The sequence below is a fragment of the Paenibacillus sp. Root444D2 genome, from assembly GCF_001426375.1.
Classification (GTDB): domain Bacteria; phylum Bacillota; class Bacilli; order Paenibacillales; family NBRC-103111; genus Paenibacillus_E.
Map to the genome: position 1 here is coordinate 484,599 of NZ_LMEO01000045.1, position 230,686 is coordinate 715,284.

The 230,686-nt window shown below is 43.8% G+C and carries 183 protein-coding genes and 7 pseudogenes (2 of these 190 only partly in view); 25 read left to right on the forward strand and 165 right to left on the reverse strand.

Translation table 11 applies throughout. From position 1 onward, the window contains the following. From ASD40_RS23640 to ASD40_RS23650, 3 genes are all read right to left on the reverse strand, one after another. A protein-coding gene (locus ASD40_RS23640) for a helix-turn-helix domain-containing protein (RefSeq protein ID WP_057305605.1) crosses the window boundary here: on the reverse strand, nucleotides 1-927 show its 5' portion. The gene continues 1,335 nt to the left of window position 1, outside the view; 927 of the gene's 2,262 nt are visible here — the first part of the coding sequence; its start codon is at nucleotides 925-927; the stop codon falls past the left edge of the window. A gap of 128 nt (nucleotides 928-1,055) precedes the next feature. After that, nucleotides 1,056-1,529, reverse strand: a complete 474-nt coding sequence (locus ASD40_RS23645) for a pentapeptide repeat-containing protein (protein WP_057305606.1) — start codon at nucleotides 1,527-1,529, stop codon at nucleotides 1,056-1,058. A 206-nt stretch (nucleotides 1,530-1,735) separates the two neighbouring features. Next, on the reverse strand, nucleotides 1,736-2,989 hold the full coding sequence (locus ASD40_RS23650) for an MFS transporter (RefSeq protein WP_057305607.1): 1,254 nt from the start codon (nucleotides 2,987-2,989) through the stop codon (nucleotides 1,736-1,738). 195 nt (nucleotides 2,990-3,184) lie between these two features. Between ASD40_RS23650 and ASD40_RS23655 the strand changes: the two genes are divergently transcribed. Together ASD40_RS23655 and nagA are read left to right on the forward strand one after the other, a co-directional pair. Continuing rightward, a complete protein-coding gene (locus ASD40_RS23655; protein ID WP_057305608.1) occupies nucleotides 3,185-3,982 on the forward strand; it encodes a DeoR/GlpR family DNA-binding transcription regulator in 798 nt (265 codons plus the stop codon). Further along, the gene (nagA, locus tag ASD40_RS23660) at nucleotides 3,972-5,117 is read left to right on the forward strand and encodes an N-acetylglucosamine-6-phosphate deacetylase (protein ID WP_057305609.1); all 1,146 of its coding nucleotides are present in this window, start codon (nucleotides 3,972-3,974) and stop codon (nucleotides 5,115-5,117) included. The genes ASD40_RS23655 and nagA overlap by 11 nt, the downstream gene beginning before the upstream one ends. A 164-nt stretch (nucleotides 5,118-5,281) precedes the next feature. On the opposite strand, the gene ASD40_RS23665 is transcribed toward nagA, so the two are convergent. Beyond that, nucleotides 5,282-6,541 carry an FAD-binding protein gene (locus ASD40_RS23665; RefSeq protein WP_057305610.1) on the reverse strand — a complete coding sequence of 420 codons (1,260 nt, stop codon included), beginning with the start codon at nucleotides 6,539-6,541 and terminating at the stop codon, nucleotides 5,282-5,284. Between the two features lie 385 nt (nucleotides 6,542-6,926). On the opposite strand from ASD40_RS23665, the gene ASD40_RS23670 reads away from it, so the two are divergent. Continuing rightward, complete coding sequence (locus ASD40_RS23670) at nucleotides 6,927-7,163, forward strand: hypothetical protein (RefSeq protein ID WP_057305611.1); 237 nt, start codon at nucleotides 6,927-6,929, stop codon at nucleotides 7,161-7,163. Then, the gene (locus ASD40_RS23675) at nucleotides 7,153-8,046 is read left to right on the forward strand and encodes an SMP-30/gluconolactonase/LRE family protein (RefSeq protein ID WP_057305612.1); all 894 of its coding nucleotides are present in this window, start codon (nucleotides 7,153-7,155) and stop codon (nucleotides 8,044-8,046) included. The genes ASD40_RS23670 and ASD40_RS23675 overlap by 11 nt, the downstream gene beginning before the upstream one ends. A gap of 266 nt (nucleotides 8,047-8,312) precedes the next feature. On the opposite strand, the gene ASD40_RS23680 is transcribed toward ASD40_RS23675, so the two are convergent. Continuing rightward, nucleotides 8,313-8,888 carry an MBL fold metallo-hydrolase gene (locus ASD40_RS23680; RefSeq protein ID WP_082562406.1) on the reverse strand — a complete coding sequence of 192 codons (576 nt, stop codon included), beginning with the start codon at nucleotides 8,886-8,888 and terminating at the stop codon, nucleotides 8,313-8,315. Nucleotides 8,889-9,108: 220 nt separating this feature from the next. Continuing rightward, nucleotides 9,109-9,282, reverse strand: coding sequence for a hypothetical protein (locus tag ASD40_RS37415; protein WP_156390165.1), 174 nt, complete (start codon nucleotides 9,280-9,282; stop codon nucleotides 9,109-9,111). Nucleotides 9,283-9,841: 559 nt separating this feature from the next. Here ASD40_RS37415 and ASD40_RS23685 point away from each other — a divergent pair. Continuing rightward, a complete protein-coding gene (locus ASD40_RS23685; protein WP_057305614.1) occupies nucleotides 9,842-10,219 on the forward strand; it encodes a MerR family transcriptional regulator in 378 nt (125 codons plus the stop codon). A 106-nt stretch (nucleotides 10,220-10,325) separates the two neighbouring features. Further along, entirely contained in the window at nucleotides 10,326-11,087 is a 762-nt protein-coding gene (locus ASD40_RS23690; RefSeq protein ID WP_057305615.1) for an SDR family oxidoreductase, read from the forward strand. A 314-nt stretch (nucleotides 11,088-11,401) separates the two neighbouring features. On the opposite strand, the gene ASD40_RS23695 is transcribed toward ASD40_RS23690, so the two are convergent. From ASD40_RS23695 to murD, 13 genes are all read right to left on the reverse strand, one after another. Beyond that, complete coding sequence (locus tag ASD40_RS23695) at nucleotides 11,402-11,944, reverse strand: GNAT family N-acetyltransferase (protein ID WP_063860241.1); 543 nt, start codon at nucleotides 11,942-11,944, stop codon at nucleotides 11,402-11,404. A gap of 173 nt (nucleotides 11,945-12,117) precedes the next feature. Next, a complete protein-coding gene (locus ASD40_RS23700) occupies nucleotides 12,118-13,086 on the reverse strand; it encodes an MraY family glycosyltransferase (protein WP_057306282.1) in 969 nt (322 codons plus the stop codon). Nucleotides 13,087-13,102: 16 nt separating this feature from the next. After that, nucleotides 13,103-14,338 (reverse strand): hypothetical protein, encoded by a 1,236-nt coding sequence (locus ASD40_RS23705; protein ID WP_057305616.1) that lies wholly within the window; start codon nucleotides 14,336-14,338, stop codon nucleotides 13,103-13,105. 97 nt (nucleotides 14,339-14,435) lie between these two features. Next, complete coding sequence (locus ASD40_RS23710; protein WP_057305617.1) at nucleotides 14,436-15,362, reverse strand: phosphotransferase family protein; 927 nt, start codon at nucleotides 15,360-15,362, stop codon at nucleotides 14,436-14,438. Nucleotides 15,363-15,424: 62 nt separating this feature from the next. Then, nucleotides 15,425-16,309 (reverse strand): serine/threonine protein kinase, encoded by an 885-nt coding sequence (locus tag ASD40_RS23715; protein WP_057305618.1) that lies wholly within the window; start codon nucleotides 16,307-16,309, stop codon nucleotides 15,425-15,427. Nucleotides 16,310-16,466: 157 nt separating this feature from the next. After that, complete coding sequence (locus ASD40_RS23720) at nucleotides 16,467-16,895, reverse strand: GNAT family N-acetyltransferase (RefSeq protein ID WP_057305619.1); 429 nt, start codon at nucleotides 16,893-16,895, stop codon at nucleotides 16,467-16,469. A 190-nt stretch (nucleotides 16,896-17,085) separates the two neighbouring features. Continuing rightward, nucleotides 17,086-17,298, reverse strand: a complete 213-nt coding sequence (locus ASD40_RS38280) for a hypothetical protein (RefSeq protein WP_057305620.1) — start codon at nucleotides 17,296-17,298, stop codon at nucleotides 17,086-17,088. Nucleotides 17,299-17,637: 339 nt separating this feature from the next. Next, a complete protein-coding gene (locus ASD40_RS23730) occupies nucleotides 17,638-18,066 on the reverse strand; it encodes an organic hydroperoxide resistance protein (protein ID WP_057305621.1) in 429 nt (142 codons plus the stop codon). A gap of 127 nt (nucleotides 18,067-18,193) precedes the next feature. Then, nucleotides 18,194-18,454, reverse strand: coding sequence for a hypothetical protein (locus ASD40_RS23735; RefSeq protein WP_057305622.1), 261 nt, complete (start codon nucleotides 18,452-18,454; stop codon nucleotides 18,194-18,196). Beyond that, on the reverse strand, nucleotides 18,426-19,436 hold the full coding sequence (gene msrA / locus ASD40_RS23740; protein ID WP_057306283.1) for a peptide-methionine (S)-S-oxide reductase MsrA: 1,011 nt from the start codon (nucleotides 19,434-19,436) through the stop codon (nucleotides 18,426-18,428). The genes ASD40_RS23735 and msrA overlap by 29 nt, the downstream gene beginning before the upstream one ends. Nucleotides 19,437-19,857: 421 nt before the next feature. Then, a complete protein-coding gene (locus ASD40_RS23745; RefSeq protein ID WP_057305623.1) occupies nucleotides 19,858-20,046 on the reverse strand; it encodes a hypothetical protein in 189 nt (62 codons plus the stop codon). Between the two features lie 90 nt (nucleotides 20,047-20,136). Then, a complete protein-coding gene (locus ASD40_RS23750; protein WP_057305624.1) occupies nucleotides 20,137-21,603 on the reverse strand; it encodes a hypothetical protein in 1,467 nt (488 codons plus the stop codon). 343 nt (nucleotides 21,604-21,946) lie between these two features. Beyond that, nucleotides 21,947-23,263: a UDP-N-acetylmuramoyl-L-alanine--D-glutamate ligase gene (gene murD / locus ASD40_RS23755; RefSeq protein WP_057305625.1), complete on the reverse strand. Its 1,317-nt coding sequence runs from the start codon at nucleotides 23,261-23,263 to the stop codon at nucleotides 21,947-21,949. 280 nt (nucleotides 23,264-23,543) lie between these two features. Between murD and ASD40_RS23760 the strand changes: the two genes are divergently transcribed. Then, a complete protein-coding gene (locus ASD40_RS23760; RefSeq protein WP_057305626.1) occupies nucleotides 23,544-23,954 on the forward strand; it encodes an HNH endonuclease in 411 nt (136 codons plus the stop codon). Between the two features lie 106 nt (nucleotides 23,955-24,060). On the opposite strand, the gene ASD40_RS23765 is transcribed toward ASD40_RS23760, so the two are convergent. The 14 genes from ASD40_RS23765 to ASD40_RS23830 form a co-directional block, all read right to left on the reverse strand. Then, nucleotides 24,061-24,519: an SRPBCC family protein gene (locus ASD40_RS23765; RefSeq protein ID WP_057305627.1), complete on the reverse strand. Its 459-nt coding sequence runs from the start codon at nucleotides 24,517-24,519 to the stop codon at nucleotides 24,061-24,063. Between the two features lie 18 nt (nucleotides 24,520-24,537). Beyond that, nucleotides 24,538-25,026, reverse strand: coding sequence for a MerR family transcriptional regulator (locus ASD40_RS23770; protein ID WP_057305628.1), 489 nt, complete (start codon nucleotides 25,024-25,026; stop codon nucleotides 24,538-24,540). 444 nt (nucleotides 25,027-25,470) lie between these two features. Next, the gene (locus tag ASD40_RS23775) at nucleotides 25,471-26,037 is read right to left on the reverse strand and encodes a hypothetical protein (protein ID WP_057305629.1); all 567 of its coding nucleotides are present in this window, start codon (nucleotides 26,035-26,037) and stop codon (nucleotides 25,471-25,473) included. 9 nt (nucleotides 26,038-26,046) lie between these two features. Then, nucleotides 26,047-26,853 carry an energy-coupling factor transporter transmembrane component T family protein gene (locus ASD40_RS23780; protein WP_057305630.1) on the reverse strand — a complete coding sequence of 269 codons (807 nt, stop codon included), beginning with the start codon at nucleotides 26,851-26,853 and terminating at the stop codon, nucleotides 26,047-26,049. Then, on the reverse strand, nucleotides 26,853-27,713 hold the full coding sequence (locus ASD40_RS23785) for an ATP-binding cassette domain-containing protein (protein ID WP_057305631.1): 861 nt from the start codon (nucleotides 27,711-27,713) through the stop codon (nucleotides 26,853-26,855). Before ASD40_RS23785 ends, ASD40_RS23780 begins: the two co-directional genes overlap by 1 nt. Further along, nucleotides 27,689-28,543, reverse strand: a complete 855-nt coding sequence (locus tag ASD40_RS23790) for an ATP-binding cassette domain-containing protein (RefSeq protein WP_063870828.1) — start codon at nucleotides 28,541-28,543, stop codon at nucleotides 27,689-27,691. The genes ASD40_RS23785 and ASD40_RS23790 overlap by 25 nt, the downstream gene beginning before the upstream one ends. A gap of 22 nt (nucleotides 28,544-28,565) precedes the next feature. Further along, the gene (locus ASD40_RS23795; RefSeq protein WP_057305632.1) at nucleotides 28,566-29,990 is read right to left on the reverse strand and encodes a PQQ-dependent sugar dehydrogenase; all 1,425 of its coding nucleotides are present in this window, start codon (nucleotides 29,988-29,990) and stop codon (nucleotides 28,566-28,568) included. Nucleotides 29,991-30,157: 167 nt separating this feature from the next. Beyond that, nucleotides 30,158-30,349 carry a hypothetical protein gene (locus ASD40_RS23800; RefSeq protein WP_156390166.1) on the reverse strand — a complete coding sequence of 64 codons (192 nt, stop codon included), beginning with the start codon at nucleotides 30,347-30,349 and terminating at the stop codon, nucleotides 30,158-30,160. A 112-nt stretch (nucleotides 30,350-30,461) separates the two neighbouring features. Continuing rightward, nucleotides 30,462-30,971, reverse strand: coding sequence for a GNAT family N-acetyltransferase (locus tag ASD40_RS23805; protein WP_057305634.1), 510 nt, complete (start codon nucleotides 30,969-30,971; stop codon nucleotides 30,462-30,464). 290 nt (nucleotides 30,972-31,261) lie between these two features. Continuing rightward, the gene (locus tag ASD40_RS23810) at nucleotides 31,262-31,606 is read right to left on the reverse strand and encodes a GNAT family N-acetyltransferase (RefSeq protein WP_057305635.1); all 345 of its coding nucleotides are present in this window, start codon (nucleotides 31,604-31,606) and stop codon (nucleotides 31,262-31,264) included. Between the two features lie 64 nt (nucleotides 31,607-31,670). Continuing rightward, nucleotides 31,671-32,720 carry a Ger(x)C family spore germination protein gene (locus tag ASD40_RS23815; protein WP_057305636.1) on the reverse strand — a complete coding sequence of 350 codons (1,050 nt, stop codon included), beginning with the start codon at nucleotides 32,718-32,720 and terminating at the stop codon, nucleotides 31,671-31,673. Next, nucleotides 32,707-33,789: a GerAB/ArcD/ProY family transporter gene (locus ASD40_RS23820; protein ID WP_057305637.1), complete on the reverse strand. Its 1,083-nt coding sequence runs from the start codon at nucleotides 33,787-33,789 to the stop codon at nucleotides 32,707-32,709. The genes ASD40_RS23815 and ASD40_RS23820 overlap by 14 nt, the downstream gene beginning before the upstream one ends. Then, nucleotides 33,786-35,102, reverse strand: coding sequence for a spore germination protein (locus tag ASD40_RS23825; protein WP_057305638.1), 1,317 nt, complete (start codon nucleotides 35,100-35,102; stop codon nucleotides 33,786-33,788). The genes ASD40_RS23820 and ASD40_RS23825 overlap by 4 nt, the downstream gene beginning before the upstream one ends. Before the next feature lie 392 nt (nucleotides 35,103-35,494). Further along, complete coding sequence (locus ASD40_RS23830) at nucleotides 35,495-35,728, reverse strand: hypothetical protein (RefSeq protein WP_156390168.1); 234 nt, start codon at nucleotides 35,726-35,728, stop codon at nucleotides 35,495-35,497. A 352-nt stretch (nucleotides 35,729-36,080) separates the two neighbouring features. Here ASD40_RS23830 and ASD40_RS23835 point away from each other — a divergent pair, with 352 nt between their 5' ends. After that, nucleotides 36,081-36,953, forward strand: coding sequence for an alpha/beta hydrolase (locus ASD40_RS23835; RefSeq protein ID WP_057305640.1), 873 nt, complete (start codon nucleotides 36,081-36,083; stop codon nucleotides 36,951-36,953). 8 nt (nucleotides 36,954-36,961) lie between these two features. Here ASD40_RS23835 and ASD40_RS37425 read toward each other — a convergent pair whose 3' ends face one another. From ASD40_RS37425 to ASD40_RS24080, 52 genes and pseudogenes are all read right to left on the reverse strand, one after another. Then, nucleotides 36,962-37,390 (reverse strand): hypothetical protein, encoded by a 429-nt coding sequence (locus ASD40_RS37425; protein ID WP_162257247.1) that lies wholly within the window; start codon nucleotides 37,388-37,390, stop codon nucleotides 36,962-36,964. Continuing rightward, entirely contained in the window at nucleotides 37,338-37,559 is a 222-nt protein-coding gene (locus ASD40_RS37430) for a hypothetical protein (RefSeq protein WP_156390170.1), read from the reverse strand. Before ASD40_RS37430 ends, ASD40_RS37425 begins: the two co-directional genes overlap by 53 nt. A gap of 202 nt (nucleotides 37,560-37,761) precedes the next feature. Then, nucleotides 37,762-39,300 carry a galactarate dehydratase gene (gene garD / locus ASD40_RS23845; protein WP_057305642.1) on the reverse strand — a complete coding sequence of 513 codons (1,539 nt, stop codon included), beginning with the start codon at nucleotides 39,298-39,300 and terminating at the stop codon, nucleotides 37,762-37,764. A gap of 13 nt (nucleotides 39,301-39,313) precedes the next feature. Next, nucleotides 39,314-40,468, reverse strand: coding sequence for a glycoside hydrolase family 88/105 protein (locus tag ASD40_RS23850; RefSeq protein ID WP_235549408.1), 1,155 nt, complete (start codon nucleotides 40,466-40,468; stop codon nucleotides 39,314-39,316). Nucleotides 40,469-40,514: 46 nt separating this feature from the next. Next, nucleotides 40,515-42,764, reverse strand: a complete 2,250-nt coding sequence (locus ASD40_RS23855; protein WP_057305644.1) for a helix-turn-helix domain-containing protein — start codon at nucleotides 42,762-42,764, stop codon at nucleotides 40,515-40,517. A gap of 99 nt (nucleotides 42,765-42,863) precedes the next feature. Next, a complete protein-coding gene (locus ASD40_RS23860) occupies nucleotides 42,864-44,372 on the reverse strand; it encodes an extracellular solute-binding protein (protein ID WP_057305645.1) in 1,509 nt (502 codons plus the stop codon). A gap of 54 nt (nucleotides 44,373-44,426) precedes the next feature. Beyond that, nucleotides 44,427-45,308, reverse strand: coding sequence for a carbohydrate ABC transporter permease (locus ASD40_RS23865; RefSeq protein ID WP_082562411.1), 882 nt, complete (start codon nucleotides 45,306-45,308; stop codon nucleotides 44,427-44,429). Nucleotides 45,309-45,330: 22 nt separating this feature from the next. Continuing rightward, entirely contained in the window at nucleotides 45,331-46,263 is a 933-nt protein-coding gene (locus ASD40_RS23870) for an ABC transporter permease (protein WP_235549409.1), read from the reverse strand. A 341-nt stretch (nucleotides 46,264-46,604) separates the two neighbouring features. Further along, nucleotides 46,605-47,306 carry a FadR/GntR family transcriptional regulator gene (locus ASD40_RS23875; RefSeq protein WP_057305647.1) on the reverse strand — a complete coding sequence of 234 codons (702 nt, stop codon included), beginning with the start codon at nucleotides 47,304-47,306 and terminating at the stop codon, nucleotides 46,605-46,607. Nucleotides 47,307-47,396: 90 nt separating this feature from the next. Next, nucleotides 47,397-48,539, reverse strand: coding sequence for a glycerate kinase family protein (locus tag ASD40_RS23880; protein WP_057305648.1), 1,143 nt, complete (start codon nucleotides 48,537-48,539; stop codon nucleotides 47,397-47,399). A gap of 115 nt (nucleotides 48,540-48,654) precedes the next feature. Next, nucleotides 48,655-49,542, reverse strand: coding sequence for a 2-hydroxy-3-oxopropionate reductase (gene garR / locus ASD40_RS23885; RefSeq protein ID WP_200957458.1), 888 nt, complete (start codon nucleotides 49,540-49,542; stop codon nucleotides 48,655-48,657). Further along, nucleotides 49,539-50,432 (reverse strand): 4-hydroxy-tetrahydrodipicolinate synthase, encoded by an 894-nt coding sequence (gene dapA / locus ASD40_RS23890; RefSeq protein ID WP_057305649.1) that lies wholly within the window; start codon nucleotides 50,430-50,432, stop codon nucleotides 49,539-49,541. The genes garR and dapA overlap by 4 nt, the downstream gene beginning before the upstream one ends. A 35-nt stretch (nucleotides 50,433-50,467) precedes the next feature. After that, on the reverse strand, nucleotides 50,468-51,832 hold the full coding sequence (gene gudD / locus ASD40_RS23895) for a glucarate dehydratase (protein ID WP_200957459.1): 1,365 nt from the start codon (nucleotides 51,830-51,832) through the stop codon (nucleotides 50,468-50,470). A 101-nt stretch (nucleotides 51,833-51,933) separates the two neighbouring features. Then, nucleotides 51,934-52,146: pseudogene (locus tag ASD40_RS23900) on the reverse strand (response regulator); the annotation flags it as partial. A gap of 157 nt (nucleotides 52,147-52,303) precedes the next feature. Further along, nucleotides 52,304-54,955, reverse strand: coding sequence for an Ig-like domain-containing protein (locus ASD40_RS23905; RefSeq protein ID WP_057305651.1), 2,652 nt, complete (start codon nucleotides 54,953-54,955; stop codon nucleotides 52,304-52,306). A gap of 380 nt (nucleotides 54,956-55,335) precedes the next feature. Then, nucleotides 55,336-60,192 carry an S-layer homology domain-containing protein gene (locus tag ASD40_RS23910; protein ID WP_156390171.1) on the reverse strand — a complete coding sequence of 1,619 codons (4,857 nt, stop codon included), beginning with the start codon at nucleotides 60,190-60,192 and terminating at the stop codon, nucleotides 55,336-55,338. Nucleotides 60,193-60,435: 243 nt separating this feature from the next. After that, complete coding sequence (locus ASD40_RS23915) at nucleotides 60,436-61,410, reverse strand: SGNH/GDSL hydrolase family protein (protein ID WP_057305653.1); 975 nt, start codon at nucleotides 61,408-61,410, stop codon at nucleotides 60,436-60,438. A gap of 613 nt (nucleotides 61,411-62,023) precedes the next feature. Next, nucleotides 62,024-63,430 (reverse strand): sulfatase-like hydrolase/transferase, encoded by a 1,407-nt coding sequence (locus ASD40_RS23925; RefSeq protein ID WP_057305655.1) that lies wholly within the window; start codon nucleotides 63,428-63,430, stop codon nucleotides 62,024-62,026. Between the two features lie 45 nt (nucleotides 63,431-63,475). Beyond that, nucleotides 63,476-65,119 (reverse strand): ABC transporter substrate-binding protein, encoded by a 1,644-nt coding sequence (locus ASD40_RS23930; protein WP_057305656.1) that lies wholly within the window; start codon nucleotides 65,117-65,119, stop codon nucleotides 63,476-63,478. Nucleotides 65,120-65,133: 14 nt separating this feature from the next. Continuing rightward, nucleotides 65,134-66,033 (reverse strand): carbohydrate ABC transporter permease, encoded by a 900-nt coding sequence (locus ASD40_RS23935; protein WP_057305657.1) that lies wholly within the window; start codon nucleotides 66,031-66,033, stop codon nucleotides 65,134-65,136. A gap of 9 nt (nucleotides 66,034-66,042) precedes the next feature. Next, nucleotides 66,043-67,017, reverse strand: a complete 975-nt coding sequence (locus ASD40_RS23940) for an ABC transporter permease (RefSeq protein ID WP_082562412.1) — start codon at nucleotides 67,015-67,017, stop codon at nucleotides 66,043-66,045. Between the two features lie 96 nt (nucleotides 67,018-67,113). Then, complete coding sequence (locus ASD40_RS23945) at nucleotides 67,114-68,919, reverse strand: cache domain-containing sensor histidine kinase (RefSeq protein ID WP_057305658.1); 1,806 nt, start codon at nucleotides 68,917-68,919, stop codon at nucleotides 67,114-67,116. Continuing rightward, the gene (locus ASD40_RS23950) at nucleotides 68,919-69,941 is read right to left on the reverse strand and encodes a response regulator transcription factor (RefSeq protein WP_057305659.1); all 1,023 of its coding nucleotides are present in this window, start codon (nucleotides 69,939-69,941) and stop codon (nucleotides 68,919-68,921) included. Before ASD40_RS23950 ends, ASD40_RS23945 begins: the two co-directional genes overlap by 1 nt. Nucleotides 69,942-70,475: 534 nt before the next feature. Further along, on the reverse strand, nucleotides 70,476-72,185 hold the full coding sequence (locus ASD40_RS23955; RefSeq protein WP_057305660.1) for an ABC transporter permease: 1,710 nt from the start codon (nucleotides 72,183-72,185) through the stop codon (nucleotides 70,476-70,478). A gap of 12 nt (nucleotides 72,186-72,197) precedes the next feature. Continuing rightward, nucleotides 72,198-73,208: an ABC transporter ATP-binding protein gene (locus ASD40_RS23960; RefSeq protein ID WP_057306288.1), complete on the reverse strand. Its 1,011-nt coding sequence runs from the start codon at nucleotides 73,206-73,208 to the stop codon at nucleotides 72,198-72,200. Nucleotides 73,209-73,291: 83 nt separating this feature from the next. Continuing rightward, a complete protein-coding gene (locus ASD40_RS23965) occupies nucleotides 73,292-74,404 on the reverse strand; it encodes an extracellular solute-binding protein (protein WP_057305661.1) in 1,113 nt (370 codons plus the stop codon). Nucleotides 74,405-74,457: 53 nt separating this feature from the next. Next, nucleotides 74,458-75,276, reverse strand: coding sequence for an MBL fold metallo-hydrolase (locus ASD40_RS23970; RefSeq protein WP_057305662.1), 819 nt, complete (start codon nucleotides 75,274-75,276; stop codon nucleotides 74,458-74,460). Nucleotides 75,277-75,296: 20 nt separating this feature from the next. Further along, nucleotides 75,297-76,439, reverse strand: a complete 1,143-nt coding sequence (locus ASD40_RS23975) for a GntR family transcriptional regulator (RefSeq protein WP_057305663.1) — start codon at nucleotides 76,437-76,439, stop codon at nucleotides 75,297-75,299. A gap of 555 nt (nucleotides 76,440-76,994) precedes the next feature. Beyond that, entirely contained in the window at nucleotides 76,995-79,052 is a 2,058-nt protein-coding gene (locus tag ASD40_RS23980; protein ID WP_057305664.1) for a methyl-accepting chemotaxis protein, read from the reverse strand. Nucleotides 79,053-79,069: 17 nt separating this feature from the next. Next, nucleotides 79,070-79,993: an ABC transporter permease gene (locus ASD40_RS23985; RefSeq protein ID WP_442952725.1), complete on the reverse strand. Its 924-nt coding sequence runs from the start codon at nucleotides 79,991-79,993 to the stop codon at nucleotides 79,070-79,072. Between the two features lie 50 nt (nucleotides 79,994-80,043). Then, on the reverse strand, nucleotides 80,044-81,597 hold the full coding sequence (locus tag ASD40_RS23990; protein WP_057305666.1) for a sugar ABC transporter ATP-binding protein: 1,554 nt from the start codon (nucleotides 81,595-81,597) through the stop codon (nucleotides 80,044-80,046). A gap of 106 nt (nucleotides 81,598-81,703) precedes the next feature. After that, a complete protein-coding gene (locus ASD40_RS23995; protein ID WP_235549358.1) occupies nucleotides 81,704-82,705 on the reverse strand; it encodes a substrate-binding domain-containing protein in 1,002 nt (333 codons plus the stop codon). 449 nt (nucleotides 82,706-83,154) lie between these two features. After that, nucleotides 83,155-90,129, reverse strand: a complete 6,975-nt coding sequence (locus ASD40_RS36175; RefSeq protein ID WP_063870829.1) for a GH32 C-terminal domain-containing protein — start codon at nucleotides 90,127-90,129, stop codon at nucleotides 83,155-83,157. A 61-nt stretch (nucleotides 90,130-90,190) separates the two neighbouring features. Beyond that, a pseudogene (locus ASD40_RS36625) lies at nucleotides 90,191-90,292 on the reverse strand (ATP-binding cassette domain-containing protein); the annotation flags it as partial. 62 nt (nucleotides 90,293-90,354) lie between these two features. Continuing rightward, nucleotides 90,355-91,353, reverse strand: a complete 999-nt coding sequence (locus ASD40_RS24005) for a substrate-binding domain-containing protein (protein ID WP_156390173.1) — start codon at nucleotides 91,351-91,353, stop codon at nucleotides 90,355-90,357. Nucleotides 91,354-91,547: 194 nt separating this feature from the next. Next, entirely contained in the window at nucleotides 91,548-92,228 is a 681-nt protein-coding gene (locus tag ASD40_RS24010) for a hypothetical protein (protein WP_057305668.1), read from the reverse strand. 949 nt (nucleotides 92,229-93,177) lie between these two features. Continuing rightward, complete coding sequence (locus tag ASD40_RS24015) at nucleotides 93,178-94,956, reverse strand: sensor histidine kinase (protein WP_057305669.1); 1,779 nt, start codon at nucleotides 94,954-94,956, stop codon at nucleotides 93,178-93,180. Between the two features lie 13 nt (nucleotides 94,957-94,969). After that, nucleotides 94,970-96,574 (reverse strand): response regulator transcription factor, encoded by a 1,605-nt coding sequence (locus tag ASD40_RS24020; protein WP_057305670.1) that lies wholly within the window; start codon nucleotides 96,572-96,574, stop codon nucleotides 94,970-94,972. Nucleotides 96,575-96,612: 38 nt separating this feature from the next. Continuing rightward, on the reverse strand, nucleotides 96,613-97,620 hold the full coding sequence (locus ASD40_RS24025) for a substrate-binding domain-containing protein (RefSeq protein WP_057305671.1): 1,008 nt from the start codon (nucleotides 97,618-97,620) through the stop codon (nucleotides 96,613-96,615). 18 nt (nucleotides 97,621-97,638) lie between these two features. Beyond that, nucleotides 97,639-97,779 carry a hypothetical protein gene (locus tag ASD40_RS37435; RefSeq protein ID WP_156390174.1) on the reverse strand — a complete coding sequence of 47 codons (141 nt, stop codon included), beginning with the start codon at nucleotides 97,777-97,779 and terminating at the stop codon, nucleotides 97,639-97,641. Between the two features lie 116 nt (nucleotides 97,780-97,895). After that, nucleotides 97,896-99,422 (reverse strand): glycoside hydrolase family 32 protein, encoded by a 1,527-nt coding sequence (locus ASD40_RS24030; RefSeq protein ID WP_057306290.1) that lies wholly within the window; start codon nucleotides 99,420-99,422, stop codon nucleotides 97,896-97,898. A gap of 165 nt (nucleotides 99,423-99,587) precedes the next feature. Next, nucleotides 99,588-101,054, reverse strand: a complete 1,467-nt coding sequence (locus ASD40_RS24035) for a glycoside hydrolase family 68 protein (protein WP_057305672.1) — start codon at nucleotides 101,052-101,054, stop codon at nucleotides 99,588-99,590. A 213-nt stretch (nucleotides 101,055-101,267) separates the two neighbouring features. Beyond that, on the reverse strand, nucleotides 101,268-102,548 hold the full coding sequence (locus ASD40_RS24040; RefSeq protein ID WP_057305673.1) for an ABC transporter substrate-binding protein: 1,281 nt from the start codon (nucleotides 102,546-102,548) through the stop codon (nucleotides 101,268-101,270). Beyond that, the gene (locus tag ASD40_RS24045) at nucleotides 102,545-103,765 is read right to left on the reverse strand and encodes a helix-turn-helix domain-containing protein (protein WP_057305674.1); all 1,221 of its coding nucleotides are present in this window, start codon (nucleotides 103,763-103,765) and stop codon (nucleotides 102,545-102,547) included. Before ASD40_RS24045 ends, ASD40_RS24040 begins: the two co-directional genes overlap by 4 nt. Nucleotides 103,766-103,769: 4 nt before the next feature. Next, nucleotides 103,770-105,551, reverse strand: a complete 1,782-nt coding sequence (locus ASD40_RS24050) for a cache domain-containing sensor histidine kinase (RefSeq protein WP_057305675.1) — start codon at nucleotides 105,549-105,551, stop codon at nucleotides 103,770-103,772. 185 nt (nucleotides 105,552-105,736) lie between these two features. After that, nucleotides 105,737-105,880, reverse strand: a pseudogene (locus tag ASD40_RS36630) (RNA polymerase factor sigma-54); the annotation flags it as partial. A 110-nt stretch (nucleotides 105,881-105,990) separates the two neighbouring features. Then, nucleotides 105,991-106,929, reverse strand: coding sequence for a homocysteine S-methyltransferase (mmuM, locus tag ASD40_RS24055; protein WP_057305676.1), 939 nt, complete (start codon nucleotides 106,927-106,929; stop codon nucleotides 105,991-105,993). Nucleotides 106,930-107,019: 90 nt separating this feature from the next. Then, nucleotides 107,020-107,354 (reverse strand): annotated as a pseudogene (locus ASD40_RS36635) (malic enzyme-like NAD(P)-binding protein); the annotation flags it as partial. 74 nt (nucleotides 107,355-107,428) lie between these two features. Further along, a complete protein-coding gene (locus ASD40_RS24065; RefSeq protein ID WP_057305678.1) occupies nucleotides 107,429-108,844 on the reverse strand; it encodes an amino acid permease in 1,416 nt (471 codons plus the stop codon). Nucleotides 108,845-108,904: 60 nt separating this feature from the next. Next, the gene (locus tag ASD40_RS24070; protein ID WP_082562414.1) at nucleotides 108,905-110,350 is read right to left on the reverse strand and encodes an aldehyde dehydrogenase family protein; all 1,446 of its coding nucleotides are present in this window, start codon (nucleotides 110,348-110,350) and stop codon (nucleotides 108,905-108,907) included. 39 nt (nucleotides 110,351-110,389) lie between these two features. Further along, complete coding sequence (locus ASD40_RS24075; RefSeq protein ID WP_057305679.1) at nucleotides 110,390-111,430, reverse strand: homoserine dehydrogenase; 1,041 nt, start codon at nucleotides 111,428-111,430, stop codon at nucleotides 110,390-110,392. A gap of 16 nt (nucleotides 111,431-111,446) precedes the next feature. After that, complete coding sequence (locus ASD40_RS24080; protein WP_057305680.1) at nucleotides 111,447-112,667, reverse strand: cystathionine gamma-synthase family protein; 1,221 nt, start codon at nucleotides 112,665-112,667, stop codon at nucleotides 111,447-111,449. A gap of 322 nt (nucleotides 112,668-112,989) precedes the next feature. On the opposite strand from ASD40_RS24080, the gene ASD40_RS24085 reads away from it, so the two are divergent. Continuing rightward, nucleotides 112,990-113,706 (forward strand): GntR family transcriptional regulator, encoded by a 717-nt coding sequence (locus tag ASD40_RS24085; protein WP_156390175.1) that lies wholly within the window; start codon nucleotides 112,990-112,992, stop codon nucleotides 113,704-113,706. Between the two features lie 190 nt (nucleotides 113,707-113,896). On the opposite strand, the gene ASD40_RS24090 is transcribed toward ASD40_RS24085, so the two are convergent. After that, nucleotides 113,897-115,582, reverse strand: coding sequence for a glycoside hydrolase family 2 protein (locus ASD40_RS24090; RefSeq protein ID WP_057305681.1), 1,686 nt, complete (start codon nucleotides 115,580-115,582; stop codon nucleotides 113,897-113,899). 212 nt (nucleotides 115,583-115,794) lie between these two features. Then, complete coding sequence (locus ASD40_RS24095) at nucleotides 115,795-116,694, reverse strand: LysR family transcriptional regulator (protein WP_057305682.1); 900 nt, start codon at nucleotides 116,692-116,694, stop codon at nucleotides 115,795-115,797. A 171-nt stretch (nucleotides 116,695-116,865) separates the two neighbouring features. Here ASD40_RS24095 and ASD40_RS24100 point away from each other — a divergent pair, with 171 nt between their 5' ends. Next, the gene (locus tag ASD40_RS24100) at nucleotides 116,866-117,792 is read left to right on the forward strand and encodes a DMT family transporter (protein ID WP_057305683.1); all 927 of its coding nucleotides are present in this window, start codon (nucleotides 116,866-116,868) and stop codon (nucleotides 117,790-117,792) included. Nucleotides 117,793-117,940: 148 nt separating this feature from the next. Here the strand turns inward: ASD40_RS24100 and kynB are convergent, their stop codons facing one another. From kynB to kynU, 4 genes are all read right to left on the reverse strand, one after another. Then, nucleotides 117,941-118,591 carry an arylformamidase gene (gene kynB, locus ASD40_RS24105; protein ID WP_156390176.1) on the reverse strand — a complete coding sequence of 217 codons (651 nt, stop codon included), beginning with the start codon at nucleotides 118,589-118,591 and terminating at the stop codon, nucleotides 117,941-117,943. Nucleotides 118,592-118,747: 156 nt separating this feature from the next. Then, complete coding sequence (gene kynA / locus ASD40_RS24110; protein WP_057305685.1) at nucleotides 118,748-119,596, reverse strand: tryptophan 2,3-dioxygenase; 849 nt, start codon at nucleotides 119,594-119,596, stop codon at nucleotides 118,748-118,750. Nucleotides 119,597-119,654: 58 nt separating this feature from the next. Next, nucleotides 119,655-121,034: an amino acid permease gene (locus ASD40_RS24115; protein WP_057305686.1), complete on the reverse strand. Its 1,380-nt coding sequence runs from the start codon at nucleotides 121,032-121,034 to the stop codon at nucleotides 119,655-119,657. A 30-nt stretch (nucleotides 121,035-121,064) separates the two neighbouring features. After that, a complete protein-coding gene (gene kynU, locus ASD40_RS24120; RefSeq protein WP_442952726.1) occupies nucleotides 121,065-122,306 on the reverse strand; it encodes a kynureninase in 1,242 nt (413 codons plus the stop codon). Nucleotides 122,307-122,517: 211 nt separating this feature from the next. Between kynU and ASD40_RS24125 the strand changes: the two genes are divergently transcribed. Next, nucleotides 122,518-123,132, forward strand: a complete 615-nt coding sequence (locus ASD40_RS24125; RefSeq protein ID WP_057305688.1) for a TetR/AcrR family transcriptional regulator — start codon at nucleotides 122,518-122,520, stop codon at nucleotides 123,130-123,132. Between the two features lie 121 nt (nucleotides 123,133-123,253). Here the strand turns inward: ASD40_RS24125 and ASD40_RS24130 are convergent, their stop codons facing one another. The 7 genes from ASD40_RS24130 to ASD40_RS24160 all read right to left on the reverse strand — a co-directional run bounded on the left by ASD40_RS24130 (nucleotide 123,254) and on the right by ASD40_RS24160 (nucleotide 128,183). After that, nucleotides 123,254-124,342: a low temperature requirement protein A gene (locus ASD40_RS24130; protein ID WP_057305689.1), complete on the reverse strand. Its 1,089-nt coding sequence runs from the start codon at nucleotides 124,340-124,342 to the stop codon at nucleotides 123,254-123,256. A 117-nt stretch (nucleotides 124,343-124,459) separates the two neighbouring features. Then, nucleotides 124,460-125,458, reverse strand: a complete 999-nt coding sequence (locus ASD40_RS24135) for a type I glyceraldehyde-3-phosphate dehydrogenase (protein ID WP_057305690.1) — start codon at nucleotides 125,456-125,458, stop codon at nucleotides 124,460-124,462. A 49-nt stretch (nucleotides 125,459-125,507) separates the two neighbouring features. After that, the gene (locus ASD40_RS24140; RefSeq protein WP_057305691.1) at nucleotides 125,508-125,834 is read right to left on the reverse strand and encodes a hypothetical protein; all 327 of its coding nucleotides are present in this window, start codon (nucleotides 125,832-125,834) and stop codon (nucleotides 125,508-125,510) included. A 20-nt stretch (nucleotides 125,835-125,854) separates the two neighbouring features. Then, nucleotides 125,855-126,553 carry a pirin family protein gene (locus ASD40_RS24145; protein ID WP_057305692.1) on the reverse strand — a complete coding sequence of 233 codons (699 nt, stop codon included), beginning with the start codon at nucleotides 126,551-126,553 and terminating at the stop codon, nucleotides 125,855-125,857. A 171-nt stretch (nucleotides 126,554-126,724) separates the two neighbouring features. Continuing rightward, nucleotides 126,725-127,000 carry a GNAT family N-acetyltransferase gene (locus tag ASD40_RS38285; protein ID WP_057305693.1) on the reverse strand — a complete coding sequence of 92 codons (276 nt, stop codon included), beginning with the start codon at nucleotides 126,998-127,000 and terminating at the stop codon, nucleotides 126,725-126,727. A gap of 14 nt (nucleotides 127,001-127,014) precedes the next feature. Beyond that, entirely contained in the window at nucleotides 127,015-127,239 is a 225-nt protein-coding gene (locus tag ASD40_RS38290; RefSeq protein ID WP_057305694.1) for a (4Fe-4S)-binding protein, read from the reverse strand. After that, nucleotides 127,236-128,183, reverse strand: coding sequence for a ring-cleaving dioxygenase (locus ASD40_RS24160; protein ID WP_057305695.1), 948 nt, complete (start codon nucleotides 128,181-128,183; stop codon nucleotides 127,236-127,238). Before ASD40_RS24160 ends, ASD40_RS38290 begins: the two co-directional genes overlap by 4 nt. Before the next feature lie 634 nt (nucleotides 128,184-128,817). Between ASD40_RS24160 and ASD40_RS24165 the strand changes: the two genes are divergently transcribed. Then, nucleotides 128,818-129,408, forward strand: coding sequence for a hydrolase (locus tag ASD40_RS24165; protein ID WP_235549410.1), 591 nt, complete (start codon nucleotides 128,818-128,820; stop codon nucleotides 129,406-129,408). Nucleotides 129,409-129,543: 135 nt separating this feature from the next. Further along, nucleotides 129,544-129,687, forward strand: coding sequence for a hypothetical protein (locus ASD40_RS37440; protein WP_156390177.1), 144 nt, complete (start codon nucleotides 129,544-129,546; stop codon nucleotides 129,685-129,687). A gap of 424 nt (nucleotides 129,688-130,111) precedes the next feature. On the opposite strand, the gene ASD40_RS24170 is transcribed toward ASD40_RS37440, so the two are convergent. Beyond that, on the reverse strand, nucleotides 130,112-130,981 hold the full coding sequence (locus tag ASD40_RS24170) for a LysR family transcriptional regulator (protein WP_057305696.1): 870 nt from the start codon (nucleotides 130,979-130,981) through the stop codon (nucleotides 130,112-130,114). A 248-nt stretch (nucleotides 130,982-131,229) separates the two neighbouring features. Between ASD40_RS24170 and ASD40_RS38830 the strand changes: the two are divergent. Beyond that, nucleotides 131,230-131,391 (forward strand): annotated as a pseudogene (locus ASD40_RS38830) (IS110 family transposase); the annotation flags it as partial. 211 nt (nucleotides 131,392-131,602) lie between these two features. Here ASD40_RS38830 and ASD40_RS24175 read toward each other — a convergent pair. The 7 genes from ASD40_RS24175 to ASD40_RS24205 all read right to left on the reverse strand — a co-directional run bounded on the left by ASD40_RS24175 (nucleotide 131,603) and on the right by ASD40_RS24205 (nucleotide 140,583). Next, on the reverse strand, nucleotides 131,603-133,168 hold the full coding sequence (locus ASD40_RS24175) for a response regulator (protein WP_057305697.1): 1,566 nt from the start codon (nucleotides 133,166-133,168) through the stop codon (nucleotides 131,603-131,605). Nucleotides 133,169-133,174: 6 nt separating this feature from the next. Then, complete coding sequence (locus ASD40_RS24180) at nucleotides 133,175-135,070, reverse strand: histidine kinase (RefSeq protein ID WP_235549359.1); 1,896 nt, start codon at nucleotides 135,068-135,070, stop codon at nucleotides 133,175-133,177. Between the two features lie 23 nt (nucleotides 135,071-135,093). After that, a complete protein-coding gene (locus tag ASD40_RS24185; RefSeq protein WP_057305698.1) occupies nucleotides 135,094-136,773 on the reverse strand; it encodes an extracellular solute-binding protein in 1,680 nt (559 codons plus the stop codon). A 341-nt stretch (nucleotides 136,774-137,114) separates the two neighbouring features. Beyond that, the gene (locus ASD40_RS24190) at nucleotides 137,115-138,056 is read right to left on the reverse strand and encodes a LysR family transcriptional regulator (RefSeq protein WP_235549360.1); all 942 of its coding nucleotides are present in this window, start codon (nucleotides 138,054-138,056) and stop codon (nucleotides 137,115-137,117) included. 316 nt (nucleotides 138,057-138,372) lie between these two features. Then, the gene (locus ASD40_RS24195) at nucleotides 138,373-138,990 is read right to left on the reverse strand and encodes a flavin reductase family protein (protein WP_057305699.1); all 618 of its coding nucleotides are present in this window, start codon (nucleotides 138,988-138,990) and stop codon (nucleotides 138,373-138,375) included. Between the two features lie 37 nt (nucleotides 138,991-139,027). Next, nucleotides 139,028-139,639, reverse strand: a complete 612-nt coding sequence (locus ASD40_RS24200; protein ID WP_057305700.1) for an alpha/beta hydrolase — start codon at nucleotides 139,637-139,639, stop codon at nucleotides 139,028-139,030. Then, on the reverse strand, nucleotides 139,636-140,583 hold the full coding sequence (locus ASD40_RS24205; protein ID WP_057305701.1) for a ring-cleaving dioxygenase: 948 nt from the start codon (nucleotides 140,581-140,583) through the stop codon (nucleotides 139,636-139,638). Before ASD40_RS24205 ends, ASD40_RS24200 begins: the two co-directional genes overlap by 4 nt. Before the next feature lie 294 nt (nucleotides 140,584-140,877). On the opposite strand from ASD40_RS24205, the gene ASD40_RS24210 reads away from it, so the two are divergent. From ASD40_RS24210 to katA, 3 genes are all read left to right on the forward strand, one after another. Beyond that, complete coding sequence (locus tag ASD40_RS24210; protein ID WP_057305702.1) at nucleotides 140,878-141,288, forward strand: hypothetical protein; 411 nt, start codon at nucleotides 140,878-140,880, stop codon at nucleotides 141,286-141,288. A 133-nt stretch (nucleotides 141,289-141,421) separates the two neighbouring features. After that, complete coding sequence (locus tag ASD40_RS24215; protein ID WP_057305703.1) at nucleotides 141,422-142,657, forward strand: MFS transporter; 1,236 nt, start codon at nucleotides 141,422-141,424, stop codon at nucleotides 142,655-142,657. A 75-nt stretch (nucleotides 142,658-142,732) separates the two neighbouring features. Further along, on the forward strand, nucleotides 142,733-144,190 hold the full coding sequence (gene katA, locus ASD40_RS24220) for a catalase KatA (RefSeq protein ID WP_057305704.1): 1,458 nt from the start codon (nucleotides 142,733-142,735) through the stop codon (nucleotides 144,188-144,190). Nucleotides 144,191-144,422: 232 nt separating this feature from the next. Here katA and ASD40_RS24225 read toward each other — a convergent pair whose 3' ends face one another. From ASD40_RS24225 to ASD40_RS36645, 4 genes are all read right to left on the reverse strand, one after another. Then, nucleotides 144,423-144,860 (reverse strand): Dps family protein, encoded by a 438-nt coding sequence (locus ASD40_RS24225; protein ID WP_057305705.1) that lies wholly within the window; start codon nucleotides 144,858-144,860, stop codon nucleotides 144,423-144,425. A gap of 87 nt (nucleotides 144,861-144,947) precedes the next feature. Further along, nucleotides 144,948-145,142, reverse strand: a complete 195-nt coding sequence (locus ASD40_RS24230) for a CDGSH iron-sulfur domain-containing protein (RefSeq protein WP_057305706.1) — start codon at nucleotides 145,140-145,142, stop codon at nucleotides 144,948-144,950. Nucleotides 145,143-145,182: 40 nt separating this feature from the next. Further along, complete coding sequence (locus tag ASD40_RS24235) at nucleotides 145,183-147,015, reverse strand: amidohydrolase (RefSeq protein ID WP_057305707.1); 1,833 nt, start codon at nucleotides 147,013-147,015, stop codon at nucleotides 145,183-145,185. Between the two features lie 99 nt (nucleotides 147,016-147,114). Continuing rightward, entirely contained in the window at nucleotides 147,115-147,288 is a 174-nt protein-coding gene (locus tag ASD40_RS36645; protein WP_082562415.1) for a DUF1427 family protein, read from the reverse strand. Nucleotides 147,289-147,683: 395 nt separating this feature from the next. Here ASD40_RS36645 and ASD40_RS24240 point away from each other — a divergent pair, with 395 nt between their 5' ends. Both ASD40_RS24240 and ASD40_RS24245 read left to right on the forward strand, forming a co-directional pair. Continuing rightward, nucleotides 147,684-148,322, forward strand: coding sequence for a hydrolase (locus tag ASD40_RS24240; protein ID WP_057305708.1), 639 nt, complete (start codon nucleotides 147,684-147,686; stop codon nucleotides 148,320-148,322). A 78-nt stretch (nucleotides 148,323-148,400) separates the two neighbouring features. Then, the gene (locus ASD40_RS24245) at nucleotides 148,401-149,237 is read left to right on the forward strand and encodes an alpha/beta fold hydrolase (protein WP_057305709.1); all 837 of its coding nucleotides are present in this window, start codon (nucleotides 148,401-148,403) and stop codon (nucleotides 149,235-149,237) included. Between the two features lie 62 nt (nucleotides 149,238-149,299). Here the strand turns inward: ASD40_RS24245 and ASD40_RS24250 are convergent, their stop codons facing one another. Beyond that, nucleotides 149,300-150,268: a hypothetical protein gene (locus ASD40_RS24250; protein WP_057305710.1), complete on the reverse strand. Its 969-nt coding sequence runs from the start codon at nucleotides 150,266-150,268 to the stop codon at nucleotides 149,300-149,302. An 86-nt stretch (nucleotides 150,269-150,354) separates the two neighbouring features. Then, nucleotides 150,355-151,623: a hypothetical protein gene (locus ASD40_RS24255; RefSeq protein WP_057305711.1), complete on the reverse strand. Its 1,269-nt coding sequence runs from the start codon at nucleotides 151,621-151,623 to the stop codon at nucleotides 150,355-150,357. A 118-nt stretch (nucleotides 151,624-151,741) separates the two neighbouring features. Between ASD40_RS24255 and ASD40_RS24260 the strand changes: the two genes are divergently transcribed. Further along, on the forward strand, nucleotides 151,742-152,653 hold the full coding sequence (locus ASD40_RS24260; RefSeq protein ID WP_162251301.1) for a helix-turn-helix domain-containing protein: 912 nt from the start codon (nucleotides 151,742-151,744) through the stop codon (nucleotides 152,651-152,653). Here ASD40_RS24260 and ASD40_RS24265 read toward each other — a convergent pair. The 18 genes from ASD40_RS24265 to ASD40_RS24350 all read right to left on the reverse strand — a co-directional run bounded on the left by ASD40_RS24265 (nucleotide 152,643) and on the right by ASD40_RS24350 (nucleotide 180,432). Further along, on the reverse strand, nucleotides 152,643-153,533 hold the full coding sequence (locus tag ASD40_RS24265; protein ID WP_082562416.1) for a carbohydrate ABC transporter permease: 891 nt from the start codon (nucleotides 153,531-153,533) through the stop codon (nucleotides 152,643-152,645). The two genes, ASD40_RS24260 and ASD40_RS24265, sit on opposite strands and share 11 nt — an antisense overlap. Nucleotides 153,534-153,545: 12 nt before the next feature. Then, nucleotides 153,546-154,424, reverse strand: coding sequence for a carbohydrate ABC transporter permease (locus ASD40_RS24270; RefSeq protein WP_057305713.1), 879 nt, complete (start codon nucleotides 154,422-154,424; stop codon nucleotides 153,546-153,548). A 90-nt stretch (nucleotides 154,425-154,514) separates the two neighbouring features. Further along, complete coding sequence (locus ASD40_RS24275; protein WP_057305714.1) at nucleotides 154,515-155,873, reverse strand: ABC transporter substrate-binding protein; 1,359 nt, start codon at nucleotides 155,871-155,873, stop codon at nucleotides 154,515-154,517. A gap of 448 nt (nucleotides 155,874-156,321) precedes the next feature. Further along, nucleotides 156,322-157,917 (reverse strand): extracellular solute-binding protein, encoded by a 1,596-nt coding sequence (locus ASD40_RS24280; protein WP_057305715.1) that lies wholly within the window; start codon nucleotides 157,915-157,917, stop codon nucleotides 156,322-156,324. Between the two features lie 42 nt (nucleotides 157,918-157,959). Then, the gene (locus tag ASD40_RS24285; protein ID WP_057305716.1) at nucleotides 157,960-160,296 is read right to left on the reverse strand and encodes a helix-turn-helix transcriptional regulator; all 2,337 of its coding nucleotides are present in this window, start codon (nucleotides 160,294-160,296) and stop codon (nucleotides 157,960-157,962) included. 346 nt (nucleotides 160,297-160,642) lie between these two features. Beyond that, on the reverse strand, nucleotides 160,643-161,581 hold the full coding sequence (locus ASD40_RS24290) for a dihydrodipicolinate synthase family protein (RefSeq protein ID WP_057305717.1): 939 nt from the start codon (nucleotides 161,579-161,581) through the stop codon (nucleotides 160,643-160,645). After that, entirely contained in the window at nucleotides 161,571-164,102 is a 2,532-nt protein-coding gene (locus ASD40_RS24295; RefSeq protein ID WP_057305718.1) for an alpha-mannosidase, read from the reverse strand. Before ASD40_RS24295 ends, ASD40_RS24290 begins: the two co-directional genes overlap by 11 nt. 37 nt (nucleotides 164,103-164,139) lie before the next feature. Further along, the gene (locus ASD40_RS24300) at nucleotides 164,140-165,015 is read right to left on the reverse strand and encodes a carbohydrate ABC transporter permease (RefSeq protein ID WP_057305719.1); all 876 of its coding nucleotides are present in this window, start codon (nucleotides 165,013-165,015) and stop codon (nucleotides 164,140-164,142) included. A 15-nt stretch (nucleotides 165,016-165,030) separates the two neighbouring features. Next, entirely contained in the window at nucleotides 165,031-165,969 is a 939-nt protein-coding gene (locus tag ASD40_RS24305) for an ABC transporter permease (protein WP_235549362.1), read from the reverse strand. Nucleotides 165,970-166,055: 86 nt separating this feature from the next. Next, nucleotides 166,056-167,675: an extracellular solute-binding protein gene (locus ASD40_RS24310; protein WP_057305720.1), complete on the reverse strand. Its 1,620-nt coding sequence runs from the start codon at nucleotides 167,673-167,675 to the stop codon at nucleotides 166,056-166,058. Between the two features lie 396 nt (nucleotides 167,676-168,071). Continuing rightward, the gene (locus ASD40_RS24315) at nucleotides 168,072-170,267 is read right to left on the reverse strand and encodes an exo-alpha-sialidase (RefSeq protein WP_057305721.1); all 2,196 of its coding nucleotides are present in this window, start codon (nucleotides 170,265-170,267) and stop codon (nucleotides 168,072-168,074) included. Nucleotides 170,268-170,293: 26 nt separating this feature from the next. Further along, nucleotides 170,294-172,162 (reverse strand): exo-alpha-sialidase, encoded by a 1,869-nt coding sequence (locus ASD40_RS24320; protein WP_235549411.1) that lies wholly within the window; start codon nucleotides 172,160-172,162, stop codon nucleotides 170,294-170,296. A gap of 362 nt (nucleotides 172,163-172,524) precedes the next feature. Beyond that, complete coding sequence (locus ASD40_RS24325; RefSeq protein WP_082562417.1) at nucleotides 172,525-173,505, reverse strand: dihydrodipicolinate synthase family protein; 981 nt, start codon at nucleotides 173,503-173,505, stop codon at nucleotides 172,525-172,527. Nucleotides 173,506-174,263: 758 nt separating this feature from the next. Next, nucleotides 174,264-175,412, reverse strand: a complete 1,149-nt coding sequence (locus ASD40_RS24330) for a Ger(x)C family spore germination protein (protein ID WP_082562418.1) — start codon at nucleotides 175,410-175,412, stop codon at nucleotides 174,264-174,266. Then, entirely contained in the window at nucleotides 175,337-176,425 is a 1,089-nt protein-coding gene (locus ASD40_RS24335) for a GerAB/ArcD/ProY family transporter (protein WP_057305724.1), read from the reverse strand. Before ASD40_RS24335 ends, ASD40_RS24330 begins: the two co-directional genes overlap by 76 nt. A 22-nt stretch (nucleotides 176,426-176,447) precedes the next feature. Then, nucleotides 176,448-177,899: a spore germination protein gene (locus ASD40_RS24340; RefSeq protein ID WP_057305725.1), complete on the reverse strand. Its 1,452-nt coding sequence runs from the start codon at nucleotides 177,897-177,899 to the stop codon at nucleotides 176,448-176,450. Between the two features lie 245 nt (nucleotides 177,900-178,144). Then, a complete protein-coding gene (locus tag ASD40_RS24345; RefSeq protein WP_235549364.1) occupies nucleotides 178,145-179,389 on the reverse strand; it encodes an MFS transporter in 1,245 nt (414 codons plus the stop codon). Between the two features lie 230 nt (nucleotides 179,390-179,619). Continuing rightward, nucleotides 179,620-180,432 (reverse strand): MOSC domain-containing protein, encoded by an 813-nt coding sequence (locus ASD40_RS24350; protein WP_057305726.1) that lies wholly within the window; start codon nucleotides 180,430-180,432, stop codon nucleotides 179,620-179,622. Nucleotides 180,433-180,821: 389 nt separating this feature from the next. Here ASD40_RS24350 and ASD40_RS24360 point away from each other — a divergent pair, with 389 nt between their 5' ends. Together ASD40_RS24360 and ASD40_RS24365 are read left to right on the forward strand one after the other, a co-directional pair. Further along, nucleotides 180,822-181,118: an ArsR/SmtB family transcription factor gene (locus ASD40_RS24360; RefSeq protein ID WP_057305728.1), complete on the forward strand. Its 297-nt coding sequence runs from the start codon at nucleotides 180,822-180,824 to the stop codon at nucleotides 181,116-181,118. Nucleotides 181,119-181,371: 253 nt separating this feature from the next. Next, nucleotides 181,372-182,067 carry an alpha/beta fold hydrolase gene (locus tag ASD40_RS24365; protein WP_057305729.1) on the forward strand — a complete coding sequence of 232 codons (696 nt, stop codon included), beginning with the start codon at nucleotides 181,372-181,374 and terminating at the stop codon, nucleotides 182,065-182,067. Between the two features lie 138 nt (nucleotides 182,068-182,205). Here ASD40_RS24365 and ASD40_RS24370 read toward each other — a convergent pair whose 3' ends face one another. The 3 genes from ASD40_RS24370 to ASD40_RS24380 form a co-directional block, all read right to left on the reverse strand. Continuing rightward, on the reverse strand, nucleotides 182,206-182,862 hold the full coding sequence (locus tag ASD40_RS24370) for an FMN-dependent NADH-azoreductase (RefSeq protein WP_057305730.1): 657 nt from the start codon (nucleotides 182,860-182,862) through the stop codon (nucleotides 182,206-182,208). Between the two features lie 156 nt (nucleotides 182,863-183,018). Beyond that, the gene (locus ASD40_RS24375) at nucleotides 183,019-184,344 is read right to left on the reverse strand and encodes an ISL3 family transposase (protein WP_057305731.1); all 1,326 of its coding nucleotides are present in this window, start codon (nucleotides 184,342-184,344) and stop codon (nucleotides 183,019-183,021) included. A 16-nt stretch (nucleotides 184,345-184,360) separates the two neighbouring features. Then, nucleotides 184,361-185,545 carry an MFS transporter gene (locus ASD40_RS24380; RefSeq protein ID WP_057305732.1) on the reverse strand — a complete coding sequence of 395 codons (1,185 nt, stop codon included), beginning with the start codon at nucleotides 185,543-185,545 and terminating at the stop codon, nucleotides 184,361-184,363. Between the two features lie 334 nt (nucleotides 185,546-185,879). Here ASD40_RS24380 and ASD40_RS24385 point away from each other — a divergent pair, with 334 nt between their 5' ends. Then, complete coding sequence (locus tag ASD40_RS24385; RefSeq protein WP_057305733.1) at nucleotides 185,880-186,761, forward strand: LysR family transcriptional regulator; 882 nt, start codon at nucleotides 185,880-185,882, stop codon at nucleotides 186,759-186,761. Nucleotides 186,762-186,975: 214 nt separating this feature from the next. Here the strand turns inward: ASD40_RS24385 and ASD40_RS24390 are convergent, their stop codons facing one another. The 7 genes from ASD40_RS24390 to ASD40_RS24420 form a co-directional block, all read right to left on the reverse strand. Beyond that, entirely contained in the window at nucleotides 186,976-187,236 is a 261-nt protein-coding gene (locus tag ASD40_RS24390) for a hypothetical protein (protein ID WP_057305734.1), read from the reverse strand. A gap of 57 nt (nucleotides 187,237-187,293) precedes the next feature. After that, on the reverse strand, nucleotides 187,294-188,448 hold the full coding sequence (locus ASD40_RS24395) for a glycoside hydrolase family 88 protein (protein ID WP_057305735.1): 1,155 nt from the start codon (nucleotides 188,446-188,448) through the stop codon (nucleotides 187,294-187,296). Nucleotides 188,449-188,553: 105 nt separating this feature from the next. Continuing rightward, nucleotides 188,554-189,384 carry a carbohydrate ABC transporter permease gene (locus tag ASD40_RS24400; protein ID WP_057305736.1) on the reverse strand — a complete coding sequence of 277 codons (831 nt, stop codon included), beginning with the start codon at nucleotides 189,382-189,384 and terminating at the stop codon, nucleotides 188,554-188,556. 1 nt (nucleotide 189,385) lies between these two features. Then, nucleotides 189,386-190,288, reverse strand: a complete 903-nt coding sequence (locus ASD40_RS24405; RefSeq protein WP_057305737.1) for a carbohydrate ABC transporter permease — start codon at nucleotides 190,286-190,288, stop codon at nucleotides 189,386-189,388. Nucleotides 190,289-190,378: 90 nt separating this feature from the next. After that, on the reverse strand, nucleotides 190,379-191,710 hold the full coding sequence (locus ASD40_RS24410) for an ABC transporter substrate-binding protein (RefSeq protein WP_057305738.1): 1,332 nt from the start codon (nucleotides 191,708-191,710) through the stop codon (nucleotides 190,379-190,381). Between the two features lie 272 nt (nucleotides 191,711-191,982). Further along, nucleotides 191,983-193,581 (reverse strand): response regulator, encoded by a 1,599-nt coding sequence (locus ASD40_RS24415; RefSeq protein WP_057305739.1) that lies wholly within the window; start codon nucleotides 193,579-193,581, stop codon nucleotides 191,983-191,985. After that, nucleotides 193,559-195,352 (reverse strand): cache domain-containing sensor histidine kinase, encoded by a 1,794-nt coding sequence (locus tag ASD40_RS24420; protein WP_057305740.1) that lies wholly within the window; start codon nucleotides 195,350-195,352, stop codon nucleotides 193,559-193,561. The genes ASD40_RS24415 and ASD40_RS24420 overlap by 23 nt, the downstream gene beginning before the upstream one ends. Before the next feature lie 239 nt (nucleotides 195,353-195,591). On the opposite strand from ASD40_RS24420, the gene ASD40_RS24425 reads away from it, so the two are divergent. Beyond that, entirely contained in the window at nucleotides 195,592-196,128 is a 537-nt protein-coding gene (locus ASD40_RS24425; protein WP_156390179.1) for a hypothetical protein, read from the forward strand. 239 nt (nucleotides 196,129-196,367) lie between these two features. On the opposite strand, the gene ASD40_RS24430 is transcribed toward ASD40_RS24425, so the two are convergent. The 7 genes from ASD40_RS24430 to ASD40_RS24460 form a co-directional block, all read right to left on the reverse strand. Then, nucleotides 196,368-197,246, reverse strand: coding sequence for a phosphotransferase (locus ASD40_RS24430; protein ID WP_235549412.1), 879 nt, complete (start codon nucleotides 197,244-197,246; stop codon nucleotides 196,368-196,370). Nucleotides 197,247-197,364: 118 nt separating this feature from the next. Next, a complete protein-coding gene (locus ASD40_RS24435; protein ID WP_057305743.1) occupies nucleotides 197,365-198,483 on the reverse strand; it encodes a Gfo/Idh/MocA family protein in 1,119 nt (372 codons plus the stop codon). A 123-nt stretch (nucleotides 198,484-198,606) separates the two neighbouring features. Further along, nucleotides 198,607-199,482, reverse strand: coding sequence for an ROK family protein (locus ASD40_RS24440; protein ID WP_057305744.1), 876 nt, complete (start codon nucleotides 199,480-199,482; stop codon nucleotides 198,607-198,609). Between the two features lie 30 nt (nucleotides 199,483-199,512). After that, nucleotides 199,513-201,003: a glycoside hydrolase family 32 protein gene (locus ASD40_RS24445; RefSeq protein ID WP_057305745.1), complete on the reverse strand. Its 1,491-nt coding sequence runs from the start codon at nucleotides 201,001-201,003 to the stop codon at nucleotides 199,513-199,515. A gap of 78 nt (nucleotides 201,004-201,081) precedes the next feature. Further along, nucleotides 201,082-202,683, reverse strand: coding sequence for an ABC transporter substrate-binding protein (locus tag ASD40_RS24450; RefSeq protein WP_057305746.1), 1,602 nt, complete (start codon nucleotides 202,681-202,683; stop codon nucleotides 201,082-201,084). Between the two features lie 48 nt (nucleotides 202,684-202,731). Next, nucleotides 202,732-203,613, reverse strand: coding sequence for a carbohydrate ABC transporter permease (locus ASD40_RS24455; RefSeq protein ID WP_056828104.1), 882 nt, complete (start codon nucleotides 203,611-203,613; stop codon nucleotides 202,732-202,734). An 18-nt stretch (nucleotides 203,614-203,631) separates the two neighbouring features. After that, complete coding sequence (locus ASD40_RS24460; protein WP_057306300.1) at nucleotides 203,632-204,567, reverse strand: ABC transporter permease; 936 nt, start codon at nucleotides 204,565-204,567, stop codon at nucleotides 203,632-203,634. 547 nt (nucleotides 204,568-205,114) lie between these two features. Here ASD40_RS24460 and ASD40_RS24465 point away from each other — a divergent pair. Beyond that, entirely contained in the window at nucleotides 205,115-206,164 is a 1,050-nt protein-coding gene (locus tag ASD40_RS24465) for a LacI family DNA-binding transcriptional regulator (protein WP_057305747.1), read from the forward strand. A gap of 135 nt (nucleotides 206,165-206,299) precedes the next feature. Here ASD40_RS24465 and ASD40_RS24470 read toward each other — a convergent pair whose 3' ends face one another. The 18 genes and pseudogenes from ASD40_RS24470 to ASD40_RS24545 all read right to left on the reverse strand — a co-directional run. Then, nucleotides 206,300-206,860, reverse strand: coding sequence for a sugar O-acetyltransferase (locus ASD40_RS24470; protein WP_057306301.1), 561 nt, complete (start codon nucleotides 206,858-206,860; stop codon nucleotides 206,300-206,302). Between the two features lie 10 nt (nucleotides 206,861-206,870). Continuing rightward, nucleotides 206,871-208,091, reverse strand: a complete 1,221-nt coding sequence (locus ASD40_RS24475; protein WP_057305748.1) for an MFS transporter — start codon at nucleotides 208,089-208,091, stop codon at nucleotides 206,871-206,873. Between the two features lie 10 nt (nucleotides 208,092-208,101). After that, nucleotides 208,102-208,428: a hypothetical protein gene (locus tag ASD40_RS24480; RefSeq protein WP_200957460.1), complete on the reverse strand. Its 327-nt coding sequence runs from the start codon at nucleotides 208,426-208,428 to the stop codon at nucleotides 208,102-208,104. A 74-nt stretch (nucleotides 208,429-208,502) separates the two neighbouring features. Further along, nucleotides 208,503-210,140, reverse strand: a complete 1,638-nt coding sequence (locus ASD40_RS39495; protein WP_442952727.1) for an OmpL47-type beta-barrel domain-containing protein — start codon at nucleotides 210,138-210,140, stop codon at nucleotides 208,503-208,505. Nucleotides 210,141-210,149: 9 nt separating this feature from the next. Continuing rightward, nucleotides 210,150-213,950 (reverse strand): annotated as a pseudogene (locus ASD40_RS24485) (DUF5695 domain-containing protein); the annotation flags it as partial. 920 nt (nucleotides 213,951-214,870) lie between these two features. Then, nucleotides 214,871-215,191 (reverse strand): hypothetical protein, encoded by a 321-nt coding sequence (locus ASD40_RS24490; RefSeq protein WP_057305751.1) that lies wholly within the window; start codon nucleotides 215,189-215,191, stop codon nucleotides 214,871-214,873. A gap of 298 nt (nucleotides 215,192-215,489) precedes the next feature. Further along, a complete protein-coding gene (locus ASD40_RS24495) occupies nucleotides 215,490-217,232 on the reverse strand; it encodes a hypothetical protein (protein ID WP_057305752.1) in 1,743 nt (580 codons plus the stop codon). Between the two features lie 139 nt (nucleotides 217,233-217,371). Next, a complete protein-coding gene (locus tag ASD40_RS24500; protein ID WP_057305753.1) occupies nucleotides 217,372-218,259 on the reverse strand; it encodes a carbohydrate ABC transporter permease in 888 nt (295 codons plus the stop codon). A 28-nt stretch (nucleotides 218,260-218,287) separates the two neighbouring features. Beyond that, nucleotides 218,288-219,244 carry an ABC transporter permease gene (locus ASD40_RS24505; RefSeq protein WP_057305754.1) on the reverse strand — a complete coding sequence of 319 codons (957 nt, stop codon included), beginning with the start codon at nucleotides 219,242-219,244 and terminating at the stop codon, nucleotides 218,288-218,290. Between the two features lie 484 nt (nucleotides 219,245-219,728). Continuing rightward, nucleotides 219,729-219,818 (reverse strand): hypothetical protein, encoded by a 90-nt coding sequence (locus tag ASD40_RS38835; RefSeq protein ID WP_235549365.1) that lies wholly within the window; start codon nucleotides 219,816-219,818, stop codon nucleotides 219,729-219,731. 55 nt (nucleotides 219,819-219,873) lie between these two features. After that, a pseudogene (locus ASD40_RS24510) lies at nucleotides 219,874-220,122 on the reverse strand (glycoside hydrolase N-terminal domain-containing protein); the annotation flags it as partial. A gap of 19 nt (nucleotides 220,123-220,141) precedes the next feature. Next, nucleotides 220,142-222,955, reverse strand: a complete 2,814-nt coding sequence (locus ASD40_RS24515) for a glycoside hydrolase family 3 protein (RefSeq protein WP_057305756.1) — start codon at nucleotides 222,953-222,955, stop codon at nucleotides 220,142-220,144. A 176-nt stretch (nucleotides 222,956-223,131) separates the two neighbouring features. Beyond that, nucleotides 223,132-224,097, reverse strand: a complete 966-nt coding sequence (locus ASD40_RS24520; RefSeq protein WP_057305757.1) for an aminoglycoside phosphotransferase family protein — start codon at nucleotides 224,095-224,097, stop codon at nucleotides 223,132-223,134. 53 nt (nucleotides 224,098-224,150) lie between these two features. Next, nucleotides 224,151-225,671, reverse strand: a complete 1,521-nt coding sequence (locus ASD40_RS24525; protein ID WP_057305758.1) for a glycoside hydrolase family 43 protein — start codon at nucleotides 225,669-225,671, stop codon at nucleotides 224,151-224,153. Nucleotides 225,672-225,975: 304 nt separating this feature from the next. Further along, nucleotides 225,976-227,574 (reverse strand): cellulase family glycosylhydrolase, encoded by a 1,599-nt coding sequence (locus tag ASD40_RS24530; RefSeq protein WP_057305759.1) that lies wholly within the window; start codon nucleotides 227,572-227,574, stop codon nucleotides 225,976-225,978. A 111-nt stretch (nucleotides 227,575-227,685) separates the two neighbouring features. Beyond that, nucleotides 227,686-228,336, reverse strand: coding sequence for an SGNH/GDSL hydrolase family protein (locus tag ASD40_RS24535; RefSeq protein WP_057305760.1), 651 nt, complete (start codon nucleotides 228,334-228,336; stop codon nucleotides 227,686-227,688). A 45-nt stretch (nucleotides 228,337-228,381) separates the two neighbouring features. After that, entirely contained in the window at nucleotides 228,382-230,484 is a 2,103-nt protein-coding gene (locus ASD40_RS24540) for a beta-galactosidase (RefSeq protein WP_327205297.1), read from the reverse strand. A 47-nt stretch (nucleotides 230,485-230,531) separates the two neighbouring features. Further along, nucleotides 230,532-230,686: the 3' portion of a cellulase family glycosylhydrolase gene (locus ASD40_RS24545; RefSeq protein WP_057305761.1), read on the reverse strand. The gene runs 1,570 nt beyond the window's last position; the window shows 155 of its 1,725 coding nt (coding positions 1,571-1,725); the start codon falls outside the window, past its right edge; it ends in the stop codon at nucleotides 230,532-230,534.

Genomic DNA, 230,686 nt, shown 5'->3' on the forward strand with positions numbered 1-230,686 from the left:
AATCAGAATAAAAAGAACAACGGTGTTACGCTGAATCAATCGGATATCTTGCAACGTTTCAGACACAGCCATCAGAGTGACATATTTCCAGGCATTTTTATCCGATACTTCGTGCGAAACGATAAAAGATTTGCCGTTGATCTGATAAATACCTGATCCAGACCGACGCTCATCCAAGCTAGACACCAAATCTTTAAATTCACTCGAGTTACTGTAGGAGGTTTCATTTGAAGCGACCAAACGATTTCCCTTTGAGTCAAAAATAAAGAAATCACCCGTAAAAGCTTCGGAAACCGACTTCATCAGCCGGATAATCGTTTCCTCCTTCACCATGATGAGAACGGTACCGGGCGAGTTGAGTCCGCCTAACGGCAACGGCGATAAGAAAGTCAACATTCGCGTCCGGTTATTGCCGGATACGATGACGTTTTCGGCCGGCCGTACCGTTGGTGAAGTCAAGTTGTTCAATTCCTCGAACATGGCTTTATGCGGCCAATTTTCGTAATAATACCCGACGCCTGGACTCTCGAAGTCGTGAATACTGAAGGCATTCCCTGTCTTGGCAAACAGAAAGCCGATGCTTTTAACATACAAGAAGGTGTTGTCGATGAATGCATCCGTCGCATTGTATTTCCGCATTTCGTTTGCAATGACGACTCTTTGATAATCGTCGTCCCCAGCCAAGTACAACTTGATCTCCTGGTTGTTCACTAGCTCCGACGGGAGGTTATACACATAACGGGTGAAAATATCCATCGAGTTCATGAACTGTGCGGTGACATGAGCGTTCCAGTCCATTTCCTTTTGCTTCACAACTTCCGTTGAATTCGGGTAATAGTAGAATAGAATAACGATGACGGGAAACAGCAGCACCAATATATAGGAAATTAACAATTTGGCCAACAGGTTGAACCTGTTTTTTTTCATAAGTGTCCCCCTTCAGGAATTGGCCTCAAAATGCAGCATTTCAAGTAAGCGGTTACATGATGGGTTAAACCAATGTGGATGAGATCACCGACTTCCCATGGGCTTAGATAAGTAAAATAACAAATAGATTAGTTCCTATTCTTGTATTTATCTAATAAATCTTTAATCAAAATTCCATCTATGCTTAACCCATCAATATTACAATTCTTGAGTTCCACGTTCGTAAGATTGCATGAGTCAAATATGGAGGTACTCAAATCACTGTTTTTAAACATTACTGGCTCGACATTTACCCAACCTCCCGTTCCAGGCTCTTCAAGTAACTGACTTTTTTCAGCTTTAGGACGAACAATATTCTCAAATATAGTTCCTCCCATCTGAATCATATTAATAGTTACATCTGAGAAATAGATATGTTCCCACTTAGAATTCACAAAATTCGAATGCGCAAATGTAGTGCCTCTCATGTCAATATTATTAAAAGATGCCTCTTTGAAACAGGCCATATGTATCTCTTCGTTTCTTAAATCTTGCAGTTCCAATCTGTTTTTTGCATCCAATACTTTCTTTTCTGTAAGTGCCATTGTAAAACGTCCTTTCATAATGGATTACACCCCTTTGAATATTCCACATTTTCGCTAATTTATCCTTTTTATTTTCGTAATTTGCCGTTTCAGATTTCACTCGTTAATTAATCCTCCCGTTTATTCATTTCAACCAAAAGCCTGTCCGGATAAACCGAACAGGCGCTTTCTTCATTACATCAGTGGCGATCATTCCTTACGATTAGCTGACATTCGCGGCCGCGTCAAGACTGTCCCTGCAGTCTCTTATCCAGCATGCCCTGTACGAACCACGCATAAAAGGCATACCCCGCAAGTATGGCAACCGCCGTAAGAAGGAAGGGCAGCGAATAATGATTTCCTGCCAAAATGTAGCCCGCCCAATAAGAGGCGATAGTGTTGCCGATGCTGCGCGATACCGTCCGCATGACTGCGAACAAGTTGCGGTCTTCTTCGGCGACTGCCGACATGCATTCACTGTCCAGCAAGTTGTTTAGCATCGTGAAGCCCGTCCCGCGAATGAGCAGTAGTACGGCAAATATGAAGGCCGGCATGGCGAGCGCCATCAACGCCACGACAAACATGTTATATAGAAACAGGAACACGAACGTGCTCCGGCTGCCCCATCTCTCTACGACGTACGGCATTACGATCGATCCGATAAAAAAGAAAAATCCGGCCAACGCGAGCAAACCGGAGATGCCTCCGTCCTCCATCTGAAACCTGAATTTCAGGATGACATTCAGAAACGGGCTAAGCAGCCCGTACGTAAAGCCAGAGATGAAAATAAGCAGCGAAAGCATCAGCAGAAAATACATCGCATGCCTTCTCTTCGGCCGGTCCGAAGGTTTCGCTGTTTGAATGCCGCTGGCCGTTGTTACCGCAGCATTTTTCACCCTTGCATGTGTAGATGGAAGCAGCAATCCCCGTAATATGCCTGAGAGCGCCAAGCATCCGCCGGCAATGAAGAAGGCAAACTGGTACAACGTGGTATGCCCGGGCAGCCAATCCGGCAAGTAGCCGCCGAGCCATGTGCCGAGGCCGGTAAACAATGTGAATACGGCGAACAGCAACGAATACGCGCTCGTCTCTTCTTTCTTGCTGTGGCAATATTGGAAGATTAACTGAATTTCAGAGTTCACGATCGCTGTAATGCCGAGCGACCAGATGAGCTGCGCGGCGGTAACCGCGCCAAGGCTGGTTCCAAAGCCGAATAGCGCGAGCGACAGGAATGCCATGAGCATGCCGGTGACGAGCATTGTTTTGCGCCCAACGCTCTTCACAATGAAACCTGCCGGCAGACTGGCCAGGCCAATTGTCAATGCCCCAAGCGACGTTATTCTACCGATGTCACCTTTGGAAAAGCCAAGGTCCAAGAGATGTAAATTCAGGATGAGGCTGAAGATGCCCACTCCGATGCCAAACAAGCTTTCGGTTGCGATGAACCGCTTCACGCCGGGAGATAAATCACGAACTAGATTTACGGTATAAGTCCACATAGATGTACCTTTCCTCTTGCTACAAGTATGTGCTTTATCTTACATGGCGGCGTCATCCGTTTCAATCCTATAATGAAATGACTTATTTTCTCAATCAAAGTAACAAGATAGAATTCTTCTCAAATACTTAAATATACTTAAATTTTACTTCAAAATACTTATATTTAATGATAAGCTTACTTATATGAGGTGATAATGATGTACCAAGAAGAACGATTGCTAAAAATACTCGACTATATTAATGAACATCATGCGATGAGTGTTATGGATATCTGCTCTCTTCTAGATGTATCAAGGGATACAGCCCGAAGAGATATTGTTAAATTAGTGCAAGAAGGGGTCGTTATTCGTACACATGGAGGCGTCGCTTTGCCTCAATTGAAGAAGGAAATAGCCACCTATCAGGAACGGTTAATTGACGAAACAGACAGTAAAAGAAAAATTGGGAAGATAGCAGCTAAACTAATTCAAGATCGGGAAACAGTCATTTTAGACGTATCAACAACGGTACAGTCTGTAGCAGAACAAATTTCTGCTAACAATATTACGGCAATCACACACTCCATAGACATTGTAGGGATTCTCTCAGGTCGGGAGGATCTGCAAGTTTATGTGCTCGGCGGTTATTTACATACCAAAAATCGGTTATTATATGGTCCCTCCGTCATCGATAAGCTAAGAGAATTGAGAGCTGATAAGGCATTTATCGGAGCTACAGCTATACAAACTGATGGGCTTTACTTCCCATACGAAGATGATGTTTCTGTAAAAAAAGAGATGGCCCGCAGATCGGATCAGGTAATCGTTGTAGCTGATTTCACGAAGTTTACAAGCAAATCGGTTTATCGTTTAGATTTTGACTTTGTGGATATTTTGGTTACCGATCAAGAGGTGCCTAACGAAATAAGAGAAGTACTCCATAATAAGAATATAGCGATTATTCAATGTGAGGAAAAAGACAAATACGAGAAGGATATCAAAGATGAGTCTTAAAATTTTGCACAACGTAAATGTGATTCGACCAGACGACCTTGTTCTACCTGCCGCACTTTGGATAAGAAACGGAATTATTGAAAAGTTAGAAAGTGGTCTTTCTTCTCTTCCCGAGGGCGAATATGAACTTATGGATGGCCAAGGACATTTATTGATACCTGGAATGATCGATGTGCATATCCACGGTGCTAACGGGTTCGATATGATGGATGGCAGTGAGGCCAGTATTCAAGAGGTTTCGCGGGCTTGTGCTAAAACGGGCTGCACCTCGTTTCTGGTTACCTCTGTTAGCTCTACAATTGAAGAATTACTAGCCATGATTCGCAGTGTGAAACGTGTCATCGGGCATGAAGTCGGGGCCAAAATTGCCGGTCTTCATCTAGAGGGTCCTTATCTGAATCCGAAGCGTAAAGGTATGCAAAATGAACGGTTTTTACGACATCCGAATCTTACTGAAATGAAAGAAATTTTTAACGAAGCAGATGGACTGATTAAGATGGTTACAATAGCCCCAGAATTACCTGGCGGGATGGAGCTCATCTCTTTTCTGAAAGAAAAGGGCGTCATAATCGCCGTTGCGCATTCAGATGCCACATACGAGGAAGCAAAGCAAGCCTTTGAAGCCGGAGCGAGTCACGTAACGCATTGTTTCAATGGCATGCGACCGATTCATCATCGTGATCCCGGTCTGGTTGTAGCCGCTTTTGAAGAAGAACATGTAAGCCTCCAAGCGATTGTGGATGGCATTCATTTGCATCCTGCGATCGTTCGAATGATGCATCGTCTGAAAGGACCCAATGGCATGATACTTATCACAGATGCTTTACAAGCCATGGGACTAGGTGATGGGAATTATATGTTTGGTGGCCATCATGTTACGGTTTCCGACGGTGTAGCTCGACTAGAGGATGGGACTTTAGCCTCCAGTACGGTTACGATGAATGAGGCACTGCGTCTAACCGTTGAAACCGGCATTTCTTTAAAAGACGCGGTTCAAATGGCTTCAACCACACCTGCACGAATATTAAGCATTGATACTCTAGGCCGAATCTCCACGGGACTTGACGCTGATCTTGTCTTGTTAAATGAACAATTCCAAGTGCAATGGACAATGATTAAGGGTGATATCATCTAGCTGAATTTTAAAGTTGATCCACCGCAAAAAAATAAAACAAACCGGAACCCTTTATTTCCCAAGGAGTTCCGGTCTTATAAACACTAGAAAACTTCATTCAACCGTCCATCACGAAACCGCACAATCTGATTCGCCTATTGAGCAATCGAAATGTCATGCGTAATCTATTTTTCCATCAAATATTTATTCAAAAAGTCGTTACGAAACTTTCCGTGTGGATCACACTGAAGCATCAGTTGTCGGAAGTCTGGCAGCTTCTCATAGAGTGGCTTTAACTGATCGGGCTGCATGGTAAACAGCTTCCCCCAATGCGGACGAGCCCGGAAAGGCGCAAGTTGCTTTTCGATCATCGGCAGCACTTGCTTGACTGCCTCCCAATTCGGTTTCCACGTAAAATGAATAGCAACTGAATCCTGATTGTAATTAGGGCTCATCCACAAATTATCTTTGGCAATGGTACGAACTTCAGAAACATAAAGGTATGGCGAGATATGCTCCCGTATGCCATTAAGCGCATTCAATGCCTGACAGGCATCTTGTCGCGGCACGAAATACTCGCTTTGCAGTTCCTCTCCAGCACTCGGAGTGAAATCCATACGAAAGTGCGGCAATCTCTCGTGCCATGGTCCCGCGATGCCCATCTGCTCGCTGCAATTCTCCGCTGTATGTCCAGGCACTGGATGCCGTGGTGAAGTTGCTAATTGCGCGTCGAAAAACTCAGGGGCCACTTGATCAGAGACTTGATCCGTCAGCTTCCGCTTTATCCAGACTTGATTGAAATTCGGATTCTTCCAATCGGTGAATAGACTAACACTGTAAGCACTGGAAAAAATATCGTCAAAGTGCTCATTAAGTTGCACTAGTGACAAATTATCGTAAACATGCTGACTCATCTGAAATGTTGGGATCACATCCAGTGTAATTTTAGTGACTACCCCCAATCCTCCAAGCCCAACAATTGAACCTGCGATGTCTTGTTGCTCGCGAGAGAATACAGCCTTGTCCCCATTCGCCTGAACAACTTCCATTGAATCGACCACTGTAGCAAGATTGCCATTTCGATCACCAGAACCATGTGTTGCCGTAGCGCATGCACCAGCAACGGTTATGTGCGGCAGCGACGCCAAATTGTGAAGCGCATAGCCATGGTTATGAAGATGTTCACATAGCTCTCCATACCGGATTCCTGCTTCAACAGTTACCTTATTTTTTAGAGTATCTAAGGCTACCACACGGTTAAGGTTCTGAAGCGAAAGAAGGATTTCGGTACAATCGGCGATGCTATTAAACGAGTGCCGTGTGCCAAGCACCTTTATTTGCTTACTGCGAACCACAAATTCCTGTACTTGCTCCACACTTGTGGGAGTATGGAGTTCAGAGGCACTATACTTGTAGTTGCCAGCCCAATTCCAAATATTTTTCATATCTTCACTCGCCTTCGAAAGTATTTTTAATTGATAAAATATTTCTTGACCATGTAATTCAATAGATAATTAATTCAAAACAATACTGAATATTCCTGCTATAGGGTGAGCAAAGACTGCCGGGATGTCGGCTGCCTTATCCTATTCGTGTTTATTGAGCTATAATTCCTCGTAAGTTCAGTGAGTTGTGTTTGAAAATGTTTGAATAGGACCATCTCACGAAGCGATTATACTCTTCATATAATTCCACATTTTGTTAAACTATCCTGCCCGTTAACGCAATGAAGGCCACCGATCAAATCGGCAGCCTCGTTTCTGGGTTTTCATTCAACTATAGTTCACGACCTTCGGATTATCTGTGATTTTCATAAAAAGGAGCACCGAGGTGTATCCAATGAGAGGTTTCTCTTTGATTCAAATGATCTCGGTTTGTAAAAAAGAAGGAGCACTTCGCTCCTTCTTCTTTGGACATTTCCACTACCAAGTACTAATAATATTGAACGTTTATGTTGTGATGTTATTGACGACGAACATGTTTCCTGCATATCCTAAGAAAAAACTCATCTTGGGTCTTAAAGAAGAAATACATTTGGAAGCTGCAGGTAAAAAAAATGAAAGCTGATATTGCATCTAACGTATTTTATGATTTGTTTCCTCAGATCACCTGTCTCGAACAGGCAGCCACCGGATTTATTTTTACCGAGGGTCCAGCTTGGGATAAAACGGACGGCTCGCTTGTATTCAGCGATATTAAGGCAAACACGATTTATCGCTTGAAGGAGCAGGACCATCTCTCCGTAGTGCGGCGTCCAAGCGGAATGTCGAACGGACTGGCATTTGACGCCGAACAGCGGCTCATTGCTTGCGAACATGCTGGTCGAAGGCTCTCTTTATATTCCCTGTATGATTCGATTGGACCGATCGTTACGCTGGCTGACCGCTATGAGGGTAAACGCTTGAACAGTCCGAACGATGTGATTGTAGCTTCGGACCGCTCCATTTACTTCACAGACCCCAATTACGGTTTAGTGAATGAATTGCAAGCACCGAAAGCGCAAGAGCAGTTATTTCAGGGAGTCTACAGGTTATCTCCGTCAGGCAAACTGACACTACTTATCAATGACTTTGCTGGTCCTAACGGTTTAGCGTTATCGCCTGATGAACGAAAGCTGTATGTCAGCGACACGGAACGTCAGCATATCAGAGTGTTCGATCTTGATAACCATGGCCGATTGGTGTACGGCAGACTGTTCGCCAAGCTGGACGTGAGTATGGGAGAAGGCGTCGCCGATGGCTTGAAGGTAGACGAAGAGGGGCACGTGTACTGCGCAGGACCGGGAGGAGTATGGGTGTTTGAACCAGACGGAAGCGTTATCGGATTGTTGAAGATTCCCGAAATAACTTCCAATTTAACGTGGGGAGGATTATCAGGACGGACCATGTATATTACCGCCACTTCCTCCGTATACAAGATACCCGTTGGGGTGACTAAAGCAGGATTTTGATCCGAAGCGAATAATAGTTTCAGGATACATGGTTCCATCATTCCCATCCTCGGTTGTAAAGTTAAGATTACTCATTGTAATCTCCTGCTTTTCACGATGTTAGTCGCTTATAGCAGAACTTGTCATACTTTTCCGTTAGCTTAACTCGTTATAACTCTTTGCCTAAGCGCCGCAAGACAATCACGACGAGGTCATCTTCAATGTGGCGCCTGTGTTGGAGGGAAAGGCGTTAAATTAGATAAGTCGCGAAGCGCTCGGGAAACAGATTACAACCTTACGGTCAAATCCGCGATCTGCTTGTTAATGTCTCCTCGCATCAGTCCGCCGTGGTAGCAGACGACGCTTTCGATGTCGAACGGTTTGAATTTCTCCAACGAGCGGATAGCGTTCTCCATGTCAATCGTTGAGTAGGGAGATGAACATTGCAACTCACCGTTGTTGATCACCAAGGCGTCCCCGGCAATCAACGTCTTGTTCGCATGATGGTAAAGGCTGACATGGCCCGGCGTATGACCCGGCGTATGGATGACCGTCAAACCGTCGCCGAGCGGAAGTGTCTCGCCGTCCACCAATAGCCGCGTCACGTTCGGCTTGGACGGATGGAGGAAGACATTCTCGAATGGAATGCGTACCTCGTCCGGTAAGGTTGCCACCTCGGCCTGTAATCTGTCCGGAGGAAATTTCAGTAACGGTGCTTTCCCGTCGATCGTGTCCCTGTCATCTTCATGGGCATATACTTCAAACGGTGCTGCACCCGCTTTCTTCAGAAACTCCGGCAAGCTGCCGATGTGATCGATGTCCTGATGTGTCAAAACGATGGCGCGCAGAGGCCGCCCGGTGATTCCGGCTTGCTCCGCTAGGCGAGCTCAACACAAAATCGAGCATCTCTACGCTAAGCTTTAAAGAACGAGAGCTTATTAATTTTCATGGGAATGTAGGCTCAGTTGTGTTGCCATTAAAGAATTTAAAAAGGACCTTTTACCGGCTCGTCACCGATAAAGGTCCTTTTTCTACAAATGAAATTCTAAGGAATCTTAACAACAAGGTATAATTCCGTCCCGGTTAAGCTACCTCTGGTTTTGCCTCCGGCTTAGCTGCAAACATCGCTCCCTGTTTCGAGGCTGAAGCCATCTCCGGCTTTGCTTCCGGCTTTGCGCTTACCGTTGTTGGAACAGCAATTGCTGCAATCAACGCAGCTCCCAACATCCATTTCACTGCTTTGTTCATTTTGTTCATCGTTATAACCTCCATAAAATGAATTCACTTACTACATTCATCTTACAGCGGGTGCACTCCCTTAGCATGAGACATGGCCGGGAAATCCATAGGGAAGATTAGAGGATAAAATCGGGAAGTATTCCGGGAATCGCTAACAATTTGTGCATCCTGTCGGTAACGAAAGCAAAAAGCCACCATTGGCGGTTCCGATTTCACCGTCAAATAAAGTGGCCGATAACACGATTGTTGTCGCTGTAATGCCGATTCACAATTCTTACAAACTGTAAAACAAAAAAATGCAGATTCTGTCCAAGTACCAGACATATCTGCATAAGATTGGATGAAAATTTGTTCAAGCTATCCAAGAACGTTTTCACTTGAGGGTTAAGGTTCAATGCATTTTCATCAAGGCTATCGGCATCGCTTCAATTTGTGTTTACAGGCCCTATAACTTGGCCCATTCAAGACCGCAGAAAGCATCGATTGGAGACAAAATATTTTTTTATTGACTTAAACCGTGGTTTAAGTAGTATCCTATTCTTGTCGACAATGAAAGATAAAATTTGGGGGCCTCCAGATGAAGTATTGTTCAATTAGCGAAGCTTCAAAAAAATTCAATATTCCAGAATCCACATTACGTTATTATGAAAAAAAAGGACTACTTCCACTAATCGAGCGTGATAAAGCTGGTAGGCGGTTATTTTCAGAAGATCAAATTACGCTCCTTGAAATCGTTATTTATTTAAAAAACACGCACATGCCAATAAGTGGTATCAAGCAATATGTTGACTGGGTAGTAGAAGGAGATAACACCACCCAACTCCGGCTTGGAATGATGAAGAATCACAAGCAAGCTGTGCTAGCTGAAATTTCGTTGATGACCGAATCCTTAAAAGGAATTGACGTAAAAATTACACGTTATACAAAACGTACTCAGGAAAGAAAAGAAGAATGATAAGATGAAAAAGTATTAGTAACTGACGCATATAAATGAATTGGCTTTATTGCTTTGAAATTGATAAACAATTGAGTGAAGAAAATTATGGAGAAGAGGAACTATCATGAAACTTTCAGGAAATACAATACTTATTACAGGCGGAAGTTCTGGAATAGGATTAGCTTTTGCAGAGCGCTTTATAAAAGCTGGAAATAAAGTCATTGTTTGTGGACGACGTGAAAATGTACTTCAAAATGCGAAAGAAAAATCCCCTAGCCTTATTACTCGTGTAAGTAATTTGGATATTGAATCCGAGCGTGTAGCATTATTTGATTGGGTAACAGCGAACTATCCAGAAGTGAATGTGTTAGTTAACAATGCAGGAATCCAACAACGCTTTAATGTGCTAAAAGCGGATGCGAAGAACAATTGGAGTTATTTCAGTAAAGAAATCACAACCAACATTGAAGCACCTTTCCATCTCTCTATGCTGTTCGCTCCATTTTTTGCAACAAAAGAAGAGCCGACTATCATTAACGTGACATCTGGGCTAGCTTTTACGCCGTTTGCGATTGCTCCGATTTATTCAGCAACAAAAGCGGCGCTTCATTCATTTACAATGAGTCTAAGACACCAACTCTCTGATACGTCTGTAGAAGTGATTGAAGTTGCACCTCCGGCAGTGAATACAAATTTAGGTGGAGCGGGGTTACATATTCAAGGAGAACCATTAGATGCCTTCGCAGATGGAATTTTCAAAGGATTAGAAGAGGGTAAAAAGGAAATTGGATATGGTACTTCTGTGAATCGCTTACGCATGTCGCGAGATGAAGTCGACGAGTACGCTGAAAAGATGTATAAGGCCACGAAAAACACAATTGAATAACTTCCGAGATCATAAATCAAAATGTCAATTCTTTTGACTTCTCCTTGGCATATAAAAAGAAAAACTCGCCGTAGTGTTGGCGAGTTTTCATTCTTTTAGTTATCCATCCAACTTCAGGTTCACTAGTAATTAAACCACTTAGTAGATTGAACTCATACTAAGAATATTCAAAAGTTAATAATGGAAATTCCATTGGAAACTTGCAAGCACTTTTAGCAAAATAATAATAGTAAAGACAAATATTTACTCTATCATTGAAATCAAAAAAGAGCTGCTTCAATGCAGCTCCTGCGTTATTATTCATCGTTGGTTGATTAGATATCCTCGGACGGATTGATAAGGGCCAGAACCTGATGATCTTCCCACACCCCGTTGATCTTCACGTTGCTTCGGGAGATGCCTTCTTTGTGGAATCCGGCATTCTCAAGTACGCGGATAGATCCTGGATTTCGGGGTGAGGCTTCCCCGACGATCCGGTGAAACTTCAGCTCCTCGAAGGCATAGCGTACCACCTGCTTCACTGCCTCCGTCATATAGCCATTGCCGTTATAAGCCTGGTCAAGGCTGTATCCGATCATGCAGCTTTGAAGCGGTCCCCGCGCCACAAAGGATAGCCCTATGTTGCCAATAATCCGGTCGTCCTCCTTGTGGCATACCAAAAAAGCATATTTCCGATCCTCCACCCTGTCAGCCTTGCTCTTAATAATCGATTGGAGCTGGTGCTCCTCCGTATAGTATTCCTCCGGGTTGCTTGGCGAAAACTTATTAAAGAACTCCCGATTACGCTTATACATTGCTGTTAATTCTCCGGCGTCCGCCTCCTCAGGGAACCGAACGTACACTTGCTGCTCCGACATATGCACCATCCCCACAAACTAAGATAATGGATAATTATATCACAAGAGGGAAGGTTCGGATATTGATTGGATGAGACTAATGCTGCGATTATACGAAACCGGCCCTAAGGGGCAATTTAAGCGGATTGTATGGATAATATCCTTGTCACCTGACACTCAATGAAGAGGATAAGTTACACATGAAGTAAAAGCAATATGATGGACGACAAGCTTAAGCAGCCGCTAATCAAATAGAGGAACATGACAACCTGTTTCGGGCTAAGTCCTGTACGAAGCAATCGGTAATGGGCCTGACTTGCATCGGCCTGATAGACTGGTTTGCCTTGTAATAAACGTTTGATGACAACAAATATATTATCAAAAATGGGAACACCAAGCGCCAAGAAAGGAATAAAAAGGGACAAAATCGTTGCCTGTTTGAAGGCACCATCCAGAGCAATCACACCCAGAATGAAGCCAAGAAATGTTGCCCCCGCATCCCCCATAAACACTTTGGCTGGTGGCTTGTTATAGCGTAGATAGGCGACGGTGACGCCGACAAGGATTATGGCCATCATGGCGGAGTCGGATTGACCTTTTGCTAACGCCACAACGAACAAAGTGATTGCGGATATCGCTGAAAGACCCCCAGCCAAACCATCCATCCCATCCGAGAAATTAATTACTGTCGTCACGCCGAATATCCATAGGATAGTTAAAATGAACTGCATCCAATCGGAGAGCAGCACAAATTCTCCGCTAAACGGATTGTAAAATCCACTAAATGTGATCCCAGAGGCATACACCAGCACAGCCGAGGATACCTGAACAATGAACTTAGGTAAACTCGGAAAATCTTTGCCATTGGTTTTATACCAGTCATCCACGGTACCAATGATCAGTAAAAGCACAGACCCAGCTACAATAGCCCCTGTCTGGAGCGTAAAACCTTTTATAAATAACAATAAAGTAATGATGAAGCCTATAAAAATAGCGTAACTCGCTGTTAGCGGAATCGGTTCACGGTGTATTTTTCTTTCGACATCTTGCCTAGGTCTATCCACAAAGTTAAGACGAAACGCCAATTTACCCAGTGGGGGAATTAATAAGTAGACGATAAAAAAAGATAGTAGAAATGCTGCTGCGTATGCGATAAATACCAACTCCAATGAATGCTGATTATGAATGATCTGATACTTGATCTACTTTAATTGTAACCTTTAAGTAATTCGTCCAATCACCTTGGCCTACAATATCTATGCTGTATGGTGTTCCACCACCTTCATCTCCCGCTTGATCCGGCGATTCAGGGCCGTGTAGAAGTTGGGTAACATGCGCTGTTCCTAACAATTGATTGTCCTTTGAATAAAAGTTCAGTGTCAATTGGTACGTATGCTTCCCAGGCAATTTTCCACTAATCCAGGCTCTCGCAATAGAGTAATCTCCTGTATAATAATGACGAAGAATACCTACTAATACTTTTCCATCCGGATCCGTGAGATTTAACAAGGGCGGTAGAGGTAATCCGAAGTACAAAGGAAACGTATCCTGCAAGGTTGCTACAACAGCTGAAGACAGGTCCACATTGACAGGCAGAAAAAGGGATGAATTCAGACTTTCCCCTGCTTTGGACCAAACAGCATAAGGCACTCTTGACACGGTTTTTCCTGACATATCCATAAACGTAAGCTTGCCGGAAACTGCAACATCGCCCCTAGGCTTAGCTCTTCCACGTTCCCAAGCCTCTTTCTGAAGAACCAAATCTCCTTTGACAAAAGTTCGTTCTCCCAACTTGACAACTTGAATGTTTTTAATTAGCATCGTATCCTCGTAATCTGGGCTTGTTGCAGTGGGTAATGAGAGAGTTTCTGCTATGCCATTGCTTACATTAGGTTGTAGCAACCATTGATCGCCTAACCAAGAGGTTTCTATTTGAATAGCGTAGAAACCGGAAGGCGTGACGAATTCAGCTTTAGCGTGCACGTTCTGTGGCGATAGGCTGGCTCCGTTCAAAGATTCGGAATAAGGCAGATTGTACAGTGGTGTTTCTTCACCTAAATGAATATCTAAGTCCAGTGGCCGGATGACACCAAGTTTACGATTCTCCATTTTAATCCACAAATCTCCTAGCCATGTCGTATGAATCTGAACCCACGTATACGAAAGGGGTGAAGCGTAATTCTGATCCCCATACTGTGTAGAGACTACCTCAACATCCTGAGGACTGAGCTCAGCCAGCGGCTCTTGAAGATCGTACGAAGGTTCCGCATACAGCGGTGTAGTGTCCAAAAGACTAATTGTCTTAGGTATCCCCTGAGGCAGGTTTGCTTTGCCGCTTTGCAGATCTGACGCCGCTAGGACGCCAGTAGACATATTAATCATGCACAGAACTAGGATCAACGCTATTTTTTTCAAAAGCAAGCCTCCTCATAATAGATCTAAAAAGTTGACGTTTGATTCTTCCAAATGGTTCCATCAGGTGATATTCGAATTTTATTAGCTTAAGAATTACTCAAGTAATTAAGTTGAGAAGAAAGTTACGAGTACTGTAGTAAGCATCTTTCCATCCCATTTTTGCATAGAAACGAAGTCCATCTATTCCTTTAAAATAATAAGCTCCAATTAATCTCTCTTTGAAATCCGGGATCATTATTCCAACTTTTTCTTGATAGTCTTGATAAGCTCGAATTACTTCACGACCCTCCATGTGTCTATCGAGAATTGCGAGATCGACAAGAAAATCGCCATATGCATAGTTACCATCAATGATACCGGCTATACGTGTGCCGTCGGATAGGATATTCCATTGGTGAAAATCTCCATGAATAAAGTAGCGGTGGGGTTCATTATACGGTAAGTAAGCCATTAAACGGCTATAACATTCATCGAACACGTCTTTTTCTAAACAAGTACTTTGAAATAATTCGCACCAATTCTCCCAGAAGGTCCCTGTCTGATCTTCTGCAAATGATGTAACCAAATAGTCCTTCCATGTTTGAAATGCTCCGTCACCTTTAGGCCCGATCCACCCATATCCGCTTGTTGACCCGAGATCCACATGATTTATACGTGTCAAGATCCTTATAAGCTCTGGAAGTTGGCGGTTTTGCTGCTCAGCTGAGAAATCCGCTAGATTGCCGCCATCAATTCGTTCCATTATGGAGTATTCTAGATGTCCGACTTTCCCTTGTCCAAAACATTTAGGGAACGGTATGCCCTGGCTAGAGAGCAGATCCGAAATATAGCGTTCAGTTTGATACGCTCCCTCCATGTCACTGAATTTAATTACGTATCCTTTTCCTTCATGGCTGAAAGAGTAAACACTGCTCAAGTTACCGCCAGCCATTGGCGTTATCTCTGCCACTTTAGAACCTAGATGAGTCCTTAATACTCCCTCAACCATACTTATGTCCAAGCTTGGTTTTTCGTATGCAGTCATTGCTACACTTCCCCTCGTTTTGTTACAAGACCCTCCTTATTGTAACTACTCTATTGTTTCCGTTAGCTTTGCAAATCAGTGAATTTAACTGCCGAATCCCATGCAGATTTAAATTCTGACACACTGCCATACCTATTTTTTCTACTTGGTTCAACAGCCCTTAAAGCTATCTCATAAAGTTCCTTTCCAGCTTCCCAGTGTTCAAATGAACGATCAAGCTCTCCTCCAAGCAAAGCAAACGATGTTGCTCCCATGGTAAATACGTTTGTCCTACCATCAATCTCAGCTCCGAGAGAAAACTCTTCGGGGGACATGAATCGAGAGGATCCCCATAATCTCCCCATTGTATTGTAATATGGTCTTCTTTGATAAAGATCAATATCGCATATTTTAGTCTCATTTTTGGAGAAATCGTACAGCAGACTCCCATCATAAAAATCAATGGCGACAAAGTCTTTTTTCTCGACAAATTCATGAAAGGAATAAATGTGATCCAACGAGATTAACCTCTGTGCGACTGATAATTGTTTATACCTATAAAATGGGGAATTTGGATTATTGTACTTCGCTGGGGGCGGAAAAGACCAATGCGGATGAAGAGATTCACCGTCGAACCATTCAAATACAGCTGCGTAGCCAGATCCAACTTCATAATGATCAATTAGTTTAATTAGGGAGGGGTGGCTTAATTCTCTATAAAGTGGCATGGCATTTTTTAAATTGTTTATTGCATCTTGAGGGTCACCCGAAAATGCTGTGCCTTTAGCACCAGCATATTTGATGAAAAATCTTTCGCTATTTTTCTCAATACCAAAGCTTATATTGCCAGAATCCTGCTGGGAAAAGACTTCAAATACATGCCCCAACTTCGCAAGCCAACCAAAATCATGTTCTTCTTGTAACTGGAACATAACATCGTCAATTTTAATATCTAAAGAACCATTCATTTGCTTCCTCCTCCAAATGTAGTCTCCTTCCATTGAACATATCTAATTTATCTGTATCAGCACCAGATAAAATAACATTATAAATAAATATTCTCCTCCCGTTATTGAGCAAATCTCCCCGTCCATGCATCTCTTGCAATGCACCACAGAGCATGATTTATAAATATTTTTTAAATCCTTTACTTATCGATCCTTTATATCCTTCCCTTTCGAAAAACTGATGTGCTCTTTCACGGGTTGAATTACTTAGAAGCATAATCCTATGACAATTTATTAATCTACAATAATCCTCAACATATTGTAAAAGTTTTCGTCCAATATTCTTACTTCGATGATTCTCGTGGACAATTATGTTCTCAACTACTCCATACGGTCTTGTGCCATGTAAAGCCTGTAAACATATGTTTAGTGTCACTGTCCCTAATATTTTTCCTTCTTCATCGTATACAAGTAAAAAATTGTTAGGGTCATTTCTAATTGTATTAATTTGTTCTTCAAGAACATTCATTTTCTTACTATTTGGTACTAGCATTCGATAGAGTTCGAACAGTTGATCTCTATCAGTTCGTTCAGCTTCACGAATCATATCGATTCGACTCCTTTTTATTAGGCTAATTGCATATAACGATATATTTACGCAAATTATTCGTATTTAGAAGTATTCAAGTGATTAAGCTATCCTGCCCTTTCAATGAAAAAAGCAGGCCAACTGCCTGCCGTATTTCAAATATTATTTCCGTTTAGCTTAATCATGTGTGGAGTCAGAAGTAATTTCTTCAATTCATATGGATAATAGATATACTCCATACGTTGTCGGAAATTAAATGAGTCAAATAACCTAATGAGTAGTCATCTTTAACTTTCCTTTCAAACGAGATAGCAGCATCAGGAGCAATTGAACCAATTAAAAATTCTCTCTTGTTTTTAATAATATCGAGGCTAGAAGCGACTATCTCAGCAATTATTAAATGCATCAACCGCGAACCCATAAAATCCCTCCTCGCACCATATTTTACCACATAAATTTAAGTTATAACTATCCTATCCGTTAGCTTAATCATTAAGGTCACTGCAAACCGTCGGGAATGAGATAATGTTCTTGTCACACGACAAGAAACTACATAGGGTTTGTGTCACAATCAAGCGGTCCGCTTATTCTTTACTCCCTACCCCATAAAACGAAATGCCACAAACTCGTTTTATATCAAAAAAACCCATGTGAAATGAACTCTCACTCAGATGGGTGCGCCAGTGCTTTATTTTGTCAGGCTGTTTATTTAATGATTGACGTAATCACGAATTGCTATTCTCATCGGTTTGTGTGCTGATTAACCAACTACGTTAGTTACTACTTCGATATTGCCACGGGTTGCTTTGGCATATGGGCAAACCAGATGGGCTTCCGCGACGATTTCCTCAGCCACGCTTGTTTCTACGCCACTTATAGTGATGTCCATATTCATGGCTAGTACATAGCCGTCGCTCGCATCCTTGCCAAGCGTAACATTAGACTCGATTGTTATACCTTCCGCTTTAATATTCTTTTTTCTAAGAATAGTACCCATCGCACCTTCAAAGCATGCGGCAAATCCTGCGGCGAAGAGTTGTTCTGGGTTTGTTCCGGCTCCATTACCCCCTAATTCCTTAGGATATCTCAAGTCCAAGTTAAGATTGCCATCATTGGAAACAGCTTTGCCATCTCTTCCGCCTTTAACGTTTACAGTAGCCGTATACAATTTCTTTTCCATTTTTACCATTCCGAAACTCTCCTTTTATTACTGGATTATTATATACTTTTTGTGCGCTGATAAACCAACTGCGTTCGTTACTAATTCGATATTGCCACGGGTTGCTTTGGCATAAGGCAAACTAGATGGGCTTCCGCTAACGCTTTTTTATACGGCCTCTGATAGCGATGCCCATATTCATGGCTAGAACATAGCCATTCGCATCCTTAAATATAGTACCCATCGCACCTTCCAAGCATGCGGGCAAATTATGCGGCGACAGTTGCCCTAAATTTATTCCAACTCCAATAGCTGGTTTAACTACTCTACCGTAAATGGAGTAAATCAAATTTCGAGAAGCTGTTTTTGGTTTGTGAAAATCGAACTCATCATGACTGTTTACCAAAAAGCTGGACATACGCACCGTAGCCTCTTTCTTCAAGTTCATGCTTCGGTATAAATTTTAAAGCCGCAGAATTAATGCAGTATCGTACTCCCGTTGGTTTGGGACCGTTATTGAACTTGTGGCCAAGAAAGGAATCGGCATTCTTGCTTTTAACCTCGGGAGCTACAGACACAAAGCCATAGCTATTTTTCACAATCAGATTGTTGGGCTCCAGTGGTTTTATGAAATTTGGCCAGCCTACACCTGCATCAAATTTGTCCTTCGAGCTAAACAGCGGCTCGCCGGAAACGATATCCACGTAAATGCCTTGCTCGTTGTTGTCCCAGTATTCGTTATTAAATGGCTCTTCGTCAACCCCATGTTGAGTGACCTCATATTGGAGTTTAGTCAGCGTTTTCAGCTTTTCTTCCTTATTAAAACCTTTTTGAATGTTCACGTTTCTGTCACTCCCCCAAACTCTATCTAAGCTTGCATCGCGGCCTGAGCCGAGCAAATTGATTTTGAAACTGATCGGGTTATTCTTGAAAAAGTTTTGATGCTCTGCTTCCGCCTTGTAAAAGGTTGATGCAGATTCAATCTTCGTTATAATCGGTTTTTTGAACCTTTCTGAAGCTACTAAAGCATCTCTGGACGCCTCAGCCAACTCCTTTTGTTCATTATTTTTATAAAATATGGCGGTTTGATATTCGCTGCCGCGATTAGCAAATTGTCCCTCTGCATCCGTTGGATCAACGTTTCGCCAGAAAATTTGCAGTAGTTTATCATATGAAATCTGATTCGGGTTATATCGAACTTCCACCGATTCGAGATGTCCCGTAGTTAGAGACCCCACTTCTTCATAAGTAGGATTTTCCTTATGGCCTCCCGTATAGCCGCTTTCAACGCCTAACACACCATCAAGCTTCTCAAATACCTCTTCCAGCAACCAGAAGCAGCCACCTGCAAAAATAGCCGTTTCGTCTGGCGTGTTCGAAATTTCATTCGCTGTTGTCATCGCATCTTGAGCTTTCACGATGTCTTTTTTGTGATTTAAACTTAAAAAGGAGTAACCAAGAAAGACAAGTAGAGTTATGGACAGCGCCAATAATTTGCGGTTTGTTACCTTCATGTTCCCTTACACCTCCGCGGTACATAATGGGATAGCGTACACCCTAGTCTCTTAATAGTTCAGAAAACAAATTACTTCATACAAAGTTCCAACCACTAATGTAATAACAACAACCAAAAGGACGAATCGAACCGTTAAGCCAAATTTTTTCACGCCTATCCTTCTTTTGTTTTTCATAACTTAGATTTTAACAAGAATAGCGCGCATGCAAACCTGTGGAAAGTCATGTCTTTACATCAAAAAGAGCACAACATTTGATCGCTAAAGCATGATAAATTTCATGCTCTATGCCAAAAGTCATGCTCTTTCAATTATAATAGATGGCGAATAGCGCAGCTTGCGTTCTATCGCGAAGACCGAGCTTGGCAAAAGATTCGACAAATGATTTTTCACAGTTCCTTCCGTAACATTCTGGAGCAGCTTCCGTTTTGTTCAGCACAGAAGTCGCACAGACCGTAATGGTCCCAGCTACAATCACAATTGCGCGCACTATCATCGTGATGAAAGGCTTTCTTGATTTTCATAACATATATAACCCTTTCGACGGCGTTATTGGAGAAATTGGATAGAAAAGATCGATAAAGGATTATGGAGCAGCGATAGTGAACTGCATCTGCGATCGCATATGACCTTCTTCCTTTTGTTCAAGTAGAACATCCGAATTTGTTTTCTTATACTGAATCATTGTTGGTCTCTTTAAGGTTACCTGGTAATCTCCAAATGGAACTTGTTTACCATTCACGTCTTTTTGATCCCATTTAAATGACAACTCCTGACTATAAATTTCGTCTCCTACCTTGGGAAAGGTTTTGTTTAAGGCAGGAAGCTTGCCGGACCATACGAGAGTACCCGGCGCATTCCGATCTGATCGATCCATTTGCAGAATCTGAATTTCAAAAGATGTGCTTTCAACGAGTGTAAGATCATCCTCACTTACATTTGCAACTTGGAATGAAATATCAATCGGATCTCCGGCACCAATAAAACCGAAAGGTTGATTAAAGACGCTGCTTACCGCACTAACTCCCGTCGCAAACGGAGAACCTCGCCACCCTGCTCCAAAATCATATGTATGTTCACTCCATTTCGAAGAAATTTGCTTTACTTCTACTTGGGATGGAAGTTCATACAATTCTGGATCTAACGCAGAGTCGGCAGCATAAATCCATGCGTCTCCCAACCACTGGCTGTGAATGTGCTGCCAGCCACTTCCACGTTCATATACATCGACAGTTTGTGGAGATAAAGTAGCAAGTACCTTTGCTTTTTTATTCGGGTGTTCGTAAACAGGTGTATTTAAAGTTAGTTTAAGTTCTTTATCCTCTATTCTTAAATCCTTTGGATAACCAATGTTAATATTCACCCAGCGCGGTCCCTGCCATGAATCTACGTAGTACCAGTCATCGTTCACACGTAGGGAGCTTACTAAATCCTGAGAAGATAACCATCCCATAACTACCCCTCCTGCATCTGGCGAGGTAAACATCGGAGTAGTCACGGAAATCGATATCCCAACCGGTCCATAATAAACATGGGCATGCTCGTATACGGGATGGGTGGGATGAATCCAATTGTAGCCAAGCCACGTTTGAATGAGGTAATCCCCATTTGCGCTATAAATCGCCCGAACCGTTTGAGCCGATACAGCTCCTAGTCTCTTACCCTTTTCGAAACGTTCTTCGTACACTTGCTCCTCTCCGGTTAGCAACACGTCATTGTAGTAAGCATCTGTAAACTGAGGATGATCTACATTTACCCAACGGTTTCCATCCGTCGTCTCGATTTCGAACCAAATATCTCTTTGATTCTCTAATAGCTTTTGATCCCAATTTACCTCCGCATTGATAACTCGCACGAACTGTGGAGTCGCGTCGTACAGTTTGCTGCCTTCAGGATCATCGTAGATTGGCGTTAGCTTTTCACTTAAATAAATTTCTTCCGGTAATTTCAAGATTGATGTATCCCGCGCTGCTTCTGCCGTAATCGAAAAGCCTATAAACACACTATACAACAGCAGCAAATAGGATATAAAAAAGAACGTCCATCGTCTCATAAAAATTCTCCTTTGTATAAAATTATCTACTCTAATTTCTATGTACCGAACAAGCTTATAGCTCTAGGTATAACAGAGGAAAAGAATTTGTTATGCACGTGTCGGTTGATTTGTGTTTGGGGAAATGCAAGAGTTACGATACTGTTGTTTTGCTATTTCAGGAAAATTTTATTAGCAATTCAAAACAATTAGCCTCGGCATACTACTCCTGTTGTTGAACTAAAGTTTCCGTTAGAGCGTAATGAATCCATTTAATCAGTTCCTCTTAAGAACTATCTATAAATACATCAGGGAAATTAGCTTTCCCCGGCAAACGTTTATGTCTTGTTCAATCCTTTTCGTCTTAAGGGTGCAGTGCTCCGACCAAGTCTACAAAGTGACGCCCGCGCTCTTCAAAGTTACGATATTGGTCAAAAGCAGTGCATGCAGGACTCAGCAGCACAGTGTCACCCGGTGCGGCCAGCTTGTGCGCCTGCGTCACTGCCTCGGCCAGGCCTTCGCAGCGGACAATAGGCGGGCAATTCGGCACTCTGCGCGCCGCTACCTCGATTTGACTGGCTGCTTCTCCGATCAACAGCAGCACTTTAACATGATCAGGCAGCAGCCTAGCCATCTCGTCAAACGGTACTTTCTTATCTCTCCCGCCGGCGATCAGCAGCACTCGGCCCACATGCGCATGCAGTGTGGCTACGGTACGGGCGGGGCTTGAGCCGATTGAATTGTTGTAATAATGCACGCCGCCCACAGCTGCCACCCACTGGTTTCGGTGCTCCACGCCGACGAAGTTGCGCACCGTCTCCAGGATTGCCTCATCAGACACGGTCCCCCGCACGGCGGTCATAGCAGCCATAACGTTCTCTACGTTATACCAACCCGGCAAACGAATGTCGCTGATGGGCAATAGACCGTCGATCACGCCATCGTGGACAGTGTGCCCGCCAAAATACTTGGTCTGCCCCCGCCCGCGCAGTGCGGCGGTCGCCGGATTGTCGCCGTTTAGAACGGCAAAGTCGTGAGCACTCTGAAAATCCAGCAGGCGGCGCTTGGCGGCGGTATATTCATCCATGTCGCGGTGCCAGTCGAGGTGATTGGGCGAGAGATTGGTAATCACCGCCACATGGGGAGAGCGCGTCATGTCCATCAGCTGGAAGCTGGACAGCTCGACCGCGCACGCATCCAGCGGCGACATCTCGCCCGCGCGCGTCAGAAGTGGCGTGCCAATGTTGCCGCCCAGATGCACCGTACGCCCCCCGTCAGCCAGCATGTCTGCAATCAACGACGTGGTGGTGGTCTTACCGTCCGAACCGGTCACGCCGAAAATAGGACAAGGACACAGCGCAAAGAACTCCTCCATCTCACTGGTCACACGGCTGCCGCCAGCGCGGGCCGAATCCAGTGCCGGATGGTCTGGGCGCATGCCCGGAGTGCGGAACACCACGTCGCCCCCAACGTGATCCAGATAATTCTCCCCCAGGTGCAACCCGACACCTAGCGTGTCCCACTCCTCCCGGGGTAGGGTAGGATTGCGATCACGTACGGTGACACGCGCCCCGGCCGAGCATAGCATGCGGATCAACGGTGAATTGCTAACGCCGGCGCCGATGACGGTCACGTCCCGACCGGCCAGCGATTGGATATAGATGTCAAAAGCAGGATTCATAAGCACCTCCGCTTAGAAAATGTCATTTAATCAAATATACCACATATTGGAACTATCCTGGCCTTTAGCTAATGATAAAATAACATCGAGGTTTAATAGAGCCAAAATCAAAAAAAGCCTTTCAGGGATGCTTTCCCATACAAGGCTTCTTCAACGTTATCGAACTGTTAAGGTATTAAAGATATCCGATACTCCTCTCGTCTCCAACATACATATCCACGTATCAAATAATCAAATTGTCTGTGGTTATACTAACTTTAGCCTTAGGAGGCGATTAACTATGATAAGAGTGCTCAATGTGGATGGCCAAAAACTAACCCCATGTTTACTTCACCGGGCTTGGAGGGAAGTTAATCGAGCCCGTGCCGTCTGGATTGACGAGCAGACAATCCAATTACTTTACAACCCATTTTCATTTCGAGACTATAGAAAAGCTGCATTAAAACGGGATCATTACACATGTTTGTGGTGTGGACGTCCCGCAACGACTGTAGATCATATTGTCCCTTCAAGCAAAGGAGGCTCAGATCTTCCCCAAAACTTACTCGCTTCTTGCATGGAATGCAACACGAAACGAGGAAACCGTTCAGCGTTCTCATATCTTTTAGAAAAAGTACTTTCCGTGCCGAATTCTATAAAGCTCTGTTACCGAATCATTAAAGCTAAACATAACCATCGTCGAGCGAACTGATGTAAGTACTCTTCACCGCCTTGAGGCGGTTTTTATCTTTTGCCTGTATTCGAGGAATTTATTGTTTAGTGGATCGTCGCGCCCGTATAGCACAGTGTCAACGGTGCTATGTACGTCCGCGGCTCGATTCGTTCCTCAATACCTCCCCGAGAGTGTCGAGCATGGCCTTCGTACCATGTTCACGCTGTTCCGGTGTATCGTGGCCATCGAGATAAGTTCCTTGTTCTGTAAAGATCAACCTCGTGCCTGCATCCGTTGGCTTTAACTCCACTGTCGTCACCGATACCGAAATTCGCATCTCGCCCATGTCCAAGGTATACGAATAGACAATGCGCTGATTTGGCACGATTTCCTGAAAGCAGGCGTCAAAAGTGTAGATTGGGCCGTCTGGCGGGCCTCCACGACTAAATTCCCGTCCGCCAACCCTGAAGTCGAATTCATCGGCTTTCGAGAACCAACGGGCTTTAGCCTCAGAGTCTGCCCAAGCGGCGAACACTCGCGCGGGTGATGCTTGATAAGTTCGCTCAACAGTAAACGTGGCGTGGTGTACAGATCGTTCGTTCATCATGTGTTCCTCCCAATGTTAAAGTTTGTCAAGATCTTGTTCGGCGAGGAAGTCGCCTAGTCGATCGAGTCTTTGTTCTACTTTCATCTGTCGCTCAAAGAAATATTTGTCGTGGCTCTTTTTCATCATAACCAGCACTTTTGTGAAATCGTCTACGGTCAACGGTTCCTTCATTTGCATGAGTGTTGACACATGTTCTAACTCTTCAAGAAGCTTCTGTTGAATCTTTATTTTTTCTTTTAGACTGGCAATTTGTATGGATACTATCTCAATTGGACTGCAATGCTCCTGGGCCAGTAGCGACTTGATTTCCTCCAACGCTAAACCCAATTCCTTTAATGAGAGAATTTGGTGCAGACGCGAAATGTCAGATTCAGTGTACAACCTGTGACCCGAATCCGTCTGATCGGATGGCGAGAACAAGCCGATTTGATCATAAAATCGTAATGTTCGAATTGTTAACCCTGTCAGTTTGGCAATTTCTCCGACTTTCCAATGCGGTTTCATAATCAACCCCTTCTGCAGCGCCATTCATTTACCGGTAACTAAATTATAAAACATTACGTAACGTAATGTTCAAGACTTTTTTTCTTGGAGGTATCAGTCCTCCCTCCATCATTCCCCTTCGAGGCAACTTTCCGCAGCCAGAAAGCGGTTGAAACTCAAAATTGCGCCTCGCTTGTGATATGTTTCACAAAATATTGTTTGTTTCTTCAAGTGTTTATTTCCAAACTTTATTGTCTTCCAACAAAGTAAAGACTGTTGGGTGACAAATATGTTTTGAACTAACGTGCAGCTCTACGGGTAGTCCCTCACAGATGATTAATTAGTAGGTTATCTTGTCCAGGAATAAGCAGCTGCATAGTTTCACCTTTCGCTCTCTCATTTTTTCATTTTAAACATATACATATCGGCAAAATGTCCATTTTTTCCCTTCCCATTCGAGAACTTCTATTTGACCAATATTGAGTGCATTTTTTTCATGCAACCATTGGTGATCACAACCCATAGCCAGCTGTACAAGGCTGAGAAAATGTATATAGAAGCAAATGTAACAACATGAAACGTTGAAGAAACAGACGGCCCCAAAACGGGGAAACGCAATCCGTACATCAAGATATTGATCCCGGCAAATAAAAACAAAGAAGCTGCGGCAATGATACTGATCCATTGCTTCAGCATCAAGAAGGCTCCGCCAAGACCCAACCCCAATAATCCCGTTGTGAAAGGAAAGACGATGATTTCGCTCGGCTGCAGAATGAGAAGCAAGACGATGGTCAATATATACCCCATGAATCCGGAACGGATGGAAACAATCGTGCATAGTACGATCGGCGCCGTAGAAAAGGGGCTGATCAAATATCCGACACCCGGCAAAAAACCGCCGGCGGCTTGCAAGACAGCTGCGATGGAGGCAAGAAAAGCCGTGAAAATTAGCTGATTGGTTTTCGACATGTATTGTTGAAAATAGGAATGAAGCTCTTGAGCGCTTGAAAGACCCTTCATCAAAAAGACCATACGATCCCCCTAAAAAAATCGAATTATGAACGTAGAAGCGAAAAAGAAACAGGCAGCGGTACCAGCAAGCGCCTCCCGCCACCCCATTCTCAGCGTATGGCGGTGTGTCCTGCCCCTCTCTCCTTTGTAACAGCGCGATTCCATGGCCACGGATAATTGTTCAGCGCGGCGGAAGGATTGAACAAGCAAGGGGACTATCAACCGCAACGGCTCCTGCATGCGACGGATCCAATTCCGGCCTTCGTAAAAGGCCCCCCTCGCCTTTCGGGCTTTGATCATGATATCGATTTCCTCTGCCGCGATCGGGATATAGCGAAGTGCGATTGCCAGCATGAGAGCAAATTCGCCGGCTGGAAAACGGATGACGGTGAAGGGACGAAGCAGCCGTTCTAGTCCGGCCGTCAAATCCCCGGGGGATGTCGTTAACGTGAGCAAAGAGGTTAAGCAAATAAGTAGAATGAGCCGCACATTGATAATAATAGCTTCCAGGAGCCCTTGATCATAGATGATCAGCCGTCCCAAAGACCATACCGGTAATCCTTGACGATCCGTTAACATGTGGTATATTCCGATAAAAACAATGAGTGCCGACATTCCCAGCAGACTTTGCAAAAAATAAAAGAACGATATTCGGGTTAAGCGTATCACAAACAACGCGGCCACTGTATGGATGCCTAATAGCAGAGTTGTATTTGAACTAAAAATTGCAGCTGCAAAAATCATTGCAAAAATGATTTTAAAACGAGGGTCAAGCTTATGTACAAAAGTTTGACCGGGTACGTAACGACCCATAGGAAATTTGTCAATAGGCCCCACTATTTTTCCAACCTCATCCATTTGATTAAATGCGATATCAATTCATTCTCTTCCACGATATGTCCGGGAATGGATCCAGGAATCCTTTGTTCAATCTCTTGGATCAATCTCAGCATCGGTGTGGATGCCAGTCCCGCTTCTATTAACTCAGGCAATCTCTCCCTTACCTCTTCAGGTGTGAGATCCAAAAAGACTGCCCCCTTTTTCATCACGATGATTCGATCCGCATACTCAAGTGCCTCCTCCAGACGATGCGTGATGAGTACCGTTGTCATTCCTTGTTTTAACTGCAAGGTTTTGATCAACGAAAGAACTTCGTACCGCCCAAGAGGGTCAAGTCCCGACGTCGGTTCGTCAAGAATCAACATGTTCGGATCACTCGCTAATATTCCGGCAAGCGCGACCCGGCGCATTTGTCCCCTACTGAGTTGAAACGGAGAACGATCCTTGTATTGTTCAAAAGGCAATCCCACCAGGTTCATCACTATTTCCACTTTACAGCGAATTTCTTCTTCATCCAAGTTCAATCTGCGAAGCGAGAAAGCGATATCTTGATAAACGGTATCGGCTAGCAGTTGATGCTCGGGGTACTGGAAAGCATAGCCGATCGATACTCTTAGGCGGTTCATGTCCTTTCGTTTGTTTGTTATGCGATCATTTCCGACCCATACTTCTCCTTCAGATGGAACGACAAGTCCGTTGATCATTTGCGTTAGCGTCGTCTTTCCGGAGCCCGCATGCCCCATGACAGCGACAAATTGTCCGGCGGGAATATCTAGCGTAATGCGGTTTAAAGCCTGCTTTTCAAAAGGAGTATTCTTTTGATTCCAGAAGATTACTTGCCGGAAACGTATTTGCATATTTGTTTCGCCATTTCTTCGAGAGTAGCTGCACGTTCCGCCAGATCAAACCCTTCTTTACACAGTGCGTCGCGTATCCGTGCGGCAAACGGTAGGCAAAGACCCGCCTCTTCCAGCAACTTTGTATTCCCCATAATTTCCTCCCAACTTCCATCGAAATGGATCCTTCCTTCTTTCAGTAAGACGATACGTCCACCGATTTCTATCTCGTCAAGATCATGAGTAATATGAACAATGGTCATCCCTTGTTGATGCAACTCAGCCATCATGTTATAGATAACCTGCGCTCCCTGGGGATCCAGCATGGAGGACGCCTCATCAAAAATAACGATCTCCGGTTCCATGACTGCGATCCCGGCCAAGGCAAGTTTTTGTTTTTGTCCCGGTGACAGAAAATGTGGGTCTTGTTCTTTTACCGCCAATAAATCTAATTTCCTCATGATCTCATTTACGCGCCGTTCGATTTCCGCCGGAGGCAATCCGAGATTTTCCAAGCCAAATGAGACGTCATCCTGAACGGTAAGGCAAACTATTTGTTGATCCGGATTTTGAAACACGAGTCCGACCTTTTGCCGGATTTCCCCCAAATGTTCCGGGTTGCACGTCTCCTTATCAAAAATATATACTTTCCCATTGGTGGGAATAAGCAGCCCTTTCATTAATAGGGCTATCGTTGATTTGCCGGAGCCGTTACCCCCAATCATCGTTACCCATTCTCCCCGATGTACGGCGAAATTAACTCCTTGCAATGCCCAGTCTACATGTTCTCCATAGCTGTAATAAACGTTTTCAAAAAATATGCAAGTCGTCACATCATCACCTGCCGGCATCAAGTTGCCACTCTTCTATGAATTATGGAACAATTTCAAAAATAGTACCTTGGTTAAAATCAGCCACTTTCATAGAGCCATAAACCCCTAAATATAGTTTGGTTTGGTCCAGATTCGTTCCCAAATTAACATAATAAGCTGATTGAGAGCCAAAATTATAATCGGTTTCAATAACACTAAAATCATTTAGTTTACAATCTGCTCTTACCCTGGTATAAGCTAAAACCCCTCTAACCGGAGGCCCAGATTCTTCGTTCCGGGCAAGATCGGTAAACACAACGCTTCCCGTTAAATCGGGGATTCCATTCCCCATATATGGCTTGACTCCTGTAAGTGCAGTTCCTCCAAACTTATCGGGTCGGGGATCTTTATGAAAATAGCTAGTTATAGGCTGAAGACGCCCTACTAAAGTTTTTACTGCTTCATTATAATAAGCAATTGTTTTCTCATCCAAAGTCGGATTTGCAGAGCAGCCCCTTATAATCGAAGTAGGAAAAGCACCTTCCCACCCTCGCCAGCCAAAGTTAATAAATCCTTCTTGGTCAGGTTCTGATTCCATTAAAAAAGCTTGAACAAGCTGAGTAACCGGTATTGGTTTATACTGAACGAATGAAAAAATCGACTCTACCAAATCCTGTCCGACATTTCCCACATATTTGATATACTGATTATAAAACTTTTGAAAAGAAATTCCTGATATATTGCGAACCCCTTTGGCAATTACCGTAAGCGTTTCCTGAATAGGTACAGGAAGTTCATTAAAACGTGTGACTACGGGTGGATTATCGATAGATGAATTCTTAACTACATCAATTTCAATTATTTTACCTGCGATTTCCATATTGTCCTGACTTAAATTAAATGGATCATAGCCTGATCCGCCATCTCCGGTTGTTAAAACAAGTTTTCCTGTTTCAGGTGAAAAGTTTAAGCTATTGACACCATTATGATTTAAAAATGGTCTTCTTATGTTAAGTAATGTCCGTCGTTTTTGAGGTTGACCATTCGATTGTAAAATCCATTCTTCCACTGTATCCATATGATCATATTGAGTTTCTCTATTTATCCACTTTAGGTTTAAGGTTTTAGAATCACACGGGTTTGGCTTAAAAGATTCAAACGCACCTGGAAGAGCACCTGGACCTTGGGTTCCAGCTACTGAATAATGGAGATAAAACAGACCGTTATAATAAAATTCGGGATGAAATGCTAGCCCTAGTAATCCCCGTTCATCATATCCACCACTAGAAACACCTAGTTTTATAATTCGTGGGCGAATATCTAAAAAAGTCTTTATAACCCCGTTTCCTACGTAAAAGATCTCTCCTACCTGGGTTGCAATAAATAATCTTTCAATTGAGTCTCCCGGAAGTATAGTTGTTTTCAAAACAGTGGGTAAATTTATCTTACTGACAATGGGCCGTAAATTAACCTTAACTTTTATCAACTAACTTTACACCCCCACTTATTGTTTTCACTTAAAAGAATATGATTAGAACTGTTCTATTAGTACCAAATTAGGGCCTCGCATCTAAGCACTGTAAAAAACCAAAAGCTTGCCAATGGCATAACTTTTGGTTTTTTATTCGAATTCGACATTGAGAATCTATATTATTATCCTTCAACTAATTGATAAAATCTAATGTCTCCTCTTTCTGCTTCAGCTATTAGTATGTCATTTCGCTCTTTGACACGAAAGATCTTTGTTCCGACTGCCAGTTTATTTGCTGTTCCGTTTTTAAAAGCTTTACCCTTATTACTTTGGTGAGTAATTTCAGTTACTAGTATGTCTTTGGTTAATTTCAACTCGTCTACCCAAGGAATTCCTGCCTTATAAATGGTGTCTTTACACATAAAAACATTAGCATTCGGGATCCATTCTTAAAACTTCTTGTGCAGTTGGATTTACATAAGGACGCTAGACGTTAATTGCAAATAAACGGACTTCTTCATCTGTACCCGCATATCGGATCATGCCTTCAAAATGCAACCCTAGTTTTTCTAATAGTTTAGCCGAAGCATGATTATCTTCAGAGGTAATAGCCACTATGCGTTTTAGCACTAAAACGCATTGTGCATAACTCATCACTGCGGAAGCAGCCTCAAAGGCGTATCCTTTCCCCCAGAACCTAGGAAGCAAAGCAAATCCAATGTCTACATCTTCTAAGAAATCTCTTTTTATCAATCCGCAAATGCCGATCGGAATGCCTCCTTCCTTCAACTCCGTCAAATAAAATCCGAAGCCCAAACGGGCATACATGTCTAGAGCTCCTTTTAAAATATAGTCCCGCGCATCATCGATGGTTCTCACTCCTCTATCGCCTATGTACTGGATCCAAGAAGGATCATTCAATAGCTCAAGGATAAAAGCAGCATCCTCTATTTTTTGGTAACGAAGAATTAGCCGTTCTGTTTCTAGTACAATCATGATAGATGCCCCCAAACGCTTAAAATAGTATATGTATATGATTATTACAAAAAAATCCGCCCCTGATCCCATAACACTTACATATACGTTCGTTGTTTTCCTCTTTTTTCCTCCAAGGAAACCACGAACGAGGGAATCTGCCCGTTAACATAATGAAGGCCACCGATCATGCCGGTAGCCTCGTCCTTGGTGTTCATTTAACTATAGTTCCCCGTTAGACGGATCTATGGAAAAAATGTTGCGTTAAATCATCAGTCATCTTTTCTTCTGTTCTCGTCTTCCAGTGTTCCCTATACACGCTCCATCACAACATAATCTTTACCGCTTTTACTAAACGTGTTTTCTGTTTTACAAAGACCAAATTTCTCATAATAGGATGCTTTCTCTTTCCTGGCATTACAATATATCCGCTTCACACCTGCGCGCTCTGCTTCCTCTAACACATATATTAGAAGCTTGCTCCCGTAGCCCTTGTTTTGATGAGAAGTTAACGTAGCAAATTTTCGGAACTGCGCTTTTGCCCCACGAACGAAAAGAGACAGCACTGAAACCAGTTGCTCCTCTTCAAAAAGACCAAAGTGAGTTAGTTTCGGATTCTCAACAGTATGAAGGGCTGCAACGCGGCAGCCCTTCATATGTTTAACTATCGTTCTAGAGACCTAAAAAAGCGATTCCCCAAAACGTTTTTTCTTTTGAAAATTACAATTGGCTTACATGGACCTGAAAATTCACTTTTAGCTTTGGATAATATTCTTCTCTCCAGTTTTTTAATTCCTGATATGGAATCCGATTGCGGAAATGTTGGCCAAACCCAAAAATATCTGATTTGTTTTCTTGGGCTTTTTCAAACATCTTATTAAACTGCTTTTCGAACAGCTTTTCGAGTTCTTCATGGATCTGTTTATCCGTCACGCCCTCTTTTCTTTCCATAACTTGTATTTTTAATTTCAAATCGCATGACACTAACGGTTCATCCTTTTTCATTGACGACTTGATGTGCAATGAGCTGTTTTTTACGATTATGTCGGCAGAGCCCAGGCTCTCAATCTCTCCTGTTGCATTGCGGTGATTAAACAAATTCACCAATAGATTTTCCTTCGGATTGATCCGCTCCACTATTTTCCCTTTTTTCAAAATAGCGGCACCCTCGAAGCGTAATACTGTATCTTTGCCGGAAGAGACGATCGGAACGTTTATATCTTTCGTATAGGAATACAAACCCCGATACAATTCCCAAATGCGCGTACTCGAAACCTCCGGTGCCCACTCCCCTTTATAAAAAAAGTCATTGATAGAGGTTGCATGAACACCCACTACTTTATCAATATTCGACAACATTTTCTCAATATCGTCATCTGTAATGGCAACCAACGATCTGGACGGCAGTTGCTCTATATCCATTGAAAGTCGAACAAGTTTACCAAATTCCTCTTCGTTCTTTGCCAAGTTGTTTTGGATGACAATTAATTGTACTTGTGAGTAATCAAGGGCATCATCAGAGTTTGTCCGCATTTGTCGGAGAATATTGGAAATAGAATTGCCTTTTTCCGTTACAATTTTTGATTCTGTTTTGCCTTTTTTCGTAAAGGGAACATACAGTGTCACTCTGTATTCATCTTCGTTTCCCTTGGCTATGCCGATGAGTAAAGGAGGGGTACGCAAATTGATTTCTTTAACATCCCAGCAACCACATAGAAGGGTTAAAGCCGTAAGTACAATGAAAAGTTTGAATCGATTAATACTTTTCATAACCTGCCATCCTTCTTCGACTAAAGATGCCATAGATAAAAATGGTAAATGTAATGATGACGATAAACAAAGCGTGAGCACCTGTACTCAACACCAAAAGTTTTTCAACCATGCCCAGGTTTGGGACATATACTCCCATAAGAAATGCGATTAGAGCGAAAGCAATGATCCAATAATAAGATTTGGTTCTTTCCCAATTGAACGTTTTCTGCATAATTTGTCCGGTCATCCATAGCATTACGGCATTCAAGAAGATCGTGAATCCGATTAATGAGATACCCAAGAACAACGTTTGATGACTGAATATAAACCATCTCAAGTCAACGATATTCACCGCCTCTTGTACCGGATAACGAAACGTGACAACCGTTTCTTGTCCAAATACGAAAATTGGAAGATAAACCGTGAGGAGAATGAGCAGCGTCACATAGGTACATACCATAAACAGTTGACCGTATTTCATATTGTTTTCGGAAGGCACGAAGCCTATAAATAATAACGCTGAAAAACCCGATAGATAGTAAAATTTTGTGTTCAATAAAAATTTTGGAGATGTAGGCAAAACGGGTGAAGCATTATGTACATCAAAATTGATGATTACAGTAAATGCTATGAACAATACCAATGAATTAACGATAATGAATACAACGACAGAAGCACGCATCATCGTTTCCAACCCTTTTACTGCTGCCAAAGCAGCTAGGAAAACGAGAACAACCAGAACCGCCCAAGAAGGAGTCCGATTCAAAAAAATGGCTATGATTTCTTCGCTGTGGGCGCGAAGGCCGAATCCAACCATTGCTGTGATAACAAATGCCAAAGGGACAAGCACGATGCATGCAGCCCACTTTCCCATTTGCCTAAATATATCGATCACATCCTTTTTCGGAAAATAATCCAACCCTTTTTTGTAGATCAGTATAAATACCATTTGCAGCAATCCTGCACAAAGAATCACTACCCAATGACCACCTACCGTGATCGAATTTATGATTTTGGGATACAGCAAAAAAGCGAAGCCCCCACTCATGACACAAACCAACATTGCAAGTTGTACCCTATGGTTCACTTGGCATCCCCCTTTTCCGTTATCCGAAATGCCATATACGGAATATCGCATGTTTTAAAACTTGCCAGAATTATGCATACAAATAATAATCCGGTACATATACCCACTATGCCGAAAACGGATGCCGCAATTAAAATAAAGTATTTTAGCGTACGAATGTACAACGAGTTTTGAATTCCAACGATTGCTGAACCTGAAATCAACATTGCGGTGATGACAATGACCAATAAGCTACTGACCAATTTCGCTTCCACGACCCCTTGGCCTAGTATGACTCCTCCAACCATCGTAACGGTAGGTCCTACGGTTTTGGGGAGTCTGATAATTGCTTCAGTTACTAAATCAACTAATACGACCATAGCAAGGGTTTCAAATAAGGGTGTTAGCGGAATGCCTTCTCTGCTTTCTGCGACAAACAAGGCTAGGTCTATTTTCAATACTTCAGGATTGACTGACGTTATGGCAATATATAAAGCGGGAAGGATGAGATTGCACAATATCCCCAATCCCCTGAGGGTTCTAATGAAATATGTGAAACTGACATGGAAATTGCGATCGTTTGCAGTGGACAACATATCCCAGAACAGATGCGGAAGAACAAAGGCGTAGGGGGTATTGTCCAAAAAGAGAACGACTCTGTTCCGTTTTAATGAATAGACGGCTTGCAACGGAAGTTCAGTTATGGAGAAATGACTGACAGGTACAAATTTGTGGGCACCAAAAAGAATATTCAGGTCATTTATCGTTTCAATATCTGAGTGAGCTTGTTTCAACTTCTGGTCTATTTTTTCAATAAGATCATCCGGAGCTTTTCCTTTAAGATAAAGCATGGAAATCCTTCGCTTTGGCAGCTCTCCGACTTGATATGAGCTATGGATCAGACGCTCAGTGCCCAGTCTCATTCGGATCAGCCCTATGTTAATATCAATATCCTCTCCAAAGGCGTCCAAAGGACCTTGAACAGGGCTTTCATTTTTGGGCTCTTCAATGCTTCTCCTCAGATTTTGGGGGACGGGTTCTACAATGGCGTTACGTTGATCGTCTCCTGTTAAGATGACCAATTTGCCTTCTAGAACGGCCTTTATGATTTGTTTAGCATCAACATCATGCTGATCACTGAGGTTCGTAAATAGTTCATCAACGGAATCAGACAATTCCGCCATTTGCCGAACGTATAAATTGGACTTGGAAAAATTGATGAGCGAATTAAATCCTATAAGAAAAAGCGCCGTATGATCAAATTGCTCTTCGTGAATGAAAAAATCATCATGCTCGGCAAATGTGGATTTCATTTCCTGAACGAAATTGCCCATGAAACCATACCCCTTCAAGTAACGTGTAGCCCTATTGTTTCCAGCAAATGGAATGACTATGCACGGTCAAGCCATTTATCCACATTGCAGCCCCTCGTGTAAAATAAGGTTATATAAGCTTCAAATTCCGTAGCAATTCGTACCGGCTGTTTGCCACCGGTGGCAGCTTGAATGGCGTACTGTAACGAAGCAGATTGCGGAGATCTCATGAATAAAATATTGCTTTAGGAGTATTAAAAAGGGCAGCTTGCATTATGCAAACTGCCCTTTTTTCATTTGCATTCGAATGTAAAGTCTGTTCGGATACAACCACATCCAAACATGACGGTTTCGTGGGAATAGATACCCTATCCCTGACGATCCTTAATAATTTCGGGGAGACTTATAAAATGTTAAGCTGTTCCATTCCCTAATAATTGCCTAATAGACAAAATTGCATAATCAAAATAATCCTCTGGTGATTTACTGCTGTTCTGCTTCCAATCAACTGCAGCAGCGTAAATCATCCAACTTAGCATGGTTGCGACAATTCTTAGCTTTTCGTTACCTTCGCCCTGATACTTTTTTAATAGTAATTGATAAATAATATGTTCGAGTTCTTTTTTTATTATGGCTTCTACATTCACACTCATATCATCATAACTTGCTCATTAAGTAATGTACTGTAATATTTATTGTCCGTAGCATTTTACATCCTGCATATTGCTTGATTGCAGTATTCGACCAAATTCCGGGCTTCATCCGCACCCCGTGTGCTCAGATTCATCGCCATCATGACTTCCGCGCCGACCTGTTTAGCCCATTCCGCGAAATCATTGGTACCCACGCGGTTGGTTTCCGTCGTCCACCACGCCGATTATCGTACTTCTCCGTTAGCGTAGTCGCCACACTTTCCGATAATAACTCTTTCCATTAACGATTGTCTCTTGTAAGATTTATTTAGAGGAAGGTCAAAAGAAATGCGGAGGGATCATCATTATGAATACTTACCTTGAAGACTTTGAAACGTACACCGCCCGTGATGGTGCTCAACTTCCATACCGTTTTTTTGAGGGTCCATCCGATGTAGTGCTTATTTTTCTGCACGGCATTACAGAACCTAGCCTGTATTTGAGGGAATTCGGCCAATATGTATCCCAACTTGGGCTCGCCACCGTGTGCCTTCCGGATCTACGTGGATATGGAAATCATCCCATTCGACGCGGTGATATTGACTACATCGGGCAACTTGATGATGATATGGAAGACCTGTTCCGTTTTGTTCAGAAGCGTCATCCCGGTGCAAGGATCATTGTCGGAGGTCATTCTGCGGGAGGTGCAACCGCACTCAGACAAACAATACGACCGATTCACAAGGACATTTTTGCCTATTTACTCGTTTCACCAGCACTTAGCCCCAATGCGCCACTTGATCGAAAAGGTGGATCAGGTAACGAATCCAAGGTGAGCATTCCACGATATCTGTTGTTAATGCTTCTCAATGCACTTGGCATTCACCGTTATAACCACACTATTGTATACCGCAGACTCACACCGATTGAAAAGCTACATGGGACTGAATCCTGCAATCTTAGCTATCGGCTCGCCTTGTCGCGCATGGTAGGGAATAATTACGAAAAATATTTGTCACAGTTGACCCAACCGACTTTCGTTATGGTTGGGGCTGATGATGAGGTATTCGACGCTGGTGCATATAAACCACTTTATGAAAGATTTTGCAAGGCTGAGGTCCGCATCATCGCTGATCAAAATCACGACTCAATTGTAAAAACAGAAAATGCACTCTCAATCATGGGGAACTGGCTCAGAGTGATGCTGGGAGAGGGACAAGCTACCCACATGAAATGCTAGCAAGCCATTTATTCTCGTAAGCAAACTAATTGTCCAGAAGGGATTTCTACCAGTTCTCCCTTGGGTCCGATTTCGAAATGACCCAACACTTGATTGACCAATCCCGTCTGCGGGGAAAACATCATATAGGCCATCCCGAAAACCAGCGCCCAAGACAGAAAATGCGGAAGGTAAACAATTGTTTGCACCGAACGCTTGTAAGCGAATTTACGAACCTCATTCAGCAACAGAGCCAGAATAATTGGCGCCGGGAAGGAAAAAGCGACCTGATAAAACGAAACGACAAGCGTATTCTTGAAAATCTTCATAAACTGCGGCTGTTTGTACAACGTAACGAACCAATCAAATCCGACCCATTTGCTCTTGATGAACCCCTCAAAAATGTTATAGTCCTTGAAAGCAATGACACTCCCCAATAAGGGGATGTACTTGAACAAGATAAAGTAGGCCACTACCAGCAAGAGCATGATGTACAGGGGCCAGTTTTTGCTGATAAATCTCATCGTCGTAGCTGATGCTTCCGATGACCGTGATCACGATGGTAATGATAGCGGTCATCATGACCATTAGTTTCCATTGCAGCGAATGACGCAGTTTGCGGTACACATCTTCCACCCCCCGGCTATTGATATATGATTGCGGTCTTATATCGGCACAATGATGCTCTGGAGTGCCCATATGTCCTTGCCATACCAAGCTTAATCGGATAGACGCATGTCAAACAACCCTTTCGCTTTCAAGCGAACAGGGCTGTTTATTCATTACATTTATTCAATTTGGATTAACGTCATACAACGCCCTACATTGACTAGGTTACTGGAGCTGGATTAAACAGACACAAAGCATTGTGCAATCCCCAGTGGTCTGCCCAAGTCTTCTTTTTCCCGCTTGCTACATCTACGATCATGCGAAAAATCTCCCAGCCCACTTCTTCAATAGTTGCTTCACCCGTTGCTATCGTTCCTGCATTCACATCGATTAAATCATGCCACTGTTCCGTTAAAGAATTCCGAGTAGAAACTTTAATAACTGGTGCCATCGCTAACCCATAAGGTGTGCCTCTACCCGTTGTAAAAACTTGCATATTTACCCCCGAGGCTAGTTGCAAAGTACCGCACACAAAATCACTTGCAGGTGTCGCCGCATAAATGAGCCCTTTTTGAGTCGCTTTTTCACCCGGGGATAATACGCCTACAATGGGACTGCTACCCGATTTGATAATCGATCCGAGTGACTTCTCCACCACATTCACCAAGCCGCCTCTTTTATTTCCCGGTGACGGATTCGCACTCCGATCCGCTTGACCTTTTTGCAAATAATGATCGTACCACTTCATTTCTTGTATTAATGCCTGGCCCACTGTTTGATTGATTACGCGCGGCGTTAGCAGGTGAACGGCATCCCGCACTTCGGTGACCTCTGAGAATAGAACCGTTGCGCCAGCTTGAACCAACAGATCAGCGGCAAACCCTACCGCCGGGTTCGCCGTCACCCCAGAAAAAGCATCACTTCCTCCACATTGTAAACCAACTACTAGGTCGGATACAGGACAAGTTACGCGCTGTCGTCGATTCAACTTTACCAATTTCTCTTCCGCCATACTCATAATGGACTGAATCATAATCATAAAACCATGATGATCTTGCAGAGATACGATGTTGGAAGAGTCTCCGTCCGGAAGTAATCTTTCCGGTATTAACTTCTCACAACCCAACCCTACTACTAGAACTTCACCGCCAAAATTGGGATTGGTCGCGATATTTTGAATGGTGCGAATCGGAATGATAGCATCAGGAGCATTAATCGCAACTCCGCAACCATAATTATGAGTTAAAGCCACGACATCCTCTACATTTGGATAGCCCGGAAGCAATTGTTCTTTAATCTTTTTCACTGCATAGTCAAGCACCCCTGCAACACATTGAACGCTGGTAGTGATTCCCAGTATATTTTTCGTGCCGACACTGCCTTCTTCGTTACGATATCCCTCAAAAGTGTACCCTTCAAGCGGCGGCAGCGGTAACGGTATATGATTGGCAATCGGCAGCTCATCTAACTCAGGAGGTGTAGGGAGTCTTACCAACTTCTCCTCCACCCAACTACCTTGTAGGATCCGACTATCCGCATACCCGATAACTTCACCGTAGCGAACGATAGGTTCATCCTGCTCTAAATCAATTAGGGCTACTTTATGCCCTTGCGGAATGCTATCCCTAAGTTCTAGACCACAAGAAAAGATGCTCCCTCTAGACAACCCACCGGAATTAACGATAATCGCAACATTATCCTCGGCGTGAACCTTTATGTAAAGAGGCGTTTCATTTTGACTTTTTGCTCGCTCAGACATATATATGTCCTCCTTATATCATGATCCCGGTCTCACGGATATCATCAGGATCGGAATTAACACCAAGCCGATTAATCTCGTTGTAGGCCATCAGCAGCGGTGCTACACCATGCCCGTTATTGTCTACGATTTGTTCGGCGAAGAAATAATACGCAAGACTGCCATCTCGCATTTGTCCGGTTTCCGGCTTTTTGCCAAGGCCGGCACTTCGGCAAATGCCGCCTAACAGCACTTCACCGTCTTCTTCCCTCAGGTAACGAGCAATCGTTCCGTTAAAAGCCTGTATGCCGTATACGGCATACTCTTTTGACAGATATCCCAATCGTGCACTTTTCATAATGGCATAAGCTAACATCAGTGTGCCGCTGGCTTCAAGATAATTTCCTGAATGCTCCTTCTTATCCACGACCTGATACCACATACCCTCGCTATGCTGGTACGGCAGCATGTCATCTATAAGCTCCTTGATATAGGCTTTGAGGATGCCGGTGTCTGCCGGCTCTCCTTCAAGCAGCTCCAACACATCCACCAGTGCCATCGCGAACCAGCCGACCGCACGCCCCCACACATTTGGTGATTGCCCTGTTGATTTATCGCACCAGAAAATGTCGCGACTCTCGTCATAAGCGTGGGTGTACAACCGCTTCTCGTTGTTATATATAAATTGGCGGACATTTTTGAACTGCTGCAGCGTATCGGAATAATCCTTGACCTCTACGAATTGCTTCACGTACTGAACATAGAACGGCTGCCCCATATACAATCCATCCAACCAAACCTGGTAGGGATAGTTTTCTTTATGCCAGAACGAACCGGAACTCGTTCTCGGGTAAGAAGCCAACTGCTGATACAACATATCCATGATCCTTTTATATTTGGGCTCCCGCTCCCTTTGGTATAGCGTAAACAAAACTCCAGCCATCCGGATTTGGTCGATATTATAACTGCCGATCTGGATTTCAGGGATATTACCATCGGCATCAAATAGCCGATCGATATAGCTTTTTACAAAGTTATATTCTCTTTCACTGCCGGTTTGCTCGTAGCTGTCCAAATATGCCTTTAAGATACAGCCCTCGATATAATGCCACCTTACGGAATACCACTTCTCACTGGACATATAGGCTGCTTTCAGTTTTTCTACCAATTCATAGGTCAACAGGTGCACCTCCATGATGGATAAAGAGATTATGGTTCAGTCACCGAGCTTGCGTTTACTGTGATCTCGAAAGGGCCTCTCGATACTGGCCCGGCGTCATGCCAGTAGCTTTGCGGAAGGTCCGGATAAATCCTGTGGAGTTGGTATAGTTGAGACGCTCCGCGATTTCCGTAATCTTCATATTGCTGTCCTTTAACCACAGTTTCGCCATATTCATCCGGTAATTCGTCAAATAATCGATAAACGTCGTTCCAATCTCTTTCTTGAACACTCGGCTCAAATAAACGGGATGAAATCGGAATTGCGCAGCGCACGATTCCAAAGTAAGATCCTGATCGTATTTTTCGTGAATGAGCTCGATCATTTGGTGGGCAATATTGATATATTGCGAATCAATACGGCTTTGCAGGAAGGCAAGGGTGGGCGGGATCAGCTCCGTCTTAAACCACGTCATAATTTCCTCCGCCGTATTCAATTTCATGAATCGGATAATGACCGATTTGGCGCCGACTAATCCATCCAGCATGCCACCTTGCTGCCCAACAAGCCGATAAATTTTGGCGATTAATTGAAGCATAAATATTTGAAAATCATTGAACGAAACGCTCTTCTCTAGAATCGCTGACGCATACTGGTTATAATGCTCGTAAGCAGAAGCAGCATCGCCTGTTTTAAGCCCATTCATCAAGCTCTCTTCAAGGTGATTCCAAGAAGCAGCAGGCTGAACGCTGTTCCGGTGAACCGGTTCGATATCTTCATAGCCCAGGATGAGCTCGTTTCCAAGACTAATTCTGCGTTTCAAAGCCTCCAACGCCTCTGAGTAGGCATCCATCGCATTCGTGTACCTATGAAACGGCCGACTGATGCCGATACTGATTTTGAGCTGAAGCAGCTCGTGCACCTTCGACTTCATAAGCTCCGCCATTTGGTAGAAGTAGCCCTTCAACTCATCCGGATCCTCAGAATCTCCTAGCAGAAGCGTCACCTGAGACTGGTCCAGCAGCAAAGTACCCAGGATACGGTCATTGGGGATCAGCTCCCCAACGACGTTATTAATCGCGAATAACAGCAGCTCCTTATCGCTATCCAAATATCTGGTGCCCTCTAGAGAATCGATTTGCAAGGCGAGTACTCCTAGCGCCTTCCCCTTTTCCCCAAAGCCATAGGTCTCATACTTATAGGAGAATTCACTCTCTGTGACCTGTCCCATGATCAACTTCAATAAGAAAAATTCCTTCACCTGCCCACTCTGAACCTGCAGCTGCTGCTGAAGCTGCTTTCTCGTGCTAAACAAGGAAGAAAAGCGCTCTTCGATTAATGCGAATTCATCCCGCTTTTTATTCCCTTTGGACTCTCCTCCGAACTGCTCCATCATCATAAATAGCCGATGGATCGGCCTATACATGCGGCGGGTTCCGTAGAAGGCGGCTAATGCGATTAGAATAAAAATAATCACACAAGCATTTAAGGTGATGAAGGCAATTTTCTTAGATTCCTTCGTAATTGCATCAATGGACACGACCGAAACATAGGACCAGCCGTTATAAGAGGAAACTCTATAGTTGACCCCCATATCGTTTGTTTCAAAGGCCCCCTCTGGTTCCGTCGCGACATTCATCCTTTGCAGGATGGAAGGCTGGATCCCTACAGTGCTGGAACTAGCTAAGAACGGCTCCCTGTTTCGATTAAGCACATAAATATTTCCTAATTGGGTATTTTGGGCCAAATTACTCAGTAAAGCATCATGCGACATGTCAATCATCAACAACGCTTTAGGAGTGGTCGTAGAGGCAATCATTGGAAGCTTGACGACCAACCGGATCTTATTTTCATCTAAGGATTTACCGATAGTAGCTAACCAAAATAAATTTTGCGGGCGCTTGGCATAATCGCTCAGTAAATCTCGATTCACAAAATCGTCTGTTGTTGTAAATCCGAGATTGCTGATCATCCAGTCGTGCTCCAAGTTAATCAGCTGCGTGTCGGCCACACCTGCAATCGAATGAAGATTATACAAGCCTTTGGAGAGATTGTTGATCGTTTGAAAATCATCATTCTGTAAATCATGGTAGATGAAATCGCTTACCAACGGTGAGTTGATGTACTGTACAGCGCCCATTTCCACGTTCTTTAAGATTTGCTCCATTCGCATCTGGTTTTGCAGCAGGATCTGTACATTCCCCTCATTAACTTTCTTCCCAATATCCTTTGAGGCAATATAGTAGGAGATGAGCCCAATGCAAACGACCGGAACTGCGCTGAGCAGAAGAGAGAAGACAAGCATTCGATATAAGTATTTTGGCAACGGAAACCTCTCCTTTCTTCGCTTTCAAGGATTCGACATTACCATTATATCAGAGGAATCTACGATGCCTATGCATACAAATACTAGAATTAGAGTGTCTTACTTCTTCTGCTTCGCATACTCAGCCGTATATTCTTCAATCACCTTATCACCGCCGGCTTTTCTCCATTTATCCACTTCTGCTTGCCAACCAGCCTCATCAATTTTCCCCATAATAAATTTGGTTTGGGCATCACGAATTAATGTATCCAATTCTCCGCCTTTTTCAGAATACGTCTTGGAGTTCATTGTTAAAGCCACATTGGGCACCACATTCTTCAGGTTGTCAGCAATGACCTTCCAACCTTTCGCCTGCAAATCTGATAATTTCAGAGGCAGACCCGTTCCGGTCACCTCAAATGAAGGCAGACTGTCACGATATGGCTTAACCTCGAGATTAAATTGGGTCAAGTCTTTAAACTCTGCTTTTCCGTCAGCCGTCTTCGTAAAATGTTTGCCCTCAATCCCTCTGGTTAAAAGTGTCGACATCTCTGGCTCCAGCAGTTTATCGAAGAAGCCCAGCAGTCGCTTTAATTCCGCTTCCGACTTAACACTCGATTTCGGGAAGACGAAGAAGCCGTTATTGCCGGGCTCAGCCGGTACACGATTGCCTGACGGTCCCATATAAGGTGCAATATCAACTACACCATTAGGTACAGCTTTCTTTAGATTGTCTTGCGAGGTCGCAGCTGCCGAGGCAACGGTATTAACCCGAATCCCCACCTTGCCTGCATTCCATTTATTATCGGCATCAGCTGTTTGTACAACGGAAAAGTCCTGATTGATTAATTTTTCCTGATATAGTCTGCGAAGCAGTTTCATGGACTCGAAATATGGTTTGGTCATAAATTCAGCTGTCACCTTACCTCCTTCTATCCCCCATTTATTCGGTGCTCCCTGAGAAACGGCAAGTCGGGTCAGAAAGGAGCTGCTGGCAACCGGGTCGTTATAGGACTTATCAAGAAAAATACCATACGAATCGTTCTGACCATTCTTATCAGGATCCTTCTCCGCGATGGTCTTCATGAGGTTATACCAGTCATCTAAGGCTACCGGCGTCTTTAGGCCAAGTTCATCAAACCAATCCTTCCGATACGTGATACCGGCACGGCCAATGTCCCGATACAAAGGCAAACTATATAACTTGCCATCAACCTTTAAATTTTCATAATACAGTGCGTTGACACCTGATAAGTTTTTATAATCCTTCAACAAAGGGCCGATCTCCCAAAACAAGCCGGATTGGATCGCGCTAAGCGTAGTGGCGTTTGATGTAATTTTAAATGCTTTGGGCATTTCATTAGAGGCAATCATGATGTTTTTCTTATCTTCGAAAGCAGCGGATGGAATCCATTGTATATCGATTTTTGAATTCGTATATTTCTCGATAGCCTGCTCCACTTCACTGCCTTTTTTCGGAGCTTCTCCGATTTGAGGCGTAGCAATAGTAACTTCCAGCGGTGTATTGTCCTGCTGTGCAATTGGTGAACTCTTCTCGCCTGCGCACCCCGCTAAAACACTTATAGTCGTCAGTAATGAAACCACAGTAATACAGCGCTTACATACCATACATAACCCCTCCTGAATGTTTGTTTATGGAAACGGAAACTCTTCGAGAAAGAGTTATCCTTTTACCGATCCTAATAGCACACCCTTGGCAAAATGCTTCTGTAAGAACGGGTAGACGAGCACAATCGGGACGGTCGCAACTACAATGGAAGCCATTCGAATAGTCTGCGGTAAAAAGTCAGTTGGATCTTGCTGTGATGTGGTATTCCCGATTTGATCCTGAGATAACAAAACAATTTGTCTCAAAATAACCTGGACTGGAAATTTCTCCGCATCGTTCATATACATCACCGCATTAAAGAATGTATTCCAATGTCCCACGGCATAGAAAAGTCCGAAGGTAGCCATCGCCGGCATCGATAATGGCAAAATAATACGAAACAAAATCCCTACATCATTACAGCCATCGATCTTCGCCGAATCTACTAAGCTTTCGGGAATTTGCTGAAAAAAGTTCTTGAGCACGATTAAATTAAATGCGCTTATAGCAGTCGGAATCATCAGGGACCAGTACGTGTTGATCATACCGAAGGCCTTGACTACAAAGTAGGTCGGGATCAAACCTCCGCTGAACAGCATCGTAATTAAAATCATGAGAAGTATCGTCTTGCGCCCTCGTAAGGTCGCTTTAGCCAACGGGTAAGCGGTAAACGAGGTCAACAGCAGGTTGATCAACGTTCCGAACACTGTAATATAAATCGAGATAAGAATACTCCGAACCATCGTATCGGTGGAAAAGATGTATTTATATGCCCCTAAGGTAAACTTCGAAGGAAATAAGAGCAGCCCGCCTTTAGCCACCTCCCCTGGGGAAGCAAAAGACATTGAAACGATATATACGAAAGGAATGATTGTGATTAGGGATACAAGGGTCAACAACGAATAGTTTACCGTATTAAACAGCCGATTGCTCCAATTCTTATCCTCTGCCAGCATATTGACAGCCTCCTGACGCTTTTTAATATACGCCTTCTTCGCCGAATTTTTTCGCTATCCAATTGGACCCGAGTACGAGGACAAGCCCAACCAGGGATTTAAACATCCCGACCGCGGCACTATAGCTGTATTGTCCTTGCGTCAAGCCTTTCATATATACAAAAGTATCAAACACTTCCCCGACTTCTCGGTTCATGGAGTTAAGCATCAGAAAGATGTGCTCGAAACCCGTGTCCAAAAAACTGCCCAAGCGTAGAATAAACAAGATGACGATCGTACTGCGAATAGCTGGTAATGTAATATGCCACAACTGGCGCCATCGCCCAGCTCCATCCATACGAGCCGCTTCATATAGCTGAAGATCGACTCCGGACAGCGCTGCGAGGAAAATAATCGTTCCCCAGCCTGCCTCTTTCCAAATCGACTGGCTAATGATCATCGGTCTGAACCAATCCTCACTTAGCATGAACGGAATTTTCTCGAAACCGATTTTTTGGAGCAGTTCGTTTACTACTCCACCTTCAGTTGTAAATAACACATAGAAGATACCAACCGCTACTACCCATGAAATAAAATGTGGCAAATACAATAGCGTCTGAGCAAAGCGTTTGAATAGCCCAATTCGAACTTCATTCAACATAAGCGCTAGTACGATAGGCAGCGGGAAGAAAAACACCAAGTTATAAATCGCTAACAAAATGGTATTACGGAACAGTATCCAAAACTGAGGCTCTGAAAAAAATCGTTCGAAATGCTTCAGCCCTGCCCAGGGACTATTCATAAAACCTAGATGCGGTTTATAGTCCTCAAAAGCCATGAGTAAGCCAAACATTGGAACATATTTAAAAATGATAAAATATAAAATGCCTGGTAATAAGATTACATATAACCATCGATCCCTGACAATATCCCTTATGAACAAAGATTCTTTAAAGAAACGGTAATTGGTTCTCATTTGTAACTGAGCTTCATACTGCTCCTTCATCCGCCGTCCCCCCTGACTGAATTCATCTGTGTATCGATCACAATTCAAATCATAAGTTTCGCGGTTACAACTGGCAATAGTACGGATCGAACCATCTAAATTCTCAGTGAAATTGCAGCTTATAGGTTAAATCGGACCCCAGTTACCATTCTTTTCAGTTGCATCGTACTATCTTAACCTCTGCCCTTTATAGAATTGAAGCGTATATACATATACATGGTGGATAGAATTGAACGAAAAAAGTCTGCTTGATCTCTGTATCGCAGTCGCGAGAGATTGGCAGACTTTTTAAATGGGCCGTCATGGACCGCTTATTCGTTTTGATATACCTGCAAAAGCTTATTTCGGACATAACTAAGATGGCGGTACATATGAGTAAACGCTTCGTGTGGATCCCGATTAACGAGTGCATTATAGATATCTGTATGGAATTGGACCGTTACATCACGTTCACGTTCCCTAATTTGTCTATCCATTTTGTCATGGGTGATAAGCAGAGGATCTATCATCCCTTCAATGATCGGATTGTCCGCACTCAATGCGATAATCCGATGAAATTCCTTATCCGCTTCCCCATAGTTGTTATCAACACTGCCAGCGATTTCATCTATGGTTTCCTTTAATCGCTTCAACTTCTCGTTCGTGATCTTTTCTGCCGCCATGGCCACAAGTCCCAATTCTAATGCCATCCGCGCTTCGATGATCGCTGGAAGGTTGCCAATGGACAAAGCCAGCATTACCGAGAACGGATTGCTGCCGATTTTATTATTAAAATGGGTGCCGCCACGGGTTTTTCTCGTAATCACTTCAAGTGCTTCGAGCGAACTTAATGCTTCCCGCAGAACTGGCCGACTCACGCCTAACATATCTATCAGTTCCATCTCGGATGGCAGTTTATCTCCAGGTTTAAGCTGACCGCTGACCAACAGCTGAACAATGCTGTCAACGACTTGCTTGGGCAGCGTGTTTCGTTTAACAGTCTCCAATTCAACGCTTCCTTTAAGTTCTACCATATTTACCCTTCTCTCTAAGCTGACTAATACGCATAATCATATTGTAAGACGAATTAGATGAAATAACAATGCAGCCCCATAGCCATGATATTATTTCATCTTGATCCCAATGCTAATTAATCTGCATATTCTAGCTGTGGCTGTTTGAATAAGCTCTTCAGCCGATTCTATACATTGCTCTAATTCCATGGGCCGGGGCACAATACTCATCAGTCCGTCGATTCCATGTTGAAGTACATCATCAGCACCTGTACCTAACCCACCGGATAAGCAGATCGTCGGGATGCCCGCCTGTTTGGCGATCTTAGCCACACCAACAGGGGCTTTACCGTGCGCGGTTTGAAAGTCGGTGGAGCCTTCACCGGTTATGACAAGGTCCGCCTTCTTAAGCTTTTCAGCGAAATCTGCAGCTTCCAACACAAGTTGAATGCCTGGGATCAGCTTCGCATTCGTAAAAAGCAACAGTCCTGCCCCTACACCGCCGGCTGCACCGGCACCCGGAATAAGTGCAACGTCCCTGCGTGTTGACAATTGGGCAACAACCGAATAATTCTTAAGCGCATGATCTAATTGAGCCACCATATCGGATGTGGCACCTTTTTGCGGACCATAAACCGCGGATGCACCTAACGGCCCGCACAGCGGATTATCGACGTCGCATGCGACCTTAATATCCGTTTCGGCAATACGCTTATCCAAATCGGATAAATCGATTCGTACGAGTTTGGCAAGAGCCACTCCACCTTGGGGTAGCTCGTTGTTGTCCGAATCCAGGAATTTGACTCCTAAGGCCTGTGCCATTCCCGCTCCGCCGTCATTAGTTGCGCTGCCTCCGATACCTATAATTAGCTTTCGTAGTCCGTATTCAAGAGCGGCTTTGATTAATTGTCCAGTCCCATAAGTCGTCGTCAACAGCGGGTTCCTTTGTTCCCTCGGTACCAATGGTAATCCGGAAGCAGCGGCAAGCTCGATCACCCCGGTTTCTCCATCGCCGAGAATCCCCCAATAGGAGTCGATTTCTTCACCCAAAGGTCCTACAATTTTTTGTTGGATCATTTGACCGCCGGTAGACATGACAAGTGCTTCTACCGTACCTTCACCACCATCAGCAATAGGTACCTTGCTAACTACAGCATCAGGGAATACGTCCCGAATCCCTCGTTCCATAGCATCAGCAACAGCAAGGGCAGATAAGCTCCCTTTATATGAATCGGGTGCTAATATAATACGCATTTGTGCTTCTCTCCTCTCTTTCTTGCACACAAAAATCTGATAATTCTATACTTAACAAAGAAACCCCCTTATAGGTGATAAGAGGTTTTCATCTGATTCTCGGACTCTTTGATTCTTACCTATTAACTTCAACCTTGGCCATTTTCTCATAGTAGCGAATCAAGCTGCCGTGGTCGCAATCCCCCATTCCATCCACCTTCAAAGCCTGCATCATCTCCATGACCGCAGCCGTGAGCGGTAGTGGCACGCCTACCTCATGGGAGGTTTCCAAGACGTTGCTCAAGTCCTTTATGTGCAGGTTGATACGGAATCCCGGATCAAAATTGCGATCCATCACCAGCGGCGCTTTTGCATCTAAGACAGTGCTGCCGGCCAAACCGCCGCGAATCGCCTGATAAACGAGCTCTGGCTGAACGCCAGCCTTACTCGCGAGCACGAACGCTTCGGACATCGCGGCAATGTTAATGGCAACCACGATCTGATTGGCCAGCTTGGTCACATTCCCTGCTCCGATATCTCCTGTACGTATGACAGAGGCAGCCATGGCTTTTAACACATCATAGCACTGATCGAATACTTCTTTCTTTCCGCCAACCATTACCGAAAGAGTCCCCGCGATCGCCTTAGGCTCTCCCCCGCTCACTGGTGCGTCAAGCATTTCTATCCCTTTTTCCGCCAGCTTCCGGGCGATTTCCTGGCTGGTCAGAGGCGCGATCGAACTCATATCGATAACGACGGCTCCTGACTTAGCCCCTTCGATGACGCCATTCGGGCCCAAAACTACTTCATTCACCTGCGGTGAATTCGGCAGCATGGTTATAATGACATCCACCAGCTCAGCCAAGGCCTTAGGTGTAGAGGCCGTCTTGGCTCCCGCCGCTGCAAGCTCCGAAGCACTCTTACTTGTACCGAGAACAACTAGCTCATAACCCGCTTTCAACAAGTTCCTACTCATGGGCTTACCCATAATACCCAACCCGATGAATCCTACTTTCATTTTCATTTAAGAGCTCCCATCTGCTTCAATATGTCAGCAAGCTTATTTCTATTGATTTCGGAGCAGCTCGTGTTCGGCAAGATCGAGCCTCCCACTTCAAGACCGATGAGGTTCATAGCCTCCTTGGTCACCACCGGAAAACTAGCGAGATTAGAAGCCATGCGAAGAGGAGCCAGCTTAAACTGGGCTTCCAAAGCTCCCGTTACATCCCCGGCTATAAACTTCTCGTAAATTTCAACGACCAATGCCGGCACAATATTCGCCGTTGAAGCGACACAACCTACAGCACCGTAAACCAATGAGCCTAAGATCATGACATCCCTTCCCGCCATGACCTTAAATCCCTTTTCCCGTGTTCTGCGGATATACTCGGAAGTCAAGGTTAGATCGCCGCTGCTATCTTTCACTCCGACGATATTGGGAATATCGGCAAGTCGTTCAATCAAGTTAACGGAAATATTATTCCCCACGCGATCCGGATTGTTATAAAGCAATACTGGCAAAGCAGTGGCTTCAGCTACTTTACGGAAATGCTGATACAACTCTTCTTCTGAAGGCGCAAGAAACATGGGAGGTAATATTGTAATCGCCTGAGCATTTAACGATTCACCTAATCTGGCTAACTGAATGCATTCCTTAGTCGTGATGGCTCCAATCCCCATATAAACCGGCACCCGGCCCGCAACCTGCTCAATCGTAATGCGAACTGCCCGCTCCTGCTGCTCATGATCCAATCCGTAAAATTCACCATTACTGCCTAAAGAAAGGATACCGTGCACCCCTCCTGCGATAACGTGCTCGACTACCCTTCGTAGTCCCTGCTCTTCCACGCATTCATCAGCATCAACGGGTGTAACGATAGGCGGTATGACTCCGCGAATAAGATTAATGTCCATTGTGAACTCTCCTTTATTTCATTTGATTTTCTCGTTTACCGTACAAGACAAGGTTGTTTATGATCGAATTTCCAGCCAGGAATCAAATACTGCATAGCCATCGCATCATCACGTGCTCCAAGCCCTTTCTCATTATAAAGCTGGTGCGCTTTCTCAATTTCAACCCTATCAATCTCAATGCCCAAACCTGGCTTGTTCGGAACTTCCACCATGCCTCCGACAATTGGGAACGGCTCTTTGGTCAGACGCTGTCCATCCTGCCAAATCCAATGGGTATCGATAGCTGTGATTTTTCCCGGTGCTGCAGCAGCGACATGGGTAAACATGGCCAGCGAAATATCAAAATGATTGTTAGAATGCGATCCCCACGTCAGACCCCATTCATGACACATTTGAGCCACTCGGACAGAGCCTTGCATCGTCCAGAAGTGCGGATCCGCAAGTGGAATATCCACCGCGTTCATTTGAATCGTGTGTCCCATCTGGCGCCAATCCGTGGCGATCATGTTCGTAGCTGTCGGCAGCCCGGTAGCACGGCGAAACTCTGCCATGACCTCACGTCCAGAATAACCATTTTCAGCTCCGCAAGGATCCTCGGCATACGCCAATACATGGTATTGATCTCGGCAAAGGCGAATGGCTTCAGACAAAGACCATGCGCCGTTAGGATCCAGCGTTATTCTTGCTTGCGGAAAACGTTCAGCTAGCGCGGTGACGGCCTCGATCTCCTCTTCTCCGCGAAGCACGCCGCCCTTCAGCTTGAAGTCATTGAAGCCATATCGCTTGTAGGCCGCTTCAGCTAGTTTCACGACAGCTTCCGGTGTAAGCGCTTCCTCGTTACGCAATCTTGTCCAGTCATCCTCACTATCCTGTCCGCTCAAGTAAGGAAGCTTCGTTCGATTACGGTCGCCGATATAGAACAAGTAACCTAACATCTCTACACGGTCACGCTGCTGGCCTTCGCCAAGGAGCGCAGCAACAGGAACACCGAGGAATTTCCCCAAAAGATCTAACAGAGCTGCTTCCAAAGCAGTAACTGCGTGAATTGTGATGCGTAGATCGAAGGTCTGCAAACCGCGTCCTCCAGCATCTCGATCCCCAAACAACTTGCGAGCAGTGTTCAGAATATTATTGTATTGACCTAAGGATTGACCAATGATGAGCGCCCGTGCATCCTCTAGTGTTTGACGAATCTTTTCACCGCCCGGGACCTCACCAACACCCGTATGGCCTGCGTTATCTTTAAGAATAATGATATTGCGTGTAAAGAAAGGAGCATGTGCACCGCTGAGATTAAGCAGCATGCTGTCGTATCCAGCCACAGGAATGACCTGCATTTCAGTAATGATCGGCGTGCCTGAAAAACGGTTATTCAGTTGCTCATGTTTCATATCCTGCATCAGATTGTTCTCTTCCCTTCATTAAAAAATAATATAAAATAAGGAAATAGTTATTATAAGTCATATTGTAAGACAAATTAAATTATACGTCAATTTATTCTTTATGATCTGCGATAGCTGAACTCTTCGATGTCGACTGGTTTTAATATATAATGCTCCACGCCAAGCTCGATGGCCTTCTTCGCATATTCAAATTCGCCGTATGCGCTGGAAATGACGATTTTCAACGATTCGTTATGCTTTCTAAGCGACTTCACCAAGCTTATTCCATCCATGATCGGCATTCTAATATCCGTAATCAGTACATCCACTTCATGCGTCGTCCACGATCAACACGTTAAACATCGGATTCCTCCCACTCCAATTAAAAAGTGGCTGCCTCAATGGCAGCCGTCCTAAGTCCAGAGAGCAAAAGCATCCGCCAATCCGGGCCGGATGCTTTTGTTTATGTGTTGTACGATGCTGTATTATTTACTTCGCGGACCATTCTGTGATCAAAGCATTGGCGTCTGTTCCGAGGACGAACATCACGGCTGCGGAGACATTATTCGCCTGCGGCTCGTTATTCAGATGCTTCAGGAAGTCCTGCATATGTTTGGCCGCATTGTCCTTGTCGCCTTTGTCCAATTGATGCAAAGCCTGGTTCAAACTGTTGCGTAATTGTTCAACCAATGGACTCTTCAATTCACCGGCTTCGATATATCGATCCATCAGTTTGTATACTCCTTCGGGGGTGGCGGTAATTGTTAAGCCGACAGACTCATCCATCGTATTGCCTGCCTGGTCGGTGATGACGACCCTCAGGGTATGAAGGCCAAGCTTACCAGCCAAATCAACGGAAGCGCCATTCGTTAGCCGCTCTCCGTTCAAGGTGAGTTCCTTGGTCGCTAAACCGGATAGTGCATCGTTCGCGTTCAGAAGAAGTGTAATCGGGCGATCATCTGAGAAAACTGCACCTTCCGCAAGTGGTATCCCGTCTGCCGTCAGCACAAAAACCGGCTTCGATTTGTCAATCTGGACGATGAGCTCCTTCGTTTGCTCGATGTTGCCTACAACGTCGATAGAACGGTACTCCAGTCGGCTTACGCCGTCATTCGTAAAGGTGATCGGTCCGGCATAGGTTTGCCAATTTGCTTGATCCCCCAGCCTGTACTCCGTTTTCGCTACACCTGAGAGATCGTCATAAACCGACAGTGTGACGGACGCCTCCTTGTTCAGCCAGCCGTTCTGCGGCATCGGATCAATCTGAGCCTTCGTAATCGGTGGAGTCAGATCCCGCAGGGTAACATCGATATACGGCTTAATGTTTTTGGTGTTCATCAAGCTATTAACGTTAAATCCACCATAAATCCTGTAAGTGCCCATGTTATCAGGGTTATAACCGGCGGAGCTCCATGTAACGTTCACCTTTTCAGTCAACCCCGTACTCAAGGTTACATCAAGCTGTGAAGGCAAGTTTAAACTTCCAAACGCTGTACCTTTGGAAACCGTAATTTCTTTCGACCTTGCCCACGCTACAATATCCTTAGGTTGATCTTTGGGATTCCATCCATCATGGAAAATATAGCTGTCTTTATCCCTCTTAATTAAGTATGTATCGGAAAGATACATGGTTGCGGATTGGAATTCATCTGCATAGGCCGCATCTCCTGCACCATTATACATGCCCCGGTAAAGACCCCATTTGGAACGGTTTTGCTGGCCCGATTCAACAGGCAGGTCTCCTCTTTCGTTTCGGCCGGTAATCGGGTTTTCCACTTCAGGGCGTCTGTAGGTTTCGGCTGTCATACCGCCTTCGAAAAGCACCTTACCTGTTTCCAAATCGATAAGCTTACCGTATATATAACCGTTATCGGCTGTTAAAATCGTAACATCAAAATCAAGCCAGCGGTCAACGACCTGTTCAAATGGAATCGTGAATAACGGCTTTATTCTGTCCGCAAAGCCGCCATCAGGATTGTTCCTGAACTCTAGTTGCCCTTTGCCTTCGCTTGAAACCAGAGAAAGGGTGGCTACCGGCTGTCCTGCTGCGTTTCCAGCTATTTCTTTCAGTTGGAAGATGTGCCAAAACCTGTGGGGAGCAATAAAATCTCCGGCATGGTGATCGCCGACATCTTTCTGAAACCTTAAAGTTTCCGATGGGAGCATAAGCCTCCAGTGGTGGGTCACAATGTCGCCGCCCTTACTGTTTGCATCGCTACTTGCAGCGTTGGTGTTGCTTTTAATCTCCAGCCTCTGACGATCGCTTCCCACTTCGCCACGATCGCCGTCGTCCCGGCTTACGCCGTCCGGGGTAACAAAAGGCATAAATTCGTGATAACGCAGAATGTCGGTGCCTAGTTTGTCGGTTCCTGGCATATTTGCGATCCCGTATTTTGCAAGTGCATTCGTATCATTTCTGCCTATGGTCTGCAAATACATGTTTTCCCCCAGCCATGCTTCATTAACTGTCGAAGCCACCGGGTAGTCCCCAGAACGGTCATAGACTGATTGCGACCATGTTTTCCCACTGTAAGACGAGGGGGTGTTCGGGCCTTCAATAGAACCCGTAGTACTGCCATTGCCGATTTTAGATGCGCCCATAACATCCCATACATATTCTCCCCCTCGAATATTGAGAGGCAAATACTTGTCATTGGCTCCCATCCCTGTTATAGGAGGCAAAGTCATATCTACAGTAACAGTTATGGTATAGGTTCGGCTGTTCATACTGTTATTCTTGTCGGTTACCACCAGATAATATAAAGTAGTTCCGCTGGTTGAAAATTGGTCCATCTTGGCATCTCCTTTGTTAATGCCGCTGGCAGCAAAAGAGATGGTGGTTAATTTGTTACTTCTGAATAGCGTCGTGGTAACACCCGGGTTTATCATTACATTCAACATTTGGTATAAGGTGCCGTAGGGCAATGATATATGAATGGTTGCTTGATTCAGATCAACGACTGCGTTTACCGGCTTGTTCACTTCTATTTCCAATAAACCTAAGCTATCTCCTGTCGCTGCATGAACCGATGATGTCGGAAAACCGGATAGGCTGATCAGTGAAAGTATTAGGGCAAACGAAAGAACTAAGCTTAATCCCCTTTTAAAAGCTTGCTGCTTAATCACTTCGAAGAAGAACATCTAAAAGCCTCCTTTATTTTCGTAAAAAACAGCCTTTACATAGCAGGCTCAACTTCTTTCCAAATCCAACCCCTTCCTCCGTATGATCGTTTATTCGGAAAACGCTTTCAACAATCATTATAAATGAATTGATGAAATTTCTAGTATAGGTTTATTTATGATCCCCATGTCATTTTTTACGGTTTTAGCCCTACTGAAAAAAGAAAAGAAAACAAACCGGAACCCGTATTTCGGATTTCCGGTCCTATAACTACTAAACTTCTTTATATATCCGCCCATCCCGAAAATGAATAATCTGATTCGCCTGTCCCGCAATGACCAAAACTAGTGTCCATAGAACCTTCTGTTTGGATCGCAAAATGGGTTTAGGCACCCTAGCCCTAGTGATCCAACATACGCATAACCACCGTGACTGCTTCCGCTCTCGTCGCCACGTCAAACGGTTTAAAAGCATTATTCTCCCGACCTTCAACTAGCCCTAGTGAGTTAGCTCGCGAAACTAACGGCAATGCCCATGGGGGGATCTGAGAACTGTCGCTAAACGAAGTCACAGTTGATGTCCCCTCGCTTTGTGGAATTGCCCTTACTAACATTGCAACCATTTCGATTCGATTTATTGCATCATTAGGACGCAGAGTCTGGTCTTCATAGCCCTGAATAATGCCTGCTTTCAGCGCAGCGCTTAGTTCTCCCGCCGCCCATACCGGAATACTCGCCTCATCAGTAAATTCCGACTTCGTTGGTTCCGGCTTCAAGCCCAGAGCGCGAACTAGCATGGCAGCGAATTGAAGCCTTGTCATCGGTTCGTCAGGTTTAAAGCTGCCATCTGAATAGCCATTTACGATGCCTTTGGCAGCAGCCTGGCTAATGGCATCCAATGCCCAATGTTTCGGCACATCTACAAAAGTCTCAGGCAGTGGTGCTGTTGTTATGGGATCCATCGGTTTCGAAGGCTGTGGGATCGTCGGTTCAGGAACCGGCTTAGGCAAAGGCACTGGATTATACACAGATGAAGAATCCGATGAAGACGAATTGTTTATCTGTGGACGTTTTATCATCATGGTATACGTTTTATGAACGCCAGAGGGCATTGACACATCAATCAGAACAACACTGCCGCTTGCTGCAATGACTAGCGGTCCGCTTTCGTTGCCGCTTCTTACTGATTGCATCGAAGCTCCGTCTACGCTAACCTGGATGTCAGCCCTCTGACTTAAGGAAACCGGCGTAATTTTCAAGTTGTCGATTCCAGTGGGAGCCATCACCGTATAATAGGTAATATCCGAGCGGAAAACTGGCGTGAGTGTCAGATTCGAGCTGATCTGAAGGCTGCTTAACTCCGGCTTGCCCTCTTCCTCTGGCATGTTCCTTCCTGCAGATGGCCCGACATCGGCAGCCGTAAGCGGCTTAAGTGTAGGAACGTTTGCCTGGTCGTACTCATCCGCACCGGCGTCGGGAGTATGCGTCCGCCATTGACCGTCCATATCGTCCAAAGGAACATATGGACCTTGGGCGCTATCAAGCGCGGGACTTAACGGCGACAAGCGAATCAGACCGTCGCTGCCACGGACCAACTTCAGATCACCTTTGTAAGTGGCGCTTACGACTGTTGCATTCGTTGCCACAGCGGCGAGACCATCAGCCATGTTGCCGACATAAGCCGGTCTGCCTGCGGATGTGATATCTTTCGTTTCATTGAATATCGTCCCTGCGTTACTGAAAATAACATTATTAAAAATTTGCGTTCCGGTCGGTTGGAACGTGCGCTGGGCAATTATTACGGCCGATGCTTTATTGCTTAAATTTACGATTGTATTACTGAAAATCTGCACATTATATTGCCGCCAATGCCCACGCATCAACTCCTGCTGCCTTTCTGCGGAAAGGCTCCTAAGTTCCGCGAAATCGTTCGGCCCAGTGCCCCAACGTATAATTGGGTTCGTGCCTCCCTCCGGCCCCGCATCTTCCGTTCCGCCATCAAGCTGAACGGCATCATCCGTAAGTCCTTCCATGTAATTATTATAAATCTTGTGATCATTCCCATAGAGACGGAAACCGCTCGTTCCAGGTTTCTTGCCATCCGCGATAATGAAATTGCCATAAAAGCTGTTGCGATGACCGTGCCGAGCTACCATGCCTCCATAGGAATTCAAGACGGTGTTGTAGCGGATTGTATTATCGCTGCTCTTCACCGAAACGATCTCGTCCTCGCCGTTCAATCCGTCAAACAAATTGTATTGAATCGTAACATGTCCGGGGGCTAAAGATAGACCGGAAAGTCCAAGGCGGATCGCTTCCAATCCGTTGCTTACCCGTGGACCGATATCATGGAAGTGATTATATTCAATCACATCGTACTGCGAAACCGCCTCCTTACCGTCATACGTCATCACTGCGCCGAAGCCGGTCTTTGAGCCGATGTCATTATAAGCGATCCGATTGTGGCTGCTGGTGCCCTCCACCCGAATATAATGCCGATCGGTTCCGTTGTCCGTAAGCAGCGTTGAGTTCGGAGAATGTGGCGTTTCTCCCGTATAAATGGCTCCGTTCGGATCATACGTGCCGCCATAACGGCAGCTATTTTCAACGCCGATCACACACCAAATTTGCTTATTGACGCTGTTCTCGACCTTCGTAAAGCGATATTTCTGACCCGTTTCATCCAAGGCAAATGTATTGCGCACAATGGATACATTGCTGGAATCGTACAATTCCACACCCGGGTGCAGTCCCTTCAACGTTGCGATCCTGTCTTCCGGGACGGCTCGGCTCCGCAGCGTATCCTCACCAAGATTCGATCCACCCCCGGAGTGGAACGTAAGTCCCTCAACCTCAATATAGTTTGCATTTTCAATATGCATGTAGCTGTCGCCTGCGATAACGGCCTTCCTTAGTTCAGCAGCGACAATACGAATCGGAAGAGCAGCCGTACCTGCCTTATCTTTGATAACGAATGGGCCGTTTTGTGTATACGTGCCATTTTGCAATTCAATCGTCGTCCCTTTAGCAGCTTGATCCAGTGCATTCTGCAGTTCTTCCGCCGAATTGACCTTCACCACCCGTACCGGGGGGAGGGGTTCCACGGGTTTATCGCCCGCTTGCGGAGGGCCGCTTGGCTCAGCTGGTTCCTCCACTTTGGGTGCTGTGCCCATATAAAGTTCAACTTCAGTAATACTATTCCAATTACCTGAGCTGCCCGAAGCCGTATTTCCATATCCAACCAGTCTCAGATAACGAACTTCTGCTGGATTAGTCAGCACATAGGGCTGCATACTATCATCTTCGGCTTTGAGTAATCTACTTTTTCGTTTTGGCAGCAGCACGGTCGGATTCTGAAAATCCGCTTGATTGGAGCCTATAATTTCGAAATTGGTTTGACGGTCGATCGCGCTCAGGAAAGCGATATTTAAATAGGTAACTTTTTCAGGCTGCCCCATATCGAACTGCAGCCACTCCCCTTGTCCGGAAGCCGACCAACGGACATCATTATTCCAAACACCGTCCACGACATTGGCGGGAATATTCGTTGTGTTCGGCTGATAGGAACTAGCAGTAACCGTACTTGCGTTCATCTGCACTTGGCCATTCGTTCCTTTGGCCGATAGCCGATAGGCTTGCAGCGTATACGTATTCATCGCATCGCCGCTTGATAATCGGATCGTGAGCTTGTTCATGCCCGGCGCGAGATGAACTCGGGTAACATCGCTTATTGGCTGATTCACCCCTTCAAGATTCGTCAGGGTCACCGCCGTTGAAATACCGCCACTGACTTGCATGGCTAAACGGATGGAATCAGCTACCTGTGGAACGATGACCTCATACCCTTCCATCTTGGAAGGCACGAAGGGGATATTCATCCCGATCTTTTGGCTGCCGTCCCAAACATCAAGAGCGGTTAACTGGATGGCTGGCATTTTCTCCGCAAAGGTGAAAAAGGATCCGTCGGCCAGCTCCGTATCCGCAGCAAAGTAAGCTTCGCCATGCACCTCCACAGGAGTTAATGACAGTGGAACCGCATGGCTGAAATCGCTGCTTCCACTCTTCAGCAGTAAGCCGCCTAGCGGAAGCATCGCCGCTGGAAAGGCAACTTGTACGGTCCCGACATTGCCGGTATTTCGGACCTTCCACGTCCGTGCTGACTGTTTGAAGTCCGCACCGTAGGGCACAGAAGAGGCCATACTTCCGTTATCGCCCCAGAGAAGGTACTGCTTATCCGCCAAAGCTTGTTTAGCGGTTATGATGACCTGCGAAGATGCTTGTCCTTCGCTGCTCCGGCTTGTTACTTGAGCCAATGCTCCTTGCTGATCGCGTGCGATACCTGCGATGTTTTTGCCATAAGTTATGTTGGACTCAGTTGGCCAAACGACCATCGGCGAGGGGCCTGCCGATACATAATCCTTTCCCTTCAACGGCGTTCCGAACTTAAGGGCCATATACGTCTGCACTTGATTTTGCTGTACTTCCGTAAGCGTATCGCCAAAAACGATCATCTCGCCAATTTGTCCATCATAGCCGGATCCTCCCTTGACAGCAGAACCGAGAGACATCGGGTTACTTCCGTTTCCAACCATTGCGAGGCGGGCCTGTGTTGATTTGGCTATCGTTTGCCCATCTAGCGTAATCGCTTGGTAAACAGCACTGGAAACGGCAGGATGCGATTCATATTGAAACCCCCAACTATTGTATTGAAGAGGAGGGATTGAATAGCCTGTCGTGAGTCGTGGATTTCCAGATAGGGTAGCTCCCGAATCCCACAAAACTTGCGAAGTGCCGGAATAAAAGGGGATATACGCTCCGAACACTCCTTTTCCTTGCAAAGTTTCGTAAAAGATTTGAGAGTTCTGATTTGATAACGCTAGCCCCCCAGCAACCAAATAAACACTCGCCTTCTCGACCTGCTCATCCTGGTCAAATAACCCATTTTTGTCCAATAAAAGACTTCCATTGCCTGAACTTCCTGAACGAATAAATTGCACCGATGGCTGGAAATTCAATGCAGGATTGGACGGAGTATACTTCGGCTTGGCCCTCGGACTCTTATCCCCAACCGTCCCGTCATTGATGAAATCATTGCCTTGCGGACTGCTGTCCTTCCATACCGTTATATCGCCATTCCCATTGCGGGTCACGCTGTCGGGATCCGCTTTCAGCCACAATTTCAGCATGTTGGTATCCACACCGCCTGGTGTTCCTGCCACTGCGCTATCTGCATGTGCTTTGGATAAACCTGAATGCAAACCTGCTAAAGTTAAAGCTGCTGCGAGTAGCAAGCTGATTGCCGTTTCGAACGCATTATTAATTCTCTTGACTTTCTGTTCAAATTCACTTCACCTCTTCTTTATCATTACGCTCTTCGGCAACATTTTCAGACAACCGTAAAAGCAGCTAAACTCATCATAAGAAAGCCCTTACAGATAATAAATCTTCAAAACCTTAAACTCATCATCAAAATCTCAAATTCCACTCATCAACCTAGCTAGTTAAATATTCAATTTACCCAATATATGATTAGCTATAATTCTATATCCTTCTGCGTTCGGATGCAGATGGTCTGGTAGTTTGTCAATAAAGGCTTCTCCGAAAATATCCAAACCGTCAACATAAGTCATATTTGATTCCCCATAAGAAATTAGAATATTCACTGCTTCCTGGATTTCTCTCCTCATTGTAACCAAGGTCATTCCTACTAAGTTTTCGTCTGTCTCCCTATGAGGACAATAAATAGGAGAAAATATAAATAGGGGAGTGTTGCGATGCTTTTCCCGAATAATTGATATCAGGCCAATAATTGCAGAACGAAACGTTCGGATGTTTAAACTATTGCCACCCATCACATTAATGCCTAGGCATAAAGAAATGACGTCGGCGGGAAGGTCACGGATGACGCGTGCAACCATTGGTTCCAAATGACATTGTCCAGCAAATCCCATACAAGTCAGGTCCCAACCTTTGTTACGTGCTACGATTGCCGGCCAAGTTTGAGCTGGACTTTCAGCTGATCCGCATTGTGTAATAGAGCTGCCGTATGCAACCCACCGGGGTTGAGTGTTTGGTAAGGGAGTGACCGATGCCCCCTCATCGACTTTTAGCGCTTTCACAATGACAACATCTTTTTGGGAGAAATAAATTTCAACCCTCTTCATGCAGCCTGGCAAGTTTGTAAATAAACAAATTTCTTCTCCTGCAATGAGGGTCTTGGTACCGACTAACTCATTTTCTATAACGATGTCAAACAGCATATCATTATCCGTTATAGCGACATGCAGCTCTACTGAAGTGGAATTACTTATAAAAGCAACTCTAACACCCGCTGTTTCCCCTGCCTTCTCCACTAATTTAGAAGCAAATAAGCTGAGCTGATCATGTGGCAATCGCCACGGCCGGAGTCCGATATCACTCGTTTCTATTGAAACGGCACCTCGAAACCACTCTTTATTTATTTCAATTGTTTGCATGCATCAATTCACCTCTTTATAAATAGGCAAGCTAGAAGTGCCTAACCTGCCAAATTGTGGAACGTTTTGTAAAATAAGACCACAAAGTGTGCTTATCCGCTGCATTTCCTTCCTTTCTTGGCGTATGAACGAACAATAAGCACTCCTGCCTTGCTTATGCCTTCAAAACAGCAAAAATTCGAACAAATAAGCACGTTCAGCTACCTTATTCTCTCTATTAAGGGAACTTTAGGACTCTATTTAGGCAAAAAGCAGAGATACTAGAGTGTTGGCGGAACTAGAGTACCTTATTTCCACGAAAAGAGCTGAATTTCCCAGCAACAAAATAGCGCACTGTAGTTCCCTCAACCTAGCTATATTGACACTTTTGGCTGGAATAGCGCACTGTAGTTCCCTCAACCTAGCTATATTGACACTTTTGGCTGGAATAGCGCACTGTAGTTCCCCCAACCTCGCTATATTGACACATTTTACTGGAATAGCGCACTGTAGTTCCCTCATCTCAGCGCGAGAGAGGCAGGAAGGTAACTCCTCGCTCACTCCAAAACATACGCTTTCTTATAAAAGAAAAAGTCGCGATTTCCGCGACTCTTTATGAGATAAGGCTCTTGGCTCAAGCCAAGGGTGTAACAGGAATCACCGGCTTATCCTGCAAAATATCACAGGAAGCCTGCATCCATGAAGCCAACTCGGAAGCAAGCCGTTCGATGACCCCGGCATTTGCCGGCTCTGCCGACAAATCTTGTGTTTCCCATGGATCGTTTAGCAGATTGAACAACTGGATTCGTTCCGTTCCTGTGTTCGTCACTGGCGAGCGATAATAACGGATCAGCTTCCATCGGCCGTCCGTTACCATCCGCTGGACATCTCGATAAACAGAGCACACGATACCGCGAACGGCATCGCTTTCTCCTGTAAAGATGGGACACAGACTTATGCCTTCCGTTTCCTCCGGCAGATCGACGCCGCATAGCCTTGCAACGGTAGGAAAAATATCAATATTGCTTGCCAGCGCAGGCTCCTGCTTGCCCTCCGGCACGCCTGGCCCCCTGAATATAAGCGGTATACGTACGCTGTGCTCGTAAAGGTTCTGTTTGCCCATCAGTCCATGTTGCCCGACCGCCAAGCCATGATCCGCTGTATACACGACGAGTGTATCGTCATAAATGCCCTTAGCCTTCAGCGCTTCGACGATTCTACCGATTTGCGCGTCCAAATGGCTTATCATCGCATAGTAATCGGCAATATGTTCGCGAATTTCGCCCTCGTCCCTCGGCCATCGTGCAAGCTTCTCATCCCGACACGTCAGATCGCCAGTATCGAATGGATGCTCCCTCATAAAGTTCGGAGGCAGCGGAATGTCGGATTTGTCGTACATGCTAGCATACGGCTCCGGTGCGGTTCGGGGATCATGCGGCGCTGTATACGCCACATACAGGAAAAACGGCCGTTCCTCTCGGTAATCCTCAATAAATTGGACGGCTGCGTTCGTAAACAACTCCGTCGAAAACGTATGTTCGTTATATTCCTGTTCCTTCGGATAAGCCCCAGTCAGGTCATAATCGTACACAGGAACCTTTGTATGCTCGCTCATACCGTGAAAAGTTAGCTTATCCCCTCCTTCAAAACTTCGGGCGAAGCTTGCCTTGTCGTTATGCCATTTGCCAATCGCATGAGTTCGATACCCGGCACCCTGCATCGTTTGCGGCATTAGCCGAACATCCGGACGAATGACGCTCGAATGCTCCCGGTTCATCATATCCTTGCCGATCGTCGCCCGGAAGATAGGAATACCCGTATGGACGCACGCTCTGCTCGGTGCGCAAACCGCCCCGGTTAGGCCGCCAAATATATGAGTGTTACGACAAGATGTCCCGCTGGCAACCAATGAATCCAATACCGGCGTCTGCACGGTTTCATCGCCGAATGCTCCAATGGCTTCACCACGATGATCATCCGCTATGATAAATACGACATTAGGTCTTTCGGCTGAAAGCTTCTTTAAGTACTTCTCTTTCATCTTGTACCTCACTCTCACCAGACAGGAATGCTTCCGGATGCGGCTCTACTTTTTCGATTTATACTGGGTATAGGCTTGTTGATAAATTTCCAGGTAGCGTTTAACGTTCATTTTGTCCAAAGTGTTCAAATAGTTGTTCCACTCCTTGTCAATGTCCAGCGAACCTGTAACCGTTTTCGCAAAAAATTCAGTTCTGTAGTCCGTAAGCGTCTTCTCAAGCGTAGAGAGCTCCTCCGCTTGTTCGTTGGTGAAGAACAATGGCGGCACAATTTTGCTCGGGTCGATTTTGTAAGGCTCGTATTTTTTAGTTTCCTTATACAAAATAAGTTCCAGCGAATTTTTTGGATCCGCTGCCACGCTTAATCGCAAGTCGTTTGTTCGCAGCGAAGGTCCTGCCTGCGCCCAGTGAATATTTTGCAGCTTGCCAAACGTGGCAATCGGTTTCCATACGGCTTGCTTCCCGTTAACGCCAAGCTCTCCTTGCTCTGGACGCACCCACTCCTGACCAGGACGGCCCTGCGTGCTGCGCAGAGTCGCTTCTTCCGAAAGCAGCAGGTCAGCCATACGGAATGCGGCAGCGGGATTTTTGGCCTTATTGGTGATGACGTATTGACCAGCAGATACCGCGTAAGGATTATACGCAGTTGAACGTATACCTGACGGTCCTTTGAGCGGAGGTACCGATACGTAGTCTTTGAATCTCGAGTTATCGACTTCGACAAATACCGTTTGGTTTTGTGAGGCTATAGCTCCGGTGATCGGGATTTCCGGGTTCATGCCCATTTGTTTCAACTGGTTTCTATCCTGTGTAAACGTTTGCGGAGAGATTAAACCTTCAGCAAACAGTTTATGCATATATGTCAAAGCGTCCTTCCACTCCGGTTGATTATAGGCAACTTGAACCTTTCCATCCTTAACAAAGCGCAGGTTGAAATCCTTCTCGATAAAAGCGCTGGTCAGAAAAAGGTCCAACGTAGATGATGGGCCATTCGTAGCGCCGACAAGAGGGATCTCATCTGCCTTCCCGTTTCCGTTCGGATCTTTTTCTTTAAATGCTTTTAGTACTTGATAAAACTCGTCAATCGTTTCCGGCATTTTTAAACCAAGCTTATCTAGCCATGGTTGATAGATCCACATCTTTTGACCAAGTGAGCAGTGGTAGCAATCATTAACCTGAGGGACCGAATAAATTTTGCCGTCGGGCATGGTAATCAAATCTTTGACATAGGAAACCTGCTCGAACATCTTTTTCATTTCAACGCCGTATTTGTCAATATACGGGTTCAGCGGAATAAATACGCCATCCTTACCGTAAATCGACTGCTGAATCGGCGATACACTCATATTAAGCAGCACGTCCGGATAATCGCCGCTTGCAAGTGAAACGTTAAGCTTCTCTGCAAATGTTTTTTCCGGAGCGACCTCCCAATCGATATGAATGTTCGTTTTCTCCTCCAGCCACTTAGTGAACTCGTTCGTTGCAAAATTTTCGACAATGCTGGAGCCTTTGACCATGACCCTGAGCGTCGTCTTTTCTTTCGTAATCGGGAATTCGCCCGCTGCTGTGACTTGATCGTCCTTGCTTGCTTCCGTCTTTTGGTCATCTCCCTTTTGTCCGCTGTCCGCACATGCGCTTAGAAGGGCTACAGACGTCGTAATCGCGATTAAAGCTGTTAGAGCTATTTTCATTTAAAAACCTCCCTTTAGCCTTTTAATGATCCAATCATCATGCCTTTGACAAAATGCCTTTGTATGAATGGATAGATGATGAGCACGGGCAGCGTAGACACGACGATCAGGGAAAATTTCAACAGCTCCCGCAGACCATCTCTTGCCGCTTGATCGGCAACGTCGGTTATCATCGACGCATCGACCTCGTTTTGCACCAAAATATCCCTTAATACCAATTGAATCGGGTACAACTCCTGATGTTTTAAATAAAGCAGTGCGTTAAAATATTGGTTCCAATGTCCGACTGCGTAAAACAAGGAGATTACAGCTATGATTGGACCTGACAAAGGAAGCACGATTTTCCGCACAAACGTAAAATCACTGCATCCATCCATTTGAGCGGCTTCAAGCAATTCATCCGGAATGGTTGTTTGAAAATATGTACGGGCAATGATCATATTCATAACGGCAAGCGCTCCCGGAATAATTAAAGACCACCTAGTGTCGATCATACCCAGCTCTTTCACAACCAGGTAAGACGGGATCAATCCGCCTGAAAACATCATTGTGAATACAAACAAAGCCATAATGGCATTGCGTGGCATAAAATCTTTTCTCGAAAGCGGATAAGCCGCAATGAGTGTAAAGAGCACATTGATCGTCGTTCCCACTACGGTATAAAAGACCGAATTCAAAAAGCTAGACATAATTAAACGATGCTTAAATACCGCCTCATAACCCGCTAACGTCGGCTCTACCGGATACAACCAGACTTTACCGGAAATAACCGCTGTGGATGAGCTGAAGGAAGCGCTAACAATATAAACCAGAGGATAAAGAATCGTAATCGTAAAAATGAATAGGATGATGTAATTCAGAATTGTAAAAAGCCTGTCATCCGCACTTTCTTTAATGCTTCCCGTCATAGACATGCCCCCTTATTACCACAGACTGGTTTGCCCCAACTTTCTGGCTATCCGATTGACGGTAACCAGCAGGACCAAATTAATGACTGATTTAAACAATCCAATGGCAGATGAGTAGGAATAGTTGATGGCTGTTGATGCCAAGCCGACCTTGTACACAAAAGTATCGATCACCTCAGATGAGCTCATATTCAGCGGATTCTGCATCAGCAATACCTTTTCGAAGCCTATGTCCAGAACATGGCCGGTGTTCATGATGAGCAAGATAACGGCAACCGGCATAATACCCGACAAGTCAACGTGCCACATTCGCTGCACTTTATTGGCTCCATCCACAACAGCTGCCTCGTGCAGCGAAGGATCAACAGCTGCAAGCGCTGCCAAGTAGATGATGCAGGAAAAACCAACGTTTTGCCAAATACCAGACCAGACAAAAACGTGTGAAAACCATTCGGGTATGCCCATGAAATTGATTGTCGGCAATCCGAAATATTTCATAATCGTTTGAATCAGGCCAACCCGCGGGTCCATCATTTGCAGAATGATGCCTACCATCACGACCACGGAAATAAAATGCGGTGCGTAAGTGATCATTTGCACGGTTTTCTTAAAGAAACGAGCGTTTACGTAATTCAAGGAAAGCGCAAGAATGATTGGGAACGGAAACCCTGCAAGTAAACTATAGATGCTGAGCAGGATCGTATTTTTCATAATCCGCACAAACTCATAAGAATGGAAAAAACGATCGAAATGCTTCAGACCTACCCATTCGCTGCCCCATACTCCTTTAGTCGGAAGATAATTTTTGAACGCAATCAATGCCCCATACATCGGCACGTACTTGAATATGAGCAAATAAATAATCGGCAGCAGCATAAACAGGTAGAGCTGCCAATGGCTGGATGCGTTCTTCTTCAGTCTAGACAAGTAACTTTCCTTTTTACCGACAGTTGCAGACAACATATTGCTCTTGCTAGCTGAAACTTCCATAAATCCCTCCCTCTCTCGATGTCCATGACTCGGTATGTTTGATGTCTTTCTATATGTAGCATACAAAAAATAGGGACAACCGAGCATTGTGCTGTTTTACACCAGCATGACTTTTTTTGCGCTGGACGACGGCAAGCGAATCGTAACCTTCGTGCCTACACCCAAGTCGCTTTGTATGGAAAGCCCATACTGCTCTCCTAACACCATCTGAATCCGATTATGCACATTGAGCAGTCCGATGCTGCCTTCGAATGTTTGTTGTGCATCCAACAGCCTATCCTCCCGGCTGTTCTGGAAACGCATATTCAATTGCAAAAGGGTTTCCGCTTCAATACCGCAGCCATTATCTTCCACAATGACATAAAAATCCGCTTCATCCTTCCAGGCGTCAATAATAATCGAGTGAGTATCCTCGATCCCATAAGGAAACGCGTGCTTAAACACATTTTCGACCAAGGGTTGCAGCGTCAAGCGAACCATGCTGTCCAGCAAATAATCCGTACTGATGCGAACATCGATTTCAAATTCGCGCTGGTTGCGGTATTTCATAATAGACATAAAATACAGAATGTGTTTCAACTCGTTGGCTACCGTAATTTTCTCCAAGTCGGTACGTATGGAATAGCGTAGCATATACGACAGAGAACGAACGATGTCTTTGATTTCGCTTGATTTCTGGATAACGGCGTAACAAATAATAATTTCCAGCGTGTTGTACAAGAAGTGCGGATTAATCTGTAATTGCAGCGATTGAAATTCGGCCAGCTGCCGTTTCATTAAATTGTCCTGATTGCGCAGCTCGGTCTCGTAAACCCGCTCGACAAGCTCTTCCAGCCGGGTAACCATCGTATTGTAGCTGGTGATAAGCTGATCCATCTCATCACGGCTTCCGGTCAGAGGTACTCGGGTCCAGTGACCTTTGGCCGTCTGACTCATCCCGTTTTCCAGTAGTCGAACTGGACGAACGATAGATTGACCGAAACGGTAAGCTAGAAATAAGGCCAAAATCAATGTGAAGATACCTACGATTAGCGTTGTTTGCCGCAAGTCTGATATCGGCTTGCTCTGTTCAGCAACCGACATGCTGGCCACCAGCGTCCATCCGGAATAGTCGGACTTTCGACTAAAGAAAACCCGCTCCGGTTCTCCAGGCAATTCAAATATTTGGTCTTTGTTGGCTTCAACCGTATTGAAATGCATCCCGTCAAGCTGCTTGCCGATCCGGCTCGGATCCGGATGGTATAATATTTTCCCGCGATCGTTGACGATAAAAAAATATCCGGATTGTCCGAGCTTTATGCCCTTCCAGAGCGTGTTTAGCTCCCCTATCTTTAGTTCGAAGCCCATAATGCCTTTAAATGATTTCGATGAGGTTCGGTCCGCTAATTTGCGAATAAGTGTAAGATGACCGTCCAGAAATCCGGAATCCTGAATCGTCAGCTTCCCGTTTATATCATCGTCTTCCTTCATCTGTTCGACATATTCTTCAAAGCCTTTGTAATTAAAAGGAACAATGTGGATATTGAAATCCGTTGCCTGGAACCCGTTATAACCGATAATGTACGTCATTGATATTTCCGGATTGTTGATGAGAACAGGTTGAAATACCCCCTTCATGGCAATTTCGGATGTATAAAAGCCAGGAGTTGAATTGCTTGGAAGATCAAGAGCCTCTTTCACGACAGGAGAAATCAGAATAGAGACCGTTGCCCGCTCGTAACTTTTCAAAAATAAATCGGTTTCATGCAAAACATTATCAACGATTTGAGTCAGCAGCCCTTCATACTGATTCTCCAATTCGTTGGACGACCGCCAATAACCGGTAACCCCCACCGTCACCAAAGTCAGCGCGATAATAATGACAAAGTAAATGTAAACCTTGCGTACCAGGCTGTTTTTCATTACTTGATCCCGAGCAGCCCGCGATATTCGGTAGGGGAATAGCCCGTTGCCTTTTTGAAGACTCTGGAAAAGTGGGGGTAGCTATCGTAACCGACCTCGGCTCCAATATCTAGGATTTTGTAGTGCGGAACGGCAAGCAGTTGTTTGGCTTTATCGATTCGTTTGCGCATCCGGTATTGCACGAAGGTCTCGTTCGTATTTTTCTTAAAATAATGGCTGAAATAGGTCGGTGTCACGCCTAGCTTCCCAGCAACCATGTCCAGTGAAAGCTCCTCCTCGAAAAGATGCTCATCGATGTACTGGATAGCCGCCTCCAAAACGTTGATTCTTTCATGCTTGCGATACTCACTTAATCGTTGTATCCAAATTCCGATTTCAGCCTGAAACCATTCGTACGTAATCGTGGTGACCGTGTTCTCCTCGAAAAGCGGCTTCACCTCAACCCTGTACGTCCCTCTGGCATTCAGTTTCTTAAGAAGCAGCCTGACAGCGTCGTATACCCGCTGGTACTGCTGAATGTCCGTTTCAACGGGGAACAACTCCCTCTTTCCCACCTCAAGCAGTTCATTGGCCCGAAGCTTGTCCAACATCCAAACCGCTTCCTCCAATTGATCAGCCCACTGTTCAAAAAGGGTGAAGGAAATAAGCGCCGCTTCCCGCATGGCGAGCACTTTATCCAGCACCGGAAAAAGCTCGATTTCTGTAATAGGCTTCAGCAAATATTCCTGTACACCGTACGACATACATTTTTGCGCATATGCAAAATCCCCGTATCCCGAAAGCACAACGACTTTGGTGAAGAGCTTTAGCTGCTGAATATTTCGGCATAGTTCCAAACCATCCATACGAGGCATCCGAATATCAGTCAACACAACGTCCGGAGGGTTAGCCATGATGTTCGACAACGCTGATACACCGTCTGAAAACGTATCAATCTCACTAAACCGTTTATATTCGCCAATTAACGTTTTGAGACCAATCCCGATGATAGGTTCATCGTCAACAATAAAGATTCTGGCCATTCGCTTGCCCCCTGTTTATTAACTTTTGATCGCCACCTCGGACTGCCCGTACGCGGATCTTTGACTGTGTCTGGCTCCATACTTTATTATGTTACGATTTCCTTAAGCCTGCATACCCATTAAAACCTAAACAAAGTCATCAAAATGCAAATTCCTTGCCCTTAATAAACCAAATGGGCATGTAAATGAAAATAGACCATTCGGCAAGGCTACCGAATCGTCTGTCTATGTGCATATTGGCTGAATAATCGTTTATTTGATCCAGCTTATTCGTCGGCTTGACTACGTGGACCTACATCATGTGATCCGCCACAACGATAATGGTAGCATGCTTCAGGGTTTCCCCTACTATCGCCACATCCGCACCGCTGGATCCGCTCGCCATCGATCCTGCTATTGGATAAATACTTGTCCCTTTTTGGCCATGAAAAAATCCCCTCCAGTTTAGCAGCTTTCAAGTCCATTGTACCCATGGACTTTTCTACACTGTCAACCATAAGGGGATAATATCAGTAGGAAGGTTTTTTGTTGAGACTAGCCTTTACTTCTTCTCCCGTATACAAAATATAAGGTAAGGGCTGACATAATCATCAAAATCACAGAATAGACAAGAGTCAGCGCTTTTGTATCCGCCACCGCGTCTGCGTCTGTACTATTTTTGATAACGATGCCCAACGGCTGGTACAGAGGGTGATACAGAAATACCGTCAGGTCATAATCCGCCAATATCCCGTTGAAATTCAAAGCAAGGACAGCCAGCGTGGAGGGAAGAATGATAGGCAGAAGTACCCTTCTGAAGGTATAAAAGGATTTGGCACCCAAATTTTTGGCTGCATCCTCAAGATTACTGTCAAGACTGAAGAAGGATGCCTTCACCATACGAAGGGTAAATGGAATGTGGACGATCACATAGGCAATGAACAGCAACCATACGGATCCGACCAACACGTTATTGCCAATAATAAGCCGAGGTGTGCCAAAGGTGACAATCAGACCGATTGCAATTAATGTTGAAGGCAGCATCCATGGGATCAGCAGGGAATACTCCAGCATATCGGTCCAGGTATTCTTATATTTATGCAAGATCCGGGAAGCCATTAAAGCCAAAGCCACGACGGTAATTGCCGCTGCCGCTGCATAGCAGACACTTACCAGATAAGGTTTAAAAGCGGAAAGACTTGAAAACACTTGGATATAATTGTTTAATGTCAAATTGCTAAAGGAAATCGATGCTTTTGCAATGCTTTGGGCATCTGTAAAGGAAAAAGCAATAATAAGAATGACTGGAATGACATAGATCAGAAACAGAAGATAGGCTGCGGCATGGGTGAGCACATTCGCAAGCGGATTAATGATTTTTTGCTTAACCATCTCGGATTTAACTTTGGATACCGACATGAAATTTCCTTTTCTTTCAAACCGGATCATGATGGACAGCAAAACCATGGTTGCCAATCCGAGAACGAGCGCAAGCAACGCGGCTAAATCTTTGGAATAAGTGCTGTTGGCGAAGGCAAGAATCATTGGCGTAATCGTTTGAAATTCCGTCCCTCCAAGAATCAGAGGCGCCGATGTTGCAGCTAATCCTGTCAGAAAGAGGAGAATCGTCAACGCATAAATAGTCGGCTTCAAAACGGGAAGTACGACCCGTCTCAGAATATAAAAGGGTGATGCCCCCATGTTTTTCGCTGCTTCGATTGTTTGAAAATCCACTTTACGCATAGCATTGCTTAGAAAAAGGACATGGTTGGATGTACACGCGAACGTCATGACAAATAGAACTGCCCAATAGCCGTGAAACCACGTCGTATCAAAGGAAGGAAATACAAAGGTCAAGACTTTCGTCATAAGTCCCGTTTCACCGTAAATCAATTTGTAACCGGATACCAACACAACGCCGCTGTAGATGAGTGTTGTAAAATAGCCAAGCCTTAATATTTTTGCGCCTTTGATATCAAAGTACTCGACAACCAGAACCAAGAAGATCCCGACAAGGTTTACCGTAAAAATAAGCGAAATCGCTAAAATAAAGCTGTTGTACAAGCTTTTCATGGCACGAGCGGAGGATAACAGCTTCTGAACGGGTTCAAGTGAAAAATTTCCCTTACCGAAAAAGATTTCATAATAAACATTAAGATTCGGATAAATCAGAAAGGCGATGACAAACCATGCTATTAAAGCATAGAATATCCATGTGGACAAAGAGACGGACGACCGCGCTTTTTTAGTAATCTGTACGTTCAACAATGTTACCCCCTAGTACTGCAAAATATCGCCGGCGTGCATATAAATGTCAATCTCATCTCCCGTTTGGTATTGGACATGACCTTTTTCTGTTTCAACGGTCTTCAATATCCCGCCGCCTGCAATCTCCACCGAATACTTTGTGTAAATGCCATAAAATTCCTGATCCACAATTTTCCCTTTTAGTTGTACGGCATTTTTACCCTGAGCTATTGGTGTGAGGCTTATTTTTTCGTTTCGAATATAAGACTTTTTGGCGGGATCAATGAAATCCTTTAAGGGAGAGTTCTGAATAATCGCCGGTTGAATCAGATTAATATCGCCTATAAAATTACAAACAAATTCCGTCTTAGATTCATTGTAAATTTCCCGCGGCGTACCGACTTGTTCAACAATCCCCTTGTTAAATACAGCGATTCGATCCGATAAAGTCAAGGCTTCTTCCTGATCATGCGTTACATATACCGTAGTGATCCCAAACTTCTTCTGAAGATCCTTTAACTCGTTACGCAATTGCACTCTCAGCTTGGCGTCCAAATTGGACAAAGGCTCATCCAATGCAAGTATGCTTGGCTTAAGCACAAGAGCCCTCGCGATAGCGACACGCTGCTGCTGCCCGCCGGATAACTCGGACACTTTTTTGACAAGCTGTTCCTCGCTTAAATCTACTTTTCGGGCAATCTCTTTAACCTGCGCATCTACTTCGGCTTTAGAGAACTTTTTCACCCGCATGCCAAAAGCAATGTTTTCGTAGACATTTAATGTGGGAAACAGAGCATAGCTTTGAAAGACCATGCTGATTTCACGCTTTTCAATAGGCACTTGGGTGATATCCCGATCATTCAACAGGATCTGTCCACTCGCAGGGTTTATAAAACCTACCAAGCTCCGAAGAATAGTCGTTTTCCCGCATCCCGACGGCCCGAGAAACGTAAAAAATTCTCCTTCTCTGATGTTGAGATTAAGGTTCTTGATAGCATGAAAATCGCCGAAATGAATTTGAACATCTTTAAATGTAATCATTTTTAACCTCTGCAAAAAGTATTTTTTAAATAAACAGGCTGCATGCATGGAATATTCCAACATGCAGCTTGAATGATCAAACCTTATTTCATAATTTCCAATTGAATTTTTTCTACCCATTTCCCAAGATTTCCGGCAACAAATACCCAGTCAAAAGCTATTGGCTTGATTGAAGCATAAAGAGATTGTACATCTTTGTTTGCTTTTGCAACAGCTTTCGTATTCGCAGGCATGGCATTGAATTGTGCGGCAAATTGTCCTTGCACGTCCGCCGAACCGATCCAGTCGATAAACCTTTTTGCCGTTTCCATTTTCTTAGTCCCATTCGCGATGGCCGCTTGTTCTACAATCATTGGTACTCCACTACTTGGACTTACAATTCCCGCTTTAACCCCATATTGTTTCTCTTTTGCCTGCAGAGTGCCTGAAACGACGGCTCCAATCGGGGATTTTCCGTTAACCATATTTTGGTAGAAATCTTCACCTTTAATAGCTGGGACACCGTTGTCATACAACTTCTTGATTTCATCCCAGCCTTGCTTTGAAATTCCATACTCGCCTTTGTCATCTTTGAATTTGGTCAATATGCTTGCCACAATTAACTGCGGCGTAATTTGATCAAGCTGAGTGGGAGTCTCATATTTACCTTTGAACTGCGGATTGCTATACACATCGGACCAATCCTTCGGTTCTGTATCCGCCGTATAAGTCTTTGGATTATAGCCAATCAGAATGGCTTGCTTGACCAAACCGTGGTAATATCCTTCCGTATCGTTCAAGCCTGCCTCAATTTCTCCCGCCCATGCTGGGGCATATTTGGCAAGAACTTTTTCTTTCTTTAAATTTTCATAAAGCATATTGTTCAATCCGTAGATGACGTCCGCAACTGGATTGTTTTTCTCGGCTATCAAGCGATTCGTTAAATTTGCTCCGCCTGCCCCGACAATTTCGATTTCAAATCCAGCGTCTTTCGCCTTCTGGACTAACCAATCGCCTCTGCCATCTGAATTCGCGTTCGTATAAACAATCAACTTTTCATTCTTAACCGGTTCTTTCGATGCAGGTGCAGATGCGGCCGGTGTACTAGTCGGTGCGGTAGTCCCCGCAGTATTACCGTTTGTATTGCCTCCACCGCAGGCAGTTACCGCTAAACACATGATTGATATTAAAGATACGCTTATCATTTTTCTCATCATTTTTTTTGACTCTCCTTTAGGTATAGGTTTTTTTATAAAGACATGGTGAATTTCTAGATGTTAAAAATTAATCCGTCATAGGCCACCACAACCCCGGCGGGTTTGAAAATTTCGTCAAATTCATCGTGAAGCAGTTTGGAATTATGGCTAAAGTGCGTGACGATGATGTGCCCTTCCTCTTTCAATATGTTTTCTTTCCGAAACTCACGCTGGGCCTCCAGCACCGTCTCAATACACATATGATTGCGATCTCGGGAATTTCCCGTGTATCCGTGCGTACAGTCGAGTATAGCACAATCCAGATTTTTCCCCTTTAACCATGCCCAAGTAGCTTCTGGAAACCAGCCCGAATCATGTCCATACAGCAGCTTTTTGCCATCCTTTTCGATCACATACAACAAGCATGTTTCCATACGGTCATGATCCGCCAGGAGCGGTGTAACAAGTGCATCACCTACCTTTATCGTCTCGAATGGGCGCAGCAGGTGAAAAGCAAACCTTTCTCCTTCAAAGCGGCCGATGGCAACACGCGTATGGTACATCACGGCATCATTCCCGTAGATATGCATCGGATGCTGAAGTTCGTGAGCAATTCCCGCTCTCCGGCATTCCAAATCATAAGCATTAAAATGATCGGAGTGCGTATGGGTGACAAGCAGGTGCTCGATAGCGCCCAAATCAATATTGTCGCGAAGCGCCTGCATATAAGAATCTGGCGAATAGTCGAACTTGATTACATCGTCAATGATGGCCGAGGTTCGTGTACGTATGTTTTTTCCTCCAAGCTTCCGAGCTTTGAGGCAATGCTCACAGCGGCAAAATGCATTCGGAAAGCCCTCTGCAGCTGCGGTTCCTAGAAAATGAATTTTCATATAAACTCCTTCTGTCAATCCTAAAGAACGGATTTCCTCTCTACGATCTTCGTTTGAATTTTGATGGTAATCGTTTTCTCATGTGAATGATTTATGCGTTTCATAAGAAGATTAAATGCCGATTGGGCAAGCTGACCGGTATCCTGTCTGACCGTTGTAAGTGGAATCGGCGTTAACGCTGATAACTGGATATCGGAGAACCCAACAATTGAAAGCTTATCTGGGACAGGGATCCCCATACTCAAGGCTGTATATAAGGTTGAAATGGCCACATGATCATCCCCGCACATGAGGGCTGTCATCTGCGGATTTTCCTGAATAAACCGTTCCTGTTCAGGGTCGCTCTCGTTAATACGACTTGGATTGCATGGCACGGTTTTAAAATGAATATATTGGTTCTTGACTGGAATCGCATGATCGAGCAACGCCTGGATATAACCTTGATACCTCTCCTCCCTGCTAGTGATATTATCTATCGAGTTCGTGGTATATCCGATTTCACGGTGCCCCTTCTCGATCAAATATTGGGTCATCTGGTAAGAGCCCTGATAGTGATCGTGATACACGCAATCAATCTGAACCTCACGAAAAATTCGGTCGATAATAACAATCGGAAACTGCTGTAATTTCAATCTCAGCACCTGGTCACTGCATGTCTTGCGCCCTTGGGGAAATAAAACGATGCCGTCTATTCCCCCATCAACAAGTCTCTGCAGGCAACGATCCTCATCATCTTTATCCTTGCTGATTTTCAGAATAAGATCGCAATCGTGTTTTCGTACTTCGATCTCAGCTGCTGCGATAATTTTTGAAGTGTAATCAGATAGATGGGGCACTATGAGAGCTATCTGCTTACTCTTCTTCTCCTCAATTGGAAGCGCTTTACTTTCTGACGGAAGTACTCCGTTGTAAGGCTCTCCATCCCTTGGTCCGGAAAGGAAGGTCCCCCTTCTCGGCAAACGGTACACCAGCCCCTGCTCGACCAACCGTTCCAGTGCCAGCTTACTCGTCATCCGGCTAACACCGAACAACTTCGCAAGCTCTCCTTCCGAAGGGACGGGATCATGCGGTTGAAGCCTGCGGCTCTGGATAATGCCTATGGCCTTATCAGCTATTTGCAGGTACAGTAGACTCGGTTTCTTTGACGCGTGTGCATTTTTCATTACTAGTTATCCCTCGTTTTAATCAAAATCATGAACTGCAGCATTGGCGGTTAGTTCATCATTCCTTTATATGAATAATTTCGGTTCACATACTGCTATGAATCACACGTAGATCAGTGATCTATAGTGAGCTTAATCCATGTCACTGACATATACAATGACATAGGTCATTAAGTTTTTGTAAAATAAGCATTTCGCTTCAAAAATTCTAGATTCATCAACGATCTCTATATCAATTTATATCCATACTTTCATACCATTAAATTTACAAAATCGATACAATTAGATGCTTAAACTGTCTTACACGATGTTGGCCGTCAATCGCATTTATGCGCAACCTATCTGAGAAAAGGGTCAAAAGGTGCGCATCCAATCCATATCATAAAACATAAGGAAACTGAGATGGTATAGAACGATATCATGCAAAAATGAAAAAAAAGCAGTCTGCCTAGCTATTATCAGCTTAGAGCAAACTACCTCATATTTCCGATTATCACACGCATAGTCAATTAGTTCATTGATCTCTGATAAAGTTGGCATTGCAGGCATTGCGCATTACTTGAGCTTAAATGAAGCCACAGATTGTTGTAAGACCTTAGCCATATGGGCTAATTCGCTGGAATAGGAAGCAACTTCTTGGATTGCCGCTGTCTGTTCCTCTGTCGTTGCCGAGATGTGATTGGTTGAACTTGCTGAACTTCCGTATAGATTAGAGACTACCTCCATAATTTCAACCATTTTTTGCATATTCGTTTGAATCCATTTAATTTCATTTGTCATTTCGCCCGCTTGCTCAGAAACCCCTTCAACTAGTTTAAGGATATTAGTAAAGGAGTCTCCTGCTTTCTTCGTAAGCAGCTTCCCTTCTTGAACTGCAGAATCACCATCTTCCATGGCCTTCACTGCTTTCGAGATATCCTCCTGAATCTCCGTTACTAAGGTATCGATTTCCTGATTCGATTGCATCGAATTTTCAGCAAGAAGGCGAATTTCCCGAGAAATCACCGTAAATGTTTTTCCATTTGCTCCTGCTTGAGCAGCAATAACACCCGCATTTAAAGCAAGCATATTTGTTTGTTTTGCAATGGTGGATAGTAATGTCATGATGTGATTGATCTTTTTGGATTTCTCTTCTAATTGGTGGACTATCGCAACCGAATCGGATGAGTTTCGCGAAATCACATTGATTTGATTTACTGCTTCTGCAATATTCTCTTTTCCTTCAATGGCCGTTTGCAGCGCATCCTCTGCTGATTGGCTTGAAAGTTCAATTCGTTGTGTAATTTTTTTGATATTTACAAACATGTCTGTTGTTTCTTCAAAAGCTTCATCAGTTAATGAAAGTTGTGTATGTGTACTACTCGCTACTTCTTGAATCAATTGTGCAATTTCTTCTGTTGCTTTCGCTGATTGTTCCGCATTATCGGACAAAAGAACAGAAGTTTCTGATGCGCTTTTCGCACCTTCAGCAACTTGCAATAAAATGGTCTTCATGTTACTTGCCATTGTATTTAGATTTGTGCCCATTTGGCCAAATTCATCGATCGTTTTTATAGGTATAGTTTGAGTTAAATCCCCGTTTGACATCGATTGAGAAAGTATATTTACTTTCTTAATGTTATTGGTAATGTATAAACTGTAGAAATAAATTACCATGATAATAAAACAAATCAACACAATTATAATCATAAGCGAAATGATAAAATAATCGTTTAGCTTTTGGTAAAGCTCGTCCTGCGAAATAACGATTGCCAGTTTCCAAAATGTATCTGGAACCGTCTGATAATAAACTTTATTGGAACCCCCTTCGTCGCTAAAAATGGCATTTCCATTGTTATTCGACAGTATTTCTTTGCCAATTTGCGCCAAGCTTACATTAGGGTCATTCAAGATTTGATGATTCATTGCATTCTGGTTATCTTTATTAGCAATAAAGTTCCCATTTTGATCCAACAAAAATGCCCATCCATTTTTCCCAACATGAATGTCCGAAATTTTCTGCTGTAAGTTGGTTAAATTGATGTTGGCTGTAACGACCCCTTGAAATTTATTATTGTTATAAAACGGAACTGCCGTTGTTAATATCATAGCGCCAGAGGTTTTATCATAAAATGGATCCGTCCATACCATGGTTTCCTTTGTATTTTTACCAAGCAGATACCACTCTTTTTCGGGATAATTATATTCTTTCGTATCATAATCATTGGAAAATAAAATGCGACCGTTATCCCGGTAGGCATAGGAGCTGTAATATTGCAAATAATTTTTATATTGATAGGGCTCATACCAAATCCCAACTCCAAAGGTATCCGGGTTAGTGGACAACAAACCTTGAATAATTTGAAAATATTTACCTTTATCAATCTTGTCACCTACAGGTTCAATCGTGCGTGCTAAGCTTTCAGGTATTTTACTGTGCGCTGTTAATATGGTTTGCATATTGTTGATCGTTGCGTTTAATTGATATGCCATTTTATCTTGGATTTCCGCATTGATAATTTGTTTAGAATAGCTGTAACTTAACGCAGACAACACAAACATAGATAAAATTAACCATGGTAGAATCGTGACTAATGTGCGGGTACGTATGCTCTTGAAATGAAATTTCACCATAGTAACAGCCCTTCCTCTTACTTATCGCTGCGAAGACGATCCAATAGCACCGCAAGTACGATAACAACACCTGTAATAACGGTTTGCCAAAAGAAGCTAACATTTAAAAGTGTCAATCCATTTCTAATTACGCCCAAGATTAACACACCAATGATGGTCATCTGAATTCGGCCAATTCCCCCCGCTAGGCTCGTTCCGCCGAGAACAACAGCAGCAATAGCATCAAGCTCGGCCATGCTTCCAGCATTCGGCTGACCGGAAATTAAACGCCCTGCAAGAACTACGCCAGCTAATCCCGCACATAAACCACTTATGGCATACACATTAATTAATGTCTTTTCAACCTTAATACCTGTTAATCTCGCTGCCTCTTCATTACCGCCAATCGCATAAATATGTCTGCCAAACATCGTATATTTAAGTACGATAAACATCACCATATAGACAATGAGCATAATGTATATGGGTGTTGGAACCGATAGGATCTTCCCTGATCCAATAAACTTAAACGGTTCTGATGCCAGTATGGTAGGTAATCCCCCGCTAATCACAAAAGCAGCACCTCTTATATAAGTCATACTGCCTAATGTAACAATAAAGGATGGAAGTTTGGTTCTTGCAGTCAGGAAACCATTGATCCAACCAGCTGCATATCCCACCGCAATCCCAGCGAACATGGCAATAAAAGGGTTAATTCCTTGTTTTGAAAGTAATACGGAAATAACGCCCGAAAGTGCGATGGTAGATCCCACAGATAAATCAATCCCGCCAGTCAGAATAACTAATGTCATACCCGCCGCAAGAATTCCGTTAACGGATGATTGTTTTAATATATTAAGAATATTGCCCGTATCCGTGAAATTAGGTGCAAAAATGGCTAGTATGATACAAATAGCAACTAACACAATTAACATGCCTAGTTGGTTCCAAATTTTCCCCATAGATAATCCAACATTATGTTTTTTATTAACGATTGCTTCCATTCCAGCGCTCATTTGATCTCCCCCGTTGCATAATACATGATCTTTTCTTGTGTCGCGTCTTCACGTTGTAAGTTTGCCCGTAATTTACCCTCATGCATAACAAGTATACGATCACTCAGCGCTAGTATTTCTGGCAGTTCAGAGGAAATGACTAACACAGCAAGACCGTTTTTGGCTAATTTACAAATAACTTTATGAATTTCAGTTTTGGCGCCAATGTCGACACCTCTCGTCGGTTCATCTAACAAAAGCACTTTGGGCTGGATGGATAACCAACGTGCAAGCAGCGCTTTTTGCTGATTTCCTCCGCTTAAGCTGACCACCTTTTGTTCTTTGTTTGCCGTTTTAATGCCTAGTTCTCTTATATACATGTCAGCTTCATTGCTTATTTGCGACCAATCTAAGAGGGCTGCTTTTCGATATTTATACATTTCAGCCATCATAATATTTTCTTTGACAGACATATTCAGGAATAATCCTTGTTCTTTACGACTTTCCGGAACATGAGCAATACCATATCGTATAGCATCCTCAGGAGAAGAGATTTTCACCGGTTGACCGTTAATCAGAATTTCACCTGATGATATTTCCGATAAACCAAAGATAGCTCTGACTAATTCAGTTCTTCCTGCCCCTACTAATCCTGAAATCCCAACAATTTCTCCTGAATGCACCTCTAGCGAAATATCCTTTACATTTTTGTTATCAGATAAACCTCTAACCTCTAAAACCGGGGTTTTATCTTTAATCCAAATCGTATGTGAAGGCGGTTTTTGAAATAAGTCGGTTAATTCACGGCCAACCATTGTCTTAACTAGATGCTCCGGATTGGTTTCGGCGATAGGAATCGTTGTAATCCACTCTCCATCACGCAAAATGGTACAGCGATCAGAAATTTTAAAAATTTCATCCATACGATGTGAAATGTAAACAATCGCGACACCTTTTTGCTTTAATTCATTAATAATAATAAACAACTTATCTATTTCTTTGTGGGTTAATGAAGCTGTTGGTTCATCCATCACTAGAACTTCTGCTTCTATAGATAAGGCTCTTGCGATTTCCACCATTTGTTGTTGGGCGACACTTAAGGTTGAGACATATGATCTAGGATCTAGATCAGATCCGATTGATTTTAATAGGAAATGGGCTCGTTCGTGAACTTTCTTCCAGTCCACCATACCGAACTTATTTTTCGGGAATTTGGTTCCCATTAATACGTTTTCACCTATGGTTATATTCGGAGAAAGATTCAGCTCTTGATGAATGACACTAATGCCTTTCTCACGCGCTTCCATCGCATTATGCCATGTGATCGATTTGCCTCGATACATAATCTCGCCGTTATCTGGACGGTATATCCCTGCCATAATCTTCATAAGCGTCGACTTACCTGCGCCGTTCTCTCCCATTAAAGCATGGACTTCACCTTTATGCAGATCGATATTTATGTTTTTTAATACGGTAACCCCTGAGAAAGACTTGGAGATCGCTCGCATGCTTAACGCTATTGTTGATTCAGAGGAAATGTTTTTTTCAACTTCCGCTTGCACAGCTTCCATGTTCTCACTCCAACTCATTTAATAATTAATATCATTTATTGAAAATTGAATGAATACGATGTGGCACCCGGGTAGAGAGTAACCACATCGCAAGAATAATTCGGTACTACCAGCCTTTATAGTCTTTAACGTTTTCTGTCGTAATGAAGTCAGTTGGAAGTTTAATTAATGGTTCCACTTTTTCACCAGCAAGAACTTTAAATGCCGTTTCAACCGCAATGGTAATCATATTAAAAGGATTTTGTGCTGAGCTTCCAACATAGCTTTTGTTTTCTTTCAGTGTAGTCACAGCATCCGGAGATCCATCCACCCCAACAATAAACATTTCCTTGTCTCGACCGGCTTGCTCTGCAGCAATTTTTGCGCCAATACCTGATGGATCATTAATAGCAAATACCGCGTCGATTTGTCCTTTACCGTTTGCTTGTAAAATGGTCTCCATCTTAGCAAGCGATGTTTCACGATTACCGTTACCATTTTGATTAGCAACTATTTTAATTCCCGGAGCTGCTTTGAGAGCTTCATTAAATCCGGCAATGCGGTCTGTTACAGCGGATACCGGCGGTCCATCTAATACAGCAATATTTCCTTTTCCGTTTAACCGTTTAACCAAATATTCACCTGCGATTCTTCCCGCTTGAACGTTATCGGAAGTTACACTCGCATTAACGCCGCCTTCAGAAATCGTGTCTACTGAAATAATTGGGATACCTGCTGCTTTAGCTTGACCAACTGCTGCCGCAATACCTTTGGTATCTACGGAACTTAGAATAATCATACTTACTTTTTTAGTAATAAAATCTTCGATTTGAGCGGTTTGTGTAGCCAAATTATCTTCTGCACTAACTGCAATAACTTCACCGCCATGTTTCTTAGCAGCTTCAGCTGCACCTTTGGACATCGCTACGAAGAAAGGATTGCTTAAATTTTGTACGGTCAAACCGATAACCACTTTTTTTCCTGGTGTCGGATCTGCTGCCTTAGCAGCTTTAGTTGTTTCTGCTGGCGCCCCAGTAGCTGCTGCGGGTTTTGTTTCCACTGCTTTACCACAAGCAGTAAGTGCAAATACGAAAATTAGTAACAACAAAATCTTCATGTTTTTCATCATTTTCAATTTCCTCCAAATTTTTATCATTTTTTAACGATATGTTTGGTGCTAAATCCCCCAAGTGAAGATAGGCATAAAGACTTTATTCACTTACCTAAAAGAATCCTCACCTCCCTTAAAGAATGGATGTTTGTTTTCTGTGTCTTCATAATACCTGTGATAAATACAAAAAATAATAGAAAATTTTCTCGCAACTGTTGAAAATTTTCTATTATCTTCATTCAGATATGAAAAAACCTCTATCAAGGCCATTCAAAGATGAGCGACCGCTATTCTGCCCCGCAAAGTGACGATAATCTTCGAAGCAAAGTCCGATTACTTTGTGGGGACCCCGGCGGAGGTAGGTTTTATCGCCGAAAGTAGGTTTCGCTAAACAAAATAGCCCTGGCCTGTTATGACAGGCTAGGGCTATTTCTTGTTTCACACCGTCACATTCGTCTTGGCTGCGATCATTCCAGTATCAATAATCGGTAAAGCACTACAGCCGTCTCAGCCCTCGTCGTATGATCGAATGGATGAATCTTCCCATTGTTTCCTTCAATAATATGGGATTTCACAAGAGAAGAAACACTGTCAATGGCATATGACGAAATATCATTACTATCCTGGAATACATTCAAATCCGATTTTGTACCTTTGGCTGCATTGCGTTTCGCTGCAGCCATCGCTCTATTCAGCATAACTATCATATCCTGTCTTGTAATGGAAGCATTCGGGTTAACGTGACTTCCATCTATGCCATTGGTAATACCCAGCTTTTTGGCGATGCTGACCGCTTCATAATAATAATCATCAGATTTAACATCATCAAAGTCGGAATCCACTTGGGCCGTTAATTCAAGTGCGCGTACAAGCAGCAGAATAAAGTCTGCCCTTGTAATATCCTCTTGCGGAGCAAAAGCTGTCTCTGTTGTGCCTTGAATAATGCCTTTGGATGCAAGGAGTTCGACCTGCTTTTTAGCCCAAGCATAATCATTAAGATCTTCAAAGGACTTATTCACGTAAGCAATTGCATAATAGCTGAAATGGATCGTTTTAAAGATCATTTCACCCGTTGCTTTATTAAATTTGGCATTTGGAACAGGCGCGATGCTGCCGGATGGATCCAGATACCAGACAACTAAATGATCTGTATGGTTCATTTCTTCTGCTGTAGGCGTGTAATTGATAGCTACCTGTACAGGAGCATCCGCATTACGCCATGGAATAACTTTACCATTCAAAGTGGCAATTAATTCAAGAACCGGTCTTGTTCCGATTTCAGATTGTTTGCCATTACCAGCTGCATCACGATCAGCAAGGGTCATACTTAATACAATGTTGTCATTCTCTTTGAACGAGCCTTTGGTAAACATCTGACTCGATAAAGTCATGCTGCCTATTGGACTACGAATTTCAAATTGTCGATTAGCATGATCACTCGATAAGAACGCAGATGGTATCTCGATGCTATACCCTTTAACATCATCCGCCTTGTCCAATTCGATTGTAATTTTTTTGGTGCCTTTCGCGTCAACCCTTGCGGCATCCAACGCTTTATTCAGCGCCTCTTTCGAAGCTTTACCCACAGCAATTTTATTAATTACGCTTGTCGGAACAACAAGTCGGTCCTGGTTGTTAGGCGTTGTACCCGCTCCTGTAGTTAGCGGGGGCTCCGGCGCAGGATCTGGGTCTGAATCAGCTTCATTTGATTGTAAAACAGTAACAGAAGCTGTTGTCACATGTCCTTTATACGCAGCTGTAATCAAGGTTTGACCCGGTCGCTTCCCATATACGATGCCGGCAGCATTCACAATGGCTACAGAAGGATCAGAGCTTTTGAAGACTGCTTGGTCTGTAACCATTTGTTTGCTTGTTAGATCGCCATATCCATATACCGTTAATGGCATACCCTGCAAACCTCCATACACGATTCCCGTTACAGAGTTGCTTGCATCTTGAATGGCACCGCCATATACCGCTTGGCTTACAGTTTGAGTCATTGAACTTAAAACAAGAGCCGATACAACTGTTTTGTGGGTTCCATTCGTTTCAAGCGTATAGCTTCTTTTATCCATTTGAAGCTTTTTGATCGACCTATCTGCCCAAATGCTGTCAAGCTGATAAATACTTAAAGAGTTGACGTTCACTTCCCCATTTTCTGCATAAAGCTCAAGGCCCTTACTCTTCGAATCAGGGAATATTTGATCTGTGAAAACTTTTCTTCCATCATTCGCAAACACTTCAAGGGTATCCTCATCTACGAAGATATGAAGTTTAATTTTGTTATTTTCCGGAATGAGAGGAGCTTCTTGTCGGACAGGGACAATATCACTTACGTCAGGCCCTCCAGAATGTGTACGGTCCACAAACACTTTTTGACTTGATGTGTCATACCCGATCACTGTCTCCTGAGAGTTGGACTTACGAACCTTGAATCCAAATTCCGATGCATCCTGAATACCGAATTCTGCGACAATTTCCATTGTACTTCCATATACGGCTTGCAATACATTGTTATCCTGCCCAACTTGGAAATTGGTCCAATGCAGAACCGGCTTTCTTAATTGTTCCAGCTGCTGAACCGGCTCCTGAATCAGACGGATTCCATCTCTTGTCGTCTTAAGCTCAATCGTACGCGGAATGCTCATTCCACCCCGCCAAGTACTTGTAGGCGTATTGCTCGCATATCTCCAGTTATTCATCCAGCCGAGCCATACGGGTCTTCCTTGCTCATCCCGAATATTGCTCCATGTTACTGCTGCATAGAAATCTGAACCATAGTCAATCCAATTGGATTGATCAGAAGTTGGCCGTTCATCCGGTGTAAAAGTTTTGCCATCGAACGTGCCGACAAAATACATCATACCCGATCCTTTGCCAGGAGGCTGAGGGTCGACATCTCTTCTGTTTCCGTTACCGTCACCGGTGCTAATGATCATAACCCATTTCTTCTTGGTTGGATCTCCATCGACGGGCAATTCGATCAAATCAGGACATTCATAGATGCCGAAATGTGAGCCAAGACCGTCAGAGCCAAATGAGCTTTCATAATTCCATTGTTTTAAATTTGTCGATGAATAGAACTCAATGTGATGACCAACTGCTAATTGCATGATCCATTTGTGAGTATCCTCATGCCAGAATACTTTAGGATCCCTGAAATCCGGCGCAGTTCCGTTAGGTTCCCTGAAATCCGCTGCAGCATCTGGCAACAGGACTGGATTTCCATCATATTTGATCCAGGTTCTGCCTTTATCCTTACTGTAAGCAATACTCTGCACCTGTTTCGCCCCATTTTGAGTATAGAACGCTACCAGACCTGATCCATCTTCATTAAAGAATCCAGATGTGTTATTCGCATCGTATACAGCACCACCAGAGAAAATAGCACCGTGCTCATCAGGCGCCAAAGCTACTGGAAGCTCTTCCCAATGTGTAAGATCTTTACTTACTGCATGCCCCCAATGCATCTTATCGAAGGCAGGAAATGTGGAGAATAGAGTATGCTGGAAAAACAGATGGTACTCTCCATCAAAATAGACCATACCGTTCGGATCATTCATCCAATTTTTCTCAGGTGTAAAATGGAACTGTGGTCTGTATTGTTCTAAGTATTTTTCACGCGGAACACTCAGTTGAAAATCATCTACACTCATATATCCGAAAATCCCTGAAGTTTTATTGTCTACAACTTTAAAATATACTTCTTCCCCCAGGTAAGCTGATGCATCCCATGTAACATCCTGAAATATGTCTGAGTCCGATCCCGTGGCTCTAAACAGTTCCATATGATCAGAAGATCTGACTAGGGCTACATGCAGCTGATCAGCATCCTTGCCTCCAGCGACCAAAAAGCTCAGAATACCAGTCCCTGTTAATTGGAATACTTTTGATGACAATGTACCTATCAAGGCAGGGTTACTCGCTTTATTCCCGTTCACATAATACGTTCCATAGTTTCCATTCCCGGGTAAATTTGAGACAGAATCTGCGAATGCTTCACCTTCCATCGTCCACCCAGACAAATCGCCAGTTTCAAAATCAGGGTTCTCCAATTGTGAAACAGCATTCACCGTTACAAAGCGATCCAGATTGAGATGTCCCCATCCGGCAATTGTTTGATCCACAATGCGGAAATACAGTTCTTCACCGGCATACGGGGTAGCGTCAAAAACATGCTCTGAATATTGTTCATCACTATTGCCTGTAGTCGTGAAAAGAATCTCGCCTGTTCGATCCCTTACTAGCGCAACGTATAAGTTATCGATATCCGAACCGCCGCCCATCAGGAAAGTTAATCTTCCCGATGTAGGGATATTCTTATCGCCCGAAGCGATGAAATGGCTGGATTCCATAACTCCCTTTCTGCCGTCTCCACCGCCTTGAAAGCCCCAGAGATGATACAGTCCATTGTGCTTAAATGGCTTTGTTCCCCAGAATTTATCCTGCGTTGTTACCGTATTATCAAAAGCGTTACCCTCAACGATCTTCCAACCTCGTAAGTCTCCGCTCTCGAAATCGCCATTCATAATTTCATGAGACACATAGTAGTTGAAATCATCGACATTAATATGACCTGTCGCCACGTTGTCGACTATATTGAAATAAAGCTCTTCGTTTATAAATTGCGAAGCATCCCAACTTACGGTTTGATAACTCAGAGAGTTGTGACCTGTTGCTCTAAACAATTCTTTATGGTCGGAAGCTCGAACTAATGACACATAAAGATGGTCAACGTCTATATCTCCGCTAATTTTAAAATTAACAGTCCCTGTCCCGGCCAGCCTGAATGTACTGGAAGTTAAAGTGCCTGTCGCTTCGTTATTTCCAATAACATGATATTTGCGCTGATGCCCGTAGGCATTTCCCGCAGAATCAGTGTCATGATCAGAAACTGAAAATGCGTTGCCACCTACTGTCCATCCAGATAAATCTCCTTTTTCAAAATCTTCATTATTCATCACATAAGAAGGAGAACCTGTATTGCGAACATGGAAATCGTCGACATTCAAATGTCCTGTTAGGCTATTGTCCATAACTTTCAAATACACCTTTTGCCCTAAGTAAGCTTTGGCATCCCAAATGATACGGCGAAGAGATTCTGGGTTTACAGCACCATTTGCCGGCGTCTCACTGAATAGGATTGAATCGTCTTCCGCTTTTATTAACGCAACGTAAAGGTTACTCGGATCATGTTGACCGCTTAACATAAAGTTAATTTCACCGTTGCCGCCAAGTTTAAAGACTGACGATTGGAGAGAGCCTGTTCTTGCATTCGCATTATCCGAACCGGCGCCAGCTAAGCCTTGAATGTAGAAATTGCCTATTTGGTTGATTGGGTCTTCACCCGACATTGTCTCAGCTGAAACAGTTCCTGTAAAAGCATCACCTGCAGCTTGCCAGCCCTCTAAAGTGCCTGTTTCGAAGCTTGGATTCAAAATATCGGCTGGATCGTTGTTGAATACATGAATATCGTCAAGGTTAACATGCTGCCATCCGCCGCCAGGCACGCTATCCACTGCTTTCAGATACACTTCCTCACCTATAAATGCAGAAGCATCCCACATAACTCGATCGTACCCCTCAGAGCCTGCATGAGCTGTATGCGTGGATTTGATCAGTTCTTTCCCGTCAGAAGCACGAATTAGCGCAACATACTCCGTTTGGGGGAAATTACCTCCGCCTAGCATAAAATTAATTTCACCATTCCCACCTAGCACAAACGTGCTTGATTGGATACTGCCTTCCTTCCAATCGTCACCCCAGAAGTGATACTCACCGACTTTATTAATCGGGTCAGGATGCCAGTAATTTACTTCAGAAGTGACTCGACCAGGTGCCTCAGTGCTCGTAACAGTCCAACCCGTCAAGTCGCCCGTTTCGAAGTCAGGATTCACAATGTCATGAGGCAGATTATAAACATGGATATCGTCAATATTCACGTGCTGCCATCCGCCTGCTGCTATCTGGTCCACAAGCATTAAATAGACTTGCTCACCTAGGTAAGCCGAAGCATCCCAAGTCACTCTTGCATACGCCTCAGAATCTGCAAATTGTGTATTATTTGCTCTCATCAGTTCCGTATTGTCAGAAGCACGCATTAAAGCAACATACTGCGTATCGAGATCTCCGCCACCCATCATGAAATTAATCTCGCCAGTTCCACCAAGGACAAACACACTGGATTTGATAGATCCTTGCTTCATGTCATCGCCCCAAAAATGGAACTGACCTGTCTTATTAATCGGAATTCCATACCAATAATTTACGGTTGACGAAACTTGACCGGGCGCTTCTCCGGATACAACGGTCCATCCTGTTAAGTCGCCTGTTTCGAAGTCAGGGTTCACAACGTTATGAATGGTATTATATACGTGGAAATCATCAACATTGATGTGTCCTTGACCCAGATCAACAGCTTTCAAGTAGACCACTTCGCCTAGATGAGCGGAAGCATCCCATATCACTCTTTTCATGGATTCGGGACCGTCACCTAGAGAAGAACCGGTTGCTCTGTATAATTCTGTATCATCGGACTCTCTGACAAGAGCAACATAAGTATGATCCATATCATTCGATCCGCTGATAAGAAAGTTTACTTCGCCTGTACCTTCTAGCTTGAATGAGGTAGACTGCAGAGAACCTGACTTCGCTTCTGCACTTCCGGCATCACCGGTCAAGCCGGTTACAAATTTTTTTCCTTTTTGATAATAAGAGGTTTGATCCTCACCATAAGCTACCGCGTTTGAGACTGAAAAAGCATCGCCCTTAGCGTTCCAACCACTCAAGTCTCCCGTTTCGAAGCCTGGATTCTCAATACTATTCGTTACATTGTATACATGGAAATCGTCCACATTAATGTGCTGAGTTGTGCTATTGTCCACAACTTCAATATAGAGATCTTCTCCTATGTAATCTTGAGCTTGCCAATTCACTCGTACATATCTCTCAAATTGATCCGGCAATGCGAACCCCGCGCTTTTAAACAAGATTGTTTGATCAGAAGCGCGAACGAGAGAGACATACAAATTGTCGACATCATTGCCTCCGCCGACCAAGAAGTTAACCTCACCATTCCCGGAAAGCCTGAACGTGCTCGATTTCAACGTTCCTGTTCTTGAATCTGAGATGTTATTGCTGCTATTGCTGGGATCTACTGCCTCCGGATTCCATCCCCAAGCATGATAAGTCCCGTTCTGTTTAAAAGGATGGTCTCCCCAAAAATGCTGGGTAGATGAGGGCAGATCGCTAAATGCATTCCCCGTTGTCATCCATCCTGATAGGTCGCCAGCTTCAAAATCAGGATTTTCAATTGTGACAGGATATTGTAAAGCATTCGCGGCTGTTGATATTCCACTAAAAGAAACAACATTAGAAAATAACATAAAACTAGCTAAACCTAACGCAACATTACTTTTTAACTTTCGGGCGCTAATCGCCATTTTTGTAACCCCTTTCATAAAATTATGGATCGATTGTTTTAAATATCCTACAGGAGCATACCTAGGTTTCAGCACCTCCCTTCGATACATGAATTACGCCGTCTTCCGGACGGTATATCCCTTCCAAAATCTTCATAAACGTCGACTTACCGGCGCCGTTCTCTCCCCTTAAAGCACGATGTGGTACCCGCTAGCAGGTACCACATCGGTAATAATGACTCCAAATTACCAGCCTTTATAGTCTTTTACGTTTTCTGTAGTAATGAAATCAGTTGGAAGTTTAATTAATGGTTCCACTTTTTCACCAGCAAGAACTTTAAATGCCGTTTCAACCGCAATGGTAATCATATTAAACGGATTTTGTGCTGAGCTTCCAACATAGCTCTTGTTTTCTTTCAGTGTAGTCACAGCATCCGGAGATCCATCCACCCCAACGATAAACATTTCCTTGTCTCGACCGGCTTGTTCTGCTGCGATTTTAGCGCCAATACCTGTTGGATCATTAATAGCAAATACCGCATCGATTTGTCCTTTACCGTTTGCTTGCAGGATGGTTTCCATCTTCGCCAGCGATGTTTCACGGTTGCCGTTACCATTTTGATTAGCAACGATTTTAATACCTGGAGCTGTTTTGAGAGCTTCATTAAATCCTGCAATGCGGTCTGTTACAGCGGATACCGGCGGTCCATCCAATACGGCAATATTTCCTTTTCCGTTCAACCGTTTAACCAAATATTCACCTGCGATTCTTCCTGCTTGAACGTTATCGGAAGTTACACTCGCATTAACGCCACCTTCAGAAATTGTATCGACAGAAATAATGGGGATACCTGCCGCTTTAGCTTGACCCACTGCTGCTGCAATACCTTTGGTATCTACGGAACTCAGAATAATCATACTTACTTTTTTAGTAATAAAATCTTCGATTTGAGCGGTTTGTGTAGCCAAATTATCTTCTGCACTAACGGCGATAACTTCACCACCGTGTTTCTTAGCAGCTTCAGCTGCACCTTTGGACATCGCTACGAAGAAAGGATTGCTTAAATTTTGTACGGTCAAACCGATAACTACTTTTTTCTTTGGTGCCGGATCTGCTGCTTTAGCTGCGCTAGCCGTTTCTGCTGGCGCCCCAGTTGCTGCTGCAGGTTTTGTTTCCACTGCTTTACCACAAGCAGTAAGTGCAAATACAACAAATAGTAACAACAAAATCTTCACGTTTTTCATGTTCAATTTCCTCCGAATTTTTATAATTTATGTTTGTTTCTCCGTGCCTTCATCATACCTTCGATCAAAACTAAAAATAATAGAAAATCTTCTCGCAACAGTTGAAATTTTTCTATTAAGCTGTTCAGTTGGGTCGAATGACTTTCCACCGGAAGCTGTTCCGACTGCTGAAATTTTTTCGGGGAATTGCGTTATTAAACCCTATTGCTGCGGTACCGCCTTATTGGACCACTAGTTCTGACATCAGGCATCACTTTGCCTTTTTCAACTAGAGACTTAAGATATTTTAGTGCAGTATTTCTGTGGATTCCAACTGCTTGAGCTATCGTAATCGGGGAATAAGCCCCTGTCTTATTTTCGATAAATTTGAAAATAGCAAGTTCCGTTGGAGACAAAGGCGGTTCAATTATATTTGATTCAATCCCCCACTTCGCTAACGCATGCATCATCTGTTGTTGGCAGCGGCGAGGCTGCTCCAGTATGCTATGCAATGAAAAGCGAAGCACCTTCCAATCGTCAATTACAAGGTCATTCTGGCGGAACCGGTCATCTGAAAATTTATACGAATCCGCGTTATGACCATGTGTTCCCTTATCGTCTACTTCGATGCAAATTTTGATGACTGGCGATGGTTTGGCCAAATCCAGGTATCTGAAGCCGTCTTTATAATCGATCACTTCGTACTCAGCAAGCCAATCGTCAAAACTCCCGACAGCGGGCCAAAACACATGGATAATGAATTTCTTTAGTGAAAAACTCAGGCCCTTTTGCAGCCGCTTACGCCTTTCCCCTGTGCACGACTCGATTTGAAATGCCACCCACTTTTCGTATGCAGTACGAAGCTGCAGATTCATTTCACCGTTTATTTTTTCCATCTTCTTCTCCACCTTTAGGAAATAAAATAGCCGCTTGCTCCGGAAAAGAATTTCCGGAGCAAGCGGCGTGTACTTCACGACCTGATAATGGATAATTTACTTCAAGTTAAGCAAAATTACAATAGTATTTTTGAAAGAAGCACAATTTTTGTGCGCTAGCGCCCGATCGCGACGGATCTGCAGACCTTGCGCACAATTTTTGTGCGCTAGCGCCCGGYGGCGACSGATCTGCAGACCTTGCGCACAATTTTTGTGCGCTAGCGTCCGGTGGCGACGGATCTGCAGACCTTGCGCACAATTTTTGTGCGCTAGCRCCCGATCGCGACGGATCTGCAGACCTTGCGCACAATTTTTGTSCGCTAGCGCCCGATCGCGACGGATCTGCAGACCTTGCGCACAATTTTTGTGCGCTAGCGCCCGRTSGCGACGGATCTGCAGACCTTGCGCACAATTTTTGTGCGCTAGCGYCCGATCGCGACGGATCTGCAGACCTTGCGCACAATTTTTGTGCGCTAGCGYCYGGTGTCGACCGATCTGCAGACCTTGCGCACAATTTTTGTGCGCTAGCGCCCGACCACGACGGATCTTCAGACCTTGCGCACAATTTTTGTGCGCTAGCGTCCAGTGTCGACCGATCTGCAGACCTTGCGCACAATTTTTGTGCGCTAGCGCCCGATCGCGACCGATCTGCTGACCTTGCGCACAATTTTTGTGCGCTAGCGTCCGGTGCCGACCGATCTGCAGACCTTGCGCACAATTTTTGTGCGCTAGCGTCCGGTGGCGACGGATCTGCAGACCTTGCGCACAACTTTTGTGCGCTAGCGTCCGGTGCCGACCGATCTGCAGACCTTGCGCACAATTTTTGTGCGCTAGCGCCCGATCGCGACSGATCTGCAGACCTTGCGCACAATTTTTGTGCGCTAGCGTCCGATCGCGACGGATCTCACTTCTATTCTATGACTGGCAGCCAAATATTGACGGTAGTTCCTTTCCCTAATTCACTCTCGAAATGCAGCCCATACGGATCGCCAAAATGGAGCTTGATTCTTTGATCCACATTTTGCACGCCGATACCACTACCTTTCGCAGACGTACAATCTTTTTGGTATATGTTATGGATCTCCTCCGGAGACATTCCAATTCCATTATCGATGACCTGAAGAAGAATACGGTCCCCCTTACGTATACCAGTTATTTGAATATGACCTTTCCCCGCATTATTTCTTATTCCGTGATAAATGGCATTTTCTACCAGAGGCTGTAAAATAATCTTGATCAGCTTATAGGAAAGAATACTCTTATCCACATTGATTTCAAAATCCAATTTAGATTTATACCGCATTTCCTGGATCGTCAAATAGTTTTTGATATGCTCAATTTCGTTAAAAATAGAAAGGAATTCTTGTCCTTTACTAATGCTTAAACGGAATAACTTTGCTAAGGAAGCTGTCATAAGGATAACCTCTTTCGACTTTCCAGTCTCAGCCATCCATATAATCGAATCCAACGTATTATAAAGAAAATGAGGATTAATCTGAGCTTGTAACACCTGCAACTCGCTCTTTCTTTTCAACTCCTGTTCCTTCATATTTTGCAGCATCAGTTCTTTGATCTCTGTCGTCATTCGATTAAATCGATTACTTAAATGCCCGATTTCATTGGAGCTTTGAATATCAACCTGAATGTCGAAATTCCCCTTCTCTACCTCTTTCATCGAACTTTCAAGATGTTTAATGGGCCTTGAAATACGCAAGGATAGAATGATTGAGAGCAGCACTGCGATAATAAGAAATGCAATACCTCCAAAAAAAGTATAAGTTTGCAACTCATTCTTATTGGAGACTAATTCGTCCACATAAGTGACCCCGACAATTTTCCATCCGGTGCTTTGTGATGTTTTAATCGTATACATCCGGCTATTTTTACCTTCTGAAGTGACAAAGCTGCTGCCAGGAGTACGCATAACTTGAGAGATCAATTCAATTTTCTGATTGTTATTAATCATTTGCTGCTCCGGGTGATAAACAATGTTTCCGTTTGCATCCAGAATGAAGACATAACCCCTATTTCCAAGTTTAATCTTGTTACAAATATCGTTGATGACACTATAGTTCAAGTCTACAAGCAGAACGCCAAGCTTTTCATCCCCGACATCACTACTCAGTTCACGACTTAAGGATATCACTGAATTATAGTCGTTAAGAATCATATTTTGTACATGTGTAGAAGAGATAACGACTTTCCCCTTCGCTTCAATTGCCTTCTTATACCAGCTTTGTTCCGTTGGATCCACTTGTGGATTTAGTTTAATCTTTTCATTGTAAGGGATAATCTGCCCATTTGTACCAAATATTAGAATCGATGAAATATCTTTTCTTGTATTCAACACGGTATTCAGTTGGAAGGATATTTTCTGTTTCAAATCTTCCTTGCCGATTGCACCAAGATATACCTGCTTCAAGAGGTACTCTTTGATATCATAATTGGAAAGAACCATTCGTGAAATGTTGTCCATATAATTGATGTAACTATCTATATTCGAGCTTACTTGTCCCATAAGCTGATACGTATAGTCGCGCGAATTTTTTTTAACGGCATCTGTGGAAAGATTATAAGACATCCATGCAATCACCATAATTGTGACCACGATTAAGCATGAGAAAGCGACAGCAATGGTTGACTGGATACTTTTGAAACGGAAAAAGTGTTTGATTCGATTCCTTACCATGTTTAGGCCCCTTTTACACCATTCTGCGATACATTGTCGGGGTCATACCCGTCGCTTTTTTGAAAATCAAATTGAAATAATGGGGGTCCACATAGCCTATTCGGTCCGCGATTTCGTAAGTCTTCAAATCCGTACATTTAAGCAATTCCTTCGCCTTTTCCACACGAATCCGGGTCAGATAACTTATAAAAGTTTCTCCGGTATGGTTTTTAAAAATAAGGCTAAAATAACTTGTGCTTAGAACCAGATACTTACAAACCATATCCATGGACATATTCGCATCCGCATAATTTTCTTTCACATATCCTTCCGCCTTCAAAGCTTGAATCTTGCAAGCATTGTTTCTTGTTTCAAGAATGGAACCCGTGGTATGAAAACAATAATTTTTCAGCCAATCTTCAACTTCATCCAGTGTTTTTAACCCGTAAATTTCGGTCAATGGGCTTGAAGACATGCTCTGAAGTGTTTCACGAATCTCAAGTTCATCTAAAAGATCCAAAATCGAGACGATGATTTGCTGTATATGAATATAACAACGATCCATTGGCAGATAGGATTCCTTCAGATTTTCAATGATTTTCTCTACGATCACTTCGATTTCCTGCTGCGTGCCTGACTTTAAGCAAGTGACGAGCTTTCTTTCCCAATGCTTATCGTAAGGAATGCTCTCACTCGATCCCCCTTCAATGTCGCCGATATGTATGATCCGATTCTTTCCAAGAAAAAAACGATAATCAAGAGCAAGTGAAGCCCTTTTATGAGAATAATGAATTTTATTTAGTGATGAGCAAATATCTCCTACACCAATGGACACAGTAAACTTCAGATACTCTCTTACTGATAGGTTGATTTCTTCAAAAATTCCCACTGCCTCTTCACGCAGCGTTTCCACATTCTCGCCAGAAAGTATGACAATTGTTTTTTCATTATTGTTTTGGAACACAATTCCGTTCTTTTTTCTTGAAATAATTTCCCCGGCAATATTACACACGGCAAAATAAAGCAGTTCGCTCTCGCTTTCTGGATAAAATCTTTGAAGTTCCCCATGATCATCTACATCAATGACTGCGACCACATAATGGCTTCCGGGTAAATCAATATCCAAATAGACAAGCTTATCCTCAAGCTTGCTTTCTCGTAGATCTCCGGTAACCAACTGATTCAAGAAGCGCTCTCTTACGAGAGGCAAACTCTCTCTAAGCTGCTGCTTAAGCTTGCTTAAATCCTCCACCTTACGATTCTCATCATCAAGATCCGCCTTTACTTTGGAGAGGATCTGACGTAATTCATCAGCTGTATTCGGCTTTAGGATATAATCATGCACCTTCAACTTCACGGCTTGCTGAGCATATTCAAATTCATCGTAGCCCGTAAGAATAATGATTTTGGTCTGAGGATAATGTTCAAAGAGATAGCGTGACACTTCTAAACCATCCATCAAAGGCATGTTAATATCCGTTAAAACCACATCGGGTTGAAGCTGTTCGAGGGCCTGAAGCACCTCACGGCCATTTTCAAAGTCGCCAACCACCTCAAATCCCAACTCATTCCAGTTTAGACTATCTCGTATTCCTTCTCTTACGTTGTCTTCATCATCCGCAATGATAATCTTATACATACATTTCACCACTAGGCTTTCGAATTTTTCAAAAAATATTACCAACCTTTGTAGGTTTCAACATTATCTTGAGTAATCAAGTCAACTGGAATTTTAATTAACGATTCTACCTTTTCGCCTTTTAGAACTTTAAAGCCTTCATCCATTGCCAATTTAATCATTTCAAATGGATACTGTGCTGAGGTTGCAACAAAGCTTTTCTTTTCTTTAAGCGCATTAATGGCATCTGGCGCTCCATCTACACCAACAATAAACATTTCTTTGTCGCGACCTGCTTGTTCAACAGCAATTTTAGCACCAACTCCAGAAGGATCATTAGTTGCAAATACAACGTCAATCTTTCCTTTTCCTTTGACTTGCAAAATGGTTTCCATCAATGTAACCGATGTTTCACGGTTGCCATACCCATTTTGATTAGCAACTACCCTAATTCCTGGAGTAGCTTTAATTGCTTCTTCAAATCCAGCGATACGTTCTGTTACAGCAGATACAGGAGGACCATCAATGACAACAACATTTCCTTTTCCATTTAAGCGCTTAACAATATATTCCCCAGCTAATTTTCCAGCAAGAAAGTTATCTGAGGTTACAACCGTGTTCACGCCTCCATCTGCACCTACGTCAACTGCAATGACGGGGATTCCCGCCGCTCTAGCTTGACTAACAGCACCTGCTATACCTTTGGAATCTACAGCATTTAGAAGAATCACACTTACTTTTTTTGTAATAAAGTCCTCAATTTGAGCTGTCTGCTTAGCCAAATCACCTTCTGCACTTACTATGATTACATTAGCACCATGCAGCATAGCACCAGCAGTGGCGCCTTTGGACATCGCAACGAAGAATGGATTACTTAAATTTTGTAAAGTAAATCCTACCACTACTTCATTCTCTTTTTTTGCCGTTACTGCTTTTTCTGTTGTCAAAGGTACAACCGTTTCTTCAGATGTTTTTGAAGGTTCCGTTATTTTACTTGAAGAGCACGCGGTAAGTGCAACCAAAGCAAAGGCAATTAATATAAACGATAATACTTTAATACTTTTCATATTAGACTATCCCCTAGTTTATGGCTGTAGAAATAAATAACAATCACAACGAGCAAACCAACCAAATAATGATATAATCTTGGATTTTCTGCTGCGCAAGCTGCGTGCAACCGAGTTCGGGCGATAATCAAGCTCTTTCATCGCTCTAATGCTGGTCATTCGCTTTTCCCCATTAGTTTTTGGATTTTGAAATACGTAAACGTTTACGTAATCGATTAATTACATTGTAAGCGCGACCAACCACTAGTGTCAATACCTCCCACGCGGTGCTTTTTTTATTGCCCAAATCCAGAGGATTTGAAATGCTTGATTACAACATTTTTAAAGATCGCGGTGCCGCCTTCTGAAAAAAGGGTCATTCCTTGATCGTTTAATTCCGGGAAAATTTCATTGGAAAAAACGATGGTTCCATCATCCATGAAGACTTCAATACTTGTTTTATCGACAAGAATCTTTAAGTGAACGTGCTTCTTGCTCACATCAAAGGGTGCCCTGCTTTCAACATATTTTCCACTCTTGTCGGGCTGACCTGTAAAAGCTCTATTGACATAAGAGTACCTGCCTTCTGCAAAAACACCTACATCTACATGGCGGTTTTTGTCTGTTGATTCTCGAAGCCTTAATCCTACACTCTTGATCTCTGACCAGGATATATCTGTCTCTAGCTGGTAAGCATCGCCTGTTATATGAAGAGTTTTAGAGCCATTAACCTCTATTTGTTTCAACGAATCCGTTGTATATGTCAATTGATTCAATGCTTCAATGGGTTGTGAAACCAAACGATACATACCGCCATCATGTTTTAAGTTAATTTGACGAACAATCGAATCCATTCCGTTAAAGCCCTCTTGCACTGTTGGCGTATTATGCGGATAATCCCAATTATTCATCCAAGCCAAAGCATACCGATGATTGTATTTATCGCTGTCTTTTCCTTCTTCAAACGTGACAGCACCATACCAATCAAAGCCGTAATCTAACCACTGAGGGTCACTTTGATCAGGGAAAAACTCCTTTCCATTAAAATGTCCAGTCCAATAGGCGTAAGTGTTTGGTTTACCTGTCGATTTACCATTTGCACTGACACCAAGAACCCATTTCATTGTTCCGTCATCCGCTCTCACCAGATAAAGATCAGGGCACTCTACAATTCCGATATTTTCAGTTAAAAAGCCGCTAGTATAGTGCCAATCTTTTAAATTCTGCGACTCATAGAAACCAATTTTCGTTCCTTCCGCCAAAGCCATTACCCATTTATTCATCTGATGATCCCAGATGATTTTGGGATCTCTAAAATCTTTTGTGCCCGGATTCGGCATAATGGGGTCTTCACTATAAAAAGTAAATGTTTTTCCTTTGTCCGTGCTGTACCACAGATATTGTTCCTGCTTCCCTCCTTCTGTAGACGGCTGTGTGACTATCGCCACAAGAGCACCTTTTCCAAAGCCTGCTGAATTGGTATCATCCACGACGACTGATCCCGACCATGGATCACCATTTTTATTCGTATATTTAGGAATGGCCACCCCTTCATCTTTCCAGTGTACCAAATCCGTTGATGTCGCATGCCGCCATTCGGTTCCATTTCCGTTTGGATAATCATGATTATAGAGATAATAGTAATGGTACTTTCCATCCAAATATATCGGCCGCTGAGGGTCGTTTTTCCATTTGTCGGGAGTAGTGAAATGATAGCTAGCTCGATACGTTGGCATAACGGAATCGATGGTTTTGTTCTTCTTATCGCTTTCTGAATAATGAACCACTAATCCTATCGTCATCAAAATAATGAAACCTATCATAACTACACCTATTCGTTTTGCTGTTTTCTTAAGATTTGTTGTATAGTTCAAACTGACACCTCCTCGCTGAACTGCTGTTTATTGCTTTTTGTAAAAAAGAAAACGCCGATTTTCATCGGCATTTTCTTATGCTTTATTGAGTATGTTTTCATTTTTTTTGTTAATCTACTTCGTGTCAACCGTTAATTGCCCTTGTGCAAGAATACTATTACCCACAACCGAAGTTTTTGAACCATTAATGTTCAGTAAGAAACTCGGCGCAAAGGTAGATTTGTGGTCTGCAAATAAACCTCTGTTTGTCATGTAGCTTGTGATGACCACATTTTTACCGTCAGCTTGCGGTACTGCAAAGTGAGAATAAGTCCAGGTAAGATCTTTAGGATCAAGATTCATGTTTAATACAAGTCCGCTGTCATTTAACGGTTTGTATGTTCCTGTTAAGGAATCGGACACATAGCCTAACATGTAGACATCATTCCCGCCGATTCCATCCATCGTCATTTTGGAGCCCCTGGAATCCGTGAACAAATACCATTTGCCATTCATTTTAAAAACGTTAGCACGTTCGATTTCATCTGTTACTGTGTTCGATGCAATTAACGGTTTCATGACTTTTTTCAACGTATAATCGTCGTTCAATTCAATAATACCCAATGCGCCATTCGCTAACTCAGCAGCACGTTTTTTAGGACCTTGCAGCAATTTATTTTTTTCATCCTGGAAGAATGGCGTGTTTCCGCCGTAGAATGCTTTGTTGAAGAGCGATGCCTCTCCTTGATAACCAACTTCCGTTCCTGTGTTACCTTCGAAAACAAGATATTTATGACCATTGTCTTCCACATAGTGAGGGTCCCTTAATGTATGATTATCCGAATAGTTCTCCGCTTCGATTCCTTGCATAACATTTTGATAGATTTTGCCGTCTCCGCCATCAAAAATCGATTTGAGATCCTCTACGCCATCAATTTTCAGCGTACTTTGATCTGGATGTGATACATTGACTTGGGCTGTTGTTAAGGTTTGTTTACCATAAAACCCGTGATTGGGGTCCCAACCTTGACGATCCGTATAGAATAAACGAACTTTTCCATCCGATGTTAAGGTTGCGGAGCCTGACCATTCTTCTGCTTGATATTTGAGAAAAGGATCGTTTGGAACGAATTTATCGCTATCCTTAAATACTCTGCCAGCATTTTTCCAGCTATCAATGGAAGTATCGCCTACTTTTTGATAGAACATGTAGACAAATGTGTCCCATCCTCTTTTAGGGTCTCCTGCTAAAGCAAAAACGATATTGTAGCCATTATAATTTGCTACTGTTCCATCAGCGTTTTGCAGCGGCCAGCTATCCCAAACATCGATATCGATCAAGTTGCCCTGCTCATCATAACCTTTTGCTGAAGAAAGATTTTTTATTGTTGATGGATCGAATTTAGGCGCTTGAAACTGTGCACTCTTTTGTTGTTCAGGAATTTTCAGCATGTCAGAGCGTGTAATATGGGAAAAACCGTAATTTTCTTTGTAATCCGTATTGTCTTTTTCTTTCGCAAATGCTTGAGCACCACCTCCTACCAGCATTGCTGTAGTCAAGCTTACTGTTGTTGCTCGTTTAACCAATTTTTTGATGTTCATAATCTTACAACTCCTGTTCTATTGTATGTTTTTTCTCTCCACAATTTATAGTTTAAGGCAAAGGGAAAGGTAAGAACATGTCGTACATTGATAGATTTACAGGCTTATATTGATTCAACTAGACGAGCTTATCAAGCACAAAATAACCCTTACCACCTTGATACTAAGCATCAGAGGCGAAAGGGTTATGTATCTAATATGTGTGCCAACCAATTATTTCTGCTCAGCCTTTTTCCAGGATCTTTGGAATTCCTGCAGTAATTGATCGCGGTTAAGCTGTTTGCCTACATAAGCTTGCATGGCATAGCCGAACTCTTCTCTTGCCCTCGAGGGAAATTTAAACCAGTTCCAGGACAATGTTTTCTTCTCCTTTGTGTAACGAATAATATCGGCCGCGAGCGGTCCTGAACGGTCCGTCTCTATATTTTTAAACGCAGAAATAAAATGGAATTGGTCCTTCATAAACGTTTTGCCTTGTTCCGACGAAACCATCCAGTTCAAGAATTTCTTGGCTTCTTTCTTTTTCTCCGGCGAAGATTCTTTATTTACAACCCAATTATTGGATACACCCACCGCCAAGGCATCGTTTCTGGCATCATCATTTATAGGAATGGGTAAGAAACCGATATTCATATTCGGCGTTATTTGATCAATCTTAGATTGAGCCCAATTCCCTTGTTTAAGGATCGCCGCTTGGCCGCTTGCAAACAAAGAGACTTCGGTATTATAGTCGGTCGTCAGAAAATCTTTATTTCCGTATTGAACGGTCAAATCCAGCATTCGAGTCAGATCTTCGAACTTTTTGTTCCCTTCGATAGTTTGCGTCCCGTCGTTCAAAGCTTGAATAAAATCGTCCGGGTCGTCCTGCTGGGCAAAAGCAATATTCATCATGAGAATGAAAAACCAACTATCTGAATATCCGACTGCAAAGGGGGTAATACCAGCGGAATGCAGCTTTTCCGCCGCACCCTTTAATTCGGTAAGCGTTTTTGGCAGGGTCTCGATACCGGCCTTTGCGAATAAATCCTTATTATAGATAAAGCCGTAGCCTTCCAAATTTATAGGCATCCCATAAATTTTCCCGGCCATCTTCATCGGCTTAAGCGCCTCATCTACCACATTTTTCACCCATGGCTGATCGGATAAATCCTCCAAATACCTTTTCCAGACTACCGCTTCTTCATAACCGCCGTTAGGAAAGATATCGGGACCTTTATTTGCTGCAAATCTTGCTTTTAATTCGGCAAGGTAGTTTGCCCCTCCGCCAAAGGTTAAAATATTCATCTTAACATTCGGATTTTCTTTCTCGTACTCCTTTACCATCTGCTCGAACTCCGTGGAAATTTCTACTTTGGGATTCAGTACCTCTAAAGTGATTTTCTGATCAGCACTTATTGTATCTATTTCCTTCACCGAACGATTGTCCGCCCCGCAAGCCGAAAGCGATAAGGTAAGCAATCCGGCTAACATGCATTGAAAAACCTTGATTATCATAATACCCCCTCGTTACATTTACAACTTTCATGAAGCAATTCCAATTCCCTTATTTCTCGGTCTCCCTCCTTATTCCGATATTCATGAGGCGTCATGCCAACAATTCGTTTAAATAACTTCGAAAAGTAAGTTTCATCCTGGTACCCGAGCTTTAATGCAATCGAGTACATTTTCTCGTCCGTTTGGCTTAACCACTGTTTAGCTTGTTTTATTCTTAATTGAATAACGTAGTTGGAGAGGGTCATCCCGTTTTCTTGCTTGAATCGTCGCGAGATATGTTCGCGGCTCAGGAAGAATCGGTTTGAAAGTTTGTCCAAACTTAACTCTTGCATATAATGTTCATTTACAAAAGCGACAATGTCATGCATGCGCCTTGCATCATCCAAATCCGTCAAACGGTGTATGGCTCTGAAATTTTGCTCAGCCATTGCCCTTTGCGCAGATTGAAAAGATTGCGGGAGCTCTTTAAGCGATGTCAGTGGGAGGCCGCTAACCAGACGAACGGGAATATCGATATGCTGGGTAATCCATTCCTCTACCGGGAAGAATTGGCCTTGAACAGAAAGAATCACACAGACATTAGGGTCGTTCTGAAGAGCATAGGCATTCCCCCATTCCCGAGTAACCAGCTCATCCGTCAAATGCTGGAGGTAGGGATCCGAATGATGGGTTTGGTAAAAATAAATCAAAGTAAGATCGTAGACTTCCGCTTGCGGAAGAGACAAGGCAATTTCGCCCGGATCAAAATGTTCCCCGTTACATGCCGAGGTAACCCCCTTATTTAAGCGAAGCTTCTTAGCCTCTTCATAGACGCCCGGCTCTACATTGCTGCGTTCTTCCTCTTCTTTTTTCCACGATTCTACCGCTCCCGCAAGTGTTTCATTTAGCATTTCATTTTCGATTGGCTTCAACAAATAATCGAAGCTGCCGTGCTTAATCGCTTTACGCATGAAAGAATAGTCGTCAAACCCTGTAATCAAAATCACTTTTCCCGGATAGGAATTGGCATCCAACCACTCGATCAACTCTATCCCGTTCTTTTTGGGCATTTTCACGTCTGTCATGATGATTTCCGGACTTTCTAAATCAATTAACGCTTTTGCCTCTTCACCATTTCTGGCTTCCAAAATATCGGTAATCCCATGTTTCTGCCACTGTCCCATAAAACGAATAATTTTCCTTACATTAGATTCATCATCCACGATTAGAGCTTTCATTACGTCAATCCTCCTTGAGGTAGAGTGGAATCACCAGCTTCACTGAAAATCCTTGTCCCTGCATAGAATCAAGTAGGATCCCCGCTGTCGGATCATAATTAAGAACCAAGCGGTCATGAATATTTTTCAAGCCGATATGCTGGGGCGAGTAGTTTTCTTCGTATACCGGCGCGTAGATTTTATTTTTTAATGCCGTAAGCTCATCATCCGTCATACTCGGGCCGTTATTTTCCACAACCAGCTTCAAATATTCTTCTCGTACTTCACCGTAAATACGCAAGTGAGCATGCTCGAACCCCTCTTCATAACAATGTTTAAAGAAGTTTTCAACGAGCGGCTGCAAAATCATACTCGGAACTGAAATACCAAGAATGTCCTTGGGTATGTCGATGGAATAGCTAAAATCGGTTTGAAAACGCTCCTCTTGAAGGTTCAAATACGCTCTTACATAATCTACTTCACTCCGAACAGTAGCCTTTTGATCCACACGAATAGTGTATCGCATCATTTTGGATAAGGAGACTACCAATTGGTATACTTTCGGAGATTCGGTGAATAGGGCAACCGCACCAATGGATTGAAGGGAGTTGTATAAAAAGTGAGGATTAATCTGTGACTTTAGCGCTCTGTGCTGATTCTTTCTGTTCTCAATCTCCAGCTTGTACTCACGGTCGATGTGACGATTGATCCGGTTCATCATTTCCTTGATATGCCTCTCCAGATTACCGATTTCATCTTCCCTCTTATCGTCAAACGGAGCATTCATGTTCCCGCCTTCAATGCTCAGTACTTTCCGGCTAAGCAGCTTGATCGGACGAGTAATCTTGTAGGATATGATGGCTGTCATGATTAAGCCCAGAACTCCCACGATTACACCGACGATGATGTTCGTGTACGCGGTTTTCCTCACGTCATTAAATAAGAATTTGCTTGAGGTTATCTTAACAAAGTGCCATTGATTTAACGGTTCCGACAACGTTTTGGAAAAGATAATATCGCCATTCGAAAACTGTGCGCCTGCTGCCGACTGATTGATTTTCTTTTGTAATTCTGCCGGAACAGCCTTCCCTATCATGGCTGCATCACTAGCATAGACGACATAACCGTCCGAATCGGAAAGCAAGACAGATTCTTTATTTTTTTGAATGAAATGATTAGAGATGCGAGCAAATTTGTCCAAATCGATGTCTATCGTGATAATACCGAGAAATTCTTTCGAAAGGGCATCCAAGATTTTGTGATGAATCGTCAATACCATCGTTTTGTCCGATGGGGGCATAATGGCTGTATGGTTATAATTTTCAATCTGATGCGGCGGTTCGATTAGAAAGTTCGAATCAGAGTTTATTAGCTTCTGAATAGAGGCTTGTTTCAATAAATCCGGCTGCCGCTTACGGGAACTTATCATCGCATTATAAACCGTAAACGAGTTTTTTCCTTCCTCGATGTATAACCGAACCTGCCTAATTTCGTTTCTCATCAGATAAAAGGTTGTCATGCCTTTATAGATTTCAAGCTGGTTGAAATAAAGGGAACTATCGAAGCCTTTTTCGAAAATCATGAACAAGTCAGGATTTCGGTATAAAATATACGGAAGATTAACGATGTCATCAAAGTATTGCTCCAGGTCTTCGGACGCCTGCCCAATTTGCTCGCGGCTGTTCTCAAGCTCATGCCGTTCCACATTTTCTTTCGTTTGCCGATAAATCAACAGCATGGACAGAAAATACGGAAGGATAATAAAAACCAGCAGCATGATTAATAAACGGCTTTGAATGCTTTTCACAAAAAATACTCCTTTTATTAAAAATCACCTTGCTATTATTGTAACCTCTTAACAATGTGATTTGTTTCGCCAATATCTGTAAAAGGGATCCTACAACTGTTATAAGATTCGGTCTTTGATGAAAGAATCAGTCCGTAGAAATCTTTCAAGCTATACTGAACCTCTGAAAGACAGACATTTCATTGTTACGAGCGAAGCCTCGACGAAAGTATTTTCATCTCCTCCCGATACTTCATAACCGTACGCCGCGAAATTTGAATACCTTCCTTATTCAGCAAATCCGTCAGTTGTTGGTCTGATAAAGGCTGCGTCTTCACCTCTTGATGCACATACGCCTACTCCGCAATCAATAAAAAGAAAGAAAAACCTGCACATGCCGAGAACAGCAGAGCGCAGGTTTTCAACTTTTTCAAAGCTAATTCTTCGGAATGTGAGACCTCTATCCTTCTCTAACCCAAGCAACTATGGATTTGATATCGTCAGGGTTTGTTCGACAGCAACCGCCTATTAGCCGGGCACCAAGTTCATGCCAGCCCCGGGCGCTGCAGCCAAAAGTATCCTCTGAGGCAGCTCCCTTCCAACCTCGTGTACCTGCATCATATTGCTCGCCTGAATTTGGATAAACGATAATTGGCTTCGCTGTTTGTCTATGGATTTCACCGATCAGCGATGATACATACGAGGGACGCGTGCAATTAACACCGACAGCCGCCACTTGATCGTGATGGTCCAGCCACGCAGCACAATCGGCTATTCGATCCCCATTGCTTATTTGCAGTTCGTTCTTTGCACTGAAACACACCCATGCGTAAACCCCAGGGAATTCTTCTAACAATCTGACAAGTGCTCTTGCTTCCATTAAACAAGGTATGGTTTCGCATGCAAGGATATCTGCACCGGCATCTACCAACGCCTTCATACGAGGTCGATGAAAATCAATGAGCTCGTTTTCAGTCAGCTTGTAGTCTCCACGGTATTCTGACCCGTCTGCTAGAAAAGCACCGTAGGGGCCAACTGAGGCGGCTACGATCGGCCTTGGTCTTTTGGTTATATCCACCATGTTATCCCAAAACTGATCCCTTGCTTTTACCGCAATTTGAACAGATTTCTGTATAAGGCCAAAGGCATCAGTTTCGCTTAAACCTCGTCTGACAAACCCCTCAACGGTTGCCTGGTAGCTTGCCGTAATCGCACAATCCGCACCTGCAGCAAAATAGTCTGTATGAACCTGACCAATCAGATCGGGGTTTTCCAGCAGCATTTTTGCAGACCATAGGGGGTCGTTAATATCACAGCCACGGCGTTCCAACTCTGTTGATAAGGCACCGTCCAAAATCATCGCAGGAAAATCTTTAAGAATGTTTTCTATAGGATTCATTAATAATCAGCAAGATGTGTCCGACTTTTCTTTATCATCTTGCCTTCCTCCTTAAAAAATTGCTTGATAATGTTGTTCCGGCGCTTCATGGATCCCAGCTGCGCCGATCCCGCATATAACCACTTTGCAGTTCTCTAATCGTTTATTCACTAGCTTCAACGCATTCATGAGCCCGGCAATCAAGACGACAGCCGTACCGTGCTGATCGTCATGGAACACGGGGATATCCAATTCATCCATTAATCTGCGTTCGATCTCGAAACAGCGCGGCGACGAAATGTCCTCTAGATTGCAGCCTCTGGCCCTATATTCCCTAACCCGAGCACGGCAGAACCATCTGACAATACACCAACCGTGTTTCGTTTAATCGTAAGCGTATGGGCTTTCCAAGGGTCTTCATGAATCGCCATACATACGCGCGCTACCCGATGCAGCTGCAACCATGTATTTCTCTCCTTTGAAAGTCCTCTTTAAATGCGAGTGTTCTTCAATCCGTTGTCTATTCAATAGGCTGAATCCGTTGCTCTATCACCTTGCTCTTGCTCCTATTTTTCAGATAATAATACAAGTAACATAAAGCGACAAATGGAATGCCGTAATAAAGAGCTGCTCGTTGACTAGGGTCAAAATACAGCCCGATACAAGAGATCAAACACAGGATGAAGGCTGCAATCGGCACGATCGGATATAGCGGCGTCTTGAATTTCAATTCTCCGAGTTGCCCGCCCTCTTTCAGATATTGTCTTCTAAACATGAACTGCGACGCTGCGATAGCCATCCAAACAGCTACTACGGCAAATCCGGAAATCGCAATGAGAATTAAATAAACGGTATCGGCCGCAATCACACTGGAGAAAAGAGACACGCAAGCAACCAACATACTTAGGATTAGCGCATTTAGTGGTACCCCTCTAGCTGTCACTTTCCCCAATGCCGGGCTGATCATTTTTTCTTGGGAGAGTGCCCATAGCATTCGAGTGGAAGCATACAGACCAGAATTTCCTACGGACAATAACGCGGTAAGAATAACAAAATTCATAATATCGGCAGCGTAAGGAATACCTATTTTGTCAAAAACAAGAACAAAAGGACTTTCAATGACTCCCGCTTCTCTCCAAGGGATAAGACCAGCCAGAACGAATATCGCCCCGATGTAAAAAAGCATGGTCCGCCATATCACGTTTTTAACGGATTTGGGAATGTCTCGAACTGGGTTCTCGCTTTCCCCTGCGGTCACACCGATTAATTCCGTGCCGGAGAAGGCGAAGTTTACCGAAATCATTACGAACAACACGGGAAGAAACCCGTTAGGAAACAGACCGTCTTGGTTGAAAATATTGGATAACATGGGTACTGATTCGGTTCCTTGCATGTGAATAAAGCCGAACATGGCAGCCCCACCCAAAATGATGAACAAGATAATAATAATAACTTTCACACCGGCAAACCAAAATTCAGATTCCGCAAAAAAACGGGCAGAAAGGGCATTTAATAGAAAAAGCAAAACGGCAAAAACTGCACTCCATATCCACACAGAAACATCCGGAAACCAACGCTGCATCAAAAGTCCTGCCGCCGTAAATTCAGATCCAACGGTTACAACCCAAGTTAGCCAATAAAGCCATCCAACGGTAAATCCGGTCGCCGGTCCGATATATTTCGTTGCATACGACTGAAACGAACCTGTCACAGGCATTGCTACGCTCAACTCACCTAAACAAAGCATGACAAGATACATAATCAGTCCACCAATTAAATAGGCCAACATAGCACCTCCGGGACCCGCCTGGTTTAATGTATAACCAGTACTAAGAAAAACCCCAGTTCCAATGACCCCTCCCAGTGATATCATAAATAAATGTCTGCTCTTCATCGAGCGTTTCAATTCAGATCGTTGGTTGTCGGCATTACTCATTCTGATCTCTCCTTAAGAGAAGGAATTTTGGCGGAAATAACCGGGAGCCCGGATTCCCATTTAATTGGATAACTTTACACATACCACTTTCGGTTCGGTCATTTCATGAACGGTAAATTTAACGCCCTCCCTTCCCAATCCCGATCCTTTCACACCGCCAAAAGGCATAGCATCAATGCGATAGTCGGAACTATCATTGATCATGACGCCTCCTACATCCAATTGACGAACCGCGATAAAAGCCTTCTCCAAATCCTTTGTAAATATACCTGCCTGTAAGCCGAAATCCACACTGTTTGCCTGCTGAATAGCGCTTTCAAGATCAGACACAGGGTAAATAGTGACAACGGGCCCGAAGACTTCTTCTTTTGCTAATTTGCAATCTGTCGGAACGCTCTCCATGGCGGTAGGATAGTAGAAGGCACCTTCGCGAATGCCGCCGCACAGTAATTTACCGCCTTTTTCCAAAGCTTCATTGACCCAGCTTTCGATCCTTTTGGCTTCCTTTTCATTAATGAGCGGTCCCATGTCCGTGTGCTCTGAAAGCTTATCTCCGATGCGATATTGTTTGGTTTGCGACACGAATTCCGAGACGAATTGCTCATAGACGCCTTCCTGTACATAAATCCGTTGTACACCAAGACAGTTTTGACCTGCTGCCCAGAATGCTCCGGATACAGTAGAGGCGACAGCATTGGGTAAATCTGCGTCATTCAATACAATGGCAGGAGAGTTGGAGCCAAGTTCCATGCTCATTTTTTTCAGCCCCGCTTTTTGCATAATGGATTTGCCTGTTTCAAGTCCGCCCGTAAAGGAAATCATCCGTACATCCGGATGTGTCACCAATACATCGCCGATTTCTCGGCTTTCTCCCGTAATCACGGACAATATTTTGGGAGGAAGCCCCGCATTAACAAGTGCTTCTGCCAGCATAAATGCGCTTAAGGGAGTCGCAAGGGAAGGTTTGACTATAATGGCATTGCCCGCTGCAATGGCTGGCCCCACCTTATGTGCAACCAAATTCAGCGGATCATTAAAAGGGGTGATTGCCCCGATCACGCCAATAGGGAATCGATAATAATATCCGATGCGGTTTTCGCTTCCAGGCATTTGGTCGAACGGAATGGTTTCTCCATGGATTCGTCTTGCTTCCTCGGCACTGATGCGTAGCGTTTCCATACAGCGCCTGACTTCTTTTCTCGCTTCGCGAATCGTCTTGCTGCCTTCCCGGGCGATCGTAACTGCATACTCTTCCGTATGCTCTTCAATCCAAGCCGCCGCCCGATTTAAAATAGCGATTCGTTCATAAACAGGCATGGCCGCTGCAATACGAAAACCCTCTTTTGCCTGTTCAATCGCATAATGCATATCTTCCGCGGAAGCAGAAGGAACCGTTGCGATTAGACTATTATCCTGCGGATCGAACACATCGATGGTTTTTTCCCGAAATACCCATTCACCGGCCAAAAGCATTTGTTTTCTCTTTGTCAATGTTTCCATAAGCATCCCAGTCACCTCTAATGGTTTATTTGTGAAACGTTCCTCTTAAAGCTGGCTACGGCTTATATTGATCAAATCAATTAAAATAGAAAAACCTGTTTCCTTTCGCCCCGCTCCCGCTCCCATAAGTGTGATAGGACCGGCCAAATCGCAATAGTAAGTAATGGCATTGACCGCTCCTCCAACTGCTGCCAAGGGATCCGTTAATGGCAGAGCCTCGGGACTTACTTTCGCAATCACCCTATCGCCATCTCGCTTGCAGGTTGCAATAAGTTTCCAGCGTTTTCCTTCCTCCCTGGCCCTTTGAATGTCATCTGGCGTCAGATGGCTTATTCCTTCACAAGTCACGTCTTCTCTCTTAAGCGGAGCATTCATTACGATATTAGCGAGAATCGTAATTTTGTACTGGGCGTCATAACCTTCTACATCGTTAGTCGGGTCTGCCTCCGCATAGCCTAATGCTTGGGCCGCAGCAAGCGCTTCCTGATAGCTCATACCTTCTTCCATCTTCGTCAGCATATAGTTGGTCGTCCCGTTCAATATTCCCTTGATTTCGTAGATCGTATTGCCTGCGAGTGAAACAATCGGCATACGTAAGGCAGGCGTTCCACTCATGACTGTTCCTTCATATCCCCAACGGACGCCGTTCTTTTGAGCCAATGCGGCTAACTCCTGATAGGCCAGGGCTACCGGTCCTTTATTGCTCATCACCACATTTTTTCCACTCTCGAATGCGGCTTTACAGTGATCAATCGCCGGTTGACCCGTTTTGACATCCGTGAAGGTTAATTCTACTACAGTATCCGCATTGGTTTCCTGTATCGTCTGAAAACTATCCAGTCCCCGAATCAGGCCAGGTTCATCGGGATATCCATCGAGCTTTCCTGTTTCTTTAACAACACGAAGAACTTGTGAAAGATTCAATCCGTTCGGATGATAAAGGGAACCCTTCATGAGATCCGAAACAGCTACGACTTTTGCGTTTAAGCCAATCTCCTGCGATAAGGTATGCCCTTTGTCCAGAAGAATTTCCGCCAAACCCTGGCCGACTACGCCAAAGCCAAGTAATGCGATTCTTTGCTCCATAGTACACCTCTTTGAATTAGTTGATTTTCTCACAGACAGGAAGCTTTGATTGTAAATAAGCCAAGGCTTGCCGCAAGTCCTCAATCAAATCTTCCGTGTCTTCAATCCCCACCGAGATCCGAAGAAGACCTTCCGAAATCCCCAGCGACTTCCTTTCTTCCAACGTGCACTCCACATGGCTGGTCGTTCTGGCGGGTCCATATATGGTTTCAACAGCACCCAGATTCCCCGCTCTATTGGCATATTTAAGCTTGGGAAGCAAAATCTTGATGGCCTCCATTTCATCTTTTAAGACAACACTCAGAATACCGCCAAATCCTCTCATTTGCTCTTTAGCAATCTCATGTCCTGTATGCGTTTCCAAACCAGGGTAATAAACGGCCTCTACAAGACTTTGTGTCTGCATAAATTTAGCGATCTCCATAGCGCTTCTCGCTTGCTGCTGAACCCTGAGCTTCAAAGTTTTCATTCCTCTTAGAATGAGATAAGCCGACCATGGATCCATCGTAGCCCCATTAATCTCGCGATAATGGTACACTTGATCCATCAGTATCTTGGCACCGCAGACCACTCCCCCCAGCACATCCGCATGCCCGCTTAAGAACTTCGTAGCGCTGTGAATAACGATATCTGCCCCCAGCTTCAGCGGATTTTGATTAATTGGCGTTGCGAACGTGTTATCTACCAACACCAAGGCACCTGCTGCTTTTGCCGCTTTAGCCAATCGTTTGATATCCGTAATCTTCAGCGTAGGATTTGTGGGTGTCTCCAAATACAAGACCTTGCAGCCTTTAGCTATTTCACGTTCAATTTCGGCGTGATCGCCAGTTGTACATAATGTAACATCTACATGAATGTTAGGTAGGAATTCAGTGAAGATTTTATTCGTCCCGCCGTAAGTGTCTTTAACCGATACAACCCTGTCTCCAGGTCTTAAGAATGTATAAAGTGAACTGCTGATTGCAGCCATCCCTGATGAAAAACCAACAGCTGCTTCTGCACTTTCGAGAATCCTAACCTTTTCTTCCAATGCCCTAACAGTAGGATTCGTCATCCTGTTATAGATGTAGCCCGGTCGATTGCCCAAAGCAGTTTCATACCATTCATCCACGTCGTCATAATCGTAAGCAACACTCATCACCACAGGTACTTGGGTTGCCCCGAAAGCCCTGAATTCTTTTTCCCCTGCCCAGACTACTTTTGTGCCCATCTCTACATGATCGATTTCTTGGTTCATGTTCTCTCACCTTTCGTTTGACTTCCATGCCGCAAAAAAATGAAAGTACGAAATCAAACTTTTTTTGATTATACTATATATTTAATATTGTATACATAATGCTTTGAATTTTAACTACTCAAATTACTACTGTACACCTCTCTTTCAAAAGCATGCATTTAACTTTATCGGTTTTAATTTTCACAAAATGTATTTTGTATATTGTATACAATTTATACTACCATTGCAGAATTGTTTTTTCAATATGAATTTTAGCATCTTTTAACCTATTTGCTCACATGAGGATGACATAGATGGGATTACTTGTATAAAAAGATGTTCAATGATAAAATCAAAATACTTATTATATAATATATTGTATTTTCTGATCGTGATTCAGGAGGTAAGTACTATTAATAAAAATAAATATCAGTCGTTAAAAGACCACGTCTATACTTACATCGCCGAGCGCATTCAAAATGGAACTCTTCTACCCAATCAAAAGTTAAGCGAGCTCTCCATCTGCGAAAAACTTGAAGTTAGCAGGACTCCAGTACGAGAAGCACTCATACAGTTGGCCTCCGAAAACTATTTAGAATACTTGCCACGTCGAGGATTTGTTGTAAAAGAACTGGATACCAAGAAGAAACTTGACGTTTTTCAAATCATTGGCACATTGGACGCATTGGCAGCCACATTATCCATCGATCATATCTCCGATGAGGAGATATCAAGAATGGAGGAGATCGCCGATAAAATCGAAACAGCAATTAAAGAAGAAAGCTACACTGATTATCAATTCTACCAGACCGAATTTCATAACGTATACCTTCATAAATGCAACAACAGCACTTTAATTGACATGCTTAAAACACTGCAAAACAGTTTTGTTAGACAAACGTATTTAAGCGACGACAAACCAAAACTGTTCTCGGTACTGGGGCAAATGAATAGGGAACATAGACAAATGATCCAATTATTCAAAGAAAAAAATAAAGCAGTTATGGAAGATTTCGTGAAAAATGTTCATTGGCAAATCAGTTACACGGATATGATCTAGATAAATGCTTTTTGAAAAAATAAGCCTACTCAGCTGTCAAAGACAATGCTGAATAGGTTTATTTGGCATACACGAACTCAGGATAATGTTCTGCTTGCGGCCGCACATTACACCTTTTCGCACCAGACTTTCTAATGTAAATAAGGCATTCAGTTAGTCTCTATTAAGACTCACTGAATGCCGTTTCATTTCATTCCCGGAAATACTTCTTCACTATTTCAAACGCCAACTTCGGCCGGCGGTATCTGTCCACGATGCCTTTACTGTTTTGTGTCCCTGCTCGAGATAAGAGCCATCCTGTATCCTCTACCACTTTACAATCGCAAAATTGCCATATGAACATACCGGATATATAAGGTTTAGACGTATATGCCGCCAAATTTTGCTCAATGATCTCAGCCTGTCTTTCCTCCGTACCGCGTACTTTGTTGGGATCACGCAGCCCGTAGTATCCGTCGCCGCCGAATTCACTCATAATCATGGGTTTGCCGAGTCCACCGAGCTCATCCGCCCATTTCCTGGCTTGGTCGCTAAGTTCACCCGGATCCTCATTCGTATACCACCCTGGATAGAGGTTAAATGAGACGATATCTGCCAGATCGAAGCATAGTTCTTGCTCGCGATGATGGGTAGCATAGGTTAACGGGCGGGAACGATCCATTCCTCTGATTTGTTCCAGCTGTTGACGGTATAACGCTTTCCCTTCTATCGTGTTACTGGCACATTCATTCAGAATTCCCCACATAATAATACTTGGATGATTAAAATGGTTTTCAACCATTTCTTGATTACATACCATACATTGCTCCTGACATTGGGGATCTAGCATATGATCGAGTTGAAATCCTCTGGCATGATTTTCTTCCCATACGAAGACTCCGCGCTCGTCACACAAATCCAGAAAGCGTTCGTCATTCGGATAATGACTTGTCCGTACGGCATTGGATCCCGCTTCCAGCATGAGCTCCATATCCTGTACCATGAGCTGGTACGGGAAAGCAGCGCCAACCATCGGATGATCCTCATGACGATTGAACCCTTTTAGAATAATATCCTCCCCGTTTACTTGAATTTTACCGTTGAAGGTCGTGACTTCGCGGAAACCGACCCGTTCAATTAAATCATCTGAAGGCTTCTTATTCCCATCTCTAAATAGTTGTACATTGACCAAATACATATTTGGTGTCTTGTTGGACCAAATCTTTACGTTCGGAAATGCGCTTGAGACACGGAAAACGGATGTTTCACCCGATGCGATTATTTGTTTCTTCCATTGCAGCGCGAATTCCCCGAGCGTACCTTTGAGCTCAACCTCAGTAGGATTGCGACTGGCATTCGTCACATATACACTGGCTTCCCCATGCCACTGGCCATCTTTCCATGAGGGTGTGAATTGAATACGGTTAATGTAGACATCAGAAATGCACTCAATTCCAACTGGCCGGATGATACCGCCATACGTATAATAATCATTCGCAAAATGAAGTTTGGATTCTTTCGTAAAAGAATTATCAACGACGACCACGATTTCATGGCTGCCAGGAGCAGCATCCGTGATAACTTTGGTTGTGAAAGGAGTATAAGCGTTATAATGAAACCCAACCTCCTCTCCGTCAAAATAGATAACTGCTGTGTGACTCACACCCTTGAACAGCAACCTGACCGATGTTGTTTCGTGTAAGGTGATTATCTTCCGATAAACACCTTTCCCCCGATAAGTCAACAATTCAGGATGCATCTCCCAACAACCTGGAACAGGTAAGCGGTAATGATAGTCCTTTGGAATGCCTTCGTTTTGTTCAATCGGTTGAAAATCCCAATCGCCTTCCAATTCTTGCACCTGACGGATTTGATTTGTCGGGAAAAGTCGTAACATTTTAGCGCAGCTCCTTCTATTTGATTATTTGATATAGTCAACTATAGAATAAATGCTTTAGCGATAGTCCCTGAACTCTTGAGGTGTACAACCGACCGCCTTTTTAAAAATGTAAGCGAAATAAGCAGCCCTCTGGTACCTGAGCATTTCCTATGCGGACATCGAGAACAAAATCAGAAATGATCTTACCATAGCCTAGGAAAGAGAAAAGCTTAAATTTCAATCAAGGGCTCATGTTCAGCTTGAAAAGGGAACACTTTCTGAGCTGCCTCGATAAACAATTTTACCGCAATGGTGCAGTCCTCCACGGGTCCGGAGGCTATGTGAATATCCCGGTAGGCCTGGGGAGACAGACGCTTTAGCGTGAGGCCTTGAGGACGGTCCAAAAGGGACAGCTCAGACATTACCGCCAAACCCTCGCCTGCAAGAACCATTTGAAGCGCGGTTCTGTAGTTGTAGAGAATGTACTTCACCTTTGGTGTCTCCCCCGCACTTTCAAACCAACTCAGGACAGGCGGTTCATAACCCGCTTTACAGATTAGCATCGGTTCCTCCCGCAAATCTTCAGGGCGGATTATACTCTTCCCATTTAGCCGGTGATCGTCTCTCATGACCGCATAAATACCTTCCCGGTAAAGAGGGAAAGAATCGGTGGTTTTATCCGAGGGGATGAGCAATCCAACATCGATTTGCCGGTTATCTAGCCATTCCTGCACATCCGCAATGGTACCTTCCACGATGCTAAACTCCAGCTTTGGATAATGCTGTTTGATTTGGCTAATCAGTTTCGGAACAAAATAAGACGCCGCTACCGGGAAGGCGCCGATGCGGACGCAGCCGGTTTCCAGTCCTTTTTCTTTGGCGATTTCCTGGTCGACTTTGTCATATCCTTGAAGAATCTCCCGGAAAACCCGAACGGTTCGCTCTCCAACTGGCGTGAGCGCAACGCCGTGACGCCGATCTCGGATAATTAATGTTACCCCGAGCTCACGTTCCAGGGAAGTGACCGCACGGCTGACGGCCGGCTGCGTCATATTCATTTTTTCCCCGGCAGTCGTAAAGTTTCGGGTTTCCGAAATAGCGACGATCAACTGTAACAGAGATTTATTCATATCAAATTTGTTATCTCCCTCATGACTTACATTCATTTTATTTATGATAAACCTTATTGTAACATGATAATAGAACAAGAGAAAGAAGATGTTGTTGAGAGACTTACCAGGCCTTAAACACGCTGCTGCAGTGAGCTGTGACCTGGAATACAATGGGATAGGAGTCTGATTATGAAAACAAGAGCCTGGATTTTTCTAGTATTGGCGAATCTGTTTTGGGCTGGTAATCTGATATTCGGCAAATCGGTTACGTCCGATTTCCATCCAATCTGGGCCTCTTTCTTGCGTTGGGCGATTGCGGCCGTGGTGCTGATTCCGATTGCGCAACTGGTGGAGAAACCGAACTGGCTGAAGATTTGGAAAAACAACTGGGGCATTCTGTTATTCTTCTCGCTGGTAGGCGTCGTGTCTTACACGCTTCTTACCTACACGGCACTCCAGCACACCTCATCTACAAACGGCAGTCTGATCAACAGTTTGACTCCGGCGGTCATGATCGTGCTATCCTTGCTGTTCCTGAAGGACAAAATTACCGTTTGGCAGGGAGTGGGGCTGGTGTTATCTTTCCTAGGTGTACTCACGGTATTGACGAAAGGGCATCTGCTTGGTGTATTTAGCACACATTATAACCAAGGAGACGGCATCCTGATGGTAGCGGCATTTCTATGGGCCATCTATTCGATAATCAGCAAAAGAGTGCAGCATCTTCCTCCGATTACATTTGTTGCATTTACAGCTTCTATTGGCGACGTTTGCATGCTCCCGCTGCTGTTTATTCAGCCTTTACATAAAGAGCACATCACCGCTTTCGGCATTACAGGTATCATCTATTTGGGTTTGTTCCCTTCCATCGGGTCATTCCTGTTCTGGAACCAGGGCATTAAGGAGCTTGGACCGAGCAAAGCCAGCATCACAATGAATTTGATGCCGATTTTCACCGCTATCATATCTTTGATGGTTGGTCAGGAATTGCTGGTCTCCCAAATCGTAGGTGGCGTTATCGTCATTGTGGGCATGCTGTTGTCGGCTAACCTGATGGATCGGGCGAGAGGAGCAATAACCAAAACGATAACCAAACGGCGCACAGGCATGACTTAAGGAATTTTCACTTTCTTCCCGATAACGTAACACGGCTACCGATCCAAGCCGGTAGCCGTGTTATAGTTTTTTATTCAACTATCGTTTCTCGTTCGCGTAACTAGTTTCGCAGCATAATCAAACCAGAAAATTTGCAGATATCAGTTTTCTATTTACGCCGATTCAATTCATTTGAAGGGAGTTTCTTCAACACGGCACGTACCGGACTTCCATCGGCTTCAACTAATGGTAATGGGAGGGCTATCAATTCATAATCCCCTGGTAAAACATTATCTAAGACAAGCCCTTCCAAGATGTGAATGCCATGACTGGCAAGTTCATGATGAGCTAATAGTTCTTTGCTATCTAATGGGTCTACGGACGGCAAATCAAGACCAATAAGACGAACACCGAGTTCTGCAAGATGAGCCGCTAATTCTGGTTGGAGGTGAGGAATTGTTTGTGGGAACACGCACCGATCCTTCCATGCATCTGTACGAATTAACAGACGGGTAATCCCATTTAGATCTATACCGGATATTTCACCCACTCCGATGGATGTATAGTTTGGCAAATAAACGACACGGGCAGGTCCAATATATAAATCAAGATCCAGTTCAATTACTCTTTTTCCCTCATTATCAAAATGAAAAGGTGCATCAATATGAGTACCGGTGTGTACACTCATGTTAATTTGACCTACATTGACAGATCCACTCTCTTCTTTACTCCAATTAACTTTGTATGAGAAGGGTGTGTCTCCTGGCCAGACTGCAACCTTTTTGTCTAGCGGCTGTGAAATATCAATCCATGTCCCCAAGCATATTACCTCCATTTCTTCCGATTTCTTCTCTCCACATCAGAATGTTCAAGTTCTTTACGGCGCTAAAGCGAGTAGAGCGGCATTCAGATTGGCGAATAAACCTACCTTTAAACGCGGTCGCTCATCTTCGAATGACCTCGATAGAGGTTTATCTCATAGCTTCGCTCTTAAACTCCATAGCTCCGGGAAGAAGTGTTGGTCCAGAGCTCTTTTTAAATAAGTAACACCTGATGAGCCGCCTGTTCCTTGTTTATGACCAATAATTCTTTCCACGGTAGTCATATGATTAAAACGCCATAATTGCTGTTGACTTCCAATGTCCACTAGTTTCTCTGCCAGCTCATATAAATCCCAATATTGCTCGACATTGCGGTAAACGGTCAGCCACGCCTCTTCTACACTGGCATTTGGTTGATAGTTTTGCGACCAATCCCTGTTAAGTGCTTCTTGATCAATAGGTAATCCACGCAATGCAAGCGCATTGATAGCCGCGTCATAAATACTTGGCTCATGAAGAGATTGCTGCATTTGCTCGTATAGATCGCTCTGATGTTGAAATACGGATAACGTATGGACATTCTTGTTGCCTAGCGCAAATTCAATCAAACGATTCTGATGAGACTGGAACCCGGAAGATTGACCCAGTTTATCTCTAAATTCCATGTATTCGGCCGGCGTCAACGTAGAGAGGACGCTCCATGACTGTATCAATTGGTGCTGAATTCTCGAAACACGGGACAACATTTTAAATGATGGTTCCAAATCGTTATTGCGTATACTCAGGGTTGCTGCTTTCACCTCATGTAAAATGAGCTTCATCCATAACTCACTCGCCTGGTGGATAATGATAAAAAGCATTTCATCATGGTGATCCGAACATCTATGTTGACTAGATAAAATCTTATCCAGATGGAGATAATCCCCGTAAGACATCGCTTTGCTAAAATCTGTTTGAATTTCTTTTTCGAGCCCCATACTTTTGTTTTGTTCATTATTATTCATTCTGTAACGCCCCTCTCTTCGTAAGAGAAATCCAACAGTTTGCTGCACGGCATGATGATTACTTGTTCCTTTTTTTCCAAACGAAATAAGCAGCAGACAGAAACAGTAACCATGGAATCCCAAATTGAAGCATAATTTTAAAGCCTGTAAACCATGTAGAAATCATTAAACTAAGTAGAAGAACCGCTCCCAGAATCGTTAAATAAGGAAAACCAAGCATTCTCACCGGCAAATGGCGACCACCCATTTTCTCCCACTTTCTTCTGAAAAATAAATGAGAAATGAACACCATAAGCCAAGTGAATATAGCTCCGAACATGGAAATTCCCATCATCAATGCATAGGATGAATCTGGGAGTATTGCATTAATTGCTGCGGCAATAAAAATCCCAAGTGTAGAAACAGCAAGAGCGCTGACAGGAACCCCTCTATTATTAATTTTCCCCAAAAAGGCAGGGGCATGATTACCGCGTGATAATGAGAACATCATACGTGTTGAAGCATACAGTTGACTGTTCATTGCCGATAAAGCAGCCGTTAAAATGATAAAATTCATGATTCCAGATGCTCCTGGAACATTCAAGATTTCCATTACTTTTACGAATGGACTTTTATCGATCCCCGCTGATTTCCAAGGAACAATCATTAGCATGATACCAATTGTCAAAACATAGAAGGTAGACAAACGGAACACGGTTGATTTCAATGCTTTAGGTACGGCTACATCGGGGTCTTTTGACTCTCCAGCTGTAACCGCTATCATTTCTGTTCCCAAAAAGCTGAATAAAGAAATAAAGATAGCTACCCACATGCCCCACCAGCCAAAGGGTAAAAAACCTCCATCATTCACTAAGTTTCCGGGTCCGATATTTGACTGTCCGGATGTTCCAAATAGGATATAAGATCCAAGAAGAATAAAGCCGACAATTGCACTTATTTTTATCATAGAGAACCAATACTCAACAGTACCAAATATATGAACACTCTTGGCATTTATATAAATTAGCAAAGTGGCAAACAATAAAATCCATACGATTTCCGGCACAGTCGGAAACCAGTATTTCATATAAACCGCTATTGCACTTACTTCTACCCCAATAGCAAGAACATTGGCAATCCAATACGAATAACGAACAAGAAAGCCTGCCATGGGACTGATGTATTTTTCAGAAATCGTTCCAAAAGATCCCGAAGTAGGATGAGCGACCGTCATTTCCGCTAAACATCCCATTAACAACAATACGATAAATGCGCCTATTCCATAACTCAACAATACACTTGGACCGGCTGTTTTGATGGCTAGCCCGCTGCCTAGGAACAATCCCGTCCCGATGGCACAACCCATGGCAATCATCATAAGCTGGTTTGTTTTTAAATCACGCTTTAGCCCACTCTCTATTTCATCTCCATTATTCGATTGCGTATCTTTATCTGTCATATTTCATCCCCCTTTTTCGTCAAAAGGCATTTATGCAACAACTTCACGTTCATTATGAAATAGTTTGTATTGTTCTTCTGCCATGATTTTTTTGAGAATTTGTATGACTTCCCAAACTTCTGCGTAAGAAGTATACAGCGCAACCGGAGCAAGACGAATGATGTTTGGCGCTCGGAAATCCGGTATCACGCCATTTTTTTTCAAAGCCTTACAAATGCGCGCAGCTTCTCCATGCTCAAGGCTCACGTGACCTCCGCGACGTACATCTTCTCTGGGACTTCCAATGGCGAACCCATAATCTGCTAACTCATGTTCAATTAAGTTCATTAAATATTGATTGATTTGAAGAGACTTTTGGCGAATATTCGCAATACCAGCTTCTGCAATAATTTCTAAAGATCCTAGTAAAGGTGCAAGGCTTAATACGTGGGGCGTTCCAATTTGGTAGGCTCCCGCAGATTCAGCTGGTGTTAATGTATGTTCCATGTCGAATTGTTTATCTTTTCTGGACCCGAACCAGCCAGCCAATCCAGGGTTAGTTCCAAAATGTTTACGATTTACGAATAAACCGCCAACACAGCCAGGTCCGCCGTTTAAATGTTTGTAATTGCACCAATACGCGAAGTCAACATCCCATTCGCTAAACGAATGCGGGATCGCCCCGATCGAATGACATCCGTCAAATCCGATTAAAATGCCTCTTCTATGAGCTTCTGCCGTTAATCGCTTCATATCCAATATTTGACCGCTGCGATACAGAACGGTAGGTAAGATGATCAGAGCAATGTCATCGGTCATAGCCTCGATCATATCATCTTCTTCTAAAAATCGGCCATCCCGGCTTTTCACACGGATGAGATGGGTATCTGGATCGTATCCATGGGTGCGAAGTTGGCTTTGAAGAGCATAAATATCAGATGGAAACGTTAGTTCATCTGCCAAAATTTTGGTACGTGTCCCTTGAGGCTTATAAAAAGTAGCAACAAGTTGATGTAAATTTATAGTCGTGGAACCGGTTACAATAACTTCATTAGGAAAAGCTCCTACTAACGGTGCACTCATCTCGCCTAATTTCTCCGATAAGGTAAACCATGGATGATTCCCTTGTGTCCATCCATCGATGCCATGTTCTTTCCAATCGGCTAAAGACTCCAAAAGTGTACGTTCAGCTCTTCTCGAAAGCAGCCCCAATGAATTCCCATCCATATAGATGGAATCAGGCTGTAAATAAAATTCTTCCCGAAAACGCGAAAGGTTATCCTCTATGTCCAATTGTTTTGCGAAATCTAATGTAGGTTGAAAGAAATTTGAAAGCACTGTATCATCCCCTTCTTTATTTAAAATCACTTTTCTAGGGACATCATATCAATGAATATGACATGGCGTCAATATTATTATCCAGACGATTCAATCTAAACAAATCTTTCCTTTTCAGAGAAATCCTTATATCCTAGAAGATAATTATTAAAAGGGGGGAATTGGAATGAGCAATGACAAAATAGGGGATAAACGACATTTACGCTCAGCAGTGACACGTCAAAAGTTATTGGAAGCTGCAAGGGAAGTTTTTCTAGACGATGGTTTTCAAAAAGCGACGATTTCTCAAATGATCAAAAAAGCAAACATTGGGTACGGAACAGCCTATGTTCATTTTGAAGGAAAAGAGGATCTTCTTTGCGTATTAATGGAGAATGTCATGGCTCAGTTTTATGAAATTGCCGAGATCTCCTTCTTCCCGAAATCGAAAGACGAAGCAGAGCAAATCATAAAAAAACAAACCCATGATTTTTTAAAAATGGCAGAGGCAGAACGTAATATGATGCAAATCTTCGAGCAGGCTATTGGGGTATCCTCTGTTATTTCGGATAAGTGGAAGGCAATTCGTGAAAAGTTTATTCATCGAATATCTATGGATATTGCCTATTCACAGCAAAATGGGCTAGCCAGAGCTGAATTAAACTATGAAATTGTTGCACGAGGTTGGTTTTTCACGAATGAAATGTATCTTTGGGAAATTGTTCGAAACGAACATCATCGTTCTGTAGAAGAGATTGCTAATACAATCACATCTCTTTACACGACAGGTCTTTATCTATGACTATATTTGTATAGGTGAAACTCAGAGAAGGCAGATGAATGGTTACATTCGACCTGCCTTCTCCTCATCATATGCTTGGCTTCGATTCCGCGCTTGTGTGTTCTTCAGTTTTAAAAGATTGTTAAGTCGTTAATTTGGCGTACACGATAAAAAATACCATCATTTCTCCGATGATTGCATAATTAGGTACATGAAAAGCCAAGTCCAACGCCATAAAACATCCAATTATTCCTAATAAAATCCCCAAATGATAGTGCTTCAAGGGTAGGTGTTTATGTCTATATCGATAGAAAACAAGATATGTAGAGAAAAAATAAAGCAGTACGGATCCAAAAATAAAACCCAACATGAAAAAATAATTGAGTTGTTCCTTAAATAACAATTGGATCGAAGCAGCTATCGAACTCATGGATAAATAAATGAATAGATGGCCATAAATAATCGTTTGACCGGCAGTTTGTATTTCTTTGCTCACTTTCCGTTCAATATGATCAAAATATTGCCACCACAAAGCAATAACTAATATACATGTAAATGAGGCAAACAAAATGGATGGCAATGTCCAATCACTTGACTGCAAAACAGCAAGTATACTGATCACTGATTCACCAAGAAGAATAAGTGTAAACAATGCAAAGCGTTCCAATAAGTGATGGGTATGTATGGGGGTTTTTATTAGGTACCGTCGGCCGATTAACGGCAGCAAAATATCTACAACAATTCCCGCATATAGAATCGCGTATCGGATCCATGAATCAAAGAATAGCGAACAGGAAGATATCAATATTCCGATCCAAAAGCGAGTCCCCAAGTATTTAGCGGTCTTTTGTTGATGTGTGCCTGTTGCTTTGTGTACCGTAAGATATTGAATAGCTGTCAGTGCTCTCGAACCAATATAGCCTACAAAGAAGGGAATATAGAAGTGATCAAAATTAACAGATAGGCTTGCAGTCATAATTAAAACAAAAAATAGTTGTAGGAACATGAATATCCTATGAGTAACGATATCTTGACCAAAACGATTATTAAAGAGTGTTTGTCCCACCCACGCCCACCAGATTGGAATGAAAATTAAAACAAATTTGGTTAAGTATTCAATGGAAATGCTCCCATGATCGACATGCAGCAAGACGTGGTTCGCTTTTGATACGGCTGCTACAAAAAGTAGATCGTAAAAAAGCTCCAACCAAGTTACTTTTTTCTCAACCATAGCTTCAAAACTCCCTTTATTTGACTTCATATTCACTAATAAATGAGGTAAAGGACTATCGGTAATGTTCGATAGCCCTAAATATATAAAAAATTAAATTTCAATATATTCGCAATTTTACTTATTTACTAGATAAGCCGCTACTTCAGCTAATCGTGAAGCGTAACCCCATTCGTTATCGTACCATGTTGCAATGGACAGCAGTTCGCCCTGTACTTGAGTCAATGGAAGGTCAATGATAGAGGAATGGGAATCGCCTACGATACGAGAAGAGGCCCATTCGCCTTCTAAAATATCCAAGACTCCCTTCAACTGACCATCTGTAGCGGCACTACGGAAAATATCATTTACCTGCTGCACCGTACATGGTTTTTCCGTAACAAGGTTTAATTCAGCAATACTTCCGGTACGAGTTGGAATTCGGTATGCCTTACCCGTAATCTGTAAATCGTTCCATATGAATTTAAGGGCTTTTGCGGCTCCAGATGAAGAAGGAATGATATTTTCCGCAGCGGCCCACGAATCCCGTCGATCCTTCATAGGCTGATCCGTTAGCGATTGCGTGTTTGTATAGGAATGGACGGTCGAGAATAGACCATACTTGATCCCGAAGTTTTCTCTTACGATTTTGACGACAGGAGCTAATGCATTCGTCGTACAACTAGCCATACTAATGATTTTGTGCTTCTCCGGATCGAAACTATCCAGATTTATTCCTTTAAGTAATACAGCATCACAATCTTCAAGGCTCTTGCTAGGTCCGCTAACCAGTACTCGATTTGCACCACGATCCAAATGAATTTGAGCAATAGCGCGGGTAACGGCTCGGCCTGTGCAGTCGATTACCAGATCCACATCCAAGGCCTTCCAATCCGGAACTTCTTTAGACGAATTGATAAACTGAATTTCTCGTCCGCCGATAACCATTAGACCATCCCGTCCGGAGACAGCTTCGGGCCAGCGTTTATAGTTAGTATCCACTTCGAAAAGAGCGGCAAGCGTCGCTTCATCTTTAATATCTGAAATGGAAACCGGAACGAAAAGTTGATCCTGCAAAGCGACTCTTAATAATTGCCTTCCAATACGCCCAAATCCGAATATTCCTATTTTGCCCATAATTAACCTCCATAGAATGTTAAATAAAATTTTCTTAGCCATCGATGATTTAAATGCCAAATTCATCCGGGATATATTCGATCCGAGACTCGGCCAAAATAGTAATCTGCTTAAGCTGATCGTCGTACGTGACAGGACCTTCTTTCACATAAAACCAAATTTTTTTCGCAGGTTGATCATCATATTCCCGAAATAGAAACACATTCAATTCCTGTTTCCAACGGACAATCTCGTGAATATCCACGTCCTGTGTAATGATTAAAGTAATTCTCCACCCCTGACCCATACGTGTCACCGAATATTCCATGGGTTGTTGTTCGGTATGAATAAATGTTCTACCTCCAACCGAATGCCTAACCACAAGTACCTCTTTCATACAAACCCTCCTATTCGTTCTTATGGAAGGTCAATCAGCATTAGAAATGCATCTTCCTCCGCCATGATGCCGAGCTGAGCCAAAGATTCGATTCGAGCCGTATCTCCTTCACCTAACCGAGTATCATTTACAGTGAGTCGTCCCTCAATGACGAAAATAAATATCCGGCGTCCCTCTTCCTGCCGAAAGGTAATCTTTTTATCTCTATCCAACCTGCATAAATAGAGAGTTAGGTCTTGATGGATTTTAACAATCTGCTCTGATCCCTGCGGATCAACGATCGGGAGCAAGGCATTCTTTAACTTCTCTGAATTGTACCTGCGAGTTTCATAGGAAGGATCTAATCCCCGTTCCTTTGGCATGAACCACAATTGAAGAATTCTCATCGGCTCATCCTGCGAAGCGTTGTATTCAGCATGAACAACTCCGGATCCCGCGCTCATTCGCTGCACTTCCCCAGCTTTCGTTACTTCCGTGTTGCCCAAATTGTCCTCATGACGGGCGGATCCTGAAAGTACGATTGTTACGATCTCCATATCACTATGCGGGTGGGCACCAAATCCTTTGCTAGGATCTACGTCATCGTCATTGCATACTCGCAAAACCCCAAATTCGGTGTTATTGGGATCATAGTAATTGCCGAACGAGAAGCTTAAACGGCTGCGCAGCCATCCATGATCTACGCTAAACCGGGAGTCTGCCGGGAATACCTGGATCATTTTAGAACTCTCCTTATCAGCTATTTAAATTGATTAAGACTAACAAACTCACGAACAGGTTTGCGATAACCTTGAGGCCGCTGTTTGGACGTATCTCCCTTACCTATTGCAACCAATAAGATAGGCACAATCGTCAAATGAACTCACTCCTCTCGCGAAAAAGCATCAAAATTATTTTAATAATACGTCATCATAATCTTGATGTTGGTCAAACTGACTTTTGGTGAAAGGACATAGTGGCATAATCTTTAACCTTTCCTTCCGAGCAAACTCGACTACGCGCCTAACTAATTCTTGTCCTACCCCTTGTCCTCGCAGATGATCGGAAACAAACGTGTGATCTACGATTATAATTCCATTCCCAGATGGAACATAATGTATTTCTGCATCCCTCTTATCCTGATCTCCTACATAAAAACTGTTCGTATCTTTATTAATTTCAATCATTATTGTTACCCCATTCATGCTTGATGATCTTTTCTTATATATTGCAAAGCACCGCTTGGGCATTTATCGATAAGATCTGCGATTTTGTCAGCCGTTTCTCCATCTGCTTGAATCCATGGTTTCTTTTTAACGTTGAACACTCCTGGTAACCCTCTCACGCAATTTGCCGAATGACCGCATTTTCCAGAGTGAAATAAAACATCAATATCTTTCCCTTTATATATTTTGAATTCTTTCATTTATCTGACTCCATCACACGTACTTGAATAGGTGATAAACCTTTCTCGATTTCTGCACGTTCAGCTTCAAACCATTCCGGAAGCATCAGTTTTTCACCTAATACATCTGATTGCTCATCAACTGCAAAACCTGGCGGATCCGTGGCGATTTCAAACAGGATGCCCCCTTCTTCACGAAAATAAATCGCATTGAAATATTGTCGGTCGATAATGTCAGTGGGATGGAAGCCATGTTGCTCTACATGAGTTCTCCATGAATCATGATCTTCATCATCCTTTGCGCGCCATGCAATATGATGAACAGTACCAGCTCCACTTCTGCCCCACTCCATCGCCGCAACGTTTACATCAATAATATTGCCAATAGTCCCCGTCGATTTATAGCGCATAAAGTCTCCTTCTTGTTCCACCTTTTGAAGACCCAAGACCTGCTCTAGTACATTCATCGTTTTTTCGGGAGCAGTACTATACAGGACAGCACCGCCAAAACCTTTGATAGCTTTATCTATTGAAACACCACCGAAAGACCACTGACTCAAATCTCCTTCCTCGCGCTCTACAATCTCTAGCTGCAAACCATCCTGATCTGAAAATGTTAAGTAATTCTCATCAAACCTCGTCTTCATAGAATAAAGAACATTAAAGTTTTCTAAGCGCTCTTTCCAAAAATCGAGTGCACCTATAGGAACGACATATGTGGTTACACCGACCTGACCTCCACCAATACGCCCTTTTTGACCTAATTCAAATGGAAAAAATGTAATTATAGTACCTGGACTACCTGATTCATTACCGAAATACAAATGGTAAACTTCCGGAGCGTCAAAGTTGATCGTTTTTTTTACAAGTCTCAGACCTAGTACCCCTGCATAAAAGTCCACATTTTTTTGAGCATTCTTTACAAAAGCCGTTATATGGTGAATTCCTTCTGTTTGTTTTTCCATTTTGCAAACACTCCTCGCATGATCTTTAACTGTTTATGTCTATCATATTGAAATTATTATTCATGAACAATTCCATTATTTCTATATCACATATAGCCATAAGCTATATCTTCAAGGGCGAAGCTAATCGGGAATACTTAAGTTATGTAGAGGAACGATACTATAATTTTAATCTATAGAACGTATAGAAAAAAGAGAATTGATTGATATATTACGTTTCAATACTATAGAAACATGCAACGGACTTCATAACTAGTTGTTTCAGATGCTGTCGTAACTAATAAAATGAAAGGTGGGATTCTCGTATTCAATGCACCCATTGTAGCAGATGCTGCGGGTGGAACCTCTGAGGCACGAAGGGGCAGCATGTTTACAAAATGTAAACAAGTCGATAAGGTGTCTAATATTTCAAAAAAAAAAGGAGCTAACAACCATGAAAAAATTACTTACAAGCCGCACAGTAACAACGCTAGCACTTTTAACTGCTGTCGTATCGACAAGCGCATTCGGATCTATGATCGTTGCAAAGGCAGAAACGCCTGCTGCGACTGCCGCTAGCAAAGACAAACCTGCCATTCAGGCAAAGGCGGTTCCGTCTCCAAGATTGCTGACACCAACGAACCATACGCTGCTAATGATCGACCACCAGCCGCAAATGGCATTTGGTACATCGTCGATTAACATCCAAGATTTGCGTAATAATGTAACTGGACTTGCTAAAGCAGCTAAGGCTTTCAATGTTCCGACCGTTTTGACAACGGTAGCTTCAAAGTCGTTCAGCGGACCGATTTTCCCGGAAATCCAAGCGGTATTCCCTGATCAGCAGCCAATCGACCGTACAACGATGGATGCCTGGGAGGATCAACGTGTTGTAGATAAAGTGAACAGCTATGGTAATAAAAAGCTAGTCATTTCTGGTCTATGGACAGAGGTTTGCGACTTATCAGCTGCGCTTTCCGCGATCGATCAAGGATATGAAGTATACATCGTTACCGATACTTCAGGCGGTGTATCAAAAGAGGCTCACGACATGGCCATTCAGCGCATGATTCAAGCTGGTGTGACACCAATTACTTGGGAACAGTACCTGCTTGAATTGCAACGTGATTGGGCACGTTCCGAAACGTACAAAGCGACAACAGATATTGCTAAAGAACACGGCGGCGCATATGGATTAGGTATTATTTACTCACAAGAAATGTTTGGCGGTAAAGAGGGACATTAATCGATAAGCAAGCAAAATTCACGAAGTAAAATATTACTTCGTGAATTTTTTCATCAATCAAATTGAATCGTTCCTATAAGTGTTAAATTCTAGATACTAGAAGAGATGAAGCCATAGGAAGGAAGTGGATGAAAAGTGATACCAATTCTGGTAAACGAATGGCTGGACGAATACAATGACTATATGCTGCTCTATAAAATGTTCGGTGATCAAATATATTTTGATGAAGCAAAAGAAATATTGGAGAGCATGAAAAAGTATGTTTGTGCTAGCGCTTGAAAGCATCTCGTTAAAGAACTTTACAGAAGTTTGATATTACCAGTTGCCATAGGAGGCCATGGCTCATGGTGGTCAACTCTCCTACATTCCGCTGCCTTAGAAACCGAGTTTCTGCCTTCAATTTCTCGAGTTCTGAGGAGAACTCAGGTCCTTTTCCGCAGCTGTATGTTTACCAACAGGCTGCTTTAACCGATGTAGTTCCCCTTACGATACCATTTCTTCCAAACCTTAAGCTGTGTTGAATTCCGTATCCCCCATACCTCCATCACTTCACTTACAGGACACCCTCCAACTTCATTTCACTGGCCTTCATCTTCATTTCCATTGGATAGCTACTCTAGTTGCCAACACAAAAACACCTCCAAGTTGTCCTCCACATCTTACGACATGGGATGTATTCTCTTGAAAGGTGTTTTGATTTGTCTCACTTTATGGGTTCTAGAAAAAAGTTGATACATGTTTGAACCGAAGGATTGTTGTAATGATGTTTTTTAAAAATAAGCTTGATCTCACGAACAGGCGTTGGATCTACAAGACGAATCATTTTCAATTTCTGACCAAAAAAGCTTTCAATTAAAGAAGCAGGTAAAATAGCTACCCCCATCTTATGCAGTACCATAAAAAGAAGAATTTCCGCAGAAGTTGACTCAAACTTTGATTGCAAAGATTTGGTGATCTTATCGCTGAATGTATGAAGTTGCTCGATTACACTTATATCCCTAACAAATAACGCAGATTCTAAATCTTCTAGCTCCTGAAAAGAAATAACGGTTCGATCTGCCCATGGATGATCCTCATAAACGACCAATGCTTGTTCTTCTTTATATAGGTGCATCATATGAATTTCTTTGTTTGGTTCATGATTGTCGGTAATGCCAATATCGATACTACTATTCAATAATTGCTGTGATGTATTCTCTTGACTGGAAAATTTTAATGTGATATCAGGATACTGTTCATGGAATTTCAAAAACCGGGGTTTTAAACAAAAAAAGTCCATAGACGAGATGCCTATCAAAAGTTTATTTGTTCGAGCATTGCGTAACTCGTAAGTTTCTTTCTTCGATTCTTCAATGAGCCTCATCACGAAAAGAGCTTTTTGGTAAAGTATTTCCCCGGCAGCTGTAATCTTTACCCCTCTACCAACTCTCTCAAACAAAGGGGTTCCAACTTCTCCCTCTAAAAATCGGATCTGTTGACTTAAAGTAGGTTGAGAAATCATTAAAACTTCTGCAGCCTTAGTATAACTTCCTTCTTTGCAAATTTGAATGAAATATTCTAATTGCCTGAACATGAAAATCTCACTCCTGTTTTCACAATAAAGTTGTAACGCACTTAAGCATTTGCTTGTTTGTTTTTGTTCTTCGGTTTCTTTAACATGGCGATTGCCCAGACACCTATACTCACCTGGTCGGCCCGATGAGCGTGATCGGAGTGATTGCTGGACTTTGTAAACATTATATCAAGGAACCTGTCATGTAATATATCCGCTAGATTTCAGGTAAAGGTTGCTAGATTTTAGGGTTGTTGCGTTGGGAACACTATGTGTGTTGTGAGTTGTACTACAAAGAGGAATTTAAAGACCATAAACAACGAGGGGTTCAACTGCTGAATCTTAGGCATCTAACGCGTCAATTTGACTCGCTTAAGCAAATGTATGTACAGGTGAAACTTCAGTTCCAAGCCGTATTAGATCAAGTTTATAGAGGTATGAATGAATTTTATCGCTAAACTACGCTCTTCACTATTCACCACTATTCTCCTCGAATCAGAACTATCCTGCCCGTTTGTTGAGAAAAGGCAGCTGACCGTTCTGGCCAGCTGCCTTAAGCTTCGCTTGAGTTATCGTTTTCTGTCGTTACCGATTTTAGGTGTAGTCGCATGATTTGAGGGTTCTGCTAAGTTCAGTGCAATCTTAGCCCATTTGGATTTCAAACAGCCTTCGCTGGCTTCGGTATTCCAGCGCTGTGATGCCTTCGGTATCCTTGAATATTCTCGTAAAATGCTTCACATTTTCGAATCCAACCTGATCACTGATTTCGTACACCTTCAAATCGGAGTGCACCAGCAGCTCCTTCGCCTTGTCCAGCCTTAATCGGCGAACATAGTTCGAGAAACTCTCACCGTAGTATTCTTGGAAGGCTTGGCTGAAATACGAGTAATTGAGTGAGAAGTGGTTGGACACGACCGCCATGTTCAAATCGTCGGCATAATGCGTCTGCAAGTAGGCGAGAACTTTTTGCATCGTATTTGGCTCCGTAGGCGCTTGCTCTCTCCGATCTTGGATGAACCGATCCAGACTATCGAGAAGCTGCTCAACAACTGCATAATAATGTTCAAATCGATCGAAATTCCCGATATGGCCAACAGAGGCGTAGTGACTTAATAGGTCAAGCACTCTATTTCCGTATATGCCGAACACCTTGTCGAACAGCTCTTCATTAAGCAGCTGGCTGATCCGTTCCAGGTAGCCGATTTCACAGCAGCTAATGATACGAACATCTAGAATTTGATCGAGAAGCTGCTTCATTTCGTTACCTCTTCCCATTCCTATCAGATTCGATAATCGCCCAATCAACTCAACAGGAACGACATGCCGCTCATTGCGCTTACTTACGCTGGTGTAGTCCAGCACATCGAGTTCTGGAAGCACAATACTGTATTTCAAGGTTTGTTTCGTTTGGCTATATGCCAACCTTATCTGCTCTATCCCTTGAACAGACTCGCTAATCGCGATTCGCAGCTGCGTCTCGTATATACTCAACTTCCACCGTTCCGCCAACTGGTAGAAGATAACCGGATCGCGTGCGATCATAATCGTTCCGCCTTTTCCATCACGCGTGAGCATCCAATCCATATGCCCTTGTAACAGCTCAGCGATTTGATTCCTGAAAGAAGCAGCATCCGTACTGCTAGGCTGTGATCCTTCACCGCGTCGCGTGAGCAAGCCCAGCGTATATCCTGCATCCAACCAGCTAAAGCCGGCCTGCTCCAGCTTGTTTTGTGTTATCGCATCACACACATCCTTCTGGGTCAAATGCTGGGTAACTAGCTCGGCAGCAACAAGGCTGGCATCTACGCCTGCCTTGTCTGCTCGCTCTTCTCTCATCCTTATCTCCCTAATTAATCGCTCCAGGACGGCAAACAAGTCCTCCCGTATCACAGGCTTCACGAGATAATCCTTCACAGCATAGCGAATCGCTTTCTGCGCATATACGAACTGATTATAGCCAGACAGCAGTACAATCTCGGGCCTTTCGGGATGCTCTTGCAGTTGCTCGAGCAGTTCAATCCCATCCATAATTGGCATTCGGATATCTGTGAACATAATATCCGCAGGCTCCTGGCTAAGCAGCTCCAGCGCCTCTTGACCATTCTCGGCAAATCGGTAGTTGAACAGATTAGGAAACTGCCTCTCAATCACCGATTGCAAGCCTCTCTGAATGATCTTCTCGTCGTCGACGATTAGCAAGCTAATCATAGATCTCTAATCCCCTTCCATGACCCGATATGGCAAAGTCATGATTATGCGTGTATAGCTTCCTTCCTGACTCTCGATCTGAATCCCATATTCCGTCCCATAGCTCATCACTAAGCGTTGGTCCACATTACGCAGACCAATTCCATTGCTGTCCTGGTTATTTTTGCGAACGACTAATTGCCGAACATCCTGGTATGCGGACTCCTCCATTCGTAGCATTCGATTCAATAAGCCCAGCTTCTCTTCCGGTATGCCGCAGCCGCTGTCAGTGATCTCTATGACACAAGCTTGATCACGCCAGACGGCAGAGATCGTAATGACAAGATTTCCGTCGCTGGAATGCATCCGGCTCATCCCATGCTTGATTGCATTCTCGACTGAGGGCTGCAGTGACATTTTGAGCGATTCCTGCTTGAGGCATTCCGGTGCAATCGACAATCGGAGATCAAGTCTTCCATCATAACGGATGTTCATGACGGATACATAATGCTGGACCTGCTTAATTTCATCACTTAGCATCACGTGATCCTGCTTCCATTCCATTGAATACCGCATCATACCGCCTAGCGAGGTCATTATGTCCGATATAAGGTACTGCCCTTCAATCTCCGCCAGCATCTTGACGTTCTCCAGCGTATTGTAGAGGAAGTGGGAATCGATCTGGTTCTTCAGCGCCCGGAGCTCGGCTTCTTTGCCTGCCGCCTGCCTAGCTGCTTGCTCTTGAATGAGCTCGTTAATCTTCAGAATGAGCCTATGGTAATGCAGGCCCAGCTCTCCTACCTCATCGGTACCAGTTATCGGCGGCAGCTCGACGTTGAAGTTACCGCTTCTTACCTGTTGCATCGATTCTCTTAACGCCTTAAGCCTGCGCAAAATTATCGCCTGCATCGAGTAAGATAGCAGTACGAGAAAGGCCACTAGTAACGAAATGAGTACAATATAACGAACTCTCGAATGGTTAATGCCTTCCATCGTGTCCGCAAGACTAACCATATTGACCAGATGTACGTCGATCGATGGAATGTAGCTCTGAAATGCTAAGTAGGACTGCCCATTAACCTTAAACTGTACCGTCTCGAAATTTGTATTCCTCGTCAGCTTCACGTTGTTCATCAATTGCTCCGAACTGTTCTGTTCGAACACAGGTGAAGCCTTCAAGCTGAATACCTGTCCGCTCCTTGCTACTATGATCAGCTGGGAGTTCTTGTCCTGCACACTACTGAACGTTCGAGAGAAGAAATCCGACAACTTCATCGATATTTCTAGAATCCCGTTATGTTTATTATCGGCATATTTAAATTCCTGCAAGTACGTCATGAAGGGCTCATTCTGCGATGGTTCGGATGGCATACCGGTGAGGGCAACGTTCTCCTGTATCTCCCACCATGGCAAACCGCTCTGCTTTATCACCTCATCATGCCAAGGCTTGTCCTGAATACGTGATTCCTTTAGAATGACTGGCCAAATCTCATTCACATAAGGGTTGTCCGTGAACAATCGGACATTCGCAATTCGTGGATTGTTGAACAAAAAATATTGAAAGTTGTTGACAACATCAAGCTTAATACGAATAACACGCGCTGTATCCTGAATTTGTTTAATTTGCAGATAATTGTTCATTTCCCGGTTGGATAACGCAAGCTGATCGGTCCATCCCATCAGCTCCACGTTATTCTCAATGTTTATCTTCTCGACCGCCAGCACATTCTCGTTTTTCTTCGTCAATTCTTCCATTGCCTTGGTAGACTCTTCATTGAGCGTATACCAGGAGAATAGAACAACCGGTATGAAGATAACGAACACAAATGACAGAATCAGTTTGACTTGAAGCGAAAGGTTAAACGTAAATGCACGTATCCCCAATAACCTACGGATTGCCGCGAATCCCATCTCCTGTTTCACATCCTGCTGCTTCCTCTATCGAACTATTGATTAAGCGACGACTTCAGCTTCTGTACATTTCGTTCATAGGCTGCTTGGCGGCTAGCTACGAGAGCTTCATACTCTGGATCCTCGGTAATGCTTTTCATAAATTCGGTGAACAGTTGATCGAATTCAGCATCCGACTTGGACATCAGCAGCTTTGGCAGGGTCTCGGCCCAGAGCCGCACGTTTTGGTCTTCCGCAATACCTTCCTTCGTCGTCGGGTCCGGATCCAAATTATCGAACTCGGCCATGCTGATCGTCTTGCCCCTCGTCCAATCGGCAATTTGTTTGGCAGGCTCAGCATCCATTCCCGTCATCCATGCTAGATTCATGTTCGTATCCATTAACATCCAGTACATATAAGAACCGCCATATTTGCTATCGAACGCTTTACGGTCGGTGTTGAGCAGATGCATGACCTCCGGCAGGAACTGATCTTTGCCGTCTATCGTATCGTAGGTAATGCCCTTCTCTCCTAAGTACAGATCCTTGTTTCCCTCTTCGCTGAGCAAATAGCTAAGGAAGGCAATTGCCCGTTTCTTATCCTTGACATTCTTCGAGATGAGCGTCACCGTCCAACCGGAGACGCCATTTCCTGCAAGTGTTGGCGCATCATTCGCATCATTCGCCGGACCATCAATCGCGATATACACCTTATTCGGGTCCTTCTGATACAACGCTTGATTAATCTCTGTAAAATCAGACCACTGATACAGCATGGCAAAATAGCGCCCTTGCGATATTTTTTCATCCTTCTCCAATCGTTTTTCATCAATATAGACATCTGTCGGCATCAGCCCGTCCTCATTCGCTTGGCGGAACACCTTCAACCATTTCAGATAGGTTGGATCGCTTCGGCGGTCGTACAGTTTTCCGTTTTTCTGCTGCGGAATGGCTAGAAAATTCTGAAGATACGTATCCAGCGAAAAGTTGCCGGTTTCCGTAAATTCATGCAGGCCGATCGGAATGAGCGGCTGGCCATCCACTTCCGGAAACTTCTCCTTCGCAGCCTTCAGCGCGCCTAGAAACCCTTCCGGCGTGCTCATATCCGGCTTCCCAAGTGCTTCATACATGTCTTTCCGAACAACAAAGGTCTGATTAGACGTAATAAGCTTACCATATTTTCGATAATCCGCAGGGGATGATGATGCATTCGGGTAGCCATACACATTGCCGTCAGCCTGTGTATACCAGCTAAGCTTCGCGGGGTCTGCGACTTTAATAAAATAAGGATCATACTGATCCGCTAGCTTATTCAATGGAAGCACCATATCTCCCTTAATCATCTTCAACACGGCATCCTCGTACCAGCCTAGCGTGATGAAGTCAGGGAGCGTCTTTGCTGCCATCATCGTGTTGAGCTTCTCGCTGGCGTCGCCAGCAGGCGTGATAAAGTTCAAGCTGACGCCCGTCTTCTTCGTTATATAATCGGAAACGACGTTTCCTCCCCACTTGCTGGTGAACCAATCGAAATTGATATACCAGTCAAACGTAATCGGTGTCGTGTCCAGCTTCCAGGCAGGCTCATCCGGAGAAGGCTTCATTGGAGAAGCATCTGCTTTCATAAGATTGGCGTTGGAGTTCGTATGATCCTCAGCAGTATTCCCATAACAAGCTGTTAACGTCAAACACGTCATCATAGCTAGCAAAAGTATTACTGAATTACGCATTTTACCCATTCATAATGCTCCTTCGTCTGTGTAGGTTGGCGAACTAAATGTCCTATATATAGGAAAGTGGTGATCTTGCCATACGCAAACAGGCTTCCAGCCGTGCAGAACCCTCCTGATAGTATAAAGGTTACTGCAAGAAAAATAAAGAGCTTAGATTTTAAGTAGGGTTACGATATTTCAGGTTTCTTAAGCCGCCAACGCTAAGCGAGCACGACAAGGAAATATTCCCTCATCTTGCTCGTGTTCGTTAGCCATGATGTTCTAGTTATGATTTATTACGCGATAGATCATCGCAGCTGCTATAGGGCAAAATAAGAATGTCTAATTCTTGTCCTACTTCTTCATTATTACAGCACTGCTTGGACATATGAATTCATCTCTTGAATGAATTTGCGTACAGCGGACCTCATAGTAACGGAATTAAGATATACAAGAGATATATCCCAACATGGAACTTTGCCTTCTAATTTTACAATACGCAAAGAATCGTCCCTTAGACTTTCGAGCAAAGATGTTGGTATAAGAGCTGCTCCAAGTCCATGACGAACCCCATGAATCAATACTGAAATGGAGGACGTTTCTATTATCGACTTCAAGGTAAACCCATAAGAGGAACAATGCATTTCAATTAATGAATTGTTTTGTTCTCGAAACATGATCGAATTCATTTGCTTCAAGGATCGAAAAGGAATCGAAGATTTATCGGCCAAAGGATGTTCTGAATGAATCAATAGCGCCATTTCTTGTCTATACAAATGAGTCGAAATAACCGAAGCATTAGAAATCGGATTTGCAGTGATTCCAATGTCTACCCTTTGCTCCAAAACTTTATTCTCGGCATCCTCTGCAGCGATAATCTTCAATAAAATATTCGGGTACTTTTCGCGAAATCTCATGAGATAAGGAGCAAGATATCCAAGCTCAGCAGGACAACATCCAATAGAAATTGTTTCTCTAGATATATTGTTTCGGCCGTATATTTCATTTCGTGCCTCTTCAAGAAGATTCATAATAGCATTGCCCTTATTCAAGAGAATTTTCCCCGCTTCCGTTACTTCAACTCCTCTACTTACCCGATCGAACAATGGAATATTATACTCATCTTCCAAAACCCGAATTTGCTGACTTAGTGTAGGCTGAGTCACACCTAATTCTTCTTTAGCTTTGGTGAAACTTCCCGATTTGCATATTTGAATAAAATATTCAAGCTGGCGAAGCTCTATATAGATCACCCCGATCATTCCAGAATAGGAAAGTACTGATGTATGAAACCGCCCCCAAGTGCCCATCCCTGTTCTCAAGGTACACTTGCGTATTTTGCATCCAAAATTCCCGTATCGGGTGATTGCTGGACTTTGTAAACATTATATCAAGGAACCTGTCATGTAATATATCCGCTAGATTTCAGGTGAAGGTTGCTAGATTTTAGGGTTGGTGCGTTGGGAACACTATGTGTGTAGTCTGAAAATATGAAGAGCCCGCTTCTCGATAGGAAGCAGGCTCTTCTTTTACTAGGTTTTTTATAAAATCGGATTACTTCTGAAACATCGCTCGCGCAAACGCTGCTTCGAACAATGCTGTTACTTCAAAACGACGCTATTGGGCCTACTGAGGCTGAGGCCGCTTTATTGAAAATCGTTCTCCGAGCTTCGAATAGAAATCTCCTGCGAGCCTACTTACTGGCTGAAGTTTATTAGGATCAATCCGGCCTTCCTGATATAAAGATTCATGAATATGGAAGTGAACGATGCGCCCGATCAATAGATCGCAATCTGGCATTGCTGTATTCCCTCCAAGAGGTATCGCCTGCTCGAGGACACACTCCATTCTAATCTTGGCTTCAGCTACACCTGGAACATCAATTGCTGTACTAGGAACAGGAGTTAATCGGGCCCATTCGACTTCACTTTCGTGTGACGGCAGGTTGACCGCCGTTTGATTGACGGCCTCAATATTGGACTCATCTGAGATGTGAACGACAAACGCTCCCTTTTCTATCGCATTTCTTGAGGTGTCTTTCTGTTTGCCCTGTTGCCGTTGTACGGAAATCGAGAGCATGGGAGGATTCGATGTAACGATATTAAAATAGCTGAAAGGGGCAGCATTCAGTATACCGTCTGTCGATAGAGTCGTCACAAACGCAATCGGCCGAGGAAGAATGCTCCCGCTTAGCAGCTTATAATTGTCCCGTTCCGTTTGATTGTTGGGATTGATCGATATCAATGTTACCCTTCTTCCACATATAAAGTATGAGAACAGGTTAGGAATAGAAATGCTTTTTGAACCATTGAGCTGCCGCTTTGGCTTCTTGGTGCGTTAGCTGATGACCCGCATGTTCCCAGTGTATTTCAACGGAAGAGCCTGCACCTTCCAAAAGCGACTGCAGTTCTCTGGTTTCTTGTTGAGAAGAGATCGGATCATTCGTTCCGGCACCAATAAATATAGGGATTTGAGCTAATTCGGGAAGTATTATACCCCGACGAGGAACCATAGGATGGAATAGAATCGCACCTCTTAATGCATTCTTACAATGAAACAAGAGGCTCCCTGCAATGTTCGCACCGTTAGAATACCCTACGGCCACGACATTCTGGCGGTCGAATTCATATTGGTTCGCTGCTTGATCAATGAATCCGTTCAACTCTTCCGTTCGAAACAAAAGGTCCTCCTCGTCAAACACACCCTCAGCCAATCTCCTGAAAAATCGAGCCATGCCATTCTCCTGAACGTTGCCTCTGATACTTAGAGCATTGGAGTCCGGGGCGATCCTTTGAGCAATCGGCAATAAATCGTATTCCGTCCCGCCCGTACCATGTAATAAAAGAAGCGTCGGCAGCTTCGGACTTGAGCCTTTTCGAAAAATATATTTCATGGCTTGAACGACTCCAATTCACGCACTTGAATGGGAGGCAAGTTCTTTTCAATTTCACCACGATTGCTTTCGAACCATTCTGGCAGCATTAAGGCCTCACCTAAGTGATCTTGAGGTTCATCCTTAGCAAAACCTGGCGGGTCTGTCGCGATTTCAAACAAGATGCCGCCTTCTTCCCTAAAATAAATGGCATGGAAATACTGCCGATCAATGATCGGTGTAGGGTGGAAGCCGCTATTCTCAACATGGCTTCTCCATGCTTCGTGGTCTTCATAATCCTTTGCGCGCCATGCAATATGATGAACCGTACCAGCTCCACTTATGCCCCACTCCATTGCCGCAATGTTTACGTCAATAACATTACCAACACTCCCTGTCGATCTATAGCGAATAAAATCCCCTTCTTGGTTCACCTTTTGAAGACCCAAGACTTGCTCTAGGACATTCATCGTTTTTAAGGGTGCGGTACTATACAGGACAGCGCCGCCAAAACCTTTGATAGCTTTATCAATTGAAACACCACCGAACGACCACTGACTCAAATCCCCTTCCTCGCGCTCCACAATTTCTAGCTGTAAGCCATCTGGATCTGAAAATGTTAAGTAATTCTCATCAAACCTCGTCTTCAAAGAATAAGGAACATGAAAGCTTTCAAGGCGCTCTTTCCAAAAATCGAGTGCACCTAAAGGAATGACATATGTTGTTACACCTACCTGCCCTCCGCCAATACGCCCTTTATGACCTTCATAGGGAAAGAATGTAATTATGGTGCCTGGACTGCCTGCTTCATTACCGAAATATAAATGGTAAACTTCCGGAGCGTCAAAGTTGATCGTTTTTTTTACAAGTCTCAGACCTAGTACCCCTGCATAAAAGTCCACATTTTTTTGGGCATTTTTTACAAAAGCCGTTATATGGTGGATCCCATCTGTATGTTTTTCCATTTTGCAAACACTCCTCGCATGATCTTTTAATTGTTTATGTTTTATCATATTGAAATTATTATTCATGAACAATTCCATTATTTCTATATCATGTATAGTCATTAGCTATATTTTCAAGGGCGAAGCTAATATAAGCAATATCTATATGAGATATAGTCAGATTCATATTGATAGTTGCCTATCAGTGCTTATAAGATAAAGTTGAATAAACTTCCAATTGAAAGAAGTTTAAGTTTTAGGATAATTCCCGGCCGGATGAATTGTTCTTTATCACATTAACAAGGGGGAAATTCTATGGGAGTACGTTTTTTAAAAATGGCAGTCGTTTATATTTTGATTGGTATTTGCATCGGTATTTACATGGGTACAACACTTAACTTTGCATTAACAAGCGTACATGCTCATGCAAATCTTTTCGGGTGGGCAACATTGGCTCTTTGCGGATTTACCTATCTTCGATTTCCCAAAGCAGCAGAATCGCCTCTAGCGAAGTGGCACTTCTGGTTGCAAGGCATCGGCCTGCCCATCATGCTTATTACCCTCACTTTAATGGCCCATGGCTACGCTCCAGATTGGATTACCACGTTAAAGCGTATCGGTGAAGCAGTAGCTGGAACCGGTATCTTGATATTTGCGGTCAATGTTTTTACTAACGTAAAAGCAATGGACATTCATAATAACCATACGCATGATGTTTCCATGTAATACTCAGATATGTTCTTAAGCGGTGGTATGCCTGCTGGAATCCTCAAAGGGGATGATGCTCAAAAAGTAGCCGTTTGGTTAGCTGAACATAAATAATCCGATTAAAAAATCTGAAGAACAAGGGGGTAGGATCTTGGTTAATGAACCGTTGTCCAACTCGTCAAATTTCTCATTCATTACCGTCGTCCTTTTCTGGTGTAGTTTAGTTGTAGTATCTTGTGTGTATTTAACGATCCCGTTAATAACGGTTTTTGCAGACGTATTCAAGGTGTCGTCTTCTCAAGCTGCTTGGGCTGGCAGTGCCTTTTCGTTTGCTTTTGCAGGTGGAGGTCTGTTCTTTGGCGTTTTATCCGATCGTTTTGGGCGAAAAAAAATGATGTTGTCAGGGTTACTATTGCTAACTGTAATAACTCCTCTAATCGGAAGTGTCAGCAGCTTTTCTTGGCTTGTTGCCCTCAGGGCCATCCAGGGATTAGCAGCATCCATGTTCCCTCCGTCTGTCTTGGCCTACGCCATGGAAATGTTTCCGATAAAAAGAAGAATAACCATTATTGGGTTCATCAGTACGGCATTTTTAATGGCAAGTATCGTTGGACAAATATATAGCAGCTATATTGTTTTATTCTTTAATTGGTCTTATATTTTCTATATTCTTTTTGCGGTGTATTTAATATCCTTTATCTTGATTACCTTTTTTGTTCCAAACGATAAAACACAACAACCAGATGGCAGCTTTCTTTCTGCCTTTTTGCGAATAGGCTATATATTTAAAAGGAAGAGTTTACCTCTTTGCTACATCATTTCTGCTACGCTCTTTATTTCGCTTGTTGGTTTTTTCACGACACTTGGAAGTTATTTAAACAGTTCGCTCTTCGGATTAAGTCACCAAGATATTCTATGGGTCCGTGCGGTTGGTATTATCGGAATGCTTGTAGCACCGTTTGATGGAAAATTGGTTGCGAAAATGGGAGTCAAAAACGTTTTATGGTGTGGATTGATCTTTGGTGGAATCGGCTTGGGATTGTTAGGCCTCTGGCCTAACCTCATTTTTTTAGTTTCGATGAGCGTCGTGTTTATTATTGGAATTTCTATGGCTCTTCCCGCATTGATCTCACTAATTGGTCAAATTGCTGGGGAGATCCGGGCGATCGCGGTTTCGTTCCACATGTTTATGGTGTTCATAGGTGCATCACTTGGGCCGATTCTTTCGATTTATCTAATCAATCACGGAGGCTATTTACTCTCTTTTGAGGTATTAGCTGGATTGTTAGGTTTGAGCTTGATTGTCCCCTTGTTTATTCGTTTAGAAGAACCACGCAGTTACTCAGCATCATCCCAAAACGAGACCTACGCGAAATCAGCGAAATGATTCGGGATCGTATCCGGTAAATCCGGTTCACCAAGGCTCATCGTTGTACTCATTTATTACTTTGGAGGTTTGTACATGGAAGCTCAAAATGGCCATTTAACAACAAGTTGGGGCGCTCCTGTTGGAGATAACCAGAACTCCTTGACTGCCGGCTCACGCGGTCCAACCCTTATTCAAGACGTCCACCTTCTGGAAAAGCTTGCCCATTTCAACCGGGAACGCGTCCCCGAACGTGTTGTGCATGCCAAAGGTGCCGGCGCACACGGATATTTTGAAGTAACCAACGATGTTTCCACCTATACAAAGGCCCGCTTTTTGTCTGAGGTTGGCAAACGTACACCGATTTTTATACGCTTCTCCACGGTAGCAGGTGAACTGGGATCGGCAGATACCGTACGTGACCCGCGTGGCTTTGCTGTAAAATTTTATACGGAAGAAGGAAACTATGATTTGGTGGGCAATAACACGCCTGTCTTCTTCATTCGGGATGCCATTAAATTTCCAGATTTCATTCATACCCAGAAACGCCACCCTCAAACTCATCTAAAAAACCCCAATGCTGTTTGGGATTTCTGGTCCTTGTCTCCCGAATCCTTGCATCAAGTCACTATCTTGATGTCCGATCGTGGTATTCCTGCGACTCTCCGTCATATGCATGGCTTCGGAAGCCATACGTTTAAGTGGGTCAATGCGGACGGACAAGGCATTTGGGTCAAATATCACTTTAAAACGGAACAAGGCGTGAAGAACCTGAATGTCGAGCTGGCCGCCAAGCTGGCCGGTGAAAACCCAGATTATCATATCGAAGATTTATTTAACGCCATTGACAAAGGTGACTTCCCCGCATGGAAGTTGTATGTACAAATGATGCCGATGGAAGATGCCAAGACCTATCGTTTCGATCCTTTCGATGTAACGAAAGTGTGGTCGCAGAAAGATTACCCTCTTATCGAGGTTGGACGCATGGTCCTCAACCGAAACCCGGACAATTATTTTGCCGAAGTAGAGCAAGCAACCTTCTCCCCCGGAGCGTTCGTATCCGGTATTGAGGCTTCTCCGGATAAAATGCTTCAAGGCCGTTTATTCGCCTATGCCGATGCCCATCGTTATCGGGTCGGCACGAACCATCATACACTGCCTATCAATAAACCTATCGTAGAAGTGAATAACAACCAGCGAGACGGACAGATGCGTTCCGATCGTAATGGGGGAAACACGATATACTATGAACCAAACAGTTATGGCGGAGCTGCCGAAGCGGAAACATACAAGACAGCCCCGTTTGAGATAACCGGTTCGGCCGATAGCGTCCCATATGACCAGGATGATCATTACACGCAAGCCGGCGACCTGTATCGATTGCTTAGTGTAGAAGAACGCGGGCGATTAGTATATAACATAGTAAATGCTATGAAGCCGGTGGAGAAAGATGAAATCAAACTCCGCCAAATCTCTCACTTCTTTCAAGCAGATCCCGAATGGGGGCAAGCGATCGCCAAGGGGCTTGGTTTGAGAGTTCCACAACTGACTTAATACGATCCGTCAAAAAGAGAGCAGTTCACACAGCAAATGATAGCTGGAGAACTGCTCTTTTTTTTGCTGAAGGAATTCTCAATTGCACTAGCCAGCTCATCACCTCAATGACAATAGTTCAAACTTATACTTTCTCACATTATAAAAAGAAGACCTTCAAGAAAGGTAGCTTTTTAAGGCTGCTCTCTTTTCAGGTCTTCCAGTAATCCATTATTCTTTGGAAAAATAATAATTATCCTAAGTACGATTTCAACATCCATACATGCTTTTCCAGGGAGCTATGAATGGCCAAAAGCATATCCCCAGTTGTCTCATCGCCTTCACGGTCTGCAATACTCATACCCTCTTTAAGCTCACCCACAATGATCCCAAAATCAGCAACAAGCGTGCGGACCATCTCATTTGCATTTTCATTGCCTGCTGCATCTTTTAATGTCGTTTTTTCGATAATTTCATGAAGTGTCGCTACCGGACTACCGCCTAATGCCAGCAGACGCTCGGCAAGATTGTCCACATGAAGTGCAGCTTCCGTATAAAGTTCTTCGAACTTCAAATGCAAAGTGAAGAACTGCGCCCCTTTAACATACCAGTGATAGTTATGAAGTTTGGTGAACAACAGACTCCAGTTAGCGATCTGGGTGTTAAGCACTTCCGTTAGTTTCTCTGTCATCAAAAAGCTCCTTTCGAATTTAGCAACATTTCCAACTATAAGCTTAGGCTATACGAAATATAGACAGATCGATATTGATCTTTTAATCTAAGCTCGAGGAGCGCTTTCAAACTTACCTTTATGAGTCAAATCGCAGAACGGTTTTTGACTGGATAAACCACACCGGCAAAGAATAAAACTTTCCTTGGTCTCAAAACGGTTGCCCACCGCATCCACCATTTCTACTTTGCCTGTAATACGCAATGGCCCATTATCGTTTACTTTGATCGTAACTTCAGACATGATGATCTCGCCCCTATTGGATTATTTTGGTGAAACAAACTTAGAAAACGAAGCAATCCAGGTCACAAAAGCCACTGCCATGGTGATGGTTGCATCCATGATGACGGTGCGCCTTTTGAGGTGCCTTAACTCCCGCTCCGCCTCCTCCGTAATTTGATCCATTGTAGTAGCCTCCAAAGATATTATGCGGAGACCAGTCTGGACTTGCTTGGGGTGCTGGCGGCGACAAGGACTGAAATTCGTTCGTACCATAGACAATCTTGCCTCCTACAACAGTGAAGACAGCTTCAATTTTTTTAATAGCTTCTTCGGAGACAAGAAAGAAGTTGTCAGAAAGAATTGAAAAATCGGCATATTGACCTTCTTTAATTTGCCCTTTCACATCTTCCTCTTTTGAGAACCATGCATTTCCTGCCGTATACATGCGAAGCGCTTCATGCCTCTCTACACGATTGGAAGCAGGGTATAAGACTAGCCCGCCAAGTGTCTTACCCGTTACTAACCAGTATAAGGCAACCCAAGGATTATAACTAGCTACTCTGGTTGCATCTGTCCCTACCCCAACACGTAATCCAGCTTTAATCATCTTGGTGATCGGAGGCGCATTTTCTGCTGCTTCGGCCCCGTATCGATCGACGAAATATTCACCTTGAAAAGCCATTCGGCTTTGAACAGCGATCGAACCGCCTAATGCGACGACGCGCTCCAAATCCTTCTCCTGAATCGTTTCCGCATGGTCCAGAATCCAGCGCAAGTCTTTGAACGGAACCTCTTTATTCACGCGCTCAAATACATCGAGAAAACGTGTAATGGATTCTCCATATGTAGCATGAAGACGAAATGGCCAACGTTGTTGAACAAGGTGCTGGGTAACTCCAAAGAGATCATCTTCAAGTACAGCTGGAAGTTCGGGACGAGGTTCAACAAAATCTTCAAAGTCTGCTGCGCTATAAACAAGCATTTCACCTGCTCCGTTATGACGATAGTAGGAGCTACCTGTATACGGCTGCGTTGTAGCGGTCCATGCTTTAAAATCACTTAGTTCATTCTTGGGATGCTGGGTGAATAAATTATACGCCGTGCGAACCGTAATTTCTCCACGTTTATCAAGCTCATCAAATACCTGATAATCGTCAGGGTAGTTTTGAAAGCCCCCACCAGCGTCAATAACACTTGTGACTCCGAATCGATTCAATTCCCTCATAAACAATCGGGTTGAATTGATTTGATCCTCGTATGAAAGCTTCGGTCCTTTCGCTAATGTCGCATACAAAATAGTAGCATTAGGTCTAGCGATGAGCATTCCTGTCGGATTTCCCTGGCTATCCCGTTGGATTTCTCCACCTGGCGGATTGGGCGTATCTTTCGTATATCCGATGACTCGCAAGGCTGCTTTATTTAAAAAAGCCTGACGGTAAAGATTGAGAATAAATACCGGTGTATGCGGAGCAATTCGATTAATTTCATCCAAAGTTGGCATTCGGCGTTCCGCGAATTGGAATTCTGTCCAACCGCCAACAACACGAACCCAGTGAGGTGCTGGCGTACGATCCACCTGCTTTTTCAGCATCCGCAAGGCATCCGCAACGGATGGCACGCCATCCCATCGAAGCTCGAGATTATAATTGAGACCGCCTCGAATGAGATGAATATGAGAATCGTTCAAACCTGGTATCAACATTCGCTGATTTGCGTCCACAACCTGCGTGGTAGGCCCAACATATTTCATGACTTCGGCATCGTCCCCCACCGCCAGAAATTGGCCGCCTTTAACTGCAACTGCTGTGGCTGATGGATTAGCGTCGTCCATCGTCACGATACGGGCATTATGAATGACTAGATTTGCTTCAACAATCGTTGGTTTCTCAGACATGATTTTGTTCTCCTTTGTTATTTATTAGGAACTAAGTTTACTTCAACAATCGTCGGCTTCTCAGACATGATTTTGTTCTCCTTTGTCATTTAAGAGGTGTTATTTGCGGCTTAACCAAAGTTGTATCCAAGGCATCAAACGTTGTCCTAAAAACATTCCTAAGAGACCAAGTAATCCCAAAAAAGGCGGCGCCGGAGAAGGGATCTTCAGCGATTGAAAAACAACGCCAATGATGATACCTGTAGCTAAAGCGAGAAGCATTGAACCCCACATACTAACTTTCCTCCTTCAATCCAGTCATTAATGATGTTCTTTGTTCGTAGATAGGAAAGTATAAGTTTTATACTTTTGCTTCGCATCTACCTTGACAAACGCGCTCGTCCTAGAAGGACGACGGAGTCGTTTATCCTTGAATCATTTATCTTCTATTTAAGTTTATAAGTCAGGATTCTTTCTATCAATAAGGCTTTCTCTATACCAGTCATAGGAATCACTTATACATTATTTTTATTTTTTCTTTATAATCTATAGTTTTTGCCTATGGGATTTATAGAAAAATGAAGATTGTTCATCCGTTTACATTTCAATAGACTTGTTATATGCAGCAGGTTCAGGTTCTCATATTTGTGGATCTGTTGTAATCATAAATAGAAAGTAGGGATTTTTACATGTTTAATGACAAGTCCGATTTACTAACTGCTGAGAACTCCGCTATTATTCTAGTAGACCATCAGCCTCAAATGCTTTTTGGTGTACAAAGCGCCGATCGCCAAACGATTATTAACAATACGGTTGGACTGGCTAAAACAGCTAAAGTTTTCAATGCGCCAATTATTCTTACAACGGTTGCTGCTGAATCGTTTTCTGGCCCTATTCATCCGCACATTCAAGCTGTATTTCCTGATCAAAAGCCGATTGACCGAACAACAATGAACTCTTGGGAAGACGAAAACTTCGTGGAAGCAGTGAAGAAAACAGGTCGCAAGAAGCTGATTATGGCAGCACTGTGGACAGAAGTTTGTCTTGCTTTCCCTGCAATTTCAGCCATTAATGATGGATATGAAGTATACATCGTAACGGATGCTTCAGGCGGGACGACGACGGAAGCGCATAACATGTCCGTTCAACGCATGATTCAAGCAGGAGCCATTCCCGTGACTTGGCTATCTGTACTTCTTGAGTATCAGCGCGATTGGGCGCGTCAAGAAACGTATGATGCCGTTCTGGAGATTGCTGTGCAACACAGTGGCGCCTACGGTGCAGGTGTTGTTTATGCTCAAACAATGTTTGGGGGCCACGGAGGGTAACCTATTCATCCAAAAAGGATAGTCAATTAATTTTGACTGTCTCAGCTTAACCAAACCAATTCGAGAGGAATTATGAAAATGGCTAAATTAACAGTAGGAACAGAAAACGGGCAACCCATTGAATTATATTTTGAGGATCTTGGCGCAGGCAAACCTGTCGTATTAATCCATGGCTGGCCGCTGAGCGGGCGCTCGTGGGAGAGTCAAGTTCCAGCACTTATCGATGCAGGTTACCGCGTGATTACATATGACCGCCGTGGGTTCGGACAATCCTCCCAACCATGGACCGGTTATGACTATGATACGTTTGCAGCAGATCTCCATAAGCTAATCGAAAATCTGGATCTTAAGGACGTGACGCTGGTCGGATTTTCGATGGGTGGCGGAGAGGTTGCTCGTTACGTTGGTACATATGGAACAAGTCGTGTCAAAAAAGCTGTGTTGGCTGCTGCAGTTCCACCGTTCTTCTACAAATCCGATGAGCATCCGGAAGGTGGACTGGATGAAGGCACCATTCAGGGCTTCCAAGACGGTTTGAAAAAAGACCGCATCGCCTTCCTTGACGGCTTCACTCACAATTTCTTTAAAGCAGGGGATAGAACCGACCTGGTCAGCGAGTCCTTCCGCGTTTACAACCTTGATATTGCTACTTACGCTTCGCCAAAGGGGACGCTGGATTGCGTTGCTGCCTTCGGCCGGACGGATTTCCGTAGCGATTTGGCGAAATTTGATATTCCATTGCTTGTTATCCATGGCGATTCCGATGTAATTGTGTCTCTTGAAGTAAGCGGTCAACTTTCCTACGAAGCTGTTCCAGGCAGTCAACTCGTTGTAATTGAAGGTGGACCGCATGGCCTGAACGCGACTCACCCAGAACAATTCAATACCGCTTTGATTAACTTCCTTAAAAACTAAATGAATGAAAAGACACCGGGCATCACAAGAGTGTAGACTCTTGTGATGCCCGGCGTCTGGTTTTATGGATTTATTATAATCTTACTTGCTTTTAATAAAAATTCTTTCATATAGTTAATTGATATTCCACTATGGAACCTTCTAATTTCAAATAATGTCCATTCTTCAATATGTTTTATTTTTGCTAAATAAGTTCGGTTTCCTTTGTGTTGTTCATTCAAAAAAAGATTATACGCATCAATTTTCTCTTGAGCATCACCTTCCATTATTTGTTTAATACTTTTTTCATAGAAGATACTTGTCGTATCCGCCCATGATATTAGTTCGCTTCGGGGCGTTGTTGAACACCGGATTTCCTCTTTACCTTTATAATAAAAGGTATTGTCATTTATATCATATTCAGACGAAAAGAGAAGATCTAATAAGCTCCAAAAGTATTCTGCCTCCTGTTTAATATCCCATCTTGAACTATATTTAGGATGCAGCGTAACATGAGTAGAAATAAACCCCGCATAAAGTAAATTTAAATCATTAATTTTCTTAAAGGAACTGGGAATTAGATTTTCACTTCCTACAAAAGTAACAGCTTCATCCGTTAGTATAATTTGTTTAATATCAGTGATTTTTTCTTTTTTAAAGTTAATGAATGTATCTGTCGAAGAACTAAATTTATCTGTTAATAAAATCTCTCCTTTTAGATTTGTGTTTTTTTCTTTAAAGTCTATTAACAAATGACTTACAACTTCCTCAAAAACTTGAAAACCATCTATTATTTCATCAAAACTATCCAATGTGTAAGGAGGAGATACGACTTCTATTAAGGCATTGGAGTATTCAGGGTGAATCTCCCAGCCTTTGCTAAACAAATAACCCACTTTTTTCACTAGATTTTCATGAATATCCGACATAGACTTTATTTTATTTATAATCTGTTGTGATGCTAATAAGTAACTTACGAAGTCACGTTCTTTATAAACTATTGCATATTCTTTTTCGATTCCAAACTCAAACTTGTCTGGAACAATTTTCAATGTTATTCCCTCCTGATGTTTATTGAGCTATAGATTTTCGTTAGCATAATGCGCATTTAGACTGCTCCAAGTTGGTTTGAAAATCTCTATATTTCATCTTTGGCAGCAGCTATCTCTTCTGCCTTTCGAACTTCACTGAAAAAATGTTCTAACTCATGCTTAGCAACTTCACGTATAAACCCAAGTTCTTCACCAAATAGCTCCGGAGTCCATGTACGGCCGAAGGAAGCATGGACCACTTCATCTGCCCAATCGTAATCCTGGAACTGCGTCATTAATGGATGCTTCACTTGATCTCTGCAGAATTCATATTCCCCTACTTTCCCCGGTCGCTTCATCGCCCCTTCTTCGATTCCAATACTTAGCCACGCGTATTGCGCACTCGGGATTTTTTCTATATTGATATCATAATCAGACGTATATTGCGGGCGTGAACGCCAATTCAACCCTTCAGCCTCCAGTGCTGCTTGACCAAACAACGCATGGCGAACCTCATCCCACAAGTGCCTTGCTAAGTCCCGATAGAATGCCCACGGCATTCCTTTTTGTGACCATAACACAGCCGCAATCAGTTCCGCCGCCGTCATCTCTTCCTGACGTACTCTCATCATACCGACAAGTCTGTCCTCATTCGGCTTCTCGAATTTCATTCCCATGCTTGTACGGTAAAGGGTTGTTTCACCCATACCTGCTTCTCGTTGCGATTTTTTGGGCAATTGATAGACCTGGAATGATCTCATACGTTCTGGTATTTCAGAAGACCTTTTCATTTCATTGCTCATTCCACCTGCTGCAAGGATGCATCGCTTTAATAACGTACACAGTTCTACTGAACCAGCCTCTTCCCACTCCCCCTCGTTCTTCAGGTGAGCTATTACCGCTTCCCCCCAATTTACTTGTTCCTCCAGATCGAGAAGGATTGAGCGTAATATACGAATAGTCGGTTGATCTACAATTTGTTGTGTACGTTGTATATGGCTCCTATAGGCTTCAATAAGCGCTGGTTTAATCACTGTATACACGCCAGCTAACCATTCAGAATCTGTACGAGCATGAAGAATTTCGTCCATAAGCAGCGTTAAAGCTGGATCTGGTTCCTGCCCGACGTTAGCAAGAGGCGTACGCAGATGGCTCACGCGAGTACGAAGCTGATCCGCTGCTTCTGCATCCTCATAAATGTGTCGTCCCATCGCAGTTTTGATATCCCAGTTATGTCGTGCAGGCAGCTGAGCTGCACTTATAAACATAAGACGCTCATGAATAAACCTATATCTCTGCAGTATCTTAGCGTTAGCATCAACTCCAAAAGCACCTATTGAATGTGGATTAGCAATTCCTGTAAATGAAATTCCCAACTTTATTCCCTCCTATAACGAGCGCTGAATAATTTTATTTTCTCTTAATATGAATTCGTTTACAATAGATTAAGAAAGGATTTCAATGGATTTATTTGATCAGAAGGGGTGCCTCCAATTGAATGAAAAACTGCCTACTTTACACTACTGCGGTGACTTTATTGTTCGACGTAACTGGAAGCTGGGACCACGTATTTTAGACGATAACGAGCTGGTGTTTTTCCCTCAGGGAAATGGAACCATCTACCGAAATGGAGATCAAGTTTATACATTGAATCAGCCCAGTTGGGTCCTTACAAAGGCAGGGGAAACTCACAGCTATCATTTCGGGGAGACTGCAGCTACTCGTCATCTTTTTATGCATTTCAGTGGTGGTGAATGGTTTGCGCCTACGCTTTTTAGTACGATGTGTTGTGATGTAATACCGGTTAGGGAAGGTGGACTACCTTCGGCTATAATCAGCGAGATCCTCCACATCGCTCATGATGAGAAAGATACCAATCGATGCAATATCTTAATATCAGCTCTGCTTAGCGAACTTGAATACTTGGGCAATAAAAGCAAAAACACTTCAATCCCCTCTATGAAATATTTAAATAATAAAAAAGAGGTCGTATCCGACCCCTCCTATCCGCTCGTGGTGAGCAAAGCATTAACCTATATTCGTAATAGGCTCCTTGAGCCTATCACAGTAGCCGAGATTGCAGTCCATTGCCAGATATCTCATGAACACCTGACTAGAGTCTTCGTACGTGTCATCGGAATTCCTTTGCGTCAAATGATCATTCAACTGCGGCTAGAACGCGCTTCTCATATGCTTCGTCATAGTACATTAAGCATTAAAGAAATCGCCTCGCAGTGTGGATATGCTGAGAATCATTATTTTTCACGAGCTTTTACCGCCTATTACGGTATGACAGCGACAGAATACCGCCAAGAATACGCTGACCCGCGTGTCCAACACATCGTTCCTGACGAACGATTGGAAGAAAATTATCCGATTAATGTTTATTTTCACATTAACCCTTAATACCCGTCATTGAAATACCCTCGATAATATTTCGCTGGAGAACAAGATAAACGAGCAGTACGGGCATGACGGCAATTGCAGAACCGGACATCATTAAAGTCCAGTCAGTCACATAGAGTCCCTTAAACGTACTAAGCATCAAAGGTACGGTGAAGTTGTCGGTTGAACTCAGGAAAATGACGGGCTTAAAAAAACTGTTCCAATTTCCCAAGAATGAAACGATCGCTAACGAAGCTAGAGCTGGACGAATGAGGGGAACCATGATACGCCAGTAAATCTTCCACATGTTCGCACCATCAACATAGGCTGCTTCTGATAAATCACGTGGGATACCCATAAAAAACTGCCTTAATAAAAATACACCAAAAGCACTGAACAAAGCATCCGGAACAATGAGCGATAAATGCGTATCGAGCCAACCCAGATTTTTTAAAATGATGTACAGTGGAACAATCGTAACTTGTTCGGGAACCATCAACATGGAAAGAAACAGGATAAAGAGAACATTACGAAACGGAAAATCAATTTTAGCAAATGAAAAAGCGGCCATCGAACATGTTAACAATTGACTCAGTACCACAATCACAGAAATATAAGCACTGTTTATGTATGCCTTATCAAATGGCATAGCTGTTAGAGATCGGCTAATATTTTCCCATCTCCATGGATTCGGAAATAAGGTCGGCGGCACTTGAAAGATCTGGGCTAAGTCTTTTAACCCGCTGAATGCCATCCATAAAAACGGGCCAAACATGACTACAGAGGCTAGAATTAACAGAATATGCAGAATGATGGTTGAAACTTTACTACCAATTTGGTTGCTCTTTCGTTTATTGGGTACTGTTCCTGCTGGAACTAATTTCTGATATACCGTTTTCATGCGAAATCCTCCTTAATCCGCGTAATGAACCCATTTGCGTGAAATATAGGTCTGTGCAATGGTGAAAGTCAAAATGATAACAAAAAGCATAGTAGCCGCTGCCGCACTGCGTCCGAATTGAAAGTTTTTGAAAGCTAGCTCGTACAAATGATACACAATCGTATAACTAGCTTTAGCAGGGCCACCGCTCGTCATTACGAAAGCCGTATCAAAGATTTTAAACGAGTCAATAATGCCAATAATGGTAACAAATAAGGTAGTTGGCGACAAAAGGGGCACAGTAATTTTCCAGAATTGCTGTGACCTTGATGCACCATCGATCATGGAAGCCTCATAGTAATCTCTGGATATTCCTTGTAAACCAGCCAGAAAAATGATCATGTTAAAACCTAATTTTTGCCAAATGCTCACAATCGCCAAGGATGGCAGGACGAGGTCCAGGTTGGTCAACCATTGTGGACCCTTAATGCCGAACAAGCTATGCAGCAGAAAATTGATGATACCGAAGTCACCATTGAGCAGCCACATCCATACAATCGCGACAGCGACAGAACTTGTAACTACTGGCATGAAGAAAAACAACCGATACATAACACGATATCTCACTTTGTTCAAAGCTACAGCGACCAATATCGCAAGAAAAATACCCATTGGGACTGTTAATAAGGAATAATAAAGGGTATTCACTAGTGCCTTCTGGAAATCAGGATTATGAAAGGCGTAACTGAAATTATTAAATCCAATAAAAGTCGCAGGCTGAAATCCATCCCAATCTAATGTACTTAAAACAAAGGTTGTGATCAGAGGGATAAGTGAAAAGGAAAGCAGTCCGATTAATTGTGGGGCAATAAAGAAATACCCCCAGAATGTATTAGAACGTTTACGGTTCATGCAAGTCCTCCCATTTAAATGTTTCAAAAAAATAAAAAGGAGGGACGGAATACAAACATCCTTCCCTCCTCACATTACCGTACATGCATCCTATTTTTTCGCTTTTACTTCGTCGATCTTCTTATTAACACCTTCGCTCATTTTCTTTAATGTCGTCTGAGCATCCTGTTTGCCTAGCAACAAGAGGTCGTAGTTATCTTTCACAATATCGGAAGCTCCAGGAACACCTGATTCGGAAGGCCATAGGGCATAACCAATCTCACGAGCGTCGAGGAAATATTGAGCATGTGCCGGCTGTGCATTCTTATCCAATACGAGATCATCTACACCGCTAATCGAAGGAACTGCATTTCCCCCTTTAAGACGGAAGTTTTGACCATCCTTGGAAACAAAGTAAGATAGAAACTCATAAGTCTCTTTAGCATGAGCTGTCTTTTTGTTCATAACCATGTACGCTGTTGGAATGCCAGCTGGTTCCATTTTTTTGCCAGTGTTAGTTGGCAGTGGGACAATGTCGTATTTTAAAGAAGTGTTTGCATTAAACTGCGGAACCCACCAACGACCAGCAATTCCAAATCCGACTTGGTTCGACATGAACATAGCATCTGGGCCTTGTCCTTTCGGAAGTGAACCTGAGAATACGAAGTTTTTGTTCTTTGTGTTTTCCGCAAGATATTGGAATGCTTCTACTGTTTTCGGATCTTGATCTCCAATGAATTTGCCATCCTGAGGCTTATCGTAAACTTTACCTCCGTTTAACGTTGCCCATGAATAGACCGGGGATGACCAATCTTCAAGTACAAGACCATATTTATTTTTAGACTTTAGCTGTTCCGTTAACTCTTGTAGCTTCTTCCAATTCCACTGCCCTGATTCGTACAATTTCTGTGGATCGTCGGTGATACCCGCTTCAGTCAATACTGTCTTGTTGTAGTACATGACTAACGGATTACAGTCAACGGTAACTCCATATATTTTATCGCCTTTCTTCGAACCGCCCCATAATCCTTCAGCAAAATCCTCGGCTTTGATTGGGCCATTGCCTACTTTCATCAATGGTGTCAATTCTTCGATTGAACCGTTACTAATGAGTTTAACGACAGTTTGATCTCCAGCATAAAATGCGTCTGGCGCCGTACCACCTTGCAGTTGAGTAATGATCTTCTCTTCGTAGCCATCGTTCGGCACGGCTACCAGCTCCCATTTCACATTCGGATGATCTTTGTTATACTGATCTGTCAGTTCGTAAAAGCGCTTTAACTCTCCCGGATTCCCCCAAGTACTCCACTTTAATTTGATAACCTCTCCATTTCCAGCCTTAGGCGCTGGTCCCTTCGTTGCATCTGCTGTATTGCCGCCTGCCGGTGCAGAAGAGCTGCATGCAGAAACAATCATCGTAAGCATCAGGGCGGAGCTGGTTGTTAACCCCCATGTTTTTTTGTTTACCATTCTTCCAATCGACTCCTCTCACATAATTAGTTATCTCACCACTGGAATAAATTGGACTGCTATGAGTTAAACATATTTTAAATTACGATGATAGCGTTTTCAATGAACTTTCCCGAATAGTAGATGGATTTTTTTGATCTAGTATCTATTATTTTTCACATCCTATTATCGTCGTATTTTGCCGATAAATGCGGAATTCTCACTTGTTATCATTCGACAAAATCTGTGAAAACAATGTCAAAAAATTTAAACTTAAGAATATGAAATTGATTTATACTCCATTTACAATGGAACTTTGACTTTTAAACATTATAAAAAGGAGCTCTATCACATATTCTATCTCAAAGAAAACAAAAAAAACGGAACCCCTTGTTTGGAGTTCCGGTCTTATTAGATCACACCATGAGGGTAAGGGATAAATGGTTTATTCGGTTAAAATAGCAACTGTCTATTGATTTACTCTTGCGAGTGCCGTATTGTAAATCGTTTCAATTTCAGTTGCGCCCTTTTCTTTGCATTGTTTAATAAAACGATCCCACTCATTCAATGCTCCATCATTGATAATGAATCTATCCATATTCAGCGTTAAATGCGCATCTAATTGTGTACGGAGCTGTTTAAGCTTTTCTCGTTCTTCTTTATTAAATGGAGGATCGTTGACTTCTCTGAAATTAATTCCATCTGCCAGATCCTTGATTGCCTTGTCAGACCACTTAATTAGTTCCGGTGCAGAAGAAGGAACAAGAGGGTGGTCGTCAGAATGAAGTGCTAAGCCAAGGTAACCGGTTCCAAGTGCAGATTGCATCGCCCGGAATGGATCTTGTTTATCCTTAAACTTCGCTTGCGTCGCTTCAGAAATCTTATATTCGCCACCAGCTAGTGTATAATCAACGTTCTCTACACCAAAGCTTGTCAGATTTGTTCCCTCGTCTCCATACATCCAATCTATAAACTTGATAACTTCTTCAGGATTCTTCACCTTTGAGCTTATTGCGTACATTTCACCAAGATGATCAAGTTGATATATGTTGTTGCGTTTAACCCCATTGCTACTAGCCATGACAGGTAACAATTCGAACTTGGCATCAGGCTCTTTAGCCTGGAGTGCTTTATTAAAGTTTACACCGAAACCATTGTTATCTTGGTAAAAAAAAGATTTTCCAGTGCTTAATTTTTCCACCCATGTTTGTGAGGTTGCTACGGAATAATCCGGATCAAGAAGTTTTTCTTTATAGAGCTTATGTAGATAGGTAATTGCATCTTTAAATTCAGGTGAATAAGGACCAAATTTATATTGCTTTGTAGCCTGCTCATAATAAACCTTAGTACCTGTAATATTGGTATATCCGCTACCAAAACCGAAAGCAATTGGATTGATCAAATTTTCTGTTCCCGTTTTACCATTTGCTGCACGGCTAGTAAAAGGATAAGAGACTGGATAAGCATCTTTAAGCTTCTTGAGTACTTGATAGAGTTCTTCATAGGTCGTTGGGGTTTTTAAGTTAAGCTTTGTCAATAGATCTACACGAATCATCGGAAGCTGACCAGACTGCAAGCTCCATTTGGTAAGGAGCGGAAAGCCATATAACTTGCCATCGACTTTTGTCTTGTTGATCTCAGGCTTCTGCCCAATTAGTTTTTGGAAATTCGGCATTTTATCCAGATACGGTGTGAGGTCTAGGAAAATATTCAAATCAGCGTAGTTCGAAAGATCATTTTGATTAACCATGATCACATCGGGGATAGAGTTTGTAGCAATTAGCGTTTTCTTCTTATCCTCATAATTACTTTGTGGAACACTTTGTAATTCAAGCTTCACATTTTTTCTTTTTTTAATTTCTTGAACAATGATCGAATTTACATCTAACGCTTGCGAAGAATGCTCATATCTCATCCATGAAAGCGTTATGTGTTTGGCAGGAACTGGTGATACTTTTGACGCCGTAACATTTGGCTTGACTGGGCTACTACAACCTGCCAATAAACTTCCCAGTAAGGCGAGTGAACAATAGACGGTTAACTTTCCTTTTTTTTTAATAACCATGTTGTTCCTCCTTAATAAATCAGGATTTGTTACATTTACAGCCTATTTCTGCTTCACTCCATGGCTACTACGATATTCATTCGGCGAAATGCCTTCATACTTTTTGAACAAACGCAGAAAGGTTGTACGGCTGAATATGCCAATCTGATCGGCGATTTCACTAATTTTCAAATCTGTATGCGCTAACAATTCTCTCGCTTTGGCAATCCGAATAAGACTGATATAGTCCGAAATATTCGTCCCAGTCGACTCTTTAAACATTCTTGACACATACTTGGCGGACAGTCCTATTTCGTTTGCAATCACTTCGAGATACAGGTCCTTTTCATAATGCTTCTCAATATAATCGGTTATGAGTGAGACAACCGCACCCGATTTGCTTTCAGGTTTATATAACGTCCTAGTGATAATTTTATCGTAAAATTCAAAGATATTTTTCAATCTTCCATCAAACTCACTTGGTAAGAGCTCCTTTTGACTCAAAAAAGCATGTTCATTCGTATCAAGAAAATCATAAACACTAAGTCGCTTTTCCGTAATATAGCGATTACCCGTATTGTAGAACTCCACAAGCAAAGCCCCGAGATAGTGATAAGAGACACCCCTTGCTTTATTCAAGCCAATAATTCCTTCCAGCTCTACCTTCAGGCCACCCATGTCACCTGATTTCAAACCATTTACTATTTTGTTCTCATCTAGAAATGAATAATAGTAGTTTTGGTCGATAACAAAATGAGTCGCATCTAAAATGACCATCTTGGATGAGTCCGTCCGTTTATCTATGGCTGTAATAGCATCACTATAAGATTTCGAATAATCATCGATCTTATCGTATTTTTTTCCTAAACCAATAATTAATTCGCAATAAATCATGTCATAGGCAAAGGTCAGTTTAATCATCTCTAAAGCTTGGTCTAATTGCCCACGGTCTTCCTCACTCTTCAAATTAACCATGCAAACATATAAGTAAGGCTCATATTCTGTCAAATAACAATTCACGTACTTCTTCATAATGCCCCAAAGCACATTCTTCATCTTTTCCAAAATCAATAATCGGTCTGCTTCCACAATCTCATGATAAAATCTATCCCTAAAATGAATCATGAAGCAGCAGCATAAATAACTCCCTGTGTGAAAATCAATTTCATTTAAGATTTGATTAACGGAATAAGGCTGTGCCCCTCGATATCCTTTAATTAAATTCGTGAAAAACTGTTCGAGAATTTCATCAGAAAATGTATTGATTTTAATATTGTCATCTCTATGCTGCTGTATCAATTGATTAACGCTATTTCCGATTCTTTGAAGTTCGCTGCTGTGGTGAGTATCATTGTTCCATTCATCCGCTTTTTCAGTTTTTTGTAAAATATCTCTTATATTTTTGATCGGATTATATAAGCGAACACTAAATATGAAAGAAAAAGCTACACCAATAATAAGTAAACTAATGCATATCCAGATAATCAAACTAAAAATACTTGCAGACTCCTGGTTAAACGAGTTCACAGGGGTGATAGAAAAATACTTCCACCCAAAATCGGACGTGGTTTGTGCCAGCCAGTTCTGTTCTTGACCAATCCGAATCGCCCCGTTACTTCGCTCCTCCGATGAAGCTCCAGCAATGATTTCTTCTTTCGCCTTCTGATCTAACTCGCTGCTTTGCAAAATGATCTGATTATTTTTATCCAGTACAAGATATTGGGTAGTCGAGAAAATCGAGTTGTTTTGCAACGTAACCACGATCGTAGGAATGGAAATTGTCGTCACCATCGTTGCCAAATGCCCATTCAAATATTGTGTCGTAATACTCGGGATAACCTCTCGGTAAGAATTCATATCAGCGTTGACCACTTTGGTAGGCTTCAATAATTCGAATAAGCTGCTTTGGTGTAAGCGTTGACGCCAGAAATCTTTATTGTACTCATCAAATTTATAAAATTTGTCAAAGAAAATGTCAAAATTAACGATGCCATCACTTAAATAAACGCGTTTATCATCTACAAAAATAAAAATATTATCTACAAAATGGCTGATTGGATTGCGGTTACCCGCAATTGATCTCACAATCGATGGCATTTTAATTTTCTCATCATCCGTAAGTAATGAATCCGGTCGTAAATATTGCTGAATCGTCTCACTAAGTAGCAAGCTGTTATTGGTTGCCTGCGCCATACTTAAATAAATATCAATTGTTTTGGAGGATGAAATCAAATTATCAGTAAGCTTCTCGGAGGCATCCTTCTTAATTAAATGATCTGCGTTAAAATAAGAGATGATTCCAATAATGACAATTGGAATTAATAATGAGATGAAATATAGCAGAATCTTAAAGAATAGCCTGTTCTTATTCAATGATTGCTTCAGATGCTTCCAATTCAAGTTCGCCCCCCCCCCTCCTGTTCCCACAAATCCCAAATCATGTATTGGCTGAGGAACTTTGTAACAATTATTATCATCTATGTATTATTCGGATCTTTCTATATGAAATCCTCCCGCTATACATGAACGTTTTCTTTTACTAGCTGCTCCGCCGCGCTGCTGTTGTCGTTATTAAATCATCCCTGCAAGGAATCAGGAAACCGACTAAGCACGAAATAAGGCCACATAAAATCGCCTACTGCGTAGAGTGACTTCATGTGGCCTTCATTTTTCTATTTTTGCCTGAATGGATAACCTAGGTCATTCCACTGTGTTGGACGTTCTACGTTACCGAACTGGATCTCTGTTAATTCTTAATCGCAACAGCTGAGAATTGCTTAGATAACTCCTTGGAAAGACGGTATAGCTGATCGACTTCCGCTTTATTAGTGGCTGTAAAGTCATCCTGATTCCTCGCACGCGAGCGATAATTCGAACTGATTCCTTCCTTCATCTGATAATATTTAGCGTTTATCGGATACAACTGCCGCTCAATAAATGAAGCTACACTCAGTAAATCACTTAAACGCTGCGCTTCTTCAGGCTGCTTCTCCCAATTATGTAGAAGCCATGCATACAGGTCCGGATGAAAGTTAGCCATGACTCCACTGTAACCATCAACGCCAAGCTTCAATGTTTCCAGAAGCGTAGCTGTATTGGCGTTGTAAAGCTTTAATGAAGTTCCTTTAATCGCTTCCAGCTTTTCTTTGATCATCTCCACATCACAAGAAGTATCCTTCAAGAAGAAAAATCTTCCGGTATCCGCACACCATTTCAAAACAGATGGTGATAATAAACGCTTATATGGAAATGGACATTCATAGATACCAAACGCAATATGATCCGGCAGCTGTTCAATTAGCTTCTGAGCGTTAGCCTTCCACACGTCATCAGACTCATCTGCTCCTGCCAATCGGTTCGAAATCAGGATTACGGCCTCAACGCCAGTTTCTGACATCGCTGTCAATTCTCGAGCCTGGTCTTCAAGCGAGTCGGAAATGTGCCCCGAGGCGATGACGGGAACTCGTCCCGCTGCCTTCTCCACGACAAAAGCGGCAAGCTTCACACGCTCTTCCAAACTCAAAAAGAACATTTCGCTAGACTGGCATACAGCAAATAAACCGTCAACCTTGTTTTGAATAAACCATTCAACCATACGTCCCATCGCATCAAAATCAATTTCTTCAGACTCCTTGTATAAGGTAATCATGGTTGGCCATACGCCGTTAGGGTTATTAATCTTCATTTGACATCTCTCTCTCATTGATATTATTTTTCATTTCCAAAAAATTCACTTCCATGATGGGGTCGTGCTGTTCTGCAGGTATAAAAAACGTTTTAATTTCACACTTGCCAAAGGTACTTCGCCAACTGCGATTTAAGACTAGAATGCATAGATTTGTCTCCGCTTCTCTTCCGTAAGTTTCATTACAGCGTAGAATCCAGCCATTCCCGTCTTCCGCTGGTTTAAAGGCCACAGCTACCACATTTTCAGCAGAAATCACAATTCCCTCGGAAACTTGCGGTAAATGACCTTCGTGGTACGTTTCCCATACCTGCTGCAGCGGAGTATGCAATTCGTATGCCTTTCGTACAACGCCGCTATCCTGCCACGATCCGGCATGAGGCGAGAGTAGGTAGATAAACTCCTGCACACCCTGATCCATATATTCCAATTGTTCATCACGTTCGCCAAAATGATCTGCATAAATCGGACTTCGAACGACAGTCATCCTTAATTCATTGTCTAGAACATCGTAAGCGTATTTGGTATCGTTGATCAGAGAAAGTCCGAATACTGCTGACGGTTCAATGCCCTCCGCTGTACGAGGTTCATTACCCGATACATTTACCCACATTTGTCCCGGTACCTCGTTTCCATTCGCCGGTCGTTCAATGAACCCGTACGGAATTTCAAACACGGCACGAGGTTGCTCGACATTTACAGGAAAGGCAAGCTTAAGCATCTTATGCTGCTCTCTCCAATCCAGCCTTACCTTGACATGCAGGTTGGAACTGTCATGTAATAAGCTGATATCCTGACGAAGAACAGATTTTCCGAAATGACTAATTACCCGAATCGTCGCCCGCAGAGGCCCTGTTTCAAGCACTTGCAACTCTGCGTTACAAAAGCATCCCCATTCATCACGATAGTGTGTCAGACCGTGTCCCCATGTATCACTGTGGCTCTCATCCAAGACGATTGGCACCGCTCCGTCTCCAGTCAGTACTTCTCTAAAACCATGAAGCTTGTCAATGACATGTCGGATATATCCTGTATCTGGATCGAGCTCAACGAATAGCTTATTATTCTCTAAGAGGCACCCCTCAGCCCGAGCGGCCCCTATCGGCTCCATCGGCTCGCAAGCTTTATCTCGGTATACCCAATAGACCTGATATCCGAAAGCCGGGATTCGCCCCATAATTAACGTATCCCATTTATCAATGGTATTTGTCCGAGATGCCCTGATCGTTTGAATGGGCAATGGATTGCCTGCAGCATCAGTCACACCAGCCAGCTTCTTGTTAATTCCAATTGGTGCCTCCACTCCCCACGATAATGGGTTAAAAACCACAAGAGGTGAACCCAGATCATCTTGCTCCCAAAGCTGCCAGTCCTTCTCCTTGCTTAAGGATTTCACGCCTGGTTTCATTGTATTAATCGACCAGGAAATCTTTTGAAGAGCAGCGTTTATCGCTTTTGCTCCAATACTTAACGCTTCACCATAAAATTCCTGAACATCGTCGAAAGCTTCCTTTATACTGCAGCCGCCCATAATATCATGGAAATGATTGAACATGACATTTTCCCAAGCCCGATGAAGTGCTTCTGACGGATACGGTAAAGCAAGTGTCAAATTGGCAAGTGTAGAAAATTTCTCGGCTGTCAGCATCCTGTGCTCCACTCGGCGGTTAGTGGCCTTTGATTCCGAGTGTGTGGAGTAACAACCGACGGCATGCATCTGCATTTCATCTTTAATCACAGGGATATCCGGATCCAACTTCCTCATTTCTGTAAAATAATGATTAGGAGAGCTTAACTGAATGTCATCCAGTCCAGGTCGCTTTTGGATCTCATGGATGAGCTTAAGGTTCTCAATTGTCGGCCCTCCGCCATGATTACCAACGCCAAAGAAAGACATAAAAGCATGACCGCTTGCTACGGCCATATTTCTGTGGCTTATTATCTTATCTTCCATGCCATTACTCGCCCAATTGCCATAGCTGTCCGCGAGCCTAAATGTCATAACACGGCTGCCATCTTCCGATACCCACCAGAATAAATCGTGCGGCAATGTCTTCTCATGTGCCCCAGGACGCATGAAAACGTAGTAATCCATGCCACCTTGCTTCAATAACTGTGGCATCATGCCATGGTGACCGAAAGAATCAACATTGTAGCCCACCCGCGCCATGACACCGAATTTCTCCATAAAATACCGTTGTCCATATAAGCTATGCCTAGCAAATGATTCGCCCGATGGCAAATTGCAATCCGGTTGTATCCACCAACCGCCTGTAATGACCCAACGTCCTTCGGCTACATGCTGCTTAATTTCGGCAAACATCTCGGGAGCATTCTCTTCAACCCATTTGTAATAAGACGCGCAGGCACACGTAAATACAAAATCAGGGAACTCATTCAATCGATCCAAAGCAGAACGAAAAGTCGCTTTGATCTCTGCGTACCCCTCCTGCCAACGCCATAACCAAACCGGATCCAAATGGGCATTTCCGATTAAATGAAGCTTCATTTCAACAGTCATGTTATCCCCCTTCACGCATTATGATAATTTGATCTTTCTAACCTTTTACAGATCCCAGCATGGCTCCTTGCACAAAATATTTTTGCACAAACGGGTAAATGACAAGCACGGGCAAGATGGCCACGAAGACACATGCATATTTAATATTTTCCGTCATGACGGCCAGCCCCGCTTCGGCTGCACCAAGCTGTGCGGATTGTGTAGCCATATCTCCCGAAATGACGATATTACGTAAAATGATTTGCATCGGGTACAAATTCTTCTCATTTAAGTAAATGAGTGCAGGAAAGAAGCTGTTCCAGTGAGCCACCGCGTAAAAGAGAAACATTGTGGCCATGACAGGCAAGGAAAGCGGCAGCACAATTTTTGTGAAAACTCTAAATTCTCCGGCGCCGTCCATGATCGCAGACTCGTGGAGCGCTTCTGGAATATCTTCAAAAAATGTTCTCATCAAGATCATATTGAAAACATTGATCGCAGTCGGAATTAATATGGCCCAAATCGTATTGACCATTCCTAACGCATGAACCACCATATAGCGCGGGATGAGACCACCGTCGAAGAACATGGTGAACACAACAAACAAAGCAAGAAATGAGCGCCCATACATATGCTTACGCGACAAAGGGTATGCACAAAGAGCCGTCATCGCCAGATTAATCAGCACACCGGCGGACGTATAAAAAAAGGTATTTCCGTAAGAGCGCACAATGGCAGGATCATTAAAAATAACGCTATATGCTTTAAAATTAATATCTATAGGTCGCCAAAACACTTCACCGCTGCTAACCGATGACCCGGAGCTAATCGATATGATTCCCATATAATAAAGCGGATACAGGGTAATAAAGATCATAGCCAGCATAAAAATTATGTTAATCGTATCGAAATAAGAAAAGTTACGACTTCGCATCTTCAATCCCCTCCGCTAGAACAATCTGGATCCATTTATTTTTTTGGCAATTTGATTAGCTGATATAACGAGCGCAAAGGCCAGTAAAGATTGGAAAATACCTACAGCCGCAGCGAAGCTAAAGTCGCTGTCAATCAATCCTCGACGGTAAACAAATGTTTGGATAACATCTGCGGTTTCATAAGTAGGACCACTGTACAATAATAAAATTTTCTCGAATCCGACCGAAAGCATTTTACCTACAGTCAAAAGCAGCATGATCGTGACGACGGTTGAAATCCCAGGCAGTGTAATATGAAGCAATTTACGCCATCGATTTGCCCCGTCCATCGTCGCCGCCTCATACAGTTGTGGATCGATAGAGGTCAATGCCGCCAAATAAATAATGGAGTTCCAACCAATACCTTGCCAGATTTCAGAGCCGACATAAATGGTTCGGAACCACTGCGGCATGGACATGAATGTTTTCGCTTCCCCGCCAAAGAGCTTAATCACTCCATTAATGAGACCATCGATAGAGAGAAAGTTAACCAGCATACCTACGACTACAACGGTAGACAGAAAGTGCGGAACATACGTGACGCTTTGAATAAACTTTTTGAAAACTTTTAATTGCAGCTCGTTTAACAATAAAGCGAACACGAGTGAAGAGGGGAAATAAAAAATAAGTGAATATAGGTTGATGAGCACTGTATTGCGAACCACTTGCCAAAAATATGGATCTGTCAGAAATTGGCGAAAATACTTCGTCCCTGCCCACGGACTATGGAAGAACCCCTTGACGATTGAATAATCTTCAAATGCCATCAAATTCCCCACCATGGGTGCATAGTGAAAAATAACAAAATAAGCAAACGGTAATAGAAACATGAGATACAGCGGCATGCTCTTGCGGATATTTTTTTTAATCGCAACAATTGGTGTATTTTTTTTAATCTCAACAACTGGTGTCAAATATCTCCACTCCTTTCGGGAAAATAAAGGGACAGGCTGCCCAGAAATCTTAGCAACCTGCCCTCTCACTGCATGAACTTCGAACGTTATTTCACGCGGGCTAAGGCATCGTTGTAAATTTTGACAATATCATCTGAACCTTTTGCTTTGAGTTGTTTAACGAAGTTATCCCAGTCATTAAGTGCACCGTCTGTCACAATAAATTTATCCATGTTTTGAGCCAAGTAAGCATCAAGCTGTGTACGGATTTGTTTCAGCTTCTCGCGCTCTTCTTTTGTAAATGGAGGGTCATTAACGAATTGAACATTTTCGCCTGTATCCAAAGCTTTAGATGCTTTCGTGTTCCAATCTAACCATTCCTTGGAGTTAAAAGGTAATCCCGCATGATCGTCATTGTTCAGAGCAAGCCCGAGGTAGCCCGTGCCATACTCCGATTGCAGTGCATAAATTGCACTTGGTTGTCTATCCTTATACTTGTTGACAACAGCGTCAGTCAATTTGTAAGTGCCATTTTCACCAGTGAAATCTTCGCCTTTATTACCGAAGTTTGTAACCTCAATACCCTCTGGGGAGTAGAACCAATCCATGAATTGAACAACTTGTTCCGGATTTTTCACTTTCGCATTAATGACATACGATTCCGATAAGTGGCCAAGTGCATAGATCAGGTTACGCTTTGCACCGCTCGGAGATGTCATGGTATCCAACATATCAAACTTAGCATTCGGATCTTTCTTCTGCAGATTAATATTAAACGTGCTAGCGAAACCATTATTATCTTGGAAATAGAAGGATTTTCCTGAGTTTAGCTTTTCTTGCCAAATTTGCGATGTAGCCGTAGCATAATCCGGATCAAGAAGCTTCTCTTTGTAGAGTTTATTCAACCATGTGATAGCAGTTTTAAACTCTGGCATAGCAGGACCGAATTTGTATTGTTTATCTTTCGGCTCGTAGTATACTTTCGTACCGTTAAAGGTTGTGTATCCGCTTCCAAATGCGAAAGAAATTGGATTGATTAGATTTTCTGTTCCTGTTAGTCCATTTGCAGCACGAGCTGTAAATGGATATGAATCCGGATTCGCTTCTTTCATTTTCTTCATCACTTGATACAATTCATCATAAGTAGTTGGCTTTTTCAAACTTAGCTTATCAAGCACATCCATACGGATCATCGAAAGCTGGCCGCCAACACCCTGCCAATTCGCGACAAGAGGGAATCCATAAAGCTTACCGTCAATTTTGTTTTTGTTAATCTCTGGCTGCTGGGAAATGACTTTCTTCAGATTTGGCATTTTGTCCAAATAGGGTGTCAAATCCAGGAATGCTCCTGTGTCAGCAAAGTTCTGTATATCATCTTGTTTAACAAGCATCACATCAGGCAGTGTATTCGTTGCGATCAACGTTTTCTTTTTATCATCGTAGTTGCTTTGAGGGACACTTTGAAGATTCAGTTTTACATTTTTACGCTTTGAAATTTCCTGAACGGCTTTTGAGTTGGCCACGATAGCTTGCGATGCGTGTTCGTACCTCATCCAAGTCAGCGATAGCGGTTGGGCCGACACCGGAGTGCTTGAAGCACCAGCCGTAGTTGCTGGAGTCGCCGTATTATTCGTTGAAGTCGTTGAACTGCTTCCGCAACCGCTAAGTACACTAGATAGCACTAGTAATGAACCAGTTACTGCCATAATCCCCTTTTTTGATTTCATCGAATAAATCCTCCCATGTAATTGGTTTGCCCTACACGAGGATCATAGCACACCATTTTTGAGCATTTGAATATCCAAATTGGCGTTTAAAGCACCATTTTTCCGCTATTCGGACCTTGATTCATTTCTCCGCTATGATGCAAAAAGTCGTAATGCACGATATAAAATCGCGGCAACTCATCCATAAACCTATGTCTGATGATGTTCGTGCTGCAAACTCCCAATTCCGAGCTATCCGTTGTAGGAGTAGCCTTCGTGAAACAAGAAGACCGCTCCCAGCTAGGGAAGCGGTCTTCTCTCGAATAATATTTATATAACGACATGCCCGGTAGTCAGCGGGTCAAATACCGATCTTCGGCATCGTACCTACAAGCAGTTTACCACCTTCATGTTCGGCTACTTGCTGCTAGCATTACCTGGCACAACAACGACTCTCGTTGTTGCAACAAAGCCGCCGTCCAGCGTTGTCGCAGTAATTTCCGCTTTCCCATTACTTACACCTGTAACCAGACCTGTTAACTCATCTACCATGGCAATACTGGAATCACTGGAACTCCACAAAATTGCTTTATTGCTTGCATTGGCAGGAGATACGGTTGCAACAAGTCGTTCAGAGTTGCCTATGCCTATTGCAATATTTTTCTTTTCAAGCTCCACCGTTTGCGCAGCAATCGCTGCCGGATCAACGTACAAATATACTCTCAATGGTGCTTTGAAGAACGGCAGCATATCGCTTGTTACACCCTGCGGAAGCTTTGTCTCATCAACAACACCGGTAAGGTTGCTAATTAAAGAATTAAGTTTATAATTCGCTTTAATAGCTGCAACATCCCAATTCACTGGCAAATCAACTGAAGGAAGCACACCGTTCTCTGCCCCCGGTTTATAGGAGGTATACGCTTTAATTGTAGATGGGAACAGGGCTTTAATTGCACTCTCGGATGCCGTACTGATATTGAAAGATGCAGGAACTGCAATTTCACGATCAAAGCTTTCATATTCCCTGATAATGTTTACAGTATCACCCTGCTTAATCCAGTCCTCGGTAACTCTCGCAAATGCAATATTCTTATAATTGCCCAAGGATTGATTAGCAGAGTCCTTATCCAGAGATGAGAAAAACCGGCTAAAGCTGATCAGGATATCCCCATTCTCGCCTTGCGTTACAGCAGGGTAATGGTAGCTTCCCGTACTGCTTCTTGTATCCAGAACGAGATGCTTTCTATATTTCCATGTCTTTCCTTCATCATCTGAAAGAGCAACAGCCAACGTGTTCCGGCTCGATTCCGTATCTACGTGAACGAACACCCAATTGCCGCTCTCAAGCTGCAGAAGATCGTGTCCTACACCCGGGTCCTGCAGTTCAGGAACGTCCTTGACCGTTGACCATGTCAATCCCTTATCTTTGGACTCGGAAGACACCACTCGATAAGGTCTTGGACCGTTATCACGCATATAAGCTACGATCGTGCCGTCTGTTCTTTGAGCCATCGTGGCCTGAATGTTGGCGACACCTACGATAGGCTCGCTCATCTCCCAACGAACCGAGTTGTCCTCAAGAGGTTGGGAAGGATCATACTCTGTAAATGCCATAATGCTCATTTCCAGGACATCCGAATACAGGGGCAGAAGCAAACGAACTTTGCCGTTGCCAAGATCTACCGCAAACGGCTTATCTTTGGTCTGCCAGCCGATCCGACGGGCTAACGGATAACCTGAACGAGGCTCATAAATTTTGTCCGCTACTGTCGGAGCGTACAGATATTGAGTTGGGTCGCCGCCACTGAGCTGCATAATCTGGGTGACTAGACCATCAAATCCAGCTTCATTTATCTTACGGCTCATACCTGCTCCTCCATCTGCAACTGGTTTGAACAAATACTCTTTTTGCTCAGCAAGCTTGGCTTTTATCGTATTCACGAAACCTTTTGCTAACTCTGGACGGGCAACAACAGGTGGTGTGGCCCAAGAAGGTCTTGATGTTGCTCCAGGTCTATCATCGAGTGACAGACTTATATGGTCGTCTGGGCTGTTCGGATCGACTGTACCGCCAATGTTTTTACCTAGCTTAATCCCAACATTTTCAGAAAATGTCCAGTTAGGCACATTGTTGCCAATCTGTGCAATCTCATAGCTGCCTTTTTCGGCATAAGCATATCTAGGTTGAGAAGTTTGCCATCTGCCCGCCAACACGGGATACCAGAAAAACCAGAGACGGTCGCCGGAATCAACGTATACGACAGGATTAATATCAGCAATATCTTGTGCGTTGGTCATTACAAACGGTGTCAACCACGTTTTTCCACCATCCGTTGATCGTGCTCCCATAATCCGTGTCGTAGTCGCATCTCGTTCGCCATTTCCCTGAAACCATACACATAACAACTCTCCGTTTGGCAATTCTACAATGCTGGAACCGTGTATGTGGTCGCCTGCAGCACCATTATCCTTGATTGGATTGAAAATACTTACAGCTTTATCCGAATAGCTAAATGTTCCCGTAGGAGCAGCGAAGGCAGCAGGAACTATACTTGTTACAGAGATCGCCGCACAAACAGTCAGTGTAGTTAGTAACTTGAATTTCCCTTTCATCTACATTACTCCTTTCAATGGGTAACTTAGTTAACTTTAATGATGCATTTATAAATGGTTCCGTATTGGTTGCTTACAGTAGTTATCATTGCAGTTCCTGCTTTAAGTGCAGTCACGACCCCTGTCGTGGAGTTAATTGTAGCTACAGCAGCCAAATCTGAAGTCAAAGTAAGTGAATTGATTGCTGCATCGAACGATTCTCCGCCTATCGTTAGGTTGTACTTGAGTGGCGTAGTCTCTCCTACGTTTAGTACAATTGTCGGCAATTTTGTAACACTGTCATCAGTCGGTGTGAGTCCAGCGCCGTAAGTTGCTGTCGTAACAGAACTGAATAACGTCCCAATCTCGTTGTTTGCGATTTTAGAGAAGCCAATCGTTGGGCCAGATGGCGTTTTATAAGTGTAGTTCATCAAAGCGTTCCCAGCACTGTCAACGACAACCGATGGATATTCATAGGTCTCACCATTGTTCATGCCATCCTTAATCATGATCGGCTTCCAATGCAATCCTTCATCGGAAGAAATCAATAAACTGAAAGAACTTCTATTACCGTCTTGCGTAGGCTTAACTACGCCGCGTGCGGTTTCTTGATTTGTAGCTATCAACCAGTCGCCATTTGGAAGCTTGGATAGTTCAAAGCCGCCATCATTTTTCAAGTAAGGATCGACTTTCGGAACACTCCACGTTACTCCGTTATCGGTTGACTCTGAGTATGTCGTATTCCATGCCATGCGTCCGTTTCTGCCGTCTAACTTACCGCTTCTAAAGTAACCGCGAATCGCGCCATTATTCATTCGAATCAGCGAGCCCTGAATCGTACCTGATCCTACAATAGGGTCACTAAATTTCCAGGTAATGCCGTGATCGTCGGTATAGGCGCAAACTGAATTTGACAACGAATCCGAATATAACGGCAAAATTAATCTTTTGGTTACGCCATCTGCAAGTGTTACTTCAATCGGTTTATTTTTGGTTTGCCATCCAAGTCTGCGGTAAATGGGTCCCCATGTATTCACGTTATTATCTGCACCAGAAGCACGTTCAATTGAATTTTTAATAATTGGCGGCTCATATTTGGTATAACCACCAGTACCATTCGAAGTAAAGACTCCAGTGGTAAGCAAATTGACGACTTCAGCTGTTCTACCTTCATAAACATCATCGTAAGGCTTTTCAGCATTCAAATATGTAATGTACTGATCATATTTATTTCTCATCGAGACAACAAAGCTGTCTGTAATATAACGCGAAGCAACGTCAAACTTTGAAGTTACTGGTACATACTTTGACGGGTCCAGAGGACTATTGGCAGTCACTGAACTTGGTTTTACAAACTTAATCTCAGCACCCTTGATGCCATAGGTCCACTGTCCATTTGAGTACTTACCTTCGCCAACCATGCCATCCCCAACATTGGTGTAGATTGGCTGTGGATAGTGCCACTTCGCATTTCCGCCATTGCGAGCGTCATACTCATAGCTGCCCTTATCGGCATACATAAACTTAGTTTGAGTAGATACCCATTGTCCATTGTAAATAACGCCGTAGAACAACCATAGTCTTTCTTGGCTATCTACAAAAAGAACCGGGTTGTTATCTGGGAAATCCCATGTATCATAAACAACGAATGGTTCTGTCCAAGTTTTACCACCATCTTTCGAGCGAGAACCGATTAGTTTAGTTAAATTCCCATCTCTTTCACCATTTCCGTTAAACCATACAGAGAAGAGCGAGCCATCTGGCAGTTCCACCATTGTAGAACCGTGATTAGCTAGAGTGTCGACGGGCATCATTCTAGAATGGGTTATGCCTTCCGGCGCTGCTGCATCCGCAACTACAGAACCAAACATACTAAAAGCTAAACTTAGAGACATTAAGAGGCTTAAACGTTTCATCTTCTTCAAACTGGGTCACGTCCTTTCATATTGTTAATAAAAACTACCCTTTTTGATTTCTGTTTTCTTTCCACTTGTAAACGTTTACATAGTAATCAGTGAATTCAACTATACTTTGCCCATTTGTTCTTCATCGAATAAGTCCTCCCATGTCATTGGTTTGTCTTACAAGAGGATATTAGCACACCACTTTTGAGCATTTGAATATCCAAATTGGCGTTAAAAGTACCGTTTTTCCGCTATTGGTCCTTGATTCATTTCTCCACTATGATGCAAAAAGTTGCTTTGGCGGAACGTTAAACATTTCCAATCGAATATTGCTGGCTCTGCCCCCCTGATTTTCCGACATGGAGCTTCCCAACTCAGCGCCTCTTTTCTTCAAGTTCATCTGTCAACTGAGAGACATAGGCAATTAATTCATCCGCAATCCGCTCATGGCATTGGTCAAACGGTAAGATCGGCTCTCTCACGTGTGGTGTACCGTATGTCCCTTGCCTGTATAGGAGTCGTTTGAAAAAGTGGATCGACACGTCCAGATGCTGGTTCGCGAACGCCAAAACGGGAAGAAGCCGATAAAATAACCTAACAGCCTCCGCTCTCTTCCCTTCCGCGTACATTCTGTATATCGCGGTATACACTTCATGCATGCCAGTAGGCATAAAGGCATGAATCCCACGGTCCAAGCCCTCAATAAACTGTGTCACGGCCCATCCTCCAGCAACATGCAGGCCGCCGCCCGTCGCTTCCAGGACCTGACTGTACTTTACACCTGCTGGAACCACCTCGATTTTATAGCTGCGGAACGACTCAATCTCGCGGAACAGCTTGGCGATTAGCGGAACAGGCACACCGAAACCGGAATGATCCCAGTCTTGCAGCATCAAAAAGCCAGGATTAACACCGGCAATCTCCCGCACATCCCGCTCGTATTGCCCGTCGTCCTGATACGGAATATTCACAAGGATTCCAGCACACCCAAGTCCGATGAATTGTTCCGCATACTTCAACCTTTCAACAGGAGAAGCCGCTGTTGCTCCTCCGATGACAGGAACACGTCCGCCTGCTTCCTCCACCACAACCTGGGTCATACGCAGCCTTTCCTCTGGCGTCAGGTGATACAGTTCCGCAGCCAGACCGGGAACGAGAAAGCCCACTACTCCCGCGTCCAGCGCCAACCGGACATTCCGCCGTAGCGAAGCCTCGTCAAGCTCGTTCTGTATTGTGAACGGGGTGTTCAAAACCGTAATAATGCCGCGCATTGTTAACGGATCCACAGCTGCCTCACTCCTTGATTTCACGATGTTCTTACATCCGTTCGAATGACGGTCATGCCCCTTAGTCATATCATATTAGTACACCTCCCTGTTCAGGGATTTGCTCGACTGCGCAACCTCAGTATAAGCGCCTCGCGAAAGTGATGAACATCACCAAATTGCCATATCATGAACCATTTTAGCGCCTCCAGGGTATGTTCCATTTTTCCGCCTATGTCTCATTTTTCTTCCACACTGCGGTGTAAGTAGGAAGCATGTGCATTATGTTTCATATATCTCCTATGATTTGGTAAGAGAAAAAGAGAGCCATGATTTACATTAGCTCTCTTTTTCAATTACCCAAATGCTCCCGAAATGGGCGCTCGGACGCTCGTCCCAAAGAACTTTTTTCTTTGGAACCTTTATTTTGTATGAGAAGATAAAAGCTCCTATGCAAAAAAGCTCCTACTGCACTGAATTGCAGTAAAAGCTTTTGATAGAAAACAACGATTTAATGTTACTGTATCCCAGCCGTCACTGCGGTTTCTCGACATTATTTTGTAACCCTAAACCAAACGCTCAGCATCCACAATAATCCCCCCCAGCCTCTATATACCTAGGCTTCAGATTGTTGTTAACTCATTTGATGTCTTTATTGTAATACAGAGTAGTTATCGTTTACTTTAGCGGTAAAGACAAAAAGGAGCAGTGATTTTTATCCTAATCTATAATGGCAGCTAAATGACAAAGCGTCGTATGTCTTAGCATATAAAAAAACACTAAGCTGCCAATGATAATACTTGGAAACTTAGTGTTTTTTAGCTTTCATCTTCTTCATCGAGGGTCCTCTATTTCTTGATCCCCGTTTCCGTGAGATTCACCTTTACATACAAACCCACGTTCATCGTTGGATAAACTTTTTTCCATTCTTCTTCATTCCAATTTCGTGTTTTGCTCCTTACGAAATCCCCTAAACCGAGTGGATCGATCCCTTCTTTTTTAAACAACTTTATTAGATCCAATCCGGTTGTGTGAAGATCATTTTCTAAACTATCTTTGATTCTTTGAAGCTCTTGTTTTGGAAGACGAACCTCCCTTGCATCTCTAATTTTAGCGTTTAAGACAAGGTTGATCATCACATTTGGACTTTTCGGATCTGGATTGATTCGATAACTCACTTTTGACCCGATGTTCTCCACTGCAAGGTAAGACTCATCGTCAAGCTTTACCTCAATGGTACCGTGATTCATATTAGTAAGAAGCAGTTTCATGAGCCGCGATTGTTTTTCATTCAGGGATACTACATACTTATCATTCTTGAATAATGCTGTACCCGAAATCATTACTTGACCGTTTTGCAATTTAAGGAGCGGCAAAAACGGGTCCATTCCTTTACCTATAAGGGAATATTCGAATTCGTGAAGATTTTGGCTTGGAAGAAGCCCCTTACGTGTAGTTGTATCGAGTAAATTGTACAAAAACATCCCTTTTTCTTCTTTTGAACTGAAGTTTTCTTCCAACAGTTTCTTTGCGCTTCCATCGACAACGGCCAAGTACATTCTGCGCGAAAAAAAAGCATTGCGCAAAAACACATCCAATTCTTTTGCCAGCCCATTTGCTGCCATATCTTTTCCATACAAAACCACAGAAAGTTTCCCTGGATTCAGGGGCCGATCTAACTGCATACTCATTAATTCTCTGATACCCAAGCTTGTATGACCCACTTTTGAGAACAACTCGGTTGAAACAGAACCGGGTTTTCCGGATTGAAACTTGGGCACTGCCAACGTAATTTCGATTTGATTCTTTGTTGACTCATCGAATGCAGAGACAATAAAAAGATTTATTCTATCCAAAATTTGTTGTTTCACACATCCTGTTAACAATAAGCAGGCAGCCAGTAGTCCGAATAAAACCCGACTCATACCGTTCTTCTCACTTTCATTCTGACTATATCGAGTATGTACATAAATGGGATATACACATAAATAATGCATAATCCGATCTTTGATAACCACGATTGAACAACTTCAATACTGTTTCGATCTGGAATCAAACATACGGCAGTGAAAATCAGAATCAAAAATATCGGCAAGACTGTCAATTGTTTTATAGTGAACATTAACTTCATCATTCGGCTTGAAGCCCAAAGACATAAGCATACGATAGGAAATAACCGTAATACCGTTGCAGATGCACCGATAAATTCAAAATGTTCAATGAAAGGAAATTGAATAAATTTATATTTCGATAATGCCGGCCAAATTTCGGTTGATAATTGCTCGGTTTTGAACAGTAACACTGAATAGATAATTTCGACAAGATAAATCGTTGTCATGGCTATAATTGCCCAATGTGCCCACCTTTGCGACTTTTTTGGTGTTTTAATGAATGTGTAACAAAAAAATAGCATCTCCACGCCCATATAAGAAAAGGTCAATTCCTTTGTTGCTTTGATGATATCGCTTGGCGAATGATCCATTATGGGCGATAAATTATTAAAATGAAGAAATGGTGCCGTAAAAAACATGGATAAAAAAAGAATATTGTTTATTAAGCTAAGCAAACAGATACCCACGATAACCCGAAATCCTCCTGCAACCATGTAATACGTAAGCAAGAGTAAAACTAAAGCCAGCGGCCAAGTTTTCATATCAGGAAATATCCATACTTGTATAACTTCAATAAAATGCCGAATTTGATAAGTAGAATTCAGCAGGAAATATCCGATAAAGATAAGGTTAAGACCACCACCCGCCCATTTTCCGAAAAACTGTTGATGGATATGTATAAGGTCCGCCTCATTATCGTTGAGAATTCGATAAATCATATATATGACGACATGTATAATGATTGCGCAAAGGAGGACGGAAACCCAGGCATCTTGGCCGGCCAATTGAATAGGCTTGATCGCCATGGACAGAAATCCTAACCCGAACTGCATCGATTGAATCACAACGAAAATCAGATAGGGTGATACGGTATACCTTTCATTAACTGTTGAATTCAACTATTTCACTCCCAAAACTGAATCATTCGTCGATGTCTTTTTTTAAGTTTGCATTTCTCTTATCGAATCTTACTGGATTTTTCGTTCTGAAAAAACCTGGTCGATGATGAAATTTTGAAAATGGAGGACGTATTACCGTATCGTACAGGTTTGAAATCCGAAAAGGATAAAAAGGAACTAGGTAAGGCATCCCGAGAGAAGTTAATCGCAACAAATGGGTAATAACAGCAAGGGCACAAATGAAAATACCTAATAATCCCCATACTTGTGCTGCGATAATAAACGGAAACCGAAGAATACGTATTGTTGTACTCATGCGATAAACGGGAGTTGTGAAAGAAGCCATAGCCGACAACGCCACAATGATTAATAAAAAGTTGCTGGTCAGAGCGGCTTCAACAGCCGCGGTACCGAGTACGATACCCCCAACAATACCGATTGTTTGTCCGATTTTGGTAGGTAATCTAGCACCTGCTTCCCGTAATAGTTCAATGACAAGCTCCATAATGAGCACTTCCACAACAGGAGGAAAAGGTACATTTATCCTGGAGGAAATAATCGTGGGCAAAAAAATATTTGAAATACCGTGACCGTGATATGTCATAACAGCAACATATACGGATGAGGCCAAGACGGAAAACACAACAGAAATAATGCGGATCAACCGAATGATAGAGCCGATGATCCATGGCAGAAAATAATCTTCATAGGAGGTGAAAAATAATCCCAAGGTAACAGGTCCTAGAATCGCAGTCGGGGACCCGTCAACCAAAATACAAACCTGCCCCATTGTTAAACTCCAAGCAACGCGATCCGTCCTTTCGGTCCCAAGCAACTGAGGAAAGATGGAGTTTGAATTATCTTCGATCATTTGTTGAACCAAGGTTATATCTGACACCATATCGAATTGTAAGTTCTCTAAACGCTGGATACATGTATTTACATATTGTTCATTCGTAATTCCATCCATGTAACAAATGGCCACTCTCGACTCGGACACACTACCTACAATGATCTCTTTTATTCTTAACTTGGGAATGGGAATTCGCTTGCGGATCAGGTTAAGATTGGTGTCCAGCGATTCAACAAAGGCTTCTTTCGGTCCTTCCACGTTAAATTCGATTTCGGGTTTGGTTACGTCGCGGCCTTTTGATAAAACGGCATTGATCAATAGGCAATTTGTATTTTGAAGACCATGTTGTATGGCTACATATCCACGCAATAATTTATTTCGAATGTAATTCCAATCGGAGGACATTTCTTTTTCGGCAACCGGGATCAACTTGTACAAATCATCCAAAGAAACATCCGAATCTTTACTCAAGGTACCAAGGATATGTTCGTGCAAGACCTTTGACTCAGTAAGTGATTTAAAATAGCCAATGAAAAAAGGCTCCGTGTTGGTTTTGTGATAGAAATAAAAAAAATCGGATGATTCATTAAGCTCTTTCCATACTTGAGGTACTGAATTCATTATTAATCACAATTCTTTCCTGATTTTTAAATTCGATTTATTTTCTCTCTTGCAGCGGACAACTATACGGACTATTATGAATACTCTACATTACTCACAAAGGATCGGCGCCGATCTAGATTCATCCATGAACACCGCTCTCAGTTCCGTGCCGCGATTCCGCAAGCTATTGACTACAAAAAAAGACCAACATCTGTTGGTCTTTTCCTACGGCTTAAATTGCAGTGCAAAAACTAAACTACATTTCAGATTGAAGTCTTTCCATTTGTCTGCCTCCGATGATGGAATAAGTAGTAGATTACAAGAGTTAAAATCATGATAAATCCGCCTATAAGGTACATCATGTGATAGTTTGTCTTTGCTGCAAGAATACCGAGCAAATAGGAGCCTATTCCATACCCTGAGTCAAAAAACACTAAAAACGTACTGATAGCGATTCCTCTACGATGACCTGGTGAAGCTTTAACCGCAATGGTCATAAAGCTAGGAAAGATAGCACCATATCCGAGCCCAATAATTCCTGACGCAATAAGAAATACAGGTGCCGAATAAGCTTGGCTTAACCAGATCATCCCGAAAATGTATAAGATCATTCCTGGATAAGCAAGGACATGCTCTCCTTTTCGATCGAACAATCGCCCGGTAAAGGGTCGAGTTAGAAGGATCATCAATGCGAGTATGACAAAAAAGTAGCTTGCAATGCGCTCCAGCCCAAGCGTTTTGGCGTATACGGAGATAAATGTAGATAAGGCACCATAAGAAAACGCAAGAAAAAAACCGGCTATGGAAATGGGTATCGCCGACGTCTCAATGTAACGTCGAAACCCTTTGACAACTGCGTTTGATGTTGAATGGTTCACGTACTTCGGGAAGCTTGTAAGCATCCCGAACAATAAGGACAGCAGCGAAAATACAACAACCGCAAAGAACATGACTCCATAGCTAGTGTGCGTTGTTATCCATAGGCCTACAAAAGGCCCAATGACCATCGCGAGACTCATAAACAAACTAAAATAGCCAACTCCCTCTCCTTTCCGATGTTCAGGGATAGTATCCAGAACAATGGCTGAAGTGGATGTAGTCACCATCCCAAAAGCAAAACCATGAATAAACCGCAATACGAGTAGGACAGAATAGTTGTCAATCCATATATACGACAAACTACATAATGTAGAAATAATTAACGAAATAATTAAAAGTTTTCGTCTGTTTATCTCTTCTAACCACTTTCCGGTTAAAGGTCTGGAAATGACCGCAGTAATGACAAAAAACGTGATAACAAGTCCAATGCTTTGCTTATTCCCATGTAGCTCATCGAGTACAAATTGCGGCAAGGTCACGACTAAAATATAAAAAGTCATGAAGATAAAAAAATGACTTAAACTTATCGTTACGAAATCCCGACTCCATAATCTTTCTTTCTCGACGCTGATCCCTTCTTTCTTTAAACAATTCAGCTTCCATGCTTTGCAGTTAGTTTCATAATTCAATGTTAACCACTTACACCCAACGGATCATATACTTGAAGGCTAGAATTACGTTTCCCCGGATTATTATCATCTATACTGTCCGCTTACGAGGCTCCGATAAGAAAACAAAGCTGCTTCATCCGGAGTAATTCCAACGCAAAAAAGCCCAATGAGCTAATTGACTTTAGCCATTGGACTTTTTTATTTAATAGCTTATCTATGACATTATACCGATTCCATGAATGGCTGTTCTATTCAATTACTATTTTATCTCCACGACGAATTCGACCTGTTTGGATCACCTTCGCATAAACTCCCATGGCTCCCTTATTATGCTTGACTGCTGCCCGCAAGACTGATGGGTCATTAGGCAGATCTCCTTGAGACAAGGTTGTCATAATGCATCGGATACAAGGTTGCGTAACTTGAAGCACAACTTCATCGCCTATTCGTATCTCTTTGCCAATCCAACTGTTTTCAACAAATCCTTCTTCATCCGGTACATCGATTACAATATTGGTCCTGAAGCGTTTAACCTCAATCCGGCTTTCCGGGATAAGCTCCCTCAATTTGTTTAGACTTGCCGTTGTTAATAAGTGAATGATACCAATATCATAGAAAGTTCCTTCCGGAGAACTGCGTGTAAAAATCGTATTCCGATTGTTTAGCCCTTCAATGTCAGGTATATATCCCTCAAATTGAACATCTTCAGTTTCAGATGAAAGCGTGGCTATTTTGACCGGCCTGGAAAGTTCGTCCGTCAGCCTTTGATTTAAGTCTCCATCTGTTGTCACACCCCAACTGCCATCGGGAAAAGTGATTCTAACCACAGGAAGCTTCGCTGGATCTTGAGGCGGTTCAACATAGGCAGCCCGATAATCGAACATGTTCGGCCATTTTAAGGGATTCTTGGCATTCGCAAGTTTACCTGTTGATGTATCAATTAACGCAAACTTACGATCTCCAACAACTCCTTTTTCTGTGATATCGGTTGCATTTAATTCTTCGCCCATCATGGATTTAACGGGATATCTCCACAACGATACTACAGTAGGCTGACTCATAGGTAACATCTCCTTAAAACTGATAATTCTCCCCATTTCACACTAATCATTCCACTATATCTGAACCTGCATACTTTGTTTTCTTAACTTTAATTTTATTCAAGACATATATCAATACCGTTTTTTCGATCTTATTAATAGATGAAATAAATCGATCTACTGTTCTGTTCTGTTTCGCAATGGCTTTCTCGGGTGATTTTGGTAGCTCACCGTCTATGTCTTTTTTCAGCACATATCCTTTTGTACCATCCTCTGATTGGCGTTTTATTTTTCGGTTCTTCGGATTTTAAAGTGGAGACAAACTCAAAACATTTCACTTATAAATCGGAGAATATGGTGGTATTTCACTAAAGACTTGATTTGTATCGATTTCTTAGTACAATAGTTTTATGACTACTCAAACTCAAAAATTAATGAATGATGAGCACAGGGCCAGAATATTTAAGGCATTAGCTGATGAAACAAGATTGGAAATCATTCGAACTCTATATGCCAATAAGAAGGAGATGAATTGCGGAGAAGTGGGAGACATTCACGGTACTTCAAAATCGAATAATTCGTATCATTTGCGGACTTTAAGGGAGGCGAAATTGATCAAGGTACGAAAAGAAGCTCAAACGAGGTATATGAGTATCGATATGGAGACCTTTCAAACTTACTTACCCGGATTTCTGGATACGTTGTAGAAAGAAATTTTTTTTATTCAATAGTTCAATAATATTTGAACTATGAAACTAAGTTATCTTTTGTATCAATTGGCATTTAGTCAAAGAATTCACGCGACTTTCTGTCCGAGTTGGTGTATTGTGAAGCACCTCGCTGGTGTCCATTGTTCACCCTTGTCGTCTGCCTGCTAGCTGCGAGGTGGCTTGGTCCCTTGTTATCAGGTGTGAAATTTAACTTCATCGTATTATAACATATTATTCAGAGGTGATTTCGTTGTCTACTTATCTGCTCATTCACGGCGCGTGGCACGGAGCTTGGTGTTGGGAAAAAATCGTTCCTATGTTAGAAACCGCCGGTCATCGTGTAATTGCTATCGATTTACCCGGACACGGAGAAGACCAAACCCCAATTTCAGAGGTATCGCTTGACATGTATGTAAATCGTGTGGTAGCTACTATTGATGGTCTTGATCAAGAGGTTATTCTAGTCGGGCACAGCATGGGCGGGATTGTTGTATCGCAAGCAGCCGAGTACCGTCCGAATCGAATTAAATCGCTCGTTTATTTAACCGCATTTCTATTACAGAATGGTCAAAACATGCTCGTGATTCCGCCTAATCCCAATATGCGGGTCTCTGAAGATGGGAGCACAATTACCGTTCCCGCAGACAAAGCAAAGGATACGTTCTACAACAATTGCCTAGATGAGGATTTAGTCGGGGCAGTATCTCGGTTACAGGTACAAGCCACGAATCCATTTGTGACACCGGTGAGCCTGACGGAAAAAAATTTTGGTCAAGTCCCTCGTTATTACATTGAAGGCCTTCGAGATAATGCCATATCAATCGACATGCAAAGGCAAATGCAAGCCGCATCTCCCTGCAAGGAAGTATTCACGTTGGATTCAGACCATTCGCCGTTCTATTCAACTCCAGAACAACTATGTAACATTCTGCTCAATATTGGTTAAAAGTGAGTAGCTTCGTACCATGACCCCTTTATCTCGCAAGGGAGCGGTAATTCGTGAACACGGGAGCTAGGGCCATAATTCGCTTGTTATGATGAAAAACGCCGGCGCGGGGGATTGAACCCTTCGCCGGCGTTATCTTTAATCGGTAACTTTATGGTTGACGGCAGTCAAACGTCGGGCCGCTTCCCCCGCTTCACGGTACGCTTTGTCCAGAATTTCCTCCCATTTTAAGATGGCTGTCCCTTGCGCCCTAATGATTTGATAATCCTCGATCCCTAGGAAATTAAACATAGATTTAAGGTACTTGTGCGAATATTCAACCTCCGTATACCAATCGTCGTTCGTATAGACGGAGCCGCTCCCTTGAATAACGAGCATGCTGCGGCCGTCGTATAACAATCCGACGGAGCCGTTCTCGGTAAATTTATACGTCTCGCGCGGAATAATAATCGTATCCATATAATCCTTCAGTTTAGAAGGAATGTTAAAATTGTGCAGTGGCATCGCAATGACATATTTAGTCGAATCTTTGAACTGTTTAAGAATCTCGTTCCTTCGATCCGTGACTTGCTGTTCGGCATCAGTAAGGGGCTCTCCCTTCCGAAGTTTATCACTGGCGCTTAATACCGTATGGTCCACAACTGGAATCTGTTCGCCGTACAGGTTGACTTGCTCTACAGTTTCCGTTGGATTTAGCTGCTTATATATGCTCAGGAAATGGTTCAGTACGAGCAAACTAATGGATTGTTGCGACTCCACTTGGGGGTGGGCATTGATAACTAGCATTTTGGACATTATATAATCATTCCTTTTGGTTTATTAACGATAATTTAAATCGTCGATTGAACTATGTGTTGAATTCCCGCCCGAGACCTGTCCAAAATATTCGGCAAATTGAGCAAGTCGGGAATCGTCAGCTCCGTGCTCGGAGAATTTTTGGTGGAGAAGGGCTTATAATTTACCGTTCTCCAATTTCTCAATTAAGGTGAAAATATCAATACCAAGCAGAGTTGTTTCTTCCGGTTCACGAGTAACGTCGGGCATTTTGCACATTGGGAAGTTTTCTTCCGGTACATAGGTATCGGTCCGCCACTGATACTTTGGCTTACGTTGCTTTGCAAGCTCCTCTGTAAAAAGAATTCTGGCTCGTAGGGCTTCGAACGAATAGCCCCTACCTAAACGGTTAGTGATACGGATAAGGCTATTCAGTGACTCGGTATAAGCGTTGGTGACGCGATGGTCGAAGTAGGCGAATATCTCTTCTTCCCAGTTCTCCATAGCCTTTGTAAGAGGCCCAAAAGCCGCATGGAGTTCATTTGGTAACTTAGCTTTCCAATCGTGATATTTGAGGTATGCCTTTTGTCTGCTATCGCTATCCCATAAGTCAAAGAAAGATTCCTTCAAGTTATACGCAATGCCAAGAGACGGGTAATGACTCGTCCATAGGTCAAGCAGTATCCTATCCATATCTGTAAGCTCTTTATGGCGTTTAAGTAGGATAAAACGGTCGTTCATAAGCCCACGCCGTGCCTTCGGCGATAAGCCCTTTTTAAGCTGTTTGCGGATGGTTTCTAACGCTTGGTTTGCCATACAGAGAACGGGAAACTTATCGACGATGATAATAGCTTTTGGCAATACAGCCCTCACAGCGTCCTTATACGGTTTCCACATATCCATTGTTACGTATTGTATTCGTTCTCTATTTGTAAGGCGTGAAAGACAGTCTACAACGGTTTCCTTGTTACGATTGGGCAGAACGTCTAACAAAGTTTGTTCCTCCATGTTGGTTAAAACGCATCTTGGCTTGATAAGGTGTATTTCATCAATCCCAAGCCAATTAGGAGTTTCAAACCGAAGCGTTTCTTTAACACGATTGATGTAATCACGAAAGATGTTACGAACCGTTTTTTCATTCAGTCCAACATCGTCAGATATGCTGACAAACGTGCGTTTAAGGCTTTGCTTCTCTACATAAAACAATAATCGTTTGGTGCAGCTTCGCTTCTCGTCTATGGTGTGGTCTAAGCGTTCCCAAAAGGTTCGATTGCAGTCTCTACAGCGATACCTCTGACGCTTTATTAGAAGCCCTACACGCTTGCCGTTAATAGGCAAGTCCATACAAATCTGTTCCCTGTTATCGTGCTTGTAGAGGTTCGTTAGGCATCCGCAATGAGCACATGTTAAAGGTGGAGAGTTCGTCACCACCTGTATTAGAAAATCAAATTCATTCTCACGAATACTTAGGATGTTGAATTTTGGAAGATTAAGAATATCCATTTGAGTTTCTATGCATTTATGATTCTACAAGCTCCTTCTTTGTTTTCTCCTGAGCAGGCAAAATGCCACTTGAAAAAAAAGCTAACAACGAACCGACAATGCATAAAGCCGCAAATAGGCCAACGGCGGTAAAACCGTTAAAAGTCGCATAAAGCAAGCCTGCGATCCAAGAACCGAGTGTTGTCGCAGCGTACATGGCTGAATTGGCCATGCTTGTGATCGTGCCACGAATCGTCGGATTTAATGAAGTCAGAAGTCCCATGATTAGCGGAAATGATATTCCCATGTTAGCGAAAATGAAAAAGTATGCACCTTCGAAAGCCGAAACCGACGACAAATGAGGTAAAACTAGAAAACATGCAATGGAAACAACAAAGCCAATAACCAGTGTGTTGAAACGACCCAATATTTTGATCACATAAACACCGCCGATGCTCCCCACCATATTCCCAAGACCCAGAAAAAACATCACGAACCCCACGTGATCGACCGAAAGCTCAAAGCGGTCTGTCATCCATTTTCCAATGAAAGCAAAAGCAGCCATGAATCCGCATTGAAACAAGAAATGAGCCAGGAAAGATCTTCTCGCCATTCGGCTGTTCAATAGCAGGACATATCTTTTAAAGATTGGCATCTTGGTTCTTTGGTCTTGATTCGGTTTCATTGCGGGCAAAGTGTAAAAGATAAATACCGTCGCTAGCAGCGAACATGCGCCGATTGTATAGAAAGGATAAGACCAATGAGTTGCAGCAAGCAAACCTCCAATAGGTATGCCGAACGCTTGGGCAGAAGCCAAGCCCGCCATTACAATTCCGAATACTTTGGCGACCTTCTGCGCAGGAAACAAAGTCGGGATGGAGGCCCAGATTTGAGGCGTTGTAAACGCTGCGCCGAATCCGGCCAAAGCGCGGAATAAAAACATCGACCAAAAATTAAAGGCAAAGCCGCATAAGATGGTTGAAATCGAGAAGCAAAACATCCCAAAAAGCATTACTTTTTTGCGATCCCACCCATCGGAAAGCGGACCGGCAATGAGTGCAAATATGGCATAACCTAAAGCGTAGGCTCCCACCATCCAACCGGCATATTCGGTCCGGATGTGAAACAATTCCTGAAGAGTGGGGATAAGCGGAGAAATGATAAATGTATCCGTACCGATAAGAAACATGATGACGAAAAATAAAGCTGTTAATTTATTCATGTTATTCACCCTTTGTGGTTATTTTAATAGTTCAAATAATATTGAACTAATGAACAAAGAAAGAATTTCTTTCTATACCTCCTGATCTCATATGTTCTATCCTCCTTTCTTGATTACATGTAAGTATTGTAGTGAAAAAAGGATCAATAGATCAATATGTTAATTTGAATAGAAACCATCGAAAATTTAAATGATACTTATTGTGCGACTCGTTTTGATTCCGCAGGTTAATAGAATTCTTCTATCGTTTCAATAAAAATCACTCTATTGATAAATTAATTTTCTTAACCTACAATAAATAAAGATGTAATACGCGTAAAAGGAGGGGGTTCCCATGGAGTTCAGACAACTGGAGTGTTTTAAAGCGATATGCGAGGAGCTTCATTTTACCCGTGCAGCTGAGAGGTTAGGAATTACGCAGCCCACGTTAAGCTATCAGATCAAGCTTCTCGAGGACGAAATGGGCACTCCCCTATTTAGTCGAATCGGTAAAAAAATCGCGATCACGGAGGCTGGGAGTATTTTGCACAATCATTGCAGCACTATTTTCGGTGCCTTGACTGGAGCACGTGAAGAGATTTTTGAGCTGCAGCACATTGAGCGTGGTACGCTGTCTATTGGAGCGCTAATTGGAGAGATCAATGAATTAGTATCCAGTTTGCTGGTCGACTTCCATAAAAAGTATCCAAAAATTCAAATCAAGCTAAATGGCTTAGTAGATGTTGTAGAACCTCTCATCCTAAACGAACTCGACTTCGCTGTTACCATTTTGCCTGTGGAGGATGAACGATTAAGAATAGTACCTCTTTATGTAGAAGATTTTTATTTTGTGGTGAAGTCGGATCATCCCTTTGCTGACCACAAAACCATTTCTTTTGAAGAGATTAAGAAAGAACCCGTTATTATGTTCCCAAGCACTCATCGTTGTCGTAAGATGATCGATTCGGCATGTTCAAGCCTCGGCTTTGATTTAAAACCAAAAATTGAGACCACAACCATTAGATCCTTGTTGATGCTGGTCCGATCAGGTGCAGGAGTATCCATTTTGTCTAAAACACTTTTAGAGATGTACCCTCATCAAGATTTGAGTATAATTCGCATTACGAATCCTTCTCTACGCAGGGAAATAGGTGTGATTTATCTTAAAGACCGCTATATGGAGAAGGCAGCGAGGGAGTTTATAGATCTTTTAATGGCACGTCCGTGCCTTCTTTGACACAACGGCCAACGACGACTTCCTTCTCGCGATCATCCAATATGTAAGCGATGTAAACGAATGTGGTTTTAATCATAAGAATAACTAGAGGAGCTATTTCAAACTTCTCTTTTTCGTTAGTTCCTATAAACAAAAGAGCTAAGCCGCATACGCAAACTTAGCTCTTTTGTTGTAGTTCGGGTGCCGCGTGAATCCAATCTCCCGAGATACTGCTCTATTGTTGAATAGCTTTCATGATCATTTCAAATATTAGCAGATCCTCCAAGTAATCCTCCGGTGTTGTCTTTGGCGGCTTTCCCTGTGTGACGACCTCGTAGAAATATTCCAGCTCATACACATAAGCATCCTTGTAAGTCGGGCGAACCGTCGATTTATCCAAGCTGTCTCCAATCGTCTCGCTGATGTGCAGTGTAGTTGGCAGTTGTCGGATATAAGGGGTATCGTATTGGTTCTTCGACCCGAATGATCGACGCATCTGGGTTAAAGCCTCTTAGAATTGGATTTTGAATCATGTCGTTGTGCTCCCTTTCTTTTACCACAGATATAAATCGTTCCCTTTAAGCTTGAAAATCGCTTCCATGAAATAGTAATCGCCATAAATAATCGCTTGATGATGGTTCTCCGAATGATAGGCAGCTGAACCAAATTGAATCAGGCTATCGCTACCCGTTGACCAATCGATTCGGGAGTTATCCATTGTTTTTAGCAACTTCAGCGCCGCACCGAGATAAAGCTCCTTTTCATGCTCGCCTACGACTTTCGCAATTTCAATCAGACCGCACGCCGCAATCGCTGCAGCCGTATCATCCTCGCGCTTCGGTTCCTTCGGCTGTCGGAAATCTACCGGAATCACGCCATCCTCAGGAATGTTCGCGATAAAATAGTTAGCAATCCGTTTCGCGGTTTGCAAATAATCCTCCTTTTGCGTATGAATATAGCTCATCATGTACCCATACAACGCCCAGGTCTGCCCTCTCGTCCAGGAAGAGCCTTCTTCATAGCCCTGTCCACCATACGATCTAATTACGCCGCCTTCAAACGGATCAAATTCTACGATGTGGTTGACAGATCCATCTGGTCGAACAAACGCCGTCATTGCGGTATCGGCATGCTTCATCGCGATTTGCTTGAACCTCGGATCACCGGTTTCTTCTGAAGCCCAGTACAGCAACGGAATATTGAACATGCAGTCAATTATCGCCCAGCCTCTTGTATCAGAACCCTCTAAATCGTTCCAAGCGCGAATAAAGCCACCTGCCAAATTAAAGCGACCCGCGAGCAGTACAGCGGCATGCAGCGCTCTTTTGCGAGATTTTGGATTCTGCGTTACTTTATAATTCGCTACACTTGTCGGCAGCCACATAAATCCAACATCATGATGTAAGCCGTAAAATTCATCAAAACAGCGATCTAATTCTTTTTCGGAGATTTGAGCGATTTCTTTATATTTCTCGTTACCGGTTTCGTGATGCATAAGCCACATCATGCCGCCCCAGAAGCCATTCGTCCACCAATTAATCCCATCCGTTTCGGTACCTGTAGGATTATCCACGTTGCGATTATCGTGTGTTCCGTTAATTGTCGTGTACGGAATTTTGTGCTTGGACTTCTCACTGACCCAATCCATTTTCGTTGATAATCTGTCAATCAATTCATTCAACCATGCTTGATCCTGCCCATTTAACATGCGTTTCTGCCCGCTTTCTACATTTTATTTTTCCTTATTAAAAATCCCCCCTATCCGCCTTGAAGGTTGATAGAGAGGTTTAGATTTGTCACAAAACCCCTAATGTTAGCCTTTGGTTGCACCTGCTGCGATCCCTTTGACAAAGTATTTCTGCAGCGCGATGAATGCGATCAAGACAGGAATGATTGAAATCGCGGTGCCTGCGAAAACCATATCCCACTGGGACGCATATTCGCCGACGAAGCCGAAGATTTCGACGATCATTGTCTTGGGCTTATCCGAAGGCAGCACCAAGCTTGGCATCAGGAAGTCGTTCCAAATGCCGAGACCGTTCAGCACGACCAAGCTCGCCGTACACGGCCCAAGCAGCGGGAATACAATCCTCCAGAAAATGCCGTACTTGGAACAACCGTCGATTTCAGCTGCTTCCTCAATTTCACGCGGAACGCCTTTCAGAAAACTTGTATAAAGAAGTACGCCGAACCCTACTGAGCCGGAGATGTAAATGAGAATCGGCGCACTTAAGGTGCCGTAGAAACCCATCATTTTCATCTCTTTGAACAGTGGAATCATATAGACTTGAAATGGAATCATCATGCCGGATAGAAAGTAGACATATACCATATTCGACCATCTTTTATTCGTCCGCTCAATCGCGTAAGCTGCCATGGGAATGACCGCAATCATCGCGATAATCGAGCATAGGGTTAAAATGACCGAGTTGACCATGGCTCTAGGGAAATCGGTTTTGGTCCAGAGATAGACGAAGCTATCCACGTACCAGCTGGTCGGAAATGAGATCGCATCCCTCAGAATAGCTCCGTTGCTTTTAAAGGCGGAAATCAAGCTGAAGTAGATCGGAAAGAAGAAGATAATCGCAAGGACTAGCGTCAGGAGAAAGAGGAGAATCTCCAGCACATTTTTCTGCTTTCTCATCCTATAACTGCACCTCCCTGCTGCGAAGCAGCTTAATTTGGACGAGTGAAACGATCAGGATCAGGATAAATAAGACAAGCGATAGCGCTGTTCCGAAGCCTTGCCGCAGCTCGCCAAAGCCGACTTTGTAAATAATGTACGTTAGTGTTTCTGTCGCAAAACCAGGTCCACCATCCGTCATGACGGCAATCTGATCGAATATTTTTAAGGACGCAATCATCGACAGCATCATACATACCGTAAAAGCACCTGCGAGCAGAGGGAACGTGATATGGCGGAATTGCTGCCAGCGGTTCGCACCGTCAATGCTTGCCGCTTCCGACAGCTCTGGCGGAATACCTTGCAGACCGGCCAAATAAATAATCATATAATAGCCGGCGCCTTTCCATACAGTTGCAAAAATGATAGCGATCAATGCGTAATCCGGATTTCCAAGCCAATCGATTTTCAAGAAGGAAAGATGAAGCTTATCGAGCAATTGTGTAACAACTCCAAAGTTATAATTCAGAATAATCGTCCAGACAAATCCCATTACAATCCCGCTGAGTAATGTCGGGAAGTAAAAAATACTGCGAAATAAATTGCGGAACCATTTCACCTGATCTACCAGCATCGCCAGCAGCAGGGCAACGGCATTTTCTATAATAACTAAGACAACGGACAGGATTAACGTGTTTTTCAGTGCATTATGCACGCGCTCGCTGTGCCACATCTCCACGAAGTTATCAAGTCCAATGAAGCGAATATCAGGACTAACACCATCCCAGGAAGTAAAACTGAGGTAGATACTGCTCGCTGTTGGTGCCATGACGAACAAGGTATAGAGGATCAGCGCAGGAATAAGAAACACGACGGAAAAGGGGAGCCATTTTCTTTTTCTCTTCACAGGCTGTATGGTTGTCATTCTCTTATGCCTCCTATTGGACTTTGAAGGTAGTAGCAGGAAAACCTCCGCAAGTGACGCAGAGGTTCTCCGTTTGCAGCCTTTTCGTTCTTATTTTTTCATTGCTTTCACTTCGGTATCCCACTCCGCATCCGCTTTTTTCAACTGATCTGCGCTGAAATCACCTTTCACTAACCAGTCTTGAACGGATTTATAGAACCAGTTGCGGAATTGCGGAGGTATTTGGTTAGATCCCCAGAAATTATTGATTTGAAGCGATTTTTTAACGTTCGGATCTGCCATCATCGCCAACACTTCTTGCAATTGCGGGGAAGCTTCATAGTTCATTTTTTCTTTTGTAGATGGGATTGCGCTTGCAACTTTCAAGTATTTCGGATATTGCTCTTTGCTGAAGAAGAATTTAATGAAATCCGAGATCGCCGCTGTTTTGTCTGGATCTTTCGCTGCAGCAGCAGATAAGGACCAACCAGCTGGTTGTGCAAGACCTACAACGTTCACTGCACCCTTTTGATCTGGTACAGGGTACCAGCCAAAATCAAATTTCGGATCTGCTTGAGCGATCGTTGGGAACATCCAAGGACCGGAGAACAAGCTTGCCGCTTTACCTGTCACGAGCATGGAAGCCGTTTGGTTGTCCGCCGTACTCATGTAACCTTTATCTACGTAGCCTTTTGTAAATAGATCTGTTAATTGCTGCATCGCTTTCGCTGGGCCTGCATCTGCGAAGCTCACTTTACCTTCGGAACGCTTGGAGTTCCAGTCTGGATCTTTGATGAACACTTCATCTATTAGGAATTTATTGACCCAGAAGCCCCAGTGGAAAATATCTTTACCGCCGACAACGATCGGTGAAATACCTTTTGCTTTCAGCTTTTCTTGAGCTGCGAGAAAGTCCGCATATGTTTTAGGTTCTTCTGTAATACCTGCATCAGCGTAAGCTTTCTTGCTGTAAATAATCCCTTGTGGAGCAGGAAGCGAAATTGGCGCGTTGTACACTTTGCCGTTTACTTGCGGTACGCTTTCAAACAAATCTTGTAAATCTTTTGGAAGTTCAGCCAGCTTGCCTGCATCCGCGAATAGTTGCGTGTCACGCATTTCGACAAGGTCTGGGAATTCACCAACGGCATCTTTTGTTTTCAAGAAGTCCAGATATGCAGCTGTCGTTGTTTCGCTTAAATCTTTGATTTTGACGTTCGGGTTCGCTTTCGTGTAAGCAGCAATCGAATCGGCTACCGCTTGTTTGGTCGCTGGATCGCCTGTCGCATAAATAACGCTGAAAGTAACATCTTTCTTCGGAGCCGCTGTTGCTGCAGCTTTGCCACTTGACGTTGGAGTTGTGGAATCACTTTTGTTTCCGCATCCTGCCAAAATGAGTGCTAATGCTGTCGAGCCTACGAGTACTTTGGAAAAAGTTTTAACCATGGTTGAAAGTAACCTCCCTTTAGTATCTAGTTTCTTTTGAACAACCTAAGCGGTGTGCTTTCGACTCATCTTGTGCTGTTTTGTTCCTTGATTTAAGACTAACATACGCCCAAATCGTTTAGAATGAAGTTTTTTAAGCTCGATATGCATGAATTTAAGAAAGTGAAAACGAATGCAAAGATCTTCATCTATATGGAAAAACAGCTTCTGCCCATGCTTCGAATCGAAGCTAAAGCAGAAGCTGTCTCTAAGAAAAACAGAATTCCGACGATTTACCCTTTGATTTGACTCTTATATTCGTGCGGAAGCTTGCCATAACTTTTCTTGAACATATCACTGAATTGCCGTGGATTATGATAGCCAACCTGCTCCGCAATTTCGTAAACGAGCAGATCCGTTTGCAAGAGCAGCCGGACTGCGTTTTTCATCCGGATGTTTGTGACGTACTGCTTAAAATTCTCATGCGTGTGCTTCTTAAAGAAGCTGCTAAAATAATACGGATTCATAAACACTTGGGAAGCCATGCTTTCCAGCGTTATATTTTCGCTATAGTGCTCCTCAATGTATTCCTTAATGACCTTCATCTGCTGCGCTTCGCGGCTGCCTCCTGCCGTGCTTACTTGTTCCAGTATGTCCAAAATGAGACCCGTTATGAAATCTGTTAGATCACTAAAACGGTAAAATTGATGCAACCGCTGTTGCCAATCTTTCCGCTGCTCGGACGACACCTGAAGGTCGATCCCGACAGCCAACATCTCCTCCATTAAGTCCGTCAGCATGGCATGTACGATTAATACCGCGGATTCTTTACGACCAATAGCGTTGGTTGCAGCATGTTCAAAAAAGCTTACCAACAGCTCCTGCACCTGCTGCTTTTCCTTGGCAATGACCGCTTTAATCACAGCGTGCTTGGCATCTGCTAAGAGTTGATCTTCACCGCCACGCCGCTCATTCTGTGACCATGACAGAACCATCCCTTCCTTTTCAAAATAGCTATAGTTCATCGTCTCAACGGCCGACTTATAGGATTGCCGAATGTCCTGCAAGCTGAGGGCCGGCATACCTATACAAATCGTCACATGAATTTTAAGATAAAATAAAATCTTATTTCGCATTTCGCTCGCGAGACGCTGCAAATCATCCTCTACACGCATATGGTTCACAATGACGCATAAATTTTCGCCTTTTTGAATGACAAGGCCGCTGCCATATAGATGGACCAGTTCTTCCGCTAGATTGGATACCGCAAACACTAACAGACGCTTCTCGTGCTCCCCCCACCTGCCGTCCTGGAGCTGCACATGCGCAAGCTCCACATACAGCACGCTGAAACATGGATCCGTGAACGGAGAGTTCAAGGCTTGAAACTTACTCTGCGCTTCCTCCCACCGAATATCCCCTTGAGTGAGCCTGTCGAACAGCTCCTCGAGCTGTGTCTTCTTATCCTTTTGTTCATAGACGGCCAGCTTTCCTTTGGAGGATTGATCTTCATTCGCCTCTTGCAGCTGCGTCATCGCTTTACCCACCGCCTCGAGCAGCAGACTCTTCTCGATCGGCTTCACCAAATAATCAACTGCACCGAAGGCTAACGCGTCCTTGGCATAGGAAAACTCCTGGTACGCACTGATAAAAATAATTTTGGTCCGCAGCTGCCGCCTTTGTACTTCTTTAATGACATCGATGCCTGAGCCGTCCGGCATACTTATATCCGTGATGACGAGATCAGGCTGCTTGCGTTCAATCTGCTCCATCAAACCTCTGCCAGTCATGGCCTCACCCACGATTACAATGCCGAGCTCTTCCCACGGAATGAGCTTTTTTAACCCTTTGATAATCATCGGTTCATCATCAGCTAGAATGGCGTTCAACACGGACGCTCACCTCTTTCGTTAAAGGAATGACAAAACGGACGGTAGTCCCAATATGTTGACTGCTATTGACCTCTACGCCAAAACCTTGCCCATATAGCGCCACAATGCGCTCATGGACATTGATGAGCCCTATACTGCTTCCCGTATCCAGCGAGCTGCCCTCAGCCAGCTTCTGACGAACAAGTTCAAGCGCATCCTCGCTCATCCCTATACCGTCGTCGTCCACCGTGACACCAAGCAGGTTGTCCGAAAGCTTTTCAATCGAAATGCGAATTGTGCCTTTCCCCGTCTTCAGCATAATGCCATGATAAATCGCGTTTTCGACGATTGGCTGCAGCGAGAGCTTCGGAATGGCGCAGTCCATCAAGTCCGCATCGAACCGGAAGTCAAGGCCTAGCTTATGCTCTCCGTACCTGATAACCATTAATTGAAAGTATTGCTCCAAGTTCGCTTTCTCTGCCCGGATTGTAACGGTTTCTTCGCCATAATCGAGTACATATTTGAGCTGGTGCGATAACGACAAAATCATATCGCCCACCTCATTCGCATCTTCCGCAACAGCGCTCATCCGAATGACTTCCAATGTATTATACAAATAATGCGGTCTGATCTGACTTTTCAGTGCGTTCAGCTCCGCTTGCTTCTGCTTAATCTGCGCAACATACACAACGTCAATGTATTCCTTCAGCCGCCCTACCATTTTATTAAAACCATGGGACAGAAGCCCCAGCTCATCCGCTGTCTTGACGGTCACCTTCGTATCGAAATTGCCGGACTCCACTTTCGCCATTTCTCGCGTAATACTGCGAATCGGGTTGGAGAAGCGATTAGAGAACCAGACCGCTACCACAATCAACGAAATCATACACAGGCCAATGACGATCGTAATCGTCCGAATGAGCTGCTCGACTTTGAGGAACAGTTCTTTTTTATAAAACTCGCCGACAATTTTGATGCTCTTCACTTCTGTATCCTGCTGTAAATGCAAAAAATCATCCGACGTATTCGCATGGAAAACAGTACCGATTAGCTCTATTTGATTGCTGTAAAGGATAATCCCCTGATTATCCACGACATAGACCGTATCCCGGTTATTCAGAACCATTTGCTTAAAAATCTCATTAAATACGCCAAGTCCTACATCCATATAAAAGCTACCGACCATATCGCCTTCGACCTTGGATGCCCCCAACACATCGGTTAGGTTGCGCCCAAACGTCATGACTTGATCCGTTGCCCCAAGAAAATAATCCTGCTTATGCGTCGGAAAAAAGTTGAGATCGTTACGATTAAGCATCAACTGATCCTTCCATTCAACTCTTGGGAATTGATATTGGTAATCCAGGGCAACGTTGTTCTTAGATAAGCTTTGAAAGGTTCCATTCGGCAGAACAAAAAAGACACTTTGCAGGTTACGTTCTGTATACAACACCGTTTGCAAGAAATCGTTGATCGTCATCGACAAGCGGATGTCTTTATCCTTGCTTTGCGCTGCAATCGCTTGTCCCAATTGGCCATAGAGTCCGCCTACCCCGTAGGAGTACATTAGTTTGGAAATGTTATTGTACTTAACGAACATATCATCCACATTTCGGCTTGCAAACAGCAGCATTTGCTCATAATTGTTCGTCGCATAACGCTCCATAAAGCCACTGAACGTCTGAAGTGAAATATAACTGAGAATGAGTAGCGGGATAAGACCTATCGAAATAAAAGAGAGTGTAAATTTAGCAAAAATGCTTTTGTGTAGCCGGAAAGGGTTCGACACCATCAGTGAGCCGCCTCTTTCTTTCGTTTTAGAATACGTCTATTTTAACAGAATTCGCACACGATGCTACCGTTGAAATTTAATGTAGAAGTGCGCTTTTTTAAGAAATACGTCTTCGTGAGCTTAATTTCCTCTGTACAGATGAGGAGTTTCAACGCCGTGAGAAGATCCACGAATTTCACTACTTTCGCACAGACCTATGCAATTATCCAGGAGGATATGTTGATGGCTGGGTGGTCAACTTGAATTACCTGAGACAGGTAGCTGAATACGGCAATGAGCCGAGTCGAGCGGCTTTTACAGATGTAATTCTTGCTTTCTCGCATTCCACTGAGATTCCGACACTATTAACTCACATCACTGCATATCCTGTTGCAGAACAAATGCATCGTATCCAAACATTTTACGCTCACTTTAAGGCTCTTCGATGGTACATTTCTGAGGCCGGAAAGCGAGGCGATCCGTATTTACTTGATTGGGCCGGAAGCGATTTAGTTCTTTATGGGGGAAGAATGATACTCGCCTATAACAAAATCCTATATCCGTATCACAAGTGGTTTATGAAGACGCTTCAGAGCGCGCCAGATAAGCCTGAAAAACTTACCGAACTTACCGTCCAATTACTACAAAACCACAATGTTGCCAACGCTGAAGCATTCTGCAAATGCATCCTTGATTTCAGGGAATGGGAGTCTCCACCTGAAGGATGGCCAAGTGCCTTTCGAGTAGAAAGCGAGTGGCATTGGATGCGAGGTTGTGCACCAGTGAGAGATTGGTAGAGTAGTAAATGAAATTTAATCCAGTAACTGCCTATTAGCGTAGCGAGGCCGCCAATTGATAACTCGGCGGCCTCGCTATGTTTGTGCACATTATTTATTCATGACAATTCCACGCTGGCGTTGTCCCCTAATATTTCAGTGAGCTGTCTGTATCTGCAAGTTTAAAGGCCATCCTTTGCAGGATGGCCCTTTCTTTGTAGAACATGTATTATTAACTAACATACCCGTTCTACACCCCATTATAATTGATAAATCCCGTGCTCTATTCGCTGGATGCAAGATTCGGCAAACTTGTAGTAATCAAAGTCATGGTGACTTTCCGTCTTAGTAAGTCCACTGTAAAACATTCCCCACACAACCTCTCGAACCATCGACACAAATTTCATGTCCTGAAAAATGTGGAATGTTTCCTCCTCGAAATATCCGAAGTATAACTTTAGCCACTCACGCTCATCTGTTTCACTGAACTGGTTTGTAAAAGGAATGAGCGTCAATTCGAAAAACACATCTCCGACTCCCGACAACTCCCAATCAATAATTTGCAACTGTTGGCCTGTATAGATCATATTGCATAAAAAGGAATCATTGTGACAGAATTTGTTGTTATATTCTTTGTCATTACTCCGCTTATGCGCGATTTTCTCTACTCGATGCAAAATTCGGTTCAATCCATCAGGATGCTTGACTTGAAACTGATCTGCGCCTTTCAAATATCCATAAATTAAATCGTAAGGAGTACATGTTCTGCCTTGACCTTCCATACGATGTATTCGTTTGAGGCGATCCATAATCATTTCTTTGATATGATTGTCTTTCAGATCATCTTTCTCAAGCATTCGACCTTCAATAAATTCCGTGACTACAAATTGTTCCGGATGATTATTGGAAATCACCCTGGGAGCAAATCCTTCGCGGTTTGCCTTCTTCATCACTTCTATTTCAGAGCGGCGTGTCAGGTTCAAATACTCATTTTGTCTGCTATTGATGCGAAGAACGTATGTACTCAGTTTGGTTAGTACCTTATAGGTTTGGTTGCATAGCCCTCCACTAAGATTATCAAAACTTAAGAATTCATGGCTTAGCTCTGGTACTTCGCGAATAATTTCTTCAACTTTCATGTTCAACAGAATCCCCTCCCAACGGAAATACGATTGATTTTATGCTTTTTGAAAACCTTTCCAACAAATTCTGTGAAATATACGGGCCAGCGCATCATAAATGTGTTTCTTGTAAAAGCTACTTCTCGAAAGATTTCATTTCCTCTATCACCGAATCTTCATATGCGTGCATTTTTCCGAGTATGATATCTTGGACATTAACTGGTTGGCCAATTGTCGCTGACTCCAGTGCCGCAAATACGACGCCTAAGGCTTCAAGCCCCCGTCCAGCGCTCGAAATCGGCTCCTTTTGATCCGCTATTGCTTCCCATAATTCCACATAAGAATGCGCAAACGGATTTTGTACAATATCGGGCGCATAACGTTCGATAATTTCAGACATCGGGATATGTGTCCCGTCTTCCAGCTTTGCATGCTGTCCCGGACGGAAGCAGCCCTTGCTGCCGTAAATCCACACCCCGCCGGTTCCTTCCCCATGCGCGGCAGTACTGCACATCCAGTGTCCCAGCCCGCCGTTTGCAAAACGGAACACCGTTACCGACGTATCTTCGCCACTAGGACGTATAATGGTTTCCCCGTCGCTCAACTCTTTCTCGAATATTTCCTTATATGAGAATACTTCTTTAATAGGACCATTCACTTCAGTAAAAAAATGGGTGCGATGGACACCATGATCATTAATCCATCCGGCTCCCGCTCTTCCTTTCATATGACGCCATGCCGTACCGGCAAAATATTTACGCCCAAGTGTAACTGTCGCATAGTCCATAATCATGTAGACGGAGCCGATGATACCCTCTCTCACCGCTCTTGCCATTGCAACATTGTCAGCTCCCAATACGCTTGGTTCAGATAGAGTCATAACCTTGCCATATTTTTTCGCATCTGCAAGCATCTTCCGTCCGAAGGAAGGCGAAATAGCCAACGGCTTTTGCATTTGCACATGTACTCCCGCAGCAAAACAATCTTCCGCAACGGTATGATGCAAATCATGATCCAGCAGGATGGATACCGCATCCAATCGGCCTTCCTCCAGCATCCGGCGATAATCTGTATATACTTCGGGCCGCTTTCCGAGCCGTCTTTCCACTTCCGCTGCAAACTCCTCAGCTCGATCCTGTCTAAGATCGCAAACAGCTGTTAAATCAAACGTTTTCTTGCCTTCATTTTTTAATTGTTGCAAACCTTCCAAGTGTGCAGTTGAAATAACTCCGCAACCGATGAATCCAAGTTTCATTTAAGTAACCTCCCGAATAGTAATTGTTTCTATGTTTTGTGTACATCTAAAGGAAAAATACCTCCAACATAATGAATAGATGGAGGTATCTTAAATTTCCGGTAATTTCTTGGTGTGCTATTTCTAAATATCCAAAGCTTGTTTAGCCAAGGCCAGAGCACCGCAAAGACCAGCGTTGCCGCCTAGAGCGGGTTGTACAATGTAATTATCATTGTCATCTGAAAAAGCCGGATGCTGTACGTAACCGTTCAACAGTTTACGAACTTGTTCGCGTATAAGCGGGAATAAGTGAGATTGGTTCATAACGCCGCCGCCGATAATGATTTTCTCCGGAGAAAGAATGAGAATGTAATTGACTAGTGCCTGAGCGATATAATAGCTTTCTATTTCCCAAGCAGAATGAGTATCTCCAAGTTCAAACGCCTTCGATCCCCAACGATCCTCCAACGCCGGTCCGGCCGCCAATCCTTCCAAACAATCTTTGTGAAAGGGGCAGTGTCCTTCATAGCTGTCATCCGGATGCCGCCGTATAAGAATGTGCCCCATTTCTGGATGGGTCAAACCATGAACGAGCCTGCCTTCAACGATGGCACCCGCACCGAACCCGGTTCCGACCGTCATGTACAGGCAGCTGTTCAATCCTGCTGCTGCCCCCCATGTTGCTTCCCCCAGGGCAGCTGTATTCACATCAGTATCAAAACCAATAGGGATGTCAAAGTACCGCTTCAAATGCTCTACGATCCGGTAACCGCTCCAGTGCGGCTTTGGGGTTTTTGTTACGGAACCATAAGCATGGCTCTGCGGATTCACATCAATCGGGCCGAAGGTTCCGATTCCAATTGCTTGTATCTCTTTTGCTGCAAAGAAATCCATCGCATTGCCAAGCGTAGCTTCTGGTGTCGTTGTTGGGATAGAGATGCGGTCAAGAATTTCGCCATCTGCCGTCCCAATCCCGCATACGAACTTTGTCCCGCCGCCTTCGATAGCACCTAATAACAATTCGTTTCCCTCACAATCATCGTCACTTTGTTATACCGTCACAAGCGAATAGATCGATTTCAATGGATGAAGTGCTAGAGAAATGACCTTGGCCTTTCCATCAAGCACATATAATTCCAAACCTGTACTGGACGGATCCGGAAAAATTTGATCGGTAATCACAACCTCCCCGTCATTTGCAAATACTTCAATGGAAGAGTTATCGACAAATAGGTGCAGCTTTAGTCGTCCATTTTGAAGCTCCAATTGCACATCATGCTTACAAGCAAATGCATCATGAAATCCGCTTTCACCGGAGTTGCAACGGTCAACAAACAATCTCTGCATGGCGGTGTTATAGCCGACTACGGTTTCTTCCCGCTCCGAATTCCGAAGCTTAAAACCAACTTCCGATGCGTCGCCCAAATCGATTTCACATTCGAGCTCATAGGTATCGCTGTGCACGTCCGAAAGTATGTTTTGACCGGGGCTAACCATAACCTCTTCCCAAATCTGTGCTTCTAACCGAAGCTTCTGCAAATCCGTCACAGGCTTTTGAACCAAGCGCATTCCAGATGCCCCCTTCTTCAGGGAAAGCACCCGTGGCAGCGTCATCGCGCTTCTCCAACTGCTTGTCGGAGTGAGATTTGCGTACTTCCAATTGCTCATCCAGCCGATAAACAGCTTTCCTTTATCCGATCTATCAACATCCGACCATGTTACACCGGCATAGTTATCTCTTCCGTGATCCAACCATAAGACGGTTTCAGGAGAAGCATCGTTCGTAAATGTACTTCCGTCAAAGCTCCCAACAAAATATTGTGTCCTTGAGCCTTCTGCCATCTGTGGATGATCTCCGATGCTGACGATCAGTATCCATTTCGTTTCTTCAGCATGACCTTCTATCGGTAGCTCTATTAAGTCCGGACATTCCCATACTCCGTCATGTGAGCCCTCTGCGGCACCGAATTCACTTGCAAAAGACCATTCCTTTAGATTGGAAGACGTATAGAAATGAACACGGTCTTCCACTGCAAGTACCATGATCCACTGCTGCTTTGAAGCATGCCAGAATACTTTAGGATCCCGGAAATCCGTTATTTGCTCGTTGCACAACACAGGATTCCCCTCATACATCACCCACGTTCTGCCTTTATCCAAACTATAAGCAAGGCTTTGCCTCTGTCTCGGTCGTTCGGAATCCGGATAATGGTCCGCGTGGGTGAAAATAGCAACCAGACCAGGCTTACCAGAGAAAAATCCGCTGGTATCCTCCCAATCCACCACTGCGCTACCGGAGAATATGAAACCATTTTGATCAGGTTTTAACGCAATCGGGCGATGCTCCCAATGGGTCAAATCCGTACTGATCGCATGTCCCCAATGCATCGGTCCCCAGGTTGTACCTTCTGGATAATGCTGATAAAACAAGTGATATTCCCCATCGAAATATACCATTCCATTTGGATCGTTCATCCATTTAGCCGGCGGCGTAAAATGGAACTGTGGTCGGTACTTTTCTCTATACATAACAGTTGACATCTCTTCCACTCCCTCTATTTAAAAAAATCCAGAGCGTCACCTTCATACTCGATCCGCTCCGGCGATTTAATACAAAATTTATTTTTTTACGTTTCTGTCGTAACCTGCTTGTTTAATCTTCAACCAATCTTGTAGACCCAGACGGTCCAATTCTTTTAAATAACCAGCCCATTCAGCATCAATTTTCCCATTCTGAATCCACTCAGTCCGTTTTCTCAGTACATAGGCAAACATATCTGTTTCAATCGCAGAAAGTCGATCCAATTCTTCTAAAGAGAAGAACACTTTTGGATAAATATTTTTTGCCTTCATGTCCGGGACCATCACTTTTTTCATTAGGTCCAATCTCCATGCCGCATCGTCTGGCTTCGTCGTAACATTGCCATAGTAAGAATCCAAAATCGCCAATGGTCCGCCAACAAAGGTTTTTTGTCTCAATTCCCAAGGAGACGTTCCGTTCAACGGTAAATGTTTCAGCATTTTTTTAGATTCGTCGAATTCAAAGATATTTTGCTGTGCTTTATCTCCATAAGTGCCCCAGTTGTTTTGTACGGATTGTGTCGGATCGTATAGAGAATCAATCCATTTTGCAGTCGTTTCGATATTTTTATTTGCTTTGGTGATAACCATTCTTCCTCTATCGAGTCCCATTCCGTTCGTTCGCGTTACGTTTTTCCAACCATTCGGCCCTTCAAGCGCAGGCATAAGATCATATTTATCGTTCATGCCTGTGATATTTCCCTTATCCCATGTAAAATATAGACCATAACGATTTTCTTTTCCTTTAGCTAGATAGGTATTCCAATCCTGCGTAGGCGCTTCAACATCCATTAAACCTTCTTTATATAAATCATTTAGAAACTTGACGCCTTCCTTAAAGCTATTATCAGCAGATGTGAAAATAACCTTTCCATCATCACTGACAACTGTATGGTCCCAGTTTTCGCCCAGACCGAATGAGCCGAATAAGAAAGCCAAGTCCTCTCCGCCGGTTTTATTGATAAAGGACATAGGTATTTCATCCGCTTTTCCATTACCGTTCGGGTCTTTTGTTTTAAAAGCAATCAAAACTTGTTTTAATTCTTCCGTCGTTTTTGGCATCTTCAAGCCTAATTTATTTAGCCATTCCACGTTAATCCAAGGGAAGTCATCTACTGAGTGGATACTTTCTTTACCGGCACCCAGCTCTTCAATCCATGGGAACGAATAAATATGACCGTCCGGGGCCGTAATCATCGATTTATATTGCGGCGCTTTCTCCAAAACCTTCTTGAAATTTGGCATTTGTTTTTCAATAATGTCATCGAGCGGAATAATGGTTCCGTCCTTTGCCAATTTAAGCAAATCGTAGTCACCCAAAGCTGCATCGAAAATCGCATCAGGAAGATCCCCGCTGGCAATCGCTAAATTCCTCTTCTCCGCAAACGAATCCCAAGGATAATTCTCCCAATCAATGTGTATCCCCGTCTTTTCTTCTAGACGTTGGAATATCACCTTTTTATTAGGATCTTCGGGAGCTAGCGGCGAGCTTTGTGTCATAAACTTCAAAGCAGGTTTCGCTGTTGTACCTTGGGCAGCACTTGATGCTGCCGGCTGGCCTGATTCTTTGCTGCTGCTGCACCCCGTTACTGCCAATAATGCCGCCATAGAAATGAATAATGCCTTTTGGGAATGTTTCATAAGAATAACCCTCCTCTTTTTTGGAAAACCTATATGTTTGCCGATCCATTATTTTAATGAACCGACCAAAACACCCTTTTCAAAATACTTTTGGAAAAAAGGATACATAACAAGTAACGGTAGACTGGAAATGACAATGGATGAATACTTAATGATCTCAGATAGTCGTTTCAGTTCTGCCATAGCCAATTGGTCCGCAATCATGCCAGGATTTACTTGATTCTGAATTAAGATAGATCTTAAAACCAACTGTAGAGGCAGCAAATTAGCACTTTTCAAATAAATTAACGCGTCGAAATAAGAATTCCATTGACCTACGAATGCATATAGGGCTAATACGAAAATAATTGGTTTAGATAGAGGAAGAACAATCTTGAAGAAAATACGCACCTCAGATGCGCCATCAACCTTGGCTGCCTCGTTCAATTCGTTCGGAATTCCACTAAAGAAGGTCCTTGCCAAAACAATATTCCAAACATTTACAGCCGTTGGTAGGATGATCGCCCATACCGTATCTAACATTCCCAAGTTTTTTATCACCAGATAGGTTGGAATTAATCCCCCGCCGAAAAACATGGTGACGACAAACAGGATCGTAAAAAACTTTTTACCTACGAAACCAGCAACCGATAAAGGGTAGCCGGCAAAAATGGAGACAACGACGGTAACAAAAGAAAACGCGACGGAGTAAAAAAGAGCATTTACAAATCCCCGAATCATCGCATGATTCGATAAAATGACTTTATACCCTTGAACACTATAATCAGCAAGATGGAAGGAGATCCCTTTATTTAATAGTGCAGTCGGCTCCATAAACGACGCCACAACTACATAAATTAAGGGAACTACAACGATCAATACAGCAAAGAACAATAGAATGTAATTGATGGTCAGAATAAAACGGTCCAATCTAGTAGGCTTAAAATTCATACGGCATCTCCTTCTCTTTTAATAGAGGCCTTCACCTTCATTTAATTTCTTCACGACAATATTAACGAGGATAAGCAAAACGACATTAATAACGGAATTAAATAGACCAACCGCAGAGGAATAAGCGTAATTTCCTGCTTGCAAACCAATTTTATACACATAGGTTGGAATGATCTCTGAAGTTGGAACATTCATTGCCGTTTGCATCAAATAGGCTTTCTCAAATCCAATTGCCATAATGCCGCCGGCAGCTAAGATGAATACGATTGCCATAACCGGTTTAATCGTAGGCAAGTCGATGTGTTTGATTCTTTGCAGCAGGTTAGCTCCATCAATGGTTGCAGCATTATGGAGCTCGGGGTCAACGCCGGCTAATGCAGCTACATAAATAATCGATGACCAGCCCGCTCCCTGCCAAATGCCAGATAAGATATAAAGCGTCCGAAAATAATCCGGGTCTGACATAAAATTAATAGGATGGCCAGTAATCAGGGTTAGAATCTTATTAATCGGCCCTACCGGCGATAGGAATACGAATAGCATCCCGACAACAACGACAACCGATATAAAGTTTGGCGCATATAAGACCAATTGAATCCTTTTTTTAACACCAGCTTTCCGTAATTGATTCAGCATGAGCGCTAATAAGATGGGAACCGGGAAACCAAGTATGAGTCCATAAGCACTAAGTTTCAGCGTGCTCATGAAAATAACTTCAAAATTGGGTGAGGTTAAAAACTTCGTAAAATGCTTTAATCCAACCCATTCACTGCCGAAAATCCCTTTGCTCGGACTAAAGTCTTTAAAAGCAATGACCGCCCCGTACATGGGTACGTACTTAAATATGATCGTCAGGACGAAGGCTGGTGCCATCAGTAGGTACAGAAAAGGATTTTTCCTCATATAATCGATTTTACTTATAAATGTATGACTTCTTTGTTTAACAGCTCTCATGTCAACCTTCGCAACTTCTTGCAAGATTGTCCCCCCCTAACTAAATATCCATAATTTTTTTCAATTGCACAAATCACTTCAAACGTTTGTGCTTTTTCACTTGTAGATCCCATATAAGTAAGGGCTTACATTCTTCCTATCTTCTCTTGACCACAATTTCAATTTACACACAATAATTAATTTAGTCAACATAATTTTTATATAATTTGTTCATTTGCAAACAAAATAAGATGCATATTCTCACTAAAAATCGAATAATTCGTTCGTTTTTATTGGTTTTCTCTTCTTTTGAACAATAAAACAAAATGTACGGAGGATAAAATTTCAATTTACAGATTCATTTGCACAACTTAATTTGTGCATTTGTTTACATTAATTTGCACAATTAGCGAATTTGCATCAATTTGCAAATGCACTAATTTCTGAGTTGATATTTGTTCAATTGTAACATTTTGAATTGACACTTTAATTATAATATTATACATTTACTTTAAACTAATCATCCATTGATCTGCGAACTGTAGTTGTTCGTTAAAGGAGTAAGCACATGAGTAAAGAAAAAATCACCATACAGTATATCGCGGACTCCTTAGGGCTATCCAGGAATACTGTTTCTAAAGCTCTAAACGGCAGTGAAAGTATTCCTGCAGAAACAAGAAATAAGGTATTAAAACGTGCGATTGAGTTAAATTATAAACAGTTTGCTCTTATTGATACGGACACGTTAACCACCAAAAATACGGGCAACATTGCACTCTTAACGTCAAATATGCCGAGCAATAGTCATTTTGGGGCTTCATCGCTAAGCGGACTTGAGAAAAAAATCAGTTCCGATGGTTTTAATCTCTCCATTCACATTGTTCGAGAATCGGACATTTCTTCATTAGTACTGCCTAATAATTTCGACACTAAAAAAGTGGACGGAATCGTTTGTATTGAGTTATTTGACAAGAAATACACCCAATTAATCAATTCCTTGGGGATCCCAACCATTTTTATAGATTCCACAGCGGATATCTTTTATCCCGAACTTCATGCAGATATCATTCTAATGGAAAACGAACATAGTACTTATTTAATGACAAAGAAATTAATCGATAATGGTTATTCAAATATTGGCTTTATTGGCGACTATAATCATTGTAAAAGCTTTAATGAAAGATGGTCTGGATTTAATCGGGCGTTACTAGAATCTCATTTGCAGCTTAACCACCTATTTTGCATAGTTGAAGAAGATCGATATATTGCGGATCCTAAATGGTTTGAGAACCGGTTGGATAACATGAACAACCTTCCGTCTGCCTTTGTTTGTGCGAATGATTTTATTGCCATTAACGTGATGAGGATTTTAAAAAACAAAAATGTACGAATACCGGAGGATATAGTTATCTGCGGTTTTGATAACTCTCCTGAGTCGCAGATCGTAGAACCTCATTTATCAACCGTCCATATATTCAGAGAGGAAATAGGAATTCTGGCTGCTGAAATATTGTTGTCCAGGGTTGAGAACCCTCTCAAGCCACCTCAAATTACTCATGTTCAAACGAAGCCGATATTCCGTGAATCTACGGGGAATTTAAACGAATCTAATTTATGAAACTATTAAACAATAAACCGCTGCACCCTATGAATGGTGCAGCGGTTTAAATTATTACTTCAGCTTGCTTTAGAACATTTAAAGTTGGCCGCAGACTGCAGATGCACAACAGCATTTATCGTGACAGCGTCGGATTTATACATCAATTCTTTTAATCACTCTCGCTGGATTACCACCAACAATCATGTTGTCCGGAATATCCTTGGTTACCACGGCTCCAGAAGCAATAACGACATTATTGCCAATAGTTACACCTGGATTAATAACCGCTCTTCCGCCGACCCATACATTGTTGCCAATCGTTACCGGCTTTCCATATTCCGGCCCCTTGATCCTTTCGTACGGATCTACAGGATGTGTAGCCGTATACACGTGAACTCCTGGCCCGAACATACAGTTATCGCCAATCCGAACCTCGCACACATCCAGGATAGTACAGTCAAAGTTTGTATAGAAGTTCTCGCCAACATAAATATTGTAGCCATAGTCAAATCGGATGTTTGGCTCCATACCCAAGTTATTCCCAGTCGATCCTAACAGCTCTTTAAGTATCCGTACTCGCAGCTCTCCATCCATTTCGGTAGTCTGGTTGTACATGCGCGTCATCCGTCTGGCATATTCCCGCTCACGCGTAAGTTCAGGATCCCAAGCCATATATAGTTCGCCATCTAGCATTTTTTGTTTTTCTGTTTTCATGTTATACACCCTATCCTCTCTCATCATGAAGTGAAGTATTTTGAATTTGTAATGGTCTGGCAGATCTGGTCAGAGATCCTGAGATGACAATACCAATAAGTACAGCAATCAGTGCACGCAATAACCCAAAATGCTCTCCCAGAAAGCCCAGCGCAGGCGGACCCGCCAGAGCTGCGATATAGCCCGTCGTAGCTACGGCTCCGACTCTTACAGCTGCACCTTGAGGTTCATCTCCTGCCGCCGATAGCCCCACCGGAAAACCAAGCGAGGCTCCAAGCCCCCATAAAACGACACCAACCGAAGCTACAAAATAATGCTGGCCCCAGATCACTAACGTTAATCCCAGAAAGGCCGCAATGGCACATCCCGATAAGACCCACACCCTTCCATAACGATCCAGAATCCATCCGCCAGTAAATCGTCCCAGGGTCATAGCTGCTACAAACAAGCCATAGATAAAGGAAGCTGCCAGCGAGTTAACCCCATAACCATCCACCATAACCAACGGCAACCAATCATTAGCGGAACCCTCGGCAAATGCCATGCCCAAAACAATAATACCAATAAACAATGTCCGTTTTTCTTTCCATACCGTTAACTGCTGTTTAAAAGCCGAACTCTTTAGAGTTGAAGTATCCACATGTTCCTTTCCTGTATCCTCTGGCAAGTAACGATAGCAATAACATACAGCTGCGGCCATCAACAGAGCGATGATCGAGAAATGGGCCACGATCGGGAGATGAATGGCCACAGCCCCGGCGCCGATAGCCGCTCCAACGAGTGCCCCTACACTAAAAAAGCCATGAAAGGCCGGTAAAAGTGTTCGATTCAATGCCTTCTCGACTGCAGAACCTTCCACATTTAGTGCGACCTCCGCAGAACCGTAACCGCAGCCAAAAATGATCAAGCCCCCTATAAAGATAGGCAAATTCGTTAGGGCCGTACCGATTCCGCTAGTTACAAATCCAATCACAATCATTAAAGAGCTGCCCATTATGACAGGTCGTGCACCTATTCGTGCGACAACTGAACCCGCCGCAAGCAGACCAATTAGGGCTCCCGCTGCAGCCATGAATATTATGATACCCATCTCGGCAGTAGAGATATGAAGCAAATCCCGAACAGCAGGTGTACGGGAGATCCAAGAAGCAAAGGACAGTCCCGGCAGGGCAAATAGCAGAAACAAGATATTACGGGCTAGTCTGGGATTCTTGTAGAAAAGAGATGTCATATATTTCGCTTCACTTCCGTTTCTCTACAAGTTTCACTGAATAGGCCAGGCTTTCCAGTGTCATTGTAATCAATCCATACATGTAATCCTCCTCCGGATACTCAAGCAGCTTCAGTTGCGGCATATGCATCTCTGGAATATACTTCAAACATTCATGCCGGATCATCTCCACATCAGCTGGCTGGACTAGACTCCCGGTCAAAGCAATCGTCTCCGGGTTCATGACTGCGATCAGACTGGATACGGCACGGCCAGCTAGAGAATGAAAAGTAGTCCTATCGTGCAATTGCCGAACTATGGACTGAACGTCGCTGATGAACAAAAAAATACTCCCCAAGACAGTGTCGCCTTAAGGGAGTCTGTAATTGTTACTTGGCAAATTCCAATATCTTTAAAAAATTCTCCACACACTTATTTCTTATTTATTAAAGCTTGAGCATCTCGGAGCAGGTACGTTGCAGCTTCACTTGAGACATGTTTACCTGCTTGCGCCTGCACCTCGCTCACGAAACTCTCCACATTGCCTTTATCCAATTTCTTTTGCAAGCTATTCACAATTCCGGCATTATCAATCCAGTTATTCTTGGCAAAGCGAGTGATCAGTGCCTTTAAAGCTTCAAGGCTTGTCGTTGTCTGAAACGTCACTGTTACGCTAGCCGCGTTCCCAGCCAAGTCGCTCGAAGCCACCATAAATGTATGCGAGCCAAGCGGCAGTGTATAAAGCGGGATGGGCGTTCCTGTCTGGAAAGAATAAGTATCCAGCGTTACAGTAGTCCTATTGCTGTCAACCCCCGACATCCCGTCGTTCACTAAAAACATAGGCGAGATATCCCCATTATCGCTAATGTCTCTATTTCCCACTAATCCAGAAATGCTGATTGTAGGTGCAGTTACGTCCAGGTTAAAGCTGACTGTCTTCACGACTTCTACGTTGCCGGCATTGTCTGATGAACGGTAGCTCACATTATACTTACCGTCCTGATTCATGGTAATGGGTCCCGTATATGTTAGCCATGTTCCCCCACCATCAAGATTGTACTCCGTCAGTATTGTACCTGACTGATTATCGGCAATCAGGTTTACCATAACCGGATGTACGTACCATCCGTACCGTCCATCTGGCTCAGACGGCGCTAGAACAGCTCTCGTTGCCGGTATGAGGCTAGTGACCGTTATATTCGCTTCGGCTTTAATTGATGTTCCATCCACTTTTCCATACACCTGAAATACACCACTCTGTGCATATTGCATTGGATCAATCGCATCCCAACTAACAACTGCCGTACCTTGACTCGTGTTTTCGTAGATGACCGAAACCGTATCAGGTAGCACCGGAGCCTTGCTGATTGAGGTTGAAACAGCAACAGGCTGAACGCTTTGCACATCTTTACCGTCATAAAGGGCCTTTACTTGTATCGCCGTCATGGCACCATCATAAATCCGGAAATCGTCTACTGTTGCGTTCAGTTGCGCTCCATTACCATATCCGGATACACCGATTTTCTTAATATCGGATGTAGCCGTTATCGAATTAAGATCCCCATCCGTATCAATCTGTTGGGAGATACCGTTCTTGTAAATCGCCGCTGCCTTGGTCTCTGAATCGAAGGTGAACACTACATTTGTCCATTCGTTTAGAGGAAGGAAATCGTCCGGCCTCGCTTTCACAAAGAAATTACCCGTTCCATCGACCATAACCAAGCTGGAGACATCGCCGTTATAAGTGACGAAAAATCCATTAGCCGCATAATCGTTCTCCGGCTTGAACCACAGTAGTATGTTCTCATTAGCATTCATGCTTGTCGTCCGCTTGATCCAATAAGAGAGTGTAATCTTGTTCGGCTGCAAATCTCTGCTCCTGCCTAAGTCTACGTAATTTCCGCTAGTGCCGCTAAAGGTTAAAGCACCATTCTGATGTCCACTCGGTTCCCAAGCAAGCGATCCTTTCGTCGTTCCATCATGTCCGTTACCCGAAGCGTCGGTAATGCTGGTGCCATTTGCTTCATCAAATTTGTACCGTGCAACCAATGAAGGGAACGGATCCAACATGACTCCCGTTACAACAATATTCGCTTTTGTTTTCAAAGTCGTAGATCCAACCACAGTACCTGCTACAGTGAAAGAATTGCCTTCTGAAGCATACCGGGCAGGATCGATAGCATCCCAAGTTACCGGAACATCAATGATGCTGGCATTTTTCAAATGAGCTGTTACGGTTTGCGGTAATTTCGGCGCCACTTTCACCTGTGTAGTAAGATTGACTTCATCTAAAGATACAATATCATCAAAAGGCGGAGCCGCAAGTGAAGCGATTTCCGCCGCACTAAGAGCACTGCTGTAAATTCGGAAGTCATCCACAATGCCATCCAAATAAGGATCGGCGAACTGAGACTTTCCAATGTAATTATTGATCGTTTTCCCTAAGCTCGATGGATTCAGAGTAATGTTCGTGTTAATTCCAACCTGTACTCCGTCGACATAGAGAATCCCAGTTGTTCCGGAAAGGGTAAACGCCACATGTTTCCATACGCCCGTAGGTAAAACCGGTGCATTGATAACCTGTTCTTGTCCCGGCCCATTCCCGGTCGATGTAATGCCAAACTTCATTCCCCCTCCGCCAACTTTCGGCGACAGGTACATATACGTATTCGTTCCGCTTCCGAAGTCGAATATTCTTGAATAATTACCCAACTTATTTGCCTTCACCCAAGTCGAAATCGTAATATCGTGTACGCGACTTAAGATACTCGCAGGCATTTTCACGTAACTATCCGTGCCGTTTAATTGCAATCCGTTGTCTTGCTTGCCTTGAACCCATGTTGCCGAGCCCTTTAAAGTTCCATCCATACCATTGCCTGTTGTATCGGAGGCTGTTGTTCCACTTGTCTCGTTAAACAAATATTGTAAGATGACCGGAGGCAAAGGCGGCGCAGGCGCTACCGTAACTGTAACTGTATCTTCGGAAGATAACTCCGAGTCGTTTACTTGCAGCTTGAATACATAATCCCCAGCAGCAGATACGGTTACATTCGTATTCAGTGCAGAAGCGTCAGCAAACGTTGCTGTACCTGGTCCGTTCACTAAGCTCCATGCAGCTGTTAACGTGCCGCCAGGAAGATCATCGTCACTAGCGGTTCCTTTTAAGCTAATATCATCCGGCAAAGTAATTGAACTATCAGCACCAGCATTCGCGATCGGAGCTGTATTCGCATCCTTTATTCCTTCTTGCAGCTCAACTGTATAAGCTGCCGTCGCTCCAGCATTAATCGTAAGCGTTGCTTTAGAGCCATAAGCATTCAATTTTCCTTGATGCACACCATCAACTAAGATATCATAGGTCGCTTTTTTAAGTCCCGTGAATGTGATTCTTGTTTGATGCTGCGTTGTACCGGGCGTTACGTTTTTCATACTCAGCTGAACATAGTTCTTGCTCTTCGCGATTGTGGCATTCATAAACTGATCTCGATCCAACTCTAAGTTAAGCTTTTCGGTGATCAGATTTATACGCTTGAACACACCGTCTTTTGGCGTAATGACGTAGTTCGAGCCGCTTTCCGTTACATCTGCGCCATATCCCGTTAATCCGAAAATCGGATCAATGGCTACATCGCTGCTCAGAATCTTGATCGCTCCGAATAACCCTAAATCGGACTCACCCGTCATCCCTCTCCATCCGTTAAAAAGAGGTCCTCCATCTAGACCCATTGCGCCGTAGTTTCCTTTTTCCGCTTGATACGTCCATGAAGACGCACCGATATTTGCAGGGTCTGAGCTAATTTGTCCAGAGTTAATAGCACCGATATTGGCAATTTTGGCAGCGTAAGATAAGCGCTGTTCAACCTCAGGCGCTGCGGAATAATTGCGAATCCAGTCATCCATCGTAAAACCGGCGAGTGAAGTCGAGTACTGAAAGTTCCACCAGTTCTCACCTGTTATCGTCACCGGATCCGCATAATAATACCAGATCGGCATTTGCCCGCGATCGGCTCTTGTTTTTGCAATAATTTTGCTCATCATCGTCGTATTGTTGTTCATTTTGGCTAACGTATACACCGCTTCTTCGCCGGTATTGTCATAGCTGTACTCAGAGCCATACGGATACGTCGTGTTTTTAAAATTGTTATACTTGGTAGCCATCTTAGCGATGAGATCATTCGCCTCAGCCGTGAACCCCTCGTCCTGCAGGGCTTTGATAATGTCAGGTGTCGTCAACTCTCCCATAAGACCTGTCTCCCAGTTGTACGCAACCGGACCATCATATAAGGCTTTGAAAATATTATATGTCCGCAGAAGATACTCTTCTTTCGTGTGCTTATATGCGACAAGATCAGGATACATCTTGGCAATCTTATACATACTGAAGTACGTATTATAAATATGAGGGTAAGCGTAGCCACGATACGTCGGCGTTGTGTTTGGCTGATTCATTAAGAAATCCGGAACCAGATAATCCTCATGATGTCCGTTCATTAGATTGGTCCAAATGGCCGTCTCCAGATAGTCATCGACCGCTTTAACTTCCGAGGCAATCGGGACCTGCGAGTTCTTTTCCGCCAAAAATTGTCCATGCGTTAATCCCCAGTCATCGCCCCATCCCCAATAACCATTGAATCGGTTTCTAGTCGTTTTATTTTGCATCATCCAATCGTCAAAAACCTTATCTCTAATGGTTCCCGGATCATTGTATCGCGTCTTTTCTACCATAAAAGTGGAATGTCTCTGCAGTGCGGCATCAATAGGCTCAATCGCATAAAATTGCAGGACGGTTTTTTCCCCGTTTCCATATTCAACGGTAAGATCATTCTGTCCCAGATGACCCAGTGTGAGCTCGTAAATCTTATGATTGGCAGGGGCCGTATTCAGAAAAGTGATCGTTGACTCAGAAGGATATTGTGCGGTAACGGAAGTGATGTCTTTGAACGTATGCAAATCGATCTTGGCCTTCATATTGGTTGCAAAAATCATCCCTGGCACCACGGTGACATCAACGAGGCCCTCGTCGTAGAGCTTGGCTTTCACATCGTTATCGTCAACTGTTTTAAAAAACTTAAAAGCATAAGATTTACTCTCACTCGGAGCAAGAATCAGACTTGTATTCGGGAGGTACCCCTTGTTGGTACTCTTGATCACGTTAGAATGGATATAGTAGACATTCAGTCCTTCCACCCAGCCTGCAGAATCATTCGTCCAGTTGCTGCCCGGATGCTCCTCACGCTTCCAGCGGTCTTGATATTCAAAGCCGGCGCCGGTCGCTGCATCAGGAACCAAAAGCACGGAAGGACCGATGCCGCTTGGCCTTTGAATCGTGATATACGAGCTGTTATTACCAACAAACGAATGATTCAAAACTCTAGTTTCATAAATACGGTCATTCGGCGCCTGCCATAGTTCATTAAACGGCAAAGGGAGACCAAGGTCCCCAATCTCTAGAGTCTGGTTGCTCGTATTTTCAATAGCAATCGTCCATTTGACATAGTCATCCACTAAAGCATATTTTTCAATAACCTTAAAATTCCGGATCCCCTCAGGGTTTGAAGCGTTCTCATACGTAACTGTAATTTCATTCCCACTCTTCGATATCGTTCTACCGTCATCTGACTTGCTTGTCCAAGCCTTCGTCCATTCCCCGTTTCCAAGCTTGTATGTAAACATCAGTTCCCCGAGCCATTGATGGTCGGGCGTATTCTGGTTTGGAGCATTCGTTGGATTCATCACATATTCCGTAGGGAATACATCCCCTTTTAGCTGCAATGAGGTGATTTCACCATGGGTTCCTGTCTGTATGTCAAAAATATCATTGGATAGACTGTCCGCGAGAGATTCAGCAGAAGCCACTGAAGATAGGAGACACAACAACATGATGGTAAAACAAAGAGATATCGGCAGCACTAGTAGCTTCTTTAATCCAACCCTATACCTATCCGACCTCCGAGATTCCGTTACTTCCATCCTTGTTACCTCCAATTTAGATGTAGTTGTGTTTTTAACCTTTTATCCCTGTAGTAGCAATCCCTTGATAAAATACCGCTGGTTACGTCAACACCTCCCACTGGTAAGAAACGACAACATCCCGAACCAATCGAATATATGCAGACCAAAAGGGCATCCGTGATGCGTACATCCCTCAAAGGAAATGGTCTGGAGATTGATCGTCATGTACTCGGTCCCCTTTTTTATAAATATCATCATTATGGTAAGCGCTTTAATAGTTATTCTACATGGTGTAATATGGGAATTATATAGGGATTTACAACCACATTTTTAAAAATTACAACCTTTTCCATAGAGCGTGAATGAATGAATACATCCCAATTTTCTCGCTCCCCGTGCCTTATTTTATCGATTGCGGACGCACTTTTTTCCATGTTGACAAGCAGCATATTAGTAGAAACCAGGTCGGTGTATTTGATTTAATGGTAGTGACCAATCAATTTTATTAATACCATCATTTCTAGAAGCTGCAATAATAAGAATACCGGTTGTGGTGCAAAGATCTAATTCATGATAACGTAATTGATAACGAAGTCATGGGATGGAGTAACTTATTTTGAGATATAGTCGAAATGATGAGCGAGCGAGGATTAAAGATTTCTCATACGACGATCATGAGATGGGCCCATGAATTTGGACCATCGTGAAATATTTTCTAAAAAAAAGAAACCGTTCCTTCCGCAAATGGTAGATCGTACTCCCATTTTAGTTAAGAACGGTCTCTTATAATTATTTCGCTACTCAACCTTTACAATTTGCCATTGCTGATAATATCCGGGGCCTGCTGTTCAATCCATGATCTCTAAAGTGATCTTATAAACATAGATGCCCTTTTCGATTTTATATTCATCGTGAATATTTTTGGTCCAACCGTTGTCTCCGCCAAGACCTGCATGTTTGTAATCGATATGAAGGAAAACGGAATCGGATGTGCCAAGCTCATCTTCATAGGCGGCATTGTCGTATTGTCCGATTCTGCATGGATGAATATCAAAATGGAAGTAACCCGCCGAGGTAACTTTTACCTTGCGGTCATCCGCGGATACATATAAATAACGGACATCTTCCTTGCCCCCGCATTCAACCGGCACGGGAACATTGAATTTCATGATGAGAGTCCGCCCCCTTCCGTGCAAAGGGATACTTGTTATTGGTGTACACTGGTTTACCGTATCCGGAAAGCTCCCAGTTGGAAGGAACCAGGATATCATTCCAACGGGACACGTCATATTCAGGATTTTGGTTGCACCATATTCCTATAATATAAGGAGAAAGTCCCCCTATTTATGAGCAATTTTTATTTTCATTCCGGAAGCAATGATAAAACAGCAGGCTGATCATAAAAATTCCGTGAGCCAGTTATGCTCACGGAATTTAGATTTCACAAAACTTAATCGTTTTTGTTGATTACTTTTTCAACGCCGCACCGACCGTTTTTTCGTATTGGTCAACTTGCCACTTGACAACTTCGTCGTAGCCCAAACCTTTAGCTTTCTTGATCAATTGCTGTTTCAGGCTGTTAAACTCGTTATCATCCTTCGCGAACATCAACTTCCAGGAGTATTCCTTGACGACTTTGCCCACTTCGCTATCCTTCTGCTTGATGTCAGCCGGTCGATCCGCCGCCGCTACGTCGCTGGAGTACGCAGGTGCCACGGCAACATTGTTGTGCTTGACGACATAATCTTTCACCGTCAGCGCACCCATAGCGTCCCGCCAACTCTTCGTGACCGGATCCGGATTATGATTTAAATACGAGGTCCACATCGTGTAATCATACGGTTCCCCAGTTTCCGGATTGTTCATAGACTTGGAGAGCGTCGAGTTATTGATTTGGTTAGTTCCGTCCTTGTACAGCCCGCCGCCGTATTCATCAGGCATATTGACGGTGTTCACGATCGCTTTGTATCCGAAATCGGTCAGGGTCGGCTTTCCATCCTTGATATCCCAAATCAAGCCCTTCGGTCCATAATTGGATTCCATGATCCCCTCCGGCGTATATAGCCAGTCAAGGAATTGCATCACACGCTCCGGATACTTCGTTTTCGCGCCAATGGTCCAATAGTACTTGGCGCCCTCTGGTTTAAACCCGGCGGATGACTGTTTCTCATCGCCGAATGGTACGAATCCGAAACCTTTTCCTGCGGACGTGTGGTCCGGGATGTTAAAACCGCTGCTTACCCAAGGAAATTGAGCGAAAAGAATTTGCCCGTCCTTGTACTTATTGGACACATCGGCGAACTTCTGCGTCAAAGAGTCTGGATCAAGCAGTCCCATCTTATTGGCATCAAAGAAGAATTTCACGCCTTTCATGTAATAACCGTTGTCATCGAGAATGCCTTGCCATTTCGCTTCATCGGCCTTCGTCAGGATCAAATCAGTTTCGTTGAATCCGTCCGATACCCCATAGCCGTATAATGCGGCTATAGAACCCACGTTCATTGAACCGGACCCGTCCCAGTCCGACCACAGCGAAAATCCGTACGTAGGCTTGCCGGTATCGCTCTTCGGACTGAGCTGCTGCATTTGCTTGAGGACGGGCAGATAGTCGTCCAACGTTTTGATTTGCGGACTGCCCAGCTTCTGGTACAAGTCCCAGCGGATCTGGGGACCGAACGTCATATCGGCGCCTTCGCTCGGGCCGCTGCCGTTGCCCACCTCATTCGCGACCGAGTAGATCGCCGTGCCGCCGCCGAATTGCTTGCTGTGGGCTTCAAGCGATTGACCGGCATATTTTTGAATGTCTTGGCCGTATTTATCAAGCAGCCCGTTTTTCTTCCAATCCAACAGCAGGCCAGCTTTGATCGCATCTTTGGTGTTGATTGCGACCTGGATATCGCCTACATCGCCCGAGGCCAACAACGTAGCCTCTTTTCCCTGGCCGCCGCCGATAATGTTTAATTTGATATTAAATTTGTCCTTGATCACCTTCGCAAACCAACCCGGTTGATCCCCGGAAAAGTTAGCCACGTTCGAGAATACCTTTAGTGTGACTTCCGGCTGCTTCGAAGGATCGGTGCTTGCGCTCGATTGCGTCGATGAATCACTATTTACCGCGGTTTTGCCGCTGCCGCCGCTACATGCGGACAATAATACAAGCACGGCGCTCATCGAGACCGCGGCCGCTATCCATTTTCTTCCTCTAATCATTTATTTGTTAACCTCCTTGTCATGTACCTGCATAGTCGTACTTTTTCATTGCGATTAAGAAATGGATCCTGAAGTCCCCTTGACAAATACAATACGAGCAAACACTGTCCCGCCTCACCTCCTTTGCAGAGTTCCAAATTCAGCCCTTTACGGCTCCGATCAAGATGCCTTTGACAAAGTATCGTTGGAAGAAAGGATAGACGAGCAATATCGGGATGACGACAACCATAGAAACCGTCGTCCGAATCGAAGTGGCCGTCTGCATATTGGCCAGATCCGCATTGATAGCACCGCTGGATTTTATCAGATTTGCCAGCGATGTCGCTGCGTTTAAATAGCGATACAGGAGAAATTGCAGCGTAAACAGCTTCGGGTCCGTGACCAGGAACAACGTGTCCTGGAACGAGTTCCACTGACCGATGGCCGTGAAGATGGCGATCGTGGCAAGAATCGGTGTGATCAAAGGCATGACGATCTTCAAGAAGATCGTGAAATAGCCGGCTCCGTCGATTTGCGCCGATTCCTGCAGGGAGATCGGCGTCGACTCGATGAACGTTTTGACAAGGATGATATTGAACGGAGCAACGATCCCCGGTATGATATAGACCAGGAAATTGTTTACCAGGCCAAGCTTGAGCATGATAAGGAACCATGGAATCAACCCGGCATTAAAATACATGGTCACGATAAGGAACCTGTACCAGAATTTACGTCCCCACATTACGTTTTTCGTAAACAAGTATCCGAGAAATCCCGATACAACCACGGTCAACAATGTGCCAATCAAAGTGCGTCCTATAGATACGAGCGCGGCTGTACCCAGTCCGGGAATCTTGAATACTTCAATATAGTTGTTTATATGAATCCCTCGCGGGTAAAACATCACGAGGCCTCTGCTGCTCAAGTCGTTGTTGCTAATCGTATTGATGAACAAATAATAGAACGGAAAAAAACAAGCCAGAGTGAAAAGCGCAAACCCCGTATAATTCAGGATGTCAAATATCGTAATCTTTCCCATCTTTCCCATGTCGACACTCCTCTCTTCTCACAATGACTTAGATGACGCCTTCGCCGCGAACCAGCTTCGACAGGCCATTGGCTACAAACAGCAAGAACAAGCTAATAACCGATTTCAGAATGCTGACCGCCGTCGCGAACCCGAAGTTGGAATTCACCACCCCGATGTTGTATACGTACAGATCAAGCACCTCGATATGATTCATGTTTATCGCGTTCGAGAACACAAAATATTGCTCAAGCCCATTATTGATAAAGTTCGCGATTCCCAATATGAGAAGCACGAAGAATGTCGGTATAATCCCGGGAACCGTCACGTGCCATATCAACTGGAAACGGCTTGCTCCATCCACTCTCGCCGCCTCATACAATTCCGGATCAATCCCAGTAATCGCAGCAATGTACAAGATCGCTCCCCAACCGAGTCCCTTCCATATGCCCCACAAGGTCATGGCCAACCAGGTATGACTGTCCGATGCCAGCAAGCTCAGCGGCCGTTCTATTAGATCCATTCTCATCAGCAAATTGTTCAAGAAGCCGTTGTCGACAGAAAACAACATAAATGCGAAGGAGTACACCAATACCCAACTGATAAAGTTCGGCAGCGTCGTAAGCGTCTGCACGATTTTCTTAAACGGCGCGTTCTTTATTTCCGTCAGGAGAATCGCGAAGATGACCGGCAGAACCGAAGTCAGAATGCCAAGCGAGCTGAACACCAACGTGTTTCGCAGGACCCTGAGGATTTCCTGGACCTGAGCCGGATTCGACACCAACTTGGTAAACCAGCTCAAGCCTACAAACTCGGTCTGGGACAGCGGAATTCCGGGCCTGTAGTCGTAAAATGCATAGACCCAGCCGTACAGCGGCAAATATGAGAACAAAAAGACAAGAACAAGAAAAGGAAGAGCCATAAGAAATAATTTATACTTATCTTTAAATTGGAAGCGCTTTCTCGGAACTGGTGCATAGGCGTGTTCGGACAAGTTTGCGTTCATGTTTCTCCCCCCGCTATTAAATAATGTTTTCTTTCATTTGCTCACTTTTACTTAGATTTTCAAATCGGCTATCTTAGGAGGTCTAGAACTCCTATTGGTATGACATTTCCTCATCAACTCCCTCTCAGCGATGGAACCTGCTTCAGTTTTTGCTCCACAGATTCATTATGCGGGCACACTCTCAACCTCTTTGTTTTCGATTATAACGAAATCGCTTTCATCATAATACCTAATAAATTCCACTTAAAATCCAGCCATAATTAGTGTTTTTCCGTGCGTGAAAATATTGAATCATGCCGATAGAGTTTTTCTCAAATATCCTTACCGTTTGGCTAACAAACTCTTGTATTAGAATCTGTAAACGACCTTCCTCCATCTTTTGTTTGAAGTTGAATGAACCGTCAATGGTTAATCACTTTTCCTAATTGCGGCAAAAAAGCGTTCCAACAGGAACGTAAATCCCCCGCCGGAACGCCTTGCCATATTACTGGGCCGTACCTGTGACGCTCGTGCCGCTTTTTACAATTGTGTACTTAACGATTGCGCCGCTCCAGAAGTGGAACGTCAAAGTCACCGTTCCATCAGTCGTTTCATTGAAGAAATTCGAGGTCAGCGTGATTTGATGCCGCAGCGGCCAGCTTCTCCGCTTCGCTTAACCTGCCTTCCGCAATCATACGGCGAATGTCCGGAAGATAGGCCAGCGCATCCGGATTGTTCCGGTCCATGGGCCCTCCGTACCAGACGGAATCTTCGTTCAACTGCACGCGCTCGCGGACGGTATCTCCGAACACCATCCCGCCAAGACGGCCATTGCCAATTGGGAGCGCCTCATTCCAATCGGAAGCTGGCTTCCGGTACCACAAGCTCATCGCGTTCATTCCGATGTCTCCTCTCGTATCACTGAACCCCGGTCTGCGGAAGGAAACGGAAGCGGCTCAAGCCGATATCCCCGCCCAAACACAGATAAACAGTGCGAACTCCCGACGCTTCGTCCGCCTTGCAGGCAATCGTCTCCCACAATGGCCGCCATCCCGTCTCAGGAACGGTGCACGTTCCGATAAGCGGGCCATCCAACCCATCCAGTCTAAGCTCAATGCTACCGCCTCCCTCACCGGTCGTACAACGGGCTTCGAAGCCGCCGATCCCTCCGCGGAAATCGGCATCGTCAAAGCGCAGCCAGCCTGCCTCGCCCGATAACCGGATGCAGCTCCCGCCTTCCCGGCATTCGTCTAGGTAGACACCTTCGTACTCGTCGTAGTTCACTGCCGGAGTCTCCTTGGTCAAATCGCGCGGAGGCACGGTATCTCCGTCTACCGCCAGCTTCTTCTGCACACGGATTTCTCCCGACGAGCCCCCGATCATGAGCATATAAGTACCAGACTCGATGCAATAAGCGTCTCTGGTCACATCCCAGAACGCCAGCTCGGAAACCGGCACCGTAAAGCGGACGGTCTGTTTCTCTCCGGGAGCCAGTTGGATGCGCCGGAAGCCCTTCAGCTCTTTGAGCGGCCTCTGCACGCGGGACGAATCGGCGCGCACATACAGCTGGACGACTTCGTCTCCGGCCCTATCGCCCGAATTTTCGACCCGCACACTGACCGAGATGTCCCTGCGTGAACCGGCACGCTCAAGACTCACGCTCAGCTCATCGTAACGGAAGGTCGCATACGACAACCCGTAACCGAACGGATACAACGGCTCTCCATCAAAATATTGATAGGTGCGCTTCCCTTTTCGAATATCATAATCCATGATATCGGGCAGTTGCTCTACGGAGCGGTACCAGGTCATATTGAGCCGTCCAGCCGGGTTGTAATCGCCAAACAATACGTCCGCCAAGGCGTTCCCCAGCTCTTGGCCGGCATGCGAGGAATACAAGACGGCCGGAATGTGTTTATCGACCCAGTTCAGGGCAAACGGGTAGCTCCCGATGACGACGACAATCGTGTTGGGATTTACCTTGTATACCTCCCGAATCAACCTCTCTTGGGAAGCGGCTAGCGTCAAGTCCGGGCGGTCGATCTCTTCCTTCCCGTTGATAAGCGGGTGGTTCCCGACGATAACAATCGCCGCATCCGACGCTTCAGCCGCCGCAACAGCCTCCTTCAGACCGTCCTCGACAACCTCCTTGCGCAAAGCCCCGCCTTCATCGCCGGGCAGCGACACAGGGCTCCCGTTCCAGCTCGCGAGAGCCATCGTCCCATCCTGCCCCTCGGCAGGATGAAACACCTCTTTGACGAACCAGCCCCAAATGTCTTCAGCCGAAGCGGTCACGGTCGTATCGTCGGTCGTCACATATTTGCCGTTCGAGAGCGCCTTCAGCGTGACGCTGCCGAAGCCCCAGTCCGTATGCAAGAACGTCTCGGCAGAATATGCAGCTGTTCGGTCCGCCTTCAATGCGCCGTTCTCGTCCGGTGAAACCCCTACATATTTTCCCGTTACGGCGGAACGAAGGCGCACTCGGTCGCACCCGTCGGCGAAGACGACGGAACCTTTGTTCATTTTGGCCCGAATGCCTTGCAGCGGAGTGACCTTATACGGATGGCTGCCGGAATACCAATCGCGGCATACCGCATCTCCGAGCGGCCCGATCACGGCGACTCGCTGTACGGCATCCCGGTCGAGGGGAAGCAATTGATGCTTGTTCTTGAGCAGCACGATGGATTCACGGGCCGCTTCCAGGGAGAGAGCCGCATGCTCCGGCTTGCAAACCGTGTCATCCGGCATGCCGGCATACGGATTTCGCTCGTCCGGATCGAATTCGCCAAGCAGGAAGCGCACCCGGAACGTGTTTGTCAAAGCCCGGTCCAGGTCGCCCTCCTCCAGCAACCCCTCGGCGAGCGCCTCACGCATGGCGGCGCAGGTAATCTCGGCATCGTCCGTAATGCTGTCGATGCCGTTCTTGATCGACGCCACGACAGCTTCTTTATACGTCTCGAAATAATGATGATCCTTCACGAGCCCGATCAGATCTCCCGCATCGCTGACGATAAAGCCGTTCATCTCCCACTCGCCTTTGACAACCCGGAGCACATCGGGATGGAGAATGGCGGGCGTCCCGTTGATCGAGTTGTATGCAGTCATCATCGACAGAGCCCCCCCGTCGCGGAAGGCCGGCTCAAACGCTTTCAAATAATATTCCCGCATATTGCGCGGGTCGATGCTGGCGGAGCAGTGCCCCCGATCCTTCTCGTTGTTGTTGCCAAGAAAATGCTTCAAGGTTGCAATCGCTTTGCGGTAAAAGGGATGCGGTCCCTGAATGCCCTTGACGAGCGCGGACGTGAGCTCACCCGTCAAGTGCGGGTCTTCCCCGTACGCCTCCTCTGTCCGGCCCCATCGCGGGTCCCGCTCCATATCGACAGTCGGCGCCCAAAGCGTCAGGCCGTTGTTCGCGGGGTCCCGCTGATAAAACACTCTGGCCTCGTCGCCGATAACGGAACCGATCCGCTCCAGCAGCTCCGGGTTCCAAGTGCAGGCAAGGCCGATCGATTGCGGAAAGGAGGTCGCCTCCCCGAGCCAAGCGATGCCATGGGCAGCTTCGGTACCGTGCTTGTATGGTTTCACCCCCAGTCTCTCGACTGCGGGTTGATATTGGCACATGAGCCCAATTTTCTCCTCGAGGGAGAACCGGGACACCAGATCGGCAACGCGGTCTTGGATTGCCAGATCATGATTCTGAAACGGTAAAGCTACTCCCTTAGCATTTGTCATCGTCGCCAAACCCCCATTTTAAGGTATTTAGAAATCGTCTTAGCTCAATCTGCCATGGTTGCCGTGTCATTGAAATGGCCCAATTGCTCGGGCCCCTAACATGTCCTTTTGCTTTGTTGTAAACCGGCAGAGACCTTCCAATCCCCGCTGATCTTCGGGCAACGGGAGAACCTGCTTTAATAACGGCCGATCGCAAGGAGACGTTTCCAGCCTTCCGCAAGATTGTTGTGGGCCCAATTCCAGTGGTCTTTGTTTTCATATTCCCGGAAGGTACATTCAATCCACAAGATCAGATCCAGATAAAAATCGTACATCACTCTGCGCCGCTGCTGGTTTTGGGTTGCGACGGCCATCCCATAGCCCCTTGAGAACCCAACGGATCGGTTGAAGCGGCCGAAATAAACCTCCATCAGCGGGTCGCCCCAAAGCGCTCTTTCGAAATCGATCAGCCCTGTTATTTTCCCATTCTCGACAAACACATTTCCATCCCATAAATCCCAATGCACCAGACGGGGCTGAACGACTTCCCGCAAAGCATCCAGATGCCGTTCGATTTCCGATTCCATAACCGCATTGCCCGCAGGCAGCTCGACTCCGGCATCTCTGCCATCAGCCAGCACGCCCCGGATCATCTGTTGAAACGCTTCCGCCCAGGAGTCATTCCACGATTCTTGCTGCAGAAAATATCCGAATTTCTCCCCTTGCACTTCATTGATCAAGCGGCTATAGACGCCAAGCTCAAATTCGATCGCGTCCTTCTCTTCCTGGGAAAGCGTCTCCTTAATTTTGTTGTAAGGAACCCCCGAAAGCCGCTCCATAATAAAATACTCCGCATGAATCAAGGTGCATGTATCGTCGTATGTGAGCACCTTGGGCACAGGCAGCGTACCGCTGTTGTCAAACAAGCATAGCGCCTCGACTTCCGTGCGCATCAAGTTTGCCTCATAGCGCATCATTTTGGTTCCCTTGAACGGCGCCACTTTTAGGATAACATCGCGTTCGTCACTTGTGGTGATCGCGTATGCGCTGTTTGCCCATCCATCCGTTAACTCTTTCATTTCGAGGACCCGGCTTCCGAAGGTTTGGTGAATAATTCGTTCCATATCACTGCCTATCAGCTTGGGTTTAATATTACTTTCCATATTATTTATCCAATCCTTCCATGAATTGAAAATAATTGACCACCCAAACAAACCTATTCGATATGAATTACCGGCTCATAATCGAACCAATCAAAGAGTGCAGGCGTACTCTGTTCTGTTTTGCAAACGGCATACATCGCAATGATTACTCCTGTAAAGCCGCCCGCTACCTCCGTTGAGAGCAGATGCGTTTCTCCCGAGCCCAACTCAAGGACATCGGATTGATTTGGCTGAATGGAGAAAACAAACCATTCCGGCTGAGCCTCAATCTTCAGCACGACCGGGCCTGTTGTGCAATCGTACGTCTGCTCCGTTCTCAATGATCCCACGGTCCGCCGGAATACGATCACCTTGCGTCCTTCCTTGAACTTTACGGTAAGATCATAATGATACTTATCGTTCATAAATACGGTAAGTCCGGCTTCCTCACCTTCACTTTTCGGTTCGAAATCGAGTAGGGCGGCTATGTTGCATGACAAATGGCGCAGACGCCGGCCCACAAAGGCGGGGGCGCCGGCATCGTCGAGCGACACCATATTCCCTCGCAGCACCAAATGTCCCGGACTTTCGTGGAGCGACCAACTTTCCGGAGTCGGATTCCGCAGAAACACCCAGTCAAAGCCTAGCGTTGTATCGTCAAAATCATCTCTGATTGCCTTATGCGGCCACCGGACTTCCTGCAGCTGCGGAGCCTCCATAACGGACTCGATACGCCCGCCGTTACCGATAATCGGCCAGCCGTCATCCGTCCATGACACGGGCCCCAAAAAAGTTTCTCTGCCCAGATGATGCCGCATCGGATAAGAAACAGGCCTGATTCCCAAGAAAACCGCCCACCAGCTGCCGTCATGCGCCTGTACCAGATCCGCATGCCCGGTTGCGTGTATGCTGCTCTTCAAGCTTCTATGAGACAAAATCGGATTATGGGGACACGGTACAAACGGTCCATAGGGGGCGCTGCTTCTCGCTATCGTCGCCATATGGCCGTATTCCGTTCCGCCTTCGGCGATCAGCAAATAGTAAAATCCGTTGATTTTGTAAAGATGAGGAGCTTCTGGGTACGCTCCGCCCGTTCCCCTCCAGATCAGACGGCTCTCTGTCAGCATGCTTCCGGTCAATATATCAATCTCGCATTGATAAATGCCGTAGCCTTCATTGCCGTCGCAAGTGGATTGAAAGTATACACTGCCGTCTTCATCGAATAATAGGGAAGGATCAATGCCCTTCTGTGCGACAGGTATTGGATCGGACCAAGGACCGTCCGGCTGATTGCTGCGAACAAAAAAGTTGCCGACCCCGCTCACATTCGTCGTTACCATATAAAACCAGCCGTCGTGATGGCGGATCGTCGGGGCGTAGATTCCTCCCGAGAGCCAAGTGTTTCCCAATGGCAACTGCTGCTCGGTTGTGAGACAATGTCCGATCTGGCGCCAATTGACAAGATCCTTGCTGTGAAATAAGGGGACTCCAGGAAAATATGCAAAAGAGCTTGTCACCAGGTAATAATCATCCCCGTTCCGGCAGATGCTCGGATCGGGATAAAAGCCGGGAATGACCGGATTCGTATACGGCATTTGGATTCTTCTCCTTGTTTGTGGGTCTGATGTAAAAGCGTATTCATCATTATTTATATAAAAAAATGAAGTTCTGAGATACCTGTGAAATTGATGTACTTTTCATAGAATAATTAGATATTACAGCTAAGGTCACATCTGCATCATTCTCTCCCGATGTTCGGCGTCGATTTCCCATATTCTCCCGCCAGCTCTTCGTCAGCGCACTCCGATTGTCGTTCTTTCCGGCTTTGCATTGTCCCCACCCTTTAAAGAGATAAAGAGCAGGACTTCACAGTCGCTGCTCTTCCATTCCTTCCGTTCTTCAGGGATTTACAAACTGCCACTGCAAGTTGGTACTGGGATCGCTGCTCCACTGCTTCAAGTCGGAGCCGTTAGCCGTATTACCGCCGCCATCCAAATAAAGACCGGTTGAAGCATTCTTGATCCTGTAATTGCCTCCGTATGCTTCCAAATTCCATCGCTGGTTGTAGCTGTCGCTGCTGCTCCACTGCCCGCAAATGGAGCCGTTAGCGGTACGGTACATACCGTCAAGATACAAACCTGTTGCAACATTTTTTATTTTGTAATAGCTTCCGTAGAATTCCATCACCCATTGCTGGTTGCTGCTGGCGCCGGTACTCCATTGGCCTGCATTTGAACCATCTGCGGTACGGCCCATGCCGTCAATATACAAACCTGTGGTCACGTTCTTCATTTTAGAAGTGTTCATGACACTCATGATCGCATCAATAATTCCTTGCTGTGTGACCGTATAGGTAGATCTGTTAAACAATCCAAAACCATAATTTCCATTCCAACCATTATCCCAAATAATCGGTACCGAACCGTATTTCCTGGCTGTTGCGCTTACCGCTTTTGCAAATGCCGCACGATACGTGTTATTCGTTGAATCATAGGCCGTTTTATCTATGGAACCGAATTCACCGACGACCACAGGATATCCTTGGGTTACGAATTTATCATACGTAGACTTCAGTTGCGAATCCAAATAATCTTCCTGTCCCCAAGTTGATTTTTTAGAAGGGTTGGTCGCTGTTGCTCCATATTGGGTGATGGTGCCGGATTCCTCACCGCAGAAGTCCCAAGGCGAGTAATAATGAACGGATATCATGATTCTTTTTTCAGAACTTGGAATCGCAGTTGATCTATAATTGTCTGTAGGAAGCACAAAGCCATAATTGCCTACTATATAATCAATGCTGGTATTCCAGCCGGGAATCAGAAGCCATCTTGCGCTATTGTTTCCTCCGGTTTGTCTTACGGTATCTACAAAGATTTGATTATAAGCATTAAGATTTGAATAGTATGTGGTGTTAGGCGTTTCCCACGTCCCATCAAATTCTTCGTTCATGGATTCAAAGATCAAATGCTCATCATAATTGACAAACGTACTAGCAATCTGCTGCCAGACTTTTTGATATTTGGCCCTGATCGTTGTTTGATCGTTTGAATTGACTAGCAGCCAAGAACCGGGGACTGAATTGTACCCGTCTCCATGAATGTTAATAATGACATACAAGCCTTCGTTGTAGGCATAGTCCACGACTGTTTTCACTCTGTTCAGCCATGCAGAATCAATCGTATAATTCGGTGCACTCCCTATCTTATTCAAATACGAAACAGGAATACGGATTGTTTTAAATCCTGCTGCTTTTACCCTTTGAACGAACGCCTGCGTGACATTAGGAGTGCTTTCGCTGGGTGTACCGTTGGAACTGAGTTCAAGCTGGTTTCCCAGATTCCAGCCCGCCCCCATTTCAAAAACAATTTGCGAAGCATTCAATTGCGTGAAATCGGCTGTTTCTGCAGATGCTGACGGAATCCGACCGGAAATGACAGTTGTAAACACCAATACCATGGCTAACAAAAAGATCCTGAAAGACTTTACTTTTGACGACATAAATAACACCTCCGTCTTCTTATTTTTGGTTCTTTTTAAACCAGTTCAACCAAAGAACTTCCAACCGGTAACAACCTTGTTCATCACCTCCTTTTCCATTAAGGTTCACTTTCAGCGAATGGCAAACGGGCTGTTCTGAACGATGGATAGCCATTCGCGGGCAATGAGTTCATGTCCGACCGCCGTCGGGTGAACGCCGTCCCATATCCAATAAGCGGCATCCATGCCGGACGAGGTCTTGTCGAACGCCTCTTGTAATGGAACGAATATCGCATCGTATTCCTCGGCCAACTGGCGAACGATACGACCGTAGTCATCGATCCGTTTTCGCCACTCCTCCCATTTTTCCTCCGTACACCCGACTTTCAATATAAATGGCTCGCACAAAACTAAGCCTGCGGAAGGAAGCATCTCCTTCGTTTCCGCCAGCAAATGCCGGTACGCTCTTTCGAAACGGTCGCCGCCCGAACAACCCGACATAATCCGCCAAACGTCGTTAACGCCGATCAGGATGCTGATCAGATCCGGCTTTAAGCTGATCGCGTCATCGTCCCAGCGGGCGTATAAATCCGAAACCCGGTTTCCGCTGACACCCCTGTTGATGAAATGCGGTTGGTTGTGGGCCAATTCGAAGCCGAGCTTGCTGGCAATGATAAAAGCATAGCCGTGTCCCAAAATGTGATTGGGATCCTCGTTGCGGTCCCGGTTGCCATCGGTTATGGAATCGCCTTGAAACAGAATCGTTTGTCGTGTTGGATTCATGATTGATTTTCCTTTCATTCTCGGATAAGGTTCTATTTCCCTAACCTAGCAGCCAGTTTCGGCAAGCTCTACAATCTCTACGGCGTATGGCTCCATGTCAAGCTCCGGTCCGATCTGTCTCTTGCTGAGAAGACTTGGATAAGCTTGACCGAGTGTTACAGTTTGCCGCTTCCGAGAAAGATTCAAAATGAACAAGTATCGCTTCTCTTTCTTCTTGCGAACCGAGATCTGAACGCCCTCCGGCAGATCGGGGTACAGTCCTGTGCCCGCATCCGAAGCGACCTCCCGGAAAAGGTCTATATAAAAGCTCTCCTCGGCAATCGTCCCCAAATAATAGACCTTGCCGCTTCCAAGAGAATGAACTGCAGCGGCCGGTTTGCCGGCGAAGAAGTCGTCTTCGTACCAAGCGATCGGTTCCGCGCCGGAAAGCTCCAAAATATCGCACCATTGCATGCATGTGTAAGTCTTTCCATTCTTCGCCCGAATGGTGTGGACGTCTTTGCCGATCGGGTCGTATTCCGACACGTACACTCCGGCCGCTTCGGCCAGAGGCCCGGGCAGCTGCTCCATCCGGCAAACGTTGTTCATGTTTTTAACGCCGGTGCGATTCGTTACAATCAAGGTAGCCCCATTTCGGACACATTCCTCCAAATGGCCTGCCACGCGCTCATCCAGCAAATAGAGAGAGGGGGCGACGATTAGCCGATATCCGCTTAAATCGGCTGTCGTATTCACCACATCGGTCTGAACGCCCAGCTTCGTCAGTGCGCGGTGATACAGCTTCAGATTGTCGAAATAATCCATTCCCTCCGCCTGTGGCTGAATCTGAAGCGCATTGTATTGATCGTGCGAATGGAGAATAGCCGCTTCGCCATGCACCTCCGATCCGGTCAGCAGTGGAGAGAGGCGGTTCACTTCCCCGCACAGCTTGCTATACTCCTCGAACCGGCGGCCCGGAACGTTACTGTGATCGATCAAGCCATGCCAGAATTGCTCGGCGCCTACGGTAGCGCTCCTCCACCGGAAATGCACGAGTGCATCGGCACCGCGCGATATGCACTGCCAGGCGAACGCCCGAATAAACCCCGGCTGCGGCGTTCGCCACATCGGGAACCAACAGCCGGGCGGACCGCTGATCGTTTCCATGATCCAAAAGTTGCCCCGCTTGATCCCCCGGGTTAAGTCAAGCGTCAGTGCCCCGCCGTATCCACTCGTATCCGACTTTTCCGGACTTGTGTTCGGATAATAGTCAAGGGAGGCAAAGTCGAGCGAGTCGCAGAGCTTGTAATAGTCAAGGGACATCGGGTAGCTCCAAATATTATGCGTTACGAAATGTCCCGGACACCGCTTCCGCAGAAGATTCACTTGCAGCTGTTGGAACTCGACGACAGAATCCGTTTCGAACCTTTTCCAGTCCAGCAAATAAGACGGGTTTTTGTAGGCGGTTCCGCCCAGCGGGGGGTTGATTTGCGACCAGCTGCTGTACTCCCCGCTCCAGACGACGGTGCCCCATGCGCGGTTAAGAACCTCCAAAGTTCCGTACTTATCCGACAGCCACTCCCGGAACCGCTCGCTGCAATTGTCGCAATGACACTCGTTCAGAGCGAATTCGTTATCAATCTGCCAGCCGGTTACAGCCGGATGCTCCGAATAATGCGAGGCAAGCTTATCCACGATTTTCTCCGAGTAAAGGCGCATGGAGGGACTGTTATAGCAACGATGTCCGCGTATCCCGGGATAACGGGGATGCAGCAAGGCATCGACGGGAAGCACGTCAGGATACCGCTCCACCAGCCAATTCGGCGGCGTGTTTGTTGGAGTTCCAATCACGACTTCGATGCCGCGTTGATGGAAAACGTCTATCGCGTCGTCTAGCCATGCGAAATCGAACCGCCCTTCCTCCGGCTCCAGACGTGACCAAGCAAATTCAGCTAACCGAACCAGACGGACTCCCGTCTGCCGCATCAGATCCGCATCCTGATCCCACATGGCGCGCTCCCAATGCTCCGGATAATAATCTACACCCATTTTCATCATAAGCTGTCCTCCACTGATTGCTAAGCTAAGCAATGTTTCATTGTAAACCGTTGTTTCATGATTTCCGCACAAATCCTTATTTCGGCAGCATAGAGTCCTGTCCCTGCGCACGGGCGCAAGACAGGACTCCTTTTATCCCGAAACGATCGATTCTTGCTCTACGATGCTGTGCCCGTAATGCTTGTGCCGTTCTTCGTAATCGTGTACTCGATGATGGCGCCGCTCCAGAAGTGGAACTTCAGAATCACCGTGCCATCGTTCACTTCTTTGAAGAAGCTTTCTGTAAGTGCGATTTCATTTGTAGCATAAGTAG

Excerpts from the sequence above, each read along its gene's own strand:
- ASD40_RS24145 (WP_057305692.1), bottom strand. The coding sequence starts at position 126,553 with ATGATCCAGGTATTCCCGGCAGACTCCCGGTTTAGCGTAGATCATGGA.
- ASD40_RS23645 (WP_057305606.1), bottom strand. The coding sequence starts at position 1,529 with ATGAAAGGACGTTTTACAATGGCACTTACAGAAAAGAAAGTATTGGAT.
- ASD40_RS24465 (WP_057305747.1), top strand. The coding sequence starts at position 205,115 with ATGAGTAAAGAAAAAATCACCATACAGTATATCGCGGACTCCTTAGGG.
- ASD40_RS24435 (WP_057305743.1), bottom strand. The coding sequence starts at position 198,483 with ATGAAACTTGGATTCATCGGTTGCGGAGTTATTTCAACTGCACACTTG.
- ASD40_RS24500 (WP_057305753.1), bottom strand. The coding sequence starts at position 218,259 with ATGGGAAAGATGGGAAAGATTACGATATTTGACATCCTGAATTATACG.
- ASD40_RS38280 (WP_057305620.1), bottom strand. The coding sequence starts at position 17,298 with ATGGGTTCGCGGTTGATGCATTTAATAATTGCTGAGATAGTCGCTTCT.
- ASD40_RS23960 (WP_057306288.1), bottom strand. The coding sequence starts at position 73,208 with ATGATTACATTTAAAGATGTTCAAATTCATTTCGGCGATTTTCATGCT.
- ASD40_RS24295 (WP_057305718.1), bottom strand. The coding sequence starts at position 164,102 with ATGACTGTTGAAATGAAGCTTCATTTAATCGGAAATGCCCATTTGGAT.
- ASD40_RS23775 (WP_057305629.1), bottom strand. The coding sequence starts at position 26,037 with ATGGTCTTTTTGATGAAGGGTCTTTCAAGCGCTCAAGAGCTTCATTCC.
- ASD40_RS23985 (WP_442952725.1), bottom strand. The coding sequence starts at position 79,993 with ATGGGGAAAATTTGGAACCAACTAGGCATGTTAATTGTGTTAGTTGCT.
- ASD40_RS24400 (WP_057305736.1), bottom strand. The coding sequence starts at position 189,384 with ATGAGAAAGCAGAAAAATGTGCTGGAGATTCTCCTCTTTCTCCTGACG.
- ASD40_RS23875 (WP_057305647.1), bottom strand. The coding sequence starts at position 47,306 with ATGGTAGAACTTAAAGGAAGCGTTGAATTGGAGACTGTTAAACGAAAC.
- ASD40_RS23770 (WP_057305628.1), bottom strand. The coding sequence starts at position 25,026 with ATGAAACCGCATTGGAAAGTCGGAGAAATTGCCAAACTGACAGGGTTA.
- ASD40_RS23720 (WP_057305619.1), bottom strand. The coding sequence starts at position 16,895 with ATGATTCGTGAAGCTGAACGAACTGATAGAGATCAACTGTTCGAACTC.
- ASD40_RS24395 (WP_057305735.1), bottom strand. The coding sequence starts at position 188,448 with ATGTTAAATGGGCAGGATCAAGCATGGTTGAATGAATTGATTGACAGA.
- ASD40_RS24475 (WP_057305748.1), bottom strand. The coding sequence starts at position 208,091 with ATGACATCTCTTTTCTACAAGAATCCCAGACTAGCCCGTAATATCTTG.
- ASD40_RS23760 (WP_057305626.1), top strand. The coding sequence starts at position 23,544 with ATGATAAGAGTGCTCAATGTGGATGGCCAAAAACTAACCCCATGTTTA.
- ASD40_RS36645 (WP_082562415.1), bottom strand. The coding sequence starts at position 147,288 with ATGTGGGGTTCAATGCTTCTCGCTTTAGCTACAGGTATCATCATTGGC.
- ASD40_RS24245 (WP_057305709.1), top strand. The coding sequence starts at position 148,401 with ATGGCTAAATTAACAGTAGGAACAGAAAACGGGCAACCCATTGAATTA.
- ASD40_RS23810 (WP_057305635.1), bottom strand. The coding sequence starts at position 31,606 with ATGAAGGGCTGCCGCGTTGCAGCCCTTCATACTGTTGAGAATCCGAAA.
- ASD40_RS24375 (WP_057305731.1), bottom strand. The coding sequence starts at position 184,344 with ATGGATATTCTTAATCTTCCAAAATTCAACATCCTAAGTATTCGTGAG.
- ASD40_RS23805 (WP_057305634.1), bottom strand. The coding sequence starts at position 30,971 with ATGATTGTACTAGAAACAGAACGGCTAATTCTTCGTTACCAAAAAATA.
- ASD40_RS24010 (WP_057305668.1), bottom strand. The coding sequence starts at position 92,228 with ATGGAAAAAATAAACGGTGAAATGAATCTGCAGCTTCGTACTGCATAC.
- ASD40_RS23715 (WP_057305618.1), bottom strand. The coding sequence starts at position 16,309 with ATGAATGGTTCTTTAGATATTAAAATTGACGATGTTATGTTCCAGTTA.
- ASD40_RS24520 (WP_057305757.1), bottom strand. The coding sequence starts at position 224,097 with ATGGAAAGTAATATTAAACCCAAGCTGATAGGCAGTGATATGGAACGA.
- ASD40_RS24515 (WP_057305756.1), bottom strand. The coding sequence starts at position 222,955 with ATGACAAATGCTAAGGGAGTAGCTTTACCGTTTCAGAATCATGATCTG.
- ASD40_RS23835 (WP_057305640.1), top strand. The coding sequence starts at position 36,081 with ATGAATACTTACCTTGAAGACTTTGAAACGTACACCGCCCGTGATGGT.
- ASD40_RS23870 (WP_235549409.1), bottom strand. The coding sequence starts at position 46,263 with ATGAGAACCAATTACCGTTTCTTTAAAGAATCTTTGTTCATAAGGGAT.
- ASD40_RS23945 (WP_057305658.1), bottom strand. The coding sequence starts at position 68,919 with ATGAAAAACAGCCTGGTACGCAAGGTTTACATTTACTTTGTCATTATT.
- ASD40_RS24445 (WP_057305745.1), bottom strand. The coding sequence starts at position 201,003 with ATGTCAACTGTTATGTATAGAGAAAAGTACCGACCACAGTTCCATTTT.
- ASD40_RS24080 (WP_057305680.1), bottom strand. The coding sequence starts at position 112,667 with ATGAACCAAGAAATCGATCATGTAGAGATGGGCACAAAAGTAGTCTGG.
- ASD40_RS23690 (WP_057305615.1), top strand. The coding sequence starts at position 10,326 with ATGAAACTTTCAGGAAATACAATACTTATTACAGGCGGAAGTTCTGGA.
- ASD40_RS23655 (WP_057305608.1), top strand. The coding sequence starts at position 3,185 with ATGATGTACCAAGAAGAACGATTGCTAAAAATACTCGACTATATTAAT.
- murD (WP_057305625.1), bottom strand. The coding sequence starts at position 23,263 with ATGAATCCTGCTTTTGACATCTATATCCAATCGCTGGCCGGTCGGGAC.
- ASD40_RS24430 (WP_235549412.1), bottom strand. The coding sequence starts at position 197,246 with ATGAAAGTTGAAGAAATTATTCGCGAAGTACCAGAGCTAAGCCATGAA.
- dapA (WP_057305649.1), bottom strand. The coding sequence starts at position 50,432 with ATGGACATTAATCTTATTCGCGGAGTCATACCGCCTATCGTTACACCC.
- ASD40_RS24350 (WP_057305726.1), bottom strand. The coding sequence starts at position 180,432 with ATGAGTCAGCCTACTGTAGTATCGTTGTGGAGATATCCCGTTAAATCC.
- ASD40_RS36175 (WP_063870829.1), bottom strand. The coding sequence starts at position 90,129 with ATGGCGATTAGCGCCCGAAAGTTAAAAAGTAATGTTGCGTTAGGTTTA.
- ASD40_RS24310 (WP_057305720.1), bottom strand. The coding sequence starts at position 167,675 with ATGAAATCAAAAAAGGGGATTATGGCAGTAACTGGTTCATTACTAGTG.
- ASD40_RS24130 (WP_057305689.1), bottom strand. The coding sequence starts at position 124,342 with ATGGTTGAGAAAAAAGTAACTTGGTTGGAGCTTTTTTACGATCTACTT.
- ASD40_RS23665 (WP_057305610.1), bottom strand. The coding sequence starts at position 6,541 with ATGAAAAATATTTGGAATTGGGCTGGCAACTACAAGTATAGTGCCTCT.
- ASD40_RS24030 (WP_057306290.1), bottom strand. The coding sequence starts at position 99,422 with ATGATAGGTTTCATTATTTTGATGACGATAGGATTAGTGGTTCATTAT.
- ASD40_RS23735 (WP_057305622.1), bottom strand. The coding sequence starts at position 18,454 with ATGTCCAGCTTTTTGGTAAACAGTCATGATGAGTTCGATTTTCACAAA.
- ASD40_RS23790 (WP_063870828.1), bottom strand. The coding sequence starts at position 28,543 with ATGCCGGCAGGTGATGATGTGACGACTTGCATATTTTTTGAAAACGTT.
- ASD40_RS23825 (WP_057305638.1), bottom strand. The coding sequence starts at position 35,102 with ATGGGCAATTTCGTTCAGGAAATGAAATCCACATTTGCCGAGCATGAT.
- ASD40_RS24420 (WP_057305740.1), bottom strand. The coding sequence starts at position 195,352 with ATGGTGTCGAACCCTTTCCGGCTACACAAAAGCATTTTTGCTAAATTT.
- ASD40_RS23750 (WP_057305624.1), bottom strand. The coding sequence starts at position 21,603 with ATGAGACGATGGACGTTCTTTTTTATATCCTATTTGCTGCTGTTGTAT.
- ASD40_RS24280 (WP_057305715.1), bottom strand. The coding sequence starts at position 157,917 with ATGGTTATTAAAAAAAAAGGAAAGTTAACCGTCTATTGTTCACTCGCC.
- ASD40_RS24450 (WP_057305746.1), bottom strand. The coding sequence starts at position 202,683 with ATGAAACATTCCCAAAAGGCATTATTCATTTCTATGGCGGCATTATTG.
- ASD40_RS23815 (WP_057305636.1), bottom strand. The coding sequence starts at position 32,720 with ATGAAAAGTATTAATCGATTCAAACTTTTCATTGTACTTACGGCTTTA.
- ASD40_RS24230 (WP_057305706.1), bottom strand. The coding sequence starts at position 145,142 with ATGTCTGAAGTTACGATCAAAGTAAACGATAATGGGCCATTGCGTATT.
- garR (WP_200957458.1), bottom strand. The coding sequence starts at position 49,542 with ATGAAAATGAAAGTAGGATTCATCGGGTTGGGTATTATGGGTAAGCCC.
- ASD40_RS23865 (WP_082562411.1), bottom strand. The coding sequence starts at position 45,308 with ATGCTGGCAGAGGATAAGAATTGGAGCAATCGGCTGTTTAATACGGTA.
- ASD40_RS24095 (WP_057305682.1), bottom strand. The coding sequence starts at position 116,694 with ATGAATAAATCTCTGTTACAGTTGATCGTCGCTATTTCGGAAACCCGA.
- kynA (WP_057305685.1), bottom strand. The coding sequence starts at position 119,596 with ATGAATAATAATGAACAAAACAAAAGTATGGGGCTCGAAAAAGAAATT.
- ASD40_RS24290 (WP_057305717.1), bottom strand. The coding sequence starts at position 161,581 with ATGAAGATTAATAACCCTAACGGCGTATGGCCAACCATGATTACCTTA.
- ASD40_RS24270 (WP_057305713.1), bottom strand. The coding sequence starts at position 154,424 with ATGAACCGTAAACGTTCTAATACATTCTGGGGGTATTTCTTTATTGCC.
- ASD40_RS24535 (WP_057305760.1), bottom strand. The coding sequence starts at position 228,336 with ATGAATCCAACACGACAAACGATTCTGTTTCAAGGCGATTCCATAACC.
- ASD40_RS23940 (WP_082562412.1), bottom strand. The coding sequence starts at position 67,017 with ATGGAAGTTTCAGCTAGCAAGAGCAATATGTTGTCTGCAACTGTCGGT.
- ASD40_RS24090 (WP_057305681.1), bottom strand. The coding sequence starts at position 115,582 with ATGTTACGACTTTTCCCGACAAATCAAATCCGTCAGGTGCAAGAATTG.
- mmuM (WP_057305676.1), bottom strand. The coding sequence starts at position 106,929 with ATGAATCCTATAGAAAACATTCTTAAAGATTTTCCTGCGATGATTTTG.
- ASD40_RS24360 (WP_057305728.1), top strand. The coding sequence starts at position 180,822 with ATGACTACTCAAACTCAAAAATTAATGAATGATGAGCACAGGGCCAGA.
- ASD40_RS24200 (WP_057305700.1), bottom strand. The coding sequence starts at position 139,639 with ATGAAATATATTTTTCGAAAAGGCTCAAGTCCGAAGCTGCCGACGCTT.
- ASD40_RS24005 (WP_156390173.1), bottom strand. The coding sequence starts at position 91,353 with ATGAAAAACGTGAAGATTTTGTTGTTACTATTTGTTGTATTTGCACTT.
- ASD40_RS24025 (WP_057305671.1), bottom strand. The coding sequence starts at position 97,620 with ATGAAAAGTATTAAAGTATTATCGTTTATATTAATTGCCTTTGCTTTG.
- ASD40_RS23970 (WP_057305662.1), bottom strand. The coding sequence starts at position 75,276 with ATGAAAATTCATTTTCTAGGAACCGCAGCTGCAGAGGGCTTTCCGAAT.
- ASD40_RS23730 (WP_057305621.1), bottom strand. The coding sequence starts at position 18,066 with ATGGTAAAAATGGAAAAGAAATTGTATACGGCTACTGTAAACGTTAAA.
- ASD40_RS23950 (WP_057305659.1), bottom strand. The coding sequence starts at position 69,941 with ATGGCCAGAATCTTTATTGTTGACGATGAACCTATCATCGGGATTGGT.
- ASD40_RS24490 (WP_057305751.1), bottom strand. The coding sequence starts at position 215,191 with ATGAAATTCAATGTTCCCGTGCCGGTTGAATGCGGGGGCAAGGAAGAT.
- ASD40_RS24015 (WP_057305669.1), bottom strand. The coding sequence starts at position 94,956 with ATGGTAAGGAATCGAATCAAACACTTTTTCCGTTTCAAAAGTATCCAG.
- ASD40_RS24340 (WP_057305725.1), bottom strand. The coding sequence starts at position 177,899 with ATGAATTCAGTACCTCAAGTATGGAAAGAGCTTAATGAATCATCCGAT.
- ASD40_RS38290 (WP_057305694.1), bottom strand. The coding sequence starts at position 127,239 with ATGAAAGAATTCAAAATATATAAAGGGAAAGATATTGATGTTTTATTT.
- ASD40_RS24170 (WP_057305696.1), bottom strand. The coding sequence starts at position 130,981 with ATGTTCAGGCAATTAGAATATTTCATTCAAATTTGCAAAGAAGGAAGT.
- ASD40_RS24235 (WP_057305707.1), bottom strand. The coding sequence starts at position 147,015 with ATGTCTGAGAAACCAACGATTGTTGAAGCAAATCTAGTCATTCATAAT.
- ASD40_RS24140 (WP_057305691.1), bottom strand. The coding sequence starts at position 125,834 with ATGAAAGAGGTACTTGTGGTTAGGCATTCGGTTGGAGGTAGAACATTT.
- ASD40_RS23650 (WP_057305607.1), bottom strand. The coding sequence starts at position 2,989 with ATGTGGACTTATACCGTAAATCTAGTTCGTGATTTATCTCCCGGCGTG.
- ASD40_RS24190 (WP_235549360.1), bottom strand. The coding sequence starts at position 138,056 with ATGGGCACTTGGGGGCGGTTTCATACATCAGTACTTTCCTATTCTGGA.
- ASD40_RS24135 (WP_057305690.1), bottom strand. The coding sequence starts at position 125,458 with ATGGGCAAAATAGGAATATTCGGATTTGGGCGTATTGGAAGGCAATTA.
- ASD40_RS38285 (WP_057305693.1), bottom strand. The coding sequence starts at position 127,000 with ATGATTGAAATTAATAAAGATACGAACAGTTTTTATGTAGGAGATCAG.
- ASD40_RS24125 (WP_057305688.1), top strand. The coding sequence starts at position 122,518 with ATGAGCAATGACAAAATAGGGGATAAACGACATTTACGCTCAGCAGTG.
- nagA (WP_057305609.1), top strand. The coding sequence starts at position 3,972 with ATGAGTCTTAAAATTTTGCACAACGTAAATGTGATTCGACCAGACGAC.
- ASD40_RS23990 (WP_057305666.1), bottom strand. The coding sequence starts at position 81,597 with ATGGAAGCTGTGCAAGCGGAAGTTGAAAAAAACATTTCCTCTGAATCA.
- ASD40_RS24275 (WP_057305714.1), bottom strand. The coding sequence starts at position 155,873 with ATGGTAAACAAAAAAACATGGGGGTTAACAACCAGCTCCGCCCTGATG.
- ASD40_RS24065 (WP_057305678.1), bottom strand. The coding sequence starts at position 108,844 with ATGAGTAATGCCGACAACCAACGATCTGAATTGAAACGCTCGATGAAG.
- ASD40_RS24390 (WP_057305734.1), bottom strand. The coding sequence starts at position 187,236 with ATGCGTCGATCATTCGGGTCGAAGAACCAATACGATACCCCTTATATC.
- ASD40_RS24325 (WP_082562417.1), bottom strand. The coding sequence starts at position 173,505 with ATGACTAAGGGGCATGACCGTCATTCGAACGGATGTAAGAACATCGTG.
- ASD40_RS24530 (WP_057305759.1), bottom strand. The coding sequence starts at position 227,574 with ATGTCGTCAAAAGTAAAGTCTTTCAGGATCTTTTTGTTAGCCATGGTA.
- ASD40_RS24020 (WP_057305670.1), bottom strand. The coding sequence starts at position 96,574 with ATGTATAAGATTATCATTGCGGATGATGAAGACAACGTAAGAGAAGGA.
- gudD (WP_200957459.1), bottom strand. The coding sequence starts at position 51,832 with ATGCAGGATATGAAACATGAGCAACTGAATAACCGTTTTTCAGGCACG.
- ASD40_RS23905 (WP_057305651.1), bottom strand. The coding sequence starts at position 54,955 with ATGTTCTTCTTCGAAGTGATTAAGCAGCAAGCTTTTAAAAGGGGATTA.
- ASD40_RS24330 (WP_082562418.1), bottom strand. The coding sequence starts at position 175,412 with ATGCATTATTTATGTGTATATCCCATTTATGTACATACTCGATATAGT.
- ASD40_RS23965 (WP_057305661.1), bottom strand. The coding sequence starts at position 74,404 with ATGATGAGAAAAATGATAAGCGTATCTTTAATATCAATCATGTGTTTA.
- ASD40_RS24370 (WP_057305730.1), bottom strand. The coding sequence starts at position 182,862 with ATGTCCAAAATGCTAGTTATCAATGCCCACCCCCAAGTGGAGTCGCAA.
- ASD40_RS23980 (WP_057305664.1), bottom strand. The coding sequence starts at position 79,052 with ATGGTGAAATTTCATTTCAAGAGCATACGTACCCGCACATTAGTCACG.
- ASD40_RS24240 (WP_057305708.1), top strand. The coding sequence starts at position 147,684 with ATGTTTAATGACAAGTCCGATTTACTAACTGCTGAGAACTCCGCTATT.
- katA (WP_057305704.1), top strand. The coding sequence starts at position 142,733 with ATGGAAGCTCAAAATGGCCATTTAACAACAAGTTGGGGCGCTCCTGTT.
- ASD40_RS23995 (WP_235549358.1), bottom strand. The coding sequence starts at position 82,705 with ATGATGAAAAACATGAAGATTTTGTTGTTACTAATTTTCGTATTTGCA.
- ASD40_RS23935 (WP_057305657.1), bottom strand. The coding sequence starts at position 66,033 with ATGTCTATGACGGGAAGCATTAAAGAAAGTGCGGATGACAGGCTTTTT.
- ASD40_RS23860 (WP_057305645.1), bottom strand. The coding sequence starts at position 44,372 with ATGGTATGTAAGCGCTGTATTACTGTGGTTTCATTACTGACGACTATA.
- ASD40_RS24045 (WP_057305674.1), bottom strand. The coding sequence starts at position 103,765 with ATGAAAGCTCTAATCGTGGATGATGAATCTAATGTAAGGAAAATTATT.
- msrA (WP_057306283.1), bottom strand. The coding sequence starts at position 19,436 with ATGACAACAGCGAATGAAATTTCGAACACGCCAGACGAAACGGCTATT.
- ASD40_RS24385 (WP_057305733.1), top strand. The coding sequence starts at position 185,880 with ATGGAGTTCAGACAACTGGAGTGTTTTAAAGCGATATGCGAGGAGCTT.
- ASD40_RS24205 (WP_057305701.1), bottom strand. The coding sequence starts at position 140,583 with ATGGAAAAACATACAGATGGGATCCACCATATAACGGCTTTTGTAAAA.
- ASD40_RS24470 (WP_057306301.1), bottom strand. The coding sequence starts at position 206,860 with ATGAAAACAGAAAAACAAAAAATGCTAGATGGCGAACTATATATGGCT.
- ASD40_RS24320 (WP_235549411.1), bottom strand. The coding sequence starts at position 172,162 with ATGAAACGTTTAAGCCTCTTAATGTCTCTAAGTTTAGCTTTTAGTATG.
- ASD40_RS23675 (WP_057305612.1), top strand. The coding sequence starts at position 7,153 with ATGAAAGCTGATATTGCATCTAACGTATTTTATGATTTGTTTCCTCAG.
- ASD40_RS23745 (WP_057305623.1), bottom strand. The coding sequence starts at position 20,046 with ATGATAGTGCGCGCAATTGTGATTGTAGCTGGGACCATTACGGTCTGT.
- ASD40_RS24075 (WP_057305679.1), bottom strand. The coding sequence starts at position 111,430 with ATGGAGCAAAGAATCGCATTACTTGGCTTTGGCGTAGTCGGCCAGGGT.
- ASD40_RS37415 (WP_156390165.1), bottom strand. The coding sequence starts at position 9,282 with ATGAACAAAATGAACAAAGCAGTGAAATGGATGTTGGGAGCTGCGTTG.
- ASD40_RS24210 (WP_057305702.1), top strand. The coding sequence starts at position 140,878 with ATGGGAGTACGTTTTTTAAAAATGGCAGTCGTTTATATTTTGATTGGT.
- ASD40_RS24495 (WP_057305752.1), bottom strand. The coding sequence starts at position 217,232 with ATGATTAGAGGAAGAAAATGGATAGCGGCCGCGGTCTCGATGAGCGCC.
- ASD40_RS24265 (WP_082562416.1), bottom strand. The coding sequence starts at position 153,533 with ATGAAAACGGTATATCAGAAATTAGTTCCAGCAGGAACAGTACCCAAT.
- ASD40_RS24165 (WP_235549410.1), top strand. The coding sequence starts at position 128,818 with ATGATCGACCACCAGCCGCAAATGGCATTTGGTACATCGTCGATTAAC.
- ASD40_RS23975 (WP_057305663.1), bottom strand. The coding sequence starts at position 76,439 with ATGAAAAATGCACACGCGTCAAAGAAACCGAGTCTACTGTACCTGCAA.
- ASD40_RS24085 (WP_156390175.1), top strand. The coding sequence starts at position 112,990 with ATGATAAAATCAAAATACTTATTATATAATATATTGTATTTTCTGATC.
- ASD40_RS39495 (WP_442952727.1), bottom strand. The coding sequence starts at position 210,140 with ATGTTGGATCCGTTCCCTTCATTGGTTGCACGGTACAAATTTGATGAA.
- ASD40_RS24185 (WP_057305698.1), bottom strand. The coding sequence starts at position 136,773 with ATGGGTAAAATGCGTAATTCAGTAATACTTTTGCTAGCTATGATGACG.
- ASD40_RS24035 (WP_057305672.1), bottom strand. The coding sequence starts at position 101,054 with ATGAACATCAAAAAATTGGTTAAACGAGCAACAACAGTAAGCTTGACT.
- ASD40_RS24455 (WP_056828104.1), bottom strand. The coding sequence starts at position 203,613 with ATGAATTTTAAGCCTACTAGATTGGACCGTTTTATTCTGACCATCAAT.
- ASD40_RS24405 (WP_057305737.1), bottom strand. The coding sequence starts at position 190,288 with ATGACAACCATACAGCCTGTGAAGAGAAAAAGAAAATGGCTCCCCTTT.
- ASD40_RS23685 (WP_057305614.1), top strand. The coding sequence starts at position 9,842 with ATGAAGTATTGTTCAATTAGCGAAGCTTCAAAAAAATTCAATATTCCA.
- ASD40_RS24410 (WP_057305738.1), bottom strand. The coding sequence starts at position 191,710 with ATGGTTAAAACTTTTTCCAAAGTACTCGTAGGCTCGACAGCATTAGCA.
- ASD40_RS37435 (WP_156390174.1), bottom strand. The coding sequence starts at position 97,779 with ATGACCAGCATTAGAGCGATGAAAGAGCTTGATTATCGCCCGAACTCG.
- ASD40_RS23695 (WP_063860241.1), bottom strand. The coding sequence starts at position 11,944 with ATGTCGGAGCAGCAAGTGTACGTTCGGTTCCCTGAGGAGGCGGACGCC.
- ASD40_RS24225 (WP_057305705.1), bottom strand. The coding sequence starts at position 144,860 with ATGACAGAGAAACTAACGGAAGTGCTTAACACCCAGATCGCTAACTGG.
- ASD40_RS24175 (WP_057305697.1), bottom strand. The coding sequence starts at position 133,168 with ATGATTAGCTTGCTAATCGTCGACGACGAGAAGATCATTCAGAGAGGC.
- ASD40_RS23915 (WP_057305653.1), bottom strand. The coding sequence starts at position 61,410 with ATGCAAACAATTGAAATAAATAAAGAGTGGTTTCGAGGTGCCGTTTCA.
- ASD40_RS24100 (WP_057305683.1), top strand. The coding sequence starts at position 116,866 with ATGAAAACAAGAGCCTGGATTTTTCTAGTATTGGCGAATCTGTTTTGG.
- ASD40_RS24300 (WP_057305719.1), bottom strand. The coding sequence starts at position 165,015 with ATGCGAAGTCGTAACTTTTCTTATTTCGATACGATTAACATAATTTTT.
- ASD40_RS23925 (WP_057305655.1), bottom strand. The coding sequence starts at position 63,430 with ATGAAAGAGAAGTACTTAAAGAAGCTTTCAGCCGAAAGACCTAATGTC.
- ASD40_RS24525 (WP_057305758.1), bottom strand. The coding sequence starts at position 225,671 with ATGCCGTATACGAATCCGGTCATTCCCGGCTTTTATCCCGATCCGAGC.
- ASD40_RS23880 (WP_057305648.1), bottom strand. The coding sequence starts at position 48,539 with ATGCGTATTATATTAGCACCCGATTCATATAAAGGGAGCTTATCTGCC.
- ASD40_RS24160 (WP_057305695.1), bottom strand. The coding sequence starts at position 128,183 with ATGGAAAAACAAACAGAAGGAATTCACCATATAACGGCTTTTGTAAAG.
- ASD40_RS24460 (WP_057306300.1), bottom strand. The coding sequence starts at position 204,567 with ATGAGAGCTGTTAAACAAAGAAGTCATACATTTATAAGTAAAATCGAT.
- ASD40_RS24505 (WP_057305754.1), bottom strand. The coding sequence starts at position 219,244 with ATGAACGCAAACTTGTCCGAACACGCCTATGCACCAGTTCCGAGAAAG.
- garD (WP_057305642.1), bottom strand. The coding sequence starts at position 39,300 with ATGTCTGAGCGAGCAAAAAGTCAAAATGAAACGCCTCTTTACATAAAG.
- ASD40_RS23765 (WP_057305627.1), bottom strand. The coding sequence starts at position 24,519 with ATGAACGAACGATCTGTACACCACGCCACGTTTACTGTTGAGCGAACT.
- ASD40_RS24115 (WP_057305686.1), bottom strand. The coding sequence starts at position 121,034 with ATGACAGATAAAGATACGCAATCGAATAATGGAGATGAAATAGAGAGT.
- ASD40_RS23785 (WP_057305631.1), bottom strand. The coding sequence starts at position 27,713 with ATGCAAATACGTTTCCGGCAAGTAATCTTCTGGAATCAAAAGAATACT.
- ASD40_RS24070 (WP_082562414.1), bottom strand. The coding sequence starts at position 110,350 with ATGCTTATGGAAACATTGACAAAGAGAAAACAAATGCTTTTGGCCGGT.
- ASD40_RS24380 (WP_057305732.1), bottom strand. The coding sequence starts at position 185,545 with ATGAATAAATTAACAGCTTTATTTTTCGTCATCATGTTTCTTATCGGT.
- ASD40_RS24040 (WP_057305673.1), bottom strand. The coding sequence starts at position 102,548 with ATGATAATCAAGGTTTTTCAATGCATGTTAGCCGGATTGCTTACCTTA.
- ASD40_RS23710 (WP_057305617.1), bottom strand. The coding sequence starts at position 15,362 with ATGACTGCATACGAAAAACCAAGCTTGGACATAAGTATGGTTGAGGGA.
- ASD40_RS24315 (WP_057305721.1), bottom strand. The coding sequence starts at position 170,267 with ATGAAAGGGAAATTCAAGTTACTAACTACACTGACTGTTTGTGCGGCG.
- ASD40_RS23930 (WP_057305656.1), bottom strand. The coding sequence starts at position 65,119 with ATGAAAATAGCTCTAACAGCTTTAATCGCGATTACGACGTCTGTAGCC.